The organism is Anoxybacillus tengchongensis (assembly GCF_014201585.1).
GTDB classification, from domain to species: domain Bacteria; phylum Bacillota; class Bacilli; order Bacillales; family Anoxybacillaceae; genus Anoxybacillus; species Anoxybacillus tengchongensis.
In genome coordinates this window covers 1-230,686 of the sequence record NZ_JACHES010000002.1, presented here as the reverse complement: position 1 = coordinate 230,686, position 230,686 = coordinate 1, and the positions used below count along the sequence as shown (strand labels likewise).

Below are 230,686 nucleotides of genomic sequence, written 5' to 3'. Positions count from 1 at the left end.
GACGCATCGTGTCCATGCTGAACCGTTCGTTCGAGCCATTGAAGAAGATGTGTTGTTTCTTGCGGTCAAACAATACGATGTAACAAACATATTAAACACGCGCATACATATGCTTCAAGCAAACGCGATCATGTTTTTACAAAACGGCATGGGGCATGTACCGTATTTACCGCATTTGCCACAAAAGCATATTGCGCTTGCTGTCGTTGAACATGGCGCCTTAAAAATCGATGATACGACCGTTTCGCATACCGGCATCGGACGAACGAAATGGAGCATATGGCGAGGAGAGAAAGAAACGTTTTCATTTTTATCAGAAGTAGATGCGCGCTTTCTATTTGAATACGTTGACGATTGGGAAACGATGTTAATTGAAAAGTTAATGGTCAATGTATGTATTAATCCACTTACCGCTTTATTGGGTGTTCCAAACGGCATGTTAGTGACACATGTGCCGTATCGACAAGCGATGGAACAATTGTTTCATGAAGTGGCGTCTATTTTTCAGCTTGAGCAACAGGAGCGCATATGGCGGCACATTCAAACGGTTTGTGAACAAACAGCCGCTAATCGCTCATCGATGTTGCGTGATATCGAGGCAGGGCGGAGAACCGAACTAGATGCGATTTTAGGCTATGTCATCGAGCGGGCGAATGAGCGACACGTTCCAGCCCCAATTAGCACGTTGTTATATGCGCTTGTGAAAGGGAGAGAACTAGAGGGGGAGAAGAAAAAGTGAAAGATGTACTCGCCTCTTTCATTGCAGTAATGATTGTTATGCCGTTTTTTTCGTTTTTTTTCATGTTTGTGCTTGCCAAAACCGTTTTTCGGCGAAAAGGAAAACGTGCGTTTCATTTTGCTGTGAACGGATCGACGATTTTTTTTATTTTTGCTGTTCACGTTTTATTACAAGCCATTTTTCAACGATCGTATATCGTTGAATTGCTCATTTTTTTTATTGTAACATTTATGATTGGAATGATTTTATATTGGAAAAAAACAGGGGATGTATCGTTACAACGAACGTTTAAGCTATATTGGAGAATGCAATTTTTATTATTTACAACCGCTTATATTGGATTGTTTATATATGGGATCATTCATCGTGCCATGATCGCATTTTCATCATGAATGAGAAAGGAAGTTTACCATGGAAGTCATCGAGCTGTCATTGCCAGCAACGAACCGTTTAGCAACGGAATATATTGAAGGGACGTTTCCCGTTCACGAGGCGTTTCATCCTTGTTCGTTTGAAGAGCGTTTGCAAAAGTTACGAAAACGGACGTACTTACGCGATGCGCTCGTTCATCATTTGCTTGCGTATCATAAGCAGTTTCAAGCAAGCGATCAAACGATTGCAAATATTGAAAAATTGCGCCATCCTGACAGCGTTGTCGTCATTGGGGGACAACAAGCCGGCCTTTTAACTGGACCGCTATATACAATATATAAAATCATTTCTATTATTACATTAGCGAAACAGCAAGAACAACAGCTTGGCGTTCCTGTCGTTCCGGTGTTTTGGATGGCTTCTGAGGACCATGACATCGCAGAAATTAATTATGTGCATGTTGCTGAAGACGGCAAAGTAAAAAAATATGTATATTCCCCATTAGCGAAAGAAAAGCGAATGGCTGCCCACATTGAACTTAATGCAGACGAGCTAACGGAATGGGTTGATGATATATTAAAAACATATGGTGAAACAAATGTGACGAATGAGTTGCGGACATACATACATGAATGTATTGCGAAATCGAGAACGGTGGCGGAATTTTTTGCAAACGTTATTTTCACGTTGTTTGCCAAAGAAGGAATCGTCGTTGTCGATGCGGCTCATCCACAATTGCGAGCGATAGAGCGCGAATGGTTCATGACGCTCGCTCATGAACATGAGGCCATTACACACGCCCTTCAAAACCAACAGCAACATCTCGAACGACTAGGCTACAAAAAAGCGATTGATGTGACGCCGATGTGCGCGCATTTGTTTTACGATGACGGTCAACGTCGCTTGTTGTATTACGACGATACTCAACATTGTTTTTACACAAAAGATGGAGTGTACCGTTTCACACATGATGAACTAAGACAACGAATTGAAAGCGAACCGCAATCGTTTAGCAACAACGTCGTTACACGACCGCTCATGCAAGAATGGTTATTTCCGACGCTCGCTTTTATTGCCGGTCCCGGTGAAATCGCTTATTGGGCGGAGTTAAAACAAGTATTTGAACATTTCCAATGGCATATGCCGCCGATTGTACCGCGCCTTTCAGTTACGCTTGTTGAACGCCACATTGCTGCAGATTTAGCAGATGTGCATATGACGGTAGAAGAAGCGTTAACGATTGGCACGAAGCGAGCGCTAGAGGAATGGATACGCAACAATCAACCAGCGGCATTTGATGAGACGTTTCGTGAAGCAAAAAAACAAATGGCACTTATTCACGAACAACTTCGCCAACTCGGTATGCAAGTGGATCCGCATCTGGAGGAAGTGATGTTGAAAAATGCCGAACGAATGGAGACACAAATCGATTATCTTCAACAATTGATTACACGTCGCATGTTACAAAAACATGACGTACATGTGCGTAAATATGAGCGTATTGAGCTGTCGCTGCGCCCGAACAATATGCCACAAGAACGCGTTTGGAACGTACTTTACTATATGAATCGTTACGGTCTAGATTTTGTTGATCGGCTGCTTCATGTCGATTATCGTTGGAATGGTATGCATAAAATTGTATATATTTAACTGTTTTCGTCGATAAAAAAATCCTGTCGCATACAGGATTTTTTTTGTATACAATAGAATAGTTCGGAAGTAAGTAGTGAATTTTGTGAAATGATGGTACAATACAATTGCAATCATTTTTTACGTATTTTTTAGGTAGGTGACATCGTTGTTTCATCACGTAACTGTATTATTAAAAGAAACTGTTGACGGATTAAATGTTAAAAAAGATGGTACATATGTAGATTGCACGCTCGGTGGAGCTGGACATAGCGAATATTTATTATCGCAATTATCACCAGAAGGACGATTGTTTGCTTTTGATCAAGATGATGTGGCGATTCGTCATGCACAGCAAAAACTCGAACGATATAGCGGACAGTTTACAATCATTAAAAGCAACTTCCGCTATTTAAAACAACAGCTAGCGCTTTACGATGTGCATGAAGTCGACGGCATTTTATTTGATCTTGGCGTATCATCTCCGCAGCTCGATATGCCCGAGCGTGGTTTTAGTTATCAACATGAGGCGCCGCTCGATATGCGCATGGACCGGGATCAAACATTAACAGCATACGACGTTGTCAACACATGGCCGTATGAGCAACTTGTGAAAATTTTTTTCCAATATGGCGAAGAAAAATTTTCAAAGGCGATCGCTCGTAAAATTGAGCAAGCGCGCAAGCAAAAGCCAATCGAAACGACGACGGAGCTTTCAGAAATCATTAAAGAAGCGATTCCCGCACCAGCGCGTCGCACAGGAGGTCATCCAGCAAAACGCGTGTTCCAAGCCATTCGCATCGCGGTCAACGATGAATTGCGCGCGTTTGAAGAAGCGATTGAACAAGCGATCGATCTATTAAAGCCCGGGGGAAGAATTAGCGTCATTACGTTCCATTCGCTTGAAGATCGCATTTGTAAGCTAGCGTTTAAACAAGCAAGTGAAACACCGCACTTGCCGCCTGGATTGCCGATCATTCCAGATGAGTATAAGCCGAAATTAAAAATCATTACAAAAAAACCGATCGTTCCGTCTGAAGAAGAATTGCAACATAATCACCGTGCACGATCTGCGAAATTGCGCATTGCTGAAAAACTGTAAAAAAGGGGGAATGATGTATGGCTGCTGTTCGCATGCAGCAAAAAGTACAAAAAGTACAACAAGAGCAACACGTTCAACGTGTACCGAGAAAAAAAACAAAACGGAACATACGTTGGACCTTAGGAGAAAAAATCGTATTTGTTTCGTTTCTTGCCTTTGCACTATATAGTAGCGTCACGATCATCTCGAATCAATTTACAATTTATCATGTCAATAAAGAAGTGCAACAGTTGCAAACGAGCATTGAAGAGCAAGAAAAACGAAACCGTGATTTATACGTGCAAGTACAAGAGTTAAGCACATATGAACGTATTTTAGCGAAAGCGAAAGAGCTCGGCCTTACATTAAACGAAAATAACGTAAAAGTTGTGCAGGACTGATGCCAGATGAGAAAGCATAAACATACGCATAGAGGAGCAGCTATATCTTTCGTTTTTTTTAGCTTGCTCTTTTTTCTATTGTTTGGACGTTTCGTTTATTTACAAGCAACAGGTGTTGCGGACGGACAAGTGTTAGCGGTCGAGGCGCAAAAACGTTATTTAAAAAAACAAGTGCTTGAAGCGAAGCGCGGAACGATTTTTGATCGAGACGGGGAAATTATCGCTGAAGACATTCCTTCATATACAGTTGCCGCCATTCTCGATCCGGACATGCCACAACATGTGACCGATCCTGAAAAAACAGCACAAAAGTTGGCACCGCTATTAAAGATGGACGTGGCGGATGTCGAGCGCATTTTAAAAAGGAAAGCGAAGCAAGTCGAGTTCGGTCCGAACGGTCGAGGGATTACCCAAACGTTGAAACAAAAAATTGAGGCGTTAGAGCTTCCGGGCATTACGTTCATACGTGACTCGAAACGATTTTACCCGAACGGCACATTTGCTTCGTACGTTGTCGGCTATGCACAAAAAGATGAAGCAACGAACGAAGTGGAAGGAAAAATGGGCATTGAAAAGCAGTTTAATGAGCAGCTGAAAGAAAAAGATGGACACGTTGCTTATGAAGGCGATCCACAAGGATTTAAACTCCCGTATGCAGACGAACAAATCGTTCCACCACAAAATGGAAAGAATATTTATTTAACGATCGATAAACACATTCAAACGTTTTTAGAAGATGCGATGAACGCTGTTGAAAAACAATATGCGCCGAAAAAAATGATCGCCATTGTTGCCGATCCGAAAACAGGGGCGATTTTAGCGATGAGCACGCGCCCAAGTTTTGATCCGAACAAACGAAACATTGAAAACTACTTTAACGATGCGATTTCTTATCCGTACGAGCCGGGATCGACAATGAAAATTTTTACGCTCGCTGCGGCGGTGAATGAAGGAGTATTTCAGCCGAATGAAACGTACCAGTCCGGTTCATATCAAGTCGGTCCTCATCGCGTTCGTGACCATAACAAAGTCGGTTGGGGGCAAATTACGTTTCTTGAAGGGGTGCAACGTTCATCAAACGTCGCATTCGCAAAAATTGTGCGCGAAAAATTAGGAGAAGATCGCTTTTTGCAATACTTACATCGTTTCCACTTTAATGAACCAACCGGCATTGAGTTGCCGGGTGAAAAAACTGGAAACATTTTATATCGTTATCCGATCGAAAAAGTGACGACAGGCTTTGGACAAGGAACGTCGGTCACACCAATTCAACAAGTTCAAGCAGCTACCGCCATCGCAAACGGTGGGAAAATGATGAAGCCGTACGTTGTCGATCGTATTGTCGATCCGGAAAGCGGAAAAACGGTCGTAAAACATGAACCGACTGTTGTCGATACGCCGATTTCAAAACAAACAGCCGAAAAAGTACTAGACATTTTAGAAACGGTCGTCACATCTGAGAAAGGAACAGGACGTCCGTATCAAATTGAAGGCTACCGCGTCGCAGGAAAAACCGGAACGGCGCAAATTCCAGATCCGAAAGGCGGATATTTAACCGGTCATCAAAACTATATCTTTTCGTTTTTAGGAATGGCGCCGCGTGAAAATCCGCGTTTAATTATGTATGTTGCGGTGCAACAACCAAACATTTCATATACGGAAACAGGAGCAGCACCCGTATCCATGATTTTTAATTCTGTCATGAAAAGTAGTTTACAATATTTAAACATTCAACCGACGGTGGAGAAAAAACGAGTGAAAAAAGAAAAAAGCATTTCGCTGCCTTCCTATGTCGGTCAATCGGTTGAACAAGCTACACAGTCATTGAAAAATCAAGGGTTACATGTAACGATCATCGGAAAAGGAACGAAAGTGCGTGCACAATTTCCGAAGGCAGGGGAACACGTCGTCGCCCCAGATCGCGTCTTGTTGCAAACGGACGGAAACGCAATGATGCCTGATGTCACAGGCTGGTCGCTGCGCGATGTCATGAAGCTTGCGGAACTGTTGCAGTTAAAGCCAAGCTTTATCGGCAATGGATACGTATTTAGGCAAAATATTACGCCGGGGGCAGTGATCAAACGAAACGACTATATCATTGTCGAGCTGGCGAAACCATCGGAAATCGATGAAAAACAGCAAACCGAAACAGAACAACAAGAAGCAGACGGTCCGGTCGATTAGTTCTATATGAAACGGTACAAGCATATAGTGGAACGAGCCGAAACATATAAGGAGGTTCCGCTATATGCGTGCAGTAACTGTTCGAAAACGATTGACGGTCGTTTTGTTGATTGGGTTTCTCATTTTTGCGATTATTGACATTCGTCTCGGTTATGTGCAATTTGTTTTAGGAGATATGTTAACAGAGCGGGCGAAAGATTTATGGAGTCGAAATATCCCATTTGAGCCAGAGCGTGGGAAAATCGTCGATCGCAACGGGGTGCCTTTAGCAACGAACATGAGTGCCCCATCTGTGCTCGTCGTCCCAAGACAAATTGAAAACCCATCGGAAGTAGCAAACGAGCTCGCGCGCATATTGCACATGCCGGTAGAAAAAGCATATAAACATGTGACGAAAAAAACATCAATTGAACGCATTCATCCAGAAGGGCGAAAAATTTCGAACGAGCAAGCGAAACAAATTCGCGACTTAGGGATGAAAGGAGTATACATCGCTGAAGATTCAAAACGGTATTATCCGTTCGGAAGTTATTTATCGCACGTGCTTGGCTTTGCCGGAATTGATAACCAAGGATTGATGGGGCTTGAACTTTATTACGATAAACAATTGAGCGGCAAGCCAGGTTCCGTTCAATTTTATTCCGATGCAAAAGGGAAGCGCATGCCAGGGATGGCCGATGCGTATACGCCACCTGTCGATGGACTTGATTTAAAATTGACCATCGATACACGCGTCCAAACGATTTTAGAACGAGAACTGACGATTGCAGAAGCAACGTATCGCCCGGACGGAATTATTGCGATTGCGATGAATCCAAACAACGGTGAAATTTTAGGAATGGCAAGCCGTCCGACATTTGACCCCGCTGACTTTCAAAACGTGCCACCTGAAATTTTTAATCGCAATTTGCCTATTTGGAGCACGTACGAACCGGGGTCAACGTTTAAAATTATTACGCTCGCGGCAGCTTTAGAGGAAAAAAAAGTTGATTTATTAAAAGAACATTTTTACGATCCAGGATATGTTAAAGTTGCTGGGGCGACGCTTCATTGTTGGAAACGTGGCGGCCATGGCGATCAAACGTTTCTTGAAGTTGTTCAAAACTCTTGCAACCCCGGATTTGTAGAGCTTGGTGACCGACTCGGTAAAGAAAAACTATTTGAATATATTCGTGCATTTGGCTTCGGTGAAAAAACGGGCATTGATTTACAAGGAGAAGGAAAAGGTATTTTGTTTCCACTTCATCGTGTCGGACCGGTCGAACAAGCAACGACCGCTTTCGGTCAAGGGGTAGCCGTCACGCCTATTCAACAAGTGGCGGCAGTCGCCGCTGCTGTAAATGGAGGAATTTTATACCAACCTTATATTGCAAAAGAGTGGCTCGATCCGGTCACAGGACAAGTCATACAACGACAAACGCCAAAAGCAAAAAGAAGAGTTATTTCCGAGGAAACGTCAAAACAAATTCGTTATGCGCTCGAAAGCGTTGTAGCACAAGGAACAGGGAAGGGTGCGTTTGTCGATGGGTATCGTGTCGGTGGCAAAACCGGAACAGCTCAAAAAGCAAAAGACGGTCAATATTTAAAAGACAACCATATCGTTTCATTTATCGGCTTTGCGCCAGCGGACGATCCACAAATTGTTGTATATGTGGCGGTCGATAATCCGAAAGGAACGGTACAATTTGGTGGCGTTGTGGCGGCACCGATTGTTGGAAATATTATGGAAGATAGCTTACGTGCACTCGGTGTCAAACCGCGTAAACAACAAATTGAAAAAGAAACGACGTGGCTCGATCCGCGCTATGTAGAAGTGCCAAATTTAATCGGTTTAACAAAAAAAGATTTGCAACAACAGCTTTTTCACTTAAAATTAGATGGTAGTGGCGAAGGCGATACAGTCATTGAACAGGCGCCGAAGCCTGGGGCGAAAGTGAAAGAAGGAGCGACGATCCGGGTTTATTTTGGAACGAAACGGTAAAGCCTAGAGGAAGTATCCTCATGGCTTCTTTTTCTGTTTATATAAAGAAGAAAGGAACGATCGGTATGAAGTTACAAACGTTGCTTCAACATTTACATAGCTTTACACCACTTACAACAGAAAATCCGACGATTACATCGATCGATATGGATTCAAGAGACGTACAGCAAGGTTCGTTATTTGTTTGTATCAAAGGATTTACAGTAGATGGACACGATTTTGCTGAACAAGCGGTCGCCCGCGGAGCCGTTGCAGTCGTGGCCGAAAAACCGCTCACATTGCCTGTGCCGGTCATTTACGTAAATGATAGCCGCCGCGCACTTGCTGTATTAGCCGATGCGTTTTACGGTCAGCCGACGCATCAGCTGCATGTCATTGGTGTAACAGGAACAAACGGAAAAACGACGACGACACATTTTATTGAGCGCATATGCCGCCACGCTGGAAAAAAAACCGGGCTGATCGGCACGATTAACATGAAAATTGGTGATGAAACGTATGATGTAAAAAATACAACACCTGAATCGCTCGTTTTACAAAAAATGTTTCGTAAAATGGTTGACGCGCATGTGGACATTGCTGCGATGGAAGTATCGTCTCACGCGCTACATATGGGAAGAGTACACGGATGTGACTTTGATGTCGCTGTGTTTACCAACTTAACGCAAGATCATTTAGACTACCATCAAACGATGGAGCATTATCGTTGGTCGAAAGGGTTATTGTTTGCGCAACTTGGCAATCGTTTCGATCATCAACGTCCGAAGTTTGCGATATTGAATGCGGACGATGCTGCCTCAGAAGAATATAAAAAAAGCACAGCAGCGACAGTTGTAACATACGGTATTCATCATCAAAGCGACATTATGGCGAAACATATTGAGATAACAACGAGTGGCACAACATTTCAACTTGTTACTCCGATCGAAACTGTACAAGTGAAAACGAAGCTCATCGGCATGTTTAATGTATATAATTTGTTAGCTGCGGTAGGCGCTTGTCTCGTCTCAAACATTCCGCTTCGTACGATTGTGGAAGCCATTGCTGACATCGAAGGAGTTTCGGGGCGTTTTGAAGTCGTTAATGCCGGTCAGCCGTTTACCGTCATCGTCGATTACGCTCATACGCCAGATAGTTTAGAAAACGTATTGCAGACGATTCAACAGTTTGCCAAAAAGCGTATATTTGTCGTTGTCGGTTGCGGTGGAGACCGCGATCGGACGAAGCGACCATTGATGGCGCAAATCGCTGTCAAATATAGCGATGTTCCAATTTTTACATCGGATAATCCGCGTTCAGAAGACCCGATGGCCATTTTAAACGACATGAAACAAGGAGTAGCTGAAGACGTCGTATGCATTGTCGATCGAAAAGAGGCAATTACATATGCGATTGAACAAGCCGAAAAAGACGATGTCGTTTTAATTGCGGGAAAAGGTCATGAGACGTATCAAATCATCGGGAAAGACGTGTTATATTTTGATGATCGTGTCGTCGCACGCGAAGCTATTCAACGAAGAACAGATCAATAGAAGATGAGGAAGGTGCAACGATCATGAACGAAAAAGTCATTTTGTTCACGGCAGGGGTTGCCTTTATGATTACGGTTGTGTTATCGCCGATTTTCATTCCGTTTTTAAGGCGATTAAAATTCGGGCAAAGCATTCGTGAAGAAGGGCCAAAATCCCATCAAAAAAAATCAGGCACGCCGACGATGGGGGGATTAATGATTTTATTGTCGCTCTCGATTACAACGTTTATGATGAACGATGTATTTTTTGAACGGACGCCACAAACGTATTTATTGTTGTTTGTGACGCTTGGCTACGGATTGCTCGGTTTTATTGATGACTTCATTAAAGTGGTCATGAAACGTAACCTTGGTTTAACGAGCAAGCAAAAACTAGTGGGACAACTGCTCATTGCGCTCATCTTTTACTTTTTCTTTCAACATTACAGCATTTCAACGGTCGTCTCGATTCCTGGGACGGATATGTCTATAGACTTAGGCGTCGCTTATATTTTGCTTATTATTTTTATGCTTGTTGGCGGCTCCAATGCGGTCAATTTAACGGACGGCTTAGACGGGTTGCTAGCAGGGACGGCGGCGATTGCGTTTGGTGCATATGCTGTATTAGCTTGGAATCAAGGACAATATGACATCGCCATTTTTAGCGTTGCTGTCGTTGGTTCGGTGCTTGGATTTCTCGTCTTTAACGCGCACCCTGCGAAAGTGTTTATGGGTGATACTGGTTCGCTTGCGCTTGGCGGGGCGATTGTCGCCATTGCGATTTTAACGAAACTTGAAATATTATTGGTGATTATCGGTGGCGTATTCGTCATTGAAACGTTATCGGTCATCATTCAAGTCATTTCGTTTAAAACGACAGGGAAACGCGTGTTTCGTATGAGTCCGTTGCACCATCATTACGAGTTAATCGGCTGGTCAGAGTGGCGTGTTGTCGTGACGTTTTGGGCGGTCGGTTTATTGTTTGCCATTTTAGGAATTTATATTGAGGTGTGGGTATAATGTACAACGGAAAAAAAGTGTTCGTATTAGGTTTAGCCAAAAGTGGATGGGCAGCAGCAAAACGGCTTCGTGAGCTCGGTGCCGATGTTGTTGTCAACGATCGCAATGAACCGAGTGAGCAGGAAAAACAAGAGTTAGAAGCGCTTGGCGTCCGTCTCGTATGTGGCGGTCATCCGCTTGAGTTGCTCGATGAGCCGTTTGATTTCGTCGTAAAAAATCCCGGCATTCCGTACTCCAATGCGCTCGTCCAAAAAGCGCTCGACAAACACATTCCGATTATTACGGAAGTCGAAATTGCGTATGAAACGTCAAAAGCCCCTATTATCGGCATTACAGGTTCAAACGGAAAAACGACGACGACGACCTTGATTTATCACATGTTGCAAGAAGCGAAACGGCGACCGCTCATTGCAGGAAATATCGGAACCGTTGCGTGCGAAGTTGCCAAACATGCGACAAAAGATGATGTCATCGTGATGGAATTATCTTCGTTTCAACTGCTCGGAACGATCCGTTTTCGTCCGCACATCGCTGTGTTGTTAAACATTTTCGATGCGCATTTAGATTATCACGGGACGAAAGAAGCATACGCAGAAGCGAAAGGAAACATTTTTAAAAATCAAACGGAAACGGACTACGCTGTCGTCAATGCGGATGATCCGATTGTCATGCAATTAGCAGGAAAAAGCCGCGCACAAAAAGTGCCGTTTTCTGCAACTACGCCATTATCGTACGGGGCAACGGTAAAAGAGGGAGCGATTTATTTTCATGACGAGCGAATTATCGACATCACCGACGTGGCGTTACGCGGGACGCACAATCTCGAAAATATATTAGCCGCTGTTGCCGCAACGAAGCTTGCAGGTGCAGACAATGACTCGATTCGTCGCGTATTAACGACGTTTACAGGCGTTGCGCATCGCTTGCAGTTTGTTGCTGAAATCAATGGACGAAAATTTTACAACGATTCAAAAGCGACAAACATATTAGCGACGCAAAAAGCGTTAAGCGCTTTTCATGAGCCGGTTATTTTACTTGCCGGTGGGTTAGATCGCGGCAACGAGTTCGATGAGTTACTCCCTTACTTTCAACATGTGAAAGCCGTCATTACGTTCGGACAGACGGCGCCAAAAATTGAACGCATTGCGCGCGAAGCAGGAATACAGCAAGTGAAACGTGTCGATAATGTGGAACAAGCAGCTTTTGCCGCATATGAATGGTCGTCGCCGGGCGATGTCATTTTACTTTCCCCAGCGTGTGCAAGTTGGGATCAATATAAAACTTTCGAACAGCGTGGGGACATGTTTGTACATGCGGTGCATAAGCTTAAATAAGACGAATTTTAAGTAAATTGAGGTGTTCCGCATTGCATGGAAAAAAGTCTGCACCTGATTTTTTGTTAATGATCATCACGTTTTCGTTGTTGGCGATCGGGCTTATTATGGTGTATAGCGCTAGCGCCATTTGGGCGGATTACAAGTTTCATGATTCGTTTTTCTTTGCGAAACGCCAACTATTGTTTGCAGGGATTGGCATTGTAGCGATGTTTTTTTTCATGAACATCGACTATTGGACGTGGCGCACGTGGGCGAAAGTGTTGCTCATTGTTTGTTTTATACTTCTCGTTCTCGTCTTAATTCCAGGTATCGGCATGGTGCGCAACGGTTCGCGCAGCTGGATTGGCGTTGGTGCATTTTCTATTCAGCCATCTGAATTTATGAAAATGGCGATGATCGCATTTTTAGCAAAATATTTATCTGAAAACCAAAAAAAAATCGCATCATTTAAACAAGGGTTACTTCCGTCTTTAACGCTCGTGTTTATTGCATTTGGTATGATTATGTTACAACCGGATTTAGGGACGGGAACGGTCATGGTTGGCACGTGCGTCGTCATGATTTTTGTCGCTGGCGCGCGCATGAGCCATTTCCTCGTCCTCGGTTTGCTCGGATTGGCAGGGTTTGCTGGACTCGTGTTATCCGCTCCGTATCGTATTAAGCGCATTACGTCATTTTTAAATCCATGGGAAGATCCGCTAGGTAGCGGTTTTCAAATTATTCAATCGCTTTATGCGATCGGGCCGGGCGGGCTGTTCGGGCTTGGACTCGGGCAAAGCCGCCAAAAGTTTTTTTACTTGCCTGAGCCACAAACCGACTTTATTTTTGCTATTTTAGCAGAAGAACTCGGATTTATCGGCGGTTCGCTCGTGCTGCTTCTTTTCAGTTTATTGCTTTGGCGTGGCATTCGCATCGCCTTAGGGGCGCCTGATTTATACGGCAGTTTTTTAGCTGTCGGCATCATTGCGATGGTCGCGATTCAAGTCATGATTAATATCGGAGTCGTGACCGGATTAATGCCGGTGACAGGCATTACATTGCCGTTTTTAAGCTATGGCGGTTCGTCATTGACGCTTATGCTTATGGCGATTGGTGTCTTGTTAAACATTAGCCGTTATGCGCGATATTAAAGGCTGACTTCACGGAAGTCAGCTTCTTCTGTTACTTTCGATAAGGGGGAAAAGCGATGAAAATTGTAGTGAGTGGTGGCGGAACAGGAGGTCATATTTATCCTGCGCTTGCGTTTATTCATGAAGTAAAAAAACAACATCCAAACGTCGATGTATTATATATTGGGACAAAAAAAGGGTTAGAAAGCACGATCGTTCCAAGAGAAAACATCCCGTTTCATGCGATTGACATTAGTGGATTAAAACGTAGTCTTTCATTGGAAAACGTCAAAACGCTCGTTCGCTTTATAAAAAGTGTTCACGCATGCAAAAAACTGTTGAAACAATACAAACCAGACGTTGTGCTCGGCACAGGGGGATACGTATGCGGACCTGTCGTATATGCAGCAGCGAGATTAGGCATCCCGACGATCATTCATGAACAAAACAGCATCCCGGGATTGACGAATACGTTTTTAAGCCGTTATGCCGATAAAGTTGCCGTTTGCTTCGAAGAAACAAAGGAATATTTTCCAAACAAAAAAGTTGTATTAACAGGAAACCCGCGCGCGTCAGAAGTCGTAGGAAAAGACGGACGGGAAGCGAGACGATCGCTCGGATTAGATGAACAGAAAAAGACGGTACTCATTGTCGGTGGCAGTCGCGGTGCCCGTCCGATCAATGAGGCGTTTTTACAAGTGCTTCATGAAGTCGAACAAAAACCGTATCAATTTTTATATGTTACAGGCGACGTTCATTATGATAAAGTAATAAAGGCAGTAGGCGATGTCGGCAATCCGCCAAACGTCATCATTCGTCCATTTATTCACAACATGCCGGAAGTGTTAGGTGGGGTCGATGTAATCGTTGCGCGTGCAGGTGCAACGACGCTAGCAGAAATTACAGCGCTCGGCATTCCGAGCATTTTAATTCCGAGCCCGTATGTGACAAATAATCACCAAGAAAAAAATGCCCGGGCGCTTGAGAAAAAAGGAGCAGCGATCGTTCGTTTAGAAAGTGAATTGACAGGTGCGCATTTGCTTGACGATATCGACCGCATTTTGTTAGACGAACAGACGTTGACAAACATGAAAGAAGCGGCGTTTCGACTAGGTATTCGCGATGCAGCGGAACGTTTATATCGCGTCATGGTGGAGATGATTTCATAAATTGCATACGATATAGGAAAAAGGTAGAGGAGGTAAAACATTGGAAAAACTACGTGAAGAGCTCCTGCAAGCTAACGTTGGAACAGTGAAAGAAAACGAGCGTATGGCCAGTCATACAACAATTAAAATTGGCGGACCTGCTGACCTTTTCGTTGAGCCAAAAAATATAGATGGTTTAAAAAAGACGATGGAAATCGTCCGAAAATATGATGTACCTTGGCGTGCGATCGGTCGCGGTTCGAACTTACTCGTATTAGATGAAGGGATTGAAGGTGTTGTCATTAAACTTGGTGAAGGATTAGATGATTTATACATTCATGATACAGAAGTGACAGTTGGCGGAGGATATTCGCTCATTAAACTGGCGACCGTCATTAGTAAACAAGGGTTGTCCGGCCTTGAGTTCGCGGGAGGCATTCCGGGAACGGTGGGCGGAGCGGTATATATGAACGCCGGCGCTCACGGTTCCGATATGTCGCGCATCGTGAAAAAAGCACAAATTTTGTTTGAGGACGGAACGATTGAATGGTTAACAAATGAAGAGATGGAATTTTCGTATCGTACGTCCGTCCTACAAACAAAGCGTAAAGGCATTTGCATCGCAGCCATGCTTGAAATGAAAAAAGGAAACCGCGATGAAATTGTGGCAGCCATGCAAAAAAATAAAGATTATCGCCGCGAAACACAACCGTGGAACTACCCGTGTGCGGGAAGCATCTTTCGCAACCCCCTTCCACAATACGCTGGTCAGTTGATCGAACAAGCGGGGCTAAAAGGATATACGATTGGCGGAGCAAAAATTTCTGAACAACATGCGAATTTTATCGTCAACGCCGGCGGAGCAACGGCAAAAGATGTGCTCGAGCTCATCGATTATGTGAAGAAGACGATTTATGACTTATACGGCGTATCATTGCAAACAGAAGTTGAAATTGTTGGGCGGAAGTAATACATTTTCCCCATCCTAATTTTTTCTATATTATGCTATAATAAAAATAGAGACAATGAACTAACGGTTGCTCATATGCGCCGTTAGTTTTCTTGTTATTTTGATTTGGTCCATCGACCGAGGTGGAGTGAATGGGAAAAGGAAAAGTTGTTGTTCTTGAAGAACGTGTGCCAAAATTAAAAGAGCAGCGAAGACAACGCGCGAATCGCTTACTCATTGCATATATCGCTTTATTTTTTATGCTTTTGTTAGGCGTCGTGTACGCGCAGTCGCCACTAAGCAACGTTGCCGTCATCCACGTCGAAGGGAATCATCATATCGCTTCCAAAGATATTATTCAATTAAGTGGCGTGACGAAAAAGACGAGCTTTTGGAAAGTAAAAAAAGCGGAAGTGGAACAGCGAATTAAACAACATCCCGAAGTGGAAGAAGTACATGTCAAAAAACGAATTCCGAATCGCATTGATATTGTTGTCGTTGAACGAAAGCGGATCGCTTACATTTTGGACAAGCATTCCTTTTTGCCGATTTTAGATAACGGAAAGGTGTTGACGCATGCAAAACGAGCGATTCCGAGCGATGCCCCGATTTTAGTCGGATGGAAAGAAGGAGAGGCTATTCAAGAGATGGCTACCCAATTGGCAAACACGCCAAGTTCGATTTTAAACCTCATCTCAGAAATTCATTATACCCCAAACTCATCGGACCAAAGGCATATTACTGTCTATATGAATGATGGCATAGAAGTGAGTGCTACCGTCGATCGTTTTTCGGAAAAAATTGTTCATTATCCTTCGATCGTCAGCCAATTACAGCCGGGGGCAAAAGGCGTCCTTCATTTAGAGATGAGCACATATTTCAAACCGTACGAAGCAGATGAAGGGAATGACAAAAACGATGAAAATGAACGGTAGCCATGTTATTTTGTCGTTCGTTTGTTTAGTTTTAGGCTTTATGTTGGCATTCTCTTATCAACTGACGAAAAAAGAGACGGCTAATCGCCAACTTGAACGTCAATGGAATAAAGAATATGAGTATCGTCAACAGCTTATTGAACAGCAAGAACAAAATCAAAAGCTACAAGCAGAGTTGTTTAAAAAACAGCAACGCGTTCGAGAAATGGAAAAAGAATTAGCAAGCGAGGAGCGAGTTTATTTTAACCTTGTCGAAGATGCGGAACGATTGCGCATGTATCTTGGCAAAGTGAAAGTAAAAGGAAAAGGAGTAGAAGTCATGCTATCTGATGCTTCATACATCCCTTCCGAAGCGAACGCCACAAACTACATTGTTCACGAACAACATGTGTTTCAAGTTGTCAATGAACTATTGATTGCCGGGGCGTCTGCGATATCCATTAACGGTCAACGATTATCGCACCGATCGTATATCGTTTGCAACGGCCCGGTCATTGAAATAGATGGGATGCAACACCCCGCCCCGTTCGTTATTCAAGCGATTGGCGACCCGAACGTACTGATCCCTGCGTTAACGATCGCTGGTGGCGTCAAAGACCAACTAACGAGCGACCATATTGTTGTTGACATTGTAGAAAAATCGGAAATTACAATGGAACCGCTAATGCAAAAATAAGAGGAGGAGCGATGTTGACGCGAAAAACGACATGGCATTTTACGTTTGTGTCGCTTATTATCGGTTTCATGTTGGCGATCCAATTTCAAACGAGCCACGAACCAGATGTGCGCGACACACGTGACATATGGGAAATACGACAAGATTTAAAAAAAGAGCAAGAGTTACATAAACAACTGTTGCAGGAAATACGAAAGTATGAAGAAACGTTAGAAAAATATGAGCAACAGCGTTCAGAAAATAAAGGAGCCATTCTTCGTCAAACGGTAGAGGAATTAAAAAAAGAAGCAGGGCTAACGGAAGTGGTCGGGGAAGGTGTCGTGCTTTATGTCGAACAAATGTATGATGAATCATACGTCGGTCCGCTTAGCGACACGGTGTCTGCTGAGTTGCTTCGCCGACTCATGAATGAATTAAATATGTATGGCGCTCAATATGTATCGATTGCTGATCAACGCATCGTCAACACGACGGTCATTCGCGACATTAACGGTGTGACGAAAGTGGATTCGTACCCGCTACACTCTTTCCCTTTTGAAATTAAAGTGATTGCGGTAGACGCAGAAAAAATGTACAACCGGCTCAAAGCGTCGACGATTGCCGATGACTTTGCCCTTGAAAATTTACTTCTTACGATTTCAGAGCCACAACAACGTGTCGTCATTCCTCCATACGATGGGACGGTGCGCGTCAAACAAATGGAAGCAGTCGAAGATGCTAGGAGGTGAACATGATGTGGCTTCCGTTGCTTGGCCTCGTCATTGGCATATTGCTCGGATTGTTGACGGATTGGCGCATTCCGAGCGAATATGCGAACTACTTATCCATCGCGGTGCTCGCAGCGTTTGATACGCTCATAGGCGGCATTCGTGCACATTTGCAAAATATTTACGATGAGCACGTATTTGTATCTGGATTTTTTTTTAATATTATTTTAGCAACAAGTTTAGCTTTTCTCGGTGTGCATCTTGGTGTAGACTTGTATTTAGCAGCTGTATTTGCGTTCGGTGTGCGCCTGTTTCAAAACATCGCTGTCATCCGCCGAATTTTGCTGACGAAATGGTTAGAAAGCCGCCAAAAAAATCGTTTATAAAAAAGGGAATGCTGTTCGGATGTGGAATATAGTGTTGATATACATAACAACGTTCATTTTGTAAAGGAGGTGCCACCAGAATGAACAGCAACGATTTTTATGTTAGTCTTGACATCGGTACGTCCAGTGTAAAAGTCATCATTGGCGAAATGATTAACGATCAGTTAAACATTATCGGTGTCGGCAATGTGAAATCGCAAGGGCTGAAAAAAGGCTCCATTATTGATATAGATGAAACGGTACAATCGATTAAACGAGCGATTGAACAAGCGGAACGGATGGTCGGCGTAACGATTAAAGGCGCCATTGTCGGAGTAAACGGCAATCATATTCAACTTCAACCGTGTCATGGGATTGTCGCTGTATCAAGCGAAAATAAAGAAATTACGAATGAAGACGTCACGCGCGTCATCGAAGCAGCCCAAGTCGTTTCCGTCCCACCAGAGCGCGAAATTATTGATGTTATTCCAAAACAGTTTATCGTTGACGGACTTGATGGAATTAACGATCCGCGCGGCATGTTAGGCGTGCGATTAGAAATGGAAGGAACGATGATTACCGCATCAAAAACAGCTTTACATAACGTGCTTCGCTGTGTTGAACGAGCGGGGTTAGAAGTGCTTGATGTATGTCTTCAACCGCTAGCGGCAGCCTCAATTGCCCTATCGAAAGATGAAAAAAACTTAGGTGTGGCACTTATTGATATCGGTGGCGGTTCAACGACGGTCGCTGTGTTTGAACAAGGATTTTTACAAGCAACGACCGTGCTTCCAATCGGTGGGGAACATATTACAAAAGATTTATCGATCGGCATGCGTACGTCGACAGAAGATGCAGAACGCATTAAACTAAAACATGGACATGCATTTTACGATCTTGCTTCTGAAGAAGAAGTATTTAGCGTTCCCATTATCGGAACTGACCAACATCAACAATTTAGCCAATTGGAAATTGCGGATATGATTGAAGCGCGTGTAGAAGAAATTTTACAAATGGCACAAGCAGAAATTCGTCGACGCGGATTTCGCGATTTGGCTGGCGGATATGTGTTAACCGGTGGAACAGTCAATATGCCGGGCGTATTAGAACTTGCCGAAGCGATTTTTGGACACACTGTTCGTGTCGCGATGCCGGATTATATTGGTGTTCGCGATCCACAATACACAAACGGTGTCGGTTTAATTCAATTCGCTTATAAAAATGCGAAGTTACAAGGAAGACACGTTCCCGTTCTTTCTTCTAGCGCGTCAAACGATTTCCAAGCGGAGAAAAAGGTGCATAAAGCGCCAGCAAAACCAAAACAAAAAGAAGAACATTTAGCACATAAAGTCAAGAAATTTTTCGGATACTTTTTTGAATGACAATTTGAATGGCTAGGAGGATTATCATGTTGGAGTTTGACACGACTGTTGATCAGTTAGCGACAATTAAAGTAATTGGTGTCGGCGGCGGCGGAAATAACGCTGTCAATCGCATGATTGAACACGGAGTACAAGGTGTTGAATTTATTGCAGTCAATACAGACGCCCAAGCGTTAAACTTATCAAAGGCACCAATTAAGCTACAAATTGGTGCGAAATTGACGCGTGGATTAGGTGCAGGAGCAAATCCAGAGGTAGGAAAAAAAGCAGCGGAAGAAAGTAAAGAGCAAATTGAAGAGGCGCTCAAAGGTGCCGATATGGTATTCGTTACAGCCGGCATGGGCGGAGGAACAGGAACGGGGGCGGCTCCAGTCATCGCTCAAATCGCGCGTGATTTAGGTGCACTTACTGTTGGCGTCGTCACACGCCCGTTTACGTTTGAAGGAAGAAAGCGTGCGATGCAAGCGGCAAGCGGTATTGCGGCGATGAAAGAAGCAGTCGATACACTCATCGTCATTCCGAACGATCGTCTGTTAGAAATTGTTGACAAAAATACGCCGATGTTAGAAGCGTTCCGCGAAGCAGACAACGTGCTTCGTCAAGGGGTACAAGGCATCTCCGACTTAATTGCCGTACCGGGATTAATTAACTTAGATTTTGCTGATGTGAAAACGATTATGTCGAATAAAGGTTCAGCTCTTATGGGAATCGGTGTAGCAACAGGAGAGAACCGCGCCGCAGAAGCAGCGAAAAAAGCGATCTCTAGCCCGCTATTAGAAACGTCCATCGACGGTGCACAAGGCGTACTAATGAACATTACAGGTGGAACGAACTTAAGCTTGTACGAAGTGCAAGAAGCAGCTGACATCGTCGCATCAGCTGCCGACCAAGATGTCAATATGATTTTTGGTTCGGTCATTAACGAAAACTTAAAAGACGAAATTATCGTGACTGTCATCGCGACTGGATTTAACGAAGAAGTGAACCAAGCGAAAGCAACACGACAAGCGGTTGTCAAACCGAACGTTGGCGTCAAACGCGAGAAAAAAGAAGAGCCGATTGACTACTCGCCAACGCGCGGACAACAAGCAGAAGACCCGCTTGACATTCCAGCTTTCCTGCGCAACCGCAATCGTCGCCGTTAAAAAAACGCTCACTACGTGTGGGCGTTTTTTTTATTTTCATCATCTGACAAAATCTCTAAAGAAATGACGTCATCGTTTGACATACTTTTCTATTGAAAGTGCTATATACTAGTTTCAAGATAAGGAGGGGATGCCGCTGATTTATGCCGATCTCGTATGGTTATTAAATCTTTGTTTTGATGCGATGTTACTATGGCTCGTGGCGATTATGTTAAAGCGCCGCGTTCGGTTATGGCGGCTTACGCTTGCAGCATTATTCGGCTCATTGCTCGTCTTGCTTCTTTTCACGCCTTTTGCCTATATGATGTCTCATATCGCAACAAAACTCATCGTCTCTTTTTTCATCGTTTGGATTTGTTTTGGCTTTCATCGTTTTCGTTTTTTTATCGAAAATGTGCTCGCTTTTTATTTTGCAACGTTTATGATGGGCGGAGGGCTCATTGCATTTCACTTTTTACTACAAAGTGAAATAACAGCTTATTCATCACAATGGCTTTTGCATTCCACTTCGATTAGCTGGTTGTTTGTCGTTATGATGTTTCCGATTTTATGGTTATTATCTAAGATGCAAATGGGAACGATTCGGGAGAAAAAATTACGCTTTGAACATGTTATTGACGTGCGTGTGACATGTTTTGGACAAACGGTATGTTTAAAAGGATTAGTCGATAGCGGAAACCAGTTGCGCGACCCGTTAACAAACACACCGGTCATGATTGTGGAATTGCAACCGTTCGCACATATATTTCCTCCAGCCGTCTTACAAATGATTCACAAACGGACGTACACAGATGACATCCCGAGCGAATGGGCGAGTCGTATACGTTTCGTTCCATATCGAGCCGTTGGTGTCGAGCAACAGCTATTAATTGCAATGAAACTAGACGACGTGCAATGGTCGGACGGAAAACAATGGACATCTGTTACAAAAGTGCTTGTTGGTTTTCACCCGTCGTCGCTTTCCGCTGACGGAGAGTACAATTGCATCGTTCATCCACATATGGTCATGTCGCAAGCGTCGTAATTATTATGATTATACGGCCGATCGTGCCGAAATAGAAGGGGGATTTTATGAAGTTATTCAAATTGCGCCTCACGTATTTATGGTACAAACTATTAAAAAAATTAGGGCTCAAAGCGGACGAAATTTATTACATCGGTGGAAGCGAAGCGTTGCCGCCTCCGCTCACCAAAGAGGAAGAAGAAATGCTCTTGAAAAAACTTCCTTCTGGAGATGAAACGGCTCGTTCACTACTTATTGAACGAAATCTTCGCCTCGTCGTTTACATTGCTCGAAAATTTGAAAATACCGGCATTAATATTGAAGATTTAATTAGCATTGGTACGATTGGACTAATTAAAGCGGTCAATACGTTTAATCCGGAAAAAAAAATTAAGCTCGCTACATATGCGTCGCGCTGTATTGAAAATGAAATTTTAATGTATTTACGGCGCAACAATAAAGTGCGCTCGGAAGTATCGTTTGATGAACCGTTAAACATTGACTGGGACGGCAACGAACTGTTGTTGTCGGACGTATTAGGCACAGAAGATGACGTCATTACGAAAGATTTAGAGGCAAATATTGATCGCAGTTTACTATTTCGTGCCCTTGACCAATTGAGTGACAGAGAGAAACAAATTATGGAACTTCGCTTCGGGCTAAGTGGTGGCGAAGAAAAAACACAAAAAGATGTTGCGGATTTATTAGGCATTTCCCAATCATATATTTCCCGCTTAGAAAAGCGAATTATTAAACGATTGCGAAAAGAATTTAACAAAATGATGTAATGCATATTTTTCCCTTCGAAGGAGATACTGAAAGCTGACAGCATCTCCTGTAAGGAGGGAAAGACATGGCAAGAAACAAAGTTGAAATTTGCGGCGTTGATACGTCGAAACTTCCCGTACTGAAAAACGAAGAAATGCGTGAATTATTTCGGCAAATGCAAGCTGGTGACATATATGCACGTGAAAAATTAATCAACGGGAATTTACGGCTCGTATTAAGCGTCATCCAACGATTTAACAATCGTGGTGAATATGTCGACGATTTGTTTCAAGTCGGCTGTATTGGACTTATGAAATCGATTGATAACTTTGATTTAAGCCAAAACGTGAAATTTTCAACGTATGCCGTACCGATGATTATTGGTGAAATTCGCCGATATTTACGTGACAATAATCCGATTCGTGTATCCCGTTCGCTGCGCGACATTGCATACAAGGCGTTACAAGTGCGCGAAAAAATGATGAGTGAAACAGCAAAAGAACCGACGGCAGAAGAAATTGCAAAAATTTTAGACGTCCCACACGAAGAAATTGTGTTTGCGCTAGATGCGATTCAAGATCCTGTGTCGTTATTTGAACCGATTTACAACGATGGTGGTGATCCGATTTACGTGATGGATCAGCTGAGCGATGAGAAAAACCGAGATACAAACTGGATTGAAGAAATCGCGTTGAAAGAAGGACTTCGTCGCTTAAACGAACGTGAAAAAATGATTATTCGCAAACGATTTTTTCAAGGAAAGACACAAATGGAAGTTGCCGAAGAAATCGGCATCTCGCAAGCACAAGTATCTCGTTTAGAAAAAGCTGCCATTAAACAAATGAATAAAAATATCCAATGGTAACATCCCCCCACGCAGTTGGGGGTTTTTCTATGCCCTCGAAATGACTACAACCCTTCCCTTGCGCATACATATAGGAGATAGAACGAAGAAAAGGAGCGGGGGAACATGGTGAAAATTTCTGAACTACAACAAAAAGACGTCGTCAATGTTGCCAACGGCAAACGCCTCGGAAATATTGGAGATATTGATATTAATTTAACGACCGGTCAAATTGAAGCCATTATTATTATTGGTGCCGGGAAAGTGCTCGGCTTATTCGGACGGACGGATGAAATTATCATTCCGTGGCGCGATATTGTCAAAGTCGGGGCTGATGTCATTCTCGTTCGATTAGATGGCGATGAATAGTTCAGGTTTTCGGCAAGCTGTGATAAAATAGGAAAAAAAGTGATAAAATTGTACAAAGGATGTCGGACGATGAATGAAATATTTCGCCAAGCGCATGAGTCATTGCTTATGTTTGATGACTGGGAAAACGTCATTGTTGCGTTTACAACAAAACGAGGTGGAGTAAGCAGCGAGCCGTTTGCGACGTTAAACGTTGGCATGCACGTCAACGATCATCGACATGCGGTGTATGAAAATCGGAAAAAAGTAGCCGAGCAGTTAAACGTTTCGCTTGATCGCTGGGTATGTGCCGATCAAGTGCATGGTGTACACATCGAAAAAGTGACGAACGAACATGCAGGCAAAGGGGTGCGCACGTATGATACCGCTTTGCCGCATACAGACGGGCTGTATACAAGCGAACAAGATCTCATGTTGGCGCTTTGTTTTGCGGATTGTGTTCCGCTTTACTTTTTTGCCCCAAGTAAAAAGCTCATTGGACTCGCACATGCTGGTTGGAAAGGAACGGTGCATAACATCGCTGGTGAAATGGTGAAGCGGTGGAATGAAGAAGGAGTAGATGCGCGTGATATGTATGTCGTCATTGGGCCATCGATCGGTCGCTGTTGTTATATCGTCGATGATCGCGTCATCACATTCGTTCAAAAGGCGCTAGTCAACTCGTCTCAATCTCTTTATAATGAAACAAGTAAGGGACAGTATGCGCTCGATTTGAAAGAAATGAATAAACAGCTTTTGCAGCAAGCAGGTGTTCCGAGCGAACACATCGCTATTTCATCGTATTGCACAAGCTGTGAGCAGTCATTATTTTTCTCCCACCGTCGCGACGGTGGCCAAACAGGAAGAATGATGGCGCTTATTGGCTGGAGGTGATGACATGTCTGTGAAACAACGGTTACAAACGATTCAACAACATATTGCTGAAGCGTGTGAAAAAACAGGACGCAACGCCGCAGACGTTCAAATCGTGGCAGTGACAAAATACGTAAGCATCGCACGCGCAAACGAAGCGGTGGAAGCAGGCATCGTTCATTTAGGTGAAAGTCGTGCCGACGGTTTTTTACAAAAATATGAAGCAATCGGAAAAGAAGCGACGTGGCATTTTATCGGTACGTTGCAATCGAGAAAAGTAAAACAAATCATCGATTACGTCGACTACATTCATTCGCTTGATCGTCTTTCGTTAGCGGAAGAAATCGACAAACGAGCGAATCGAACAATGAAATGTTTTGTGCAAGTGAACGTATCAGGAGAGACGTCTAAACACGGATTAGCGCCAGAGGATGTATTTTCGTTTATTGAAACATTATCCGCTTTTTCGCGTATTGAAGTTGTTGGATTGATGACGATGGCGCCATATACGGATGATGAAGCGACGATTCGTCGTTGTTTTCGAACGTTGCGTGAGTTAAAAGAGCGCGTGCAAGAAAAACAATATCCGCATGCTCCATGTACACAACTGTCGATGGGAATGTCAAACGATTACGTCATTGCCGTTGAAGAAGGAGCTACGTTTCTTCGACTCGGTACATGTCTTGTCGGTGAAGAGGAGGTGGAATGATGGGATTTGTGAAAAAAATTCGCGATTTTTTCGATTTAGATGAAGAAAAATGGGAAGAGGATGAATACGAGCAAGAAGAAGTTGCTCAACAACCAAAAGCCGAACAAAAGCAAAACGTCGTCAGTTTACAAAGCGTGCAAAAATCGTCCAAGCTCGTTTTATTTGAGCCACGTGCTTACGCAGAAGTACAAGAAATTGCCGACCATTTGAAAAATCGACGTGCTGTTGTCGTCAATGTTCATCGTGTCGACCGCGATCAAGCGCGACGCATCGTTGACTTTTTAAGCGGAACGGTATATGCAATAGGCGGAGACATTCAACAAGTCGGGTCGACCATTTTTTTATGCACACCGGATAACGTCGATGTGAGCGGCTCGATTTCGATTGTTTCTGATGATGAACCGACAATAAAGAGGTGGTAAATGTGTATCAAATAGCAAACTTTGTAGCAACAGTCATTGAAGTATATTCATATGCGATTATTATTTACATTTTAATGTCTTGGTTTCCAAATGCGCGCGAAACGAAAGTAGGGCAATTTTTTGCCAACATTTGTGAGCCGTATTTAGAGCCGTTTCGTCGCTTCATTCCACCGATTGGCATGATCGACATTTCGCCGATCGTCGCCTTGCTTGTTTTGCGCTTTGCGACGGCAGGCGTTTACGGATTAGTCGATATGGTTAGTCGAGGGTTGTAATGGATATTTATCAACATTTTCGAAAAGAAGAGCATCATTTTATCGATCTCGTGTGCGAATGGAAGCGGCTTGTGACGGAACAGTACGCTCCGAAACTCACGGACTTTTTAACTCCGCGCGAACAACAAATCGTCCGCTCGATTGTCGGCAACAACGACGAGGTGCACGTTGCTTTTTTTGGCGGTTCATCATCTGTTGAACGAAAGCGTGCGCTATTATATCCGCCGTACATGCAACCGAATGAAGATGATTTTCAACTATCGTTGTTTTCCATTCGCTATCCGAAAAAATTTGTGACGCTCGGGCATCGTGATGTGCTCGGTGCCCTTTTGTCACTCGGTGTGAAGCGTGAAAAGTTTGGCGACATCGTCATCGTTGATGATGTCATTCAATTTGTGGTTGCTAAAGAAATTGCACCGTTTGTAAAAATGAACGTCACAGCGATTGGAAAAGCAAAAGTATCGTTAGAAGAACAACCACTTTCGCAACTTCTTGCTGTGAAAGAAGAATGGGAGGAAGAAACGTTTACTGTTTCTTCTTTGAGACTTGATGCGATTTTAGCCCAATGTTTCCGAATATCGCGTCAAAAAGCGCAAGCGCTCATTACTCAAAACTATGCAAAAGTAAATTGGAAAACGGTCGACCAAGCTCATATGGAGTGTCAAGAAGGGGATTTGCTTTCGTTGCGCGGCTATGGCCGCTGCCGATTGCAAGCGGTTGTTGGACAAACAAAAAAAGAAAAATGGCGCATCGTTGTCGAAAAAGCAAAATAAAAGCAGGATTTTCGCAAAACATGTCGAAACATACGGTACGTACATAAGATGGAGGTGGGCTACATGCCGTTAACGCCGTTAGATATTCATAATAAAGAATTTAGCCGAGGCTTTCGCGGATATGATGAAGATGAAGTAAATGAGTTTTTAGACCAAGTCATTAAAGATTACGAAATGATCTTGCGTGAAAAAAAACAGCTTGAAGAAAAAGTGAAAGAGCTGACAGAGCGACTCAACTACTTTACAAATATTGAAGAAACGTTAAATAAATCGATTTTAATCGCCCAGGAAACAGCAGAAGAAGTGAAGCGAAACGCGCAAAAAGAAGCGAAGCTCATCATTAAAGAGGCGGAGAAAAACGCAGATCGCATCATTAGTGAAGCGCTCGCTAAAACGCGGAAAATTGCGATGGAAGTGGAAGAATTAAAACGTCAAGCGAAAGTGTTCCGCAATCGTTTTAAAATGTTAATTGAAGCACAGCTCGATATGTTAAACAACGGCGATTGGGATCATTTATTAGATTACAAACTTGATGATGAAGCGGTGCAAGAAATAACCGAGTCTTGACGGATGGCATTGTTATTGCCTATAATATCGATTACAGTTATATCGCAAAAACGATGAAGGGGACAGTAGTTCTTTCATCAGCTTATTACAGCGAGCCGAGGGCGGTGGAAGCTCGGCATAAGCGAAAGAATGAACATCACCCCAGAGTTCCGTGCTGAACGAGTAGTAGGACACGGCGCGTCATTCCCGTTACGAATGTCGAGTGGACTATGTTTACATAGTCAATAAGGGTGGTACCGCGAGACCTTCTCGTCCCTTTTGGGCATGAGAAGGTTTTTTTATTTACATAAAAAGGAGGTAAACAAATGGACTACAAAGATACGTTACTTATGCCAAAGACCGATTTCCCGATGCGTGGAAATCTTCCGCAACGGGAACCACAAATGCAAGCGAAATGGGAAGAGATGGACATTTATCGTAAAGTGCAAGAGCGCACGAAAGATCGTCCGCTGTTTGTGCTGCATGATGGACCTCCGTATGCGAACGGCGACATTCATATGGGCCATGCGCTCAATAAAATTTTAAAAGACTTTATCGTGCGCTATAAATCAATGAGCGGTTATTGTGCCCCGTACGTGCCGGGATGGGATACGCACGGTTTACCAATTGAAACGGCGCTCACGAAAAATAAAGGCGTCAATCGAAAAGAAATGAGCGTTGCCGAATTTCGCAAGCTATGCGAACAATATGCGTACGAGCAAATTGACCGCCAGCGCGAGCAATTTAAACGACTTGGTGTGCGCGGCGATTGGGACAATCCTTACATTACGTTAACGCCAGAATACGAGGCACAACAAATTAAAGTATTTGGCGAAATGGCGAAAAAAGGATTAATTTATAAAGGATTAAAACCTGTCTACTGGTCTCCATCGAGCGAATCGGCGCTTGCCGAAGCCGAAATTGAATATAAAGATAAACGCTCGCCATCGATTTACGTTGCATTCCCTGTCAAAGACGGAAAAGGGGTGCTTGAAGGCGATGAAAAAATCGTCATTTGGACGACAACCCCATGGACGATTCCAGCGAACTTAGGCATCGCTGTTCATCCACAGCTGCAATATAGCGTTGTTGAGGCAGACGGTGGCAAATACGTCGTTGCATCCGAGTTATTACAATCGGTGCAAAAAGAAATTGGCTGGGAACATGTCACTGTATTAAAAACAGTCAAAGGAAGCGAACTCGAATACGTCGTGGCGAAACATCCGTTTTACGACCGTGATTCGCTCGTCATTTGCGGCGAACACGTCACAACAGACGCCGGAACCGGTTGCGTTCATACGGCGCCAGGACACGGGGAAGACGACTTTATCGTCGGTCAAAAATACGGCCTTGGCGTTCTTTGCCCTGTCGATGAGCGCGGCTATATGACGGAAGAAGCGCCAGGGTTTGCCGGCATGTTTTACGATGACGCAAACAAAGCGATTACAGAAAAGCTACAAGAAGTAGGTGCTTTATTAAAACTATCGTTTATTACGCACTCATATCCGCACGACTGGCGGACGAAGCAACCGACGATTTTCCGTGCGACAGCTCAATGGTTTGCGTCCATTGATAAAATTCGCGATCAATTGTTACAAGCGGTCGAAGAAACAAAATGGGTGCCAGCATGGGGTGAAATTCGCATCCATAACATGATTCGCGATCGCGGTGACTGGTGCATTTCACGTCAACGTGCATGGGGAGTACCAATTCCAGTCTTTTATGCGGAAAACGGCGAGCCAATTATTACAGATGAAACGATTGAACACGTATCGAACTTGTTCCGCCAATACGGCTCAAATGTTTGGTTTGAACGTGACGCGAAAGAGTTACTGCCAGAAGGGTTTACGCATCCAGGTAGTCCGAACGGACGGTTTACGAAAGAAACGGACATTATGGACGTATGGTTCGACTCAGGTTCTTCTCATCAAGCGGTATTGGAAGAACGTGACGATTTACAACGTCCAGCCGATCTTTATTTAGAAGGGTCCGACCAATATCGCGGCTGGTTTAACTCGTCGCTTTCAACCGCAGTTGCGGTTACTGGAAAAGCACCGTATAAAGGCGTATTAAGCCACGGATTCGTGTTAGATGGCGAAGGACGAAAAATGAGCAAATCGCTCGGTAACGTCGTCGTGCCTGCGAAAGTAATGGAACAACTCGGCGCCGATATTTTGCGTCTTTGGGTTGCTTCTGTCGACTATCAAGCAGACGTGCGCATTTCTGACAACATTTTAAAACAAGTGGCAGAAGTGTATCGCAAAATTCGCAACACGTTCCGCTTTATGCTCGGTAACTTATTTGATTTCAACCCTGCGGAACATACGGTAGCGATCGATCAGTTGCGCGAAGTCGACCGCTACATGCTCATTAAATTAAATCGTCTCATCGAAAAAGTAAAACAAGCGTACGAAACGTATGAATTTGCGACGATTTATCATGAAGTAAACAACTTCTGTACTGTTGATTTAAGCGCATTTTATTTCGACTTCTCCAAAGACGTATTGTACATCGAAGCGGCAAATAATCATGAACGTCGCTCGATTCAAACGGTGTTGTATGAAACGCTTGTTGCGTTAACGAAACTTGTTGCGCCGATTTTACCGCATACGGCAGATGAAGTATGGTCATACATTCCGCACGTCAAAGAAGAAAGCGTGCAGCTTGTCGATATGCCAGAAGCGGTGCATATTGATGATGCAGATCGCATCGTTAAAAAGTGGGATACGTTTATGGAATTGCGCGATGAAGTATTAAAAGCGCTAGAAGTGGCGCGCAACGAAAAACTGATCGGTAAGTCGCTTACAGCGCACGTCATTTTATATCCGACCGACGAAACGAAAGCGCTCATCGATTCGATTGAAGAAGATATGAAACAGCTATTAATCGTTTCAGCGTTTTCAATTGGCGGCTCATTTACAGAAGCACCGAGCGAGGCGCAAACATTCACCAAAACAGCGATTGTCGTCAAACAAGCTGAAGGCAAAACATGCGCGCGCTGCTGGGTTGTTACACCAACAGTAGGAGAAGATGCAGATCACCCAGAACTATGTCCACGTTGTGCGACAATTGTCAAGCAATAACACCCATCCCCCTTCGCCTTTGAGGGGGGATTGTTTTATGATAAAATGAAAAAGAATTTCGCTTTGGAGGGGTAAGATGTTATATTATTTGCTTGCTTTTGTCGTTATATTGATCGATCAATGGACGAAATGGCTTGTCGTTCGCTATATGGAATTAGGGGAAAGCATTCCAATTATTGAGAACGTCTTATACATGACGTCGCATCGCAATCGCGGAGCGGCATGGGGGATGTTGCAAGGGCAATTTTGGCTGTTTTATGTCATTACCATCGTCGTCGTTGTCGGCATCGTCATATACATTCAACGGTTGCAGCCGACGCAGCGACTATTTGGTATCGCCCTTGGACTTATGCTTGGGGGCGCGCTCGGCAACTTTATTGATCGCGTGTTTCGAAAAGAAGTCGTCGACTTTGTGCATACGTATATTTTCAATTATAGCTTTCCGATTTTTAACGTCGCCGATGCAGCATTAACGATTGGTGTTGCGCTCATGTTTATTTATACATGGATCGAAGAAAAACAACGAAAGGGAATGAGCGATGGAGCAAATTCAACTCACGATTGAAGAACAACATGATGGGGAACGCATTGACAAAGTGATTGCCGAATTAAATGAACAATGGTCGCGTTCTCAAGTACAACAATGGTTAAAAGAAGGGCATGTGCTTGTCAATGGCAAAGCAGTGAAACCGAACTACAAATGCCATATCGATGATGAAGTGATCATTTCCATTCCTGATCCGGAGCCGTTAGATGTGGAACCGGAGCCAATTCCGCTCGACATTTATTACGAAGATGCGGACGTGCTCGTTGTCAATAAGCCGCGCGGCATGGTTGTTCATCCAGCGCCGGGACATATGCACGAGACGCTTGTCAACGCATTGCTTGCTCATTGTCAAGACCTTTCAGGCATTAACGGCGTATTGCGCCCAGGTATCGTTCATCGCATCGATAAAGATACGTCTGGTTTATTAATGGTCGCAAAAAACGATTTGGCCCACGAATCGCTCGTCAATCAACTTGTAAACAAAACGGTGACGCGCAAATATGTCGCGATTGTTCACGGCGTCATTCCGCACGATTACGGGACAATTGATGCGCCGATCGGACGCGATCCACGCGATCGACAAAGTATGGCGGTCGTTGAAAACGGAAAAGAAGCGGTGACGCATTTTCGCGTTCTTGAACGATTTGAACATTATACGTTTGTGGAGTGTCAACTCGAAACAGGGCGAACGCATCAAATTCGCGTCCATATGAAATATATCGGCTATCCGCTTGCGGGTGATCCGAAATACGGTCCGCGCAAAACGCTACCGATTGATGGACAAGCGCTTCATGCTGGTGTATTAGGGTTTCATCACCCGCGCACAGGCGAATATTTGCAGTTTGAAGCCCCGATTCCTCATGAATTTGAACGATTGCTCGATATGTTGCGAAATAATCGTTGACAAACGAAACAAGGAAACGTAAAATGAACTCAAGTGAACAAAGACCTTTAAATTCAGTCCCGTGAGGCTGAGAAGGTGTCGGATCTAGGTGACGTATGCCTACATGTACCCTCTCGCCAAACGGTGAGAGGGTTTTTTGTCTGGAGGTGAAACGATGCAAAAAGCGATTGTATTAGATGAACAAGCGATTCGACGCGCATTGACGCGCATTGCCCACGAAATTATTGAGCGCAATAAAGGGATTGACGGATGTGTGCTCATCGGCATTAAAACGCGCGGCATTTACTTAGCAAAACGATTAGCTGAACGCATTGAACAAATTGAAGGAACATCCATTCCTGTTGGTGAGCTAGACATTACGTTATATCGCGATGATTTAACGGTAAAAACAGACGATCATGAACCGCTTGTAAAAGGAACGGACGTCCCGTTTTCTGTTACGAATCAAAAAGTCATTTTAGTTGATGACGTATTATTTACAGGCCGAACGGTGCGCGCAGCAATGGATGCTGTGATGGATCTTGGGCGTCCGGCACAAATTCAATTGGCGGTGCTCGTTGATCGCGGTCATCGCGAACTACCGATTCGCGCTGATTTCGTCGGCAAAAACATTCCGACGTCAAGCTCGGAAATGATCGTCGTCGAGTTAAAAGAAGTCGACGACATCGATCAAGTCAGCATACATGAATAAAGCACCCTTTTTAAAGGCAGTCCAGCGAGGCTGACAAAGGGGATTCGTTTCTCATACCCTCTTTGTGCCTTCGTACGGACAAAGAGGGTTTTTTATATAAATTGAGAAAGGGAGAGAGAAGATGAACAAACCGGTATTAGACGTGAAGGATGTCCCTTCTTTTGGGCAGCTTGTTACACTTAGTTTACAACATTTATTTGCGATGTTTGGTGCAACGATTTTAGTGCCGTATTTAGTCGGATTAAGTCCAGCGATGGCGCTCATTTCAAGCGGACTCGGCACACTCGCCTTTTTAATCGTCACAAAATGGCAAGTGCCTGCGTACCTCGGTTCATCGTTTGCGTTTATTACCCCCATTATTGCAGCCAAAGCAGCTGGTGGTCCGGGTGCGGCGATGATCGGTAGCTTTTTAGCCGGACTCGTATATGGCATCGTCGCTTTAGCGATTAAAAAAGCAGGGTATCGTTGGATTATGAATTTGCTCCCGCCAATCGTCGTCGGTCCAGTCATTATCGTCATCGGCTTAGGATTAGCCAACGTCGCCGTCAGCATGGCGATGAACGGTCCAGACGGAAAATATAGCTTAACGCACTTTTCTGTTGCAGTTGTGACGCTTGCCGCAACAATAATGTTCTCGATTTTATCGCGAGGAATGTTTAGTCTTGTGCCTGTCCTTATGGGCATTATCGTTGGCTACGTGTACGCGTTAGCTGTCGGTGTCGTCGATTTATCAGGGGTGGCAAAGGCAAAGTGGCTTGAGATGCCTGATTTCTTGTTGCCGTTTGTTCATTATGACGTGCGTGTGACGCTCGATATTGTGCTTTTGATGGTTCCTGTGGCGATTGTGACATTATCTGAACATATCGGTCATCAGCTCGTATTAAGCAAAGTCGTTGGGCGCGACTATATTAAAGAACCAGGTTTACATCGCTCGATTTTCGGTGACGGATTAGCAACGATGATTTCTGCGCTCATCGGTGGTCCGCCAAAGACGACATACGGTGAAAATATCGGCGTATTAGCGATTACGCGCGTATATAGCGTGTACGTGTTAGCTGGTGCAGCTGTCCTTGCGATTGTGTTCGGATTTTTCGGCAAAGTGACAGCGATCATTAGCTCGATTCCGACGCCGGTCATGGGCGGTGTATCCATCTTATTATTTGGAATTATCGCCTCTTCTGGTTTGCGCATGCTTGTCGATAGTAAAATCGACTTTGGAGACAAACGAAACTTAGTCATTTCATCTGTTATTCTCGTCATTGGCATCGGGGATGCCGTTGTGAAAGTGTCAGAACAATTTGAAGTGCACGGTATGGCGCTTGCGGCCATCACAGGTATTGTATTAAACCTCATTTTGCCAGGTCGTCCGAAAGTGTCGGATAGCGTATTTGAACAAAAACATGATGTCGCATAACACACCTTTTAAAAGAAGTCCAGCGAGGCTTACAAAGGTGTGCTAGAGGAAATCCGTTCATTGAAACGGTCTCTTTCCTCATGTTTTTTAAACACCTTGCCTCGCTCGGCAAGGTGTTTTTTACTAAAAAGGAGGAGTTTATATGCATTTACTAACGTTAGCGGAGTTATCAGTTGATGAAGTGCTTGCCATTTTGCATGAAGCGGAACGATTTGCGCACGGAGAGACGTGGCGAGTGAACAAACAAACGTTTGTTGCCAACTTATTTTTTGAGCCGAGCACGCGCACGAAATGCAGCTTTGAAATAGCGGAACGAAAGCTTGGGCTGGAAGTCATTCCGTTTGATGCAGACATGTCGAGCGTTCAAAAAGGAGAAACATTGTATGACACGGTTCGGACGTTGCAAGCGATCGGTGTGGAAGCAGTCGTCATTCGCCACCCATCTGATCATTACTTCGACTCACTTCGCGAAACGATTCATATCCCGATCATTAATGCCGGTGACGGATGCGGTCATCATCCGACTCAATCGCTACTCGATTTAATGACGATTCGTCAACAATTTGGCACATTTATCGGGCTGAATGTCGCCATCGTTGGTGACATTCGTCATAGCCGAGTGGCACGTTCCAATGCTGAAATATTAACGAGGCTCGGTGCAAATGTTTTCTTCTGCAGTCCGCCTGAGTGGCAAGATATAACGAATCCGTATGGCACGTACGTCGAATTCGATACAGCCGTAAAAGAGGCAGATGTGATCATGCTTCTTCGCATTCAACATGAGCGGCACGAACAAAAAATAGGATGGACGAAAGAGCAATATCACGAGCAATACGGCTTAACGATCGCGCGGGAAAAACAAATGAAAAAAACGAGCATCATTTTACATCCAGCCCCAGTCAATCGCGACGTAGAAATTGCAAGCGAGCTCGTTGAATGTGAACGCTCACGCATTTTTAAACAAATGGAAAACGGCGTATACGTGCGCATGGCTGTTTTGAAACGGGCATTACAAAAAGGGGGAACAAAACATGACTATCATTTTCAAACGTGCGCGCTTGCTTAATGAACAAGGCGAGCTGACGTTAGCTGATATAAAAATGAACGACGGGCGCATCGTTCAAATCGCACCTCACATCGCTGCAAGCGATCATGACGAGGTGATCGACGTGCGTGAACAGTTTGTCGCGCCGGGATTTATCGACGTACACGTTCATTTGCGTGAACCGGGCGGGGAACATAAAGAAACGATTGCCACAGGTACGCTTGCTGCGGCCAAAGGTGGATTTACGACGATTGCAGCGATGCCAAACACAAAACCTGTTCCCGATACGAAACAACAAATGGAATGGCTCGTCAACCGCATTCGCGAAACGGCGCACGTGCGCGTGTTGCCATACGCTTCGATTACGATACGTCAAGCAGGAAAACAGCTCGTTGATTTTGCCGCCTTAAAAGAAGCAGGGGCGTTTGCGTTTACAGACGATGGCGTTGGCGTGCAAAGCGCGCGCATCATGTATGAGGCGATGAAACAAGCCGCTTCTCTCGATATGCCAATTGTTGCACATTGTGAAGACGAAACGTTGACGTATAAAGGATGCGTGCACGATGGATCATTTGCGAAAAGGCATGGACTTTCTGGCATTCCTTCCGTTTGTGAATCTGTACATATTGCGCGCGATGTGTTGTTAGCGGAGGCGACCGGGTGTCACTACCACGTTTGCCACATAAGCACGAAACAATCGGTGCGCATCGTTCGCGAGGCGAAGCAAGCAGGCATTCGCGTCACTGCTGAAGTGACACCGCACCACTTACTGCTTTGCGACGAAGATATTCATTCGTTAGACGCAAACTTTAAAATGAATCCACCGTTGCGAGCGAAAGAAGATCAACAAGCGTTAATCGAAGGATTACTTGATGGAACGATTGATTTTATCGCAACCGACCATGCTCCGCATACAGAAGAAGAAAAAAGTGAAGGGATGGTACTTGCTCCGTTTGGCATCGTCGGATTAGAAACCGCCTTTCCGCTTTTATATACGCATCTTGTTGAAAAAGGAATATGCACGTTAAAACAGCTCGTCGATTGGCTTTCAAAAAAGCCAGCGAAAACATTTCGCATTGACGGTGGGGAATTAAAAGTTGGCGCGAAAGCAGACGTAGTCGTCATCGATTTACATACCGAGCAAGTCATCGATCCACATACATTTGTTTCTAAAGGAAAAAACACACCGTTTGCAGGCTGGACATGTAAAGGATGGCCGACGATGACGGTTGTAGATGGAAAAATCGTTTGGCAGAAAGGGAGAGAGCGATGAAACGACAACTTATTTTAGAAGATGGTACACGTTTTGTTGGCGAAGCGTTTGGAAGTGAACGACAAACAGTTGGTGAAGTCGTTTTTAACACCGGAATGACAGGCTATCAAGAAATTTTAACCGACCCGTCATATTGCGGGCAAATTGTGACGATGACGTATCCGTTGATCGGAAACTATGGCGTAAACCGCGACGACTTCGAATCGATTGCACCGCATGTGTTCGGTTTTATCGTAAAGGAAGCGTGCGCATCTCCGTCCAATTGGCGAAGCGAGCTAACGATTGACGAATATTTGCGCATGAAAAACATTCCCGGTCTAGCAGGTGTCGATACGCGAAAACTGACGCGCATCATTCGCCAATACGGCACGTTAAAAGGAATGATTTGCGACATGGACGTGTCCGTTTCGGAGGCGGTCGCTCATTTAAAAGAAACGGAACTTGCGCGCGATCAAGTGAAGCGCGTATCGACAAAAAGCCCATACGCTAGCCCAGGGCGCGGCCATCGCGTCGTTTTAATCGACTTCGGCATGAAGCACGGCATTTTGCGCGAACTAAATAAACGTCATTGCGACGTCATCGTATTACCATACAACGCAACCGCAGAAGATGTGTTGCAACTTCATCCCGACGGCGTTATGTTATCAAACGGACCAGGGGATCCGAAAGATGTACCAGAAGCCATTGACATGATTCAAAACATACTTGGTCACGTTCCGCTTTTTGGGATTTGCCTTGGGCATCAACTGTTTGCGCTTGCCTGCGGAGCGAATACGGAAAAAATGAAATTCGGTCATCGCGGTTCCAATCATCCGGTGAAACATATTAAAACAGGAAAAGTAGCGATCACTTCACAAAATCACGGTTACACAGTTACAGAACAGTCACTCGTTCATACGCGATTAGAAGTGACGCATATCGCATTAAACGACGGAACGATTGAAGGGCTTCGTCATAAAGATGTTCCTGCGTTTACGGTGCAATATCATCCGGAAGCGTCGCCTGGTCCAGAAGATGCCAATCATTTATTCGATGATTTTATCGCGATGATTGAACAGTTTAAAAAAGAAAGAGGTGTCGTTCATGCCTAAACGTCAAGATATTGAAACGATTCTCGTCATCGGCTCTGGACCGATCGTCATCGGGCAGGCAGCGGAGTTTGATTATGCTGGGACGCAAGCATGTTTAGCGTTAAAAGAAGAAGGGTATAAAGTCATTCTCGTCAACTCCAATCCAGCGACGATTATGACCGATACACAAATTGCTGACAAAGTATACATGGAGCCGTTAACGCTTGAATTTGTCGCCCGCGTCATTCGAAAAGAACGTCCTGATGCCATTTTGCCGACGCTTGGCGGACAGACGGGGTTAAATTTAGCGGTCGAATTAGCAAAAGCCGGGGTACTAGCAGAGTGCGGCGTTGAAATTCTCGGCACGAAATTAGAAGCGATTGAAAAAGCAGAAGACCGCGAACAATTTCGTGCGTTGATGAACGAACTCGGTGAGCCGGTGCCAGAAAGCGCGATCGTGCATAGTTTACAAGAAGCGTATGCGTTCGTTGACCAAATTGGCTATCCGGTCATCGTTCGTCCGGCGTTTACACTCGGCGGAACAGGCGGAGGCATTTGTACGAACGAAGAAGAGCTTGTCGACATCGTTTCAAGCGGCTTAAAAATGAGCCCTGTGCATCAATGTTTACTAGAAAAAAGCATCGCAGGCTATAAAGAAATTGAATATGAAGTGATGCGCGATGCGAAAGACAATGCGATCGTCGTCTGCAATATGGAAAATATCGATCCGGTCGGCATTCATACGGGCGATTCGATCGTCGTCGCCCCAAGCCAAACGTTAAGCGATCGCGAATATCAACTGTTGCGAAACGCCTCGCTTCGCATTATTCGTGCGCTCGGCATTGAAGGAGGTTGCAACGTACAACTTGCCCTTGATCCGCACAGTTTTCAATATTACGTCATTGAAGTCAACCCGCGCGTCAGTCGCTCATCGGCGCTTGCCTCGAAAGCGACTGGGTATCCGATTGCGAAACTCGCCGCAAAAATTGCCGTCGGTTTAACGCTTGATGAAATGATGAATCCTGTGACAGGAAAAACGTACGCTTGCTTTGAACCGACGCTTGATTACGTCGTCACAAAAATTCCGCGCTTTCCGTTTGATAAATTTGAATCAGCGAACCGCCATCTCGGCACGCAAATGAAAGCGACAGGAGAAGTGATGGCGATCGGGCGCACGTTTGAAGAGTCGCTATTAAAAGCGGTACGCTCGCTTGAAACGAACGTCTATCATTTGGAGCTAAAAGAACAAGTCGATGATGCGCTGCTACAAAAACGCATTCAAAAAGCAGGTGATGAACGGCTATTTTACATTGCGGAAGCGTTTCGTCGCGGCGTAACGGTCGAACAAGTGCATGCATGGAGTCAAATCGATCCGTTCTTTTTAACGAAAATTGCAGGCATCGTACAGTACGAAGCGGTTTTACGTGAACGTGTTGGCGATCTAGACGTACTAAAAAAAGCAAAAGAAATCGGCTTTTCCGATGTGGCGATCGCTAAACTATGGCAAATGACTGAACGCGACGTCTATGAGCTGCGGAAACGCGCTCGCATAACGCCTGTATATAAAATGGTCGATACGTGTGCGGCGGAATTTGAATCGGAAACGCCGTATTATTACAGCACATATGAAGAAGAAAACGAATCGCTCGTTACATCGCGCGAAAGTGTCGTCGTTCTTGGCTCTGGTCCGATTCGTATCGGGCAAGGAATCGAGTTTGACTACGCGACCGTTCATTCCGTATGGGCGATTAAAGAAGCGGGGTATGAAGCGATCATTATTAACAACAATCCAGAGACGGTATCGACCGACTTTAGCATTTCCGATAAGCTATACTTTGAACCGTTAACGATTGAAGATGTGATGCACGTCATCGATTTAGAACAGCCAATGGGCGTCATCGTTCAATTTGGCGGCCAAACCGCGATCAATTTAGCGGCGGAATTAGCGGCGCGCGGGGTGCACATTCTCGGCACGTCGCTTGAAGATTTAGATCGCGCCGAAAACCGCGACAAATTTGAGCGGACGCTTGCGCAACTCGGCATTCCGCAACCGAAAGGAAAAACAGCGTTTTCCGTTGAAGAAGCGGTACACATTGCTGAAGACATCGGCTATCCTGTTCTCGTGCGCCCGTCGTATGTACTTGGCGGTCGGGCGATGGAAATTGTCTATAAAAAAGAAGAGCTGCTACATTATATGGAACACGCGGTGAAAGTAAATCCGCAACACCCGGTATTAATTGACCGTTATTTAATCGGAAAAGAAATCGAAGTCGATGCGATTTCTGACGGGGAAGACGTATTTATTCCGGGCATTATGGAACATATTGAGCGCGCCGGTGTCCATTCGGGCGATTCGATCGCCGTCTATCCGCCGCAAACGTTAACAAAAGACGTTCAACAAAAAATTGTCGACTATACGATTGCGTTGGCGAAAGGGTTGCGCATCGTCGGCTTGTTGAACATTCAGTTCGTGCTATATGACGGCGAGGTGTACGTGTTAGAAGTGAATCCGCGTTCAAGCCGCACCGTTCCGTTTTTAAGTAAAATTACGAACGTTCCGATGGCCAATCTCGCGACAAAAGTTATCTTAGGGGCGAAGCTAAAAGAGCTTGGCTACTACACCGGATTAAAAGAAGAAAGCGAAGGCGTATATGTGAAAGCACCGGTCTTTTCATTTGCGAAATTGCGCAACGTCGATATTTCGCTCGGTCCAGAGATGAAATCAACGGGTGAAGTGATCGGAAAAGACGGCACGTTTGCGAAGGCGCTTTATAAAGGGCTCATTGCGTCAGGCATTCACATTCGTCCGTACGGGGCAGTTTTATTAACGATTGCCGATAAAGATAAAGAAGAAGCGATCGACATCGCCCGTCGCTTTTACAATATTGGATATCAGTTGCTTGCGACAAATGGCACCGCGCAAACGTTGCGCGAAGCGAACATTCCTGTGACTGTCGTCGCGAAAATTCATACCGGCACACCGAACATTCTTGACGTCATTCGCCAAGGCGAAGCGCAAGTTGTCATTAACACGTTAACAAAAGGAAAAGAAACGGAAAGCGACGGCTTCCGCATTCGCCGCGAAGCGGTAGAAAACGGCATCCCTTGTTTAACGTCGCTCGATACAGCGAAAGCGATGCTTCTCGTTTTAGAAGCGATGACGTTTTCGACAACAGCGATGGCAGAAAAGAAGGTGGGCGTATGAAGGAACATATGACAATCATCTCCAATCGCCAAATAGCGAAAGGCATTTATGAATTGACGCTCGCTAGTTCACTCGTTCAGCGCATGCACACGCCCGGACAATTTGTGCATGTGAAAGTGGCAACTTTCGCTCCGCTACTTCGCCGGCCGCTCAGCCTTTGCGACATTAATCACGAAGCAGGCGAATGTACGATCGTTTACCGTGCGGAAGGGACAGGCACAACGCTCCTTTCGCAAAAACAGCCTGGGGAGACGCTCGATGTGCTCGGTCCGCTCGGAAACGGCTTTCCGCTTTCCGCCCTTTCTAGCGGACAGCGCGCCCTTCTTGTCGGCGGCGGCATCGGGGTGCCGCCGTTATATGAACTAGCGAAACAACTAGTGAAAAACGGTGTATGTGTGACGATCGTGCTCGGCTTTCAAACGAAAGACGTCGTCTTTTACGAGGAACGCTTCGCCTCGTTCGGCAAGACGTATGTGGCGACTGCAGACGGCTCGTACGGCATGAAAGGGTTTGTTACCGACGTCATTGAACATCACGCTCTTTCATTTGATGTGCTATATGCGTGCGGACCGAAGCCGATGTTAAAAGCATTACAACAACAATTTCCGCATAAAGAACTATATTTGTCATTAGAAGAACGGATGGGTTGCGGTGTCGGCGCTTGTTTCGCATGCGTATGTCGCGTGCCGCATAGCGAAACAGCATATAAAAAAGTATGTAGCGACGGGCCGGTATTTCGAGCGGGGGAGGTCGTGTTATGAACCGATTAGCCGTTGAATTGCCCGGGCTTTCATTAAAAAACCCGATTATGCCTGCCTCAGGTTGTTTCGGATTCGGCCGAGAATACGCGAAATTTTATGACTTAAGCGTCCTCGGAGCAATCATGATTAAAGCGACGACGCTTGAAGCGCGCTTCGGCAATCCGACGCCGCGCGTCGCCGAGACGCCAAGCGGCATGTTAAATGCGATCGGACTGCAAAACCCCGGTATAGACAAAGTGCTAGCTGAAGAACTTCCGTGGTTAGCGCAATACGACGTACCGATTATCGCTAACATTGCTGGCTCAACGGTAGAGGAATATGTAGAAGTCGCCAAGCGCATATCAAAAGCGCCAAACGTTCATGCGCTTGAGCTAAATATTTCATGCCCAAACGTGAAAAAGGGCGGCATCGCATTTGGAACAGTTCCAGAAGTCGCTGCGGAGCTGACGCGGGCGGTAAAAGAAGTGTCTGCTGTGCCTGTGTATGTGAAACTATCACCCAATGTGACCAACATCGTCGCGATGGCAAAAGCAATTGAACAAGCGGGAGCAGACGGATTGACGATGATTAATACGTTATTAGGTATGCGCATTGACGTCAAAACAGCGAAGCCGATTTTAGCGAACGTAACCGGCGGGTTATCCGGTCCAGCCATTAAGCCGATTGCGCTGCGAATGATTTATGAAGTAAGCCAGGCTGTATCGCTTCCGATTATCGGCATGGGTGGCATTCAAAGTGCGGAAGATGTGATTGAGTTTTTTTACGCTGGTGCGAGCGCGGTTGCGATCGGAACAGCGCATTTTATCGACCCGTACGTTTGTCCAAATGTGATTCGCGATTTGCCACCGCTTTTAGATGAACTTGGCATTCAACATATTTCGGAATGTACGGGAAGGAGCTGGAATAATGGACAAACCGTTTATTGTGGCGCTTGATTTTTCATCCAAGGAAGAAGTGTGGTCGTTTTTACAGCTATTTTCCGATACGTCGCTCTTTTTAAAAGTCGGCATGGAACTATATTTTCAAGAAGGTCCAACGATCATCGACGAGTTAAAACAGCGCGGACATCATATTTTTTTAGATTTAAAGCTTCATGATATTCCGCATACAGTGAAAAAAGCGATGAAAGGCTTGGCGAAATTAGGTGTCGATTTAGTAAACGTTCATGCATCCGGAGGAAGCGCGATGATGCGCGCAGCGGTCGAAGGATTAGAAGAAGGGACGCCTTCTGGAATGAAGCGTCCCCGTTGCATTGCGGTGACGCAGCTAACGAGCACAAGCGAACAAATGCTTCACGATGAATTGTTGATCGACCGTACGATGAACGAAACGGTACTTCATTACGCTACGATTGCTTACCGTAGCGGGCTTGACGGCGTCGTTTGTTCCGCAAAAGAAGTGCCGCTTCTTCGCGCATCGCTTGGCGCATCGTTCTTGACTGTTACCCCAGGTATTCGCTTTGCGGATGATCATGTGGACGATCAAGTGCGCATCGTCACACCACATGAGGCAAAACAGCTTGGGACGAATTATATCGTCATCGGACGAAGCATCACAAAAGCGCATGATCCATATGCGGCATATGAGCGGCTAAAACGGGAATGGGATGGTGGACAATAATGAAAAAAGAAATCGCAAAACAATTACTTTCCATCGGTGCGGTGTCGTTAAGCCCAAACGAACCGTTTACTTGGTCTTCCGGCATACAAGCCCCCATTTATTGCGACAATCGGTTGACGTTAGCGTATCCGACGACGAGACGAATGATTGCTGATGAACTAACCGCGCTTATTCGCACGCATTTTCCAACCGTCGACGTCGTCGCTGGCACAGCTACCGCAGGCATTCCTCATGCCGCATGGGTGAGCGAACGGCTCGATGTCCCGATGTGCTATGTGCGCAGTCAAGCGAAAGGACACGGAAAAGGAAAACAAATTGAAGGGAAAGTCGAAGCAGGTCAACATGTCGTCGTCATTGAAGATTTAATTTCAACAGGCGGCAGCTCACTCAATGCCGTACGCGCTTTGCGTGAAGCGGAATGTCACGTACTTGGCGTCGTTGCGATTTTTACATACGGATTAGAAAAAGGCAAACGAGCGTTTCAACATGAACACGTTCCGGTCTATACAGTGACTGATTACGATGTGCTAATGGAAACAGCGATGGAACTCGGCATCATTACCGAAGAAGAGCGAGCGACGTTACATCATTGGCGTGAGCAATTAGAAGCATAAAGAAAAGGGTGTCCAACGAGCGACACCCTTTTCTTACTTCGTGGAAATGACGTTTGTTTTTAAATAGTGGATATCGTTTGCTTGTTGAATCGAACGGAGTGATAATGCTTGTAGGATCGTTTCTTGATGCGCTATTTTCTCAAACCCTTCTTCCATTTGTTGCGACAACTGTTCGATTTGCTGTTTGATAGCTGGAATTTCTTGCACGTGTAACTCAACAACCGTCATTCGTTCCATTAATTGTCCAACCATTTCACGAATAGCTGGCACAAGTGCTACATCTTCTTTTGTTGCCATTGTTTGCTCAATCCGATCTACTCGATGTTCGAGCGCATGCATGCTGTTTTGTAACGCAGCGATATCGTCTTTTGTAGCCATCGTTTGTTCGATGTGTTCGATGCGTTTGTCCATAACAACGATATCGTCTTTTGTTGCCATGCGCTGTTCAATGCTTGCGATATCATCTTTCGTGGCCATCGTCTGCTCAATATGACTGACGCGGCTTTCTAATGCGCGAATGTCATCTTTCAACATAGCGACGTCTTCTTTTGTTGCCATGTTTGCACGTAAAAATGCCAGCTCATCAAAAATGCGTTGCAACAACTGTTCCACCATGTTCACCCCCTTTTTTCCTTTTCCATTATATCATCATTCGACAAAAAGAGAGGACGAAAAAATGACAAAAAATTTTGATTAAATTAAAAACCCGCCTTATCTAGACGGGTTTTTTCATCCTCACGACCAACTCCTCATCGGGTGTGACGTAGATCGTTTGTTGGTTTTCGTAAATGACAAAGCCCGGTTTGGCGCCGCTCGGTTTTTTGACGTAGCGGACGCGCGTGTAGTCGACTGGGACGGAGCTCGAGTGGCGCGCTTTGCTGAAGTAAGCGGCTAAGTGAGCAGCTTCTATAATCGTCTGTTGTGACGGTTGTTTGCTGCGAATGACGACGTGGGAGCCAGGGATGTCTTTCGTGTGCAGCCAAATGTCGTCTTTGCTGGCGAATTTGTTTGTTAAATAGTCGTTTTGTTTATTGTTTTTGCCGACAAAGATCTCCGTTCCGTCGCTTGATATGTAGCGCTCGAGTTCGATCGTGCGCGGCTTTTGTTTTTTTTGTTTTGTCGCCTTAGCGCGCAAATATCCTTGTTCGATTAATTCGTCGCGAATGTCGTCAATGTCTTTCGGCGAGGCGGTTTCGAGCTGTTGCAATAGCGTATCGAAATATACGATTTCTTCTTTCGTTCGTTCGATTTGTTCTTGGACAATCGCAAGCGAATTTTTCGCTTTTTGGTATTTTTGAAAATAGTTTTGCGCGTTTTCGGACGGCGTTTTTTGTTCATCAAGCGGGATGATGATCGTTGCACCGTTTTCGTCGTAGTAATTGATTACTTCCATTTCTTTCATTCCGCGCTTCATTGCATAAAGGTTTGCCGTGAGCAGTTCCCCATATAGTCGATATTGCTCCGCTTGTTTTGCTTCTTCTAACGTTTGTTTTAACTTCGCGAGCTTTTTCTCGTTTTTCTCTTTTTCATTCGCGACAAATCGTTCTAAATCGTGCGCCTGTTGTTTGACCCGGTCGCGTTCCGCTTTGCCGAAATAAAAACGATCGAGCATGTCGCTTAACGTCGGAAAATGTTTCACTTCTCCTCCGATATGCATAAGCGGCAAGGCGTAAAATATTTCTTTTTGTCCGTTTGTGTACGTACACGGAGTAAAATTTTCGTTTCGCACATTTTCGATTAGCGATATAAAACTTTTCGGCAATGTCGTGCGATTGGCAAGCCCTGCCCGATGAACAGCTTCGCGCGCAAATAGTGGGGAGATGCCCATAAATGTCGCGACGAGTTGATCAGCTAATTTTCCGGCGAGAAAATCGATTTTTTTTAACACCGTTTCTTCTGTCGCTTCAAGCGGATTCAGTTTGTCGTGCGATGGCGGCGCAATGTAAGGCGCCCCAGGTAGCACCGTTCGGTAGCGATTCACAGCAGGTGAAAGATGTTTGATGCTATCGATAATTGTGTTCGTCTGTTCATCGACGAGAATGATGTTGCTGTGGCGACCCATAATTTCGATGATCAGCTGTTTTGTACATATATCACCGAGCTCATTTCTTGTTTTCACGTGAATGATGATCATGCGATCGAAATCGACTTGCGTAATTGCTTCAATGACGCCGCCTTCAATATGTTTGCGCAAAAGCATACAAAACATCGGTGGTTCGGGCGGGTTATCGTACGTTTCATTTGTTAAATGAACGCGGGCGTAAGTCGGGTGCGCACATAACAACAACTTATAATTGCTTCCGTGCGAGCGAACGTGAAGCACTAATTCGGATGGAAACGGCTGATAAATTTTTGAAATGCGTCCGTCGACAAGCGTTCGCTGTAATTCTTTTGTCATAGCATATGTAAATACTCCGTCAAACGACATCGAAAACACCTTTCTCTTTTTTTCTTTTCATTATACCATATCATTTTTTTGTACATGCCTGAATAAGCTGTCATAGATAAGACAAGCGGAAGGGGGAAAGAAATGAGCTGGCACAAATTGCGTGTTGAACAAGTCGAACAACAAGTAAATACAACGATCGGTTTCGGATTAACGGAAAAAGAAGCGAAAAAACGGTTAAAACAATTTGGGAAAAATGAACTGTCGGAAGAAAAAAAACCGTCTGCATTCAAACAATTTTTTGGACAGTTTCAAGATTTTATGGTGCTCGTCTTATTGGCAGCAACAGCGATTTCCGCCGTACTCGGCGAATACATTGATGCGGTCGCGATCGTGGCGATCGTCATCATTAACGCATGTTTAGGATTTATACAAGAGCGGCGTGCGGAAAAGTCGCTTGAAGCGTTAAAAAAACTATCTGCCCCAGAATCGCTCGTTTTGCGTGATGGCGAATGGATGAAAGTGCCGTCTGCCGACCTTGTCGTTGGCGATATTGTAAAATTTACGAGCGGCGATCGCATCGGGGCTGACGTTCGCCTCGTGGAAGCGAAAGGGCTATATATCGAAGAATCATCGTTGACGGGTGAATCGCTTCCTGTCGAAAAACAAACCGCACCACTTGCGCCAGACGTTTCGTTAGGCGATCGGACAAATATGGCGTTTATGGGGACGCTCGTGACGAAAGGAAGCGGGATCGGGATCGTTGTGGCGACAGGAATGAATACAGCGATGGGGCAAATTGCCCATTTATTGCAGTCTGCACAAACGATCATGACGCCATTGCAGCGGAAGCTTGAACAGCTCGGCAAAATTTTAATTGTCATCGCTTTAGCGCTGACGGCGCTCGTTGTCGTGCTCGGTGTATGGCAAGGTCATGCGTTATATGACATGTTTTTAGCTGGGGTATCGCTTGCGGTTGCCGCGATTCCGGAAGGGTTGCCTGCCATCGTTACCGTCGTGTTGGCGCTCGGCGTCCAGCGAATGATGAAACGAAACGCCATCGTGCGCAAACTGCCGGCCGTTGAGACGCTCGGATGTGCGTCGGTCATTTGTTCCGATAAAACAGGAACGATGACAGAAAATCAAATGACGGTTACACACGTATGGGTAAATAACCGATTATGGACGGTCAGCGGGACGGGCTATGAACCAAAAGGAACGTTTTTGTTAAACGGGAAACAAGAAAAAATAGACACATCGTTGCAACAAATGTTATTGTTCGGTGCGCTATGCAATCATGCGGAACTGAAGAAAAAAGGAAAAACGTATATGATTGCTGGCGATCCGACTGAAGGGGCGCTCGTTGTCGCGGCGGCGAAAGCCGGATGGACGAAAGAAAAAATCGCGGCCGAATTTACGATTGAACATGAATTTCCATTTGATTCAACGCGCAAAATGATGACGATCATTGTGAAAGACCGCTCTAATCGGCGCTGGATTGTCACAAAAGGAGCGCCAGATATGTTGCTTGAACGTTGCCGCTTCATATATATGGACGGTCAAGCAAAACTGCTTCGTGACCAAGAACGAAAAACGGTGCAACAAACGGTCAATATGCTCGCCTCACAAGCGTTGCGCACGATTGCGATCGCCTATCGTCCACTTTCACTTACCGAAGCAATCAATGATGAAACGAAAGCGGAAAGCGACTTAACGTTTATCGGTTTACAAGGAATGATCGACCCGCCGCGCAAAGAAGTGAAACAAGCAATTGCCGAATGTAAAAAAGCGGGCATTAAAACGGTCATGATTACAGGGGATCATATTTTAACAGCGAAAGCGATTGCCCAGCAACTACACATGTTGCCGCCGAACGGAAAAGTGATGGACGGAAAGACGTTATCACAACTGTCTGTCGATGAATTAGAAGACGTTGTGGAAGATGTATATGTTTTTGCGCGCGTATCGCCAGACGATAAATTGAAAATCGTACAAGCGTTACAAAAAAGAGGGCATATTGTGGCGATGACAGGCGATGGGGTCAACGATGCTCCCGCGATTAAAACAGCCAACATCGGCATTGCGATGGGAATCACAGGAACAGATGTGTCAAAAGAAGCGGCCTCGCTCGTTTTGTTAGACGATAACTTTGCAACCATTAAAGCAGCGATTGAAGAAGGACGAAACATTTACGAAAACATTCGCAAATTTATTCGCTACTTGCTCGCCTCAAACGTTGGAGAAATTTTAGTCATGTTGTTTGCGATGATTTTAGCTCTTCCGCTTCCGCTTGTACCGATTCAAATTTTATGGGTCAATCTTGTGACAGACGGGCTTCCTGCGATGGCGCTCGGATTAGATCGGGCAGAAGAAAATGTCATGAAGCGGCCGCCACGCCATCCGAAAGAAGGGGTATTTGCGCGCGGGCTCGGATGGAAAATTGTTAGCCGTGGCTTTCTGATCGGCATGGTGACGCTTATCGCGTTTCTCGTTGTGCATACGCGTCATCCGGAAAATTTAACGTATGCGCAGACGGTCGCCTTTGCGACGCTCGTACTCGCTCAGCTTATTCACGTTTTTGATTGTCGAAGCGAGCGTTCCGTATTTGACCGCAATCCGTTTGAAAATATGTATTTAGTGCTTGCTGTCTTGTCGTCGCTTTTATTGCTGCTTGTCGTCATTTATTATCCGCCGTTACAACCAATTTTCCATACCATGTCGCTTCCGCTCACGGATTGGTTGTTGATTGTTGGTTTATCGTCCATTCCGACATTTTTACTGGCAGGTTCGCTATTCACGCGTCGTCGTTCATGAAATGTTTTCGCTATATAGTGATATGTGCTATAATGAGAGAAGGTAATGGAGCCAATCTATTACCTTCTTTTGTTGTCGATATTTCATATGTAGCAATGGATGTGAGAATATGATCGTGAGTATGACAGGATTTGGTCGAGGAAAAAGAGAAGATGAAAACGTACGCATTACGGTGGAAATGAAATCAGTCAATCACCGTTTTTGTGAAATTTCGATCCGCATGCCTAGACAGTGGATGATGTTTGAAGATAAAATAAAAAGAGTCATTACCGAACATATTGCACGTGGACGTGTCGAGGTGTTTGTCACGATTGAAGGAGAACAGCTCGTTGAACGAACGCTTCATGTCGATTGGCAACTTGTTGATGCGTATTATCGGATGCTTCACGATGTGCGCAGTCGGTTTCATTTGAAAGACGATATATCGCTTCGAGATGTTGTACACATGCTATCAGATGCGGTGGAAATGACAGAACAACCGCTACAAAACGATGCACTTCTTTCTTTGCTGTTAGAAGCGACAAAAGAAGCGGTTGAACAGTTAAAATATATGCGTGAACAAGAAGGAAAAGCGTTATTAGCAGATATGCTTACACAACTTGAGACGATCGAAAAAAGTGTGCATCGCATTGAACAGCTTGCCCCAACGGTCGTCGCTTCTTACCGCGATCGCATACATAAACGGGTGCATGAATTCGTCCAAGGAATCGTTGATGAACAACGGCTACTAACGGAAGTCGCTTTATTTGCAGAAAAAGTCGATATTCATGAGGAATTAAAACGTATATATAGCCATATTGAACAGTTTCGTCGCATCGTTTCTGAAGGGGGAGCAGTCGGACGAAAGCTCGACTTTCTCGTCCAAGAGCTCAACCGCGAAATGAATACGATCGGATCCAAAGCAAACGATGGCCACATCGCCTCTGAAGTCGTTAACATGAAAAGCGCCCTTGAAAAAATTAAAGAACAAGTGCAAAATGTGGAGTAGTTTGTTTATTATAGAAGGGTAGGGATGAACGTGAAAGAACGAGGGTTATTAATCGTTTTATCAGGACCGTCCGGCGTTGGAAAAGGGACAGTGCGAAAAGCATTATTTTCACAGCCAGACATTCAATTGCAATATTCGATTTCCGTCACGACGCGCAAACCGCGTGAAGGGGAGGTTGATGGTGTCGACTACTTTTTCAAAACGCGCGAACAGTTTGAACAAATGATTCGCCAAAATGAATTGCTAGAATGGGCGGAATATGTTGGGAATTACTACGGTACGCCAATTGAGTACGTGGAAAAAACGTTGCAAGAAGGAAAAGACGTCTTTTTAGAAATTGAAGTGCAAGGGGCGATGCAAGTTCGTAAAGTGTTTCCAGAGGCGCTCTTTATTTTCCTCGCTCCGCCAAGTTTAAGCGAATTGCGTAAACGAATTGAAATGCGCGGAACAGAATCAGAAGAGCTCATTCGCGATCGATTAAAGGCAGCGAAAGAAGAGCTAGAAATGATGGATGCGTACGATTACGTCGTTGAAAACGATCAAGTTGAGCTTGCGTGTGAACGCATTAAAGCGATTGTGACGGCTGAACATTGTCGTCGGGAACGCGTTGCACAACGATATAAAAAGATGTTGGAGGTTGAGTAATATGTTATATCCTTCGATTGATTTACTTATGACAAAATTAGATTCAAAATATACGCTTGTGACAGTGGCGGCGAAGCGCGCACGCCAATTACAAGTAAAAAACGATTTAACGATCGAAAAACCTGTGTCGAAAAAATTTGTCGGCAAAGCGTTAGAAGAAATTGCGGCGGGTCATATTGAAGTCGTTAGCGAAGAAGAAGCAACGCAATAAACTACTTACGACAACCTAGTTTTAGGTTGTTATTTTTTTACAAATACCAGATGAAAGGGGCAACGTTGATGCTTCAGCAAAAAAACATTTTATTATGTGTGACAGGTGGAATTGCAGTATATAAAGCAGCAGTGCTCACAAGCAAACTTGTGCAAGCGGGAGCGAATGTGAAAGTCGTCATGACGGAAGCGGCTTGTCAATTTGTTACACCGCTTACGTTCCAAGCGTTATCAAAAAACGAGGTGTACGTCGATACATTTGATGAAAAAAAGCCGAACGTCATTGCACACATTGATTTAGCTGATTGGGCACATGTCGTACTCGTTGCCCCTGCGACCGCAAACTCGATCGCAAAGCTTGCACACGGACTAGCCGATAATATGGTGACAACCATTTTACTTGCGACAAAAGCGCCGGTGTGGATTGCCCCAGCGATGAACGTTCATATGTATGAACACCCAGCTGTGCAACAAAATATGCGTACATTGCAGTCATTCGGTTATCGCTTCATTGAACCGGCGGAAGGGATGCTTGCGTGCGGTTACGTTGGAAAAGGACGATTAGAAGAGCCAGAAACGATCGTCGCTTTGCTTGAACAACATTTCGCAACAAACGAGATATTAAAAGGAAAAAAAGTGTTAGTGACCGCTGGTCCGACCCGTGAAAAACTTGACCCTGTCCGTTTTTTCAGTAATCATTCGACTGGGAAAATGGGATATGCACTCGCCGAAGCGGCGCGCGATTTTGGAGCCGATGTCGTGCTCATTTCTGGTCCGACATCGCTTCCTAGTCCTGCAGGCGTACAGACGATTCGTGTGGAAAGCGCGCAAGACATGTATGAAAACGTGATGAACCATTTTCACGATAGCGACATCGTCATTAAAACAGCGGCAGTAGCAGATTATCGTCCAAAATATGTTGCGGACAATAAAATAAAAAAACAACAAGAGGACTATACTGTCGTTTTAGAACGAACCGTCGATATTTTACAAACGCTCGGTAAACAAAAAACGCATCAATTTTTAGTCGGTTTTGCGGCAGAGACGAACGATGTCGAACGATATGCCAAAGACAAGCTTGCCCGCAAAAACGCCGATATGATTGTCGCAAATAACGTCGTGCAAGAAGGGGCGGGATTCGGAACGGATACGAATATTGTAACGCTATTTAAACGAGACGGCACCGAAAAACAACTTCCGCTTTTACCAAAATCGGAAGTGGCAAAAGAAATTTTACGTGAAGTTCATCACGAAATTGAGGGACGCTTATGACGATTGCTTCTGTCATCGTTGATATTCCAGCGAGTCAAACGGATCGCCCGTTTGATTACATCATCCCGCCTGAACTTGTCGGCATCGTACAAGCAGGGATGCGCGTTGTCGTGCCATTTGGCACCCGACTTTTACAAGGGTTTGTCATTGAAGTGAAAGAAACGACCGATATGCCGATAGAACAATTAAAGCCTATTCATTCCCTTTTTGATGTCGTTCCTGTATTTAATGAAGAACTGCTTCAATTAGGAAAATGGCTAACGGAAACGACGCTTTGTTTTATGGTGTCAGCGCTTCAAGCGATGCTCCCTGCGGCGATGAAGGCGAAGTATGAAAAAGATATTCGGCTCATTGAGCAACATATTTCGCTTGTGCATGAAGATGTACGTGCGTTGTTTGGCGATCGTCTCGCCATTCCGTGGAGTGATGTCGAAAAAACACCATACGTCCGCCTGTTGCAAAAAGAAATTGCAAATGGCCATATTGAAGTCGTTTATCGTGTTGAAGAAAAAGGAAAAATAAAAACAGAAAAATGGGTCGAATTATGTGCAAGCGATGAACATGTCACCCATATACTCGCATCGCTCTCAACGCGCGCAATCAAACAAAAACAAGTGCTCGAGCGGTTGCTTGCGGCGCGCACTTTACCGTTAAAACAGCTGCTGAGCGAAACAAATAGCACATTCGCGACCGTTCAATCGCTTATGAAAAAACAGCTTGTTACTGTGAAAGAACAGGAAGTATATCGTGACCCATATGCAAATCGCTCATTTACAAAAACAAAACCGCTCGCTTTAACAGATGAACAGCGCAAAGCGCTACATGCGATCGGACAAGCGCTTGACGAAGACGTGCACGATGTTTTTTTAATGTACGGCGTCACCGGAAGCGGAAAAACAGAAGTGTATATGCAGGCGATTGATATCGTCTTAAAAAAAGGAAAAGAAGCGATTGTGCTCGTACCTGAAATTTCACTTACCCCACAAATGGTAAGACGGTTTAAAGAACGATTCGGCTCGAGAGTAGCCGTTCTTCATAGCGGCTTATCGCTCGGAGAAAAGTATGATGAATGGCGGAAAATTCAACGAAAAGAAGTGCAACTCGTCGTCGGGGCGCGCTCTGCCATTTTTGCCCCGTTTGAAAACATCGGCATCATTATTATTGATGAAGAGCATGAAACGAGCTACAAACAAGAAGAATCACCGCGCTATCACGCGCGCGATGTTGCCATTTTTCGCGGTCGTTACCATCGTTGTCCGGTTGTGCTCGGGAGCGCCACTCCATCGCTTGAATCATTTGCGCGCGCGAAAAAAGGGGTATATAAACAAGTTACGTTAACGAGACGAATGAACGATCATGCGCTTCCACCTGTTGAGATTGTCGATATGCGCGAAGAATTGCGGGCAGGAAACCGTTCGATGTTTTCTCGGCTCTTATTTGAAAAATTAACGGAGCGGTTACAAAAAGGGGAACAGTCCGTTTTATTTTTAAATCGTCGTGGCTATTCATCTTTTGTCATGTGTCGAGACTGCGGTCACGTTATTCAATGCCCACATTGCGATATTTCGCTTACATACCATCGCGTTCAACAGCAACTGAAATGTCATTATTGTGGATACGAACAGCGTATGTCTTCACATTGTCCTGCTTGTCAAAGCGAACATATTCGTTTTTTTGGAACAGGAACACAAAAAGTAGAAGAAGAATTAACAAAACTTTTACCTCATGCGCGCGTCATTCGCATGGATGTCGATACGACGAGCCGTAAAGGAGCACACGAACGATTGTTAAATGAATTTGGGGAAGGGAATGCTGACATTTTACTTGGCACGCAAATGATTGCGAAAGGACTTGATTTTCCGAACGTCACATTAGTTGGCGTATTAGCGGCTGACACAATGCTTCATGTGCCTGACTTTCGGGCGGCAGAAAAAACGTTTCAGCTACTAACACAAGTGAGCGGTAGAGCCGGACGGCATCATTTGCCGGGCGAAGTCGTCATTCAAACGTACACGCCTGAACATTACAGCATTCAACTAGCAGCCGATCATCATTTTGAAGCGTTTTATGAACGCGAAATGATCACCCGAAAAAAACATGGGTATCCGCCGTTTTACTATTTAACGCTTATTACTGTATCCCATGTCGATCCGCTCAAAGGAGTAAGCGTAGCGGAAAAAATTGCTGCACACGTGAAAAAACATCTTTCTCCTGAAGCGGTTGTGCTAGGGCCTGTCGCTTCTCCAATTGCGCGCATGAACGATAGATATCGTTACCAATGCATGATAAAATACAAGCGAGAAGCGAACTTAACGACGGCGTTGCGCACGATTGTTGAACATTATCAGCGCGACATGGCGCGCGGCGATGTGACGATTACGATTGATTTAAATCCATATATGATGATGTAAATAAGGGAGGAGACGTTTTGGCGATTTTACCGATTGTCATATATCCTGCACCAATTTTAGAAACCGCTTGTCAGCCGGTCACTGTATTTGACCGAAAATTGACGAAGCTATTAAACGATATGTATGATACGATGCTTGCGGCCGATGGGGTCGGTTTAGCCGCCCCACAAATCGGTATCGCTCAACAAATTGCGATTGTTGACATTGGTGACCGCCATGGGCGCATTGAATTAATTAATCCTGTCATCGTTGAACAGAGCGGCGAACAAATCGGGCCAGAAGGATGTTTAAGTTTTCCGGGATTATTTGGAGAAGTGAAACGTTTTCAATACGTGAAAGTACGTGCGCAAAATCGGCGCGGTCGCCCGTTCGAAATCGAAGCGACCGGCTTTTTAGCACGCGCGTTACAACATGAGATCGACCATTTACATGGCATATTATTTACGTCAAAAGTGATTCGTTATTATGAAGAAGGAGAGTTCGAAGGATGAACATTGTGTTTATGGGAACACCTGATTTTGCTGTTCCGATTTTAGAGCAACTGATTAAAGACGGATACAACGTAGTCGGCGTCGTGACGCAACCAGATAAACCGAAAGGACGAAAACAACAATTAACCCCACCGCCTGTGAAAGTGACAGCTGAATCTTACGGCATTCCGATACTACAACCAACGAAAATTCGGGAAAAAGACCAATATGAACAAGTGATTGCTTTACAACCAGACATCATTGTGACCGCTGCATTCGGACAAATTTTACCGAAACCGCTCCTAGAAGCACCAAAGTATGGTTGTATAAATGTTCACGCGTCACTTTTGCCAGAATTGCGCGGAGGTGCTCCAATTCATTACGCCATTTTACAAGGAAAAAAGAAAACGGGCATTACAATTATGTACATGGTTGAAAAGCTAGATGCAGGTGATATATTAACGCAAGTAGAAGTGCCAATTGATGAGCGCGATACAGTCGGAACGTTGCATGATAAACTTAGTCAAGCAGGTGCGACTCTACTTTCTGAGACGCTTCCGAAACTGCTTCGGGGCGACATTACTCCGATCAAGCAAGACGATGAACAAGCGACGTTTGCATACAACATTAAGCCCGAACAAGAACGAATCGATTGGACGAAAACAGGTGAAGACATTTATAACCATATTCGCGGCATGAATCCGTGGCCTGTTGCCTATACGACATATGGCGATGAACGTTGGAAAATTTGGTGGGGAGAAAAAGTGCAATCTTCTTCACAAGCACAACCAGGCACGATTGTCGCCGTTGAGCAAGATGGCATCATCGTTGCAACCGGTAATGAGACAGCGATAAAAATTACGGAACTGCAGCCAGCCGGAAAACGAAAGATGAGCGCCACCGACTTTTTGCGCGGCAAGACGATTTCAATTGGGATAGTATTAGGAGGAACGAATGAGTAAACAAAACGTGCGAAACTTAGCATTAGATGTGCTAATCGACATTGAAAAAAAACGAGCATATAGCAACTTGTCGTTACATCACGTCATTGAAACGAACGAATTATCCGCCCAAGATGTTGCGCTTTTAACGGAATTAGTGTACGGAACGGTACAACGTCGCGATACGCTCGATTACTATTTACAGCCGTTTGTTAAAGGAAAAATCGAGCCGTGGGTGCGCCTGTTGCTTCGCTTGTCGCTTTATCAAATGGTATATTTAGATCGCATCCCCGATCGCGCAGTATTGTTTGAAGCGGTTGAAATTGCTAAACGGCGGGGGCATCGCGGCATCGCCTCGCTTGTTAACGGCGTATTGCGCTCGATTCAGCGCCAAGGGTTGCGCTCTTTTGATGAAATACAGGACGACCTCGAACGTTTAGCGATCGCAACGAGCCATCCGCTTTGGCTCGTGCGCCGGTGGGTTGAACAATTCGGATTAGATGCGACGAAACGGATGTGTGAAGCAAACGTTTTACCGCCTGAACAAACAGCACGAGTAAACGTTATGCGTGCGACCGTTGAAGAAGTGATCGCCCGCCTAAAAGAAGAAGGCATTGAAGCCGTTTCTTCTTCCGTCGTGCCGATTGGAATCAAAATCATAAAAGGAAATGCAGCGAAAACGAGCGTGTTTCAAGAAGGGCTCATTACGATTCAAGATGAAAGCTCAATGCTTGTTGCCTACGCCCTCTCGCCGAACGAAACAGACGTCGTGTTAGACTGTTGTGCAGCTCCAGGCGGAAAGACGACGCATATTGCGGAACGAATGAACAATCGTGGCCGCATTGTCGCTTTAGATATTCATGATCATAAAGTAAAACTCATTGAACAGCAGGCGAAGCGGCTCGGTTTGTCGAATATAGAAGCGAAACAGCTCGATAGTCGTCAAGCGCATACGCAATTTGTCGCTGAAACGTTTGATCGGATATTAGTTGATGCTCCGTGTTCAGGACTTGGCGTCATTCGTCGGAAGCCGGAAATTAAATATGCGAAAAGCGAAACAGATATTGCACAACTTGCAAACGTTCAACTAAATATTTTACGAGCCGTTGCCCCGCTTTTAAAACGTGGCGGAACGCTTGTATATAGCACATGTACCGTTGATCGCGAAGAAAATGAACAAGTCATCGCTCGGTTTTTAGATGAACATCCCGAATATGATCGCGACGAAACGCTTGCTTCACGCCTGCCATCGTCAGTTGCATCGTATGTGCATGACGGCATGTTGCAACTACTTCCACATCACGTATTTAGCGATGGATTTTTTATCGCAACATTGAAAAAGAAAGGTGACATAACATGAAACCATCCATTTACTCGCTACGTTTAGAAGACTTACAAAGTTGGGTGGAACAGCAAGGAGAAAAGCCGTTTCGCGCCACACAAATTTTTGAATGGCTATATAAAAAACGGGTGACATCGTTTGAAGACATGACGAATATTCCAAAAGCACTACGCGAGCGGTTGGATGAACATTTTGTCATCACAACATTAAAAACGCTCGTGCAGCAAACATCAAAAGACGGAACAATGAAGTTTTTATTTGAGCTTCATGACGGCTATTCCATTGAAACGGTGCTTATGCGCCACGATTACGGCAATTCGATTTGTGTCACGACTCAAGTCGGTTGCCGAATTGGCTGTACGTTTTGCGCTTCGACATTAGGCGGATTAAAGCGCAATTTACAAGCAGGTGAAATTGTTGCTCAAGTCGTCAAAGTGCAAAAAGCGCTCGATGAAACGAACGAACGCGTAAGTAGCATCGTCGTCATGGGAATAGGTGAACCGTTCGATAACTATGACGAGCTGCTCAAGTTTTTAAAAATTGTTAATCATCCGAAAGGGCTGCATATTGGCGCGCGTCATATTACCGTATCGACAAGCGGTATTATCCCGAAAATTTACCAATTCGCTGATGAAAATATGCAAATTAATTTTGCGATTTCGCTTCATGCACCGAATACGGAATTGCGCTCGAAACTGATGCCGATTAACCGCGCTTATAAATTGCCGGAATTAATGGAAGCGGTGCGCTATTACATTGAAAAAACCGGGAGACGCGTCACATTTGAATATGGTTTATTTGGCGGTGTGAACGATCAAATTGAACATGCAGAAGAGCTTGCGGAACTGATTAAAGGATTAAAATGCCATGTCAATTTAATTCCAGTCAACTACGTACCTGAACGCAACTATGTTCGTACGCCGCGTGAACAAATTTTTGCGTTTGAAAAAACGTTAAAAAAACACGGCATTAACGTCACGATTCGTCGTGAACAAGGGCATGATATTGATGCAGCATGCGGACAACTGCGTGCAAAAGAAAGAAAAGAAGAAACGAAAGCGTAAACGGGACAGCAGAAGGGAGGAAGCGATACTTGCGTGAGTATCGTGCATGTATGAAGGCGGTGTTTCAAACGGATGTCGGTAAAATTAGGTCGCATAATGAAGATAATGGCGGTGTTTTTATCAATAAAGCAGGCAACTATTTAGCCGTTGTCGCTGACGGGATGGGTGGTCATCTGGCTGGCGATGTGGCGAGTGAAATGACGATGACACAATTAAAAAAATTTTGGGAAGAAACAGATGAAATGACATCGCCACAACAAGCGGAAACGTGGCTAAAAGAACATGTCATGAAAGTAAACGAATCGCTCTTTCATCACTCCCAAACGAACGATCATTGTCAAGGAATGGGGACGACCGTTGTTGCTGCTATTTGTACAAACCAGTTTGCGACGATCGGGCACATTGGTGATAGTCGTTGCTATTTGTTAAATACAAATGGTTTTCAACAAATGACGGAAGACCATTCTCTTGTTAATGAGCTAGTGAAAAGCGGGCAACTATCGAAAGAAGATGCAGAATATCATCCGCGTAAACATGTGCTATTGCGTGCGCTCGGAACAGAACAGACGATTCAGCTAGACGTGAAAACAGTGACTGTCGAAGAAGGAGATATGTTATTGCTTTGTTCTGACGGACTTTCTAATAAAGTATCGGAATCGACGATGGTCGACATATTGACATCTGATCGCTCGCTTGAAGAAAAAGCGCAGGCGCTCATTGATGTCGCAAATGAGCACGGTGGGGAAGATAATATTACGTTAGCGATCGTACAATTTGCAGATGTGGATGAAAGTAGGTGATCGCTCGTGCTCATCGGCAAACGATTAAACGGTCGCTATAAAATTTTGCAACTCATTGGTGGCGGTGGCATGGCGAACGTTTATTTAGCTAGAGATATCATTTTGGATCGCGACGTTGCTGTAAAAGTGTTACGTTTAGATTTTGCAAACGATGAATTATTTATTAAACGTTTTCGCCGCGAAGCACAAGCCGCAACAAGTTTAAACCATGAAAATATTGTAACGATTTACGATGTCGGAGAAGATGACGGTATTTATTACATGGTCATGGAATATGTGCGTGGATGTACGTTAAAACAATATATTCAGCAACATGCCCCCCTCCCTGTGCAAGACGTGTTGCGCATGATGGATCAATTGACAGGGGCAGTGGCCCACGCCCATCAAAACGGAGTCATTCATCGCGACATTAAGCCACAAAATATTTTGGTGGCAGAAGATGGAACATTAAAAATTACAGACTTCGGTATCGCGGTTGCTTTAAGTTCAACGACAATTACCCAGACGAATTCCGTTTTAGGCTCTGTTCATTATTTATCGCCTGAGCAAGCTAAAGGTGGGATGGCGACGGAAAAATCGGATATTTATTCGCTCGGTATCGTCATGTTTGAACTATTAACAGGTCAATTGCCGTTCTCTGGCGAATCTGCTGTGGCGATTGTATTAAAACATTTGCAAACAGAAACACCGTCTGTGCGACGATGGAATCCGAATATTCCGCAAAGTGTAGAAAACATTGTGTTAAAAGCAACAGCAAAAAATTTGTTGCATCGCTACAATAGCGCATTAGACATGCAACAACATATTCGTACCGCTCTTTCACCGGAGCGTATGAACGAAGCGAAGTTTACGTTACCTATAGAAGACGATGATGAAGAGACGAAAATTATTCCAATTGTCAAATCGGCCGCTTCTCCACCACAAGAAAGACAAGAAGACGTTTCTCCAAAGAAGAAGCGCTCGAAAAAGTGGCTTGTTGCATGGACGGTGTTTCTTTTGTTGTTCATCGGTGTTGGGGTGAGTGCGGTCACATGGCTTCCAGATTTATTTTTTCCAAAAGATGTGACTGTGCCTGATGTAACGAATGAAAATTATGATGAGGCGATCACACAATTAACGTCGTTAGGCTTGAAAATTGAAAAGACGGTTGAAGAAGAACATGATGATATTGCAGAAGGTTACGTCATTCGTACAAATCCACAGGCTGGAAAAGTCGTAAAAGTAGGTACGGCGGTGACAATTTACAAGAGTATAGGAAAGAAAAAAGTTGAGTTCAAAAATTATGTTGGTGAGCAAATCGCTGATATCGAGCCACAATTGCGAGCGGAAAAATATTTGCTTATTGATAAAAAGGAAGTGTATAGCGACGAACCTGCAGGAACGATCATTGAGCAATTTCCGCTTCCAGGTGAAAAAGTGGTGCCAGAAGAAACAGAAGTGCGTTTCACAGTAAGCCTTGGGCAAGAAAAAATTATTTTAAAAGACTTAACAGGATACACGGAAAAAAGTGTGCGCGATTATGCGGCAGACCAACAATTGTACGTGATCGTCAAACAGCAATATTCTGATACAGTCGAAAAAGGGCTCGTCATTTCCCAAACACCACAAGCGAATGCAAGATTGGAGAAAGGGGCGACTGTTACCGTCGTGATTTCCCTTGGAAAAGAGCCGATCCAGACAAAGAAAGTCACTCAAGAAATTGACATTCCGTATGAACCGCCTGTTGATGCAACCGAACCAGTCATGGCGGAATTATATATTGAAGATGAAAACCATTCATTTGCTCAACCATACAAACGTTATCGCTTAACAAATGATGTAAAAGAACGTGTCGAATTTGTCATTCAACAAGGGAAACAAGGAAGATATCGCGTCGTTGTCAATGGCACGACAGTACGTGAAGGTATCGTTCCATATCCAACAACACCTTAAAGGAGGGAAGGTATGGCAGAAGGAAAAATTATTAAAGCGCTAAGCGGCTTTTATTACGTGTTAAGCGACGGTCAAGTGTATCAATGCCGTGGTCGCGGGGTATTTCGAAAGCGGAAAGTGACGCCGCTTGTTGGCGACTACGTCTCTTTTCAGGCGGAAAATGAGCGAGAAGGCTACATATTAGATGTATTTGAGCGGAAAAATGAACTTGTTCGCCCGCCAATCGCAAATATCGATCAAGCGATCTTAGTGTTTTCAGCCGCCGAGCCAGATTTCAGCCCCGGGCTACTGGATCGATTTCTCGTATTCATTGAAGCAAAACACATTCGCCCCGTTATTGTTGTAAGCAAAATGGATTTAGTCGATGATGAAACAAAGCCGCACATCGAACAATATATTCGCGATTACCGTCAAATTGGATATGATGTGTTAGAAGTGTCAGTCAAAACGCTTGCGGGCGTTGAGGCGTTATTGCCGTACTTTGCAGGAAAAGTGTCCGTATTTGCGGGGCAGTCGGGCGTTGGGAAGTCGTCTTTACTCAATGCGTTACGTCCGGACTTACAGTTAAAAACAGGGGACATTTCCCATCATCTTGGACGAGGAAAACATACGACAAGGCATGTTGAGTTAATTGAAATCGGGGGCGGTTTTGTTGCAGATACGCCGGGATTTAGTGCGCTAGAATTCGATGAGATCGAACTCGAACAATTGCCGCTTTGTTTTCCAGAGTTTGTAGCTAGAAGTGCTGATTGTAAGTTTCGTGGTTGTACGCATACAGCCGAGCCGAAATGTGCGGTGAAAGAGGCGTTAGCCTCGGGAGACATTCCTTCTTATCGTTACGAACATTACGTGAGCTTTATCGAGGAAATCAAAGAACGAAAGCCGAGGTATTAAACATGGTTAAAATTGCACCATCCATTTTATCTGCCAATTTCGCTAAACTTGGCGAAGAAATTATCGATGTTGAGCGTGGGGGAGCGGATTATATTCACGTCGATGTCATGGACGGGCATTTCGTCCCGAATATTACCATCGGCCCGCTCATCGTGGAAGCGATTCGACCTGTAACAACATTGCCGCTCGACGTTCATTTAATGATCGAACAACCCGATCGTTATATCCCGACGTTTGCGAAAGCAGGAGCAGACTATTTAACCGTACACGTTGAAGCGTGTCCGCATTTACATCGCACCATTCATCTCATTAAAGAACATGGTGTAAAAGCAGGAGTAGCGTTAAATCCGCATACACCGATTTCGATGATTGAACATTTGGTTGAAGACATTGACCTCGTTTTATTTATGACGGTCAATCCGGGTTTTGGTGGACAATCGTTTATTCCAGCAGTACTTCCAAAAATTCAAGCATTCTCAACACTCGTTCGCGAGCGTGGAATTTCTGTTGAAATTGAAGTCGACGGCGGCATTCACGCTGAAACCGCAAAACTTTGTGTCGAAGCCGGAGCGAACGTTCTCGTTGCAGGATCAGCCATTTATAATCAAAAAGATCGTGCCAAAGCAATTCGCGCTATTCGCGAGGGTGTGTCATCTTGACACATCCTTCTTTCTTAGGAGGGGAGCCAATTGATTATTCATCTTGTAGCAGGAGGGCCGACAAGCTTCTTACCTCATTTGCAAGCTTATGACGGAGAAGACGTATGTTGGATAGGAGTAGATCGTGGCGTTTTAGCGCTACTTGATGCGGGAATCATGCCAAAACGAGCGTTTGGCGATTTTGACTCCATGGATGAACGAGAGTTACAACAATTGAAAAAAAAATTACCTCACATCGACATATGGCCATCTGAAAAAGATCAAACGGATACAGACATTGCACTTGATTGGGCGCTTGAACAACAAGCGACAAAAATTCGCGTGTTTGGAGGAACAGGTGGGCGACTTGATCATTTATTCGGAAACGTCCAGCTTTTGTTTAAAGGAAAAGATGGACAAATTGAATTAATTGATCGTCAAAATGTCGTTACACTTTATCGAAACGGCGAACATATCGTTGAAAATGAAGGCGACTATTCGTATATTTCCTTTATCCCCATGACCCCGATTCGTGCTTTAACGCTTCGGGGATTTAAATATTCGCTCGATGCGCACGATATACCGCTTGGATCAACATTATGCGTAAGCAACGAACTCATCCATCATTTTGGTACTTTTTCGTTCACTGAAGGCATATTAATGATGATAAGAAGCAAGGATGAAAAATAACGCTTCGAGGTACGATTTGTGCGGAGATGAATATATTAGTAGAAGAGTGTGCACTGTAGGGGAGGGAATCATAGTGAAATTTTATACGATTAAGTTGCCGAAATTTTTAGGTGGAATTGTGCGAGCAATGTTAAATTCGTTCAAAAAAGGATAAAAAGCACCAAATGATTGGTGCTTTTTTCTATTACACACGTTCTACTTTTCCGGATTTTAATGCGCGAGCAGAAACCCAAACGCGCTTTGGCTTTCCGTCAACTAAAATGCGAACTTTTTGAAGGTTTGCTTTCCATGTGCGGCGGCTCGCATTCATTGCGTGAGAACGAGCGTTTCCGAATGATTTTTTCTTACCAGTCACAAAGCATTTTGCCATTTTGTTTCCCTCCTCACTTGCCAAACTACGTGCTCAAAACACTACTATAATTTATCATACATAAAAACGGATTGCAATACTTCCGACATACTCTTTCAAGAAAATAACCTTGACATCTGTTTTCTATTTCGGGTAAATATACTATGGGTAGGAACTTTTAAAAATAAGCCGAGTATAGTACAATGGCGTTAGCTACCTAACAAGAAAGGGGACTTGAGCGATGTCCATTGAATTACAAACGAAATACGGTCGTGTTGAAATTAGCAACGATGTCATTGCAGCAATTGCTGGAGGAGCCGCGGTCGATTGTTACGGCATTGTCGGCATGGCATCAAAAAATCAATTGAAAGATGGGATTGCTGAAATTTTACGTCGTGAAAATTTCGCAAAAGGTATTGTTGTTCGCCAAGAAAACGATGAAGTGCACATCGATTTATACGTCATCGTTAGCTACGGTACGAAAATTTCTGAAGTTGCCCATAACGTACAAACGAAAGTGAAGTATACGTTAGATCAAACGTTAGGTTTATCTGTTCATTCGATTAACATCTATGTTCAAGGGGTTCGTGTCACGAATCCGTAGTGAGGAGGAACTAGTCTGTGACAATGACAACATTAGATGGGAAACGCTTTGCACAAATGGTGTTGCAAGGCGCGACACATTTAGCGAACAATGCAAAAACAGTAGATGCATTAAACGTGTTTCCCGTTCCAGATGGGGATACAGGAACGAACATGAATTTGTCGATGACGTCTGGTGCGAAAGAAGTAAAAAATCACGTATCTGACCATATCGGGAAAGTGGCAAGTGCGCTAGCGAAGGGATTATTAATGGGCGCGCGCGGAAATTCAGGCGTCATTTTATCGCAATTATTCCGTGGATTTGCGAAAGCGATTGAACAAAAAAGCGAAATTAACAGCAAAGAGTTTGCGGCGGCGCTTGAAGCGGGTGTACAAACGGCATATAAAGCGGTCATGAAGCCAGTTGAAGGTACAATTTTAACCGTTGCAAAAGACGCAGCAAAGCGCGCAGTAGCTGTGGCGAAAAAAGAAACGGATATCGTCGTTGTGATGACGGAAGTGTTAAAAGAAGCAAAAGCATCGTTGAAGCGGACGCCTGATTTACTTCCTGTTTTAAAAGAAGTAGGTGTCGTCGACAGCGGTGGACAAGGCCTCGTATTTGTATATGAAGGATTTTTAGCTGCTTTAAAAGGTGAAACGATTGCAGAAACAGAAGCATTGTCAATGGAACAGCTCGTCCGCACAGAACATCATCGCAACGTTCAAAGCCATCTAAGTGCAGATGATATTGAATTTGGATATTGTACAGAATTTATGGTGAAATTTGAGCAAGATAAAGTAGCGAAACATCCGTTTCATGAAGATGCATTTCGTCAAGATTTAAGCCGTTTCGGTGATTCGCTTCTTGTTATTGCAGATGATGAATTAGTGAAAGTGCACATTCATGCGGAGCAACCAGGTGAAGTGCTCACTTATGCACAACGCTACGGAAGTTTAATTAACATTAAAATCGAAAACATGCGCGAACAGCACGCAAATATTGTTCACCAAGAGATGCAGCCGCCGAAAAAACAAGAGCGCATCCCATATGGCATCGTTGCGGTAGCAATGGGGGATGGCATTGCCGAATTATTTACAAGCATCGGTGCTCATGCGGTCATCGAAGGTGGACAAACGATGAATCCAAGCACAGAAGACATCGTGAAGGCAATTGAGGAAGTAAATGCCCAAACGGTATTTGTTTTGCCAAATAATAAAAACATTATTTTAGCAGCTCAACAAGCCGCTTCTGTCGCTTCATGTGATGTGGTTGTCATTCCATCAAAAACAGTACCACAAGGAATGACTGCTTTGCTTTCCTTTAACCCTTCTGCGACAAAAGAAGACAATGAGAAAGCGATGACGGAGGCACTTGCTCGCGTAAAAACAGGACAAGTGACGTTTGCTGTACGCGATACAAATATTGATGGTGTCGAAATCGAAAAAGATGATTATATGGGAATTGCCGATGGGAAAATTGTCGTATCGGACAAAGAGCTTACGCATGTCGTTGAAACGTTACTTACACATATGGTTAGCGAGGAAGACGAGATTTTAACGATTCTCTTTGGTGAAGATGCGACAGAAGAACAACTTGCACACGTCGTTCAATTTGTTGAACAACAATTCCCACATGTCGAAGTAGAAACACATCACGGTGGTCAACCGCTCTATCCATTTATTTTTGCGATTGAATAACGCGAGATCGCTATCATTCACATACAATGAAAGAAGGGGAGTGTTCCCCTTCTTTTTCATGAAGATGACAAAGGGGAGAACAAAACGTGAAATATCGCAGTGTATTTGACATTATCGGTCCGATTATGATCGGTCCGTCAAGCTCGCATACAGCAGGAGCGGTACGCATTGGCAAAGTAGCGCGCAATTTATTTGGGAGAAAGCCAGCATGGGCCGATATTTTCTTTTACGGTTCATTCGCTGAGACGTACAAAGGACACGGCACAGATGTTGCCATCGTTGGCGGCTTATTAAATTTTGATACGTTTGATGAACGAATGAAAACATCGTTACACATCGCCAAACAAGAAGGTATTCGCATCACGTTTCATGAAGAAGAAGCGATTCCGCCTCACCCAAATACTGCAAAAATTCGTCTCGGCGACGAACAAGGCGAATTAGAGCTTGTCGGCATTTCAATTGGCGGTGGAAAAATTGAAATTATTGAGCTAAACGGTTTCGAATTAAAGCTTTCTGGTCATCACCCTGCCCTTTTAATTATGCATAACGATCGTTATGGAGCGATCGCAGGGGTCGCTAACGTGTTGGCGAAATATGCTATCAACATCGGTCACATGGAAGTCTCGCGGAAAGAAAAAGGAAAACAAGCGTTAATGACGATTGAAGTCGATCAAAATATTGACGATGCGATTGTTGAACAATTAAAAGCGCTACCACATATCATTGACGTAACAAAAATTGTCGAGTAAGCTCGGCGCAAAGGGGAGATAACGATGTTTCGAAATGTAGCAGAACTTGTGGAACGAGCGGAACGGGAACAAATAAAAATTGCTGAAGTGATGATTCGCCAAGAAATGGAAGTGACTGAGCGCAGTCGAGAGGATATCGTTGCGCAAATGGAGAAAAACTTACAAGTGATGGAACAAGCCGTCATACGCGGATTAGCAGGTGTTCGCTCGCATTCCGGGCTAACGGGCGGCGATGCTCCTCTCTTACAACAATATATTGCACGCGGCCAATTTTTATCGGGAGAAACGATTTTAGATGCCGTGAGCAAAGCAATGGCGACGAACGAAGTGAACGCGGCGATGGGAATGATTTGTGCTACCCCGACAGCAGGATCGGCTGGTGTCGTCCCAGGTACGTTATTTGCAGTAAAAGAAAAACTGCAGCCGACGCGTGAACAAATGGTTGAGTTTTTATTTACAGCTGGTGCGTTCGGATTCGTTGTTGCAAACAACGCATCGATTTCTGGAGCGGCAGGAGGTTGTCAAGCAGAAGTCGGCTCAGCAGCAGGCATGGCAGCGGCGGCGCTTGTCGAAATGGCTGGTGGTACACCAAGACAAGCGGCAGAAGCGATGGCGATCGCGTTAAAAAATATGCTTGGGCTCGTCTGTGACCCTGTTGCAGGGTTAGTGGAAGTACCATGTGTGAAACGAAATGCGATCGGAGCAGCAAATGCGATGATTGCTGCTGATATGGCACTTGCTGGGATACAAAGTCGCATTCCGTGCGATGAAGTGATTGAAGCGATGTTTCGCATCGGTCAAACGATGCCTATTGCGTTAAAAGAAACAGCACAAGGAGGGTTAGCGGCGACGCCGACCGCTCGTAAATTAGAAGCGAGCATTTTCGGCAAGCCGAATGAGAAACGTGAGTGACGTACTACAACAAACAGTCACATCGATTAAAGGAATTGGTGAAGAAACAGCCGCCGCTCTTCATGATATGGGAATTGATACAATTGAACAACTGTTATATCATTTCCCTTTTCGTTATGAAGATTATCGCATATGTTCATTAGAAGAAGCAAAGCACGATGAAAAAATAACGATTGTTGGCAAAGTATATAGCGAGCCTGTGCTGACGTACTACAGCAGAAAAAAGTCACGGTTAACGTTTCGTGTACTTGTGGACCGGTTTTTAGTAACCGCCGTTTGTTTTAACCAACCGTATTTGAAAAAGAAGCTTGCTTTACACGAAACGGTAACGATCACAGGAAAGTGGGATAAACATCGTCAAACGATTACGGTACAACAGTTACACATCGGGGAAATGAAACAGCAAAAGGAAATCGAACCGGTTTATTCGACGCGTGGCGATGTAACGGTGAAAGGTATGCGACGTTTTATTGCGCTTGCTTTGCAACAATACAGCGATGCGATCGTCGATCCGTTACCGAACGAGTTGCTGCAAACATATCGGCTTATATCAAAACGTGATGCAATACGAGCCATTCATATGCCGCTTTCGCACGAGCAACTGAAACAAGCGCGGCGCCGTCTCGTTTATGAAGAATTTTTACTTTTTCAATTGAAAATGCAAGCGTTGAAAAAATATCGTCGCGAACAGTCACCGGGCGTTGCTCATCGCTTTTCCGATGAGCAGCTTCATGCTTTTATTCAGTCGCTCCCTTTTCCGTTAACGAACGCCCAACAGCGCGTTGTGCGTGAAATTGTGCAAGATTTAAAATCACCATACCGTATGAATCGCCTATTACAAGGCGATGTCGGTTCGGGAAAAACAGTCGTTGCTGCTATTGTATTATACGCAGTGTATTTATCAGGGTATCAAGGAGCGTTAATGGTACCGACAGAAATTTTAGCTGAGCAACATGCTGAGTCCCTTTGTTCGCTACTTGCACCGATGGGCATTCGTGTCGAACTGTTGACGAGTTCGGTAAAAGGAAAAAGGCGTAAACAGCTACTCGAACAGCTCGCAGCAGGCGACGTTCACATTGTTGTCGGTACGCACGCGCTCATTCAAGACGATGTGAATTTTGCGAAACTTGGTGTTGTTATCACAGATGAACAACATCGTTTCGGGGTCGAACAGCGACGTATTTTACGTGAAAAAGGACAATCGCCCGATGTATTATTTATGACGGCGACACCTATTCCACGTACGCTTGCGATTACGGCATTTGGAGAAATGGACGTGTCCGTCATTGATGAAATGCCAAAAGGAAGAAAAAAAATTGAAACATATTGGGTAAAACACGATATGCTTGAACGTGTATTTCAATTTATTGCCAAACAAGTCGATGCGGGTCATCAAGCATACGTCATTTGCCCGCTCATTGAAGAATCAGAAAAGCTTGATGTTCAAAATGCTATTGATGTGCATGCGATGCTGACGCACTATTATAAAGGACGATATCGCATTGGATTGATGCACGGTCGTTTATCTTCAGAAGAAAAAGAAGAAGTGATGCGTGCTTTTAGCACAAACGACATCCATATTTTAGTTTCTACAACGGTTGTTGAGGTCGGCGTAAACGTTCCGAATGCAACGGTCATGGTCATTTATGATGCGGATCGTTTCGGTCTTGCCCAACTTCATCAGTTGCGTGGGCGCGTTGGGCGCGGACAAGCGCAGTCGTACTGTATTTTAGTCGCTGATCCAAAATCAGAAACCGGAAAAGAGCGAATGCGCATTATGACAGAAACAAACGACGGCTTTGTATTGTCTGAAAAAGATTTAGAGCTGCGTGGACCGGGCGACTTTTTCGGAACGAAGCAAAGCGGCATGCCCGAGTTTCGCCTTGGCGATCTTGTTCACGACTATCGCATTTTAGAAGTGGCGCGACAAGATGCAGCGCGCCTCATTGCTTCGCCTTCGTTTTGGCGCCATGAAACATATGCGCTACTTCGTGAACATTTACAACAATCGGGCGTTTTAAACGGCGAAAAATTAGATTAAAAGTTGTTGAAATGTCACTTCGGGTGTTATATACTACTATTAGTACCTAGTAATAATTCGGATGGTGGATCGAATATGAGAAGAAATAAACGAGAACGGCAACGATTACTGCAAGCAACGATTGAAGAAAATCCTTTTGTTACGGATGAACAGCTTGCTGAAAAATTTTCAGTCAGCATTCAAACGATCCGCCTCGATCGCCTAGAACTATCGATTCCGGAGTTGCGCGAGCGCATTAAACATGTCGCTGAACGCACATTCGCTGACGAAGTAAAGTCGTTGCCTATTGAAGAAGTCATCGGGGAAATTATTGATATGCAATTAGACGAAAGTGCGATTTCGATTTTTGATGTCAAACAAGAACATGTGTTTAAACGCAATCAAATTGCACGAGGGCATCATTTATTTGCCCAAGCGAATTCGCTCGCTGTAGCAGTTATTAACGATGAACTCGCATTAACGGCAAAGGCGAACATTCGCTTTATGCGCCCTGTCAAAGAAGGTGAGCGCGTCGTCGCCAAAGCAAAAGTGAAAAATTTAAACGAAAACGGGCGCACTGTCGTCGAAGTAAATAGCTACGTCGGACAAGAACTTGTTTTTCAAGGAGAATTTCATATGTATCGCTCAAACGTTGTTAAAAAGGACGGAGAAGAAAGATGAAAATCGCAATCGATGCCATGGGAGGCGATCACGCACCGAAAGAAGTCGTGATCGGTGCACAAAAGGCGATTGAGCACTTTCCAGATATTGAAATTACGCTTGTCGGGAATGAGACGCTCATTCGCCCATACATAACAAATGATGAACGACTATCCATTATTCATACTGAACAAGTGATTGAAGCAACAGATGAGCCAGTCCGTGCTGTTCGCCGCAAAAAAGAGGCGTCCATGGTATTAATGGCAAACGAAGTAAGTGAAGGACGTGCAGATGCGTGCATTTCTGCAGGGAATACGGGCGCTTTAATGGCTGCAGGGTTGTTTATCGTCGGCCGTATCGATGGTATTGATCGTCCTGCGCTTGCCCCGACGTTGCCAACGATTGATGGAAAAGGATTTGTATTGTTAGATGTTGGAGCAAACGTTGATGCTCGTCCAGAACATTTATTGCAATATGCGCTCATGGGTGCGGCATACGCTGAAAAAGTGCGTGGCATTAGTCGCCCACGCATCGGTTTATTAAATGTCGGAACAGAGGATCAAAAAGGAAATGAATTAGCAAAAAAGGCGTTTCAACTTATGCAACAGACGTCGTTAAACTTTGTCGGAAACGTGGAAGCGCGCGATTTATTAGAAGGAGTAGCGGATGTCGTTGTTATTGACGGATTTACCGGCAACGTCGCGCTAAAAACGATCGAAGGCACGGCAATCGCTGTTTTCTCAATGTTAAAATCAGCATTGACAAGCAATGTGGTTAGCAAAATGGCGGCGCTTGCATTAAAGCCACAGCTTATGCAATTGAAGAAAAAAATGGATTATGCAGAATATGGTGGTGCAGCACTGTTCGGTTTACGAGCACCGGTCATTAAAGCACATGGCTCATCCGATGCTCACGCCATTTTTCATGCGGTACGCCAAGCGCGCGAAATGGTCGCCAATGACGTTGTACAAACGGTGAAACAATCCGTAGCTGAAATAAAACAATAAGAGGTGGCATGATGGGGAAAATCGCATTTATTTTTCCAGGACAAGGTTCACAAACGGTCGGCATGGGAAAAGAATGGGCGGAAAAAGATGAAGCAGTAGCTGCTGTTTTTCGCCAAGCGGATGAACGATTGCAAGTTTCTTTGTCACAGCTCATTTTTGAAGGTCCACAAGACGTATTAACAAAAACTGAAAATGCCCAACCGGCATTATTGACGACAAGCATCGCATTTTTACAAAAAGTAAAAGAAGCCGGTATTGTTCCGCATTATGTTGCAGGACATAGCCTCGGGGAATATAGCGCGCTTGTTGCAGCATCTGTGCTGTCGTTTTCTGACGCTGTATATGCGGTGCGTAAGCGCGGAGAATTGATGGAAAAAGCAGTGCCGTCAGGACAAGGAACGATGGCCGCGGTGCTTGGTATGGATGAAGCGTTATTACAACAAGTTGTCGATGAAGCATCAACGGAATCATCACCTGTGCAATTAGCGAACTTAAACTGTCCGGGACAAATTGTCATTTCAGGGGCAAAAGAAGCGGTCGAGCGAGCATCGCAACTTGCGAAAGAAAAAGGGGCGAAGCGGGTTATTCCGCTTGAAGTGAGCGGGCCGTTTCATTCGAGTTTAATGAAGCCTGCAGCAGAACAGTTTTCAGCGGTGCTTAACACATTGTCGTTTCAACCAAGTGAAGTGCCTATCATTTCGAACGTGACAGCTGAGCCAATGACAGATCCAACGGAAATCAAACATCGTCTCGTTGAACAGTTGTATTCGCCAGTTCGTTGGGAACAATCTATACAAACGATGATTGATTTAGGTGTAGATACGTTTATTGAAATTGGTCCTGGAAAAGTATTAAGCGGTCTTGTGAAAAAAATAAACCGTCATGTCAACGTCTATTCGATCTTTGATGAAGCTTCGTTTATAGCGACGGTGGCTGCGGTGAAAGGGGAATAAAGATGGAAGGAAAAGTAGCGATTGTGACAGGGGCGTCACGTGGCATTGGGCGCGAAATTGCTTTGCATCTCGCTCGTCTTGGCGCAAAAGTAGCGGTCAATTATGCAGGAAGTGAAACGAAAGCAAATGAAGTTGTCGCTCAAATTGTCGAGCATGGCGGCGAAGCGTTCGCTGTACAAGCGGATGTCGCAAATAGCGAAGCGGTCGAGCGCATGGTGAAAGAAGTGCTTGAGCGTTGGGGGCGCATCGACATTTTAGTTAACAACGCAGGCATTACGCGCGACAACTTGCTTATGCGCATGAAAGAAGAAGAATGGGATGCGGTCATCAATACGAACTTAAAAGGTGTCTTTTTATGCACAAAAGCGGTGACGCGTCCGATGATGAAACAACGATACGGTCGAATTGTAAACGTGGCGTCTATTGTCGGCGTAAGTGGTAATCCAGGGCAAGCAAACTATGTTGCTGCAAAAGCAGGTGTCATCGGGCTAACAAAAACAGCCGCAAAAGAGCTTGCGAGCCGAAACATTACGGTAAATGCCGTTGCGCCTGGATTTATTACGACAGATATGACCGATCAATTAAGCGAAGATGTGCGCCAAGCGATGCTGCAACAAATTCCGCTTGCTCGCTTTGGAAATCCACAAGATATTGCGCATGTCGTAGCGTTTCTCGTTTCAGATGGGGCAAGCTATATGACAGGGCAAACGATTCATGTTGATGGCGGCATGGTCATGTAAAAATTCGTTTTATTTTCTGATATAATTCAGTATAATGACTTGAGGGGAGGTGAATAAAATGGCAGATGTGTTAGAGCGTGTAACGAAAATTATTGTTGATCGCCTTGGTGTTGAGGAGTCACAAGTAACGCTTGAATCTTCATTCAAAGAAGATTTAGGAGCAGATTCGCTTGATGTCGTTGAGCTTGTTATGGAATTAGAAGATGAATTTGATATGGAAATTTCAGATGAAGAGGCGGAGAAAATTGTTACTGTCGGTGACGCAGTAAACTACATACAAAGCCGTCTATCATAATAAGAAAAGTCCCGTTTTGTAAGCGGGGCTTTCTATGCTTTTTACGTTTATAGTTGGGGGTTCATATGCATGTCGAAGCAACGACCGTACGTGAAATTTAAACAGTTTCAAGAGCAAATCGGCATTTTTTTTCGCAATGAAAAATTGCTTATTCAAGCATTTACCCATTCATCATATGTGAATGAGCATCGGAAGCGGCTACATGAAGATAATGAGCGCCTTGAATTTTTAGGGGACGCGGTTCTTGAATTGACCGTTTCTCAATATTTATTTGAACAGTTTCCACAAATGAGCGAAGGGGAACTAACGAAACTGCGCGCAGCGATTGTTTGCGAACCGTCGCTCGTTACGTTCGCTCATGCGCTATCGTTTGGCGATCTCGTCTTGCTCGGAAAAGGAGAAGAGCTAACAGGAGGGCGCATGCGTCCGTCGTTGTTAGCGGACGTGTTTGAAGCGTTTATCGGGGCGCTTTATTTAGATCAAGGGATTGAAGCAGTCGTACAATTTTTAGAGAAAACGATGTTCCCGAAAATTCGCCAAGGTGCTTTTTCTCATGTGATGGATTACAAAAGTCAACTACAAGAACTTGTGCAACGTGATGGTAGCGGAGTTTTAGAATATAAAATTTTACAAGAAAAAGGTCCTGCCCATAATAAAGAATTCGTATCGCGCGTATCGTTAAATGGCGAAGAGCTCGGCATTGGAGTTGGACGCTCGAAAAAAGAGGCAGAGCAACGCGCCGCACAGATGGCATTAGCTAAGCTAAAACAATTACAACAAGGCTGATCCAGTGCGAAAGGACAGCCTTGTTTACTGTCACATCTTTTAGATAAAGGGGGATATATGTGTTCCTCAAACGTTTAGAAGCTATCGGATTTAAATCTTTTGCGGATCGCATTTCTATCGACTTTGTTCCGGGTATGACGGCAATCGTCGGTCCGAACGGAAGCGGGAAAAGCAACATTACAGATGCGATTCGTTGGGTGCTCGGGGAACAATCGGCGAAGTCGCTTCGCGGAGCAAAAATGGAAGACGTCATCTTCTCAGGAAGTGAATCGCGAAAACCTTTAAATGTCGCTGAAGTGACGCTAACGCTCGACAATAGCGATCAATTTTTGCCGCTCGAATACGAAGAAGTAAGCGTCACAAGACGCGTCTATCGTTCAGGCGATAGCGAATTTTTTATTAACAAGCAACCTTGCCGCTTAAAAGACATTGTCGATTTGTTTATGGATTCGGGTGTCGGACGCGAAGCTTTCTCAATCATTAGCCAAGGAAAAGTAGAAGAAATTTTAAGTAGTAAAGCAGAAGATCGGCGCATGATTTTTGAAGATGCAGCGGGTGTGTTAAAATATAAAATGAGGAAAAAAAAGGCTGAACACAAGCTGAGCGAAACAGAAGATCATTTGCAGCGGGTGCAAGATATTTTACACGAATTAAATCAACAGCTTGAACCGTTGAAACAACAAGCATCGATTGCAAAAGAATATATCGAGAAAAAAGAACAATTACAGACGTATGAAGTCGGATTAATCGTCTATGAAATTGAACAGCTACATGAAAAATGGGAAGCGCTCAAAGCGCAACTCGCTTTACATGAACAAAACGAGATGGAACTAGCGACGACAATACAAAAAGAAGAAGCGCATATCGCTCAGTTGCGGCATGAACTGACAGCGCTTGATGAATCGATTGATGGCTTACAACAAGTGTTATTGCTTGTGAGCGAAGAACTCGAAAAAATGGAAGGAAAAAAACAATTATTAAAAGAGCGAAAAAACAATGCTCATAAGCAACAACAACAAATCGAACGGACGATCGCGCAACTTGCTGAGCGCGAACGTGTACTTGAAGCGACGATTGCCGAAAAAAAGAAGTTGCTTCAACAGCTTCAAACAGATGTGCGGATGCTTCAAACACAATTAAAAGAACAAAATAACGTCCTTTCCGCTTACGGTCCAAAAGCGGAGGCGGAAATTGAGCGATTAAAAAGCGAATATATTGATCTCGTTCATGAGCAAGCGACGTTAAAAAATGAACGGATGCATATCGAGACACAGCTACAAAAAAACGAAGAAAAGCAACGGCAACTCATCGCTGCAAACGATGAACATATTCAAGCATACGAGCACATCGTCGAACAATGGGAGCAAAAACAACAACTCATTCAAAAACTGCAAGAGCGCATCAATAAACAAGAACAAACGCTTCAAGCAGAAGAACACCAATTAACGGTGCGAAAAGAACAATATCGCAAAAAAGAAGTAACGTTATACGAAGCATATCAATATGTACAAAAAATAAAATCAAAAAAAGAAATGCTTGAAGCGATGCAACAAGAGTACGCCGGATTTTTCCAAGGTGTAAAAGAAGTGTTAAAAGCGAAAGATCGCCTCTTAGGCATTCATGGAGCAGTCGTTGAGCTGATGACGGTGCCTTCAGAGCTAGAGACAGCGATCGAAGTAGCGCTTGGAGGAGCTGCGCAACATATTGTTGTGGAAAATGAACAAAGCGCTCGCGCAGCCATTCAATTTTTAAAGCAAAATAAATATGGGCGCGCAACATTTTTGCCGCTCAACGTCATTCAACGAAAAACGCTTCCTTCATCGGTGCGTGCGGACATTGCCAAACATCCAGCTTACGTGGGTGTCGCTTCCGATTTAATTTCGTATGACGCAACGTACGAACAAATTATGACAAACATTCTTGGAACGGTCATTATTACACGCGATTTAAAAGGGGCAAATGAGCTTGCACGCCAATTGCAATATCGTTACCGTCTCGTCACGCTTGAAGGAGACGTTGTGAATCCTGGTGGAGCGATGACGGGGGGAACGGTAAATAAACAGACAAGTTCGTTATTAAGTCGTGCCCGTGAGCTAGAAGAAGTGATAGCAAACTGGCGCGATGCTGAGCGAAAAACGCTAGAGCTTGAACAGCTCGTGCAACGTGAAAAAGAAGCGATTGCAAAGGCTGAGCAAAAACGAACAGCGCTTTATACCGAACTAGAAGCGAGCCGCATGGCGCTACAAGAAGAAAAAAGCGCATGGATGGAACTCGATCTTCACAAAAAGCATATGGACGAGCGACTCGCTGTATATCGTTATGAACGACAAACGCTTGAAGAAGAAAAGCAAGAGCTTACTGCTCGCCTTCATCATGTTGTGCAATTGCTTGAGACGCTCGAGCAAAAAATTGCCGACATTGACGAACAAGTAAAGCAATGGACAGAGAAAAAACAACTCGAGCAACAATCAAAAGAACAAATGCAAGAACAGCTTACCGCTTTGAAAGTGGCGCTCGCCGAAAAGCAAGAACATGTGAGAAACGAAGAGCAACACGTGCGCCGACTCATCGAAGAATGGGAAGAAACAAAGCGAACTCGTGCACAAATGGAGCATGAGCGCAACCAACTTCTCTATCATATGAATGAACAAACGGAAGATGAGCAACAACTCGAACGAATATGCGAAGAAAAAATGAAGCAAAAAGAAGAAACGATTCAGCTCATCGCAAGTCGACGTGAACAGCGACTAGACTATCAAACGAAGCTTGAACAGTTCGAAAAAGAAATAAAAGAATTGAAACGTCAACATAAACAACTAACCGATACGTTAAAAGACGAAGAAGTGAAGCTCGCTCGCTTTGATATGGAGCTTGATCACCTGCTAAACAAACTTCGCGAAGAATATAAATTGTCATTTGAAGCTGCAAAAGAAGCGTTTCCACTAACAATTCCAGCGCAAGAAGCGCGGAAAAAAGTAAAACTCATTCAACTCGCCATCGACGAGCTTGGAACGGTCAACCTTGGAGCGATTGAGGAATATGAACGAGTGTCAGAGCGTCATCGCTTTTTAACGGAACAAAAAGAAGATTTACAGCGAGCGAAAGATACATTGTATCAAGTCATTGACGAAATGGACGATGAAATGAAACGAAGATTTGCGACGACGTTTGAACAAATTCGCGCTCAATTTGCTCGTGTGTTCGTCGAATTGTTTGGAGGAGGCAAGGCGGATTTGCAACTGACGGATCCGAGCGACTTGCTTCATACCGGTGTCGATATTGTCGCCCAACCGCCAGGAAAAAAATTGCAACATTTAAGCTTATTATCAGGCGGTGAGCGAGCGTTGACGGCGATTGCTCTTTTATTTGCTATTTTAAACGTTCGACCTGTTCCGTTTTGTGTGCTCGATGAAGTAGAAGCCGCACTCGATGAAGCAAACGTACAACGATATGCGAAATATTTGAAAAAATTTAGCAACGAAACGCAATTTATCGTTATTACGCATCGAAAAGGAACGATGGAAGAAGCGGATGTACTATATGGGGTAACGATGCAACAATCAGGTGTATCGAAACTTGTTTCCGTTCGACTCGAAGAAGCAGCTGGAAAGAAAGGATGAAAAACGATGAGCTTTTTTAAAAAACTAAAAGAAAAAATTGCAAAACAAGCGGATACGGTAACGGAAAAGTTTAAGCGCGGCTTAGAAAAAACGCGCGACTCATTCGCTGGAAAAGTAAATGATTTAATCGCTCGTTATCGAAAAGTGGACGAAGAGTTTTTTGAAGAGCTAGAAGAAATTTTAATTGCTTCAGACGTCGGTGTTGCAACGGTGATGGATTTTATTGATGAGTTGAAAATGGAAGTAAAACGCCGCAACATTCAAGATCCAAAGGAAATGTATAGTGTCATTTCCGAAAAACTCATTGACATATATCAAGCAAGCGGGGACGAAACGACAGAACTAAACATTCAGCCAAACGGTTTAACGGTCATTTTATTCGTCGGTGTCAACGGTGTCGGAAAAACAACGACAATTGGAAAGTTGGCATACAAATTAAAAAACGAAGGAAAAAAAGTGATGCTTGCTGCAGGCGATACGTTCCGTGCCGGTGCGATTGAACAGCTTGAAGTATGGGGCGAGCGCGTTGGCGTCGAAGTGATTAAACAATCGGCAGGCTCAGATCCTGCTGCGGTCATGTACGATGCCATTCAAGCAGCAAAATCACGAAACGTTGACATTTTATTGTGCGACACTGCTGGGCGCTTACAAAATAAAGTTAATTTAATGAAAGAGCTAGAAAAAGTGAAGCGCGTCATTGAACGGGAAGTGCCGGGCGCACCGCATGAAGTGTTGCTTGTGTTAGATGCAACGACAGGACAAAATGCGATGAGCCAGGCGAAAACGTTTAAAGAAGCAACGAACGTTACCGGCATTGTGCTCACGAAATTAGATGGAACGGCAAAAGGTGGCATTGTGTTAGCGATCCGCCATGAGTTAAACATTCCTGTGAAGTTTGTTGGTTTAGGAGAAAAAATGGACGACTTAGAGCCGTTTAACGCTGAACAATTCGTGTACGGATTATTTTCAACGTTTATGGAACGAGAAGAGACGCAAGGAGAATGACTTGACAGCATCGGCTAAAACATATACACTAAAGTCATGTAAAGGCGTTTCACTTAACAGGGGGGGAGTTTCATGCTAGAAAAAACAACGAGAATGAACTATTTATACGATTTTTATCAATCGTTGTTGACGCCGAAGCAACGGAACTATATGTCCCTTTATTACTTAGACGATTACTCCCTCGGTGAAATTGCCGAAGAGTACGAAGTGAGTCGTCAAGCTGTATATGATAACATTAAACGAACGGAAGCGATGCTAGAAGATTATGAGCAAAAGCTATTGCTCTTTCAAAAGTTTCAGCAACGGCACAAGCTATTACATCGATTAAAAGCGCATATAGCCGAACGCTATCCGAACGATGAAGAATTGATGAGGATCGTTGAGGAGTTGGAGAAATTAGAGTAGGGGGCGGTAACGATGGCATTTGAAGGATTGGCCGACCGTCTGCAACATGTCATGAATAAAATTCGTGGCAAAGGCAAAGTCACGGAAGCCGATGTAAAAGAAATGATGCGCGAAGTGCGGCTAGCGCTATTAGAAGCGGATGTCAATTTCAAAGTCGTCAAAGACTTTGTGAAAAAGGTAAGCGAGCGAGCTATCGGACAAGAGGTAATGAAAAGCTTAACCCCAGGACAGCAAGTCATTAAAGTCGTGAAAGAAGAATTGACGGAGCTGATGGGGGGAGAGAACAGCAAAATTGCCGTAGCGAGCCGTCCACCAACAGTCGTTATGATGGTCGGTTTGCAAGGGGCAGGGAAAACGACAACGACGGGGAAATTAGCAAATTTATTACGTAAAAAACATAACCGTAAACCGTTGCTTGTCGCAGCTGACATTTATCGTCCAGCGGCGATCAAACAGCTTGAGACGTTAGGAAAGCAGCTGAACATCCCTGTGTTTTCGCTTGGCGATCAAGTGAGCCCGGTTGAAATTGCTAAGCAAGCGATCGCAAAAGCAAAAGAAGAACATCATGATTACGTATTGATCGATACCGCGGGGCGATTGCACATTGACGAAGCGCTCATGGACGAATTAAAACAAATTAAAGAAGTGACGAAACCCGATGAAATTTTCCTCGTTGTCGATGCGATGACAGGACAAGATGCGGTCAACGTCGCGCAAAGCTTTAACGAACAGCTTGGACTAACGGGCGTCATTTTGACGAAGCTCGACGGCGATACGCGCGGCGGGGCAGCATTATCGATTAAAGCAGTCACGAACACGCCAATTAAATTTGTCGGTATGGGCGAAAAACTCGATGCGCTTGAGCCGTTTCATCCGGAGCGGATGGCATCGCGTATTTTAGGGATGGGTGATGTGTTGACGCTCATCGAGAAAGCGCAAGCGGCCGTCGATGAAGAAAAAGCAAAAGAGCTCGAGCAAAAAATGCGCACCGCATCATTTACACTTGACGACTTTTTAGAACAGCTTGGGCAAGTGCGTAAACTCGGCCCACTCGATGAAATTTTAAAAATGCTTCCGGGTGCAAACAAAGTAAAAGGCTTAAATAATTTACAAATTGACGAAAAACAAATTAGCCGCGTTGAAGCGATCATTCGTTCGATGACAAAAGAAGAAAAAATGAATCCAGACATCATTAACTCAAGTCGCAAAAAGCGAATTGCCAAAGGAAGCGGAACGACAGTTCAAGACGTCAATCGGTTGTTAAAACAGTTTGACGAAATGAAAAAAATGATGAAAATGATGACAACAATGCCGAAAGGGAAAAAGAAAGGATTCCGCTTCCCGTTCATGTAAACAAAATAACGGTGTTAAGAAAAAACACTTTACAAACAAAACGTTTATTGCTAATATACTATCTTGTGTGAAATATTTTCGGAGGTGCTATCATCATGGCAGTAAAAATTCGTTTAAAACGTATGGGTGCAAAAAAATCACCATTCTATCGTATCGTTGTTGCAGACTCTCGTTCTCCACGTGACGGTCGTTTCATCGAAACAATCGGCACATACAATCCTTTAACAGAGCCTGCAGAAATTAAAATTAACGAAGAACTTGCATTAAAATGGTTGCAAAACGGTGCAAAACCATCTGACACGGTGCGCAACTTGCTTTCAAAACAAGGAATTTTAGAAAAATTCCACAACTTAAAGTACGGAAAGTAATATATGAAGACGTTGCTTGAGACAATTGTTCGGTCACTTGTCGATCATCCAGAATGCGTCGTCATTCGCGAAACGGAACAACAACAATCGATCACATATGCGATCGCGCTTCATCAAGAAGACGTTGGAAAAGTGATCGGAAAAAACGGGCGAATGATTCAAGCCATTCGCACCGTTGTTCAAGCAGCAAATGAGTCGAAGAAGCGAATAGACGTACGCATCGAAGAGTAAGGGAGAGGGAGACACCTCCCCTTTTTTCGTTCAGAAAGGCGGTGCGCCATGAAAATCATTCAAACGGTTGAAGTGAAGCAACGACTGACAGAAAAAAGCAAGCAACAACTTATACAACAATTTACAAAACAAAAACAGCAACTTGAACAACAATGTGAGCAGCTCATCTTTGAACAGAAACGAATGGAAAAGCAAACATCGTTTCCACCGAAACAAATTAAAGAAAAGTTTGAACGAGAAATGCAAGTTCGCCGTCGAAAAATAGCGGAACTTGATTTCCTGCTCGAACAATTGCGCATATTACCGATAGGAAGCGAAATAAAAGAACGAGAGGTAGAGGCGATCATCGACATTCACATTGGTGAGCGTTGGACGCCTCAAAAAACGATTGTTATTGAAGATGGAATCGTTGTTGATATACGCGAGGAGTGATCGTTGTGAAATGGTTTCATGTCGGAAAAATTGTCAATACGCATGGCATTCGCGGTGAAGTGCGCGTTATTTCACGCACAGATTTTGCAGAAGAGCGGTATAAAGTCGGAAATGTGCTATATATTTTTATGGAAAACAAGCCGCCAATTGAAGTCAAAGTGGCGAGCCATCGGGTTCATAAGACGTTTGATTTATTAACGTTTGAAGGATACGACAACATTAACTTAGTCGAACAGTTTAAAGGGGCAATCATTAAAGTACCAGAAACCCAATTACAACCGCTTAACGAAGGAGAATATTATTTTCACGAAATTATCGGTTGTACAGTCGTGACCGAAGATGGTGAAACGATTGGCGAAGTAAAAGAAATCCTAACACCGGGCGCTAATGACGTATGGGTCGTCAAACGAAAAAAAGGTGGGGATGTGTTAATCCCATACATTGCAGATGTCGTCAAACAAGTCGATGTAGAAAACAAAACGATTACGATTCATGTGATGGAAGGACTGCTTGACGAATGAAAATTGATGTGCTCACCTTATTTCCAACAATGTTTACTGGTGTTTTCAACGAGTCAATTTTAAAGCGCGCACAAGAAAAAGGAGCAGTCACGTTTCAACTCGTTAACTTTCGTGAATTTGCCGATAATAAACATCAAACGGTGGATGACTACCCTTACGGCGGGGGCGCAGGCATGGTATTAAAACCGCAACCGATTTTCGATGCTGTCGATCATTTAACGAAACAAAGCGACCATCGTCCGCGCATTATTTTACTCTGTCCACAAGGTGAACGTTACACGCAAAAAAAAGCAGAGGAACTTGCTAAAGAACAGCATATCATTTTTATTTGCGGACATTATGAAGGCTACGACGAGCGCATTCGTGAGCATCTTGTCACAGACGAAATTTCCATTGGAGATTACGTCTTAACAGGCGGAGAACTCGCAGCGATGGTCGTCATCGACAGCGTTGTTCGTCTGCTTCCAGGCGTGCTCGGCAATGAACATTCGCCCGTACACGATTCGTATAGCTCTGGCTTGCTTGAGCATCCACATTATACACGCCCTGCCGATTTTCGTGGCATGAAAGTACCAGATGTTCTTCTTTCGGGTAATCACCGTTTAATTGAAGAGTGGCGTCAAAAAGAATCGTTGCGCCGCACATGGCTGCGTCGACCAGACTTGCTGGAGACGTATGAACTAACGGAACAACAAAAAAAATGGATTGAACAATGGGAAAAAAATGAGCGGTAACTCTTGCATCCGATACATCTTTATGCTAGTATAAACGTTGTGACTTACGTCGCACGTAAAACGATGTTCCGCTGCTATGAACGATAAACATAGGCATGAGCATCTGTTGGAAGGAGATGAAGATGATGCATCATTTAATTCAAGAAATTACAAAAGAACAACTACGTAACGATCTTCCTGAATTCCGCCCTGGTGACACAGTGCGCGTTCACGTGAAAGTTGTTGAAGGAAACCGTGAACGTATCCAAGTATTTGAGGGCGTGGTTATCAAGCGTCGTGGTGGTGGAATTAGCGAAACATTTACAGTTCGTAAAGTATCTTACGGTGTAGGTGTTGAGCGTACATTCCCATTACACACGCCGAAGATTGCTAAATTAGAAGTTGTTCGTCGCGGTAAAGTTCGTCGCGCGAAATTGTATTACTTGCGTCAACTCCGCGGTAAAGCAGCACGCATCAAAGAAATCATCTAACAAACGAAATGATTGCGAGGAGCTTGATCATCAAGCTCCTTTTTCAACATGTATCATATAGGTGGGAGAAGGATGGAAAAACAAAAAAACGAATGGTTTGAATGGTTGAAAGCAATTTTGATTGCCGTAGCGTTAGCAGGAGGCATTCGCTACTTTATTTTTGCCCCGATTATCGTTGAAGGGGAATCGATGATGCCGACGTTACATAACCAAGACCGGATGATCGTCAATAAAATGGCATACAAAATTGGCGAACCAGAACGATTTGATATTATTGTGTTTCACGCCGAAGAAGGAAAAGATTATATTAAACGCGTCATTGGGTTGCCAGGCGATCGGATCGAATATAAAAACGATACGTTATACGTCAACGGAAAGCCTTACAAAGAACCTTACTTAGATGAGGAGAAAAAACAACTGTTTGATGGCCCATTAACGGAGTCGTTTACACTCGAAGAACTGTGGGGACGAAAGACGGTTCCAGAAGGTCATTTATTTGTGCTTGGGGATAATCGTCGGTATAGTAAAGATAGTCGCCATATTGGATTTATTCCGATGGAAAAAGTCGTAGGCAAAACGTCGGTCGTCTATTGGCCTCTTTCTGATGCTCGCATTGTTGAATAACATAATAAAAGTAGGTGGCAACGATGACGATTCAATGGTTCCCTGGCCACATGGCAAAAGCGAAACGGGAAGTAACAGAAAAGCTAAAGCTCATTGATATCGTATTTGAACTAGTGGACGCCCGCATCCCTATTTCATCGCGCAATCCGCTAATTGATGAAATTGTGGCAAACAAGCCGCGCATCATGTTATTAAATAAAGCCGATATGGCTGATCCAGACGTCACAAAACAATGGATTGACTTTTTCGCTGCGCAACAAATTGAAGCGCTTCCGATCGACTCACAAAGCGGAACAGGCGTCAAACAAATTGTAGCAGTAGCAAAAGAGCGGTTACGCCCAAAATTTGAAAAAATGATGGCAAAGGGAATTAAACGTCCTCGGGCGATGCGTGCGTTAATTGTCGGCATTCCAAACGTCGGAAAATCAACGCTTATTAACCGACTCGCAGGAAAACATATCGCCAAAACAGGCGATACACCAGGGGTCACGAAAGCGCAACAATGGATTAAAGTCGGCAAAGAGCTTGAACTGCTTGATACCCCAGGGATTTTATGGCCGAAGTTTGAAGATGAAGAAGTCGGATTAAAGCTTGCGACGACGGGAGCGATTAAAGATACGATTTTAAATTTGCAAGACGTTGCTGTTTATGCGTTACGTTTTTTAGCTATTTATTATCCCGATCGTTTAAAAGAACGATATGTGCTTTCGCATATTCCAGAGGACATCGTTCAACTATTTGACGAAATCGGAAAAAAGCGTGGCTGTTTAGCTGCCGGTGGCGTCGTCGATTACGATAAAGTAGCTGAGCTTGTGTTGCGCGATATTCGTACAGAAAAATTAGGCCGACTTAGTTTTGACCGCCCGTAAGGTTCGCATAAGCGAGCCTTTATTTTTTTGTTTATTTGTCGATATAAGGTGTAAGGAGTGATGACGGTGAATATACAAGAAATAAAAAAAAGGCTACAAACGATTCACGATGAAACAGATGAATGGTTTCAACAACTATTGCACGATGAACGAAAAGGCGTTCAACGTCTCATTCAACAATGGTATAAGCAAAAAGAAGAAGAAAAACGCGAACGAGAACGTTGTCTGCATATGTTGCAATATGAGCAGGCGCTATATGAAAAAGGAGTGCGCTACATCGCTGGCGTAGATGAAGTAGGACGAGGGCCGCTAGCTGGTCCGGTCGTTGCTGCAGCCGTTATTTTGCCAAAAGATGTATATATTCCTTATGTAGACGATTCAAAAAAACTATCGGAAACAAAACGTGAACAATTGTTTTCTATCATTCAACAAACGGCTCTTGCCATCGGCATTGGTGTTGTCAGCGCACGCGAAATTGACGAGTTAAACATTTACGAGGCAACGAAAAAAGCGATGGTGGCAGCCGTTCAATCGCTTTCCATCGTTCCAGAACATTTGCTTATTGATGCAATGAGCCTCCCGCTATCGATTCCGCAAACATCCATTGTGAAAGGGGATGCACATAGTATATCCATTGCAGCAAGCTCCATTATAGCAAAAGTGACGCGCGATCGCATGATGAAGCAACTAGGTGAAACATATCCGCAATATGGATTTGAGCAACATATGGGATATGGCACGAAAGCGCATTTGCAAGCGATTGAACGATATGGGGTCATTGAAGAGCATCGTCGTTCGTTCGCCCCGATTCGCGAGCGATTAAAGCGAGGAGAATGAAATGAACGTTCAATGGCTACGCACATTATTTGATGATGCACAAACGATACGTGTACCAAAAGTACCGACGTTTCAAGTTGGCGACATCATCTATGGAAAAATCGAAAAAATAAACGAAGACCGAACAGCGCTCGTTCGGGTTGGAAGTCATACACTTACAGCTGAACTGCAGTCGCCTGTCAAAGAAGGCGGCACATATACGTTTCATGTACAAAAGACATTTCCGCTTGAGCTAAAAATATTGCAACATACAGAAAAGCTGAAAGATGAAGAGAGCATCATCCGTCACTTTCGTTTACCGATGAATGAACAAACGAAGGCGCTCGTTCGCTGGATGATGGATGAATCATTTTCGTTTAAAAAGCATGACATGGCCCTTATTCGACAATGGTTACAAACAGGTGGCGAAAAGGAAGCTCAAGCAGTCAAATGGCTATTTATGCACAATTTGCCGCTTCGTGATGATGTGTTTCGTGCGTTCGTCACTTTACAGCATGATAAGCCGCTATATGAACAACGGCTTATGCTTGCGGTGCTCATTGATCGCGCTCATCCAAAAGGAACGTTAGCGACACTTTCTTCCTATTTACGCCATATGCCGACGCTTTCTTCTTTTTCGCCTGAACATATTCAACAACTGCTTGAAGAAACGATGAAACAACAAGATGAATGGTTTGTTTTATTGCAAAAAGCAGCAGAAGAAGCAACAGGTGAGTTAAAAGCGGAGATCACCTCATTACTTGATCGGATGAAAGCATATCAGTTTTTATCAACAAATGACCATTCTCTCCAACATATATTTACTCAATTTCCGTTACTCATCGGGACGCATGCAACAGATGTGACGATTCAATGGCGCGGAAAACAACGAGAAAATGGAAAAATGGATACAGACTATTGTCGCATTTTATTTTATTTGACGATGGCGACGTTAAAAGAAACGATTGTAGACGTTCACATTCAACAACGCATCGTTCATATTTCGATCATCAACGACACGCCCCGTGTAGAATTGTATGCATCTGCCCTTGAGCCGTCACTAAAGGAGAAGCTTGCTGAACATGGATACACGCTTTCTGCTGTTTCCGTTAAACCACCGATGAACAAGCGAAGCAAACGATTACCTGTTGAACCATTTTCGTATAAAGGAGTGGATTACCGCATATGAAACGAAAGCGTGCCGTTGCTTTATCGTACGACGAACAACATATTGCCCCGGTCGTTGTAGCAAAAGGAGAAGGAATGGTTGCCGAGCGTATCATTGAACGTGCGAAACAATACGACGTCCCGATTTACGAAGATAAAACGCTTGCTGCGATGCTCGGACAACTGCAGTTAAATGAGACGATTCCAGAAGAGCTGTACAAAGTCGTTGCTGAAGTATTTGCATTTATTTATCAAATAGAAAAGAAGGTAGAGGAGCGCTCGTGACCGTCGCTTCTTTTTCTTTTGTTAAAGAATTTTCTGTCTAAATGGTAGACAACTGACAAAGTATCATTATACAATGAAAGCGCTAGTACTTTTATTTTTATACATAGGAGGATGGGGTATGAATATTCATGAGTATCAAGGAAAAGAGATCCTCAGAAGCTACGGAGTGAGCGTGCCGAACGGCCGTGTAGCATTTACGGTTGAAGAAGCGGTCGAGGCAGCGAAAGAGCTCGGCAGTAGCGTTTGTGTCGTCAAAGCACAAATTCATGCCGGCGGTCGCGGAAAAGCAGGGGGAGTAAAAGTCGCAAAAAGTTTAGAAGAAGTTCGTACATACGCGAGTGAGCTATTAGGAAAAGTGCTTGTCACACACCAAACAGGTCCAGAAGGAAAAGAAGTGAAGCGCCTTTTAATCGAAGAAGGATGCGACATTAAAAAAGAATATTACATCGGACTTGTTGTCGATCGTGCAACGTCTCGCGTTGTTTTAATGGGATCAGAAGAAGGCGGAACAGAAATTGAAGAAGTCGCAGCAAAAACGCCAGAGAAAATTTTTAAAGAGTACATCGATCCAGCTGTCGGTTTACAAGCGTTTCAAGCGCGTCGCATGGCGTTTAACATCAACATTCCAAAAGAGCTTGTCAATCAAGCGGTCAAATTTATGTTAGGTTTATATCAAGTGTTCGTTGAAAAAGACTGCTCCATTGCTGAAATTAACCCGCTCGTTGTGACAGGCGACGGAAAAGTGATGGCGCTTGATGCAAAGCTCAACTTTGATTCTAACGCGCTATATCGTCATAAAGACATTTTAGAATACCGCGATTTAGATGAAGAAGATCCAAAAGAAATTGAAGCGTCCAAATACGATTTAAACTATATTTCTCTTGACGGAAACATCGGCTGCATGGTAAACGGTGCGGGCTTAGCGATGGCAACAATGGATATTATTAAATATTACGGTGGGGAGCCAGCAAACTTTTTAGACGTTGGTGGCGGTGCGACGACAGAAAAAGTAACAGAAGCGTTTAAAATCATTTTATCTGACCCGAAAGTAAAAGGCATTTTCGTTAACATTTTCGGGGGCATTATGAAATGTGACGTCATTGCAAACGGCATCGTTGAAGCGACAAAACAAGTCGGCTTAAATCTTCCGCTTGTCGTTCGTTTAGAAGGAACGAACGTTGAATTAGGGAAAAAGATTTTAGAACAGTCTGGGCTAAACATTACAGCGGCTGAATCGATGGCAGACGGCGCGCAAAAAATCGTTTCGCTAGTAAGCTAATAGAAGGGATGGGAGAAACGTGAGCGTTTTTGTTAATAAAGAGACGAAAGTAATCGTACAAGGAATTACAGGTTCACAAGGATTGTTCCATACAAAACAAATGATCGAGTACGGCACAAACATCGTCGGCGGGGTGACACCTGGAAAAGGCGGTACAGAAGTAGAAGGTGTGCCTGTGTTTGATACGGTTTCAGAAGCGGTTGAAAAAACGGGAGCGAACGCCTCAGTTATTTACGTTCCACCGGCATTTGCAGCAGATGCGATTATGGAAGCTGTCGATACAGAAATCGACTTAGTTGTTTGTATTACAGAAGGCATTCCTGTGTTAGATATGGTTAAAGTGAAGCGCTACATGGAAGGCAAGAAAACGCGCTTAATTGGTCCAAACTGCCCTGGTGTCATCACTCCAGAAGAATGCAAAATCGGCATTATGCCAGGTTACATTCATAAAAAAGGTCATGTCGGCATCGTTTCGCGTTCTGGTACGTTAACGTATGAAGCGGTACATCAATTAACACAAGCGGGCATCGGTCAATCGACAGCAGTTGGTATCGGCGGTGACCCAGTCAACGGAACAAACTTCATTGACGTATTAAAAGCGTTTAACGAAGATGAAGACACGTATGCGGTCATTATGATCGGTGAAATTGGTGGAACAGCAGAAGAAGAAGCAGCAGAATGGGTGAAAGCGAACATGACAAAACCGGTTGTCGGCTTTATCGGTGGACAAACAGCGCCTCCAGGAAAGCGTATGGGACACGCTGGTGCGATCATTTCTGGCGGCAAAGGGACAGCCGCAGAAAAAATTCAAACGATGACTGCATGTGGCATTAAAGTGGCTGAAACGCCGTCTGTGATCGGCGAAACGCTCATTTCTGTACTAAAAGAGCGCGGCTTATACGAAAAATGTAAAACACATTAATCGTCCAATCGTCCTAAGGAACAAGCCTTAGGACGATTTTTATAAAAAAGGAGGGGTACGGATGTACGATACCGTTCGCGAACGGCTCATTCATCTACATCATTGTCGTGGTATTGGATGGAAAAGTATCGCACGACTGCTCTATGTTGACCCATCGCTTGCCTCCATTTTTCAACTTCCTTCTCATCAACTCCAACAATTACTGCCGATTTCTCAAAAACATTTCACTGCTTTTTTCCATGATTTGCATTGTCACAAGTTGAAACGTATGATAAAAACATATGAGGAACAAAACATTCATATTGTAACAATAAAGGACGATAGCTACCCGGAGTGGCTAAAACATATATATGATCCACCGTGGGTACTATATGCGAAAGGCAATGTGGCATTGCTTAAGCGAAAAAAAATGATTAGCGTCGTTGGAACAAGAACACCAACTCGGCAAGGAATTACAGCGATGCACATCGTACTCCCGCCACTGATTCAAAACGGTTGGGTCGTTGTGAGCGGGTTAGCCAAAGGCATCGATGCGGAAGCCCATCGGTTATGTTTGAAATACTGTGGTGAGACGATTGGTGTCATTGCTGGTGGACTACATTATATGTACCCACCTGAAAACGAATCATTATTTCGACAATTAGCGACAACGCAATTAATTATTTCCGAATGTCCACCGTTTGTTCGTCCACAAACTTGGCATTTTCCGATGCGCAATCGCATCATTAGCGGTTTATCGCTCGGTACGCTTGTCGTACAAGCGAAAGAGCGAAGCGGTTCTCTTATTACTGCTCATTTTGCGCTCCAACAAGGGAGAGAAGTGTTTGCGATTCCTGGCGACATCACAACAAAAGAGGCGCTTGGGACGAATCGATTAATTCAGCAAGGAGCGAAATTAATACTGTCAAGTGAGGATATTTCGGAAGAATTTCGACACCTTTTTACATGAACGAAAGAAAAAATCGAAAAATGATGTTTGACAAATGAACGAATCATCATTAATAATAATGAAGATTTTACTTTACGAATTACCTCTTGAGGGAGGACAAAATGATGTCAGACTACTTAGTCATTGTAGAGTCGCCAGCAAAGGCGAAAACGATTGAAAGATATTTAGGAAAAAAGTATAAAGTAAAAGCATCGATGGGTCACGTGCGCGATTTGCCGAAAAGCCAAATGGGCGTTGATATACAAAATGATTATGAACCGAAGTATATTACGATTCGTGGAAAAGGCTCCGTGATTAAAGAGCTGAAGGCGGCAGCAAAAAAGGCAAAAAAAGTATTTCTTGCCGCCGACCCGGATCGTGAAGGAGAAGCGATTGCATGGCATTTAGCACATTTACTTGACTTAAATACGGACTCGCCATGTCGTGTCGTATTTAACGAAATTACGAAAGATGCCATTAAACAATCATTCGAACAGCCGCGCGCCATTAATATGCATTTAGTTCACGCTCAACAAGCGCGACGCGTGCTCGATCGTCTTGTCGGCTACAACATTAGCCCACTGCTTTGGAAAAAAGTAAAAAAAGGATTAAGTGCAGGACGCGTGCAATCTGTTGCCCTTCGCTTAATTATTGATCGAGAAAAAGAAATTCAATCGTTCCAGCCTGAAGAATATTGGACGATTCAAGGAACGTTTGTTAAAGGCAATGATGTATTTGAAGCGCAATTTTATCGCCTTGATAGTGAAACGTTCGATTTAAAAACAGAACAAGATGTCCAACATGTATTAAGCCATATTCAAGGCAATGAATTTGTTGTTACAGCGGTAACGAAAAAAGAGCGCAAGCGCAATCCCGTTGCCCCGTTTATTACATCGTCGTTACAACAAGAAGCTGCGCGTAAGTTAAATTTCCGCACGAAAAAAACGATGATGGTTGCCCAACAACTATATGAGGGAATTGACCTTGGAAGCGAAGGAACGGTCGGTTTAATTACATATATGCGTACAGACTCAATGCGCGTATCAGAAAGCGCCCAACAAGAGGCGATGCAGTATATTGAACAGACGTTCGGCACATCATATGTAGCAACAGAAAAAAGAAAAGAAAAACAAAAAGCGAATGCGCAAGATGCTCACGAAGCCATTCGTCCAACGTCCGTTTGGCGCCATCCTAGCGCGATTAAACCGTATGTGACACGCGATCAATATCAGCTATATAAACTCATTTGGGAGCGCTTTATCGCAAGCCAAATGGCGCCAGCTGTACTGGATACAGTAGCGATCGAACTTTCAAACGGCTCAGTCGTCTTTCGTGCGACAGGTTCGACAGTCAAGTTTCCGGGCTTCATGAAAGTGTATGTCGAAGGAACGGACGATCCGAAAGATGAACAACAGCGACTATTGCCAGATTTTGTGGAAGGAGAGCGCGTGTTTAGTAAAGATATCGAAGGAAAACAACATTTTACGCAGCCTCCACCACGTTATACGGAAGCTCGCCTTGTGAAAACGTTAGAAGAGCTCGGCATCGGTCGCCCATCGACATATGCTCCAACGCTCGATACGATACAAAAGCGCAATTATGTGACGCTTGAAAATAAGCGATTTGTGCCAACGGAACTTGGTGAAATTGTACTTGATTTAATGATGCAATTTTTCCCGGAAATTTTAGATGTCGAATTTACAGCAAAAATGGAAAAAAACTTAGACGACATCGAAGAAGGAAAAGTCGAATGGGTGCGCATTATTGATGAATTTTATCGCGAGTTTGAAAAACGGTTAAAGATTGCTGAAGTAGAAATGGAGAAAGTAGAAATAGCCGATGAATCAGCAGATGTAGATTGTGACGTATGCGGAAGCCCGATGGTATACAAAATGGGGCGGTTCGGAAAGTTTATTGCTTGTTCGAACTTCCCACAATGTCGCCATACAAAAGCGATCGTCAAAGACATCGGTGTGAAATGTCCACGCTGCCACGAAGGAAACATTGTAGAACGAAAAAGTAAAAAGAAACGCATGTTTTATGGGTGCGATCGTTTTCCAACATGCGATTTCGTTTCGTGGGATAAACCGATCAGTCGACCGTGTCCAAAGTGCGGTGGCATGCTTGTTGAGAAAAAGGGAAAGAAAAGCGTACTCATTCAATGTACACAATGTGAATATCACGAACAACAGTAAGGTGAGGCGCATACCCTCACCCATTTTATCGAGGAGGGAATATCAATGGAAGTAACAGTGATTGGAGCAGGATTGGCAGGAAGTGAAGCTGCATGGCAACTCGCGAAGCGTGGCATTCGTGTAAAATTGTATGAAATGCGTCCGGTCAAACAAACGCCAGCTCATCATACTGATAAATTTGCTGAGCTTGTATGTAGCAACTCCCTGCGAGCAAATACGTTAACGAATGCGGTCGGTGTGTTGAAAGAAGAAATGCGCCGATTAGATTCTGTTATTATGAAAGCAGCGGACTCTTGTTCTGTACCAGCTGGTGGCGCTTTAGCTGTTGACCGTCATGAATTTGCCGCAAAAGTAACAGAAATGGTAGCGAATCATCCGAATGTGACTGTTGTGCGCGAAGAGGTGACAACGATCCCAACAGGTCCGACAATTATTGCGACAGGTCCGTTAACATCGCAGCCCCTTTCCGAGCAACTTCAAGCGTTAACAGGCGAAGAATATTTATATTTTTACGATGCCGCAGCACCAATTGTTGAAAAAGAAAGTATCGATATGGAAAAAGTGTATATAAAATCTCGCTATGACAAAGGCGAAGCGGCGTATATTAACTGTCCGATGACAGAAGAGGAATTTGAGCGGTTTTACGATGCGCTCATTTCTGCTGAAACCGTTCCTTTAAAAGAGTTTGAAAAAGAAATTTATTTTGAAGGGTGCATGCCGATTGAAGTGATGGCACGGCGTGGGAAAAAGACGTTGCTGTTTGGACCGATGAAACCTGTCGGCTTAGAAGATCCGCGTACAGGCAAGCGTCCTTTTGCTGTTGTCCAACTTCGTCAAGATGATGCCGCTGGAACGTTATATAACATTGTCGGTTTCCAGACCCATTTGAAATGGGGCGCACAAAAAGAAGTCATCCGGCTCATTCCAGGGCTTGAACAAGCAGAAATTGTGCGTTACGGCGTCATGCATCGCAATACGTTTATTAATTCGCCGAAGTTACTAAAACCGACATACCAATATAAAGAAAGAGACGATTTATTTTTTGCAGGACAAATGACCGGTGTCGAAGGATATGTTGAGTCAGCGGCATCAGGACTTGTGGCGGGGATTAATGCGGCACATTACGTACTCGGAAAAGAACTTGTGGTGTTTCCGCAAGAAACAGCGATCGGTAGCATGGCGCACTATATTACATCAGCAAACCCAAAACATTTTCAACCAATGAACGCGAATTTCGGCTTATTCGCTCCGCTTGATGAACCGATCAAAGATAAAAAGAAAAAAAATGAACAATATGCGGAACGAGCATTAAGAACAATTCAGAATTTTTTAAAAAAGTTGTGAAATTCGTTGCAAGAGCTACTAAATTATGCTACTATTTAGTAGCTCTTATGGGGTGATCGAATGGAAAATGTGAATTTTACGTTAAATTTGTTCATTGAATATTTACAAATAGAAAAAAATTATTCAGAATATACAATTGCGTGTTATAAGCATGATATTGGTGAATTTTTCGAATTTATGGAGCGCGAACAAATTGAAGGATTGCAACAAGTATCTTATAGCGACGTCCGTTTGTTTTTAACAGAACTCCATCAACGAAAGCAATCAAGCCGTTCGATTGCCCGAAAAATGTCGAGCTTGCGCAGTTTTTACAAATTTTTGTTACGCGAAAAAATCGTTTTAGAAAATCCATTTGCGCTTGCATCGTTGCCGAAAAAAGAACAGAGAATTCCGCATTTTTTGTATCCAGATGAATTAGAACAGCTGTTTGTTGTCAATGATTTAAATACAGCGATCGGCCAACGAAACCAAGCGCTCATCGAACTATTATACGCAACCGGTATTCGTGTAAGTGAATGTTGTAACATTCGCCTGTCGCACATTGATTTTTCTGTATGTACGATTTTAATTTATGGAAAAGGAAATAAACAGCGATATGTCCCGTTTGGTACGTATGCAAAAGAAGCGCTTGAACGATATATACAAGACGGACGTCAGCAACTAGCAAGTAAAGCGAAGACACCGACTGATATACTTTTTTTAAATGCGCGTGGCGGAGCGCTGACACCAAGGGGTGTACGCCATATTTTAAACGAGGTCGTCGAACAAGCTGCCCTTTCTTTGAAAGTAAGCCCTCATGTGTTTCGCCATACGTTTGCGACACACTTGTTGAATGAAGGGGCTGATTTACGTTCCGTGCAAGAATTGTTAGGTCATGCGCATCTTTCATCAACGCAAGTGTATACACATGTAACGAAAGATCATTTGCGCTATGTTTATTTACATTCCCATCCGCGTGCATAAAAAGGAGGTTAGTAACTGTTAAAATATTTTTGTAAAAATCCATAAAACTCTATATACAATTTATAAAATGACAAAGCAAAAGAGCAAATAAAGCCAAGAAAATGATGAAGGAGCTGACCGAACGTGATTAAAACATATCAGGTTATGCTGCTTCCGAATAACAAACAAAAAACAAAATTATTTGAGTGTGCAGGTGTTGCCAGATGGGCGTACAATTTTGCATTGGCGCAACAACAAGAAAACTATAAGAACGGTGGCAAATTTTTAAGTGATGGAGAAATCAGAAAAAGGCTAACGAAGCTCAAACAGACAAAGGAGTATCGTTGGCTCAACAATTATTCCAACAACATCACAAAACAAGCAATAAAAGATGCGTGTCAAGCATACAAAAACTTTTTTGCAGGACGAGCGAAGTTTCCGAAATTTAAAACGAAGAAACGAATACGCCCAAGTTTTTATCAAGACACCGCCAAAATCAAAGTGACCGACACGCATGTGAAACTAGAAAAACTAACCTCTTCCAAAAAGAAAAATAAGCAGACATTCAATTGGATACGCCTTGCAGAAAGAGGTCGCATTCCGCATGGAACACATGTGACATACGTCAATCCACGAATCATGTTTGACGGACTACATTGGTTTTTAACGGTCGGTGTAGAGGAAGCGGAAGGAAAACATGACACGTACAGCGAAGGCATCGGCATTGATTTAGGGGTAAAGTCGTTAGCTACCGTCAGCAATGGCATGACGTTTCCAAACATCAACCAAACACCGAAAGTGAAAAGGCTTGAAAAACAAATTAAGCGCATGCAAAGACAAATATCACGAAAGTATGAAAAGAATAAAACAAAAACAGAAGGAGGTGAATTCCGTTACAGAAAAACAGAAAACATCAAGAAACTGGAATTCCTTGTTTTGAAAAAACGCCGAAGGCTGAAAAACATACAGCTTAACCATACCCACCACGTCACAACAACGTTGGTGAAAGCCAAGCCAGCGTATGTCGTGATGGAGGACTTGAATGCAATTGGCATGTTAAAAAATCGGAAGCTATCAAAAGCGATTCAACAACAAACATTCCACGAGTTCAAGCGGCAAATGATGTACAAATGTGCGTGGCATGGCATCAAGTTGATCGTGGCAGATCGGTTTTATCCGTCAAGCAAAAAGTGTAGCCGTTGCGGTCATGTGAAAGACCACCTTTCTTTATCGGAACGGACGTACCGTTGTGAGGCGTGTGGGATAGAAATCGATCGTGATTTGAATGCAAGCATCAACTTGAAACAATATGCCGAATCCATGATGTGACATAACGATGTACCCATACGTTAGTGGGGAAGTGAAGCCTTCGGAGCGCCAAGAAAACGAGAGTAGCTTTTTTGCGAAATCGGGCGCGATGAACAAGGAAGGAAACACTTTATAAAGTCTTGTAAGTTTTCTGTAACGGATGTTTATGAGTCAATTTCATGCGACGACGATTTTTGCCATTCGCCATCAAGGAAAAGGAGCGATGGCGGGCGATGGTCAAGTGACATTCGGCAATGCCGTAGTAATGAAACATACAGCCCGAAAAATTCGTAAACTTTTTCATGGTAAAGTGTTAGCAGGTTTTGCGGGAGCCGTAGCTGATGCGTTTACGCTGTTTGAAATGTTTGAAGGAAAGTTAGAAGAATACAACGGAAACTTACAGCGTGCAGCGGTGGAGTTAGCGAAAGAGTGGCGAAGCGATAAAGTGTTGCGGCGATTAGAAGCGATGTTAATTGTCATGGATGCCACGCATGTACTGCTCATTTCTGGAACAGGTGAAGTCATTGAACCAGACGATGATATTTTAGCGATCGGTTCCGGTGGAAACTATGCGTTGGCGGCTGGCAGAGCGTTAAAAGCGTATGCAGGTGAACATTTAACAGCGAAGCAAATTGCAGAAGCGGCATTAAAAGTAGCGAGCGATATTTGCGTGTACACAAACGATCGCATTATTGTCGAAGAGCTGTAGAGGGGGGAGCGGCATGTTAACGCCAAAACAAATTGTTGAAAAGCTTGATCAATTTATCGTCGGTCAGCATGAAGCGAAAAAAGCGGTGGCCATTGCGCTAAGAAATCGTTATCGCCGCAGTTTATTAGATGAAAAGTTGCGCGATGAAGTCGTGCCGAAAAATATTTTAATGATTGGACCAACAGGTGTCGGAAAAACGGAAATTGCTCGACGATTAGCGAAACTTGTTGGCGCTCCATTCGTAAAAGTAGAGGCGACGAAATTTACAGAAGTCGGTTATGTTGGTCGTGACGTTGAGTCAATGGTACGCGATCTCGTTGAAACGTCTGTGCGCATCGTAAAAGAGAAAAAAATGAACGAAGTAAAAGAACAAGCGGAGCAATTAGCAAACAAAAGGCTTGTTGAACTGCTTGTACCTGGGAAAACGAAACAACCGATGAAAAATCCGTTTGAACTTTTATTTGGCGGTGCGGCCGAGCAACAAACGACGAACGTGAGCGACGATCAACAACTTGCTGAAAGACGAAGACAAGTTGCTTGGCAATTGGCAAATGGGCAATTAGAAAACGAAATAGTGACGGTGGAAATAGAAGAACAACAACCGATTATGTTTGATTTATTCCAAGGAGCGGGCATGGAGCAAATGGGTGTAAATATGCAAGATATGCTCAGCAGCTTTATGCCGAAAAAGCGAAAAAAACGAAAATTAAAAGTAAAAGAAGCCCGTCATGTACTTGCAAATGAAGAAGCACAAAAACTCATTGATATGGATGAAGTGACACAAGAAGCGATTCGTTTAGCAGAACAATCTGGCATCATTTTTATTGATGAAATTGATAAAATTGCTCGAAAAGGACAGGTTGGTTCATCAGCTGACGTTTCTCGTGAAGGTGTGCAACGCGACATTTTGCCAATTGTTGAAGGTTCAACTGTCATGACGAAATACGGACCAGTTAAAACGGACTATATTTTATTTATTGCTGCTGGAGCGTTCCATATGGCAAAACCGTCTGATTTAATTCCAGAATTGCAAGGACGTTTTCCGATTCGCGTGGAATTGACGAAGCTCACCGTCGATGATTTCGTCAAAATATTAGTTGAACCAAATAACGCGCTTTTAAAACAATATGTGGCTTTGCTTGCGACAGAAGGTATACAACTTGAATTTTCTGACGATGCTATTCGTAAAATTGCGGAAGTCGCTTTTGAAGTCAATCAACAAACAGATAACATTGGCGCGCGCCGCCTTCATACGATTATGGAAAAATTGTTAGAAGACTTATTGTATGAAGCATCGGATGTTCATTTAGAAAAGGTTGTTATTACTCCACAATACGTTGAAAAGAAATTAGGAAACATTGTACGAAATAAAGATTTAAGCGAATTTATTTTATAAGGAGGATGCGATATGAATTTACTTGAAAAAACGAGAAAAATTAATGCGATGCTACAAAATGCGGCTGGAAAGCCTGTAAACTTTAAAGAGATGGCGGAAACACTTTGCGAAGTGATCGAGGCGAACGTCTTCGTCGTCAGCCGTCGCGGAAAGTTGCTCGGTTTTGCGATTAAACAAACAATTGAAAACGAACGAATGAAAAAAATGTTAGCAGATCGTCAATTCCCAGAAGAGTATACGAAAAATTTATTTAACATTACAGAAACATCACCAAATCTTGATATTAATAGTGAGTATACGGCATTTCCGGTTGAAAATAAAGACTTATTTAAAAATGGTTTAACGACGATTGTACCGATTATCGGTGGCGGTGAGCGTTTAGGGACGCTTATTTTATCCCGCTTAGATAAAGAGTTTCATGATGACGATTTAATTTTAGCAGAATACGGAGCAACAGTTGTTGGAATGGAAATTTTACGAGAAAAAGCGGAAGAAATCGAAGAAGAAGCACGTAGCAAAGCTGTCGTTCAAATGGCGATTAGCTCGCTTTCATATAGTGAATTAGAAGCCATTGAACATATTTTTGAAGAGTTAGATGGGACAGAAGGCTTGCTTGTGGCAAGTAAAATTGCTGACCGCGTCGGCATCACACGCTCAGTTATTGTCAACGCGCTTCGTAAATTAGAAAGTGCGGGAGTCATTGAATCTCGTTCGCTTGGCATGAAAGGAACGTACATTAAAGTATTAAACGATAAGTTTTTAACAGAACTCGAGAAATTAAAACATCATTAAACACAAGAAGGCATCTTTCTCGCAAAGATGCCTCTTTTGTTAAAGTATGTGAAAAATAGTCCAATGTTCCCTATATACATTATATAAATAATTTTTTACAATAAAGGTGTCGAACGGTGTCTCTATGGGGAGGAATATGTCGTGAAATTGTTTTCAAATACATTCCAAATATTAGAACAAGGATTAAATTACTCATCGTTGAAACAAAAAGTAATCGCAAACAACATTGCGAATGTCGATACACCAAATTTCCAAGCAAAAGATGTTCAGTTTCGTACCGAATTTCAGCAAGCGTTACAAGCGTATCGTACAGATCCACGCCATTTTGAGTTTAAAGGAAGTACAAACAAATTTTTCGTGACAACTAAAAACGATCTCGTTTACAATCATAATAACAACAATGTCGATTTAGATAAAGAAATGTCGGATTTGGCACAAAACCAAATTTATTATAACGCCCTAGTTGAACGATTAAACGGAAAGTTTAACTCTTTGAAAACGGTCATTAAGGGAGGCAAATAATACATGTTTCAAAGTTTCAATGTGTCTGCGTCTGCGCTAACGGCTCAACGGTTGCGCATGGATGTCATTTCTGCAAATATGGCGAACGTTGATACGACACGAGCGAAAATGGTAGACGGAAAGTGGCAACCGTATCGACGGAAAATGGTCGTGATGCAGCCGAACGAATCGTTCTCTTCTTTTTTGCATGAAGCGATGAACGAGCGATCGGCAGGCGGAGTGAAAGTGACGAAAATTGTCGAGGATCAAACACCATTTAAACTTGTATATGATCCATCTCATCCCGATGCAGATGAAAACGGATATGTACAACTACCAAATGTCGATCCGTTAAAAGAAATGGTCGATTTAATGAGCGCCACGCGCTCGTACGAAGCGAATGTGACCGTGCTAAATGCGACAAAAGGGATGTTAATGAAGGCGTTAGAAATCGGAAAGTAGGGGGGTAAACGATGATTGATCGCATTCAACGTACAGCTTTATCACCAACTGTACAGCAGCAAGCGATAAAGCCCGCGGAAACACAACGGGCGTTTTCACAGTTTTTAAAAGAAGCGATTCATGAAGTCAATAAACAACAAATTGAGTCAGACCAGTTGACAACAAAGTTAGCAAAAGGAGAAAACGTTGATTTGCACAATGTGATGATTGCTTCACAAAAAGCGAGCGTATCGCTTCAATTAGCGATTGAAGTGCGCAATAAAGTCATTGAAGCATATCAAGAAGTGATGAGAATGCAAGTATAATGGACCTCAAGAGATAGCGGAGGAAGCATATGAACGAGCGATTAAAACAAGCGATAGAACGATTAAAATTGTTTTGGAGCGAGAGAACAAAACAGCAAAAAGTGATGGCTTTAGGACTTGTTGGGCTGTTGATCGTTGCCGTTGCGCTTACCGCTTTTTTTGCGACGCGAACGAATTTTGTTCCTCTCTACAGCAATTTATCGCCGCAAGAAGCGGGACAAATTAAAGCCACGCTTGACCAGCGGGGCATTAAGTCGCAAATTACCGATAACGGCACGACGATTTTAGTGCCTGAACAGCTTGTCAACACGTTAAAAGTGGAATTAGCTGCAGAAGGTATTCCGGATAGTGGAAGTATTGATTATTCGTTTTTCGGAAAAAACTCTGGCTTCGGTATGACGGATAATGAATTTAACGTGTTAAAAATCGAGGCGATGCAAACGGAGCTCGCTAATTTAATAAAAAGTATCGACGGGGTAGAAGATGCGAAAGTGATGATTAATCTACCCCAGCCGACCATATTTGTTGGTGACCAACAGGAAGAGGCATCTGCATCCATTGTTTTGAAAACAAAGGCGGGATATAAATTTAATGAACAGCAAATTAAATCACTATATCACCTTGTTTCCAAAAGCGTGCCGAACCTTCCTACTGAAAATATCGTCATTATGAATCAATATTTTGAGTACTTTGACTTAAAAAATGAAGAAAATTTTTCGTCCGGCAAAACGTTTGCTGAACAGTACGAAATAAAACAACAAATTGAACGCGACATTCAACGTCGTGTTCAACAAATGTTAGGAACGATGATCGGACAAGATAAAGTCGTCGTTTCTGTGACAGCAGATGTTGATTTTACACAAGAAAACCGTCATGAAGAGCTTGTTGAACCGGTAGATAAAGAAAATATGGAAGGCATTGCCGTAAGTGTACAGCGCATTACGGAGACGTTTTCCGGTAAAGGAGCTCAACCAGGTGGCACGACAGGAACAGGTGAAAACGCTGTGCCTGGCTATCAAGGAGCCGATGGCGAGACAAACGGGGATTATGAGCGGATTGAGGAAACAATTAATAACGAGGTTAATAGAATAAAAAAAGAAATTGTTGCAAGTCCTTATAAAGTAAAAGATTTAGGCATTCAAGTGATGGTTGAACCGCCAAAACCAAATGATCCGAACTCGCTTCCTGCACAAACGGTTGATGACATTACAAAAATTTTAGGTACGATCGTGCGTACGTCAGTCGATAAAGACATTGCAGGACAATGGACGGATGCCGATTTACAAAATCGCGTTGTTGTTTCTGTGCAACCGTTTAACGGAAAAGTGCAGTTTGACGAACAAACATCGACTATTCCGACATGGGTATACGTTGCTGGTGGCGGTGTACTCGCCTTGATTATTGGAGCACTCGTCTTTTTATGGTTGCGTAGACGAAAAAAAGAAGAAATGGACGAACTGTCATTACAAGAAGAACAAGTGGCAGTACACATTCCAGATGTAAACGAAGAAGTCGAAACAGAAGCCACATTGCGTCGCAAGCAGCTTGAAAAACTCGCAAAAGAAAAACCAGAAGAGTTTGCGAAATTATTACGCACATGGCTTGCAGAGGAATAAGGGGGGGATTATATGGCAAAACGCGATCAAAAAGGCGAATTAACAGGAAAGCAAAAAGCAGCCATTCTCCTCATTTCATTAGGACCAGACGTTTCAGCATCTGTATATAAACATTTATCTGAAGAAGAAATTGAAAAATTGACGCTTGAAATTTCCAACGTTCGCCAAGTGGACGCTGAGAAAAAAGAAACGATTTTAGAAGAGTTTCACCAAATCGCCTTAGCGCAAGATTACATTTCACAAGGCGGCATTGCCTATGCAAAACAAGTGCTTGAAAAAGCGCTCGGTCCAGAGCAGGCGATGAACATTATTAATCGCTTAACATCTGCTTTGCAAGTGCGTCCGTTTGATTTTGCACGCAAGGCGGACCCAGCGCAAATTTTAAACTTTTTACAAAATGAACATCCACAAACGATTGCGCTCGTGCTATCGTATTTAGAACCAACGCAGGCTGGTCAAATTTTATCGGCGCTACCACAAGAAATGCAAGCGGATGTCGCTCGTCGCATCGCCTTAATGGATCGCACATCACCGGAAATGATTAATGAAGTCGAACAAGTGCTTGAACGGAAATTATCGACGACAGTTGTACAAGATTACACGCAAACAGGTGGCATCGAAGCTGTTGTTGAAGTGTTAAATGGTGTCGATCGTGCAACTGAGCGAACCATTTTAGATGCGCTTGAGATTCAAGACCCAGAATTAGCAGAAGAAATTAAAAAGCGCATGTTTGTATTTGAAGATATCGTTACGCTTGATAACCGTGCGATTCAACGCGTCATTCGCGAAGTGGACAATGCCGACTTGTTGCTTGCGTTGAAAGTGTCTAGCGACGAAGTAAAAGAAGTTGTATTTCGCAACATGTCTTCACGCATGGCAGAAACGTTTAAAGAAGAGATGGAGTTTATGGGGCCTGTTCGCCTTCGCGACGTAGAAGAAGCGCAATCGCGTATTGTTGCAGTGATTCGTCGTCTCGAAGAAGCGGGTGAAATCGTCGTCGCTCGTGGCGGAGGAGATGATATTATTGTCTAAAGTCATTAAAGCCCCGTTTGCTCGAACGTGTTCGGAGCAACGAGCGGTTATTCAAGTGAAAAAAGTGCTGCCCGACATGCAACAAGAAGAACATGAGCAACATGACGAAATGACGCTACAACATGTGCAAATGTTAATTGAGCAAGCGGAACAACAAGCAGCACATATTCGTCAAGAAGCCGACATGTATTATGCCTCTGTTCAACAACAAATAGCTGAAGAACAAAAACAATGGGAAAAAGAACGAAACGAATGGATTGAACAAGCGCGTCAAGAAGGATACGCGATCGGTTTCGAACAAGGACAACAAGACGGGCTTCAGCAATATATGGAGGCGATTGGTGAGGCGAAAAAGATCATACAATCAGCTAATGAGCAGTTTTATCATATACTCGAATCGGCTGATGAAACGATTTTACTTGTCGCTTGCAAAGTAGCGGAGCGGATCATTGGGGAACGTCTTGCTGAAAATAAAGAACATTTTCTTGGGCTTGTGAAACAAGTGATAAAAGAAGTACGAGAACATGAAGAAGTGAAAATGTATGTTCACCCGGCCTACTATGATGTCGTCATTCGCCAAAAAGATGAGTTGAAAGCATTATTTAGCCAAGATGTTCATTTGTTTATTTATCCTGATGAAACATTAGCTGAAACAAGCTGTATCGTCGAATCGCCGTTCGGTCGTATTGATGCAAGTGTGGATACGCAGCTTGAGCAACTGAAGCAACAACTGCTTGAGCGAATCGAGGGGGCGAGCGAATGAACTGGCAAGCACTGATCAATGAAATCGAGCTGCTCGACCCGTATAAACGATTTGGCAAAGTGACACGCGTCATCGGGTTAATGATCGAAGCGAAAGGACCAGAAAGTTCGATTGGGGATGTGTGTTACATTCATATCGGTCATAAAAAGAAGAAAAAAATTCAAGCGGAAGTTGTCGGATTTCGTGACGAATATGTGCTTTTAATGCCGTATGCAGCCGTCCAGGATATCGCCCCTGGTTGCATTGTCGAAGCAACAGGCGCTCCGCTTGACATCAAAGTCGGTTCAGCGCTTGTCGGACGTGTTATTGATGCGTTAGGCGCTCCGCTTGACGATCGTCCGCTTCCGAAAGGATTGACGGCTGTTCCAATCGACCGTCAACCGCCAAATCCGATGACGCGCCCTCCAATTTCAGAACCGATTGAAGTCGGCGTGAAAATGATCGACAGTTTATTGACGGTTGGAAAAGGGCAGCGTATCGGTATTTTTGCTGGATCTGGTGTGGGAAAAAGTACGTTAATGGGAATGATTGCTCGCAACACAAACGCAGATTTAAACGTGATTGCGCTGATCGGCGAACGTGGCCGTGAGGTGCGCGAGTTTATCGAGCGCGATCTCGGTCCAGAAGGATTAGAACGGTCTATTGTCGTTGTGGCGACATCTGATCAGCCTGCCCTCATGCGCATTAAAGGGGCGTATACAGCAACAGCCATTGCTGAATATTTTCGTGATCAAGGGCTAAACGTCATGTTTATGATGGACTCTGTTACGCGTGTTGCGATGGCGCAACGCGAGGTCGGATTAGCTGTCGGAGAGCCACCAACGACGAAAGGATACACACCGTCTGTTTTTGCGATTTTACCGAAATTGCTTGAGCGAACAGGGACGAACGAACATGGAACGATTACTGCCTTTTATACGGTTCTCGTTGATGGTGACGATATGAATGAGCCAATTGCCGATACGGTTCGAGGCATTTTAGATGGTCATTTTGTATTAGAACGACAACTAGCAAATAAAGGTCAATACCCAGCAATTAACGTATTAAAAAGCGTCAGCCGCGTCATGAACTACATTGTGACGCCAGAACATCGAAAAATGGCGGAGAAGCTACGTGAGCTGTTAGCGACATACGTTCAGTCTGAAGATTTAATTCAAATTGGTGCGTATAAGCGTGGCTCGTCGCGAGAAATTGACGAAGCGATTCGCTACTACCCGAAAATTATTTCGTTTTTAAAGCAAGATGTTCATGAATCGTACACAATAAATGAAAGTGTTCAACAGTTGTTTCAACTTATTGAACAAGGGTGAATAAACGATGACACCATTTAAATTCACAAAAATTTTACATTTAAAAGAACATGAAAAACAAAAAGCGCTACATGAGTATGAAGAAGCGCGCAGCCAATTTGAAGAAGTGGCAGAAAAACTATACCATTTTTTAAAACAAAAAGAAGATTACGAAGAACAACATAAACAACAATTACAATCGGGGCTAGCGATTCAACATATTCGCTCGTTTCAACATTTTATGAGCAACTTGCAGCGGGTCATCGACCATTATCAGCATCTTGTTATGCAAGCACGTCAGCATATGGAGTTGAAACAACTAAAATTAGTTGAATTGAATGTCGAAGTGAAAAAATACGAAAAAATAAAAGAAAAGCATGATGAAATAATAGCAACGCAAATGCGAATAGCTGAACAAAAACAAATGGACGATATTTCTATACAACAATATTGTTATCGAGAAACAAGGTGAGCATCGATGGAACAGTTTGAAAAAGAAGAAGAGACGAAAAAAACAAGCAAGTTTCAATGGTTTCTTTTTGTCGTTTTTATTCCGCTTTTATTTACGATTTCTGTCGTTTTGTTAATTTTAACGTTCTCTGGCGTTAACGTATTTGAACAAGGAAAAAAATATGCAAGCCAATTACCGTTTGTTTCCCAATGGATTGAGGGAACAGAAGCAAACGAAAAAAAGAAACTACAAGAACAAATTGTTGAATTAAAAGCAGCGATGGTTGAAAAAGAAAAACAACTAAAAAAAGCGAATGATACGCTCAAAGAAAAAGAAGCGGAAATAGATGCGCTAAAGCAAGAAATCGCACGCTTACAAGCGGAAAAAGAACAAGAGCAAGAGCCAACAACAACGCCTACGACTGAGCAGACGAGTGTTACGCGTGTAGACGTTGTGAAAATGTACGAAACGATGTCACCGAAAAAAGCTGCAGAAATTATCCCACAAATGTCCGATCAAGAAGCGGTTAATTTATTGTCCAAGCTTAAAACAGACAAAGTGGCGGCCATTTTAGAAAAAATGGATGCAGTAAACGCAGCAAAATATACGAGCTTACTTGCGAAAAAAGCGAACAATTGAAAGGAGGTGAAGAAATGAATATCGCGGCGATTTCTTCCATGGTTCCATTCAGCGGATCAAATCAACAAACGACTGTTGAAACGGGCGATGGACATGCATTTGCTCATTTGCTTTCCTCGTTGCGTCAAAAATCGGAATCGGTACAACCGTTGTCCGAACAGTCGGAAGCGATGCAACGAATCGATTGGGAACAGTTGCAGCAATGGTTTGCCGAACTTCCTCTTCATGATGGATACGCAGACAAACAAATATTATCAAATGAAATGATACAATCGTTTCTTTCTCTTTTACCTGAAGAAACGAAAGAGCAAATGATTCAACCATTTTCAGCTGGTCAGCCGTTTGAAACGATGTTTTCACCACAAGATGATCGGGATGAAAAAGATGAACTGATGCTCGTTATCGCTTTGTTTCAACTTGAACAAAAGCAATGGACGATTCCAGAACCGATCATTGAACATGCACGTGCAACGCTTCGCAACATGTTCGGAACAAACGATGAACAAAGCAATACGATGAAAGACATGTTGCAAAAATTAATCGAGTTCGGCGACTATGAAAAGACACGGCGTCATGTGGGACAAGTAGGGACAGAACTGATGCAAAAAGTTACAGAACATCCGCGTGCTTTATTGTCGACTGTTGATCGTGAAAAAGCGATATCCGATATGAAATACGCCGTTGCACGTTTACAAGAACAATCTTGGCAAACTGTACAAAAAGAAGTTGCGCCATTACCACAAGAGCGTAAGCAACCGATTGTTCGCCTGTCGGAACAGATGGCACATGTTGCGCAACAATCAAATGATAAACATGTACCGTTTGAACTACGAACAATTGATACGACGAATGAAACACCGTTTGTGGCGCAGTTTGAGCGAATCATTCGTTCGAGTCAGTTGACACGGTGGAAAAATGGCAATACGCAACTGCTTATTCGTTTACATCCTGAACATTTAGGACATGTAACGATTAAACTCATTGAGCAAAAAGGAAAGCTAACTGCAAAAATGATTACATCAACCGAAGCAGCGAAGCAGTTAGTGGAACAACATATTCATCAGCTTGCGCACATTGCCGATCGTATTACGGTAGAGCAATTCAATGTATTTGATCAAGCGAAATTTCGCGACCATTCTTTCCATCAACAAAAACAGCAGCAACAGCAGCAAGAACAGCAAAAAGAAGAGAAAAAGCAACCTGATCAATCTTTTGATGAGTGGCTAAAAGAGTGGTTTCATTTTGATATGTAGAGGTGATGTACGTGGCAACGATCGATCCGAGTTTGCTTTTATCACAACGCCAAGTCGCACAACGTGAGACGGGAAAAAGCTCGTTAGGGAAAGATGACTTTTTAAAAATTTTAATTGCTCAATTGCAACATCAAGATCCGTTAAATCCGATGGAAGACCGTGAATTTATTTCACAAATGGCAAACTTCTCATCGCTTGAACAAATGGTCAATATGTCGAATATGATGAGCAAATTTATTGAGACACAAACGGGCACATCTGAAAAACTTGCAGGTACATTAGATGCGTTACAAAAGCTTATTCAACAACAATCTACACCGTCGCTTGCTCAGTATAGCGAATGGATTGGTAAAACCGTCACATGGAATGAACAAAGCGGTGTGGTGAAAGCTGTCGTTCAAAAAGGAACAGACGTATGGTTAGAGCTTGATCAAGGGGAGATAGTGTTGGCCTCTCGCGTCACAAAAGTGTCGCAATAAAGGAGGTGAAAAAAATGAATCGCATTCAGTTTTTTCCGCACACCCCATTGATTCCGTCGCAAAAACAGACAGTCGTTTCCACGGAGCGGCAGTCGTTTCGCGATGCGCTTGCTGAAGCAGGAAAAGCATTAAAAATAAGCAAACATGCCCAGCAGCGGTTACAAGAACGAAATATTCACATTAACGAGGAACAATGGGCGATGATCGGACAAAAAATTGTCGAGGCAAAACAAAAAGGTGTGCGCGATTCGCTCGTCATTACAGATGAAGCGGCCTTAATCGTGAGCGCTGTGAATCAAACGGTCATTACAGCGATGCATCGTGAAGAGGCACAGAGCCAATTGTTCACAAATATTAATGGAGCCATTATTATATAAGGCCGGACCTTTACAGGAAGCCTTCGAGCGTGCGGAATGACAGAAGCCGCTCAAACAACGAAAAGGAGAGGATTATTATGTTACGTTCCATGTTCACTGGAATTGGTGGTATTCGTAACTTTCAATATAAATTAGACGTGATTGGTAACAATATTTCTAACGTCAACACGTATGGCTACAAAAAAGCGCGCGTCACATTTAAAGATCTCGTTTCCCAACAAATTTCAGCTGCGACATCATCAACAGGGACACGCGGGGGAATAAACGGCAAACAAATCGGTTTAGGAAGCGGGCTCGGCTCGATCGAAACAATTCATACACAAGGTTCGACACAAACGACCTCACGTCCACTTGACTTGGCGCTTGGTGGCGACGGCTTTTTCGTCGTTGGATCGATTAATGATGTAACACTAATTAGTATGGATGGACCAGCTGGGAAATTAGGAACAAATAAAGTGAATACAGGAGTTCCAATTGACCGTGTTTTTAACTTAAGCTTTACACGTGCTGGTAACTTTTATTTAGATGAATACGGTTATATCGTTAATTCGGACGGACAATATTTAATTGGGGAAGCAGCGATTAAAGATGTAGATACGGTGATTACAAATGCTCCTCATGTGGCTCAAGCAAGACGTGATTTGGATGCATTTCTGAATAGCACGAATGGTCTTGTAAACTTTATAAAAAAATGGAAAGATGAATTTACTAAAGATCCTGATAACAACCCAACTACACAAACAGATTTTATTAATTTTATCAAAAATTTTAATAATGAACTAAAAAATCTAAATGAAAAAATAACAGGGAAGACAGATCCGAACGATACAACGCTTGCTGCGGCCGGAAGTTATTTTAATGACCGCGTATCCCCTAAAGCAAGTATCAATCCTGTTCCGCTCCTTCCAGAAAACGAGGCCGATTGGCCGGATACGTTAGCGGAAGCTGAAAAAATGATGGGTCCTTATTTAGAAGGAATTAGCGGGTTCGTCGAAAGTGTCCAACAAGTGTTACAAGACTACAGCGAGCCGAAATACGGAAATGTGACAAGCTTTGAACCGGGATTGATTCAAATTCCGAAGACGGCGAAAAGTTTCGGGATTACGGCGGACGGAAAAGTGACATTTATTGATAGTTCTGGACAATTAAAAATTGCAGGACAAATTTTATTAGCACAATTTCCGAACCCGAGCGGCTTAGAGAAAATGGGAGGAAATACGTTTAAAGAAACAAACAACTCTGGTAAGCTCGACCGAAATGCCAATGGATTGACGATTAATGAGTTATCACGACCTGGTTTAAACGGCGCAGGTGAAATTATTTCCGGGGCATTAGAAATGTCGAACGTCGATCTATCTGAAGAGTTTACAGAAATGATCGTTGCCCAACGCGGATTCCAAGCGAATACGCGCATTATTACAACGTCGGATGAAATTTTACAAGAGCTTGTCAACTTGAAGAAATAATAAATAAAGGGGGGACGGGGGCGTTTGCCCCCGATACATAATGATTCGATTAACGCGGTTAAACGGTAAACCTTTTACGTTAAACGCCATTTACATAGAGCAAGTTGAAGCGTTCCCAGACACGACCATTACATTAACGAATGGCAAAAAGTTTGTCGTGCGGGAGTCTGTGGAAGATGTTATGTTATTAGTAGAAACGTTTTATCGTAACATTTCTGTTCTCGGATTAAGGAGAGAGGCGGAGGGATCCGACGTTGAAGGACAATAAAATGTTAAAGATCATGTTAATTGTTATGGGAGTGATTACGCTTGTTAGCGTCGTCGCCCTTGTTGTCGTTATGAAATTTATGGGGAATGATGAACCGAAAGAGCCGTCGGTCGATGAAATTGTTGCAAGCTCGTTTGATGTGCCCGAGATCATGACCAATTTAATGGACGGAAGCTTTATTAAAATTGCGTTTAAAATTCAAACAGATAGCGAAAAAGCAAAAGAAGAAGCAGAAAAACGCGATTTTCAAATTAAAAATATCATTATTGAAGAATTATCAGAAATGACAGCGGAGCAGTTTAAAGGAAAACAAGGAAAGCTTCTTTTAGAGAAAAAACTGCGCGAACGCATAAATGAACTTATGCAAGAAGGAAAAGTTGAGAAAATTTATATAACCTCCTTTATTCTCCAGTAAATAAAATGAATAGGAGTAGGAGGTGAGAACGGTGTCAGGAGAAGTTTTATCACAAAGTGAAATAGATGCTTTGCTTGCGGCGCTATCTGCTGGAGAGATGAGCGCGGATGAGCTGAAAAAGGAAGAAGCAGAGAAAAAAGTAAAAGTGTATGACTTTAAACGAGCATTGCGGTTTTCAAAAGACCAAATTCGCAGTTTAACGCGCATACATGAAAACTTTGCTCGATTGTTAACGACATTTTTTTCAGCGCAGTTGCGAACATACGTGCAAATTTCAGTCGCATCGGCTGACCAATTGCCGTACGAGGAATTTATTCGCTCCATTCCGAAAATGACAATTTTAACGGTATTCGAAGTCCCTCCTCTTGATGGACGCGTGCTGTTAGAAGTCAACCCAAATATCGCTTATGCGATGCTTGATCGCGTATTAGGCGGTAGAGGAGTAAGTTTAAATAAAATCGAAAATTTAACTGAAATTGAAACAAAAATTATGTCCAGTTTGTTTGAAAAAGCGTTTAGCAACTTGCGTGAAGCGTGGGAGTCCGTGGCAGATATCGATCCGATGCTCACAGATTTTGAAGTCAATCCACAATTTTTACAAATGGTGTCACCGAATGAAACGGTTGTTGTTATTTCGTTAAATACACAAATTGGTGATACGAGTGGAATGATTAACATTTGTATCCCACACGTTGTATTAGAGCCGATTATCCCGAAATTATCTGTTCATTATTGGATGCAAACGCAAAAAAAAGAGCGTGAACCAGAGGAAGTTGCGACGCTACAAAAACGATTAAAGCAAACGAAAGTGCCGATGATCGCAGAACTTGGTACATCGAGCATCTCCGTACAAGAGTTTTTGCAACTTTCCGTTGGTGATGTCATTCAACTTGATCAAACGGTGCGAGATCCGCTCATCATTAAGGTGGGGGATGTGCCGAAATTTATCGGGCAGCCGGGAAAAATGAATAAACGATTAGCAGTACAAATTTTAGATGTAATAAAGGGGGAAGACGGCGATGATGAGTGACGATATGTTATCTCAAGATGAGATTGATGCGTTGTTGCGAGGAATTGACGAAGACCCGATGCCGTCTAGTACAATGTCGATCGATGAAGTATTGACACCAATTGAACAAGATGCGCTTGGTGAAATTGGAAATATTTCATTTGGTAGTTCAGCGACAGCGTTATCGATGTTATTAAATCAAAAGGTTGAAATTACGACGCCGAACGTTTCACTCATTGAACGTGCGCGCGTGGCAGAAGAGTTTCCGCATCCGTACGTTGCGATTCAAGTCAGCTATACGGAAGGGTTTTTAGGAACAAATTTACTTGTCATTAAACAATCTGATGCTGCGATTATCGCAGATTTAATGATGGGTGGAGATGGTACAAACCCGCCTGCCTTTATGGATGAAATTCAACTGAGCGCTGTACAAGAAGCGATGAACCAAATGATGGGTTCAGCTGCGACATCGATGTCCACAATTTTTAGTAAAAAAGTTGATATTTCACCACCAAGCTTACACTTACTTGATTTATCAGAAGGCGAAGGATTTGAATATTTACCGCCGGACGACGTGCTTGTAAAAGTATCGTTCCGTTTAAAAGTAGGTAACTTAATTGATTCTAACATTATGCAATTGTTGCCCATTCATTTTGCAAAAGAATTAGTCGAAAATTTATTAAATCCGTCTAGTACAAAGACACAAACATCGGCTACAATAAATACGAATGAGCCACGTCAAACCGCGCCATCCGCACAAACGCAACCAGCGCCTTCACCGGCTCAACAAACGCAAAAAGAAGCTCCTCAACATTTTGGAACGGGAGCAGTACAGCAGCCTGTCAACGTCCAGCCTGTTGCTTTTGCAAGTTTTGAACCAGCGCCATTGCCAGAAGCGGAATCGCGCAATCTCGACATGTTGCTTGACATTCCGTTGCAAGTGACGGTGGAGCTCGGGCGAACGAAGCGCTCTGTACAAGATATTTTAAGTTTATCGTCAGGTTCCATTATTGAACTCGATAAGCTGGCTGGTGAACCGGTTGACATTTTAGTAAACAATAAATTGATCGCGAAAGGCGAAGTCGTTGTCATTGATGAAAATTTCGGGGTGCGTGTGACAAGTATTATTAGCCAAAGCGATCGGTTAAACAAATTACGATAATTTGGGAGGTTTTTGGAGAATGGCGAGAATTTTAATTGTTGATGATGCAGCATTTATGCGAATGATGATTAAAGATATTTTAACGAAAAATGGGCACGAAGTTGTCGCAGAGGCAGCTGATGGAGCGCAAGCGGTCGAAAAGTATAAAGAATTTCGCCCAGACTTAGTTACAATGGACATTACGATGCCAGAAATGGATGGCATTACGGCACTGAAAGAAATTAAAAAAATTGACAGCAACGCTAAAGTCATTATGTGTTCTGCGATGGGGCAACAGGCGATGGTTATTGATGCCATTCAAGCGGGAGCAAAAGATTTTATTGTTAAGCCGTTCCAAGCAGATCGTGTCATTGAAGCGATTAACAAAACGCTCGGTTAGAGGTGGAATTCATTGCGCTATATTCGCATCATCATGTTGTGCGCGTTCGTTGTTCTGCAAGCAGTTTCTCCTGCTTTTGCAGAACAAACGAATAGCGTAAAAGAATGTGTAGAGCATCCAGAAAAGTGTAAAGAACAACAAACGGACAAGGCAACGGAATCAGAAAACGTTGCCCAACCGTCTCCAATTACAGCTTGGGATTTTGTCAAACTGATTGTTGCAACTGCTTTTGTTGTGTTTTTGTTATATGCGCTTTTAAAATGGTTAAATAAACAAAACCGATTTTATGAGCGAAAAGGGCTTATCCAACATTTAGGTGGAACAAGTTTAGGAACGAATCGAACGATTCAAATCGTGAAAGTCGGTCGACGCGTATTTGTTGTCGGTGTAGGCGAGTCGATTCACTTATTGAAAGAAATTACGGATGAACAAGAAATTGAAGAGTTGCTTAAACAACATGAAGCGCGTCTTGATTCATTGCTTGATACGAACGTATGGAAATCGCTCCAATCGCTTTTGCAACGAAAAACAAACGAACCTCGTTTTCGCCAATTGTTTGATCGAGAATTACAACAATTGGCTGAGAAGCGAAAACAGGCGATGAGAGCGCTAGAAAAAGAAAGGGATTCACATGAATGAAGTCATGCAGTTTTTTAATAATAGTGCGCCCGAAAACGTAGCAACATCCGTCAAACTGTTGTTGCTCTTGACGGTCTTGTCGATTGCGCCAGGCATTTTAATTATGGTGACATCGTTTACGCGCATCGTCATCGTTTTATCATTTGTTAGAACAGCGCTCGGCACGCAACAAATGCCGCCAAACCAAGTCATTATCGGGCTATCGCTATTTTTAACATTTTTTATTATGGCGCCGACGTTTCAACAAATAAATCGTGACGCCTTGCAGCCATTGTTTGATGAAAAAATTAATTTAGAGCAAGCTTATGAACGAGCTGAAGCACCGCTAAAAGAATTTATGAGTAAACATACGCGTCAAAAAGACTTAGCTTTATTTTTAAGCTACGCAGGGGCTGAACAACCGAAAACGGTACAAGACATTCCGATGTCAGCGCTCGTTCCCGCTTTTGCGATTAGCGAACTAAAAACAGCGTTTCAGATCGGCTTTATGTTATTCATTCCGTTTTTAGTCATTGATATGATTGTCGCAAGCGTATTAATGTCGATGGGAATGATGATGTTACCGCCGGTCATGATTTCGTTGCCGTTTAAAATTTTATTGTTTGTCTTGGTGGACGGTTGGTATTTAGTCGTGAAATCATTATTAGAAAGCTTTTAAAAGTAGGTGGGAAAAATGAGTCCCGATTTTGTCATTCAAGTAGCGGAACGCGGTGTATATATGGTGCTTGTCATATGCGGTCCGCTTATGTTGCTTGCTCTTGCAATCGGATTGTTTGTTAGTATTTTGCAAGCGACGACGCAAATTCAAGAACAAACGTTAGCATTTGTACCGAAAATTGTTGCGGTGTTACTCGGTCTCGTCTTCTTCGGACCGTGGATGCTTTCGCGCATGATTTCATATGCATACAACATTTTTAATAACTTAAGTAAATTTGTAGGATGAAGCGTATGGAGCTATACACGTATGTACCGACATTTTTGCTCATTTTTGCGCGCGTCGCTTCGTTCTTTGTGACGATGCCGCTTTTCTCGTATCGAAACATACCAAGCGTTCATAAAATCGGTTTTGCTTTTTTTATCAGTTGGCTCATGTTTTTTTCACTCGATCCAAAGCCATTAAATATTGACGGAACGTATATGATGCTGCTAATGAAAGAAGTGCTCGTCGGGCTACTTATTGGGCTTGTGGCTTTTATGATTATGTCAGCGATTCAAATTGCAGGCGGATTCATTGATTTCCAAATGGGATTTGCGATTGCAAACGTTATCGATCCGCAAACAGGCGCCCAAAGCCCATTAATGGGACAATATTTATACACGCTTGCTTTGTTTTTTTTGCTTGCCGTCAATGGACATCATTTGTTGTTAGACGGTATTTTTTATAGCTATCAGTTCATTCCGGTCGAACATCTCATTTCTTTCGGAAATGGACAAATTGCAGAACAAGTCGTTCGTTTATTTCAAGCGATGTTTGTTATTGCATTGCAAATGGCCATTCCGATTGTCGGTTGTTTATTTTTAGTTGATGTAGCGCTTGGCATTGTAGCGCGCACCGTTCCACAAATGAACATTTTTGTTATTGGGCTACCTGTAAAAATTATCGTTAGCTTTGTTTTGTTTGTCATTGTATTTTCAAGCATGTTTGTCGTCACCAAACAACTGTTTGAACTCACTTTTATGTCGATGCGCAACATGATGAAACTATTAGGAGGCGCGTAACGTGAGTTGGCTGTCCGTTGATTTGCAGTTTTTCGCCGGAGAAAAAACAGAAAAAGCAACGCCGAGAAAACGGCAAGAAGTGCGCAAAAAAGGACAAGTAGCAAAAAGTGCGGATGCGACCGCTGCCTTTTTAATGCTCGTTGTTTTCCTCGTTCTCTCGTTTTCTTCGGGCGTATGGGGAGATGCGGTTGTGCGGCTATTTCGCCAGTCGTTTCAACATTACTTTTTTATGGACGTCACGGTCGATTCTGTGCAGCTTATTTTCATTGATCTTTTGCGACAACTTGCTATGCTCGTTGGACCAATTTTTTTAGCCGCCATTGCTGCGGCGCTATTTGCTAATTTTGTGCAAGTTGGTTTTTTATTCACGACCGAACCGCTGCAAATGAAATTAAGTAAACTCGATCCAATCCAAGGGTTTAAGCGCATATTTTCACTTCGTGCGCTTGTGGAATTGTTAAAGTCCATTTTAAAGGTATTGTTTGTTGGTGTTGTAACTTTTTCTGTTTTATGGCTACACATCGACGATATTTTATTGCTATCCCATAAATCAATTGGAGCGATTGCGGCCACGCTTGGACGTTTAACGATTCAAATGGGGATTGCTGCTTCTGTCGCTTTACTGTTTCTTTCAATGTTCGATTATTTGTATCAACGGTACGATTTTGAAAAAAATATTCGTATGTCAAAGCAAGACATTAAAGATGAATACAAAAAGACAGAAGGTGACCCGTTAATTAAATCGCGCATTAAGCAAAAGCAACGGGAAATGGCGATGCGCCGCATGATGCAAGAAGTACCGAAAGCAGATGTCGTCATTACAAACCCGACACATTTTGCAGTTGCGTTAAAGTATGATGAACAACAAGCAGATGCCCCAATCGTTGTCGCTAAAGGGGCAGACTATATGGCGCAAAAGATAAAAGATATTGCTAAAAAAAACGATGTCATGATCGTTGAAAATCGTCCGCTCGCTCGCGCATTATACGATCAAACAGATGTCGGGATGGTCATTCCAGAAGCGTTTTTTAAAGCGGTGGCGGAAATTTTAGCGTACGTCTATAAAACGAAAAATAAACTTTAATTTCATGTATGTAGACAGGAGAGAACGTTTATGTCGGCAAGGGACTTATCTGTATTACTTATGGTTGTATTAATTGTAGCGATGCTCATCATTCCTCTACCATCATGGTTGCTTAGCGTCCTCATCATTATGAATATTTCTCTTGCGTTGCTCGTTCTCTTAACATCAATGAATATGCGCGAACCGCTCCAATTTTCGATCTTCCCTTCGCTTCTCCTTTTGCTTACATTATTTCGCCTCGGTTTAAACGTTTCAACGACTCGTTCGATTTTAAGTAAAGGAGAAGCAGGAGGAGTTGTTGAAACGTTTGGAACGTTCGTTATTGGTGGAAATGTTGTTGTTGGTTTCGTTGTGTTTTTAATTTTAATTATTATTCAATTCGTTGTCATCACAAAAGGGGCAGAGCGCGTATCTGAAGTTGCGGCGCGCTTTACGCTCGATGCGATGCCCGGAAAACAAATGAGTATTGATGCGGATTTAAATGCGGGCATCATCTCTGAACAACAAGCGAGAGAACGACGCGAAAAAGTTGCGCAAGAAGCTGATTTTTATGGTGCGATGGACGGAGCAAGCAAATTCGTTAAAGGTGATGCCATCGCAGGAATTATTATTGTTCTAATTAATATGCTATTCGGAATTGTCATTGGGATGGTACAGCAAGGCATGGATATTGGGGAAGCGGCAAGAAGATACACATTATTAACTGTTGGAGATGGAATCGTTAGCCAAATTCCAGCGCTATTAATTTCAACTGCGACAGGGATTGTCGTCACGCGTGCCGCTTCCGATGATAACTTAGGTGCCGACATTATGCGGCAGCTGTTTGCTTATCCGAAAATGCTATATGTCACAGCAGGAACGATTTTTTTACTCGGATTGTTGACGCCCATTTATGATTTGTTAACGATGCCGATCGCGGCTTTGCTTGCTTTTGGAGCATATCAATTAACAAAACAAGCGCATGTGTCTGAAACAACACCGGAAGAAACAGAAGAAGAAATAGAAATGGATCAAATGAAAAGCCCAGAAAGTGTTGTTAGTTTATTAAGCGTTGATCCGATTGAGTTCGAGTTTGGATACGGCTTAATTCCGCTCGCTGATGCTAATCAAGGTGGGGATTTGCTAGATCGTATCGTGATGATCCGCCGTCAGCTCGCTTTAGAGCTTGGTATCGTGATTCCCGTTGTTCGTATTCGCGATAACATTCAACTGCAACCGAATGAATATCGACTAAAAATTAAAGGAAATGAAGTGGCACGAGGGGAATTGCTGCTTGATCATTATTTGGCGATGAGCCCAGGCATTGAAGATGATTCGATTGAAGGAATCGATACAGTTGAGCCAGCGTTCGGCTTACCGGCAAAATGGATCTCTGAAGAAATGAAAGAACGAGCTGAAATGTTTGGATATACAGTTGTTGATCCTCCGTCTGTCGTATCAACACATATAACCGAGCTGTTAAAAGCGCATGCGCATGAGTTGCTCGGCCGTCAAGAAACGAAGCAGCTCATTGATCATGTGAAAGAATCGTATCCTATTTTAGTTGAAGAAGTGACACCAAACCCGTTATCGGTAGGCGACATTCAAAAAGTGCTGGCGAATTTATTACGTGAGAAAGTATCGATTCGCAATTTGCCGGTCATTTTTGAGACGCTTGCGGATTTTGCTCGGATGACGACAGATCCAGATCTTTTAACAGAATACGTTCGTCAAGCACTCGCCCGTCAAATTACGAGCCAATATGTGGTTGAAGGTCAACCGTTACGTGTCATTACGTTATCAGGGAAAGTCGAAAAAATGATTGCAGAAGGTGTGCAACAAACGGAGCACGGTAATTATTTAGCGCTCGATCCCGTTGTTTCACAAGCAATTATTGAAGCGATTGCGATGCAAATTGAGCAATTTCCTTTTCAAGATCAATCGCCTATTTTGCTTTGCTCACCGGCTGTGCGCATGTATGTGAGACAATTAACGGAGCGATATTTCCGTCACGTTCCGGTATTGTCGTATAATGAACTTGAAGCCAATGTGGAAGTTCAAAGTGTTGGGGTGGTGAATGTGGAATGAAGGTGAAAAAGTTTGTAGCTTCATCAATGCCAGAAGCGATGAAAATGATTCGAGCTGAACTCGGCAATGATGCCGTCATTTTAAACTCGAAAGTTGTACACAAAAAAGGTTTTCTTGGGTTGTTTGCCCGGAAAAATATCGAAGTGATTGCTGCTGTTGATCCGAAACCAGCCACTCCGCCTGTTCAAAAAATAAAAGAAAAACGAAAAGAGCGCACAGAACCGATGCGTGATGAACAGCTATTAAAAGAAATTCATGAATTAAAGGCAACGATTCATCAGTTGTCACATGGAGGAGAACTTTATCCGACCCCGTTAAAGATGATCGATGGGCATTTAATCGATCAAGAAATAAGCGATGATGTGCGAGCTATGTTTATGTCTACCTTGTTGCAACGTTGGTACACGTCTGGAGCAAATGCGTCGTATGAAGAAGTGAAGCAATGGCTTCATGAAGAAATCGTTCACGCATTATCTTCTCTTTCGTTTGGCGGCATGTCGTTTCAAAAAAAATTCGTGAACGTTGTCGGACCGACGGGTGTTGGTAAAACGACAACACTTGCGAAAATGGCTGCCGATTGCGTCATTAAACATCGAAAAAAAGCAGCGTTTATTACGACAGATACGTATCGTATTGCGGCAATTGATCAGTTAAAAACATATGCTAAAATTTTGAATGTTCCACTTGAAGTATGTTACAATCTCGACGATTTTCGTCAAGCGAAAGAAAAGCTCGCGTCATACGATATTATATTTATTGATACAGCTGGACGAAATTTTCGCAATGCCCAATATGTGAACGATTTAAAAGAAATGATTGATTTTAATGAAGAAATGGAAACGTTTCTTGTATTGTCGCTTACAGCAAAATGGCGAGATATGAAAGACATTTACACACAGTTTTCCATTATTCCGATTCATAAATTTATTTTTACGAAAGTCGATGAAACGAGTCGACACGGAGCGATGTTAAATATGATGATCCAGTGCGGCATCGGTGCAGCGTATATGACGCACGGGCAAAACGTACCTGATGATATTGTTGAAGCTACTCCACAGCTTGTGGCAAATATGGTTACTGGGGTCGAGCAACGATGATGAGAGATCAAGCGGAAAGCTTACGTTTACGTGTGAAAAAAATGCAACATGAAGCAGAAACGAAAGCGATTGCTGTATTGAGTGGCAAAGGTGGCGTTGGAAAATCGAACGTTTCGTTAAACTTTTCCTTAGCATTGCGCCAACGAGGGAAACATGTATTGTTGTTTGATATGGATATTGGTATGGGGAATATTGATATTTTGCTTGGACATACATCTTCTCGTACGATCATCGATATTTTTCGTCCAGACGTCACCATTCATGATATTATAAAAACAGGACCAGAGCAGTTGTCGTTTATTGCGGGGGGAACGGGATTAACAGAAATTTTTCATATGGATGAGCAAAAAGTCGAATATTTTATTGAACAATTGCAACTTGTTTCCGAGCAATACGACTATCTCATTTTCGATATGGGAGCTGGTATGTCTGAAGACCGTCTTCAGCTGCTCAAGGCTGTGGATGATATTTTCATCGTAACGACACCTGAACCGACAGCTTTAACAGATGCATATGCAACAATGAAGTACATTCATTTAGCAGATCCGCAACTTCCGATTTATGTGTTAGTCAATCGCGCACGTTCGGATAAAGAAGGAACAGAAACGTTGCAACGTTTAAAACAAGTGGCGAAGCGGTTTTTAGGAAAACAATTACATGCATTAGGATATATACCCGAAGACCGAACAGTAAGCACCGCAGTTATTCGGCAAACGCCTTTTCTTTTATTTGACCCTAGTGCAAAGGCGAGTAAGGCGCTTATGCAAATGACGGATCGCTACTTAGTAAAAGAAGAACACGAGGAGCAAACGAAACGTCCGTTTCACTTTTTTGCTAAGCTACGTCAATACTTTTTGGAAAGGTAGGTTATCATCGCTGTGAAGAAAGCAAAAGTGCTCGTCGTTGATGACTCTGCTTTTATGCGAAAATTAATTAGTGATTTTTTGTCCGAACATCCGCGGTTGCACGTTGTCGGTACAGCACGTGACGGACAAGAAGCGTTACAAAAAATTGAGCAATTCAATCCGGATGTCGTGACGCTAGATGTTGAGATGCCTGTCATGAACGGGCTTGAAACGTTAAAGCATATAATGCAAAAACGACCTCTTCCTGTCGTTATGATCTCAAGCACGACGACAGAAGGGGCGGAAAATACGATTTTAGCGTTGCAATACGGGGCGGTTGACTTTATTGCGAAGCCTTCCGGAGCGATCTCGCTAGATTTATATAAAATTAAAGATAAAATGATCGAAAAAGTGCTTTTGGCAAGCGAAGCGAATTTACGAACGGTGAAAACAAAACAAAAAATGTCTATGTTGCCACAAAAGCAATATAGTAAAATAGAGGTAAGTGAACGACAAAATGTAAGTGGAAAGAAAAAAATCATCGCGATCGGTACATCAACAGGTGGACCGCGTGCGCTTCAACACGTATTAACAAAATTTCCAGCAACGATTGACGCACCGATTTTAGTTGTTCAACATATGCCAAAAGGGTTTACAAAGTCGTTAGCGACCCGACTTGATTCATTATGTCACATTCGCGTCAAAGAGGCAGAGGATGGTGAAATTATTCAAAAAGGGACAGCGTATATCGCACCAGGAGGAAAACACTTACATGTGAAACGTGTAGGGATGTCGCTAGCCATCCACTTGGATGAAGCAGCACCGCGCAATGGTCATCGACCTTCTGTTGACGTGATGTTTGAATCGCTAAGCGCCTTAACAGATTACGAGAAAATTGCTGTTATTATGACAGGCATGGGTTCAGACGGTACAGCAGGATTAAAACAATTAAAGTCTTCGGGTAAGACGTTTGTCATTGCAGAATCTGCCGAATCTTCCGTTGTATTCGGCATGCCTAAGTCAGCCATTGCTGCAAACGTTGTTGATGAGATCGTTCACGTGGACGATATTGCTGAAGCGGTAATGAAACACGTACAAGTTTGAGGGGGATAGGAACAATGGACATGAGTCAATACCTCGAAGTGTTTATTGATGAAAGTAAAGAGCATTTACAAACAATTAACGAGCAACTGCTAGAACTTGAAAAAAATCCAGACGATGTGTCGATCGTTAATGAAATTTTTCGTTCTGCTCATACGTTAAAAGGAATGTCAGCAACGATGGGATTTGAGGACTTAGCGAATTTAACACATCAAATGGAAAATGTACTTGATGCGATTCGTAATGGGAAAATAGCGGTTACGCCTGAACTTCTTGACGTCATTTTTCGTGCTGTTGACGATTTAGAAGCGATGGTCGTTTCCATTGCAGAAGGTGGAGATGGAAAACGTGACGTTACAGACGTTGTTGCGCAGTTAAAGCAAATTGAAAAAGGAGAAGTCGTTGTAGCACAAAAAAGCACTCCGACATATGAACAAACATACGATGAGTTTGAATACACGATTTTAAAACAGTCGGCTGAACAAGGGTTCCACAGTTATGAAGTTGCGATTAAACTGCGCTCTGACTGTTTATTAAAAGCTGCCCGCGTATTTATGATTTTTGAAGTGATTGAACAAATCGGTGAAGTGATCAAGTCTGTTCCGACCGTTGAAATGCTTGAGGCCGAACAGTTTGACGATCAATTTGTTGTGACGGTAGTGACAAAAGTATCACAAGATGAGTTACAAAAGCGCATTATGAAAGTATCTGAAGTAGAAGAAGTAAACGTCCAACCGGTTGATTTTGCGCAGGAAAAGGCGCACGAAAAACCGGTGGAACAAAAAGAAGAGCCGAAAACAGTGGAACAAGTCGCGGAGAAAAAACAAGAAGGACAAGAAGAAAAAGCGACTGGAAAGCAAGTAAGCAACAAAACGATTCGCGTCAATATTGAGCGCCTTGATGTATTAATGAACTTATTTGAAGAACTTGTCATTGATCGCGGCCGACTAGAACAAATTTCGCGTGAGTTAAACAACCCTGAATTACACGAAACAGTTGAACGGATGTCGCGCATTTCAGGAGACTTGCAAAACATTATTTTAAATATGCGCATGGTACCTGTTGAAACGGTATTTAACCGCTTTCCGCGAATGGTTCGTCAATTAGCTCGCGATTTAGGGAAGAAAATTAATCTTGAAATTATCGGAGCAGAAACGGAGCTCGATCGCACAGTGATTGATGAAATTGGCGATCCGCTCGTTCACTTGTTGCGCAATGCTATCGATCATGGCATTGAAACGCCAGATGTGCGCCGAGCGAAAGGAAAACCGGAAGAAGGAACAGTCAAGCTTAAAGCATATCATAGCGGCAATCATGTATTCATTGAAATCGAAGACGACGGTGCGGGCATTAGTCGTGAAAAAGTGCTGAAAAAAGCCATTAGTAAAGGCATTATCTCGGAACAAAACGCAGCCAATTTAACAGACAAACAAGTATATGAACTTATTTTTGCTTCAGGTTTTTCAACAGCGGATAAAGTATCTGACATTTCAGGACGCGGTGTCGGATTAGATGTTGTAAAAAGTACGATTGAGTCGCTTGGTGGATCAGTATCCATTGACTCGGAAGAAGGGGTTGGTTCGGTCTTCTCGATTCAGCTACCGCTTACACTATCCATTATCTCAGTTATGTTAGTTGAAATTCAAAATGAAAAATATGCGATTCCGTTGTCATCGATTATCGAGACAGCCATTGTGAAAAAAGAAGATATTTTACATGCCCATAATCAAAAAGTGATTGATTTTCGTGGGAAAGTTGTGCCGCTTTTATTCTTAAGAGATATTTTTGAAGTGCCGGTCATCAAGGAAGAAGACGATTTCTTATCGGTCGTCATTGTGCGTAAAGGTGAGAAAATGGCTGGACTTGTCGTCGATTCATTTATTGGTCAACAAGAAGTGGTGTTAAAATCGCTTGGCAACTACTTAACGTCCGTATTTGCTATTTCTGGGGCAACCATTTTAGGCGACGGACAAGTTGCACTCATTATTGATTGCAATGCGTTAATTAAGTAGGAGCAAGCGAGAGGGGGAATTTAATGTGGCTGAACTGAAAGTGATTATTTTTCAACTAAAAGACGAAGAATACGCAATTCCAGTCCAACAAGTGCGCTCGATTGAAAAAATTCAACATATTACACGCGTTCCTCGCGTTCCGAAATATGTTAAGGGCGTCATTAATTTGCGTGGAGTCGTTACACCGATTATTGATTTACGCATGCGGTTTGGGTTAGAAGAAGCGACATTTTCCGACCATACGCGCGTCATTATCGTTGCGCTTGATGATATGGAAGTTGGTTTAATTGTTGACGCGGCAAACGATGTCGTTGATATTTCAACGGACGCCATTGAACCGCCGCCAGAAGTAGTTGATGCAACAACAGCGGATTATATTAATGGTGTCGTAAAAATTGGAAAGCGTCTATTTATTTTATTAAACTTAGAAAAAGTATTAAAAACAGAGAAAGGATAAATCGTCCATGTCATATTTTGAACGGATGGATGCCGTCCATATGGACATACTAAAAGAGATTGGTAATATCGGTGCGGGCCATGCAGCAACGGCGTTATCAAAACTGTTAAATAAAAGAATTGAAATGACGATTCCTGATGTGCGCATCATTTCTTTTGACGAAATGATGGACATTGTCGGAGGAGCTGACAATGTCGTTGCTGCTGTTTTTTTGCGTATTGAAGGAGATGCACCTGGCAATATGTTTTTTGTACTATCGATTGAGCAGGCGGAACGATTTATTCAACAAATGACTGGCGACGAACAGTTTAAATTAGAACAAGATTGTTCAGAGCTACCGTTATCTGCATTGCAAGAGCTTGGCAACATTTTAGCCGGTTCGTATTTATCATCTTTATCGGATTTTACCAATTTAAATTTACATCCATCTGTTCCGGCGCTCAGCATTGATATGATCGGTGCAATTTTAAGCTATGGATTAATTGAAATGTCGCGCGTCGGTGATCATGTCATCGTCGTTGATACAGCAATTCACGAGGAACATCAGCCGGATGATCGCGTCAATGGCCACTTTTTCTTACTTCCTGACCCTGAATCATTTCATATCATCTTTCGAGCTTTAGGTGTGGAACATGATGAGTGAAATTGTTCAAGTGGTGAAAGTCGGGATTGCTGACATGAATATTGTCAAGGCACCGCATGTCATTCGCACATGTGGGCTTGGCTCGTGCGTTGGTGTGGTCGTATATGATTTAACAAAAGAAGTGGCCGGGATGGCGCACGTGATGTTACCTGATTCATCGTTAGCAAAATCCGAAAACATGAATGTGGCGAAGTATGCCGACACCGCGATTGAAGAGCTGATCCGGCGCGTCATTGAGGCAGGAGGACGAAACGGTCATTTGAAAGCAAAAATGGCTGGTGGTGCGCAAATGTTTCAGTTTCGCACAGGGACGACGGATATGATGCGTATCGGACCGCGCAATGTTGAGGCTGTTCGCCAGCAGCTTCAACGCTTTCGCATTCCGATTGTTGCTGAAGATGTCGGAGGAAGTAGCGGGCGGACGATTGAATTTCATCCGAAAACAGGTATATTGCTCATTCGAACAGTAAATCAAGGGGTACGGGAAATGTAATGGCTGGTACATGGAAATTTAACATTGGCTTTGCTTTATTCGGCTGTATGATCGCCTTTTTTTCTTCACTATTGCAAAATAGCATATGGACATCTACAATACGGGCTTTCATTGCATTTGTTGTTTTCTTTGTTTTCGCATTTATTGTTCGCTGGATGATCGGATTTATCGAAAGAGATGAATCAACATCGAACGTTTCGTTTGCACAACGGAATGACACCGAAGTTGAGCAGATGATTGAAGACTTAAGTGAAGAAGAACAACAAAAAGTAGCTGAGTATATTCGTCAATTATTGAGTCACGAAGAGAAATAAATGCCAAAACGTAGCTTAGGGGGGATGATATATTGTGCTGGCAAAAGTGGATTGATGCTCGTGATCGTGAGGCGGGCAATCAACTGATTGAAAAGTATATGCCACTTGTCGATTATCACGTACAACGTATAGCTTCATCCCTTCCGAAAAGCGTAAAAAAAGAAGATTTAAAAAGTTTAGCGTTACTCGGTTTATACGATGCGCTAGAAAAATTCGATCCTTCGCGTGATTTAAAGTTTGACACGTATGCTTCATTTCGTATTCGTGGCGCTATTTTAGATGGTTTGCGCAAAGAAGATTGGCTTCCCCGAAGCGTACGAGAAAAAGCGAAGAAAATTGAAGCGACAATTGAGCAGTTGCAACAACTGCATATGCGTGACGTTAGTGCCAAAGAAGTAGCTCACGCGTTAAATATATCAGAAGATGAAGTATACGCAGTCATGAATGAGCAGTTTTTCGCGAATGTTTTATCGCTTGATGAGCGACCATTTGACGATGACGATGATCAATCATCGTTTACGATACGTGATGAACGATCGCCATCGCCTGAGGAGCACATATTGCGAGAAGAACAAATTGCTCAACTAGCAAACGTCGTACAACAATTGAATGAAAAAGAACAGTTAGTCATTAGTTTGTTTTACAAAGAAGAACTGACGTTTACAGAAATCGGGCATATTATGGGACTGTCGACGTCACGGATTTCTCAAATTCACGCCAAAGCTTTATTTAAAATGCGCAAACTGATTGAGCAAGCGATATGACAGTCCTTCATCAAACAACTTTTATGAAGGAAGTGAAACGATGAGCTTAAAGTTAGTCGAGTTACAAGTAGCGTTGCCGAAAACGCATGAGCTCGGGAAGTGGCAAGAACATATGCAACAGTACGGACAGCTTGCTCAACAACAGCTTGCAACAGAAATGAAAAAACAAGACGAGCGTATTCGGCAGCAAGTGACGAAAGCCGAACAAAGCGAACGTTCCAAATGGAAAAAGCAATCTGAGAAGAAAGAAAAAAACAAACACCCTTACAAAGGAACGCATATTGATTTTACCGGATAAGAGGGATGATATGACAACGTTTTTATGGTTTGTTAGCTTCGTGTTGCATGGTATTTCTCTCTTTCTTATCATCCTTTTATCTTTAAAATGGATGAAAATTAAAGAGACGGAAAGAGAGCAAGCGGAGCTTATTCGCGAAATGGAAACGATGATGACAACATATTTAATGCAGTTCAAAGAAGAAAACGAACGATTTGTTAAACAAATTACATCATCGACTATTCGCCAACATTCTCGTTCATTGCGAAAAGAACAAATGTCTCCTCCAGTTGAGCATGTTGTTGACCGCATCGAGTTATCGTCAACTGCGCCAAAGGAAGAGCAATCGCTCGAGTCGCTTGTCTCAGAAGCATTAAAACTTCAACAACAAGGAAAAACAATTGATGAGATTGCGAAGACGCTCAAACGTGGCAAAACAGAAATGGAGCTTTTGCTTAAATTTCACCAAAAGTAGTTGAATGTGCTTTTTAATTATGATATAGTTCTATTTGGTGTGAATACACACGCTCATCGATTTAAGCAACGGTGCTGCCTTGCAGTCTTGCTTAAAAATGACGTGAGCGGAGGAAAAAAACCGTATAGGAGGATGAAAGATGTCTGTCATTTCAATGAAACAATTGCTTGAAGCAGGGGTTCACTTCGGGCATCAAACACGTCGCTGGAACCCGAAAATGAAAAAGTACATTTTCACTGAACGCAATGGTATTTATATCATTGACTTACAAAAAACAGTGAAAAAAGTAGAAGAAGCGTATAACTTCGTCAAAGAACTTGCGGAAAACGGTGGTAAAATTTTATTCGTTGGTACGAAAAAACAAGCGCAAGATTCTGTGAAAGAAGAAGCAGAACGCTCTGGCATGTTCTACGTGAACCAACGTTGGTTAGGTGGAACGTTAACAAACTTTTCAACTATTCAAAAACGCATTAAACGCTTAAAAGAAATCGAAAGAATGGCTGAAGATGGCACATTCGATGTATTGCCTAAAAAAGAAGTGGTAAAACTAAAGAAAGAGTTAGAGCGTCTTGAAAAGTTTTTAGGCGGTATTAAAGAAATGAAAGAATTGCCAGATGCATTATTTGTCATCGACCCACGCAAAGAGCGCATTGCCGTTGCAGAAGCTCGTAAATTAAACATTCCGATCATCGGAATTGTGGATACAAACTGTGATCCAGACGAAATCGACTACGTCATTCCTGCGAACGACGATGCGATTCGCGCTGTGAAACTTCTTACATCTAAAATTGCTGATGCGATTTTAGAAGCAAAACAAGGCGAAGAAGCCGTTGTCACAGCTGAGTAAGCATGTGAAAGGTGATAAGAGGGGGGAGCCTTTTATCACCTTTTTTTAAGAAAATCGGGCATAATAAGCATACGAACCGTTTCGGTTTGTGTACATACGATTTGGCACATAAAAAAGGAGGATGTTTAATATGGCAATTACTGCTCAAATGGTAAAAGAATTGCGCGAAAAAACAGGCGCAGGAATGATGGACTGCAAAAAAGCGTTAACAGAAACAAACGGTGATATGGAAAAAGCGATCGACTGGCTTCGTGAAAAAGGAATGGCGAAGGCCGCGAAAAAAGCAGATCGCATTGCGGCTGAAGGAACAACATTAATTGAAGTTGACGGAAATACAGCTGTCATTTTAGAAGTAAACTCTGAAACAGACTTCGTTGCGAAAAACGAAGGGTTTAAAACATTAGTAAAAGAATTAGCAGATCATTTATTAAAACATAAGCCTGCAACAGTAGAAGAAGCGTTGCAACAAAAAATGGACAACGGTGCGACAGTAGAAGAACATATCAACGCAGCGATCGCTAAAATTGGCGAAAAAATTACGTTACGTCGCTTTGCAGTTGTAGAAAAAGATAATAATGCAGCGTTCGGTGCATATTTACACATGGGTGGTCGCATTGCCGTATTAACAGTATTAGAAGGTACAACAAATAGCGACATTGCAAAAGATGTAGCGATGCACATTGCTGCGATTAATCCAAAATACGTCTCTCGCGATGAAGTATCCGCGGAAGAAATCGCTCGTGAGCGCGAAGTGTTAAAACAACAAGCATTGAATGAAGGAAAACCAGAAAATATCGTTGAAAAAATGGTTGAAGGCCGCTTAGGCAAATTCTTTGAAGACATTTGCTTACTTGAGCAAAGCTTTGTAAAAAATCCAGACGTCAAAGTACGCCAATTTGTAGAATCTAATGGTGCAACTGTAAAAAGCTTCATCCGTTACGAAGTAGGCGAAGGTATTGAAAAGCGTCAAGATAACTTCGCTGAAGAAGTTATGAGCCAAGTTCGTAAGTAATGAATACAAATAGGGAACACATATGTGTTCCCTATTTTTAGAGAACGGTATGGAGGTTTACAATGAAAAGCCCAAAATATAAACGTGTCGTTTTAAAATTAAGCGGTGAAGCGTTAGCTGGTGATCAAGGATTTGGCATTAATCCGTCTGTCATTAAATCCATTGCGCAACAAGTAAAAGAGGTAGCAGAACTTGGAGTTGAAGTGGCGGTCGTTGTTGGCGGTGGGAATATTTGGCGCGGTAAAATCGGCAGTGAAATGGGAATGGATCGTGCCACAGCCGATTATATGGGCATGCTAGCAACAGTAATGAACTCGCTTGCTTTGCAAGACAGCCTAGAGCAACTTGGTGTGCAAACGCGCGTGCAAACGTCTATTGAAATGCGCCAAGTGGCAGAGCCTTACATTCGTCGAAGAGCGATTCGTCACTTAGAGAAAAAACGTGTCGTCATTTTTGCAGCAGGAACAGGGAATCCGTACTTCTCGACAGATACGACAGCCGCGCTTCGTGCTGCAGAAATTGAAGCGGATGTCATTTTAATGGCGAAAAACAACGTAGATGGTGTATATAGCGCTGATCCAAAAGTAGACAAAAATGCAGTAAAGTACGATGAACTATCCTACTTAGATGTAATCAAACAAGGATTAGGTGTCATGGATTCCACCGCTTCATCGCTATGTATGGATAACGATATTCCACTTATTGTTTTCTCCATTATGGAAGAAGGAAATATTAAACGTGCCGTATTAGGCGAAAATATTGGAACAATTGTAAGGGGGAAATAAGATGCAAGTATTAACGAACGCGAAAGAAAAAATGGATAAAGCAGTTCAAGCTTTTTCGCGTGAACTCGCAACGATTCGCGCAGGTCGTGCAAATCCAGCGTTACTAGAAAAAATTACAGTAGATTACTACGGCATGCCGACACCAATTATTCAGTTAGCAGGCATTCAAGTGCCAGAAGCGCGCCTTCTTGTTATTCAGCCGTATGACAAATCTGTATTGAAGGAAATTGAAAAAGCTATTTTAGCATCTGATTTAGGATTAACGCCTTCAAACGACGGTTCAGTCATTCGTATTTCCATTCCGCCACTAACGGAAGAGCGCCGTCGTGAGCTTGTAAAGTTAGTAAAAAAATATGCTGAAGAAGCGAAAGTCGCTGTGCGCAACATTCGTCGCGATGCAAACGATGAGTTGAAAAAGCTAGAGAAAAATGGCGAAATTACAGAAGACGAGTTGCGTGGCTATACAGAAGACATTCAAAAATTAACAGACGATCATATCGCAAAAATTGATGTGATCACGAAAGAAAAAGAGAAAGAAGTAATGGAAGTATAAGTCCCTCTATGTTTATAGAGGGTTTTTTGTTATAATTACGAAATAGGGCGCACAGCCTAATCACGTTGGATCAAAGCTGGAGGACACGCGCTTATGTTTGAAAAGATGAAAAGATGGAAAAACAAAGAAGAAGGATATGAGAAAGAAACAATTTTACAAGGACCGATTCCTGCGCATGTGGCAATCATCATGGACGGGAACGGACGATGGGCGAAAAAACGCGCGTTGCCACGTATGGCTGGACATTATGAGGGCATGCAAACGGTACGGAAAATCACGCGCTTTGCGAACGAACTCGGTGTGAACGTGTTAACGTTATACGCTTTTTCAACAGAAAATTGGAAACGACCGAAAACGGAAGTCGATTATTTAATGCAGTTGCCTGAGCAGTTTTTGAACACATTTTTGCCAGAGTTAATCGCAGAAAACGTACAAGTACGCGTCATGGGACATAAAGATCAACTACCTTTACATACGTTACGTGCAGTCGATAAAGCAATCGAAGAGACAAAACAAAATACGGGCTTAATTTTAAATTTTGCGTTAAACTACGGAAGTCGTGCGGAAATTGTGTATGCCGTTCAAAAGCTTGTTGATGATGTGCAAAATGGAACGATTCAAGCAAGTGATGTGAATGAAGAGATGTTCCATTCATATTTAATGACAAACGATTTACCAGATCCCGATTTACTCATTCGCACAAGCGGAGAGATTCGTTTAAGTAATTTCATGCTTTGGCAATTGGCTTATACAGAATTTTGGTTTACAGACGTATTATGGCCAGACTTCACAGAACAACATTTTTTACAGGCGGTACATGAATTTCAACAACGAAGCCGCCGGTTTGGAGGCGTATAATTTCGTATGAAACAAAGAATTGTGACAGCAGTGATTGCAGCTTCAGTCTTTTTACCGATCGTCATATATGGCAGATGGCCATTTTTAGTGTTAACGTATATACTAGCTACGGTTGGCTTATTTGAACTTATTCGCATGAAACGCATATCGCTTTTTTCGTTTCCGAGCATTGTTAGTTTTCTTGCATTATGGCTCTTTTTATATCCATATGAACATATGATAAATATATGGATTCTCGTCGTTGGGCTCTTTTTGTTGCTCATTTATACGGTGATATCAAAAAATGCATTTACATTTGATGATGTAGCATTTATGATTGTCGCTGTCTTATATGTAGGGGTTGGTTTTTATTCTTTTGTTCAAGTGCGTGAAGCCGGTTTGTCGTACATTTTTTATGCGCTTTTTTTAATTTGGGCAACGGATAGCGGAGCGTACTTTGTTGGTCGTGCGTTCGGAAAACGAAAGCTATGGGAGCATATTAGCCCAAACAAAACAGTGGAAGGTGCTATTGGTGGGGTTTTGTGTGCCCTTGTTGTCGTGAGCGTGTATGAGTGGCTATCGCCATTTGCGCCGTCTTTCCTCATGTTACTCATTGCGACAGTCATTTTATCCGTTTTCGGACAGCTTGGTGATTTAGTGGAATCGGCATTTAAACGTCACTATGGAGTAAAGGATTCAGGAGCTATTTTGCCAGGACATGGTGGCATTTTAGATCGCTTCGATAGTTTGTTATTTGTTTTGCCAATTTTGCATTTGTTTTACCTTATTGCGTAAAAAGGAGTGGGGCTTTTGCGAGCAATTAGTTTATTAGGAGCGACGGGCTCAATCGGCATGCAAACGTTAGATGTGATTCGCGCCCATCCCGATGCGTTTCGTCTCGTCGCTTTTTCCGCTGGGCGAAATATAGAGCAAGCTCGACATATTATTGAACAATTTTCACCGAAAGTCGTATGTGTTGCTCAAAAAGAAGATGCACATATGCTACAAAGCGAATATATAGGGCGAGTGCGCATCGTTTCCGGTGAAGATGGTCTCGTTGAAGTAGCGACGGTTCAAGAAGCAGACATTGTCGTCAATGCGGTTGTCGGAAGCGTTGGATTAGTGCCTACGTTACGAGCGATTGAGGCGAAAAAAACGATTGCGTTAGCAAATAAAGAAACGTTAGTTACCGCAGGTCATCTTGTCATGAAACACGCTGCTGACTACGGCGTAACCATTTTGCCTGTCGATAGTGAGCATTCTGCTATCTTTCAATGCTTGCAAGGAGAGCGACAAAAAAATATTGAGTGTATTATTTTAACGGCATCTGGTGGTAGTTTTCGCGATCGGACTCGCGAACAACTACAACACGTCACAGTGGAAGAAGCGTTGAAACACCCGAATTGGTCGATGGGAGCAAAAATTACAATTGATTCTGCAACGATGATGAACAAAGGACTCGAAGTTATCGAAGCACACTGGTTATTCCAATTACCGTATGAACAAATTGACGTTCTTTTGCATAAAGAAAGTATTATTCATTCGATGGTACAATTTCATGATGGAAGTGTCATTGCTCAACTCGGAACGCCAGATATGCGCGTACCGATTCAATATGCATTAACATATCCTGACCGTTTTCCGCTACATATTGAGCGACTGAACTTAGCACAAGTAGCCACGTTGCATTTTCAAAAAGTGGACATGAACCGGTTTCGTTGTTTACAATTTGCTTATGAAGCTGGAAAGATAGGCGGAACGATGCCAACGGTATTAAACGCCGCCAATGAAGAAGCGGTGGCGGCCTTTTTAGCTGGACGAATATCGTTTCTAGCGATTGAACAATGCATTGAAAAAGCGATGGAGCGACACGTACCGATTGCTCATCCGAACCTTGAGACGATTCGTGCAGTCGATCTTGAAACGAGACGATATGTAAAATCACTACACATGTAAAAGGTGGTTGAAACTTTGGAGACGGTTATTGCTTTTCTTATTATTTTTGGTGCGCTTGTGTTTTTTCATGAATTAGGCCACTTTATTTTCGCTAAGCGGGCAGGTATTTTATGCCGCGAGTTTGCAATTGGATTTGGTCCAAAAGTGTTTTCGATGAAAAAAGGGGAAACGACGTACACCATTCGCCTACTTCCACTTGGCGGTTTTGTGCGCATGGCTGGCGAAGACCCTGAGATGATTGACGTTAAGCGCGGGCAAGTTGTCGGTTTATTGTTTCATTCAGACGGTAAAGTGAAGAAAGTAATCGTCAATCATAAAGATGAATATGAAGATGCGAAAATCATTGAGGTGGAGCGTGCAGACTTTGAACATGAGCTATATATTGAAGGTTACGAGAATGAGGATGATCGTTTACAACGCTTTGAGCTAAGCGATCCAGCGTACATCGTTATTGATCGCGAAGAAGTACAAATAGCACCGTACGATCGTCAATTCGGTTCAAAAACGCTCGGACAGCGGGCAATGGCTATTTTCGCTGGTCCGCTAATGAATTTCATCTTAGCGCTTGTCATCTTTATTGTTATTGGGCTATTACAAGGTTACCCTGTCGATAAACCGATTGTTGGTGAATTGACAGAAGACGGTGCTGCGCGTCAAGCAGGATTGAAACAAGGTGATATTGTCATTTCGATTGACGGACAGCCGATGTCTTCATGGACAGATGTTGTTACAATGATTCGAAAAAGCCCAGAAAAACCGCTCCAATTTCAAGTGAAGCGCAACGGCCAAATGATCGATCTCACTGTTACACCAGAAAAGAAAACGATAGAAGGGGAGACGATCGGGCTGATCGGTGTATATGGACCGATGGAAAAATCGGTTGTTGGGGCGATCAAACAAGGAGCGCTAGAAACGTACTATTGGACAAAAGAAATTATCGTTGGTCTAGGTCATTTATTGACGGGGAAATTTTCATTTGATATGCTATCTGGACCTGTTGGCATTGCCGTTTCCACACATAAAGTCGCTCAATCTGGCGTGTATTACTTAATGAAATGGGGAGCTATTTTAAGCATTAACCTAGGGATTATCAACTTACTTCCGCTTCCGGCACTTGATGGGGGACGCTTAACGTTTTTTGCGATTGAGGCGTTGCGTGGAAAGCCAATTGATCGCCAAAAAGAAGGAATTGTGCATTTTATCGGTTTTGCCCTTCTCATGTTGCTTATGCTTGTTGTTACGTGGAATGATATTCAAAAATTTTTCCTATAAATCAATGAAGTAAGAGGTGCTAAAAAAAGATGAAACAAAGTATGTCGTTTATTCCTACATTGCGTGAAGTGCCAGCAGATGCAGAAATTAAAAGTCATCAACTGCTGCTTCGCGCTGGTTTCATTCGCCAAAACGCGAGTGGAGTATATAGCTTTTTACCACTTGGTAAACGTGTATTACAAAAAATTGAAGCGATCATTCGTGAAGAAATGGATCGTGCAGGTGCTATCGAACTGTTCATGCCAGCGCTACAACAAGCAGAGCTATGGCAAGAGTCAGGCCGCTGGTATTCATATGGACCAGAATTAATGCGTTTAAAAGATCGCCATGATCGCGACTTTGCGCTCGGTGCAACACATGAAGAAGTCATTACGGCACTTGTTCGCGATGAAGTGAAATCGTACAAACGTTTGCCACTTACGCTTTACCAAATTCAAACAAAGTTTCGTGATGAAAAACGCCCGCGTTTCGGTTTGCTTCGTGGCCGTGAGTTTATTATGAAAGATGCGTATTCGTTCCATGCTTCACAGGAAAGTTTAGATGAAGTATACAATAAAATGTACGAAGCTTATGCCAATGTGTTCCGTCGTTGCGGATTAAATTTCCGCGCTGTCATTGCCGATTCTGGCGCCATGGGCGGAAAAGATACACATGAATTTATGGTTTTATCCGATGTCGGAGAAGATACAATTGCATACTCAGATTGTTCTGATTATGCAGCGAATATCGAAATGGCGCCAGTCATTACGACGTATGAGCGAAGCGATGAACCGCATGCCCCGCTTGAAAAAGTGCATACACCGGAACAACGTTCGATTGAAGAAGTAAGTCAATTTCTGCAAGTACCAAAAGAAAAATGTATCAAGTCGTTATTATTTAAAGTAGACGATCGCTATGTACTTGTTCTTGTACGTGGCGACCATGAAGTGAATGATGTGAAAGTAAAAAATATATTAGAAGCAACGGTTGTGGAATTAGCAACGCCAGAAGAAACAAAACAAGTGATGAACTGTGAAGTTGGTTCGCTTGGTCCAATTGGTGTGAGCGACGACGTACTTGTTTTAGCGGATCATGCAGTAAAAGCGATTGTCAACGGTGTATGCGGAGCCAATGAAGCACACTATCATTATAAAGGGGTTAACCCAGATCGTGATTTTGTTGCGCAATATGCGGACGTTCGTTTCATTCAAGAAGGGGATCCGTCGCCAGATGGAAAAGGAACGATTCGTTTTGCGCGCGGCATTGAAGTTGGTCACGTATTTAAACTAGGAACACGTTATAGCGAAGCGATGAATGCAACGTATTTAGATGAAAATGGACGCATGCAACCGATGATTATGGGATGTTACGGCATCGGTGTATCTCGTACGCTTGCAGCCATCGCTGAACAATATAACGATGAGCATGGGCTCATTTGGCCAACAGCTGTTGCCCCGTTCCATGTGCATCTTATTTCTGTCAATCCAAAAGTGGACGAGCAACGAAAACTTGCAGACGAGTGGTACATCCGTTTGCAACAAGAAGGGTTTGAAGTGTTGTATGATGATCGTGCCGAGCGCCCAGGTGTGAAATTCGCTGACAGCGATTTAATCGGTTTACCTGTACGCGTCACGATTGGAAAGCGGGTAAGCGAAGGAATAGTTGAAGTAAAAGTTCGCAAAACAGGCGAAACAGAAGAAGTACATGTGTCGCAATTAGTTGAAACGTTGCGCCGTTACTTATAAGCGATAAGAGGGGTCTTCCCCTCTTTCTGTCGTCTATCACCCCCAAACGATGGAGAAATAAAGAAAGGGAGGTGCACCGTTACATCTTTTTGTAACGAACAACGATGAGAGAAGAACAAAAAGAAAGATTTTCTATTTTGTTGCAACAGCTACAACTGTCTTCGTCTAATATCGCGAATGACTTAGCACATGGACAGATTAACAAAGTAGTTGTCGATAAAAGAACGAAATGTTGGCATTTTTATTTTCAATTTCCAGCGATTTTACGGGCGGATGTATATGCGGAATTTCGTAAACGATTAATCGAACAGTTTCGTCACATCGCTCATGTGCAATGCACGATTGAAGCGGAAGATCAAACGTTTACCGACGAAGACGTCATATCGTATTGGCCGATGTTTGTGGAAACGATTCAACAAAGCTCGCCTCTTCTTTCACTAATGACACAGCAGCAACCGCACGTCAAAGGAACGAAAGTAATTGTCCAAGCACGCAATGAAGCAGAAGCGATTGCTTTAAAAAAGCGATTTGCAGAAATATTTGCTGAGACGTACGCTTCGTTTGGCTTCCCATATTTACAATTAGAAGCAGACGTGAAACACGATGAACAACAGTTTGAACAATTTTTAGCACAAAAACAAAAAGAAGATGAGGAGCGGGCGCTAGCTGCTTTTATCGAAGCGATGCCGAAACAAGAACAGGCTAACGTAACCGAAGAAAGTGGTCCGCTTGTGATTGGCTATCAAATTAAAGATGAGGAACATATTCGTTCGCTCGATCAAATTGTAGAAGAAGAACGTCGTGTCGTTGTGCAAGGATACGTGTTTGATGCTGAAGCAAAAGAACTAAAAAGCGGACGAACGTTATTGACGTTAAAAATGACAGATTATACAAACTCTATTCTTGTAAAAATGTTTTCACGCGATAAAGAAGATGCAGAATTGATGCAACGTGTAAAAAAAGGTATGTGGGTGAAAGTGCGCGGCAGCGTACAAAACGACACATTCGTTCGCGATCTTGTGCTTATTGCAAATGACTTAAATGAAGTGAAACCAAAAGAGCGTCAAGATACAGCCGAAGAAAAGCGTGTAGAATTGCACGTTCACACACAAATGAGTCAAATGGATGCGGTTGCTTCGATTACAACGCTCGTCGAACAAGCAAAAAAATGGGGACATGAAGCAATTGCCGTTACGGATCATGCTGTTGTTCAATCGTTTCCAGAAGCGTATAGTGCAGGAAAAAAATACGGTGTAAAAATTTTATATGGACTAGAGGCAAATATTGTCGATGATGGCGTACCGATTGCTTATAATGAAGCGCATCGCCGGCTCATGGACGATACGTTTGTCGTATTTGACGTGGAAACGACAGGGCTTTCCGCTGTATATGACACGATCATTGAGTTAGCAGCAGTAAAAGTGAAAAACGGAGAAATTATCGACCGTTTTGAATCGTTTGCTAACCCGCATCATCCGCTTTCAGCGACGACAATTGAACTAACGAAGATTACAGATGATATGTTAAAGGACGCACCAGACGTTGAAGAAGTATTGGAAAAGTTTTACCATTGGGTCGACGATTGTGTGCTTGTTGCTCATAATGCGACGTTTGATATTGGTTTTTTAAATGCAGGATTTAAAAAAATCAATCGTGGCAAAGTAACAAATCCGGTCATTGATACATTAGAGCTTGCTCGCTACCTATATCCCGAGCTAAAAAACCATCGCTTAAATACGCTTTGTAAAAAGTTTAATATTGAATTAACCCAACACCATCGTGCTATTTATGATGCAGAAGCGACAGGGTATTTGCTTATTCATTTATTAAAAGAACTTGATGAAAAAGGAATCCAATATCTTGATCAGCTAAACGAAGCATCAAAAGAGCAAGGAGCGTTTCAACGATCTCGCCCGTTTCATGCTACGTTGCTTGTACAAAATGAAGTCGGGTTAAAAAATTTATTTAAGCTCGTATCATTTTCACACGTGAACTATTTTTATCGCGTTCCACGCATTCCTCGTTCAGTGTTACAACAACATCGCGAAGGTATTTTAGTCGGATCAGGGTGCGATAAAGGTGAGTTATTTGAGGCGATGATGCAAAAAGGAATCGAAGAAGCAGAGGCAATTGCCCCGTTTTATGATTTCCTTGAAGTGCATCCGCCAGAGGTATACACCCCGCTTATTGAAATGGAATATGTACGCGATGAAGAAGCGCTAAAAGAAATTATTACAAACATTGTGCAGCTTGGCGAACGGCTCGGCATTCCGGTTGTCGCCACAGGAAACGTGCATTATATGAACCAAGAAGATAAAATTTATCGCAAAATTTTAATTCACTCACAATCTGGTGGTAATCCGTTAAATCGTCATGAACTCCCAAATGTTCACTTCCGTACAACAAACGAAATGTTAGAAGCATTTTCGTTTCTCGGTGAACAAAAAGCAAAAGAAATTGTTATCACAAATACAAGAAAAATTGCCGATCTCATTGGAGACGTGAAACCAATTAAAGATGAGTTATACACACCGAGAATTGAAGGAGCAGACGAAGAAATTCGTCGAATGAGTTACGAACGGGCGAAGAGCATTTATGGTGATCCACTTCCAGACATCGTTGAAAAACGGTTAGAAAAAGAATTGAAGAGCATCATTGGTCACGGCTTTGCGGTCATTTATTTAATCTCTCATAAACTCGTAAAAAAATCGCTTGATGACGGTTATCTTGTCGGTTCGCGCGGTTCAGTTGGCTCATCATTTGTTGCGACGATGACCGAGATCACAGAGGTGAATCCGCTCCCACCGCATTACGTTTGCCCGAACTGTAAACATTCCGAGTTTTTCGATGATGGTTCGGTCGGCTCCGGATTTGACTTACCAGATAAAGACTGTCCAAAATGTGGTACGCGGTATAATAAAGATGGTCACGATATTCCGTTCGAGACGTTTTTAGGGTTTAAAGGCGATAAAGTTCCAGATATTGACTTAAACTTTTCAGGCGAGTATCAACCGCGGGCGCATAACTATACGAAAGTGCTATTTGGCGAAGATAACGTATATCGTGCTGGAACGATTGGTACTGTTGCTGACAAAACGGCGTACGGATTTGTCAAAGGGTATATAAGTGATAAAAACCTTCATGTACGTGCAGCAGAAATAGATCGTTTAGCAGCCGGATGTACGGGAGTGAAACGAACGACAGGGCAACATCCAGGAGGCATTATCGTTGTTCCAGATTACATGGATATTTATGATTTTACGCCGATTCAATATCCAGCTGACGATATAGAAGCGGAATGGCGGACGACGCACTTTGATTTCCACTCTATTCACGACAATTTATTAAAACTCGATATTCTCGGACACGATGATCCGACAGTCATCCGGATGTTACAAGATTTAAGTGGAATTGATCCAAAGACGATTCCGACCGATGATCCCGAAGTGATGAAAATTTTTAGTAGTACGGAGTCGCTTGGGGTGACACCTGAACAAATTATGTGTAATACAGGAACGCTCGGTATCCCAGAGTTTGGCACGCGCTTCGTTCGCCAAATGTTAGAAGAAACAAAGCCAAAAACGTTTTCAGAGCTTGTGCAAATTTCAGGCTTATCGCACGGGACGGACGTTTGGCTCGGCAATGCGCAAGAGCTTATTCAAAGCGGAACGTGTACGCTATCAGAAGTAATCGGCTGTCGCGACGACATTATGGTGTATTTAATTTACCGTGGTTTAGAGCCGTCATTAGCATTTAAAATTATGGAGTCCGTTCGTAAAGGAAAAGGATTGACGCCAGAATTTGAAGAAGAAATGCGCAAACATGATGTGCCAGAATGGTATATCGAATCATGTAAAAAAATTAAATACATGTTCCCGAAAGCGCACGCAGCGGCCTATGTTCTTATGGCGGTACGCATTGCGTACTTTAAAGTACATCACCCGCTTCTTTATTACGCATCGTACTTTACCGTACGTGCAGAAGACTTTGATTTAGACGCCATGATTCAAGGATCTGCGGCGATTCGTAAACGCATTGAGGAAATTCAGTCAAAAGGGCTTGATGCGTCTACGAAAGAGAAAAACTTGTTAACCGTACTTGAAATCGCGCTAGAAATGTGCGAACGAGGCTTTTCATTTAAAAATATTGATTTGTACCGTTCACAAGCAACGGAGTTCATTATTGACGGCAATTCGCTTATTCCACCGTTTAATGCGATTCCGGGACTTGGGACAAACGTTGCCCTCAGCATTGTGCGTGCTCGTGAGGAAGGCGAGTTTTTATCGAAAGAAGATTTACAACAACGTGGCAAAGTATCGAAAACGATTTTAGAATATCTTGAAAGTCGGGGTTGTTTACAGTCGCTACCCGATCACAATCAATTGTCGCTATTTTGAATGAGTTGCAATTTTTTTGCCAATATGTTATAGTTCTAGTGGAAATGGTAAAGATAATGCACACAAAGAGTGGGGAGACCCACTCTTTCGTATTGATTTGAGATTCCTTGCCGTTGCAAGGGATTTTCTTGCAGTTAGGAGGACCAATATGAAAAAAGTCACACACATCGTCGAGGAGCTCGTCACCCCGATTGTCACACATATGGGATTAGAACTTGTCGATATTGAATACGTGAAAGAGGGTAAAAATTGGTTTTTGCGTATTTTTATTGATTCACCAACGGGTGTTGATATCGATCAATGCGGTGTCGTAAGTGAACAGTTAAGTGAAAAACTCGATGAAATTGATCCTATACCGCACAATTACTTTTTAGAAGTATCATCACCAGGGGCAGAGCGTCCACTTAAAAAGGCGAAAGACTTCGAACGCGCCGTCGGAAAAAACGTTTACGTCAAAACGTATGAGCCAGTCGACGGTCAAAAAGAGTTTGAAGGATTGTTAACTGCATTTGATGGGCAAACCGTGACGGTAGAAGTGAAAGTGAAAACAAAGAAAAAAACAATCACGATTCCATATGAAAAAGTAGCTAGTGCACGGCTAGCTGTCATTTTTTCTTAATTCACATTAAAGGGGGACGACCGGTTCATGAATACAGAGTTGTTAGATGCTTTAACGGCGCTTGAGCGCGATAAAGGCATTAGTAAAGAAGTGTTAATTGAAGCGATAGAGGCGGCGATTGTGTCCGCTTATAAGCGCAACTTTAATCAAGCGCAAAACGTTCGTGTTGACTTTAATCAAGAAACGGGAACCATTCGCGTATTTGCTCGTAAAGAAGTCGTAGATGAGGTGTATGATTCACGTTTAGAAATTTCGCTTGACGAAGCGAAGCGAATCAACCCGAACTATCAAGTAGGAGATGTTGTTGAAATTGAAGTGACACCGAAAAATTTCGGACGCATCGCTGCCCAAACAGCGAAGCAAGTCGTCACGCAGCGCGTCCGCGAAGCAGAACGAGGCGTCATTTATGCTGAATTTGTCGATCGTGAAGAAGACATTATGACAGGCATTGTACAGCGGACAGACTCAAAATTTATTTACGTCAGTCTTGGTAAAATTGAAGCGTTGCTTCCGGTCAGCGAACAAATGCCGAATGAGACATATAAACCACATGATCGCATTAAAGTGTACATTACAAAGGTAGAAAAAACGACAAAAGGGCCACAAATTTACGTATCGCGCACGCATCCAGGGCTATTAAAACGATTGTTTGAATTAGAAGTGCCGGAAATTTATGACGGGACAGTCGAAATTAAGTCCGTTGCGCGCGAAGCGGGAGATCGCTCAAAAATCTCTGTTCATTCTGATAATCCAGAGGTCGATCCGGTTGGTGCATGCGTTGGACCAAAAGGGCAACGAGTACAAGCGATTGTAAACGAGCTAAAAGGCGAAAAAATCGATATCGTTCGTTGGTCTGCGGATCCGGTCGAATTTGTAGCCAATGCGTTAAGTCCATCTAAAGTGCTTGACGTCATCGTTAACGAAGAAGAAAAAGCGACAACGGTCATTGTACCGGATTATCAACTATCGCTTGCTATTGGAAAACGTGGGCAAAATGCTCGTTTAGCGGCGAAATTAACGAATTGGAAAATTGATATCAAAAGTCAATCTGAAGCGGAGCAACTAGGTATTTACCCTCGTTCTTCATCATCGTTCCAAGTTGACGAAGAGGAGATTAGTGAGGTGGAGTAATATGCCAAAAAAAATCCCGATGCGCAAATGTGTTGTTACAGGGGAAATGAAGCCAAAGAAAGAGCTTATTCGCATTGTTCGTTCGAAAGAAGGAGATGTGTCGATTGACCCGACGGGAAAAAAAGCAGGGCGTGGTGCGTACATCACGTTAAGTAAAGAATGTATTTTACTTGCCAAAAAGAAAAATACGCTTGCGCATCATTTAAAAGCGACCATTGACGATTCCATTTACGAACAGTTATTGCAGCTTGCTGAGAAGGAGAACGGAGAAACAAATGAATCATAAACCGTGGGCTTCTTTTCTCGGACTAGCGAATCGGGCGCGCAAAGTCATTTCGGGAGAAGAGCTTGTTGTAAAAGAAATTCAGCGTAAACGCGCGAAGCTTGTCATTTTATCGGAAGATGCGTCAGAAAACACGAGAAAAAAAATTTCCGATAAATGTTCGTTTTATCGCGTTCCGCTTTATTACGTGGACAATCGTCATGAATTAGGTGGGGCGATTGGAAAAGGAGCACGTGTTGTTGTAGCGATTACGGATGAAGGATTCGCACAAAAGTTGAAAACGATGCTCTAACATTTTGGGGGTGAATGTATGTCAAAAATGCGTGTATACGAGTATGCCAAAAAACATAATGTGTCAAGTAAAGACGTAATCCATAAACTAAAAGAAATGAACATCGATGTATCAAACCATATGACAATGATTGAAGCAGATGTTGTTGAGCAATTAGATCGTTCATTTAAAAACGGGCAAAAACAAGAACAAAAACAAGAAGCGAAAAAAGAAGAAAAGAAGGCACCAGTCAAAAAGCCTGTTTTAGAACAGTTTGAAGAAGATGAAGATGAAGTCATTCAAACGAAAGTGCCGATTAAAAAAGCAGTAGTAAAAAATCGCGAAGGGAAAAAACACGACTTGCAAATTCAACAAAAAGAAAAGAAAATTTTCAATAACAAAAAAAATAAAAAACAAAAACCTCAGCAAGCTCCACAACAAGACGTGCAAAAGAAAAAGGAAAAAGAGCTTCCGAAAAAAATTACATTTGAAGGTTCATTAACGGTTGCTGAACTAGCGAAAAAACTAGGTAAAGAGCCTTCTGAAATTATTAAAAAGCTATTTATGCTCGGCATTATCGCAACGATTAACAAAGATTTAGACAAAGATGCGATCGAGTTAATTTGCTCAGATTACGGTGTCGAAGTGGAAGAGAAAGTAACGATCGATGAAACAGAATTTGAGACAATTGAAATTGTCGATAATCCGGAAGATTTAGTCGAACGTCCGCCTGTCGTCACGATTATGGGACACGTTGACCACGGAAAAACAACGTTGCTTGACTCAATTCGTCACACGAAAGTAACGGAACAAGAGGCGGGCGGCATTACGCAACATATCGGTGCATATCAAGTCGTTGTTAACGGCAAAAAAATTACGTTTTTAGATACGCCTGGTCACGAAGCGTTCACAACGATGCGTGCACGCGGAGCGCAAGTGACAGACATCGTCATTCTTGTTGTCGCAGCAGATGACGGAGTGATGCCACAAACAGTTGAAGCGATTAACCATGCGAAAGCCGCAAAAGTTCCAATCATCGTCGCAGTCAATAAAATCGACAAGCCAACGGCAAACCCAGACCGCGTCATGCAAGAATTAATGGAGTACGAACTCGTTCCAGAAGAATGGGGCGGAGATACAATTTATTGTAAATTATCAGCGTTAACAGGAGAAGGAATTGACAACTTACTTGAAATGATTTTGCTTGTTAGCGAAATGGAAGAATTAAAAGCAAATCCAAATCGCCGTGCGACAGGAACGGTCATTGAAGCAAAATTAGATAAAGGTCGCGGACCAGTTGCTACCCTTCTCGTTCAATCTGGTACGTTGCGCGTCGGTGACCCGATTGTTGTCGGCTATACGTATGGACGCGTGCGGGCGATGACAAATGATCTCGGTCGTCGTGTGAAGGAAGCAGGTCCATCGACACCTGTCGAAATTACCGGATTAAACGAAGTACCGCAAGCGGGCGATCGCTTTATGGTATTTGAAGATGAGAAAAAAGCGCGTCAAATTGGTGAAGCGCGCGCGCAAAAACAAATTGTGCAACAACGGAGCGTCAAAGCGCGCGTAAGCCTAGATGACTTGTTTGAAAAAATTAAGCAAGGCGAAATGAAAGAATTAAACATCATCGTCAAAGCGGATGTACAAGGCTCCGTGGAAGCGCTCGTTGCGGCGTTGCAAAAAATTGAAGTAGAAGGTGTGCGCGTCAAAATTATTCACTCTGGTGTTGGAGCAGTGACGGAATACGACATTATGCTTGCATCTGCATCGAACGCGATTGTTATCGGCTTTAACGTTCGTCCGGATGCGAATGCTAAACGCGTTGCAGAAGCAGAAAAAGTAGACATTCGTCTCCACCGTATCATTTACAAAGTTATCGAAGAAATTGAAGCAGCGATGAAAGGTATGCTTGACCCAGAGTACGAAGAGAAAGTGATCGGTCAAGCAGAAGTTCGTCAAACGTTTAAAGTATCGAAAGTCGGCACAATTGCAGGATGCTATGTGACAGATGGAAAAATTACGCGTGATAGTAGCGTTCGCCTTATTCGTCAAGGCATCGTTGTTTATGAAGGACAAATCGATACATTAAAACGTTACAAAGACGATGTGAAAGAAGTGGCACAAGGATACGAGTGTGGTATAACGATTAAAAACTTTAATGATATTAAAGAAGGCGACATTATTGAAGCATATGTCATGCAAGAAGTGGCACGAAAATGATCGGGTACGTCGAATGTGAATGTATCATTTACGACGTTCAATCATTGAAACAAAAGCGAGCCGTGTTGCAACGCATTGTCACACGGCTCAAACAAAAATATAATATATCCGTAGCCGAAGTAGATTATCAAAACGTATGGCAACGAACGAAGCTTGGAATTGTAGCTATTACAGCTGAGCGGACAGCGACAGAACAAGAACTTCAACGTGCGTTGCAATTGATCGATTCGTTTCCAGAAATCGAGCGAACGGTTACAACATTTGAGTGGTTTTAATCGAGGTGATGATGATGAGTTTGCGAGCCACACGTGTAGGCGAACAAATGAAGAAAGAATTAAGTGATATTATCGGACGCAAACTGAAAGATCCACGTATCGGTTTCGTTACTGTAACGGATGTTCGAGTAACGGGCGATTTACAACAAGCAAAAGTGTATATTTCTGTTCTTGGAGATGAAGAACAAAAGAAAAATACGCTCAAAGGATTAGCAAAAGCAACGGGATTTATCCGTTCAGAAATTGGTCAGCGTATTCGTTTACGCAAGACGCCGGAAATTTACTTTGAAATTGATGAAACAATCGATTACGGACAACGCATTGAAAGTTTAATTAAACAAATTTCCGAAGAAAAAGAACATAAAGAAGAATAATGGATAGACATGGGTCTATCCATTTCCGCTATTTTAGAGGTGAAGTGATGGACGGAGTGTTATTGTTACATAAACCTGCTGGCATGACGTCGCACGATTGTGTCATGCGTATTCGTAAACTATTCCAAACGAAAAAAGTTGGTCATACAGGAACGCTCGATCCCGACGTATGCGGCGTATTGCCGATTTGTATCGGCAAAGCGACGAAAATTGTTGAACTATTAACAGCAGAGAAAAAAACGTATGAAGGGGAAGTGATGCTAGGAATAGCAACAACAACAGAAGATGCATCGGGTGATGTTGTTTCAATAAAATCGGTGGAGCGGCCGATCGCTCGTCATGAAATTGAACATGTATTTGATAAACTGACGGGGGAAATTGAACAAATCCCTCCGATGTATTCTGCAGTAAAAGTAAATGGGAAAAAATTATATGAGTACGCACGTGCAGGGATTGACGTTGAACGACCGAAACGAAACGTCTATATTTACGAGTTGCAACTCCTCGATCACAGACAAGTATTTGCAGGTGAGCGTATATCGTTTCGTTTTCGAGTGACGTGTAGTAAAGGGACATATGTGCGCACGCTTGCCGTTCAAATAGGCGAACAGCTTGGATATCCAGCACATATGTCCCATCTCGTTCGCACAGCGTCTGGATCGTTTACGCTTGATCAATGCGTGACGTTTGCGGATATTGAACAACATATAGAAAATGGTACAGCGCATACTTTGCTTTTGCCGATTGACCGAGCGTTAGCCCATTTGCCGACATACGTACTGAGCGATGAGGAAGAGAAAAAAGTAAAAAACGGGTCGGTTTTACCCGCCCTCTCTTCTATGCCTGCACATTTATTGATGATAAACAAGCAAGGCGAAGCGTTAGCGATTTACATGCCTCACCCGACAAAGCAAAGCTATATGAAACCTTTAAAAATATTGTAGGTGAAAACGATGAAAACGATTTGGCTGTCCCATCCGTTAAATCAAAAAAACGATGATCCGCTTGTCATGGCACTCGGGTATTTTGACGGTGTTCATCTTGGACATCAAAAAGTTATTCAGACGGCGAAGCGAATTGCCGACGATCATCAATACAAAAGTGCGGTCATGACGTTTCATCCACATCCGTCTGTCGTGCTTGGACGCTCACAGCAACATGTTCGTTTTATTACACCTTTAAAAGAAAAAGAAAACCAAATTGCAAAACTTGGGGTAGATTATTTATATATCGTTCAATTTACGCCTGAATTTGCTCATTTATTACCGCAACAATTTGTTGACGAATACATTATTGGGCTTGGTGTCAAACATGTGGTAGCTGGATTTGACTTTACGTACGGCCGTTTAGGGAAAGGAACGATGGAAACATTGCCGTTTCATTCCCGTGAACAATTTACGCAAACGGTCATTCCAAAACAGACGTTTGGTGAAGAAAAAATTAGTTCGACATATATTCGTCAATGTTTAGCTAAAGGGGACGTGGAACAGCTTCCATATTTGCTTGGGCGATTATATGAAGTGACAGGCACAGTAGTTCATGGGGATAAACGTGGGCGTACAATCGGATTTTCAACGGCAAATGTTGCGCTTGACGATGATTACATCATTCCGCGTATCGGGGTATATGCAGTAACGGTTACAATCAATGATCAAATGTGGACGGGAGTATGTAATGTTGGATATAAGCCGACATTTCATACGGAACAGCCGAAAGAGCCAACGATTGAAGTGCATTTATTCGATTTTTCAGCAAACATTTACGGTACGAGCGTATCGATCCAATGGCATAAACGATTGCGTGACGAACGGGCGTTTTCTTCTGTTCACGAGCTGATCGAACAAATTCACCGTGATGTTCGAGCGGCACGCGAATATTTTCAAAATCCCCTTGCATTTTATCGGAAAAACATGTATTCTATTTAATGTATGTTAACCATTGCTGGGCAATACGAGTCACCGCCGTTTGCTCGGTAATTGGGGCTGAAAAAAGAGGAGGTGAACAAGGATGGCATTAACACAAGAGCGTAAAAACGAGATCATCAACCAGTTCAAAATTCACGAAACTGACACAGGTTCTCCTGAAGTACAAGTTGCTATCCTTACAGAGCAAATTAACAACTTGAACGAACATTTACGCGTTCATCGCAAAGACCATCATTCTCGTCGCGGTCTTTTGAAAATGGTTGGTCGTCGTCGTAACTTACTTACGTACTTACGAAACAAAGATATCAACCGTTATCGTGAATTGATTAACAAACTCGGATTACGCCGATAAGTAAAAAGCGGGAGCATTCCCGCTTTTTATTAGTATTTGCACCGATATTTGATTATACTAAAACAAATACGATTTTTCATTTGTACATAGAGAGGGGTACTCGGTTTATATGGAACAAGAAAAACATGTGTTTTCGATCGACTGGGCGGGTCGGCCGTTAACCGTTGAAATTGGCGAATTAGCCAAACAAGCAAACGGCGCTGTATTAGTTCGCTACGGTGATACGGTCGTATTGAGCACAGCGACAGCGTCGAAAGAACCAAAAAGCGTGGATTTTTTCCCGTTAACAGTTAACTATGAAGAACGTTTATACGCTGTCGGTAAAATTCCAGGGGGATTTATTAAACGAGAAGGGCGTCCGAGCGAAAAAGCGATTTTAGCGAGCCGTCTCATCGATCGTCCGATTCGGCCACTATTTGCGGAAGGATTTCGTAACGAAGTGCAAGTTGTTAGCATGGTGATGAGCGTTGATCAAGACTGCTCACCAGAAATGGCAGCCATGTTTGGTTCTTCGTTAGCGTTAACGATTTCTGATATTCCTTTTGAAGGACCGATTGCAGGAGTGACAGTTGGTCGTGTCAATGGGGAGTTTGTCATTAACCCATCTGTCGCACAAATGGAACAAAGCGATATGCATCTTGTTGTTGCAGGGACAAAAGATGCGATTAACATGGTTGAAGCAGGAGCAAACGAAGTACCAGAGGAAGTCATGCTTGAAGCGATCATGTTTGGACATGAAGAAATTAAGCGGCTCATCGCCTTCCAAGAAGACATCGCGGAAAAAGTGGGCAAAGAAAAAATGGAAGTTGTCCTCTATGAACTTGACCCTCAGCTAGAAGCACATATTCGCGCTCGTGTCGAAGGCGAAGTGAAACGTGCAGTTCAAGTGCCTGAAAAATTAGCCCGTGAAGCAGCGATTGAACAATTAAAAGCGGAAGTTGTTGCTTCATATGAAGACCAAGAAGCAGACGAAGAAACGATTAAGCAAGTAAAAGAAATTTTATATAAACTTGTGAAAGAAGAAGTGCGTCGCTTAATTACAGAAGAAAAAGTACGCCCAGACGGACGAAAAGTCGATGAAATTCGCCCGCTTTCGTCAGCTGTTGGACTTTTACCACGCACGCACGGATCCGGCTTGTTTACACGCGGTCAAACGCAAGCGCTTAGCGTATGTACGCTTGGAGCACTTGGCGATGTGCAAATTTTAGATGGGCTTGGCATTGAAGAAACGAAACGGTTTATGCATCACTACAACTTCCCGCCATTCTCCGTTGGGGAAACAGGAGCAATGCGTGGACCAGGTCGTCGGGAAATTGGGCATGGAGCGCTTGGTGAGCGCGCGCTTGAACCGGTCATTCCGTCTGAAAAAGAGTTTCCATATACGATTCGTCTTGTATCTGAAGTGTTAGAGTCAAACGGTTCAACGTCTCAAGCGAGCATTTGTGCGAGCACGCTTGCTATGATGGATGCGGGAGTGCCAATTAAAGCACCGGTTGCTGGTATTGCGATGGGACTTGTGAAAAGTGGCGAACATTATACGATTTTAACGGACATTCAAGGCATGGAAGACCACCTTGGTGACATGGACTTTAAAGTGGCCGGTACGGAAAAAGGGGTTACCGCCTTGCAGATGGATATTAAAATTAAAGGATTGTCGCGTGAAATTTTAGAAGAAGCGTTGCAACAAGCGCGCAAAGGTCGCCTGGAAATTTTAAAACATATGATGCAAACGATTAGCGAACCGCGTAAAGAGTTGTCACCATATGCACCAAAAATTTTAACGATGCAAATTAATCCTGATAAAATTCGTGACGTCATCGGTCCAAGTGGAAAGCAAATTAACAAAATTATTGAAGAAACTGGCGTGAAAATTGATATTGAACAAGATGGAACCATTTTCATCTCATCAGTAAATGAAGAAATGAACAAAAAAGCGAAAAAGATTATAGAAGATATCGTTCGTGAAGTGGAAGTTGGACAAGTGTATTTAGGAAAAGTTAAGCGGATTGAAAAATTCGGGGCATTTGTCGAATTGTTTAGCGGAAAAGACGGTCTCGTGCACATTTCAGAATTAGCGGAGGAACGCGTCGGAAAAGTAGAAGATGTCGTTTCGATCGGTGATGAAATTTTAGTAAAGGTAACAGAAATCGATAAACAAGGCCGTGTCAACTTATCACGCAAGGCCGTGTTACGCGATCAAAAAGAAGCCGAGCAATAAAACCGGAGCCTTGGGTTCGCATCCCCTTGGCTTCTTTGCTGTGTGTAAAATTTTTGTGCGCTCGTTCTACCTTGTCCCTCTTACTCATACCCTTTTTATTAGAAAAGGAGGGGACGAAGCGTGCGGCGAGCGTTTTTTTTAACGATCATCATATGTGTGTCGGCCATAATTGTACAAAATCCTTGGACGACAACGTACATCCATGATTTACGGCATATGACGGTGGCAAAACAAGGTGATCCGTTATATATTCAAGTTATCGAACAGGCAAAACAATATAACATTCCTGCGCAAAATGCGAAAGTCGATCGTGTATGGAAAGCAATCCCTGGCTACAACGGATTAGAAGTAGATATTGAGGCATCATATAAGCAAATGAAACAAAATGGAACATTTTCTGAACAGCAGCTTGTATATAAACAAGTATCGCCGTCTATTCATTTGTCGGATTTACCTCCATCACCTATTTATCGGGGGCATCCAGATAAACCGATGGTCTCTTTTCTAATTAACGTTGCTTGGGGAAGCGAACATATCCCGAGCATGTTACATAATCTTGAAAAATACAACGTACGTGCCACGTTTTTTTTAGAAGGGCGTTGGGTAAAAGAAAACCCACAACTAGCAAAAATGATTGCTGATGCTGGTCATGAAATTGGCAATCATTCGTACAACCATCCAGATATGAAAACGATGAGTAAACAAGCGATTCGGGAACAAATCGTCAAAACGAACGATGCAATTGAAGCGGCAACAGGCATCAAGCCACGTTTATTCGCTCCGCCAAGCGGTAGCTATCGAGATGATGTTGTATATATCGCCCATGAGCTTGGGATGTATACGATTTTGTGGACGGTCGATACAATTGATTGGCAAAAACCAGCGCCTTCTGTTATAGTGGAACGAGTAACATCAAAAGTGCATAACGGAGCGATGATTTTAATGCATCCGACTGTATCAACGGTAAAGGCGTTAGAGCCGTTAATTCAATCATTACAAAAAAAAGAATACGCCATTGACAATGTGTCTACATTATTAAGTGAGGAAAGAATTGTAAAAAGTAGGAGGAAGGGACTTGATTAAAACATATACGTGTCAAAACGGGGTAAGAGTTGTACTCGAGCATATTCCAACTGTTCGCTCTGTGGCGATCGGAATTTGGATCGGCACAGGATCACGCAATGAAAACGAAAAAAACAATGGCATTTCGCATTTTCTTGAACATATGTTTTTCAAAGGAACGAAAACGCGTTCAGCTCGTGATATTGCGGAATCGTTTGATCGCATCGGCGGTCAAGTAAATGCGTTTACGTCAAAAGAATATACGTGCTACTATGCTAAAGTATTAGATACACATGCATCATTTGCTTTAGATATACTAGCCGATATGTTTTTCCACTCTACGTTTGTAGATGAAGAGTTACAAAAAGAAAAAAATGTCGTATTCGAAGAAATTAAAATGTATGAAGATACGCCAGATGATCTCGTCCATGACTTATTAAGCAAGGCAAGTTACGGAAATCATCCGCTCGGTTATCCGATTTTAGGAACGGAGCAAACGTTAGCAACGTTTACGGGGGATACGTTACGACAATATATGCATGAATCGTATACGCCCGATCGTGTTGTCATTTCAATCGCAGGAAATGTCGATGAGTCGTTCATTCAACAAGTCGAAGCTTACTTCGGCTCATTTACGAGACAAAAAGGTAACGATGCGCATATCGCACCAACGTTTTACCCGCATAAAATCGCGCGTAAAAAAGAGACAGAACAAGCGCACGTATGCATTGGATTTAATGGATTGCCAATTGGGCATGAAGATATTTATAGTTTAATTATTTTAAACAACATTTTAGGTGGAAGTATGAGTAGCCGTCTTTTCCAAGAAGTGCGTGAGCAACGTGGATTAGCTTATTCTGTTTTTTCTTACCATTCCGCCTATCGCGACGGAGGAATGATCACGATTTATGGGGGGACAGGAAGCCACCAGCTTGATCTTTTATTCGATACGATTCAACAAACGATTGAACAACTAAAACAAGATGGCATTACGGAAAAAGAGCTAGAAAATAGCAAAGAGCAAATGAAAGGGAACTTAATGTTAAGTTTAGAAAGTACAAATAGTCGTATGAGCCGAAATGGAAAAAATGAGCTGTTGCTCGGTCGTCATCGCTCGCTTGATGAAATCATTGAAAGCATTGATCGCGTGACAAAAGAAAGCGTTGACCGCATGGCGCAAACGATTTTTACAGACGATTTCTCCGTTGCGCTCATTAGTCCGGAAGGAACATTACCAAAAAGCCTGCAACAATAAACTTGCAGGCATTTTTTTATGCTCTTTTTTCTACAATGATAAAGAAAGGGGGACGTCGTATGCGATTAAGTGAATTAAGCGGGAAAGAAATTGTCGATATGAAGCGAGCAGAGCGTCTCGGTATTCTAGGACAAACGGATTTAGAAATCAATGAGCGAACGGGTCAAATTCAAGCGCTTTTAATTCCGACAACAAAATGGTTCGGTTTTCGGAAAGATGGGACAGATATACGCGTGCCGTGGAGTCGTGTAAAAAAGATCGGCTCTGATATGATTTTAATTGATGTCGATGACTAGACACCTGAAGGGGTGTCTTTTTTCATTTTCCGCTCACCGTTTTATGACCGATATCATAAGATGTGAAAGTAACGATGGGCAAAAAACTAGATGTATAAGAGGGTGAATGAACTCATGCTGACAGGAATGCACGTTGCGATCATCGGTGGGGACGCTCGGCAGCTTGAAGTCATTCGGAAATTGATGGAACTTGACGCGAGATTGTCACTTGTTGGCTTCGATCAATTAGACCATGGCTTTGCTGGGGTAACGAAAATGAAAATTCACGAAGTCGATTTCCACGAAGTGGATGCTATCATTTTACCTGTTCACGGAACGAGTATGGATGGTGAAATTCAAACGGTATTTTCAAACGAAAAAATGACGTTTACAGAAGAATTACTCCGCCAGACCCCGATGCATTGTACCGTTTACTCAGGGATTACCAACGACTATTTAGATCGTGTCGTTAAGTCGGTCGGACGAAAACATGTTCAACTATTCGAACGGGATGATGTCGCTATTTATAACTCGATTCCTACGGCAGAAGGAACGATCATGATGGTCATTCAACATACAGATGTGACAATTCATGGATCACGCGTTGCTGTTTTAGGGTTAGGGCGTGTAGGTATGACCGTTGCCCGAACGTTTGCGGCTTTAGGAGCGAAAGTAAAAGTGGGAGCCCGCCGCTCCGAACATTTAGCGCGCATTGCAGAGATGGCGCTCGAACCGTTTCATTTAAACGATTTAGAACAACACGTGAAAGATATTGACGTTTGTATTAATACGATCCCACATCCCGTTGTAACCGCAAGCGTCATTGCGAAAATGCCTGCTCATACGCTCATCATCGATTTAGCGTCAAAACCGGGCGGAACGGATTTTCGATATGCGGAAAAACGCGGCATTCAAGCATTATTAGCTCCAGGGCTTCCTGGTATTGTCGCTCCGAAAACAGCGGGGCAAATTGTCGCGAACGTATTGGCACAACTTCTTTCAGCAGATTTGAAAAAAAGAAAGGAGAATAAAAAATGAACGTACAAGGAAAGCGTATTGGCTTCGGTTTAACGGGATCACATTGCACATATGATGCGGTGATGCCGGAAATTGAAAAATTAATTGCTAAAGGGGCAGACGTCATTCCGATCGTTTCCTATACCGTACAATCGACAAATACCCGATTTGGCAAAGGAGAAGAATGGGTGAAAAAACTTGAAGAGATGACAGGTCATCAAGTCATTGATACAATTGTAAAGGCGGAGCCGTTAGGACCGAAATTACCGCTTGATTGTATGGTCATTGCACCGTTAACCGGAAATTCGATGAGCAAATTAGCGAACGCAATGACAGATTCTCCTGTACTAATGGCTGCGAAAGCGACGATGCGCAACCATCGTCCCGTTGTGATCGGCATTTCGACAAACGACGCGCTCGGTTTAAATGGAGTGAATTTAATGCGATTGATGGCGGCAAAAAATATTTACTTCATTCCATTTGGGCAAGATGATCCATTTAAAAAACCAAATTCGATGGTGGCTCATATGCCTTTACTGCTCGATACAGTAGAAGCAGCGCTAGAAGGTCGGCAAATTCAGCCGGTCATCGTTGAATATCGTCGCTCATAAATAAACAGTTGCAAGAAAATTTATAAAAAACGTCTCTCCTTTATGAATGAATGTGCTAAAATAAATGATATTAAAATTGTCTATCAGTTGGAAGGAGAAGAAGAGATGGAGCAAAAAGGATTACATGTCGCCGTCGTTGGCGCGACAGGAGCTGTCGGACAGCAAATGATTCAAACGTTAGAAAAAAGAAACTTCCCCATTGCTAAATTATCTTTACTTTCATCAGAGCGTTCAGCTGGAAAAAAAGTCATGTTTAAAGGTGAAGAAATTGAAGTGCAAGCCGCAAAGCCAGAAAGCTTTGAAGGTGTGCATATCGCATTATTTAGTGCAGGAGGAGCGGTATCGAAGCAACTTGCTCCTGAAGCGGTAAAGCGAGGGGCAATTGTTGTTGATAATACGAGCGCATTTCGCATGGACGAAAACGTTCCGCTCGTCGTTCCAGAAGTCAATGAAAACGATTTACATTGGCATAACGGCATTATCGCGAATCCGAACTGCTCAACGATTCAAATGGTCGTTGCGCTTGAGCCGATTCGTCAAGCATTTGGATTAAAACGCGTGATCGTCTCGACATATCAAGCAGTGTCAGGAGCAGGAGCACAAGCGGTAGAAGAGTTAAAAACGCAAACGGCGCATATGTTAAATGGAGAAGAAGTGACACCAGAAATTTTACCGGTGAAATCGGATCGTAAACATTATCCGATTGCATTTAACGCCATTCCACAAATTGATAAGTTTCAAGATAATGGGTTTACATTTGAAGAAATGAAAATGATTAATGAAACGAAAAAAATTATGCATATGCCTGAGTTAGAAGTAGCAGCAACGTGCGTACGCATTCCGGTGATGGTAGGGCATTCAGAATCCGTTTACATTGAAGTAGAAAAAGAAGGAGTAACGGTCGAGCAAATTCAGTCGCTCCTAAAAGAAGCACCGGGCGTGGTCTTGCAAGACGATCCAAGCGAACAACTTTATCCAATGCCGTTGTATGCAACAGGACAAAATGACGTATTCGTTGGTCGTATTCGCAAAGATTTACATCGCGATACAGGGTTCCATTTATGGATCGTTTCTGATAACTTGTTAAAAGGAGCGGCATGGAACTCTGTTCAAATTGCTGAAAGTCTTTTAAAATTAGGGATTGTGAAAGCGTAAAATCAGCATCGAGGTGTTGACGTTGAAAATTATCGTTCAAAAGTTTGGCGGTACGTCTGTTCGTGATGAACACGGCCGAAATTTAGCGCGTAAACATATTGAAAAAGCGTTGGGAGACGGATATAAAGTTGTTGTCGTCGTTTCAGCGATGGGGCGAAAAGGAGATCCGTATGCAACGGATACGCTCCTTAGCCTCATTGACGGAGCCAATGCATATGTGACAAACCGTGAAAAAGATTTATTAATGGCGTGTGGGGAAATCATTTCAAGCGTCGTTTTTACAAACATGTTAAACAAACATGGGGTCAAAGCGACAGCCTTTACCGGAGCACAAGCGGGCTTTCGTACGAACAATGATCATACGAATGCAAAAATTATCGATATGCGTTGTGAGCGGTTGTTGCGTGCGCTAAAAGAGCATGATGTTGTCGTTGTCGCAGGTTTCCAAGGTGCTACTGAAAACGGAGATGTGACAACGATTGGACGCGGTGGGAGCGACACATCAGCAGCCGCACTCGGCGCTGCACTAGGTGCGGAATGGATTGACATTTTTACCGACGTCGAAGGTGTGATGACAGCAGACCCACGTATTGTAGAAAATGCACGACCACTTGATGTCGTGACATATACAGAAATTTGCAATATGGCATATCAAGGGGCAAAAGTCATTCATCCACGTGCGGTCGAAATTGCGATGCAAGCGAAAGTACCTCTGCGCATTCGTTCGACGTATTCTGATGCCCCAGGGACACTTGTCACATCGATTGGGAAAAAAGGAAGCGATGTGAAAGAGCGATTAGTGACAGGAATTGCTCACGTTTCAAACATTACGCAAATTAAAGTGCCAGCAAAAGAGGGACATTACGATTTACAAGCGGAAGTATTTAAAGCAATGGCGAACGAAGGAATTAGTGTCGACTTCATTAACATTTCACCGAACGGGGTCGTATATACCGTATCGAGCGAGGTGGCAGATCGCGCCATTGCGACGTTGCAAAAGCTTGGCTATGAACCAACTGTCACGCGCGGTTGCGCGAAAGTATCGACTGTTGGGGCAGGCATTGCCGGTGTTCCGGGGGTAACAGCGAAAATTGTTACTGCGTTATCCGAACGTGGCATTCAAATTTTACAATCAGCTGATAGCCATACAACCATTTGGGTACTGGTGAAAGAAGAACATTTAAAAGAAGCGGTGAATGCATTGCACGATGCATTTCAACTTGCCGAACAGAAACAATACGATTTTAGTTAGGAGTGAAAAATTGTGGTTCAATTTGGTCAAATTGCCACAGCGATGGTCACCCCATTTGACAATAAAGGGAACATCGATTTTGCGAAAACGACGCAATTAGTCAATTATTTAATTGAAAACGGTACGGATTCACTTGTTGTCGCTGGAACGACAGGAGAATCGCCAACGTTAACGACTGAGGAAAAGTTGGCGCTTTTTCGCCACGTTGTCGAAGTTGTTAACGGGCGCGTACCTGTCATTGCAGGAACAGGAAGCAACAATACGCGTGCATCGATTGAACTAACGAAAAAGGCAGAAGAAATCGGTGTCGATGCCGTTATGATCGTCGCACCTTATTACAATAAGCCAAATCAAGAAGGCATTTATCAGCATTACAAAGCGATTGCGGAGAGCACGTCTTTGCCCGTCATGGTGTATAACATTCCGGGTCGGGCGGTCGTCAATATTTCTGTTGAAACGATCGTTCGTCTTTCCGAAATTCCAAACATCGTAGCCGTCAAAGATGCCAGCGGCAATTTAGATGCGATGACGGAAATTATTGCAAAAACGCGCGATGATTTCATGTTGTATAGCGGAGATGATGGCTTGACGCTTCCTGTGTTAGCGATTGGCGGAAAGGGTGTTGTTTCCGTGGCCTCGCATATTATCGGCAATGAAATGAAAGAAATGATGGAAGCTTTCATGCGTGGAGACAATAAAAAAGCGGCAGCGATGCATCAACAGCTATTACCGATCATGAAAGCATTATTTGCTGCGCCAAGCCCTGTGCCAGTAAAAACGGCGTTACAGTTGAAGGGATTAGATGTTGGTTCTGTTCGACTTCCACTTGTGCCACTTACTGAATCAGAACGTTTGCAATTGATGCATGTGTTACAAGGTTAAAAGAAAGGGAATTCATCCCTTTCTTTTTTATTGTTGAATCAGTTATAATGGATGTAAGTGACTTTGAGCGGGTGAGTTTGGTTGACTGTAGGAGGATTTAAGATGAAACAAGCAGAGAAAATTCGTGTGTTTGCCCTCGGCGGTGTTGGAGAGGTAGGAAAAAATATGTATGTCGTCGAGGTCGACGAAGACATTTTCGTCCTTGATGCAGGTCTTATGTTTCCGGAGGACGAAATGTTCGGTATTGATATGGTCATTCCTGATATTTCGTACTTAGTTGAACAACAAGAACGTATTCGTGGCATTTTCTTAACGCACGGTCATGACGATCATATTGGCGCTATTGCGTACGTGTTGCGAAAAATTACTGTACCTGTGTACGGGGCAAAATTGACGCTTGCGCTCATGGAAGAAAAATTAAAAGAGCAAGGGATTACATCGAAAGCGAAGCGCATCGAAATACATGCTGACAGCGAGATCGTATTTGAAAAAGCTATCATATCATTTTTCCAAACGAATCATAGCATTCCAGATTGTCTAGGGGTAAGTATTCAAACATCGCAAGGTGCCATCGTATATACGAGCGATTTTAAATTTGATCAAACGCCTGTTGGCATATGCCGTACCGATTTCGGTAAAATGGCACAAATTGGGGCGAAAGGTGTACTTTGTTTATTATCAGATAGCACAAACGCAGAAAAGCCGGGATATACAGGTTCTGAAGCGGTTGTTGGTCAAGAGATTTCCGACGTCATTTACAATGCGCAAGGTCGTGTGATCGTTGCTTGTTTTGCATCAAATATTACGCGCATTCAACAAGTGTTGCACGCTGCTCGTGATCATCGGCGAAAAGTGGTGATTATGAGCCGTCATATGCATAAGGTGATCGATATCGCGGTGCGTCTCGGATATTTGAAATTGGATGAAAACATGATCATTTCGATGAGTGAAGTAGATCGTTACCACGATCGTGACTTAGTCATTTTAACGACAGGCAATCAAGGAGAACCGATGGCAGCACTAGCGCGCATGGCGAAACAAGCACATAAATATATCAACATTAAAGAAGGGGACACGGTCATCGTTGCTTCTTCTCCAATGCCAGGTCATGAACTATTTATTGCTCGAACGATTGATGCATTATATCGTGCAGGAGCAAATGTCGTATACGGACAACGCCAAGTTCATGTGTCTGGACACGGATATCAGGAAGAATTAAAGTTAATGTTAAATTTTATGAAGCCAAAATATTTTATCCCGGTGCACGGAGAATTTCGTATGCAAAAAGCGCATGGAAAAATCGCCCAAGCTGTCGGCATTCGCCAAGATGCGATCTTTTTGATTGAAAAAGGAGAAGTAATCGAATTTCGTAACGGTTACGCCCGTTTCGGTGGAAAAGTACCGAGTGGCCAAATTTTAATTGACGGATTGGGCATTGGTGATGTAGGGAATATTGTGTTGCGCGATCGTCGCCTACTTTCACAAGATGGAATAATGATCGTTGTTGTGACGTTAAGTAAACAAGATAAGCGGATCGTTGCTGGCCCGGAAATGATTTCACGCGGTTTCGTATATGTGCGCGAATCGGAAACGCTGTTTGGGGAGTCTGTAAAAATTGTGAAAGAGATTGTAGAAAAGAGTATGGAAGACTACGTCATTGAATGGTCTTCATTAAAAACAAACATTCGTGATGCACTTAGCCAATATTTATTTGAAAAAACAAAACGAAAACCGATGATTTTACCAATTATTATGGAAGTATAAAACAACATGCTCAAAGTCAAGAAAACACCTGCGACACGCAGGTGTTTTTTGTATGAACATGTCGATGTTCACGTATACTAACGACATCACGCAACAGAAAGGGGATTGTTATTGTTATGGAAGAACGAGATATATCTCAAGAGGAAACGAAGCCGTCTCCAGCAGAAAATATTGTTCAGCTCGGCCAAACGAATGTTCCGCAACTTTCTTCTGATTCAACGATTCATTGTTTAACGATCGTTGGGCAAATTGAAGGGCACATTCAATTACCGCCGCAAAATAAAACGACAAAGTACGAACATATTATTCCACAAATTGTGGCCATCGAGCAAAACCCTAATATTGAAGGACTGCTCGTCGTATTAAATACAGTAGGTGGTGATGTCGAAGCAGGGTTAGCTATTGCAGAAATGTTAGCCTCGATGTCCAAACCAACTGTTTCGATTGTTCTCGGTGGAGGCCATTCAATTGGTGTGCCGATTGCGGTATCGTGCGACTATTCGTTTATCGCAGAAACGGCAACGATGACGATTCACCCGATTCGCCTCACAGGTCTTGTTATCGGCGTGCCGCAAACGTTTGAGTATTTAGATAAAATGCAAGAGCGCGTCGTGAACTTTGTTGTGAAACATTCAAACATTAGTGAAGAAAAATTTAAAGAACTCATGTTTTCTAAAGGCAATTTAACGCGTGATATCGGAACGAATGTGGTAGGAACAGATGCTGTGAAGTACGGTTTAATTGATGAAGTCGGAGGACTGTCACAGGCGATGTATAAATTACGAGAACTTATTGACCGTTCTAATCAAAAAGGGGCAATGTTACAATGATTTTACATACCATCGTTCCAGAGTTTTTAGTTTTTCAAACAAACGAAACGGAGTATAGAAAACACCGCACCGTTCAATGTAACGGAGTGACGTTACTTGTGCAACAAACAGAAACGAATGAGTATGAAATTGTGCGTGTATTAAGTAGCGATCCAAAACATTATTTGACGTATGAACCAGGCACAAAACTTCATGCGACATCACTACAATTTATGGTATAATAAGAACAAGCAGCCACGCTTCTCTGTTGGCTGCTTTTTCATCTTACATGTTGGAGTGGGCGAAATGGGAAAGAAAAATAAGCGTCGCACAAACAAACAAGATCAATGGAAAAAAACGTTACGCTTCGAGTTAATCGGTTTAACGATGTTAGCATGTACGGTCATTGCGATGGCGAATGTCGGAGCCGTCGGACGTTCGCTCGTTTTTGCTACCCGTTTTTTTATGGGCGAGTGGTATATCGTTGCGTTATTAGGGGCGCTTTTGACGTCGCTATATGTCATTTGGAAGCGTGCATGGCCTTCATTTTTTCACCGTATTCTTGTCGGTTTGTATTTGATTATCTTTTCATTATTGTTGTTTAGCCATGAAACGCTGTTTCACATTTTATCACGCAATGGGAAATTAGTAAATCCAAGCATTATTCGAACAACATGGGAATTATTTTGGGCAGATGTGCGTGGGGAAAGTGGCTCTTTCTCTGATTTAGGCGGTGGGATGCTTGGCGCTTTACTGTATACGATAAGCTACTATTTATTTGATCAATTAGGGACAAAATGGATTGCTTCATTGTTGCTAGTCATTGGTGTGTTGCTTCTCACAGGTAAAACGTTGCGTGATACAGCTGGCAAAGGAATAGAGTGGTTCCTTTCGTTTATGCGGACGCAAACAACGGCTGTCATCGCTGATGTTCGTTCGTTTTTGAATCGTCCGAAAAAAGAAAAACAACAGCAACCGCATATTGAAGTAGTGACGGCACTCGAAGAAAAGGAAGACAAAGAAGAAGAGGAAGAAACTATGGTCGAAGGGCCTGTCATTTCCAATTTTCACGAAGTGGTTGAAAAAGAACACCCGATCGCATTTATGCAAACACATGAAACAGATTATACGTTGCCGCCTGTTGACTTGCTTTCTCCACCAAAGGCTGTTGATCAATCGAGAGAAAAAGAAAGTATTTATGAAAATGCTCGCAAACTTGAAAAAACGTTCCAAAGTTTTGGTGTAAAGGCAAAAGTAACAAAAGTGCATATTGGACCAGCTGTCACAAGATATGAAGTGTATCCAGATGTTGGTGTGAAAGTAAGTAAAATTGTTAGTTTAAGTGACGATTTAGCACTCGCCCTAGCGGCAAAAGATATTCGCATTGAAGCACCGATTCCAGGAAAATCAGCGATCGGAATTGAAGTGCCAAATGAGGAAATTGCGATGGTTTCTTTACGTGAAGTGTTAGAGGCGAAAGAAGCAGATAAGAAAGAGGCAAAGCTGTTAATTGGACTTGGCCGTGACATCTCCGGACAAGCGGTGCTTGCTGAACTGAATAAAATGCCACATTTACTTGTTGCGGGAGCGACAGGAAGCGGGAAAAGTGTATGTATTAATGCCATTATTGTTAGTTTACTCATGCGCACGAAACCTCATGAAGTAAAAATGATGATGATTGATCCGAAAATGGTGGAGTTAAGTGTATATAATGGTATTCCGCATCTGCTTTCTCCGGTCGTAACCGATCCGAAAAAAGCGTCTCAAGCATTAAAAAAAGTAGTGAGCGAAATGGAGCGACGATATGAATTATTTTCGCACACAGGCACGCGCAATATTGAAGGGTATAACGAATATATTGAGCGGCATAATGAAACAGCGGAAACGAAGCAACCTCTGTTGCCGTATATTGTTGTCATTGTTGATGAGCTCGCGGATTTAATGATGGTTGCCTCAAGCGATGTAGAAGATTCCATTACCCGTCTTGCCCAAATGGCACGTGCGGCAGGCATTCATTTAATTATCGCAACACAGCGTCCATCCGTCGATGTGATTACAGGTGTCATTAAGGCAAACATTCCATCTCGCATCGCGTTTAGCGTATCGTCACAAACCGATTCGCGTACGATTTTAGATATGGGAGGAGCTGAAAAATTACTTGGGCGTGGTGACATGCTCTTTTTACCTGTCGGTGCTTCCAAACCTGTTCGCGTGCAAGGTGCTTTTGTGTCCGATCAAGAAGTAGAAAACATCGTGCAATACGTCATTTCACAACAAAAAGCACAATACGAAGAAACGATGATGGCGCAAGATGATGAACCGCAAGAAGCGTTCGATGATGAGTTGTTTGATGAAGCGGTCCAGCTCGTCATTGACATGCAAAGTGCATCCGTTTCGATGTTGCAACGACGATTCCGCATCGGTTATAACCGGGCTGCACGCTTAATTGATGCAATGGAAGCGCGTGGCATCGTCGGACCTTATGAAGGAAGTAAACCGCGCGCTGTGCTCGTATCGTCAAATGATGAAGCAAAAACGTCGTAAAAGAGGCTGAAAAATAAGCCTCTTTTTTGTATAAACGGGACATAATAATGATATATTATTACAATCGCTTACATATTATTTCTTACGACTTTTTTCGACATTTTTTTTATTCACTATTTATTTATAGATGAAAAAATGTTATATTATTAATAAGAAATTTGTCTAACATCAGATGTCTGATATCTAAGGTGGGGGATGGTGAATGTCTGTTAAAACAGATCATCGACACTTATATTTACAAGTCATTGATCGGATTAAAAAGGATATTGAGCAAGGGGTATACAAGGAAAAGGAAAAACTTCCTTCTGAATTTGAATTAGCAAAACAATTAGGAGTTAGCCGAGCAACGTTGCGTGAAGCATTACGAGTATTAGAAGAAGAAAACGTCATCATCCGCCGCCACGGTGTTGGGACATTTGTGAGTTCCCGGCCGATGTTTACGTCAGGTATTGAACAGCTAAGTAGCGTGACGGAGATGATTCGCCAAGCTGGACGCAAACCAGGAACGATCTTTTTATCTTCTTCCATTCAGAAACCGACTGAAGATGATATAAAGCGCTTTCAATGTCATAAAGAGGAAGATTTACTTGTTGTTGAGCGGGTGCGAACTGCGAATAACGAGCCGGTCGTTTACTGCATTGATAAAGTACCTTGTAAATATTTACCTAAAGGAATTGCTTATGAAAATGAGTCGTTATTAGAAATATTACATAATGAAGCGAATCGGTATATCGCGTATGCTGTTACCCACATCGAACCGCTCGGTTATCATGAAAAAGTGTCACCGATTTTGCAATGTGAGCCAGAAACAGCACTTTTAGTTTTAAAACAAATGCATTTTGATGAAAATGACGAACCTATTTTATACTCGATTGACTATTTCAAATCAGATAAGTTTAGCTTTCACGTTTTACGGAAACGTGTGTAACTTATAAAAGTGCTTATCCTATTAAGGAGGTGACATTGGAGGGAGAAGGATATTTTACATTTCACTTTTTACTCATCCATATTTTAAAACTGAGGGGGTAATGATTTATGAAGAAAAAACGTTTTGGATTGTCGATGTCTTTATTATTGACTGCTGGCATGCTTCTTGGCGGTTGCGGACAAGCAAAAGAAGAGCCGAAAAAAGAAGAAGGAAAAGCGTCTGAGTTTAGCGTAGCGATGGTTACAGACGTAGGTGGAATTGACGACAAATCGTTCAACCAATCTGCATGGGAAGGTTTGCAAAAATTTGGTGAAGAAAACGGCTTGAAAAAAGGAAAAGGTGGCTATGACTATTTACAGTCACAAAGCGATGCGGATTATGCAACAAACTTAAATAAACTTGTACGTAACGATTTTGATCTTATTTTCGGAATCGGTTTCTTAATGACAGATGCCATTACAGAGATTGCAGACCAAAAACCAGATAACAAATTTGCGATCGTTGATAGCGTTGTTGAAAAACCGAACGTTGCAAGCATTACATTTAAAGAGCATGAAGGCTCATTCCTTGTCGGTGTTGTTGCAGGTTTAATGACAAAAACAAATAAAATCGGTTTCGTTGGTGGTATGGAAATTCCATTAATTGAAAAATTCGAAAGCGGTTTCCGTGCTGGCGTAAAGGCTGTAAATCCGAAAGCAACAGTTGAAGTGCAATACGCAGGTGCATTTGACAAAGCGGATAAAGGAAAAGCCATTGCTTCGAGTATGTACGCTTCTGGCATTGACGTGATTTATCATGCTGCTGGTGCGACAGGAAACGGTGTATTCTCTGAAGCGATTGACTTGAAAAAACAAGATCCAAACAAAGAAATTTGGGTCATCGGTGTTGACCGCGACCAATATGAAGAAGGAAAAGTACCTGGAACAGATAAAAGTGTAACATTAACATCTATGGTGAAACGTGTTGACGTTGCTGTATATGACTTAGCGACAAAAACGAAAGATGGCAACTTCCCAGGCGGTCAAGCAGTTGAATACGGCTTAAAAGAAGATGGGGTAGGTATTGCGCCAACAACAAAAAACAATGTTCCTGAAGACGTGTTGAAAAAAGTTGATGAGTGGAAACAAAAAATTATTAACGGCGAAGTAAAAGTACCTACAACTCGCGACGAATATAAACAATTTGAAGCTTCTCTATAATTTCTTGTTCTCCGAAGGGAAGTCCTTCGGAGAACCACTAAATGAAAAGTTGCAACATGTTGCAGCTTTTCATTTAGTGATGTAAACCATGCTCATATAAGGAGTGGATCACGTTTGGAATACGTAATTGAGATGCTGAACATCCGCAAAGTTTTTGGGAATTTTGTGGCGAATGATAACATTACGTTGCAACTGAAAAAAGGAGAAATTCATGCGCTATTAGGTGAAAACGGTGCAGGAAAATCAACATTAATGAACGTGTTATTCGGTTTATATCAACCGGATGGCGGGGAAATTCGTGTCAAAGGGAAAAAAGTAAATATTGCAAACCCGAACGTTGCCAACGACTTAGGGATTGGGATGGTACACCAACATTTTATGCTTGTTGATACGTTTACGGTAACAGAAAACATTATTTTAGGAAGTGAGCCGACAAAAGGCGGACAAATTGACATTGAAAAGGCAGAAAAAGAAGTGCGCGAGCTTTCTGAACGTTATGGTTTAGCAGTTGATCCGAAAGCGAAAATCGCTGACATTTCTGTCGGTATGCAACAACGTGTAGAAATTTTAAAAACGTTATATCGCGGAGCAGATATTTTAATTTTTGACGAACCGACAGCTGTGTTAACACCACAAGAAATCCAAGAACTTATCCAAATTATGAAAGCGCTTGTACGCGAAGGAAAATCCATTATTTTAATTACGCACAAATTAAAAGAAATTATGGAAGTTTGTGACCGCGTCACCGTTATTCGTCGCGGAAAAGGCATTGGCACATTGAATGTATCGGAAACAAATCCGAACGAACTCGCTTCATTAATGGTTGGACGTGAAGTGCATTTCAAAACAGAAAAACAACCACCGAAAGTCGGAAAACCTGTTCTTGAAATTGAAAATTTAGTCGTGAAAGATTCACGCGGAATTACCGCTGTTGATCATTTAAATTTAACGGTACATGCAGGAGAAATTGTCGGCATTGCAGGGGTAGACGGAAATGGACAGACGGAGCTTATTGAAGCGATCACAGGCTTAATTAAATCAGAGTCAGGCTCCATTCGTTTAAATGGTAAAGAAATTCGCAATTTAACACCGCGTCAAATTACAGAAACAGGTGTAGGACACATTCCACAAGACCGTCATAAACATGGTCTCGTGCTCGACTTCCCAATCGGAGAAAATATGGTACTCCAAACATACTATAAGGAACCATATTCAAAACGCGGTATTTTGAACTTTAAAGCCATTTACGATAAAGCGCGTCAGCTTATTCAAGAGTTCGACGTTCGTACGCCTGATGAATATACAAAGGCGCGAGCTTTATCAGGAGGAAACCAACAAAAAGCGATTATCGGGCGCGAAGTAGATCGCGATCCGGATCTACTCATTGCAGCGCAACCGACACGCGGGCTCGACGTTGGGGCGATTGAGTTCATTCACAAACGTCTTATCGAACAACGTGATAAAGGAAAAGCGGTGTTGCTCGTTTCGTTTGAATTAGATGAAATTATGAATGTCAGCGATCGCATTGCTGTCATTTATGAAGGAAAAATTGTTGCCATTGTCGATCCGAAAGAAACGACAGAACAAGAGCTCGGCTTATTGATGGCAGGAAGCAAACGGAAGGAAGCAGGTGTATCATCATGAGTGAAAATCGTTTAACGAATATTCTCGTCCCTGTTTTTGCGGTTATTCTTGGAATTATCGCTGGTGCAATTGTCATGATTGTTAGTGGATATGACCCAATTGCCGGGTATTCTGCTTTATTGTACGGCGCTTTTGGTGATCGATATTACATTGGAGAAACGATTCGTCAAGTTACGCCGTATATTTTAGCAGGTTTAGCTGTTGCGTTCGCTTTTCGCACAGGGCTATTTAATATCGGTGTAGAAGGACAGCTTATTGTTGGTTGGCTAGCTGCTGTTTGGGTTGGTGTGGCGTTTGAACTACCAAAAGTCATTCATTTGCCGCTCGCAATCATTGCAGCCGGAGCAGCTGGGGCACTTTGGGGATTCATTCCAGGCTTTTTAAAAGCACGTTTCCGTGTTCATGAAGTTATCGTCACAATTATGATGAACTATATTGCGCTATACGTATCGAATGCGGTCATTCGTTCTGTTTTATCTGATCAAGGATTTAAATCAGAAAAAATTCATCCGTCAGCATCGTTACGTTCAGAGTTTTTACAATCGTTGACAGATTACTCTACGCTTCATTACGGCATTATTATTTCGTTAATTGCGGCTGTCGTCATGTGGTTTTTGCTTGAGAAAACAACGACAGGGTATGAACTTCGTGCCGTCGGTTTTAACCAACATGCATCGCATTATGCGGGTATGAACGTCAATCGTAATATTATATTAGCGATGGTTATTTCAGGGGCATTCGCAGGTATCGCTGGGGCGATGGAAGGATTAGGAACGTTTGAAAACGTCTCTGTCAAAGCTGGGTTTACCGGAGTCGGATTTGATGGAATCGCGGTCGCTCTTCTTGGCGGAAATCATGCATTTGGAATTATTTTAGCAGCCGTCCTCTTTGGGGCTTTAAAAGTCGGAGCGCTTGAAATGCCATCAGCAGCCGATGTGCCGACAGAGCTTGTTGATATTGTCATTGCGTTAATTATTTTCTTCGTGGCTTCAAGCTACTTAATTCGTCTTGTGCTTACGCGCTTCAAAAAGGAGGGAAAATAAATGTTGAACATCCTTGAAATTATTATTCCTTCCGCGATTTTTTTTGCGGCACCGCTCATTTTTACGGCGCTTGGTGGCGTATTTAGTGAACGCTCCGGTGTTGTAAATATCGGATTAGAAGGGTTAATGGTCATCGGCGCGTTTACTGGTGTAGTGTTTAACTTAACATTTGCCGATCAATTCGGACAATTAACACCATGGCTTGCTATGCTTGTGGCGATGGTTGTTGCGTCTATTTTCTCGCTTATGCATGCGGTAGCAGCCATCTCGCTTCGCGCTGATCAAGTCGTTAGTGGGGTAGCTATCAACTTTTTAGCGTTAGGATTATCGTTGTTTCTTGTAAAAATGTGGTATGGGAAAGGCCAAACAGACCAAGTGCAAGTTGGGTTCGATAAAATCGATATTCCGATTTTAAGCAAAATTCCAGTCATCGGTCCGATTTTATTCTCAAACGGATATTTGCCATCTTATTTAGCGATTGTACTCGCGTTTGTTGTATGGTACGTCATTTACAAAACGCCGTTTGGGCTTCGTCTTCGTGCGGTTGGAGAACATCCGATGGCGGCGGATACAATGGGAATTAACGTAGCAAAAATGCGTTACATCGCGGTGATGTTAAGTGGTGCACTCGCTGGAATTGGCGGTTCCATTTATGCAACAATCATTTCACGTGATTTTAGCCATGCGACAATTTCTGGTCAAGGATTTATGGCGCTTGCTGCGATGATTTTCGGAAAATGGCATCCGCTTGGTGCGATGGGAGCGGCCCTTTTCTTTGGATTTGCACAAAGTTTAAGTATCGTTGGGCAAGCGATTCCGTTTTTGAAAAACGTACCGACTGTTTATTTGCTCATTTTACCGTATGCCTTAACGATTTTAGCGCTAACTGGCTTTATCGGACGAGCAGATGCGCCAAAAGCGCTCGGTACGCCTTATGTAAAAGGAAAACGTTAATGGCAAAAGACTTCGGGGTGTCCCGAAGTCTTTTTTTCACGTCTTTGATCGCGCATAATAAAAGCAAGGAGGGGATTTCATTGCATAAATTAGTTGATCAATTATTTTTTGAATTGCAGCGTCCGGTAACGATTGAATCACGTGATTTTGAATTGCTTGCATATAGCGGCCATCATGATCAAACGGACGAAGTACGCATGCGCACGATTTTAAGTAAAAGAGCGTCTGCCCACGTCTTTCAATATTTACACGAGCATGGATGGATGAAAAAAATTGAACAGGCAGACGGAGTTGTTAGCATCCCTCCACTTCCCGATATTGATCTTGGTGCTCGCGCGGTCGTTTGTTTAAAACACGGAGGGAAAGTGTATGGCTATCTTTGGGTGCAGGCGTCGTTTCACGATTTGACAGAGGAACAGCGAAAACGAATCGAAGACGTAGCAAAAGAAGCGGCACATATGTTACATGAACAAATAGGAAAACGTTATAAACGTCAAGAAGAAATCAACGACCTTTTTCTCCGTTTTATTCAATATCGTGACATAAGTGAGCGTGATGTTCAAATGGAAGCCCAGCTACTTGGTGTGACGCTCCCTTCGTCATTTGCTGTTTCCGCTCTATATGTTCAGAAGAATGAAAAGAAAGATGACATTCGTCAATACGTGACGTTTATAACAAGAACAACGCATGTCCCGACTTTTTTTATCGAACATCATCATCCATTTTTACTTATTGTGGGGGGGACGCCAACACAACGACCGATTGATGTGGTAAAAATGATAATTACAAAATTACAACAAGACTTTCGGTGTGAGATGGATCGTGACGTTATTGTTGGAATCGGCAATGAGTATAACGGTTTGCAACGGTTGCGTGATAGCTACAAAGAAGCGATGGAAGTTATTCATTTAAAAAGACATATGGATGAGTATTTACCACATGCTTACGGTGATTTAGGGATTTATCGCATCATTCCATTCATATACGAACAATATAAGCAACGTCGCTATAAAAACGAAGCATTAACAAAACTAAAAAAGCACGATGAACAACATGGGACGGACTTTTTGCACACGCTTCGTGCATACATTCAACATGACTGCAATATAAAGCAAACAGCCGAAAGTTTATACATTCATCCCAACACGTTGCATTATCGACTAAAACGCATGCAGGCAATTACGAATCTACCGCTTCATGATTTTGAGCAACGAATGATGTTGTACATTGATCTCCTTTTATACAAATATAAGGAAGATGTTGTGGATGAACAACAAAAATAAGTAGAAATGATTATATGTAAACGACAAACAATTTTCAGAAAGTATAAATTATAATGAATCGTAGAATATGTGACAAATTCGTGAAAGGATCGATGCATGTGACAGTACCATACAAACATGAACCATTTACAAACTTTACGCTTGAACATGAAGCAGAAGCGTTTCGTGAAGCGCTTGCTTATGTTGAAACACAACTTGGACAAGAATATCCGCTTATCATCGGGGGAAGACGGGTCGTCACCGAAGAAAAAGTGGTGTCGACGAATCCAGCGAATAAACGACAAGTTGTTGGCGTTGTGTCGAAAGCGACGAAAGCGCTTGCTGATGAAGCGATGTCTGCTGCACTTTCTGCGTTTGAAACGTGGAAGCGCGTGTCACCACAGGCGCGTGCCGATGTGTTACTTCGTGCCGCAGCTATATTAAGAAGAAGAAAACATGAATTTTCAGCATGGCTAGTGAAGGAAGTCGGTAAGCCGTGGAAAGAAGCAGATGCCGATACCGCAGAAGCAATTGACTTTTTAGAGTATTATGCTCGGCAAATGATTTCTCTTTCAGAAGGTGTGCCCGTATTGAGCCGACCGGGAGAAACAAACCGCTTTTTTTATGTACCGCTTGGCGTCGGTTTAATTATTTCGCCATTTAACTTCCCGCTTGCGATTATGGCTGGAACGACAGTGGCTGCCATTGTGACAGGAAACACAGTTATTTTACGACCATCTGATCGTGCGCCAATTGTCGCTGCAAAATTTGTTGAGCTTATGGAAGAAGCCGGTCTGCCAGAAGGGGTATTAAATTATTTGCCGGGTGGGGAAGCAGAAGTAGGAGAATATGTCGTTGAACATCCGCAAACGCGCTTTATTTCGTTTACGGGATCGCGCGCCGTTGGTTGCCGCATTTACGAGCGGGCAGCGATCGTTCAACCTGGTCAAAAATGGTTGAAGCGTGTCATTGCCGAAATGGGCGGAAAAGATGCGATTATCGTTGACAAGGATGCTGACCTTGAATTAGCAGCGCAGTCCATTGTCGCTTCTGCATTCGGTTTTTCAGGACAAAAATGCTCCGCATGCTCGCGAGCGATCGTGCTTGAAGATGTATACGACGAAGTGCTTGCGCGTGTTGTCGAGCTAACAAAACAATTAAAAGTTGGCAATCCAAAAGAGCAAAGCACATTTATGGGTCCGGTCATTGATAAAGTATCGTACGATAAAATTATGGGCTACATCGAAGTTGGAAAACAAGAAGGAAAGCTCATGACAGGTGGGAAAGGAGACGATTCACAAGGATTTTTTATCGAACCGACAATTTTTGCCGACGTCTCCCCTACCGCACGCATTATGCAAGAAGAAATTTTTGGACCAGTTGTTGCCTTTACGAAAGTAAAAACGTTTGATGAAGCGCTCGAAGTAGCCAACAACACAGATTATGGATTAACCGGTGCAGTCATTTCAAACAATCGAGGTCATTTAGAAAAAGCACGTGAACAGTTTCATGTTGGAAATTTATACTTTAATCGCGGTTGCACGGGAGCGATTGTCGGTTATCATCCGTTTGGCGGTTTTAATATGTCAGGAACAGACTCAAAAGCAGGCGGCCCAGACTATTTATTGTTACACATGCAAGCAAAAACGGTTAGCGAAATGTTTTAACATTTAAAAGAGGTGAACAACATGCTCGCACAACTATCAAAAAATATCTTTCTATACGCTTCGCAAAGTAAAGTGCTAAATCAAGCTGCAAAAAAATGGGGGCTCCGTTTCGGAGCTTCCCAAGTCGTTGCAGGGGAGACGATTGAAAGCGCTATCAAAAAGGTGCGTGAACTGAACGAAAAAGGGCTTGTTTGTACACTTGATCATTTAGGAGAGTTTGTTTCAAGTCGCGAAGAAGCCCTTGAAGCGACACAATATAATATTCGCACGTTAGAAGCGATTTATCGCGCAGGCGTCCATAGCAATCTATCTGTCAAGTTGACACAACTTGGGCTCGATATTGATTTTGATTTTTGTTTAAACAATATGCGTCAAATTGTTGAAACGGCAAAACAGTACAACAATTTTGTGCGTATCGATATGGAAGATTCAGGACATTGCCAAGCGACGCTCGATTTATTACATGAACTTCGCCGCACATACGACAACGTCGGAACGGTCATTCAAGCCTATTTGTACCGCGCGGAGCAAGATGTGAAAGATTTAAAAGGGGTATCGCTTCGTTTAGTGAAGGGGGCGTATAAAGAGTCGCCAGAAGTGGCGTTTCAAGATAAACAACAAATTGATGAAAACTATATGAATATTATTCGACTTCATTTATTAAGCGGAAGTTATACAGCAATTGCTACACACGACCATCATATTATTGAAAAAGTAAAAAAATTTGCAGAAGAAAATAATATTTCGCGTAATCAATTTGAGTTTCAAATGTTGTATGGTTTTCGGACAGATATGCAACAACAGTTAGCAAAAGAAGGATATACGATGCGTGTATACGTTCCGTTCGGAAATGATTGGTTCGGTTATTTTATGCGTCGGCTAGCAGAACGTCCACAAAACGTTGCGTTCGCATTAAAAGGCTTTTTTGGAAAATAATTTTTTGTACAAATTGTGAACATATTTTAGTATAATGATAGCTACAAAGGGGTTTTATCGACAACAAGGGAAGGGGAGATTACTTTGGTTATTGCATCAGTTGTGACGTATTTAATTGGGATGTTGCTCATCGGATATTGGGCGTATAAACGAACGTCCAACTTGTCTGACTATATGTTAGGTGGACGAACGCTCGGACCAGCGGTGACAGCGTTAAGCGCGGGGGCATCCGACATGAGCGGTTGGTTGCTTCTCGGTTTACCTGGTGCGATGTATGCGCAAGGGTTAAGCGCTTCATGGATTGTCATCGGATTAGCCCTTGGCGCATATGCGAACTGGCTATACGTTGCGCCACGCTTACGGGTATATACAGAAGTGGCAAACGATTCAATCACCATCCCGTCATTTTTAGAAAATCGTTTTGGTGATACATCGAAGCTATTGCGTCTCGTTTCCGGATTCGTTATTATGATTTTCTTTACGTTTTACGTTTCTTCTGGTCTCGTCTCTGGCGGGGTCATGTTTAAAAACTCGTTCGGTACAGATTATCACACAGGGCTATGGATTGTCGCGGGCGTTGTCGTGGCATACACGTTATTTGGGGGATTTTTAGCGGTTAGTTGGACAGATTTTGTACAAGGTCTCATCATGTTTATTGCACTTATTCTCGTCCCGGTTGTGACGCTTATGCATACAGGAGGATTAACAGAGACAACAACAACGATTCGCGACATCGATCCGAATTTGCTCGATTTGTTTAAAGGGACAAGCGTCATCGGTATCATTTCCTTATTTGCGTGGGGACTTGGTTATTTCGGACAGCCGCACATTATCGTTCGCTTTATGGCGATTTCATCGGTGAAAGAGATGAAACAAGCGCGTCGTATCGGGATGGGATGGATGATCTTTTCGTCTGTCGGCGCGATGTTAACAGGTCTTTTTGGAATCGCTTACTTTAAACAAGCAGGTATGACGTTAGAAGATCCAGAAACGGTATTTATTAAGCTTGGTGAAATTTTATTCCACCCACTTATTACAGGATTTTTACTTGCAGCCATTTTAGCGGCAATCATGAGCACAATTTCATCGCAATTACTTGTGACATCAAGCTCGCTAACGGAAGATTTATATAAAATTTTATTCCGTCGCTCAGCATCCGATAAAGAGCTTGTATTTGTCGGTCGTTTATCGGTGTTGCTTGTTGCTATTGTTGCTTTAATACTAGCATATGAGCAAAACAATACGATTTTAAATCTTGTTGGTTATGCCTGGGCTGGATTTGGCGCCTCGTTCGGTCCTGTCATTATATTAAGCTTATATTGGCGTCGTATGACAAAATGGGGAGCGCTTGCAGGGATGATTGCAGGTGCAACGACAGTCATCGTTTGGGCGAACTCTCCGTATGCAAGCGTGATGTACGAAATGGTACCAGGCTTTATCGCAAGCCTCATTGCTATCGTCGTCGTCAGCGTATTGACAGCTACACCAGAGAAACATGTTACAGAGCAATTTGATACGTTTAAACGTACCATTTCATCATAAGAAAAAGGTGTCCAGTTTGGACACCTTTTTCTTACGTGGAAAATTGTCGAATCGCTCGCTTCATTTCATTTGAAATATGTTCTGATTTTCCAGCAGATGTCGCGATTTGCCCGACAATTTCATTTGTTTCAACTAATCGGTTCGACAAGTCATTTACTTCTTGTGCACTATTAGCAGTAGCTGTAGATACTTCATGAATGGAAGTAATCATTTCATGTAACGCGCGACTAAGTTCGCCTGCTGTGTTGTTAAATTGAGCAACAATATTTTCAATGAACGAAGCTGTTTGTTCATATTGTTTTGTAACATTTTTCATTTGCTCGTAATCACGTTGGACGTCTGTTGAAACATATAATACTACGGCTGAAGCGCTCGTTGATAATTGCTCTACAGCAGACGTCAACTGTTTGGCAACATGTTGAATATTTTCAACCGCTTGTTGTGATTGTTCTGCTAATTTACGAATCTCTTCTGCAACGACAGCAAAACCTTTCCCTTCTTCTCCAACACGAGAAGCTTCAATTGAAGCATTGAGTGCTAATAAATTTGTTTGTTTTGCGATATTCATAATTGTATTTGTGAATAGCTCAATATCTGTTACGACATGTGAAGCTTCGATTGCTTTTTCCAATCTTTTTTTTGTTTCTGCCAACAGATCGCTTGATTTTTTTGATGATGTTGTTACGATGTGATGGATGTTCACAGCTTGTTGGCGAATCGATGAAGCATTTTGTTCTCCCTCTTTCATTTTCCGGACCATTTGTTGAACAGCGTGCTCAATCTCTTTTGATGTGGCGGACATTTGCTCAGCAAACGCAGCGGTCTCATCAACATTTCCAGACACATTTTTCGTCGCTAATGAAATATGTTCAAGGTGTTTACTTAACTGGCGAATATCTTGATAGACAGTGGAAACGATTCCATCAAGCTCATGGGCTTCGTGGTGGATGCGCCAAATCATCGTGGCGAGAGTATCTAATACAACGTTAAAGTTGGCAACGATGCGCCCGATTTCGTCATTGCTTTTTAAGCTGAGTCGAGATGTTAAGTCTCCGCGTTGTACAATGGTTTCGAACTGTTTGTTCATCTCTTTCATTGCTCGAATGAATGTCACTTTTCCGACAAAAAAACTAATTAGTCCGACGATGATACCTGCCCCGACACAAAGAAGTGTAAAATATGTAGCGTATGACGGATGTTTATATACTGTGAAGAAGCTAGCAACGATCGGAAAAGTGAGTCCCATTACAATGCCTGTTCCAATAGAAATGAATAAAAAACGTCCTGTTACACTTGACAATACATATGTCACCTCCGACAAAAAGACTATTACAAAAATACTACAATCATATATGTGTAGCAATACGTATATATGTATTTTTTAGAATTTTTTACACATCATTGATATTGTTTTATGATATATTTACAAAAAAAGTCGTTAACATTTATAAATGATATGTTTGGAGGAATGAAAGTGAGCATATTTGGAGCAATCGTCGCTTTTTTGTTAGCCGTTGTTCTTATTTTACGAAACGTTCCAGTAGGGTACGGAATGATGTGCGGGGCGTTTATTGGTGCTTTATTCGGTGGAGCTTCCGTCGATGAAGCGGTTCGCCTCATGATGGACGGGGCGAAAGAAATGACTCCGTCTGTTTTGCGCGTTTTAGCTGCGGGTGTGCTTGCTGGTGTATTGATGCAGTCTGGGGCAGCTGTGGCTATTGCGGAAAAACTTGTGCGAACATGCGGAGAAAAATATGCGTTATTTTCGCTATGTTTTGCGGCGATGGTATTAACAGCATGTGGGGTATTTGTTGATGTCGCTATTATGACGATTGCACCTGTTGCACTTGCGCTAGCACATCGACTTCACATGTCACGTTTTGCGATATTGCTCGCATTAATTGGCGGGGGAAAAGCAGGAAATATCATTTCTCCTAATCCGAACACAATTGCCGCAGCAGAAGCATTTTATGTCCCACTATCTTCACTCATGATGGCAGGTATCGTGCCGGCTGTCGTTGGTCTTTTTGTTACGTATCAGCTCGCAAAACGGTGGCGAATCGATGCCAAACATATGACAGACATTGAAACAGTTGAAAAAGAAACACCGCCGTGGCAAAAGGCGATCGTCGCTCCTAGTGTGGCGATCATTCTTTTATTGTCTCGTCCGATTTTAGGGGTGTCAATTGATCCGCTTATTGCTTTACCGGCCGGCGCGTTAATTGGCGTAATGGCTATGAATAAAATGAGTGAGCTAAACGTCTTTTTACGTGTGGGGATGGAAAAAATGAGCGGCGTTGTTCTTATGCTTGTTGGCACCGGAACGTTAGCAGGTGTGATTGCAAATTCACCGTTACATCGAACGTTTATGCATACGCTTGAGTCGTTTGGTTTTTCTCCATATGTGATCGCCCCTCTTGCCGGTGCACTATTATCAGGTGTTACCGCCTCAACAACAGCAGGCACAGCTATCGCGAGCCACGTGTTTGGAGAAGCGTTAATTGAAGCTGGTGTTTCATCGCTTGCCGGAGCGGCCATGGTACATGCGGGCGCAACAGTGCTCGATCATTTACCGCACGGTAGCTTTTTTCATATCACTGCAGCCAGTGTACATATGTCAACGAAAGAAAGGCTCACATTGCTTCCATACGAAACGCTCATCGGCATAGCAATCACAACAACATCTACGATCCTTTTTTATATATTTTTATAAAACTATGTTCTAAATAATCAACAAATAAAATAAAAAAAGGATTTGTAACCCATGTGTAGAAAAAGAATGATATACACAAAAGGGGAGTGGAGAAAGATGAGAAGCATATGTATGTATTTATGTATTTGTTTGTTTTTATTCGCCCATCCTGTTTGGGCGCAAGAGGAAACGAGCATCACATTAAGTGTTGCTGGCGATGTGACGCTTGGTCGCGATGAAAACTATGGTTATACATATTCGTTTGATCATGAAGCGAAAAAAAACGGTCTTTCTTTTTTTACTAAATACATCGGGCCCATTTTTAAACAAGATGATTTTACAACAGTTAATTTGGAAACAACGTTAACAACAGCCACGCAAAAAGCCGAGAAGAAGTTTCGCTTTCGAGGTGATCCATCGTATGTCAATATTTTAACGAATGCAAGCATTGAAGGGGTGAATCTTGCCAATAATCATACGTTCGACTATGGACAAAAGGGATATACAGACACGATCGCAACGTTAAAACGAGCAAATATCGGTTATTTTGGAAATGGGATACCACTTGTAAAAACAGTAAAAGGAGTGAAAATTGGCACACTCGGTTATAAAGGATGGAGCGATACGACAGCGGTACGAAAGCAAATCGCAAACGACATACGTTCACTACAAAAGCAAGGAGCACAAATCATTCTCGTTCATTTTCATTGGGGTGAAGAACGAAGCTATGTACCAAACGGCACACAAAAATCGTTAGGAAGGTTTGCGATCGATAGCGGAGCAGATCTTGTCGTTGGTCATCATCCGCATGTTATCCAAGGAATTGAACAATATAAAGGAAAAATGATTGTTTATAGCTTAGGAAACTTTATGTTTGGGGGCAACAAAAATCCGAGCGATAAAGATACGTTCGTTTATCAACAAACGTTTTATTTTGCTAGCGGCATAAAACAACCAAAAACAACAATTCGCATTATCCCATTCCGCATCTCGTCTGTGACGACACGAAACAACTATCAACCGATTCCGCTTCAGGGAAAAGAAGCAAGTCGCGTAAAAACAAAGATTGTAAATTTGTCAGCGAAAATTAATCAACCGACATGGCTCGTATATGAAAAATAATGTATAATGGAAAGAAAAGGAGTTGATTTTATGTACATTGGGGACATGGTTTTTCAACTCGTCATGCTTGGAATAATTGGATTATTCGTTTTCGGAGTCATATGGCTAACACGTTCGGTCATAAAGAAAAATTAGTAAAAAAGTTCGGCGCTCGCCGAACTTTTTACTTTACAATTAATACAGGGGCTTCTACGCGTTTGGCCACTTTATGACTGACGCTCCCCAACACCATTTCTTGTAACGTGTTTAATCCACGGCTACCAACAACGACGAGGTCAAAAGGATGAGTATTTGCGAACCCGACGATAGCTGGCCCCGGCTCCCCTCTTAATATACGAATCTCATACGGGATATTCGCTTCTTTCAACAACATCTCCGTTGGAGCTAAACGTTTTTTACGCATCGTCTCCCGTTCTTCCACATCTCCTTCTAGTAGTACATCTGTTTTTGCGGTTGATGGGTCCACCACATATATAACGGTAATCACTGCTTCTTTAACGTATGAACAAAGTTCAATCGCTTTTTTTGTAGCACGTAAAGCATGCTCAGAGCCATCTGATGCAAGCAAAATATTTTTCATGGTTTCGACCTCGCAACTGTTTTTGTTCATTATATCGCTTTATGAAAGCTTTTTCAAAAAAAAATTTGGTATCGCTTTCTTTTTTGGTATGTATGCATGTGTAGCTGTTTTTGAGCCATTAGAAAAGGTTGAGAAGATAGACAGTGTTATGTATAATCGGCTTTGTTGCGTACGGGAGAACTTCTTAACGGAAGAAGCAATATAAGTAAAGAAAGAGGGGTTTTATGTTTAAACATTGGAAAGAAGAATGGTTTGGAAATATTAAAGGAGATGTGCTTGCTGGGCTTGTTGTTGCGCTTGCATTAATTCCGGAAGCAATTGCGTTTTCAATTATTGCAGGTGTTGATCCAATGGTAGGTTTATACGCTTCCTTTTGTATTGCGGTCGTCGTCGCCTTTGTTGGCGGAAGACCAGGGATGATTTCAGCTGCGACGGGGGCGATGGCCCTTGTTCTCGTCAATTTAGTCGCAGAACATGGTGTTCAATATATGATTGCTGCAACAATTTTAACGGGTATCATTCAAATCGGTTTAGGAATTTTACAAGTCGGAAATCTATTAAAATTTATTCCGCGTCCAGTTATGATTGGCTTCGTTAATGCACTTGCTATTTTAATTTTTGCTGCGCAATTACCACATTTCAAAGGGGAATCTTGGATCATGTATGCGCTTGTTGCGCTTGGGCTCGTTATTATTTACGTATTCCCACGTATAACAACAGCGATCCCGTCTCCGTTAGTTGCCATCGTCGTTATTACAGCGATTGCTTTGGTGGCTAAATTAGATGTGCGCACGGTTGGAGACATGGGAGAAATTTCGGCAACGTTGCCAAGCTTTTTTATCCCGAATGTCCCATTAACGCTTGAAACGTTTATGATCATTTTCCCGTATTCCTTATCGCTTGCACTTGTTGGATTAATTGAATCGCTTTTAACAGCACAAATTGTTGACGATTTGACGGATACAGAAAGCGATAAAAATAAAGAATCACGCGGACAAGGAATGGCTAATATTGTGGCAGGTTTCTTTGGAGGCATGGCAGGATGTGCGATGATTGGGCAATCGGTTATTAACGTGAAATCAGGTGGACGGGGGCGTCTTTCCTCTCTTGTTGCAGGTGTATTTTTAATGGTGCTTATTGTTCTGTTTAACCGCCTTGTTGTTACCATTCCACTCGCGGCACTCGTTGCAGTGATGATTATGGTATCAATTAGCACGTTTGACTGGGGTTCGATACAACGACTCGCTAAAGTACCAAAGGCGGATGCTTTTGTCATGATCGTTACTGTTGCCACAGTGGTAATCACGCATAATTTAGCGATCGGTGTCATTGCCGGCATCGTTTTAAGTGCTCTATTTTTTGTGGCAAATATGTCTAAAGTAAAGGTAACAAAAACGATGAAAGGTGATATGATAATATACGATGTCGAAGGAACGCTCTTTTTCGCCTCGGCAAACGATTTTGTTCGTGCGTTTCACTACGATGATAAGGTGAAAAAAGTACACATTAACTTAGCGAAAGCGCGTATTAAAGATGAAACAGGTGTACATGCGATTGACCGTGTCGTGATGAAGATGCATCAAAACGGCATGGAAGCGGAAGTCATCGGTTTAAGCGAAGCGTGTGAAACGCTTGTGAACCGCCTCGCACTCTACAATAAACCAGGTGGTCTTCAACAAACAATTGGGCATTAAAACCGAGCGTGCTGCTCGGTTTATAATGCTTTACCGCAAGATGGACAAAAGCGAAAATTTGTTTGTACGTTCGTTCCACAGTGTGGACAAAACTTTTCTCCTTCGTTGCGATGAAAGCGAGCGTTTAGCGGATCTTTTTCTTCATTTTCGTCAACGATATCGACGATGGACATTCGATCTTTTCCTGTAGCGTTTTTATAATGATAAATCGCTTGAAAAATACCGAAACCAATAAAAATCAGCCCAAAAAACGGAAAGATTTGTGTCCCTGGAAACGGAGAATCTTGCGTAATAGAAAAGGTCATAAATGTCCAAAAAATACCGAAAATAATAGAGAAAATACTCCCGACGAAGCCTTGCATCGATGGTCCACGACCTGGTTTAATGCTTTTCATTTGCTTTCCCCCAATCTGTTTGATACGTCCATTATATACGAGGAATATGAGGAATGTATTTCGTTTTTTGTATAAAAGGGATAAATATATGCTACAATGACCAGGAATACCATACAATATATGTGTAAGCATTATTATGCAAAGGGAGGCTTCATCTTATGACATTATCATCATTAAGGCGTGGAGCGAGGGAAGCGTTGAAAGGAAAATGGGGCAGTTCGGTGTTTCTCATGCTTGTTTATGTATTTGTAACAATCATTGTGCCTGCAGGGGTTGAAGTTGTATTAAGTGGGGGATGGGAAACGTGGCTTGCACAAGAAAACGTACCAACATCTGCCTCGATTGTGAGCATGATCATTTCATTTGCCCTCCTACCCTTTAGTGTTATGATGTATTGGGTGTTTTTAGATGCATATCGCCATGAACCTGTTCGTATCTCTCCGATGTTTACGGTATATCAAAATGGAAAGTTATCATTGAAACTCATCGTTACGTCCATTTTATTCGGTATTTTTGTATTTTTATGGAGCTTATTGCTGATTATCCCGGGAATAATTAAAACGTTATCTTATTCACAAGCATTCTTTTTATTAAAAGATCATCCAGAATACGGTGCGCTTCAAGCGATTAGCGAAAGTAAAAAGCGAATGAGAGGGTATAAAGGAAAACTATTTTTATTATACTTAAGCTTTATCGGATGGGGACTTCTCGCGATTATAACATTCGGTATCGGATTTTTATGGCTCGTTCCATATGTCTACACATCACTCGCTGCGTTTTATGATCAATTTATTCGGACGCAAGAAGTGCAAGCTGAGTAAAAAAACGAACAAGGGCAACCTTGTTCGTTTTTTATAAATAAAGCTAGCAAAATATCAAATCATTTTGTAAAATCATTAAAAAAAGAATATTGTTTTTTGTCGAAAATATGTAATTGTATTCGTTTTTATTTAACCGTATAATCACATTTGTAAAATGAAGAATAATAGTGACATACTATAATTGAAATGTGTTATAATAAATATGGAGAAATTTTCGGTCAAATGGACGGATGAACATTTAGGGGGTCTAAAATGAAAACAGATGTCATTTTAATTGGCGCGGGGATTATGAGTGCGACATTAGGGACGTTGTTGAAAGAGTTAGCACCGGAGTGGGAGATCACTGTGTTTGAAAGGCTTGGTCAACCAGCAGATGAAAGCTCGAACGAATGGAACAATGCCGGAACAGGCCATGCCGCACTTTGTGAACTAAACTACACAGTTGAAAAAGCGGATGGATCAATTGATATAAGCAAAGCGATTAAAATTAATGAGCAGTTTCAAGAATCATTGCAATTTTGGTCTTATCTCGTTCAAAATAAGCGCATCCGTGATCCGAAACAATTTATTATGCCAATCCCACATATGAGTTTCGTACAAGGGAAAGAAAACGTTACATTTTTGAAGAAGCGTTTTGAACAAATGGTGGTTCATCCTTTATTTAAAGGCATGGAGTTTTCTGATGATCCGCAAAAATTAAGAGAGTGGATTCCGCTGATGATGGAAGACCGTATCGTCACCGAACCGATTGCAGCAACAAGAATTGAAGCGGGAACGGACGTGAATTTCGGCGCTTTAACGCGCATGTTATTTGAGCATTTAGAACATAAGCATGTGAATTTGTATTATAAACACCATGTTGAAGATATGAAACGAACCAGTGACAACTTATGGGAAGTAAAAGTGCGCAATTTAGCGACAGGGGAAGTTGACGTTCACACAGCGAAGTTCGTCTTTATCGGGGCAGGCGGCGGCAGCTTGCATTTACTACAAAAATCCGGCATCCCTGAAGGAAAAGGAATTGGTGGCTTCCCGGTCAGTGGGCTATTTATGGTGTGCAATAATCAAGACATTATCGACCAACATCATGCGAAAGTGTACGGCAAAGCGAAAGTTGGGGCACCTCCAATGTCTGTTCCACATCTCGATACACGTTTTATTGACGGTAAAAAAATGTTATTGTTCGGACCGTTCGCTGGATTTTCACCGAAATTTTTAAAGAACGGATCGCTGTTCGATTTAATTACGTCCGTCAAGCCGCATAACGTGTTAACGATGCTTGCGGCAGGGGCTAAGAACATGGCGCTAACAAAATATTTGATTGAACAGGTGATGTTATCAAAAGAACAGCGTATGGAAGAATTGCGTGAATTTATCCCGCATGCGAAAAGCGAAGATTGGGATGTCATTATTGCCGGTCAGCGTGTACAAGTCATTAAAGATACAGAAGCAGGTGGCAAAGGTACGCTTCAATTCGGTACGGAAGTTGTTGCCGCCCATGACGGATCGGTTGCGGCTTTACTTGGTGCATCGCCAGGGGCGTCAACGGCTGTTCACGTCATGCTTGAAGTGATTGAAAAATGTTTTCCGAACGAAATGAAACAATGGGAAGCAAAAATTAAAGAAATGATTCCATCGTATGGTGTATCGCTTATGAAAAACGAAACGCTTTTACGCGATGTCCAAACGCTCGCTGCCCAAACGCTTGGCCTAAAAGAAAACATGCCACTTCAAATCGCATAAACATAAAAGGCAGAAGTCGCTGGGCTTCTGTCTTTTTTGTAGCGATTATATGTAACGGTTTTATGTTATAATGGAGAAAAAGGAAGTGAGTAAATGATCTACCTTTGTCTAGTCGTTTTGCCACTTATGTCCGGTTTATGGTTTTTCAATTTCGCATTGTTGTTGAAAAAACTGCATCAAGGTCGTGATATTCATAACGAAACGGTGTTAGGTACGGTATTCACAGTGATTTTTGTTTTTTTCTTCATGTTCGCATGGCTTGGGTTGACATGAACGAGGAAAATATTTTTTTGTTTTTAGTTGCAAAATGCAAATAAAAGCGTATAATAAAAGTAAGAGGTGAGAAAATGGAAAATGTTCGTGAACTATTCCATACGATGACAAAACGTCTCGGGTTGTTAGATCGCAATTGCTGCACCGTCGGCGAGATTGAATTATCGCTTGTGCAAAGTCACATTTTATACGAAATCGACCGCATGAACGAGCCGTCGATGCAACAAGTCGCTGAGGCGTTAGCGATCGATATTACAACGTTTAGCCGTCAAATTCAAACGCTTGTGAAAATGAACTTAGTGAAAAAAACACCTTACCCTCGAGATCGCCGCGTCTATATTTTATCGTTAACACCGGAAGGAAAATACGTCACAGCGAAAATTGACGCAGAAGTGAACGAATATTTAGCCGAAGTATTTTCGCATATGACTGAATTTGAACGAGAAACTGTCCTTCGCTCCATTCGCCTGCTGAATGAATGTATGGCGAAATCAACCGTCTGTTGCAAACCGTTGTTTTAAGGCAAGAGAAATCTTGCCTATTGCTTGAACAAATACTTGCATATCGCAAATAAAAGGAGAGGACTTATTTGGAAACGATACAGTCGTTCGCATTTTTATTGTTGGAGCTGACGGCGCCTTTTTTAGTCATTTCGTTTGTCATTCACTTTATCGAGGGATACATTCCGTACGAGCGCATGCAACAGCTATTGGCAGAACACCATCCGTTTATCGGGGCAATCATTGCAGTACTGTTTGCCTTTGTGACTCCATTTTGTTCGTGCTCAACCATCCCGGTTGTCGTTTCATTGTTGAACAAAAACGTCCGATTTGGTTTGGTCATGATCTTTTTATTTGCCTCCCCTGTACTTGATCCGACGATTTTAACGATAATGATTGCCTTACTCGGTGTGAAAGTGGCAGCTGCATATACGGGACGACTGTACTTTCGATTTTGATCGGCTTTACACTCGAGGTACTCGGTTTTGAAAAGGCGGTCAAGCGCGTGATTGTGAAAGGAAACGTCGCCATCGGCACAAAATGGACGATGCAAGAAGCGCGGCATGAGACACTTCATCTCATGAAAACCGTGTATCCATACTTATTCATCGGGGCTGGCATTGGCGCATTCATTCACGGCGTTGTGCCAACGGAATGGATTGCAACCTATATGGGAGGTGATACGTGGTGGTTAGTGCCAGTTGCAGCGATCATTGGCATTCCGCTTTATATCCGACTAGCGACGATGATTCCGATTTCGCAAATGCTTGTGGCAAAAGGAATGGCGTTCGGTTCGGTCATGGCGCTTATGATTAGCTCGGCTGGCGCAAGCTTACCAGAAATTACGCTACTGCATAGCATTTTTCAAAAGAAACTCGTTTGGGCGTTCATCGCTTCAGTCATCTCAATGGCTACGTTATCAGGATTTTTGTTTTACATCATATAAATGGAGGAGATTTCTATGTTCAAAAAATTATTTACACAAAAAGAAAAAGGTTGTTGCGATGTGCAAATTATCGAGGTTAAAGACGACGCATGTTGCGAGGAAAAAGAGGATTGCTGCAAAGAGGAAGAAGCGTGTTGTGAAGAGAAAGACGACAAACAAACATGTTGCTAGCGACAGAGCACTAGGGAAGCCAGGTGCTTTTTGTATGGGATAAATGTGGAATAATGGTGACGAAGGAGAGGGGGGAGAAATTCAATTGAATGACTTTGCAATAGTGATTAAAATGAACGTATGGTCAGAGAGAGGTGCATTCGTTTGAATATTATACAGAAAACAAGAACGTATTGGCTTCCGCTTATTTCATTAGCTATTCCTGCGATGATTGAAAGTTTGCTTCAAAGCATTGTCGGATTTGTCGATTCTTTATTTATTTCCAAGCTTGGCTTAGTGGAAGTAGCTTCCGTAGGAATGGCGAATGCGATCTTGCAAATTTACTTTGCTGTCTTTTTAGCGACCGGCACTGCTGCAACAGTACTCGTTGCTACATATACAGGAGCTAATGATAGCCAAAAAGTCAAAAAAGTGATTTCTCACTCCATCATATTAACGATTGTCATCGGAATAGTATTTGGGATCCTTTCATTCTTTTTCGCTGAACATATGTTTAGGTTAATGGGGGCGAACGAACATGTATTACAAACAGGAATCGTTTATTTTCAAATCGTCGCAACGCCATCTATTTTCATATCTATGATGTTCACATTAGGCGCGATCGTTAGAGGGACTGGCGACACAAAAACGCCTATGCGCATCGGCTTATGGATGAATGGAATACATATTATCCTTGATTATATTTTCATCTTTGGCGTATGTTTTGAAGGGTTCGGCATCATAGGGGCTGGAATCGCTACTGTTTTCGCACGCATATTTGGTGTCATTTTACTATTTATTCATCTAAAAAAGAAACAATTGCTCGTCTTTTCAACGGATATGTGGACGTTTCAAAAAAGTGTTATGCTACAATTCGTTCGGTTAAGCATCCCTTCTTCTATGGAACGATTATTTATGCGATTTGGACAAATCATTTATTTCGGCATGATCGTACGCATGGGGACAGAAGTTTATGCAGCGCATACGTTAACAGGAAATTTCACTTTATTTTCATCCATTGTCGGAACAGGTTTAGCAACAGCAACAACAACACTTGTTGGCAAAAGTCTTGGAGCAGGTCAATACAATGAAGCAAAGGCGTATAGTTTGATTTCTATAGTTTGTACTTCGGTGATGATGACGGGCGTAACTTTCCTTTTATTTTTAACATCACCATTGACAGCACGCGTGTTTACACATAACGAAACGGTTATTTCGCTAATCGTCGCCGTTCTAGGCATTGATACAATCGCTCAGCCAGCAACAGCGATCGTTACGATACTAACGTCTGTTTTACAAGCCAATAAAGATGCTAAATTTCCAATGTACGTCACAGCCTTTGGCATATGGGCAATTCGAACCGTCGGAGTGTACATTTTAGGCATTCATTTCGGATTAGGGCTTATTGGCGTATGGCTATCTATTGCGATCGATAACTACGTGAGGGCGGCTCTGTTATACTGGCGGTATCGGTCGCTAACGTGGAGTGGGGGGTAAATTGAATGACTGTTTGTAATCGCTTAAGAGAAGCTGTCTTCGTGGTAGAGTGTTTGATAGTCGATGATGAAGGTAGCCACCATTCTGATGATGACTGAAGTCAATATATCGGGTTACAAAATGTGAAATATATGGTAAAATAGATGGCGTATTAGTAGAAGAATGCACTATAAAGAATGGTGGGAGATATATGTCGCATAACTTTCGCTTTTTAGAAGAAAAGTGGGAAGTACTTGCAAGAGTTGGGGAAACGGCAGAACGCAATGTATATGAAAACCCGAACGTAACGATTAGCGAACTTCGAAAATTTGCTGAAACGATCACCAAGTGTATTTTAGCATTAGAAAACATTCGCGAAGAAAAAGGAACGGACCAGCAAGAACGACTGAAAGTGTTATTTTATGACCAAATCATCCCAAAAGAAATATATGATTTATTCACGGTCATTCGTTTAAAGGGGAATCTAGCGGTACATAACCCGAGTTATGGAGAAGTAGAGGAAGCAAAAGCTTTATTACATATGGCGTTTCGTATTGCTGTTTGGTTTATGGAAGTGTACGGCGATTGGTCATTTGAACCACCAGCATACGTCGAACCAGTGCCACGTGCTAAAATGCGTGAAGAAGAACTTCAACGCGTCATTCAGCTATATGAGCAAAAGCTTTCCAAGCTAGAAACAGAACTTGAGAAAATGCGCACAGAACAGCTATATGTCTCAAGCGAAGAAAAACAAAAACGTCGCGAGATTTCACAACGAGCGGTTATCGATATGGAATTGACCGAAGCGGAAACGCGCCTCCTTATTGACCAGCAACTGCAACAAGCTGGATGGGAAGCTGATTCTGAGAAATTACGATTTTCTAAAGGTGTTCGTCCACAAAAAGGACGAAATATGGCGATTGCTGAATGGCCGTTACGAAATGGTTACGCCGATTATGCTTTATTTTTTGGGCTTGAATTGGTCGGAATTATTGAAGCAAAGCGGGCGAGCAAAGATATTCCATCCGATATTGAACAAGCGAAAGAATATGCGAAATCGGTCATTCGCCATGGCAATGAAATCATTCATGAACCGTGGGGCGATTATTTTGTTCCATTTCTCTTTGCGACAAACGGGCGACCTTATTTAAAACAGTTGGAACAAAAATCAGGCATCTGGTTTTTAGATGCGCGAAAATCAACGAACCATCCGCGCCCACTGCAAGGATGGTATACGCCGCAAGGATTAAAAGAGCTGCTTGATCAAGATATAGAACGTTCGGAACAGCTTTTGCGCGATGAAAAATTCGATTATTTAAAACTGCGCCCTTATCAAGTAAAAGCAATTCAAGCGGTCGAAAAAGCACTCGAAGAGAAAAAACGAAACATGTTAATCGCGATGGCAACGGGGACAGGGAAAACGAGAATGGCGATTGGTTTAGTTTACCGATTAATTAAAGCAAACCGCTTCCGCCGCATTTTATTTCTCGTGGATAGAAAAGCGCTAGGGGAACAGGCGGAAGGAGCATTTAAAGAAAGCAAGCTCGAAAATTTCTTGACGTTTACGGAAATTTATCATTTGCAGTCGTTGTACGACCAAAAGCCAGACAACGAAACGAGAGTACACATTGCAACGGTGCAAGGCATGTTAAAGCGCATTTTTTATAACGATCGAGCAGAAGATGTTCCGCCAATAGATCAATACGATTGCATTATTGTCGATGAAGCTCATCGTGGATATACGTTAGATAAAGAAATGGATGAAGTGGAGCTACAATTTCGCGACCATCAAGATTATGTAAGCAAATATCGCAAAGTCTCGACTATTTTGACGCTGTTCGCATCGGGTTAACAGCGACGCCAGCTTTGCATACGACTGAAATTTTCGGTCCACCTGTGTTCACGTATTCGTATCGTGAAGCGGTGATCGACGGGTATTTAGTCGATCACGAACCTCCTCATCAATTTGAAACGGTGTTAAAAAAAGAAGGGATTACGTGGACAAAAGGGGAAATGGTCGATGTGTACGACACGGTGTCGGGAACGATTTCGCAAGAGTATTTAGAAGACGAAGTGAATATCGACGTGGCACAGTTTAATACAAAAGTCATTACCGAGAGCTTTAACCGTGTCATTATTCGTGAATTGACGAAATACATTTCTCCAGACGATGAAGGAAAAACATTAATTTTCGCCGCTACGGATGATCATGCCGATTTAGTCGTGCGCATTTTAAAAGAAGAATTTGAAAAAGTGTATGGAGCGGTCGAAGATCAAGCCATTATGAAAATTACAGGCTCGATTAAAGACCCTTCTGGCGCCATTCGTCGCTTTAAAAATGAAAAATATCCGACCATTGTCGTGACGGTCGATTTATTAACCACAGGTATCGACGTACCAGCCATTACAAACCTCGTGTTTTTACGAAGAGTTCGTTCGCGTATTCTTTATGAACAAATGCTAGGGCGTGCGACAAGAAAATGCGACGAAATTAAAAAAGACCATTTCAACATTTTTGATGCGGTTGGGATTTATGAGTCGCTAAAGCCGTATACGAGCATGAAGCCAGTAGTGAAACGACCAAATATCTCGTTAACACAACTCGTAGAGGAATTGGAGAAAATGGAGAAGCAGGAACATCTCCAATACCAAAAAGAACAAATTATTGCGAAAATACAACGAAAAAAACAAACATGGTCGGAGCGTCAACATCAAGACTTTCGCGTTCTATCTGGTGGAAAAACGGTCGATGAATTTATTGATTGGGTAAAAGACTTGCAGCCGGAACAATTACCTGTAGAATTAAAAGAGTACAAATCGATGTTTCGCTATATGGATGAAAATCGCTACCGAGAAAACAAGCAATTTATTTCCAATCATGAAGACGAACTAATTGGAGTAAAACGCGGATACGGCAACGCAGAAAAGCCAGACGATTATTTGCAGTCATTTGGCGAATTTATTCGCAACAATATGAACAAAATCCCGGCGCTTATGGTCGTTTGCCAACGTCCTACCGAATTAACGAGAGAAGAATTAAAAAAGCTTTTACTCGAGCTAGACCAAAAAGGCTTTTCCGAGAAAAAGCTGCAAGCGGCATGGCGAGAAGCGAAAAACGAAGACATCGCGGCAGACATTATTGCTTTTATTCGCCAACAAGCATTAGGCGATCCGCTCATTAGCCATGAAGAACGAATTAAAAACGCAATGAAAAAAATTTATCAAATGAAAGCATGGCCGCCGGTGCAAAAGAAATGGCTCGAACGCATCGAAAAGCAACTATTGCAAGAATATGTCCTTCATCCTGATCCAGAAAAAGCGTTCGAATACGAGCCATTTAAGAGCCATGGCGGATTTAAGCAAATTGACAAAATTTTCGACGGACAACTCGCGCAAATTGTCTGCGAAATTAACGTCAACTTATATAACTATCACACAAAGAAGGAGCAAGCTTAGATGAACAACCGAGAAATTGTCCAAAAGCTTTGGAATTTATGTAACGTTCTTCGTGACGATGGAATTACGTACCATCAATACGTGACAGAGTTAACGTATTTGTTATTTTTAAAAATGATGAAAGAAACGGGACAAGAGTATATCATCCCAGAAGCGTATCGCTGGGATTCGCTCGTGACAAAAAGCGGCATTGAGCTAAAAGATCATTATCAACAGCTTTTACTTGCATTAGGAAAAGAAGAAAATGAATTGTTAAAGCAAATTTACACAGACGCTGCTTCTAACATTCGTGAGCCGAAAAACTTAGAAAAAATCATTCAATCGATTAATAGTCTCGATTGGTACAACGCGAAACAAGAGGGACTAGGCGATTTGTACGAAGGGCTTTTAGAGAAAAACGCAAATGAAGTGAAATCAGGAGCGGGGCAATATTTTACGCCTCGCCCGCTCATTGAGGTCATTGTGGAATTAGTGAATCCACAGCCAGGGGAACGTTGCCACGACCCAGCGGCAGGAACGTTTGGTTTTATGATTGCCGCCGATCGCCACGTTCGTAAACAAACGGATGATTATTTTGATTTGTCGCAAGAAGAAATAGAGTTTCAAAAATATAAAGCGTTCTCTGGGATAGAGCTTGTCCGAGATACGCATCGCCTTGCAATCATGAACGCACTGCTTCATGACATTCATGGGGAAATTGTATTAGGGGATACGCTTTCATCGTTAGGCGAAAGCTTCAAAAACTATGATGTCATTTTAACAAACCCGCCGTTCGGAACGAAAAAGGGAGGCGAACGCGCGACAAGAACAGATTTTACGTTTATGACATCGAACAAACAGTTGAATTTCTTGCAGCACATTTACCGTGCGCTCAAACCGAACGGAAAAGCGCGGGCAGCCGTCGTTGTGCCAGATAACGTCTTATTTGAAGGAGGAGTCGGGGCGGACATTCGTCGCGATTTAATGGACAAATGCGAGCTTCATACGATTTTACGGTTGCCAACGGGCATTTTTTACGCCCAAGGGGTAAAAACGAACGTCTTATTTTTCACGCGCGGCACAAGCGATGTCGGCAATACAAAAGAAGTATGGGTGTACGATTTGCGGACAAACATGCCGTCGTTTGGAAAACGCAATCCGCTGACGAAAGAACATTTCGCCGATTTTATCAACGCTTATACAGCGGAAGATCGCCATCAAGTGCAAGATGAGCGATGGAACGTATTCACGCGCGAAGAGATTGCGAAAAAAGGCGATAGCTTAGACATCGGCTTAATTGCCGACGAATCGCTATCGATTTACGAAAACTTGCCAGACCCAATCGACTCAGCAGAAGAAGCCGTCGAAAAACTAGAACTAGCCATTTCCTTATTAAACGAAGTCATAGCCGAACTAAAAGCAACCGAACAATCCAACAGCTATCACCCGTCGAACGACACATTAAAAGTAGCAGAAACATCTGAGGTGCTGAAAAAATGAGCAAAACAAAACAAAAATCCATCGACGAGCTACTAAAAGAAGCACTAGTGCCCAAAGACGAACAGCCGTATGAAGTGCCGGAGAATTGGGTGTGGACTTGGACTGGTGTAGTACATGAAATTGTGACAGGCTCCACTCCATCTAAAAGAAATAGTGAATATTATGGAGGTGCCTTTCCTTTTGTTAAGCCCGGGGATCTAGAGCAAGAAGATTCAGTAATAGAGGCTTCTGAATATCTTACTGATCAGGGAAAAAAGAAAAGTAGAATAATTCCTAGGCATTCAACTTTAGTTTGTTGTATAGGTTCTATAGGAAAGGTAGGATTTAATTTAGTAGAATGTACCACTAACCAACAAATAAATTCCCTAATACCAGATAAAAAAGCCATTTATCCAAAATACACTTATTATTTTTCATTAAGTCCTGTGTATCAGAGTTTGTTAAAAGCTTCATCTTCATCTACAACTGTTTCAATCGTTAATAAAAGTAAAATGTCAAAGCTGAAATTTGTTCTTCCACCTCTCAATGAACAAAAACGCATTGTTGATAAAATCGAGCGGCTGTTTGCGAAAATTGACGAAGCGAAGCGGTTGGTTGAGGAAGTGAAGGGGTCGGTTGAGCTAAGAAGGGCAGCGATTTTGGAGAGGGCGTTTAGGGGAAAATTGGGGACTAATAATCCTAATGAACAGAGTATGCTTGAAGAATCAAATGTAATAACAAAAAGAGATATCGTTCCAGAAAATGAGCAATTGTACGAAGTACCAAAGAATTGGATCTGGGTTAAAGCTGGGAATGTTACAGAGATTGTAGGAGGAGGAACCCCTAAAACAACAGTTAAAGAGTATTATGAGAACGGAAATGTACCTTGGATAACTCCTGCTGATTTATCAGACTTTGAAGGTATTTATATAAGTAGAGGGCAAAGAAATATTACGAGTGAGGGGTTAAGAAATAGTTCAGCTAAATTACTTCCAGCAAAAACGGTTTTATTATCTTCGAGAGCGCCAATAGGCTATGTAGCAATTGCGGCCAATCTTCTATCAACAAATCAGGGATTTAAAAGTTTTATACCATCAGACGTCATTGATTCCGAATACCTGTATTGGTATTTTAAAAAATCAAAGAAATACTTGGAAGGGATGGGGAGTGGTAGTACTTTTAAGGAAATATCGGCTTTGAAATGTAAGGAAATCAAGATACCGTTACCACCAATAAATGAACAAAAACGTATTTCAAAAAGAGTTGGGATGTTATTAAATAAATTGGATCATGAACAAGAAATGGTTTCAGAAGTTGAAGAAAAGCTCGATTTATTAAAGCAATCCATCCTCTCTAAAGCCTTCCGCGGCGAGCTTGGCACAAATGATCCGAACGATGAACATGCGATAGAGCTGCTAAAAGAAGTGCTATTACAAACAAGCGGACAGTCATAGTGCTGTTCGCTTGTTGCATTATTGGGAGAAATATTTAAGTTGATTTGGTAACTACGTCATTAGTTGCGAGAAACTATGGGACGGTACGAGCAAGGAGGAAAGGATTAGCAAGGTGGTATTGTCAGGTAAACTGGAGCGCGTATCGTTGAGTGAGGATGGTAGAGGGAATCTGTTTTTGAGCAATTAATCTTCATCGTCAATATTTGCGCAGGCCAGACAGGAGTTGATAAAAATTCTGTCCTTTTTAAAATTTCAGACAGGATTCGACAAGATTTTTTACGGGATTTTATTATAATGTAACCATGCTTTGGAGTGTAAAAACCGCTTGTTAGAAATCCAAAACACCTTTTGTCATCTTGTTCACTTTCCTCGCCTTAAATGGTATAGACAAGGGAAGTAGGAATAAACGCGATTTCATAAACTTTTCCTATTCTATGGAGGAGCTTTATCATAAATCATACTAAATCAAAGGATAAAATCGTGATTATAACGGCTTTAGTAATGCTTTTTGTATTTTAGGTGCAAAAAAAGATAGCTCAGCCCTGCCTAAACGGTAGCGGGGAAAAGCTATCTTGCCGAACTTTTGTGCTATCAGCCCTGCCTAAACGGTAGCGGGGAAAATAGCACCTTATTGTAAATAAATATAAGTCATAAAATTTTTTTAGTCAATAGAGTTTGGTAAAAAAAATATATCAATTGAATAAGAAAAAAGAGGTGTGCATCAATCTATGTATTACTTGATTTATTTTGATGAGAGTAATAAAATTGATCAATTTGACGTTGAGTATTCTTATTATGGTGCTTATGGAAGTACAGATATATCTATGGCAAAAGTTGTGAGAAAAGTTCGGGATATATTTAAACAATGTAAATCCTTTAGTGAATTACACTTTCGTGAGTATACTAAAGACAACCATGTAAAAAAATACTTCCAAACTCTCCATACAGTTATCAATGAGGATGTAAAAATAAACATTCTTATCGTTAATAATAAGGACGCCTTATATGCTGCACAAAGGATAGGATTGACTACTCCAGAGTTGAGAAATTTATTTTATATAAAGATACCAGAGAGGCTATTCTATGGTGTGACCAGAAATTTATCCGAATTTAGTGAAAATGATGAAATGATTAAAGTTAAAATTAAAGTGGATCAGAACGACGAATATGATGAGATTTTTCTTAGACATAAAATTATTGAACAGATGAACGCACATTCTGCCTATAGAAACAAAAACTATCGAGTGGTTCGTGTAATGTCCCAAGATTCAGCTAAATCCATTCCTTTGCAAATAGTCGATACTTTTATGGGAATTGTTGTATTCTTGCTAGAAAAAAATTATCTCGAACAATCAAATGTTGCTAAAATAAAAAGCGATCTCATATATAGATTTTTGATCGAGCAAGATAACCTTACTAGGTTCCAGAAACAAATAAAGCTATACAAATGGACAGGAAGCGAAGAGCTTACTTCCCTAAACATGGGTGATTATGTATCGCCTTTTATGGCCTATAAAGCCGCGTACGATGTGCAAGAAATGACACGTATCCAAAAAGTAATGCTTGAAGATTCCCCAGAATCATTGAAAGAGTTGAGAAAAAAAGTGAACTATCCTAATACAATGCTAAATACACTTATAGCATATAAAGACCAGATTGAAGGACGCGGAAGAAATTATTCCATCATATAACCGCAGATAAAATAAAAATGATGTAACATTTCTTGAGAGAGCTAGATTACTCGCAGGAAAACTTGACAGTCAAGTAAAACCATTTGAAATGGAAACGGAAGGAAAAGATCAAGTGCTGGAATTAATCATTTCATATGAGAAAAAGCGTTAGAAGAAGGCTTAAAAGGAGGTGTGGAACGAGGGCTGCAGCAAGAAAAACGCCAGATTGCGAAGAAGATGCTAGAGAAGGGGTACGACGAGCAGACGATTTACGAACTGACGGAGTTGTCTGTAGAGGAGATTGAGAAACGGAGGGGATCTCATGCTCCTAAAAAGCATCGAAGTTGTATCTGAATGCTGTTGGGTATTAGCATCTTTTTATGAAGCAGACCCTAAAGATATCTCAGATGCTTTACTCAAATTCACGAATAGTATTGGGGTGGAAACGGAAGAAAAGCCGGTCATTCAACAAGCACTTCGGGATTACGTCGAAAAAAACGTTGACTTCATTGATGCCTACATAGCAGCACACGCTAAAGCCAATCCATCTGAGGATGTAGTCAACTTGGGATAGGCACTTCAAACGATTAGAATCAGCAAGCAGTTAGGCGGTGCATGCTCACACCGCCTATGTTTGCTCAATAATTGCTTTCGTGAACTCAGTAAAGTCTGTTAAATGGTTGTCGAGTATTTTTTGTAAAATCGTCAAGTTTAGTTCTTGGTAGTCATGCACGGCGATATTGCGAAATCCGACCATCGCTTTCATTTTTTGTGACAAAGATGAAGAGATGATGCCGTGTTGTTCTAAAAGAGTGAAAGCGTCTCGGCTTGTTTGTGGAAGTCCGAGCTTTTTTTGTGCAACGATGTGCATCGCTAAGTCAATGCTTGCCTCACACGCTCGTTGGAGGTTGAGGACAATGGAATCTTGTTTTGTGTAATTCTCCAAATGTTTTGGGTTGTTTTCATATTCTTCATGAATACGTCTTATACACCGTTCGATGAAACTGACTTTATTTAGGATGACATCATTAGTCATAAACCGACCCACTTTCCACAATGTTTCGCAAAATTTCCTCCCGTTCTTCATTTAGTTTCGCATACATCTTCAGCACTCGCCATTCATATTCTGCCCTTTTTTGTTCGTTTGCACAATAGATGACCTTACCGCTATGGACGATTTGTGCTTGAAAAACGGTGCTCGCTTGCTTTAAATCGATGAGATCGACGTCTCGCTGTAATCGCTCTGCCAATTGTTGCGCGAGCATAAAGCGTTCATAATGATCCAATGATCGTTTATCACTCGATCGTTTATCACTCAAAAAAGCAATATCTATATCGCTATCGTAACGAACGTGTCGTGTTGCTACTGATCCGAACAAATAAATGACAGAAGGAGAGACCGCATCTTTTAATGTTTCAACAATAATTTGTTCCATCTGGTCACCGTCCTTCTATTTCCATGCTATTACGATTATATGATTTTCGGTTTTGTATGTCACGTTTCTATAGGAAACTTAGTTTTTCATGTGATTACAACGTTATTTCAAAGGCATGATCAACTCGTTTTATCTCCATTTGCTACAGACACATTAAGTGTCTTGTTACTTAATTACTGTAGTTGAGCAATTTTTGTTACAATAATTACCATTTAAAAAAGACAAACGGGGTACCCCTTATGCCACATGGAGCTGTTTTTTCACGGCATCAATGGGAATATTTTGTTTCGCTGCGCCGTAGATAAATTCTACAAGACGATGTGCTTTGTTCGTTCGGAGAAAGTCAAGACCGGTAGAGAAATCACTGTTCGACTCGAACATGCTGTACACATACGCAAGTTGCACCAAGATCCAATACCGTTTTACCGCCCGACGCCCGCGAACGCGGTATCCATCGAGTTTCAGCTGGTCTTTCGCTTGACGGAAAAAACATTCGATCGACCAACGTGCAGCATAGTAGCGCAAGATGTCTTCGTCGCTTAGCTCGCGATCGGTGCTCAAGACGCAATGAAGATGTTTCGGCGTCATCGGCTGATCGGCTTTCCATGCGAGGAGCACCACGGCATCCTTGAGACCGTTCAGAGCACCTTCGTAGCGATACACCCGATAACGCTCTTTTCCCACCGTGACGAGGCGGGTATCCCGTGGCTCCATAGATTTGGCAAATTCCTTTGCTTGAATGGCCGTCCCTTTTGGATAGAGAATCCGATTCGTCTTCAGCATCGCGATGACGTGGAACCCTTTTTTCAAGCAGGCTCCCACGAGGGTTTTCGATGGATACCAAGAGTCCATGAGCACATAAACGGGGCGACTCACATCCAACGAAGAAAGCATCTCGATCGCGAGTTCCCCTTTGCTTTTCCCCGCCGTCTTGTCATAGAGGAGAAAGGCAAAAGGAAACGCTTGAGTCATCGTATGAACCATGAGCCAAACGAGAGAATGTCCCCAGATCGATTTTTTCTCTGCGTGACAATAGTGCCAATCACACCCTTGAATGGTGTGTGTTGCCCGTGACGAGGGCTTCGTTTTTTGGCAAATCGTATCATCGATCGAAACAAAAATGGGTTGATTCTCTCGTTTCGAGCTGCGTTCGACACGATGAAGCACCCACTGCTGGAGTTTGCGAAGCAGCGTCTCTTCCTCCCATAGGCTTTTCGTGAAAAAATGGCTCAGTGTCGTGCGATGGTTCGGATGAAAACTCCCATGATGTAGATCGGTCAGCGTTCCCGAAAAGCCCTTTGTAATCATCGCATCCACGATATGAACGAGATGCTTCATGACAGGTTTCGAGAAATAAAGTGCCAACCCCAACATCGTCAAAAACTTGTGGATTCCTTGGTGATGTGCTAATCTATTCATGAGACATGAACCTCCTTGTGAATGGTTTGGTGACACATCTATTCTAATCAAGGAATCGGGTTCATGTCTTCTTTTTTGTTTGGTTGTAAATTTATGTTAGCAAATTTGCTCATCTACAGTTAATTATTCAAAGTATTTATATGTTATACTAATTACAAGTCATTAGAGGATCTGCCTTTATCAAGCTTTTGGAAATGGCGATTACTAGTTATGGATGACGAAGAAGAGATCGTTGCCAAGCATTCATTTATAGTAAAAAATATCTACGTATACATCAAGAGGTGTTCGTCAATGAACGAAAACATACTTTTTTTAGTTTCGTTCTCAATCATTCTTGCTTTTTTTCTCCTTATTGAATTTTTATTCAAAAAAAGAAAAGGGGATAAAGTTGCGATTCGATCTTTTGTTGTGAGGTTTGTTAGCATCGTTATCTTTGTTTACATAATAAAGTTAACTATTTTATAAAAGGTGTCCTTATCTTATAGTGATAACAAGGACACTTTTCTTTTTCTATGAAGATAACCAATGTATGTACAGTTATTTTTATACTTGATGGCAAAACTTACTCATGGGTGCTTGATGAGAATAATCACTCCGACGTAGTCGTTTTTTAGGATGGTGATGATTCTACTACGTTATTAAGCAAAACGAAGTATACTGAAAGTGTAGAACTAAAAAAACAATTTTTACGCATGATTGCACGAATGAATTTAGATGAGGTTGAAGTAAAAAGGTTTTTAGTATATAAGCTCCCCACTTTTATGTATCGTTTTTTGTATAATAAATAAAAAAAGTTCGATTTCTAGGAGTTGAAACGATGCAAGAAAAAATCGAAAAGCAATTGGCATTGTTTTCGAAGCGGATGATTTCGCTTGATGAGTTGGAACGAATCATTCAGCCTTTTGTGCAGACGTATGAAGAATTTGCTGAAATGGTGCTTGCATTGGAGGCGAAAGGGACGATTGAAATGGTAAAAGCAAAAGGAAGAACGATACGAACACCGTCGCTTGCATTTCAATATCGTATTCATAAACATCTTTTAATGAAAAACTATCATCGCGAGTTGCAACGTTATCAAAATCAACTTCATCCAGCCATTCAGCTTGACGAGTATTATGGCAAGGAACCTTCTGTATGGGAGCGGGACAAGCCATTTATTTTAAAAATTGACGCATATTTACGAACTCATAATCTTCCTCGTGAAGTAGCGGCTGCGCCGGAGCGAAGTGTGGAGTTAGTCGGTGATGAAAAATGGATCGATGAAGGAGGAGGGAGAGAAGTGCTGAAACGCATTGGTCTTTTTGAACTCCTTCGCATTGTTCCCGTTTCCGATCCTTTAATGTTTGCGATCAACCCAACGAATATAGCAAGAACATCGCAGCTTCATCTCATTGTTGAAAATAAAACGACGTATCAAGCGCTTTTGCCTGCGCTTTGTGACACGTTTTTTTCTACGCTTATTTATGGAAAAGGAAAAAGCGTAATTAGCAACATTGAGCAATTTTCGATGCAATATCCAATCCAAGCCACCCATCGTTTCTACTATTTTGGCGACATTGACCGCGAAGGTGTTTCTATTTGGTACTCGCTTTCAAAAAAGATCCCGGTTTCTCCTGCACTCCCGTTTTACCGAGCATGTTTGCGAAAAGAACCAACGCGTGGCAAAGAGTATCAAACTGAGCGGGCGGAAGCACTTCTTTCGTTTCTTTCTTATTTTGACCTAGATGAAAAATGGTGGCTTTCTGAACTGCTTGCTTCTGGTTTATACTACCCACAAGAAACACTGAAAACATGGGAATTGCAACATATTTGGAGGGAAACAGATTGGACAAGTTAGCGTGGGCAGGGATTACAGAAGGCTACCGTGAACGGATGAGGAGACTAGCACTGTTTAGTCCGCTTTTAGATCTTGAACGAATGCGAACAACTGATCGAAGCGGGCAACCTATTGATATGAAAGGGCTTGGGCTGTTGACGCTTCTTTTTTTCTTTGAACAAAAGCTTATACGGCAGTACAAAACTGGAGTTAAACAGCTTGCTTTGTTTTTAAAACAATTGACGGAACACGTATATGTGCTAGATGATGAGTTGTGTGAACAGCTAGCACGGACGATTGTTCAAACGTTTCGTCCTACATCAGGAAAAAAGCGAAGCTACTCGTTTTATGATTGGGAACAGCGTGAAGAAAGTGTGATTGAATATTCACTTTTAAAAGCGCATGATTTTGACACGAAAACGAATACGCAATATTACACACTCGATGAAGATGGGCTCGAGCTTTTATTTGCGACCAAAGAGTTTTATAGTGAATTTCAACTATCCATCAACCAGCTTATGTTGCGAAAACAGCTGGAAAAAGGAGAATTTGTGGCAGCGTTGAAACAAATTAACGAAATGCGCATTGATGTTGAAACGTTGGAGGAGCGGATGATTCGTCTTAAACATGAAATTCAGCGCAGTATTATTTCTGAAGAAACGTTTGAGCGATATAAGCAACTTTTGGATGATATTTACAGAAGACTTACGCGCGAAGATGAGGAGTTTAAGGAGCTACGTGAGTTTGTCAACGACACAAGAGAGCGATTATACGCTCATGATGTACATCAAAAAGAAGAGAAGACGTATGAACTTGTGCTGAAAATTGCTCGGGAATTAGAATCGGTGCATTATGCCCATTCCGCTCTTCTTGACAAGGCGCTTTCATTGAAAAACACGACGCTTGTGACCGCTCAAGAATCGCTGTATTATACGGGACTTCATTCGTTCAACTTTGATCAAGATGTCATGTCATACATCGTCTCTGCTCCACTTCCGATTGAAGCAATGAAAGGGGTGCTCCATCCGTTTTTAAAAGTAGAGGAAAATAAATATTGGTCGCCAATGGTCGTTTTTGCAGAACAAAATATTATAGAAGAGCGTGAAGAAAAGGTTCATCCACACTTTTTAGAAGCAGACAATATTGAATATGTTGATCCGTATCGTACATGGCTGAAAAGCCGATATCGACTATTGATGAAACATTTGTTAGAGGCATATAAGTTAGGACGTGTCGATAAGCTTTCTTCATTTTTTGATTACTTAGATGACATTGGTCAGTCGCATTTGTATGAACATCGATCATTTTACGATTTTTGGATTTTTATGCACCAACGTTCTCCTATTCAAAAAGAAATAGACGGGGAAGAGGGAGAAACGCTGTTCGGAGAGGCCCTTTCATTGCTCGGCACGTATGTACTTGAAGTAGAAGAAATGAAAACCGTCATCCAAAAATGTGAGCGGTTTTCTATTCAAAATATGATGATTGCGGTGAGGGAACGGTGAGAGATTATCCAGAACAAAAAGTTATGCAAGCTTTTCAATTGTATACGACACTAGCGAGGAAAGGAGTCGCAGATGCGCAAGCGGTGCATCTTTATAAAAGTGATGACGAAATTCGTGCGCTTTTGGATGCGTTTAGTCGTGAAGTCGATTGTGTTATTGTGTTGACGAGCGACCAATTGTTTCTTATACCGCGCACGAAATTGTCACCATTTCATGTAAGTAACGATTGGGTTAAGCGTCATTATCTTCGTTCAGGCGCTACAAACGGCGATTTATATTTGCTTTATTTTGTATCGCTCGTGTTGTTTGGAAGTTTTTACGATTCGTATCATACTCAAGAACCAACGCGACAATTTTTAGCAATGGATGAATGGGCACGGCTTGTGCAGGAGCGTATCGATCAATTGAAGCGACACGATGCGGAACAACTAAAACAATGGGAACAAGAGTTTTCTTACAATTGGAGTGTGATTATTGAGAAATGGGAGGCAATGGACGATATTAAAGAAACAGCAAAAAGGCAAAGTGGCGCTACGATCAGTCGTCTGAGTTTCCTTGATACAGCAAGACGCTTTTTAATTGATCAAGAGCTTTTAGTTGATATCGGCAACCATGAAGTCACATTAACAGAAAAAGCAAAAACGATTGTGCAACGCTTTTTCATGGATGTTGAATATAACCGTGGAATTTTTGAGTTTATTTACGGATTTGAAAGGGAGAATGAAGATGCCAGCGATCAGTAAAATTCGGCTGACGAACGTTGTTTATGAAGAAGGTCGCAAGCGGTATAACGATGAATTGTTTCGGTTTGATGGGCATAATGGAGCGATTTTGCTTGAAAACGGAGGTGGAAAAACGGTATTTATCCACACTGTACTGCAAGCGATTTTGCCGCACGTTGATTTAGCGGATCGAAAAATAAAACATACGCTTCAATTAGAAAACGCACCTGCACATATTGCAATTGAATGGTTGTTAAATGATGAACCGCGCCGATATGTCGTGACAGCTGTATCGCTTTTTATGACAAACAACGGATTAGACTCGCTCCGTTACGTATATGAATATAACGCGAACGACCCACATGGGATTGAGGGTATTCCATTTGTACGCGAAGGAAGAAGCGGAAAGCGCCCAGCGGAACGAGGTGAAATGCAAGATTATTATCATGATATGAAAGTAAAGTCGATGTTCGCTCGCACGTTTTCAACAATAAAAGAATATAAATCGTTTCTAGAAGAGCAATATCATATTATTTCAAGCGAATGGGAAAGTATTGTTAAAATTAATAGCACAGAAGGTGGTGTTGAGACGTTTTTTGACGAATGTAAAACGACAAATCAACTATTCGATCGTCTACTTATTCCAATTGTTGAAAGTGCAATTGTTGGGCATGATGAGAAACTATTTGCTGATTTGTTTGAAAAGCAACTTGCAAGCTTTAAGCATTATAAAAAGCTAAAAGAAACGATTGAAGAAAACAAACGTATACACCAACAACTTGAGCAATATGTTGGTGTATACGAACAGCTTCATCAGCAACAGTTATTGTATGAACAAGAGAAGCAACATGCCAAAGGAGTATGGCTCGAGACGCTCAAACAAAAACAAGCGTGTGAAAACGAGCAAAATGACAATGTGATGCAATGGGAAGAATGGAGCAACGCTGAGTTGACTCATCGGAAAAAGCGGGCAACGTATCATATTTTATTAGAGCAGATGAGACTCAATGAATTTAAACGAGAATATGAACAGGCGTTAGTGCAGGAAAAAGAAAAAGAAGAAGAAATGGTGCGTCTGGAGCATGAATACTATTCGCTCCAACTTGTCAAGTATAAGTCAGCACGAGAACAACATGTAGAAATGTTAGCTTATATTGAACAGCAGATGGCGAAGTTAAAAGAAGATGAAACGCTCGCTCATTACGAGGAGCAATTAGAAGTAGCTCGTCGTTCACTACTCGGTTTGTTTATGGAACAACTGGAAAAAATCGAAAAAGACGAGCGAAATGTACGCTATGAGCTTCATCCTATTCAAAAACAAATGGAACAATGGAAAAAAGATATTGAAACACGTAAGAAAGAAGAGCAAGAGACGCGCGAAAAACGAGCTGGCATTCAAAAAGTCATTCATGCAAGAGAAAAAGATATGGAGCATTTGAAACAACGCTTATTAGCAAATCCAACACAACAATCTGTTGAAGAAGAAATGGAAAAATGGATGGAAAGAGAACAATGGCTAGATGAAGAACTCGTTCGTTTGCGCCAAGAAATAAAGCAATTGAAACAATTAGAACGGGATATAGAAGCGCATAAAGAGGCACTTGAAAAGCAACGAGCCAATAAACAGGCAGAGTGTAAAGCGTTGGAAAAACACATTCAAATGATAGAGAGCGAGGAACAAGCACTTATAAAAAAGCTTGCTTCTGTTCGACCACAATGGGTAGCGCTTGATAGCGTTTATATTCAAGAAGAGACGATTCAAATGAGGCTTTATGAGGAAATCGAAAAAAGGATAAAGGAGCGTGAAAAACTTTTAGTGCAAGAACGGATTGCTTCGCGGTTTGTCGATGCGTACGGTGGACAAGACTTGTTTTTCGCCGATCCATTTTTAGCAGAACAGGTTTCTTCATGGAAAAGTCAATTTCACTTCCTCGCTACAGGTGTGGAGTATTTGCAGTCGCTCGAGGAAGAAGAACGAGAGAAAAAGCAAGAGTTTCCACTTTGGCCAATGACGCTTATTACAACTGCGAAAGCGAAAGAGCAACTAATACAAAAAGTGCGACAATGTAACGATCGGATGCAGTGGCCAATTGTCGTGCTGTCTGTCGACGAGGCATCGCGTGTGGAAAATGAACATGTATCGTATGGGTGGGTTCCACCATACTATTGGCAGGAAGTAATCGATCCGACATCGTTCGCGATTTGGAAAAAACGTATGTGTGATAACGCTGAACATATAATGCAACGCCGCCAAGAGAAAGAAGCAGAGCTAAGAATTTGGCAAGATGTACAACAAGCATGGCACACGTTTCTAGCCACTTACCCATACGAAATCATCGAGTCGCTCCGTATGGAACATGCTGATCTTTTACGTAGTATAGAACAATTAGCGATAACAATCGAAAAAGAAAAAAAACGTATAAATGAATGCCGATTGCATGTTGAACGAGATGAGTCGCTTGTTAGCCAATACGAAGGGGAGTTAAGTGGGTTTCGCGATAAAATAAAAGATGCCACGACCTATATTCAATATAAAAAAGAAGTGCGAGAAGGACAAAAGCAAATACACATACTTGATCAGCAACTTACATCGTTGACAAAAGAAATCGTACGTTTTACTCGTTCACTAGAAGATGCCCTTGCACAAAGCATAGAGCTTCAAGAACGTCTTCGATCACTTGACACAGAGCGACGTTCAATTGAACAACATTACGATTATCGTTCGCTCCGTCATCTTATCCCTATTTATTCGGGACAAAGCGAGGACGTCATCCGCGAACACATTCGTGAGTTCGAGTTACGCATTCGAGGGATTAAAACATCATACGGTGAGTGGAAAGAAAAGAAACAGTCGGCCCAAAAGGAGATTGATCGTCTTACTCATGAGATCAATAAGTTAAAAAAGAAACAAATTGATTTAGATGAAACAATGATATTCCCAAGTGATGGGGAGTATTTACTTGGACGGCTTGAGGAACAAATGACATCAGGCCATGAATCATTGAAACATCTAAAGCGACAAGTGCAAGAAGCGTTAAAACGAAAAGAACAGCAAAAAGGTGTCGTGAAGGCAAAAGAGGAGCAGTTTCAGGAGCAATTTCCAAACGAAGAGAAATGGATATTTTCAAATGAACTGAGTGATGTTGCTGTGCAATTGGATGTGGAACGAGAAATGCTCATGAAACGAAAAACATTTCTCGAACAAGAACGCGAGCGACTCACGAAGGAGATAAGGGATATTGAGCAAGCAGAGCGATCGCTCCATGTTGCAAAAGAAGTGCATCATTTTCATTCCCCAGCGATTGTTGCTTTATCGTTGAATGAAGAAGAAGTCGCATCATTCACGTACGATCGTTGTCGTTTCGTTGAGCACGTGATCGGACGGTTGAAAGTGAGTAAGCAAGCAGTTGAATTAGCAAAAGAACGTGTAGAACGAGAGAAGCGGTTATTTAAAGAATTTTGTCGTACATCAATCCAAGATGTAAAAATGCAACAAACAGCTATAAACGGCATCGAGCATAAAGAAACATACGAAGACATTATTGCTTTTAAAAAACATATGATGCAAAGTGTGGAGCGAGCAACGCATTATGCGAATGAACATATTCGTCAGAAAGATGCTGAGTTACAAGCGTTTATTAACCATATTCATACACATTTGCGTACGTTAGTTGAAGAGTTAAAGCAAATACCGAACAAAACGAGAGTTAAAGTCGGGGAAGAATGGAAGCGCATTTTCACATTTGCGATTCCAGATTGGGAAGAAGAAGTCGGTAAAATGCGTATCCGCAACTATATTGAATGGATGCTGCAACAACTTGAATCTGAACGTTTCCTAAACGAACACGGTAAGCAAGACGAGGCAAAAGTACGTAAAGAAATAGAAATGTGGCTTCAATCGAAGCAACTTTTACAGGTAGTGATGAACAATGAAGGAATGAAAGTAAGTTGTCGCAAAGTAACGAATGACAATAAAGTAACGACGCGCTCGTATTTGTGGGAGCAAAGCAACGTCTGGTCTGGCGGTGAAAAATGGAGCAAAAACATGACGCTCTTTTTAGGTATTCTCAACTATGTTGCCGAGAAAAAGCAGCATATTCGTTCGAAAATGAGGCGACATCGCACGGTTATTTTGGACAATCCGTTCGGAAAAGCATCAAGCGATCATGTGCTAATGCCAGTGTTTTTTGTCGCAGAGCAGCTCGGTTTTCAAATTATTGCATTGACAGCGCATGCAGAAGGGAAATTTTTGCGTGATTACTTCCCAATTATTTATAGTTGCCGACTTCGTTCGTCATCTGATCCGAACAAGCAAATTATGACGCAGGAAAAGTGGATTCATCACGCCTACTTCCAAGATCATGATCCGAAGTCACTTGAACGGTTAGGCGAAACAGAACAGTTAGAGTTGTTTTGAGTATAGGGAAAAAACGAGTCATTGTCTTTGATTTTCAATAATGTGGAGGAAAATGTATGTATCCGAATTATCGAATTTCTGTTGAGGTCATTGTATGGCACGATGACAAAGTTCTTTTAACGAAACGTGCAGAGCATTGTAAGGTAGCTCCGAATGTATGGAACGTTCCAGCTGGAAAAATCAAGTATGACGAAGTTCCTGTGCAAGGTTTGTTTCGAGAAGCGAAAGAGGAATTGAATTTGGATGTAGAATTGATAGAAGAACTATTCGTTCGAAATTTAAAAAGCAAAAGTGGTGATGAAGATATATATCGAGTTGTGTTTACGTATCTTGTCAAACCGAAAAACAATGATATTTCTTTACTCACACTAAACGATGAGCATTCTGAATTTGCTTGGGTAACGAAAGAAGATCTAAACGATTGTAAGTATGAAACGCTTCATGACGATATACGACACATTTTAGTGACAAAAGTGTTTATGTAAGACGATGTGAAACCACCTCTGCGATTTTATAGGGGTGGTTATTTTTGGTTCATTGAGCGAAACTTTTGCTTTTCTTTATTTCTTCCTTTTTAATGAAGTTACGAGGTATTTTTTAGAGGATAGGAGAGAAACAAATGAAAATTCAATCCATTGAACCGACGCCAAGTCCTAATACGATGAAAGTGTTGCTTGATGAAGAGCTTCCATTTGGCACAAGTTATAACTATAAACCTGGGCAAGCTGCACATGCCCCTGCCATCATCCAGCAATTGCTGCAAATCGAAGGGGTGAAGGGCATTTATCATGTCGCTGATTTTTTAGCTGTCGAACGGCATGCAAAATATGACTGGAAACCGATTTTAACAAAAGTGCGCGAAGTATTTGGCGAGCAGGTGGATGAAATCCAAGATAATGAACCTGTACGCAACGAGCATTTTGGCGAAGTGAAAGTGTATGTGCAAATGCTTTATGGCTTGCCGATGCAAGTGAAGTTAACGGACGGTCACGAAGAGAGACGAGTTGGCTTGCCGCAGCCGTTTGTCGATGCGGTGTTAGAAGCGCAAAAACATGCAGGGAATATCGTCATGGAGAGAAAGTGGGTCGAAAAGGGCGTTCGGTACGGAACGTTTGAAGAGATCGGCGCCGAAATAGTCGAGGAGTTGTCTGCCGCTTATCCACTCGAACGGCTCGAGCGGTTCGTACACATGTTTAAACAAGGTGAGCAGGCGAAAACACAAAAACGAACGAGTTTTCAAGTGACAGAACAAATGCTAGATGACCAAGATTGGACGAAACGATATGCAGCGTTGGAACAAATGGGAGAGCCAACGGAAAACGATTTGCCTGTGTTGGCAAAGGCGTTAAAAGACGAAAAAGTCGCTATTCGTCGCTTAGCGACTGCGTATTTAGGAATGATTGGTGGCAAAAGCGTGCTTCCGTATTTGTATGAAGCACTCAAAGACTCAGCTGTTTCTGTGCGTCGTACAGCCGGCGACTGCTTGTCTGATATTGGTGACATGGAGGCCATTCCTGTGATGGTCGAAGCGCTAAAAGATGCAAGCAAGCTCGTTCGCTGGCGTGCCGCGATGTTTTTATATGAAAATGGCGATGAATCCGTTCTGCCTGCGTTAAAAGCAGCCGAAAACGACCCGGAATTTGAAGTAAGCATGCAAGTAAAAATGGCGATTGAACGAATCGAAGGTGGCGAAGAAGCGAAAGGATCCGTTTGGAAACAAATGACGGAGAGTAGAAAGGGATAAATATAGTTATCTTGGAGATTTGAAAAATACAAGTAAAGGTACATCGCTACGAAATAATGAAAGCGTACTAGAAGAACAGCAGTCATCATCGCTGCAATCGCTAGCGGAAGAAGGAAAAACGTGCACGGACGGAAATTGCGCTATCGACTAAATTTAAGCAGATGAAAAGCCGGCTAGGGAACTTTAGCCGGCTTTATAAAAAGACAAGAAAGTATATGGGGGTTCCCACGGTAAGCTGTCTAGCTCCAAGCGCCATGGACAAACCCTCCTCGGTGGGGCTTGTGCGCCCTTCGCGGAGCCAAGGATGGCGACATTTCGCCGTTGCCCGCAGGATGCGGGCTGCCTTTAGGCGAAATTGGGACACTTTGCGCTTTTCTTATTATTCCACATCATCCATATGCAAAATGGAATGAAGCGAAATTGCTAAATCTGGATACAAAAAAGACGTTAACACATCTTTCGGGCCGAATACCGCCCGTTTTTGAAACCGTCCGTCTTCTAAGCCAATGACTTCAATCGTTCGATTGCTTGGGTCGACCATCCAATACTCTTTCACACCATTTGCTTCATACAAATAATATTTTTGATTTCGATCTTTAATTCCTGTGCTAGCGGATAACACTTCGATCACGAGATCGGGTGCACCTTGTACTCGGTTTTTTTTCAGTTGAGTTACGTTGCAAATAACGAATAAATCCGGCTGTACAACGGTTTGCGCTTCTTCTTCATTTTTAGCTGCATCGAATTGTACATCAAATGGAGATAAGATGAGGCGACATCCTTGTGCTTTGAAGTAAGGGGCTAAGGCGAGATACAGTTCGCCCACGACATATTGGTGAACATATGAAGGCGATGCAAGCAAATAAGGGATACCGTCAATTAGCTCCCAATTTCCTTCCCATTGTTGAATATCTTTATATGAATACAGACGACCGTGTTGTACTTTTTCCATCTCTCTCACCTGCTTCTTTGTCTTTTTTACATTATATCACAATGAGAGGGAACTTTTTGTATGCGACGAGAATCAAACCTCATCTTTTTCGTTTTTCTACATATTTCGACAAAATTTTGTGCGTATGTTTGCTATAGTAGGATTAATATTTGATCGAGGAGAGATGGATATGATTCGTAAGCTGAATAGGAAGGATCATCGTGTTGTGTTTTCTTTTTTAAAGCAAGAGCCGTCACTTAATCTTTTTATTATCGGTGATATTGAAGCGTTTGGATACGAGCAGGAGTTTCAAGAGCTGTGGGGCGACTTTGATGAGGACGGTGCGTTGCGAGCCGTGTTGTTGCGATTTTATGATTCGTATATTCCATATGCTCCGGGGGAGTTTGATATAGAGGGATTTGCTAAAATTATGAGAAATACTGCTCATTCTGTTCGACTTTCTGGAAAAACGGATCTTGTTGCAGCATTTGAACCTCTCTTGCCACTTGGGAAGAAGCGTGTGACGTATTTTTGCGAATGTAACGAAATCATATTTCCGGAAGTGGAAAGCCGCTATGAAATAAAACAAGCAACGATCAATGATGTGGATCGAATAATAGAGTTGCGCAGTCGCATTGCTGAGTTTTCGGTGCTTCCTTCATCGCGAGATATGCTTGTCAAATCGTTAGAGACGAACACAGGTCGCACGTATTATATCGAGGAGGATGGCCGCATGGTGTCGTCTGTCTCGACAACGGCAGAGAATACGCTGTCTGCGATGGTTGTCGGTGTTTGTACGGATCCGAATGATCGGCAAAAAGGGTATGCAAGCGAAATAATGAAACGTGTCATCCAAGACTACATTCGCTCAGGCAAAACGTTATGTTTATTTTATGATAATCCGAGTGCAGGACGTATTTATAAACGACTTGGTTTTTCCGATATCGGCATGTGGACGATGTATGGGTGACATATGGTTTTTGCTTGCGGTTTTGCGTATATGTTGAATATAAACAAAATGAAAGGTGCGGATGCATATGCCATTATATTTTGCGTACGGCAGTTGCATGTCGTTTTCGGACTTAGAAAGAACGACAAGTTTTGAGTACGTTGGAACGGGAATTGTTTTTGATTATCGCCTCGCATTTTCAGTATATTCGCGTACGAGACAAGGTGGAGTCGCCGATATTGTGTATGCTCCGGGAGAAAAAGTGGAAGGAATTTTGTTTGAAGTGCCGAACTTTGAACAGCTAGACAGACGAGAAGGTCATCCGAATTTTTATCGGCGTCGTGAAATTGAAGTGTGGGACGAACAAGCGAAAACGATGCGAGTAGCTAGTACGTATGAAGTTGTTCACAAAAAAACAGTTGAAATTCCGCCGTCTGATGAATATGCGAACATTTTGTTAGAAGGGGCGAAACGATTGTCTGAGCCATATCAGCAACAGTTGCAAGCACATATTTTTTCACTTTGGGGAAAAGAAAAAACACCCAGGTGAGGTGAGCAAAGATGAAATCGTTTCAAGTGTTCGTATATGGGACATTGCTGCGAGGGGAGGAGAATCATCGTGTTGTTGCCCCGTATGTTGCACATATCGAGAAAGGTGCTGTATGTGGGTGGCTTCATAGCGTCTATGACTTGTACCCGGCTTTAGTGCTTGATCCGTCTGCTCCTCCTGTGGACGGGGAATGGCTGACGGTGAGCGAAAAAGGACTAAGGGCAATGGATCAGCTTGAAGGATATGACGGAGAAGGAAAGCACAACGATTATGAGCGAGTATTCGTGACAGATGTAAACGGAAAGACGGCCGGATTTGTGTATGTATACTCAAGCGAACGAGCGAAACATTTGCCACGAATTGGAACGTCGTGGAGGGCGTATAGGCAGTCGCGAAAAACATAAGAGACAAGAGAAGCGTGAAGTTTGCAAGTTTTTGGCGCACTTCACGTTTTTCTATTGTTACATATGTGAATATAATAGAGGGGTGGATGCGTTCACTGAAAAAATAGAAATGAAAAGAGGGAAATACGGTGCAGCTTGGAGCGGTTGTCATTCAAGGAGAAAATTTATTGCTTATCGTCAGTTTGCTTATGACATACGTGTTTTTTTACTACGGTTTGTTTGTTTTAAAAGCGGAGCGGAATGTGATGGATGTTATTTTTAACAGTTTCATATATGGTTTAGTCATATGGAAATTGAGTTACGGTATTGTGCATCCGAACGTGGTGTTACAAAATCCGTTAACGCTCCTTTATTTCAACGGTGGCGTTGTTGGCCTTGTTTTAGCAGCAATATTCATTGTCGTGTATACATATTGGCAACTGAAAAAACAACACATTTCGTTCGATGTTTATATTCGTTCGGTTACTCCTATATATTTCGGGTACTGGGTCGTATTCAGTGTGGTGAAAGGAAGTGAATTTTCGGAATATCGCTTCATTTGGCTACAAGCTATCGTAGCTCTTATTTTTTTCGTTATCTCTTCTCGTACAAAAACGAAGCAAAAGCTCGGACAATTGCTTGTTTTGTTCCATATTTTCGTTTCTATCTTTATATTCGCACCAATATCGGACACGACAAACGAAGTCACGTCGGAGCAATCGAGTACAAACGTTGGAATTGATGTTGGAAAAATGGCTCCGGATTTTGAATTAATGACACTAAAAGGAGAAAAAGTACAGTTGTCTCAATTTCGAGGGAAGAAAGTGATTTTAAATTTTTGGGCGTCGTGGTGTCCGCCGTGCCGTGCAGAAATGCCAGAGATGCAGCGATTTTATGAACAGCATGGACAACATGTCGCCATTGTAGCTGTCAACTTGACGAATAAAGAAAAAAATCGTCAAGCCGTTGAGACGTTTATTAACGAAAGAGGAGTGTCATTCGATATTATGTTTGATGAGCAAGGAACGGTTAGTAAAACATATGAAGTCATCACCATTCCGACCTCGTACATTATTGATGAACACGGAGTCATTCTCCATAAACATGTGGGCCCCCTTTCATATGATATGATGAAACGAACCGTTTTGTCGGAATGAGCTCGGTCGTTTCGTATGTTGAGCGAACAGCTTTTATGTCTGTTCGCTCATTTGTTTTTGTAATTTTCGATTTGCCATTTGACTATATAGTTCAGAAAAACTGCAATGAGTTATAATCGATTCAATCAATAGTTGTTTTGTTTCTCTCTTTTGTAACTTTATATTCATTTGTGCCCCGATATGAAGCAGTTGTTCTTTTTTAAAAGACATTAAAAACGTTGTTGCTTCCTCTTTATTCATGTTTTTTATTTTTTTTATGACGTTTGCATAGTCCGTTTCTTTTGTTGATTGTTTCTTTAATGTTTGCTTTTGTAGCTTTGCAGAAAGATCATCTAACATCTCATCCACTGTGCAATGTTCGTAATGTTTTAAAATAACGAGCGCTTTTTCTAATATATGTGTTAATGTTTTTACGTTCATACGACAATTCCTCCACCAATTCGGTTTAAAAATTCAAGCGTAATTTTTTTCACGCATTCGCTCTGTTTCGCTCGGTTGTTTTCAACGGCAAATACAGGATAACTTAGCGTCGATGCTCGCGTGATGGCATCACCGTATGGTAAATAGCTGTTAAATATCATGTCAGATGAAAGCGCGCGTTTCAATGTATTGATCATATTTTCTTGTGTTTGTTTTGGCTGATTTCCGTATTCGCGAATGAAATTGAGGACGATTCCGATGAGTTTTGTATCGCTATATTCTTTTGAACTAGATTGAAACCTTTCGTTTAATTCATCTACTTTATTTTTAATGGCTGAGATGCCGTATGAAGACAGCCGATCAGGAATAGCTGGAATTAAATAATAATCGCTTGCATAGAGCGCATTTTGCGTAATGTAATTTAAATTTGGTGGACAATCAATAAAAATAAAATCATACTCATGTTTCACTGTGTTTAAAATATGGTGAAGCATTTGAAATTTATAAATGTCCGAACCAAATAAATGGTCTTTAAAATGAGGCCGTGAGTAAACAGCAATATCCATGTCTGTATGAATGAGTTCAGCATGTGCCGGGAGCAAATCAATATGTTCATACACTTTCTCATTTTTACTTCGCACGCACGCTTTTAAAATAAAGTCGTTTACATCAATTTGTGGATATTCATTTTTTAAATAATGTTCAATTAAATCTTTCAACGTACCGATCGGTGGCGTTTCTTGATAGGCTAACTGTTCAAACCGCTCTGGTGTTAAACATGAAATGGAGAGATTACATTGTGCGTCCGCATCCACCAATAACACTTTCGGTTGAGATTGTTCAAGACCGAATAGCTCTAATTCGTCAGATGATAAATGTTGTAGTCCGGTCGCTAAATGATGGGTAACGGTCGTCTTTCCCACTCCGCCTTTCCAGTTGATAATACTAATTACTTTTGCCTGTCGCTCCATGATGATCGCCTCCTGTTGTATATGGACGGTTTATTTGTATGAGAGAAGATAAAAAGTTATGACCGATTGTTTGCAGAGGAATGATTAGAAGGGAACTTACTTGACATATTGTTTTATGTGATAATTGTTATAGTAACAAGGATACATGTGATATGTAATCATGGGAGAGTGTGAGAGTGTGAGAGTGGAACAAAAAGAACAACGGTTATTTTCTTATGAAACGTATGAGCCGAACCATTTTGACTTGATTATATGCTGGGATGAGAGCGTATTTTTGGTTACAAACGGAAAATGGTTTGGTCCCACTGCGTATCTTTTTTTGAAGGAACGATGTATTTAAAATATCAAGCTACATCGCTTGAAGAGGTCGCTCGATTGATTCATAAACATCATGAAATAAAAGATATGAAAAGAGGGCGGTGGACGGTTATTAAAAATATTCTCAAGCTACAACTAGGCTTTTCAATCAATTGGTAAGAAAGAAGTCCATGTGGCTAAAAAGCTGCATATTTCGCTACACAATGTTTATTGATATGGTAAACAAACGAGGGAGGAATACTTTACTTATGGAAGTTTTTGAACAATATTTAGCAAGGATCGAAAACGTTGACCACCGCAATCGAACAGAGGAAATTTTACGGTGGGTTTGTGATACATTTCCACAGTTAAAACCACAAATCAAATGGAATACACCTATGTTTACCGACCATGGCACATTTATTATCGGTTTTTCCACAGCAAAGCATCATTTAAGTGTGTCACCTGAAGAAGCATGCATGACGCGCTTTGCCGATGAAATCGCTCAAGCTGGCTATAGCGCGACAAAAGGATTGTTTCGAATTCCGTGGAATGAACCGGTCAATTATGAATTGCTAGAGAAAATCATTGAATTTAATATTCAAGAGAAAGCAGATTGCACAACTTTTTGGCGAAAGTAACAGAAATAAGCATTTCTCAAAAAAGAGAAGTGCTTTTTTTGTTTTAAAATAAAAAAATAAATTAAAACAATAATTATTTATTGTAAAACGATAAATAATGTATTAAAATGAAATGGAAATCATGGAAGTGAGGTGCTTGTTGTGAAGCGAGAAACACTTTTTTTAAAAATCGCTATTTTTATAATCGGCGCTCCTGTTGCTATGTTATGTGTATTTGTCTTGCCTAAGTTTCCTAACTTTTATGCGGAGTGGTTACCGGAATTAGCGTATTTGCGCTATCCAATCGTTATCTTTTTTTATGTTACCGCTATTCCGTTTTTCTTTGCGTTGTATCAAGCGTTCAACATGTTGACTTATATTGATAAAAACGAAGCGTTTTCCGATGTATCTGTAAAAGCGCTAAAGTATATAAAACATTGTGCCGCTGTCATTAGTTTATTGTATATCGCAGGCATGCCGTTCTTTTATCTCACCGCCGATTTAGACGATGCCCCAGGAATTATCATTATTGGATTAATGGTAGTTTTTGGAGCGTTAGTCGTTGCTTTGTTTGCAGCGGTGCTACAAAAGCTTTTACAAAAGGCTATCGAGATCAAATCGGAAAATGACTTAACGATTTGAGGTGAATCACATGGCGATTATTGTTAATTTAGATGTTATGCTGGCGAAGCGGAAAATGAGTGTGACTGAGTTGTCAGAAAAAGTAGGAATTACGATGGCGAATTTATCGATTTTAAAAAACGGCAAAGCAAAAGCGATTCGGTTATCGACGTTAGATGCGATTTGCAAAGCGTTACAGTGTCAACCTGGAGATATTTTAGAATATCGAAGTGATGACGAAATGTAATCGGAGGCAAAAGCGATGAGATCATTGATTCAACTCGTTCATTTTGGCTGGCAACAAGCGTTATCTTGTTTGTTTCCGGTTGTCATTTTTGCCTCGTTAGCGGTGACAAAAATGGTGCCGCTCCCTTTCTTGCCACGTTATGATTGGCTACTTATCATTTGCCTTTTCATGCAATGGTGGATGGTGCGTGTGGGACTAGAAACGCGAGATGAACTAAAAGTGATTACGTTGTTTCACCTTATTGGGCTTGCGCTTGAACTGTTTAAAGTGCATATGGGGTCTTGGGCTTATCCAGAAGAAGGGTATGCTAAAATTTTCGGTGTGCCTTTATATAGCGGCTTTATGTATGCAAGTGTGGCTAGCTATCTTTGCCAAGCGTGGCGACGGTTAAAGGTGGAGCTCGTCAAATGGCCGCCGCTTTCGCTCGTTGTTCCGCTAGCTGCAGCGATTTATTTGAATTTTTTCACCCATCATTATTGGATTGACGTTCGGTGGTGGTTAATTGGACTTGTCATCATCGTCTTTTGGGCGTCATCGGTCACATACGAGGTAAACGGCACGCGTTACCGTATGCCGCTCGTCCTTTCTTTTTTACTTATCGGATTTTTCATATGGATCGCCGAAAATATTGCCACGTTTTTTGGCGCTTGGCAATACCCGAACCAAGTGGATACATGGAGTTTTGTTCATCTTGGAAAAGTAAGTTCGTGGTTTTTATTAGTTATTGTAAGCTTTCTCATCGTTGCGACGTTAAAGCAGGTGAAAGAAAAAATTCCACAAACAACGATGATGGCGATTAGGATAAGGCAAATTAGCGAACAGTAATCGTCACTGTTCGCTAATTTTTTTCATATAATGTTCTTCAATCACCGAACGAACGATATGGAAAGAGCTCCATTCGCCTAGGGAAAGAAAGGTGATTGGATATTTCTTTGGAAAAAGGGCAGATTGTATTTGTTTTAATGTCGCTCCTTTTTCATACAAATCAATAATTTTTCCTTGAAGCTCTTGTAAATAATGAAGCTTTCGTTGTAAGGCGGTGCGCCCGTCTTTTACATAACCCGCGTGGGCGCAAAACATTTCGTTAAAATCGTACGTTAATACTTTTTTTAATGAGTCAATCAAGGTAGAAATGCTTTCTTCGCGCAAGATGACTTTTGTTTTTTCGAGGCAGTATAAGTCTCCTGTAAAAAGTTGTCCTGTTTCGCGATTAAGAAATGCGAGATGGTCAACAGCATGACCTGGTGTATGAATGACATCCCATATCGCACGGCGTGTAGAAAACGTTTTTCCAATCGGCTTAGCTTGGAAAGGAGGGCGCCTTCCCCAAAAAAACTTGCGATACATTGGATAATCTGCTTGTTTATTACAATACTCAATCATGATCTCACTCATATAAATTGGTAGTTGTCTTTCGTTTTGTAAAAACGCTGCACACCCTGTATGGTCTTCGTGAAAGTGGGTAATTACCACTTGATCGATGTCTAATGATTTGAAAAAGTTTGTAAATTCACTTGCTAACGATGCTGCTCCTGTATCAATCAATACTCCGTCGATAGCAAAACAATGCACCGTTAATCGTACCCCTTGAAATGTTAGCGTGCCTTTGGCGATATGTACTCCAGAAACAGTTTCTTGTTCGAATTTTTTCTTTAATAACATGTGAAGTGCTTCCTCCCCTTATTTTTATTATATCAAACAAAAATGAATAGTCATTCATTATTTCGGTGTTCAGGTAAAAAATAATGCCTATAAATGCAAAATGAGCTGCCTCAAAGCAGCTCATCGTATGAATCAAACATTTTTGATCTTGTTAAAAAACGCACCCCTTCGGATCCTTCAAGTGAAAACATACCGCCGCGACCAGGTACAACATCAATAATGAGTTGTGTATGTTTCCAATATTCGTATTGAGCAGCGTGCATATAAAATGGGCATCCTCCGATTTCCCCAAGCAACACGTCTGACTGTCCGATGATAAACTCCCCTTGTGGATAGCACATTGGTGAACTTCCATCGCAACAGCCGCCCGATTGATGAAACATAAGCGGACCGTACTTTGCTTTTAATTGTTCAATAAGTTGCAGTGCAGCATCGGTCGCGATCACTTTCGGTTGCATGTGCATCATCCTTTCAAAAAAGGCAGCGCTTTTGAGACGCTGCCTGAATGATTAGAAAAATCCAAGTTTTTTCGGCGAATAGCTAACAAGCAAGTTTTTCGTTTGTTGGTAATGATCGAGCATCATTTTGTGCGTTTCGCGACCGATTCCTGACATTTTATATCCGCCAAACGCTGCATGGGCCGGATAAGCGTGATAGCAATTTGTCCACACGCGTCCAGCTTGAATGCCCCGACCAAAGCGATAGGCTGTATTCATATCGCGCGTCCACACCCCGGCACCTAGTCCGTATAATGTATCATTTGCGATGGACAACGCTTCTTCTTGATCTTTAAATGTCGTGACAGACACTACTGGGCCGAAAATTTCCTCTTGGAAAATGCGCATCCGATTATGTCCCTTGAAGACAGTCGGTTTCACATAATAGCCGCCTTGTAAATCTCCTTCTAACATATTGCGTTCGCCACCAATGAGAAGTTCAGCGCCTTCTTGTTTGCCGATGTCAATGTATGACAAAATTTTCTCTAGCTGTTCGGATGAAGCTTGGGCGCCAATCATTGTGCTCGTATCGAGCGGATTGCCTTGTTTAATTTGTTTGACTCGTTCTAATGCTCGTTCCATAAATACGTCGTAAATGGATTCTTCGATTAATGCACGTGAAGGGCATGTACACACTTCTCCTTGATTTAAAGCGAACATCGTAAATCCTTCAAGCGCTTTATCAAAAAATTCGTCATCTTTCGCAGCGACATCTGCGAAGAAAATGTTTGGTGATTTTCCGCCAAGTTCAAGTGTGACCGGAATTAAATTTTGAGATGCATATTGCATAATGAGACGTCCTGTCGTCGTTTCGCCGGTAAAGGCAATTTTTGCGATGCGCGGGTTAGAAGCGAGCGGTTTGCCAGCTTCAAGACCAAATCCGTTGACGACGTTGACAACGCCTTTTGGTAGTAAGTCTTGGATGAGCTCGATCAGCACGAGAATTGATGTTGGTGTTTGTTCGGCTGGCTTGAGTACAACGCAGTTGCCAGCAGCTAAAGCAGGTGCAAGTTTCCAAGCTGCCATTAAAATCGGGAAATTCCACGGAATAATTTGTCCGACAACTCCGAGCGGCTCTTTAAAATGATAAGCGACGGTATCCGCGTCAAGCTCTGCCAACGTGCCTTCCTCAGCGCGAATGCAGCCGGCAAAATAGCGGAAATGATCAATAGCTAGAGGAATGTCAGCCGCACGTGTTTCACGAATGGGCTTTCCATTTTCCCACGTTTCCGCCACGGCAAGCATGTCTAAGTTTTCTTCCATTCGGTCTGCGATTTTGTTTAACAGGCGTGCTCGCTCGGCAACAGATGTACGTCCCCATGCTTCTTTCGCTGCATGAGCTGCGTCGAGTGCCAATTCAATATCGGCAGCTTTTGAACGAGGGACCTCGCAATATACTTGTCCAGTAACAGGTGAAATGTTTTCAAAATATTCCCCATCTATTGGTGGGACCCATTCCCCACCGATGAAATTTTCATATCTCTTTTTGAATGTAATGAGTGAACCAGGTTGTCCCGGTTGGGCGTAAATCATGTAAACTCCTCCTTTTGTATCCGTTTTCAAATAAAAATAAGTGACCAAGTCTGATATAAAAATATGTGTCGATTTGGTGAAATATGATATGTTTGTTGGGGAAACGTTAGAGAAGTTTCATTGAAAAAAGTTGATTATATCCAATATTTTCTAATTTAATTTAAGCTACAGTAAATGGAATGTCAACGAATATGACTTAAATAACGTTTTTTGTAATAAAAATGCAAGCTGAGCGCTATCTCTCAGCTTGCATGATGTTTGTATATTCAACAAATTGTTTTGCCTTTTCTTTCATTCCTTCGCTTTGTAGTGTTTTTTGTAATTCATGAGAAATATTCATTGAACAAAATTTTGGACCGCACATCGAACAAAAATGAGCAAGCTTTGCTCCTTCGGCCGGTAGCGTTTCATCGTGATATTCACGTGCGCGCTCAGGATCTAGTGACAAGTTGAATTGATCTTGCCAACGGAACTCAAATCTCGCCTTTGATAATGCATCATCACGCGTTTGTGCGCCAGGGTGTCCTTTTGCTAAGTCAGCAGCGTGGGCAGCAATTTTGTAGGCGATGACTCCTTGGCGGACGTCTTCTTTATTCGGTAGGCCGAGATGTTCTTTTGGTGTCACATAGCAAAGCATGGCCGTACCGTGCCAGCCGATAAGCGCTGCACCGATAGCTGAGGTGATATGGTCGTAACCTGGTGCAATGTCGGTAGTGATAGGACCTAGCGTATAAAAAGGTGCCCCGTGACAAATTTCAATTTGTTTATCGACATTTTCTTTAATTTTATGCATTGGAATATGCCCTGGACCTTCGATCATCACTTGGACATCATGTTCCCAAGCGATTTTTGTCAACTCCCCAAGTGTTTGTAACTCGGCGAATTGCGCTTCATCGTTTGCGTCTGCAATTGAGCCTGGACGTAATCCATCCCCAAGTGAAATAGCAATATCGTAAGTTTTTAAAATTTCGCAAATTTCTTCGAAGTGGGTGTATAAAAAGTTTTCTTCATGTTGTGCTAAACACCATTGTGCCATAATTGAGCCACCCCGAGAGACAATACCAGTTGTTCGGTTGACTGTTAGTGGGATATAGCGAAGTAAGACACCTGCATGAATAGTAAAATAGTCTACGCCTTGTTCCGCTTGTTCAATTAATGTTTCTCGGTAAATGTCCCATGATAAGTTTTCGACAATACCGTTCACTTTCTCTAACGCCTGGTAAATAGGTACAGTTCCAATCGGCACAGGGGAGTTTCGAATAATATATTCTCGCGTCTCATGTATATGTTTTCCTGTCGATAAGTCCATGACTGTATCGGCACCCCAACGAACAGCCCAAAGCATTTTTTCAACTTCTTCATCCATCGAGGATGTAACAGAAGAGTTTCCAATATTCGCATTAATTTTTACATGAAACTTGTTTCCGATAATCATTGGTTCACTCTCAGGGTGATTGATATTAGCTGGGATAATTGCTCTTCCTGCTGCCACTTCCTGTCGAACAAACTCTGGATCCATCTGTTCGCGAATAGCAACAAACTCCATTTCAGGTGTAATGATTCCTCGTTTTGCATAATGCATTTGGGTCACAACTTTCCCTTTTTTCGCACGAAAACGTCTAGGTGAAAAAGGAATGTTTGTTCTAGCTAATGAAGGGCTATATTCTTCTACATCGCCACGCTCCGTTATCCATTTTTCTCTTAATTTTGGCAATCCTTTATCAATATTCGGTTCGAAAAGTGGGTCAGTATATGGTCCACTCGTGTCATAGACTCGAATAGGCTCATTTTCTAGTATCGTTGTACCTGTTTTGGTTGGAGAAAGTTGAATTTCTCGCATTGGCACACGAACATCTTCACGCGTTCCGAGCACATACACTTTTTTACTCGAGGGAAATGGCATTGATGAAAATAAGTCTTTCATTTTTAATCGCTCCTTTTCATTTTTTATTTGGAGCAACGCCAATACGTAAAAAAAATCAGGCTCCATAACGAGAACCTGATTTTGTCCGCAAATAGCACAAGTAAAGAACACTCGCGCCATCTACTTCCCTACGCTGGCATCACCCAGATCAGGTTCAAAGGGTCAAAGAACTTTTACGCGTTCCTCTCTCAGTCCAAGCTATTGGACTCCCCTAGTAGATGAAAAATTATGAACTTTAAAAACAATTTAACATATGATAAAAATGTTGTAAAGTTATATATGATAAACCTGTTAAAAGAGAGGATGTGAAAGATGAAAAACAAACTTTCTGAACGGGCTGTGTCTGTATGGCGGATATATGAGGCCATTCGTTTAATGATTTTTTTGCTTTTGTACGTGATTGTTCATTTTTTTGTTCCAACATGGGTTGTTTGGGTGTTAGTTTTTTTATGGATCGTAGACGCTATTTTATTCGTTTTTTTCGTTCCACGATGGAAATGGGAGCGTTGGCGATATATGATTCGCGATCGAGAAATTGAACTCGAGCACGGAGTATGGATTCGAAAGCGTACCCTTATTCCGCTTCGTCGCGTTCAACATGTCGATGCAAAGCAAGGCCCGTTAGCGAGAAAATATAAACTTGCTTCCATTTACATTTATACAGCGGCAACAGCACATGAAATTCCGTTTCTCGATGAACAGGAAGCAGAAACGTTGCGTGATTACATTTCTTCTTTAGTAAAGGAAGATGACTATGACGCATGAGACGAAACGGTTACATCCGATTGCGATTGTCATTTACACGGTGAAGCGGTTGAAACAAGGACCTTTTCTTGCCCTTGCCTTACTTATTGCGATAAAAGAAAAAACAGGAGACCCTTTTGTTGATTGGTCACCGTTGTTTTTATTTCTTTTATACGCTATGTTTGCTGGATATATGTCATGGCGCCGATTTACATATCGTTTAGAAGAGCACAACATGTATATTGAACAAGGGATATTTGTACAAAAGAAACGATACATTCCATTTGATCGTATTCAAGGAATTTCTCAGTCGCTAGGTTTGCTCCAGCGATTAGTAGGTGTTGTACAAGTACATATTGAAACAGCTGGCAGGCAAATTGATGAGCCAGAAGTAATACTTTCAGCGGTTTCCATAGAAGAAGCAAAGCAAATAGAGCGAGCGGTGCATCACCAAAAACGAGAAAACATGTTTATAGAAATGGAAGATAAGACGCATACCATATTTACACTTCGTTTTCGTGACGTATTGTTTTTATCCATCACAAGTGGCGGTGTTTTTGGGGTCATTGCAGCGATTGGTGCATTTCTTTCTGAGTTTGATGATTTCATTCCGTTTGAACGGCTAAACATATTTTTTCGTGTTGACGATACAGCTTCTACACTTGTCTTTTTACTTGTCGTTCTTATGATCGCTTACGTGTTGTCTGTGATCGGTCATCTTTTTCACTATATGAATTTTACGGTTGTCAAACAAAACAAAACGATAACGATAACAACAGGATTGCTGCAAAAAAAGAGCATTTCTACATCGATTGAGCGCGTTCAAGCCATTGCAGTGAAGGAAAGTCCGATTCGTTACTTGTTCGGTTATGTTTCTGTTCATCTTATTCACGCTGGTGGTTCACTGGATGACGGAAAACATGGGAGCCTCCTGTTATTTCCGCTCGTTCGAAAAAATGAAGTAGCATCGCTTATCGCTACTTGCTTTCCTAAATATCATTTGCACGATTCGTTTCAATCGTTACCTGCACGTGCCCGTTGGCGCTATATGTTGAGATCGCTCTATACGGTTATGCTAATTCCGATCATCACAATCGTATTTTTTCAGCGATTTGAAACGCTCCTTCTCCTTTTGCCCGCAGTACATGTCGGCTATCGAAGTTATAAACGAGCGGGAGTAACGATTAAGAGTGAACAGCTAGCATTGAGAAGTGGATGGTTGACGATCAAAACGGTATATATGTTAAAACATCGTATTCAATCGTTTACGATGTCACAAACTCGTATACAACAACGGGCTCGGTTATGTACTGTACGCGCGACAGTCATGCCGGGTATACGCATAAAAGTCGTTGATGTCGACGAACGTGAGGCAAAAGCAATATACGAATGGTTTTTGGAAAATAAAGAATAAGCGATGATTGTGTCCCAAAAGAACATATTTTGGGACACAATCAAAGAAATTCGTCAATTTCCTTCAACACTTCCCCAATTTTACGACCGTGTATAATTAAATCTGCCCAATCATCGAATGGTGTCGGTTCCATATTCACGATAACGAGTTTTGCTCCGCTTCGTTTGGCGATGACAGGAAGCTCGTTAGCTGGCGATACTTGTAAAGAAGAGCCGAGCACAATCCATAAGTCCGCTCGTTCGGCTGCTGTCCATGCTTGTTCAATTGCATCATGCGGCAACGATTCGCCAAATAAAACGACGGAAGGGCGCAAAAAGCCGCCGCATGTGCACTCAAACTGTTCATCTACATATCGTTTCGCATCGTACGTTTGCTTACAGCGCAAGCAATAGACGGTTCGCAACGTCCCGTGCAATTCGACGACATTTGTACTGCCTGCTTGTTGGTGAAATCCATCGACATTTTGCGTAATAATTTGATGAATAAGCCCTCGTTTTTGCCAATTGGCCAAAATCGTATGCCCAATATGCGGCTGGCATTCAAGAAGCGTGCGAATGCGATATTGGTAGAACGCGATAAATTCCTCGCGATTATGTTGTAGCGCATATGTACTCGCTAATTGCTGTGGATTTTTCGTACGCCAAAGCCCTGTATTTGCCGAACGAAAATCAGGCAACCCGCTTTCTGTCGACATTCCTGCTCCAGTAAATACGACTGTATACGGAGATTCTTTCAACCATCTTTCTAGCATAACTGTTCCCCCTTTTTTATCATACCATTTCTATCTCCGCTCGTTTCTTCCTTTATTTTCGCATATATTTACTAGAAAAATAAGGACTTTTGATTCATGTACATGAAAATAAGCGAAGTATAATAAAAGTAAAGGCACAGCTAAGGAAACTTAGCGTCGCAAAGCTATAGGGGCTAAGGGGAGAACCTATGCCAGCCAGCTGCCATTACCAAAACAACATACATATGAAATGGAGGAAAGGGTAATGTTTAAAAAAGGATTACCAATTTTACTAGCATCGATGCTTGTTGCTTCGCCTACTTTTGCCGCAAAACATGATGGAGCCAAACATGTACAGAAAAGCTATCTCGTAGTGAAAAAAGAAGAAGCCAAGAAAAAACAGGAGTTAGCTAAGCAGAAAAAAGAAGAAGCGAAGAAAAAACAAGAATTAGCAAAACAGAAAATGTTTACAAATAAACTAGCAGAATTAAATAAAAAATTAAGCAAGATCGAAGTGCGCTTGAATGAGATATCAACAGCGCTTGAAATGCTTAGCAAACCAACCGAACAACAAGCGGAGCCAACGACACAAAGTGAACAAACAACACAACCAACAGAGGAAACGACACAAGTAGTCAATGAACAAGATAGCGTGGCTGTAACAACGCAAGATAGCGTTACTGTGACTACGACTGAACAATCAACTGTCGTGCAATCGGATGAAGACGATGAAGCGGAAAAACAAGAAGAGTTAGATAAATGGTTTGGGAAGCTTATTGCTACTTCTAATCGATTAAAAGCGGTGAAAAATGAAATTCGTGCGTTAGAAAAGAAATTGGCTGCGAATGACGCCAACATGCAAGCGTTAAAAGAAAAAGTGAAAATGTTAGAAGAAAAAGTACAACAAAATAAAAAGAAGTTGCTTGAATCAATATAAGGTAATATAAGGGGTGCCTTTTGGTGCTCGAAAGCGCTAATACAGCGAAAATGTTTGCCATCACTTCGCGAGTGGCGATGTTAAGCTTTTCGACGAAGTGCTCGACAGAATCGCAAGAGACGGAAAAAGTGATTGAAGCGGTGCGCCTAGCAAAAGAAACGGCACCGAACTTAGTCATCGACGGCTAATTTCGGTTTGGTGCAGCATTTGCGCCGTCGGTAGCGAAAAAGAAAGCGCCCGACTCCGTTACTCAAGGTCGTGCGAACGTCTTTATCTTCCTAAGCCTAGAAGCTCAAAACATCGTCGCGCGTCTGCAACGTCGAAGACGTTTACAAACTCTCGCTTATCACAGCAGCCCAAGCGTTATAGAAAGAAAAGCCGAAGCAGGATAGGAGCCGTAGCTAGACAAGAAAGAAAAGCGGAGGCGGTTGTTCCAATTAAGCTATAAAAATGATTGGAGGTTGTCCGAGAAAGTTTTTTTCGGGCAACCTCTTATTTTATGTTAAATATTAGTTGATATACCGAAATTTATATTGACAGAATTGATATTTTTTTTTTTATCATTCAATCATCATCCAATTGCATGGGAAAGGAGTGGTATTTTTCATCGAGCATGCCTTCGCAACGAACATTATTCAAATAAGAGGACAGAGCCAAAGGAGTGGTGGAGATGTCTTTTTGGGGTTCATTAGGTAAATTAGGACATTTCATCGAGAAAAAGGTAGAACAGACGGTAAAGCATGTCGCTAATGACGTCAGAAAAGTAGAGAAGGCCGTTCAAAAAGCTGTTCAACAAGTAGAAAAGAAAGTCGAGACGGTGGGAAAGCACGTCGTAAAGGATACGGTACACATTAGCCAACGGGCAAAGGAAGCCTTTCATCAAGCGGAAAAGAAAGCGGAACAAATGGGAAAGCACATTGTTCATGAGGTAAAACAAGCGGAGAAAGCGATTCAAAACGTTGGAAAGAAAGTGGAACATATCGTGAAACAAGCAGCGAAAGACACAGACACAGTACATATTAGCCAGAAAGCACAAGAAGCGTTCCATGAGTCGGGCAAGAAGACGAAGCAAGCAATCAAGCACGTCGTTCACGATGGGAAGGAAGCGGTGTTCGAAACGGTTCACATGATTGGACAGAAAATAAAGCAAGAAATCAAAGAAACGGAGAAAGCGATCGAACGCAATGCCCGACAACTAGAAAAGAAAGCAGAGCATGCCAAGAAGCAGGTGGTTCATGGTATAATCAATGCAGGACAAAACGCCGAACGAACGGTTCGACAAGTAGGAAAAACCATCGAAAAATCCATTCACGAGTTTTCCAAACACTCGGTTGATAGCACGATAGAGTTTGTGAGAGGTGCGGGCGATGCCGTTTTACAGGATGTGACATACAATATGGTTCACCGTCCTTATAGCAGCCCACACCCTGTTGGCTATGAATTGGGGCAAATGACGGGACATGCGGTATCGACTTTAGCTGGGACGATCGAAACGGTCGGATTTATGACCTTAGAAGTAGGTGGCATCGCGATTAGCAGCACGGGAGTAGGAGTGGCTGTTGGAGTTCCAGCCACTTCCATAGCTGCTGCGGGAGCCACTCATGGAGCCACTTTGACGGCAACGGGAGGTTCCAACTTTGTCCAAAGTGCAAAAGAACTGTACCAGCGAATGAGTCAGGGTGAAGGTATTTCGGGGAGAGTTGTTAAGAGGACGCCTGAAGCTACTCAGGGGATGGGAAAAGCTGAAGTTTTAAAAAGCAATAAAGCTCATGGCGTAGCATTCGAAAAAAATGTTCAGAATAAACTTTCTCAAACACAAAATGAACTTAAGCAACAAATAACAATAAAAACTGAGAGTGGAGTAAAGACAAGGGTTGATTTTATTGGAAAAGATAAACAAACTGGGCAATTGAAAATAACAGAAGCCAAATCCTCGCCTACAGCCCCTTTAACCAAGAATCAAAAGCAAGCATTTCCTGAAATAGAAAAATCAGGGGCTATAGTTGTAGGGAAAGGAAAGGAACCCTATACAGGAGGAACCCAACTACCACCAACTAAAGTAGAGATCGTACGCCCGAAAGCACCTCATCCCCCCGAACTTAAAAGTCAAACATATAAAAAATGATGGAGGTAAAAAATGTCACTAAAAAACACAAAGGAAATAGATTTCATTGGAATTGATAAAGAATCAGGAACTGTGGAACTTTCGATTATTGATGATTTAGATTGGATAGATGAAGAAAACCATCTGCTTTTACTACAGGAAAAAATCAATTGTTACCTAGCATTCGTTGAGAGCGGGGAAATTCACCAATCATATCCACAAGCCGCTGGACGTGAAATTTGTATTACAATCTATACAAAATTTACCCCAACTCGTTTGGGGGTGGAATTTCTCACAAAGGCACATGAAGTAATCGAGCAAGCTGGTTTTACATTAAAATGTTTTGGATGGATAAACGATAATGAAGATGAAACAGGTGAATGGCAAAGAGTCATATAGTTTTAACGCATAGAATTACCAAACATCAGAATCGGTTGATGGAAGCATTTGTGGAAGGAAAGGTTTCGACGATTCTGATTGTGCATAAAGACCGATTCGTTCGATTTGTCTATGAGTGGTTCGAACAATTCTTGAATAAATTAGGTGTACCATCATTGTAGTCAATAACGAAAATTTGTCGTCCCAAGAAGAATTGGTACAAGATTTGATTTCGATTATTCATGTGTTTAGGCTGTAAGGTTTATGGTTTGAGAAAGTATAAAGACAAAATAAAGGAAGATGAGTTGTGAAGAAAGCTTATGCGATCGGGATGTGACAAAGCAACTTGTTTGTCACATCCTTTTTTGTTCGAGTAAATCAATCAATAAATGTACAAGTTTGTTGTTTTTCATGATTGGTGCATAAAGATAAGAAAACGTTCGGTAAAAAGGCGGATGATTTAAGCAGACAATCGATAAATGACCTTGTTTTAATTCGCGCTCAATTACATGGCGTGAAAGAAAGGCTAATCCGTTTCCACGCATTAATGTTTCTTTAATTCCTTGATTGCTGCTAATGATCATGAGCGATTTCACTTTTATCCCGTTTGAGCGAATGAAATGATGAAAATATTCACGTGTGCCTGATCCTAATTCACGTGTAATCCATATTTGATTTTGTAGATCGTTTATCGATACGGCTTGTTGGCAAACGAGCGGATGGTCGTTCGGAGCAACGATAACTAGCTCATCTTGCATAAACGGGTATACCGTAAGCTCTTTTTCATTCGTTTGTCCCTCAATTAAACCGATATCCGTTTGATACGTGCGGACGAGCTCTACAATTTCTTTCGTATTGCCGATGATGACTTCGAGATGCAAGTCTGGGTAATCGTTTTGTAAGGCAAATAAAAAAGAAGGTAGCACGTATTCTCCAATTGTAAAACTAGCTCCAATTTTTAATGTCCCTTTCACACAATCGTGATGTTGTAAAATGTCTTGTTTTGTTTGCTCGTACAAGGCAATCATTTTTTTCGCCCGATCGTAAAGCAATTCGCCCGTTGGCGTCATTTGTAATTTTTTCGGTGACCGAATAAACAGTTTCGTTTGAAATTCTTTTTCTAAATTTTTAATGTGCAAGCTCACACTCGGTTGGGATAAATGAAGAATGTCTGCTGTTTTTGTGAAATTTTTCACCTCGACTAAAGTAATAAATGTTTTTAATTCTTCGTACACGACGATCGCCCCTTAATTATTAAAAAAATAAATAGTTCTGATAATTTATATTTATTTTACTAATTTTATTTTTTGCGGTAAAGTCAAATAAAACATACTTGATTTATAGGAATAGTAGAAAAAGAGGTGAACAAGGTTGCCATTTCAAGTGACAAACAGTCCATTTAGCGAACAGCAAGTTGAACTGCTCAACCGGCTTTGGCCGACATTAACGCCAGCGCAAAAGCTTTGGCTGAGCGGCTATTTAGCTGCCACCGAGTCGGTCGGTGTAGCGGTACAACAAGAAGCCCCTGTATCGAAAGAAGTGACCGTCCTTTACGGGTCACAAACAGGAAACGCACAAAAATTGGCAGAAAAAGCAGGAGAAGCACTTAAACATCGCGGGTTTCACGTCACTGTTTCCTCGATGCTCGATTGGAAGCCAAACGATTTGAAAAAAATCAATACACTACTAATTGTCGTTAGCACTTACGGAGAAGGGGAGCCACCGGACAATGCGTTATCGTTTTACGAATTTCTTCACAGCAAGCGCGCACCGAAGCTCAATCATCTTCGTTTTTCGGTATTGGCGCTCGGCGATACGTCGTATGAGCATTTTTGCAAAACGGGAAAAGATTTCGATAAACGGTTAGAAGAGCTAGGCGGCAAGCGGTTATACGAGCGCGTCGATTGTGACGTCGATTACGAAGAAGCGGCAGCGAAATGGCTTGAAGGGGTGCTAAACGAGCTAAATAAGCAAGGAGCGGTTTCCGTAGCAACGCCCTCTGCACAAGTACAGCCAACTGCGCTTTATTCACGAAAGCGTCCGTTTCAAGCAGAAGTATTAGAAAACATCAACTTAAATGGACGCGGTTCAAATAAAGAAACGCGCCATATCGAATTATCGCTCGAAGGTTCAGGGCTTGCATTTGAACCAGGCGATGCGCTCGGTGTTTTTCCGAAAAACGACCCAGAACTTGTCGATCTCATTATTCAAGAAATGAAATGGAATCGAGACACACCGGTTTCTGTTGAAGGAAAAGAGGAACCGTTACGCGAAGCGTTGCTCTCCCATTTAGAAATTACGGTGTTAACCGAGCAACTATTGCAAGCATTTGCTTCATTTTCGCGTAATCAAACGTTTCATGCGCTTCTTTCTGCTGAACAAGAAGTGAAGCGAAAAGAATATATGAAAGGGCGCGATGTGCTCGATGTCCTTCGCGAGTTTGGCCCGTGGGAGATGACGCCAGAGCAGTTTGTGTCTTCTTTGCGGAAGCTGCAGCCACGCTTTTATTCGATCGCAAGCAGCTTATTAGCGTATCCAGAGGAAGTGCATATTACCGTTGGTGCGGTTCGTTACGAAGCGCACGGACGGTTGCGAAAAGGCGTTTGCTCGACGTTTTGTGCGGAGCGCCTGCAAATCGGCGACAAACTTCCTGTGTTCGTTCATCACAATCCGAATTTTAAACTGCCGAAAGATGCAAATACGCCAATTATTATGATTGGACCAGGTACGGGAGTTGCGCCGTTCCGCAGCTTTTTGCAAGAGCGGGAGGCGATGGGGGCGAAAGGGAAATCGTGGCTATTTTTTGGTGATCAACATTTCGTGACCGATTTCCTTTATCAAACGGAATGGCAAACGTGGTTGAAAAACGGTGTGTTAACGAAAATGGACGTCGCATTTTCGCGCGATACAAAAGAAAAAGTGTACGTCCAACACCGGATGCTCGAACAAAGGAAAGAGTTGTTCCGATGGTTAGAAGAAGGAGCAGCTGTTTACGTTTGCGGTGATAAGCAGCGTATGGCGCGCGACGTTCATCAGACGCTTATTCATATTATCGAAAAAGAAGGACAAATGAGTAGCGAACAAGCAGAAGCGTATATAGCTGAGATGCAAAAACAAAAACGGTACCAACGCGACGTATATTAGGGGGGGATCATTGTGGAAAAATTTTTATTAACCGCGCCAGATGGACCGCCAAGCGACGTCGAGCGAATTAAACAAGAAAGCAACTATTTGCGCGGCACATTGAAAGAAACGATGGAAGATCGCATCACCGCCGGCATTCCAGAAGATGATAATCGGTTAATGAAATTTCATGGCAGCTATTTGCAAGATGACCGTGATGTAAGAGCAGAGCGGCAAAAACAAAAATTAGAGCCTGCCTATCAATTTATGATTCGTGTTCGCACTCCAGGCGGTGTAGCGACACCAGAACAATGGCTTGCGATGGACGAGTTGGCGCGAACATATGCGAACGGGACATTGAAGCTTACGACACGGCAAGCGTTTCAGTTTCATGGCGTATTGAAATGGAATATGAAAAAAACGTTGCGAGCCATTAATGATGCCCTACTCACAACGTTGGCGGCATGTGGCGACGTCAACCGAAACGTTATGTGCAATCCGAATCCGTATCAGTCAGAAGTGCATGCGGAAGTGTATGAATGGGCGAAAAGGTTAAGCGATCATTTATTGCCGCAAACAAGGGCGTATTATGAAATTTGGTTGGATGAAGAAAAAGTAGCTGGTACACCAGAGGTAGAGCAAGAGCCGATTTATGGAGCATTATACTTGCCGCGGAAATTTAAAATCGGCATTGCCGTCCCACCGTCAAACGATGTCGATGTATTTTCGCAAGACCTCGGGTTTATTGCGATTGTCGAACGAGGAAAGCTCGTTGGTTTTAATGTAGCGATCGGTGGGGGGATGGGAATGACGCACGGCGACCGTACGACATATCCGCAGCTAGCGAAAGTCATCGGTTTTTGTAAGCCAGAACAAGTCATTGATGTGGCAGAAAAAGTCGTCACGATTCAGCGCGATTATGGCAATCGCTCCGTACGTAAACACGCCCGCTTTAAATATACGATCGACCGACTAGGGCTTGAAGCTGTCAAAGCAGAATTAGAGCGTCGGCTTGGTTGGGAGCTAGAAGAAGCGCGTCCGTATCATTTTGAACATAATGGCGATCGCTACGGCTGGGTTGAAGGGGTAAACGGGACGTGGCATTTTACGTTATTTGTCGAAGGTGGTCGGGTGAAAGATACGGATGATTATCCGTTAATGACAGGCTTGCGAGAAATTGCGAAAGTGCATACAGGTGACTTCCGTTTAACAGCTAATCAAAACTTAGTCATTGCGAACGTGCCAAGCGAGAAAAAAGAAGAAATTGATGCGCTCATTCAACAATACAAATTGACCGATGGCAAACATTATAGTGCGCTTCGCCGTAACTCACTTGCCTGTGTGGCGCTACCAACATGTGGATTAGCGATGGCGGAGGCGGAGCGGTATTTGCCAAAACTGCTTGATAAAATCGAAGAAATTGTGGAGGAAAACGGGCTTCGCGACGAAGAAATCACAATTCGTATGACGGGCTGTCCGAACGGCTGTGCACGCCATGTGCTTGGGGAAATTGCATTTATCGGCAAATCCGTCGGTAAATATAATATGTACCTCGGAGCAGCGTTTGACGGCAGTCGCCTTGGAAAATTATATCGTGAAAATATTGGGGAAAAAGAGATTTTATCAGAACTTCGTATGCTTCTTTCTCGTTATGCGAAAGAACGCTTCGATGGCGAACGTTTTGGCGACTTCGTCATTCGTGTTGGCATTGTGAAAGAAGTGACAGATGGAACGAACTTTTATGATTAAGAAAATCGGCTTCCTGTTTGGGAGCCGATTTGTTTTGGTGTGCTCGGCATGGGTGCAATCTCTAGGGTGAAAGTCCCGAACTGCGAAGGCAGAAGTAGCAGTTAGCCTAACGCAAGGGTGTCCGTGG

Annotated in this window: 225 protein-coding genes, 4 pseudogenes, 2 riboswitches and 1 other annotated feature (1 of these 232 cut by a window edge); of the genes and pseudogenes, 211 read left to right on the top strand and 18 right to left on the bottom strand. The window is 42.5% G+C overall.

Going from position 1 to position 230,686, the window contains the following annotated elements; all coding sequences use genetic code 11:
• The 42 genes from HNQ82_RS03500 to pyrE form a co-directional block, all read left to right on the top strand.
• Positions 1-739: the 3' portion of a 2-dehydropantoate 2-reductase gene (locus HNQ82_RS03500; protein WP_183247176.1), read on the top strand. The gene continues 155 nt to the left of window position 1, outside the view; the window shows 739 of its 894 coding nt (coding positions 156-894); its start codon lies off the left edge, out of view; its stop codon occupies positions 737-739.
• Positions 736-1,131, top strand: a complete 396-nt coding sequence (locus HNQ82_RS03495) for a DUF3397 family protein (RefSeq protein ID WP_183247174.1) — start codon at positions 736-738, stop codon at positions 1,129-1,131. Before HNQ82_RS03500 ends, HNQ82_RS03495 begins: the two co-directional genes overlap by 4 nt.
• Before the next feature lie 19 nt (positions 1,132-1,150).
• Complete coding sequence (bshC, locus tag HNQ82_RS03490) at positions 1,151-2,761, top strand: bacillithiol biosynthesis cysteine-adding enzyme BshC (protein WP_183247171.1); 1,611 nt, start codon at positions 1,151-1,153, stop codon at positions 2,759-2,761.
• A gap of 148 nt (positions 2,762-2,909) precedes the next feature.
• On the top strand, positions 2,910-3,842 hold the full coding sequence (rsmH, locus tag HNQ82_RS03485) for a 16S rRNA (cytosine(1402)-N(4))-methyltransferase RsmH (RefSeq protein ID WP_183247168.1): 933 nt from the start codon (positions 2,910-2,912) through the stop codon (positions 3,840-3,842).
• Between the two features lie 17 nt (positions 3,843-3,859).
• Positions 3,860-4,222, top strand: a complete 363-nt coding sequence (gene ftsL, locus HNQ82_RS03480) for a cell division protein FtsL (protein ID WP_183247166.1) — start codon at positions 3,860-3,862, stop codon at positions 4,220-4,222.
• 6 nt (positions 4,223-4,228) lie between these two features.
• The gene (locus tag HNQ82_RS03475) at positions 4,229-6,406 is read left to right on the top strand and encodes a penicillin-binding protein (protein ID WP_183247164.1); all 2,178 of its coding nucleotides are present in this window, start codon (positions 4,229-4,231) and stop codon (positions 6,404-6,406) included.
• A gap of 64 nt (positions 6,407-6,470) precedes the next feature.
• On the top strand, positions 6,471-8,387 hold the full coding sequence (locus tag HNQ82_RS03470; protein WP_183247162.1) for a stage V sporulation protein D: 1,917 nt from the start codon (positions 6,471-6,473) through the stop codon (positions 8,385-8,387).
• Between the two features lie 65 nt (positions 8,388-8,452).
• Entirely contained in the window at positions 8,453-9,919 is a 1,467-nt protein-coding gene (locus tag HNQ82_RS03465; protein ID WP_183247327.1) for a UDP-N-acetylmuramoyl-L-alanyl-D-glutamate--2,6-diaminopimelate ligase, read from the top strand.
• Between the two features lie 23 nt (positions 9,920-9,942).
• Entirely contained in the window at positions 9,943-10,917 is a 975-nt protein-coding gene (gene mraY / locus HNQ82_RS03460; RefSeq protein ID WP_183247160.1) for a phospho-N-acetylmuramoyl-pentapeptide-transferase, read from the top strand.
• Positions 10,917-12,251 carry a UDP-N-acetylmuramoyl-L-alanine--D-glutamate ligase gene (gene murD, locus HNQ82_RS03455; protein ID WP_183247158.1) on the top strand — a complete coding sequence of 445 codons (1,335 nt, stop codon included), beginning with the start codon at positions 10,917-10,919 and terminating at the stop codon, positions 12,249-12,251. The genes mraY and murD overlap by 1 nt, the downstream gene beginning before the upstream one ends.
• A 32-nt stretch (positions 12,252-12,283) precedes the next feature.
• Positions 12,284-13,384, top strand: a complete 1,101-nt coding sequence (gene spoVE / locus HNQ82_RS03450) for a stage V sporulation protein E (protein ID WP_183247156.1) — start codon at positions 12,284-12,286, stop codon at positions 13,382-13,384.
• A gap of 56 nt (positions 13,385-13,440) precedes the next feature.
• Positions 13,441-14,532: an undecaprenyldiphospho-muramoylpentapeptide beta-N-acetylglucosaminyltransferase gene (gene murG / locus HNQ82_RS03445; protein WP_183247153.1), complete on the top strand. Its 1,092-nt coding sequence runs from the start codon at positions 13,441-13,443 to the stop codon at positions 14,530-14,532.
• Between the two features lie 40 nt (positions 14,533-14,572).
• A complete protein-coding gene (gene murB / locus HNQ82_RS03440; RefSeq protein WP_183247152.1) occupies positions 14,573-15,481 on the top strand; it encodes a UDP-N-acetylmuramate dehydrogenase in 909 nt (302 codons plus the stop codon).
• Positions 15,482-15,612: 131 nt separating this feature from the next.
• Positions 15,613-16,395 carry a cell division protein FtsQ/DivIB gene (locus HNQ82_RS03435; RefSeq protein WP_183241693.1) on the top strand — a complete coding sequence of 261 codons (783 nt, stop codon included), beginning with the start codon at positions 15,613-15,615 and terminating at the stop codon, positions 16,393-16,395.
• The gene (locus HNQ82_RS03430) at positions 16,358-17,071 is read left to right on the top strand and encodes a DUF881 domain-containing protein (RefSeq protein WP_183247150.1); all 714 of its coding nucleotides are present in this window, start codon (positions 16,358-16,360) and stop codon (positions 17,069-17,071) included. Before HNQ82_RS03435 ends, HNQ82_RS03430 begins: the two co-directional genes overlap by 38 nt.
• An 11-nt stretch (positions 17,072-17,082) precedes the next feature.
• Positions 17,083-17,799, top strand: coding sequence for a DUF881 domain-containing protein (locus HNQ82_RS03425; RefSeq protein ID WP_183247148.1), 717 nt, complete (start codon positions 17,083-17,085; stop codon positions 17,797-17,799).
• A gap of 5 nt (positions 17,800-17,804) precedes the next feature.
• Positions 17,805-18,164, top strand: coding sequence for a small basic family protein (locus HNQ82_RS03420; RefSeq protein WP_006321460.1), 360 nt, complete (start codon positions 17,805-17,807; stop codon positions 18,162-18,164).
• 80 nt (positions 18,165-18,244) lie between these two features.
• Complete coding sequence (gene ftsA, locus HNQ82_RS03415; protein WP_183241687.1) at positions 18,245-19,525, top strand: cell division protein FtsA; 1,281 nt, start codon at positions 18,245-18,247, stop codon at positions 19,523-19,525.
• A 26-nt stretch (positions 19,526-19,551) separates the two neighbouring features.
• Positions 19,552-20,670: a cell division protein FtsZ gene (gene ftsZ, locus HNQ82_RS03410; protein WP_183241685.1), complete on the top strand. Its 1,119-nt coding sequence runs from the start codon at positions 19,552-19,554 to the stop codon at positions 20,668-20,670.
• Between the two features lie 130 nt (positions 20,671-20,800).
• Positions 20,801-21,694, top strand: a complete 894-nt coding sequence (spoIIGA, locus tag HNQ82_RS03405; protein ID WP_183247146.1) for a sigma-E processing peptidase SpoIIGA — start codon at positions 20,801-20,803, stop codon at positions 21,692-21,694.
• A gap of 47 nt (positions 21,695-21,741) precedes the next feature.
• The gene (gene sigE / locus HNQ82_RS03400; protein WP_032101530.1) at positions 21,742-22,461 is read left to right on the top strand and encodes an RNA polymerase sporulation sigma factor SigE; all 720 of its coding nucleotides are present in this window, start codon (positions 21,742-21,744) and stop codon (positions 22,459-22,461) included.
• A gap of 65 nt (positions 22,462-22,526) precedes the next feature.
• Positions 22,527-23,306, top strand: a complete 780-nt coding sequence (gene sigG, locus HNQ82_RS03395; protein ID WP_183247144.1) for an RNA polymerase sporulation sigma factor SigG — start codon at positions 22,527-22,529, stop codon at positions 23,304-23,306.
• 105 nt (positions 23,307-23,411) lie between these two features.
• Positions 23,412-23,654 (top strand): YlmC/YmxH family sporulation protein, encoded by a 243-nt coding sequence (locus HNQ82_RS03390; protein WP_032101528.1) that lies wholly within the window; start codon positions 23,412-23,414, stop codon positions 23,652-23,654.
• Between the two features lie 69 nt (positions 23,655-23,723).
• Positions 23,724-24,527: a peptidoglycan editing factor PgeF gene (gene pgeF, locus HNQ82_RS03385; protein WP_032101527.1), complete on the top strand. Its 804-nt coding sequence runs from the start codon at positions 23,724-23,726 to the stop codon at positions 24,525-24,527.
• 4 nt (positions 24,528-24,531) lie between these two features.
• On the top strand, positions 24,532-25,215 hold the full coding sequence (locus tag HNQ82_RS03380) for a YggS family pyridoxal phosphate-dependent enzyme (RefSeq protein WP_032101526.1): 684 nt from the start codon (positions 24,532-24,534) through the stop codon (positions 25,213-25,215).
• A complete protein-coding gene (locus HNQ82_RS03375; RefSeq protein ID WP_035046585.1) occupies positions 25,215-25,637 on the top strand; it encodes a cell division protein SepF in 423 nt (140 codons plus the stop codon). Before HNQ82_RS03380 ends, HNQ82_RS03375 begins: the two co-directional genes overlap by 1 nt.
• A 2-nt stretch (positions 25,638-25,639) precedes the next feature.
• Entirely contained in the window at positions 25,640-25,912 is a 273-nt protein-coding gene (locus tag HNQ82_RS03370; RefSeq protein ID WP_032101525.1) for a YggT family protein, read from the top strand.
• On the top strand, positions 25,912-26,685 hold the full coding sequence (locus tag HNQ82_RS03365) for a YlmH family RNA-binding protein (protein WP_032101524.1): 774 nt from the start codon (positions 25,912-25,914) through the stop codon (positions 26,683-26,685). The genes HNQ82_RS03370 and HNQ82_RS03365 overlap by 1 nt, the downstream gene beginning before the upstream one ends.
• A gap of 63 nt (positions 26,686-26,748) precedes the next feature.
• Positions 26,749-27,252 (top strand): DivIVA domain-containing protein, encoded by a 504-nt coding sequence (locus tag HNQ82_RS03360; protein WP_032101523.1) that lies wholly within the window; start codon positions 26,749-26,751, stop codon positions 27,250-27,252.
• A gap of 44 nt (positions 27,253-27,296) precedes the next feature.
• Positions 27,297-27,512 (top strand) — a binding site (T-box leader).
• 45 nt (positions 27,513-27,557) lie between these two features.
• Entirely contained in the window at positions 27,558-30,314 is a 2,757-nt protein-coding gene (gene ileS, locus HNQ82_RS03355) for an isoleucine--tRNA ligase (protein ID WP_183247141.1), read from the top strand.
• A 76-nt stretch (positions 30,315-30,390) separates the two neighbouring features.
• On the top strand, positions 30,391-30,879 hold the full coding sequence (lspA, locus tag HNQ82_RS03350; RefSeq protein WP_032101521.1) for a signal peptidase II: 489 nt from the start codon (positions 30,391-30,393) through the stop codon (positions 30,877-30,879).
• The gene (locus HNQ82_RS03345) at positions 30,854-31,765 is read left to right on the top strand and encodes an RluA family pseudouridine synthase (RefSeq protein WP_183247139.1); all 912 of its coding nucleotides are present in this window, start codon (positions 30,854-30,856) and stop codon (positions 31,763-31,765) included. The genes lspA and HNQ82_RS03345 overlap by 26 nt, the downstream gene beginning before the upstream one ends.
• A 154-nt stretch (positions 31,766-31,919) precedes the next feature.
• Entirely contained in the window at positions 31,920-32,456 is a 537-nt protein-coding gene (gene pyrR, locus HNQ82_RS03340) for a bifunctional pyr operon transcriptional regulator/uracil phosphoribosyltransferase PyrR (RefSeq protein ID WP_183241669.1), read from the top strand.
• 121 nt (positions 32,457-32,577) lie between these two features.
• The gene (locus HNQ82_RS03335; RefSeq protein ID WP_183247137.1) at positions 32,578-33,870 is read left to right on the top strand and encodes a solute carrier family 23 protein; all 1,293 of its coding nucleotides are present in this window, start codon (positions 32,578-32,580) and stop codon (positions 33,868-33,870) included.
• A gap of 142 nt (positions 33,871-34,012) precedes the next feature.
• Complete coding sequence (locus HNQ82_RS03330; protein WP_183247135.1) at positions 34,013-34,936, top strand: aspartate carbamoyltransferase catalytic subunit; 924 nt, start codon at positions 34,013-34,015, stop codon at positions 34,934-34,936.
• Positions 34,902-36,188, top strand: coding sequence for a dihydroorotase (locus HNQ82_RS03325; protein ID WP_183247133.1), 1,287 nt, complete (start codon positions 34,902-34,904; stop codon positions 36,186-36,188). Before HNQ82_RS03330 ends, HNQ82_RS03325 begins: the two co-directional genes overlap by 35 nt.
• On the top strand, positions 36,185-37,279 hold the full coding sequence (locus HNQ82_RS03320) for a carbamoyl phosphate synthase small subunit (protein ID WP_183247131.1): 1,095 nt from the start codon (positions 36,185-36,187) through the stop codon (positions 37,277-37,279). Before HNQ82_RS03325 ends, HNQ82_RS03320 begins: the two co-directional genes overlap by 4 nt.
• Positions 37,272-40,463, top strand: coding sequence for a carbamoyl-phosphate synthase large subunit (carB, locus tag HNQ82_RS03315; protein WP_183247129.1), 3,192 nt, complete (start codon positions 37,272-37,274; stop codon positions 40,461-40,463). Before HNQ82_RS03320 ends, carB begins: the two co-directional genes overlap by 8 nt.
• Positions 40,460-41,224 (top strand): dihydroorotate dehydrogenase electron transfer subunit, encoded by a 765-nt coding sequence (locus HNQ82_RS03310; RefSeq protein ID WP_183247126.1) that lies wholly within the window; start codon positions 40,460-40,462, stop codon positions 41,222-41,224. The genes carB and HNQ82_RS03310 overlap by 4 nt, the downstream gene beginning before the upstream one ends.
• Entirely contained in the window at positions 41,221-42,159 is a 939-nt protein-coding gene (locus tag HNQ82_RS03305) for a dihydroorotate dehydrogenase (RefSeq protein ID WP_183247125.1), read from the top strand. Before HNQ82_RS03310 ends, HNQ82_RS03305 begins: the two co-directional genes overlap by 4 nt.
• Positions 42,131-42,844, top strand: coding sequence for an orotidine-5'-phosphate decarboxylase (gene pyrF / locus HNQ82_RS03300; RefSeq protein WP_183247123.1), 714 nt, complete (start codon positions 42,131-42,133; stop codon positions 42,842-42,844). Before HNQ82_RS03305 ends, pyrF begins: the two co-directional genes overlap by 29 nt.
• Entirely contained in the window at positions 42,844-43,458 is a 615-nt protein-coding gene (gene pyrE / locus HNQ82_RS03295) for an orotate phosphoribosyltransferase (protein WP_183247122.1), read from the top strand. Before pyrF ends, pyrE begins: the two co-directional genes overlap by 1 nt.
• A gap of 33 nt (positions 43,459-43,491) precedes the next feature.
• Here the strand turns inward: pyrE and HNQ82_RS03290 are convergent, their stop codons facing one another.
• Both HNQ82_RS03290 and HNQ82_RS03285 read right to left on the bottom strand, forming a co-directional pair.
• Positions 43,492-44,070 carry a hypothetical protein gene (locus tag HNQ82_RS03290; RefSeq protein ID WP_183247324.1) on the bottom strand — a complete coding sequence of 193 codons (579 nt, stop codon included), beginning with the start codon at positions 44,068-44,070 and terminating at the stop codon, positions 43,492-43,494.
• Between the two features lie 103 nt (positions 44,071-44,173).
• Positions 44,174-45,886 carry an Rqc2 family fibronectin-binding protein gene (locus HNQ82_RS03285; protein ID WP_183247120.1) on the bottom strand — a complete coding sequence of 571 codons (1,713 nt, stop codon included), beginning with the start codon at positions 45,884-45,886 and terminating at the stop codon, positions 44,174-44,176.
• A 102-nt stretch (positions 45,887-45,988) separates the two neighbouring features.
• On the opposite strand from HNQ82_RS03285, the gene HNQ82_RS03280 reads away from it, so the two are divergent.
• The 16 genes from HNQ82_RS03280 (at position 45,989) to spoVM (ending at position 63,109) form a co-directional block, all read left to right on the top strand.
• Positions 45,989-48,658 carry a calcium-transporting P-type ATPase, PMR1-type gene (locus HNQ82_RS03280; protein WP_183247119.1) on the top strand — a complete coding sequence of 890 codons (2,670 nt, stop codon included), beginning with the start codon at positions 45,989-45,991 and terminating at the stop codon, positions 48,656-48,658.
• A gap of 109 nt (positions 48,659-48,767) precedes the next feature.
• A complete protein-coding gene (locus tag HNQ82_RS03275) occupies positions 48,768-49,646 on the top strand; it encodes a YicC/YloC family endoribonuclease (RefSeq protein WP_183247116.1) in 879 nt (292 codons plus the stop codon).
• A gap of 24 nt (positions 49,647-49,670) precedes the next feature.
• Positions 49,671-50,291, top strand: a complete 621-nt coding sequence (gene gmk, locus HNQ82_RS03270) for a guanylate kinase (RefSeq protein ID WP_183241642.1) — start codon at positions 49,671-49,673, stop codon at positions 50,289-50,291.
• Position 50,292: 1 nt separating this feature from the next.
• Positions 50,293-50,502 carry a DNA-directed RNA polymerase subunit omega gene (rpoZ, locus tag HNQ82_RS03265; protein WP_003395016.1) on the top strand — a complete coding sequence of 70 codons (210 nt, stop codon included), beginning with the start codon at positions 50,293-50,295 and terminating at the stop codon, positions 50,500-50,502.
• Positions 50,503-50,570: 68 nt separating this feature from the next.
• Positions 50,571-51,773, top strand: coding sequence for a bifunctional phosphopantothenoylcysteine decarboxylase/phosphopantothenate--cysteine ligase CoaBC (coaBC, locus tag HNQ82_RS03260; RefSeq protein WP_183247114.1), 1,203 nt, complete (start codon positions 50,571-50,573; stop codon positions 51,771-51,773).
• Positions 51,770-54,184 carry a primosomal protein N' gene (priA, locus tag HNQ82_RS03255; RefSeq protein WP_183247112.1) on the top strand — a complete coding sequence of 805 codons (2,415 nt, stop codon included), beginning with the start codon at positions 51,770-51,772 and terminating at the stop codon, positions 54,182-54,184. The genes coaBC and priA overlap by 4 nt, the downstream gene beginning before the upstream one ends.
• A gap of 17 nt (positions 54,185-54,201) precedes the next feature.
• Positions 54,202-54,675: a peptide deformylase gene (gene def / locus HNQ82_RS03250; protein WP_183247110.1), complete on the top strand. Its 474-nt coding sequence runs from the start codon at positions 54,202-54,204 to the stop codon at positions 54,673-54,675.
• Positions 54,672-55,616 (top strand): methionyl-tRNA formyltransferase, encoded by a 945-nt coding sequence (gene fmt / locus HNQ82_RS03245; protein WP_183247108.1) that lies wholly within the window; start codon positions 54,672-54,674, stop codon positions 55,614-55,616. Before def ends, fmt begins: the two co-directional genes overlap by 4 nt.
• Positions 55,609-56,955, top strand: a complete 1,347-nt coding sequence (gene rsmB / locus HNQ82_RS03240; RefSeq protein WP_183247105.1) for a 16S rRNA (cytosine(967)-C(5))-methyltransferase RsmB — start codon at positions 55,609-55,611, stop codon at positions 56,953-56,955. The genes fmt and rsmB overlap by 8 nt, the downstream gene beginning before the upstream one ends.
• On the top strand, positions 56,952-58,001 hold the full coding sequence (rlmN, locus tag HNQ82_RS03235; RefSeq protein ID WP_055441181.1) for a dual-specificity RNA methyltransferase RlmN: 1,050 nt from the start codon (positions 56,952-56,954) through the stop codon (positions 57,999-58,001). Before rsmB ends, rlmN begins: the two co-directional genes overlap by 4 nt.
• Positions 58,002-58,051: 50 nt before the next feature.
• Positions 58,052-58,801: a Stp1/IreP family PP2C-type Ser/Thr phosphatase gene (locus tag HNQ82_RS03230; protein WP_183247321.1), complete on the top strand. Its 750-nt coding sequence runs from the start codon at positions 58,052-58,054 to the stop codon at positions 58,799-58,801.
• 6 nt (positions 58,802-58,807) lie between these two features.
• Positions 58,808-60,733 (top strand): Stk1 family PASTA domain-containing Ser/Thr kinase, encoded by a 1,926-nt coding sequence (gene pknB, locus HNQ82_RS03225; protein ID WP_183247103.1) that lies wholly within the window; start codon positions 58,808-58,810, stop codon positions 60,731-60,733.
• Positions 60,734-60,745: 12 nt separating this feature from the next.
• Positions 60,746-61,627 carry a ribosome small subunit-dependent GTPase A gene (gene rsgA / locus HNQ82_RS03220; RefSeq protein WP_183247101.1) on the top strand — a complete coding sequence of 294 codons (882 nt, stop codon included), beginning with the start codon at positions 60,746-60,748 and terminating at the stop codon, positions 61,625-61,627.
• A gap of 2 nt (positions 61,628-61,629) precedes the next feature.
• Positions 61,630-62,286: a ribulose-phosphate 3-epimerase gene (rpe, locus tag HNQ82_RS03215; RefSeq protein WP_183247099.1), complete on the top strand. Its 657-nt coding sequence runs from the start codon at positions 61,630-61,632 to the stop codon at positions 62,284-62,286.
• Positions 62,287-62,316: 30 nt separating this feature from the next.
• Positions 62,317-62,955, top strand: a complete 639-nt coding sequence (locus HNQ82_RS03210; protein WP_183247097.1) for a thiamine diphosphokinase — start codon at positions 62,317-62,319, stop codon at positions 62,953-62,955.
• 73 nt (positions 62,956-63,028) lie between these two features.
• On the top strand, positions 63,029-63,109 hold the full coding sequence (gene spoVM, locus HNQ82_RS14515; protein ID WP_003394991.1) for a stage V sporulation protein SpoVM: 81 nt from the start codon (positions 63,029-63,031) through the stop codon (positions 63,107-63,109).
• 30 nt (positions 63,110-63,139) lie between these two features.
• Here spoVM and rpmB read toward each other — a convergent pair whose 3' ends face one another.
• Entirely contained in the window at positions 63,140-63,325 is a 186-nt protein-coding gene (rpmB, locus tag HNQ82_RS03200) for a 50S ribosomal protein L28 (RefSeq protein ID WP_003394988.1), read from the bottom strand.
• 220 nt (positions 63,326-63,545) lie between these two features.
• On the opposite strand from rpmB, the gene HNQ82_RS03195 reads away from it, so the two are divergent.
• From HNQ82_RS03195 to putP, 113 genes are all read left to right on the top strand, one after another.
• Entirely contained in the window at positions 63,546-63,908 is a 363-nt protein-coding gene (locus HNQ82_RS03195) for an Asp23/Gls24 family envelope stress response protein (RefSeq protein ID WP_032099757.1), read from the top strand.
• Positions 63,909-63,925: 17 nt separating this feature from the next.
• Positions 63,926-65,584 (top strand): DAK2 domain-containing protein, encoded by a 1,659-nt coding sequence (locus HNQ82_RS03190; RefSeq protein ID WP_183247095.1) that lies wholly within the window; start codon positions 63,926-63,928, stop codon positions 65,582-65,584.
• 86 nt (positions 65,585-65,670) lie between these two features.
• On the top strand, positions 65,671-66,333 hold the full coding sequence (gene sdaAB / locus HNQ82_RS03185) for an L-serine ammonia-lyase, iron-sulfur-dependent subunit beta (protein WP_183247094.1): 663 nt from the start codon (positions 65,671-65,673) through the stop codon (positions 66,331-66,333).
• 24 nt (positions 66,334-66,357) lie between these two features.
• Entirely contained in the window at positions 66,358-67,245 is an 888-nt protein-coding gene (gene sdaAA / locus HNQ82_RS03180) for an L-serine ammonia-lyase, iron-sulfur-dependent, subunit alpha (protein WP_183247092.1), read from the top strand.
• Complete coding sequence (gene recG / locus HNQ82_RS03175) at positions 67,238-69,286, top strand: ATP-dependent DNA helicase RecG (RefSeq protein WP_183247089.1); 2,049 nt, start codon at positions 67,238-67,240, stop codon at positions 69,284-69,286. Before sdaAA ends, recG begins: the two co-directional genes overlap by 8 nt.
• Positions 69,287-69,361: 75 nt before the next feature.
• Positions 69,362-69,946: a transcription factor FapR gene (gene fapR, locus HNQ82_RS03170; protein ID WP_183247087.1), complete on the top strand. Its 585-nt coding sequence runs from the start codon at positions 69,362-69,364 to the stop codon at positions 69,944-69,946.
• Positions 69,943-70,932: a phosphate acyltransferase PlsX gene (gene plsX / locus HNQ82_RS03165; RefSeq protein ID WP_183247085.1), complete on the top strand. Its 990-nt coding sequence runs from the start codon at positions 69,943-69,945 to the stop codon at positions 70,930-70,932. Before fapR ends, plsX begins: the two co-directional genes overlap by 4 nt.
• Before the next feature lie 11 nt (positions 70,933-70,943).
• Positions 70,944-71,885: an ACP S-malonyltransferase gene (gene fabD / locus HNQ82_RS03160; protein WP_183247083.1), complete on the top strand. Its 942-nt coding sequence runs from the start codon at positions 70,944-70,946 to the stop codon at positions 71,883-71,885.
• A gap of 2 nt (positions 71,886-71,887) precedes the next feature.
• Positions 71,888-72,625 (top strand): 3-oxoacyl-[acyl-carrier-protein] reductase, encoded by a 738-nt coding sequence (gene fabG, locus HNQ82_RS03155; protein WP_183247081.1) that lies wholly within the window; start codon positions 71,888-71,890, stop codon positions 72,623-72,625.
• A gap of 58 nt (positions 72,626-72,683) precedes the next feature.
• A complete protein-coding gene (gene acpP / locus HNQ82_RS03150) occupies positions 72,684-72,920 on the top strand; it encodes an acyl carrier protein (protein WP_183247079.1) in 237 nt (78 codons plus the stop codon).
• A gap of 69 nt (positions 72,921-72,989) precedes the next feature.
• Positions 72,990-73,706, top strand: a complete 717-nt coding sequence (gene rnc, locus HNQ82_RS03145) for a ribonuclease III (protein WP_032099748.1) — start codon at positions 72,990-72,992, stop codon at positions 73,704-73,706.
• A gap of 59 nt (positions 73,707-73,765) precedes the next feature.
• Complete coding sequence (gene smc, locus HNQ82_RS03140; RefSeq protein ID WP_183247076.1) at positions 73,766-77,326, top strand: chromosome segregation protein SMC; 3,561 nt, start codon at positions 73,766-73,768, stop codon at positions 77,324-77,326.
• 6 nt (positions 77,327-77,332) lie between these two features.
• Positions 77,333-78,331 carry a signal recognition particle-docking protein FtsY gene (gene ftsY, locus HNQ82_RS03135; RefSeq protein WP_183247074.1) on the top strand — a complete coding sequence of 333 codons (999 nt, stop codon included), beginning with the start codon at positions 77,333-77,335 and terminating at the stop codon, positions 78,329-78,331.
• Between the two features lie 72 nt (positions 78,332-78,403).
• Positions 78,404-78,736: a putative DNA-binding protein gene (locus HNQ82_RS03130; protein WP_032099746.1), complete on the top strand. Its 333-nt coding sequence runs from the start codon at positions 78,404-78,406 to the stop codon at positions 78,734-78,736.
• Positions 78,737-78,748: 12 nt separating this feature from the next.
• Complete coding sequence (ffh, locus tag HNQ82_RS03125; protein WP_032099745.1) at positions 78,749-80,089, top strand: signal recognition particle protein; 1,341 nt, start codon at positions 78,749-78,751, stop codon at positions 80,087-80,089.
• 95 nt (positions 80,090-80,184) lie between these two features.
• The gene (rpsP, locus tag HNQ82_RS03120) at positions 80,185-80,457 is read left to right on the top strand and encodes a 30S ribosomal protein S16 (RefSeq protein ID WP_004891099.1); all 273 of its coding nucleotides are present in this window, start codon (positions 80,185-80,187) and stop codon (positions 80,455-80,457) included.
• Between the two features lie 3 nt (positions 80,458-80,460).
• Positions 80,461-80,688 (top strand): KH domain-containing protein, encoded by a 228-nt coding sequence (locus tag HNQ82_RS03115; protein WP_032099744.1) that lies wholly within the window; start codon positions 80,461-80,463, stop codon positions 80,686-80,688.
• A 48-nt stretch (positions 80,689-80,736) separates the two neighbouring features.
• The gene (locus tag HNQ82_RS03110) at positions 80,737-81,120 is read left to right on the top strand and encodes a YlqD family protein (RefSeq protein WP_032099743.1); all 384 of its coding nucleotides are present in this window, start codon (positions 80,737-80,739) and stop codon (positions 81,118-81,120) included.
• Complete coding sequence (gene rimM, locus HNQ82_RS03105; RefSeq protein ID WP_280790527.1) at positions 81,120-81,641, top strand: ribosome maturation factor RimM; 522 nt, start codon at positions 81,120-81,122, stop codon at positions 81,639-81,641. The genes HNQ82_RS03110 and rimM overlap by 1 nt, the downstream gene beginning before the upstream one ends.
• Positions 81,638-82,375, top strand: a complete 738-nt coding sequence (gene trmD / locus HNQ82_RS03100) for a tRNA (guanosine(37)-N1)-methyltransferase TrmD (protein ID WP_183247072.1) — start codon at positions 81,638-81,640, stop codon at positions 82,373-82,375. The genes rimM and trmD overlap by 4 nt, the downstream gene beginning before the upstream one ends.
• 125 nt (positions 82,376-82,500) lie before the next feature.
• The gene (gene rplS / locus HNQ82_RS03095; RefSeq protein ID WP_003394943.1) at positions 82,501-82,845 is read left to right on the top strand and encodes a 50S ribosomal protein L19; all 345 of its coding nucleotides are present in this window, start codon (positions 82,501-82,503) and stop codon (positions 82,843-82,845) included.
• A gap of 72 nt (positions 82,846-82,917) precedes the next feature.
• On the top strand, positions 82,918-83,469 hold the full coding sequence (lepB, locus tag HNQ82_RS03090; protein ID WP_183241596.1) for a signal peptidase I: 552 nt from the start codon (positions 82,918-82,920) through the stop codon (positions 83,467-83,469).
• Between the two features lie 14 nt (positions 83,470-83,483).
• Positions 83,484-84,338 carry a ribosome biogenesis GTPase YlqF gene (gene ylqF / locus HNQ82_RS03085; protein WP_183247070.1) on the top strand — a complete coding sequence of 285 codons (855 nt, stop codon included), beginning with the start codon at positions 83,484-83,486 and terminating at the stop codon, positions 84,336-84,338.
• Between the two features lie 57 nt (positions 84,339-84,395).
• Entirely contained in the window at positions 84,396-85,175 is a 780-nt protein-coding gene (locus HNQ82_RS03080) for a ribonuclease HII (protein WP_183247068.1), read from the top strand.
• Position 85,176: 1 nt separating this feature from the next.
• Positions 85,177-86,343: a hypothetical protein gene (locus tag HNQ82_RS03075; RefSeq protein WP_183247066.1), complete on the top strand. Its 1,167-nt coding sequence runs from the start codon at positions 85,177-85,179 to the stop codon at positions 86,341-86,343.
• Complete coding sequence (locus tag HNQ82_RS03070) at positions 86,340-86,606, top strand: EscU/YscU/HrcU family type III secretion system export apparatus switch protein (protein ID WP_183241588.1); 267 nt, start codon at positions 86,340-86,342, stop codon at positions 86,604-86,606. Before HNQ82_RS03075 ends, HNQ82_RS03070 begins: the two co-directional genes overlap by 4 nt.
• Before the next feature lie 118 nt (positions 86,607-86,724).
• Positions 86,725-87,885, top strand: a complete 1,161-nt coding sequence (gene sucC / locus HNQ82_RS03065) for an ADP-forming succinate--CoA ligase subunit beta (RefSeq protein WP_009732872.1) — start codon at positions 86,725-86,727, stop codon at positions 87,883-87,885.
• 19 nt (positions 87,886-87,904) lie between these two features.
• The gene (sucD, locus tag HNQ82_RS03060; protein ID WP_183247064.1) at positions 87,905-88,807 is read left to right on the top strand and encodes a succinate--CoA ligase subunit alpha; all 903 of its coding nucleotides are present in this window, start codon (positions 87,905-87,907) and stop codon (positions 88,805-88,807) included.
• A gap of 61 nt (positions 88,808-88,868) precedes the next feature.
• On the top strand, positions 88,869-89,756 hold the full coding sequence (dprA, locus tag HNQ82_RS03055; RefSeq protein ID WP_183247062.1) for a DNA-processing protein DprA: 888 nt from the start codon (positions 88,869-88,871) through the stop codon (positions 89,754-89,756).
• 104 nt (positions 89,757-89,860) lie between these two features.
• On the top strand, positions 89,861-91,930 hold the full coding sequence (gene topA, locus HNQ82_RS03050; protein ID WP_183247060.1) for a type I DNA topoisomerase: 2,070 nt from the start codon (positions 89,861-89,863) through the stop codon (positions 91,928-91,930).
• Between the two features lie 45 nt (positions 91,931-91,975).
• Positions 91,976-93,274 (top strand): FADH(2)-oxidizing methylenetetrahydrofolate--tRNA-(uracil(54)-C(5))-methyltransferase TrmFO, encoded by a 1,299-nt coding sequence (gene trmFO, locus HNQ82_RS03045; RefSeq protein ID WP_183247058.1) that lies wholly within the window; start codon positions 91,976-91,978, stop codon positions 93,272-93,274.
• A 60-nt stretch (positions 93,275-93,334) separates the two neighbouring features.
• Positions 93,335-94,237 (top strand): tyrosine recombinase XerC, encoded by a 903-nt coding sequence (gene xerC / locus HNQ82_RS03040; RefSeq protein ID WP_183241576.1) that lies wholly within the window; start codon positions 93,335-93,337, stop codon positions 94,235-94,237.
• A gap of 123 nt (positions 94,238-94,360) precedes the next feature.
• On the top strand, positions 94,361-95,545 hold the full coding sequence (locus HNQ82_RS03035; protein WP_183247056.1) for an RNA-guided endonuclease TnpB family protein: 1,185 nt from the start codon (positions 94,361-94,363) through the stop codon (positions 95,543-95,545).
• A gap of 139 nt (positions 95,546-95,684) precedes the next feature.
• Positions 95,685-96,233, top strand: a complete 549-nt coding sequence (hslV, locus tag HNQ82_RS03030) for an ATP-dependent protease subunit HslV (protein WP_281380796.1) — start codon at positions 95,685-95,687, stop codon at positions 96,231-96,233.
• 13 nt (positions 96,234-96,246) lie between these two features.
• On the top strand, positions 96,247-97,629 hold the full coding sequence (gene hslU / locus HNQ82_RS03025) for an ATP-dependent protease ATPase subunit HslU (RefSeq protein ID WP_183247052.1): 1,383 nt from the start codon (positions 96,247-96,249) through the stop codon (positions 97,627-97,629).
• A gap of 12 nt (positions 97,630-97,641) precedes the next feature.
• Positions 97,642-98,421 carry a GTP-sensing pleiotropic transcriptional regulator CodY gene (gene codY, locus HNQ82_RS03020; RefSeq protein WP_055441148.1) on the top strand — a complete coding sequence of 260 codons (780 nt, stop codon included), beginning with the start codon at positions 97,642-97,644 and terminating at the stop codon, positions 98,419-98,421.
• 141 nt (positions 98,422-98,562) lie between these two features.
• A complete protein-coding gene (gene flgB, locus HNQ82_RS03015; protein ID WP_032099727.1) occupies positions 98,563-98,943 on the top strand; it encodes a flagellar basal body rod protein FlgB in 381 nt (126 codons plus the stop codon).
• A 3-nt stretch (positions 98,944-98,946) separates the two neighbouring features.
• Entirely contained in the window at positions 98,947-99,384 is a 438-nt protein-coding gene (gene flgC, locus HNQ82_RS03010) for a flagellar basal body rod protein FlgC (protein WP_183247051.1), read from the top strand.
• Positions 99,385-99,395: 11 nt separating this feature from the next.
• On the top strand, positions 99,396-99,689 hold the full coding sequence (fliE, locus tag HNQ82_RS03005) for a flagellar hook-basal body complex protein FliE (RefSeq protein WP_183247049.1): 294 nt from the start codon (positions 99,396-99,398) through the stop codon (positions 99,687-99,689).
• 29 nt (positions 99,690-99,718) lie between these two features.
• The gene (gene fliF, locus HNQ82_RS03000; protein WP_183247047.1) at positions 99,719-101,305 is read left to right on the top strand and encodes a flagellar basal-body MS-ring/collar protein FliF; all 1,587 of its coding nucleotides are present in this window, start codon (positions 99,719-99,721) and stop codon (positions 101,303-101,305) included.
• Between the two features lie 12 nt (positions 101,306-101,317).
• Positions 101,318-102,337, top strand: coding sequence for a flagellar motor switch protein FliG (gene fliG / locus HNQ82_RS02995; protein ID WP_032099723.1), 1,020 nt, complete (start codon positions 101,318-101,320; stop codon positions 102,335-102,337).
• A complete protein-coding gene (fliH, locus tag HNQ82_RS02990; RefSeq protein ID WP_183247045.1) occupies positions 102,321-103,100 on the top strand; it encodes a flagellar assembly protein FliH in 780 nt (259 codons plus the stop codon). The genes fliG and fliH overlap by 17 nt, the downstream gene beginning before the upstream one ends.
• A complete protein-coding gene (gene fliI / locus HNQ82_RS02985) occupies positions 103,097-104,410 on the top strand; it encodes a flagellar protein export ATPase FliI (protein ID WP_183247043.1) in 1,314 nt (437 codons plus the stop codon). The genes fliH and fliI overlap by 4 nt, the downstream gene beginning before the upstream one ends.
• A 7-nt stretch (positions 104,411-104,417) precedes the next feature.
• Complete coding sequence (gene fliJ / locus HNQ82_RS02980) at positions 104,418-104,861, top strand: flagellar export protein FliJ (protein WP_183247041.1); 444 nt, start codon at positions 104,418-104,420, stop codon at positions 104,859-104,861.
• 6 nt (positions 104,862-104,867) lie between these two features.
• Positions 104,868-105,479, top strand: a complete 612-nt coding sequence (locus HNQ82_RS02975; protein ID WP_183247039.1) for a MotE family protein — start codon at positions 104,868-104,870, stop codon at positions 105,477-105,479.
• A 14-nt stretch (positions 105,480-105,493) separates the two neighbouring features.
• Positions 105,494-106,732 carry a flagellar hook-length control protein FliK gene (locus HNQ82_RS02970; protein ID WP_183247037.1) on the top strand — a complete coding sequence of 413 codons (1,239 nt, stop codon included), beginning with the start codon at positions 105,494-105,496 and terminating at the stop codon, positions 106,730-106,732.
• An 11-nt stretch (positions 106,733-106,743) separates the two neighbouring features.
• Positions 106,744-107,211 (top strand): flagellar hook assembly protein FlgD, encoded by a 468-nt coding sequence (gene flgD, locus HNQ82_RS02965; protein ID WP_183247035.1) that lies wholly within the window; start codon positions 106,744-106,746, stop codon positions 107,209-107,211.
• Positions 107,212-107,225: 14 nt separating this feature from the next.
• Entirely contained in the window at positions 107,226-107,588 is a 363-nt protein-coding gene (locus HNQ82_RS02960) for a TIGR02530 family flagellar biosynthesis protein (RefSeq protein ID WP_183247033.1), read from the top strand.
• Positions 107,589-107,665: 77 nt separating this feature from the next.
• Entirely contained in the window at positions 107,666-109,054 is a 1,389-nt protein-coding gene (locus HNQ82_RS02955) for a flagellar hook-basal body complex protein (RefSeq protein WP_055441137.1), read from the top strand.
• Between the two features lie 40 nt (positions 109,055-109,094).
• Positions 109,095-109,322 carry a flagellar FlbD family protein gene (locus HNQ82_RS02950; protein WP_183241549.1) on the top strand — a complete coding sequence of 76 codons (228 nt, stop codon included), beginning with the start codon at positions 109,095-109,097 and terminating at the stop codon, positions 109,320-109,322.
• 1 nt (position 109,323) lies between these two features.
• Entirely contained in the window at positions 109,324-109,737 is a 414-nt protein-coding gene (gene fliL / locus HNQ82_RS02945) for a flagellar basal body-associated protein FliL (RefSeq protein ID WP_183247031.1), read from the top strand.
• 31 nt (positions 109,738-109,768) lie between these two features.
• Complete coding sequence (gene fliM, locus HNQ82_RS02940) at positions 109,769-110,767, top strand: flagellar motor switch protein FliM (RefSeq protein WP_035047045.1); 999 nt, start codon at positions 109,769-109,771, stop codon at positions 110,765-110,767.
• Positions 110,757-111,908 carry a flagellar motor switch phosphatase FliY gene (gene fliY / locus HNQ82_RS02935; RefSeq protein WP_183241545.1) on the top strand — a complete coding sequence of 384 codons (1,152 nt, stop codon included), beginning with the start codon at positions 110,757-110,759 and terminating at the stop codon, positions 111,906-111,908. The genes fliM and fliY overlap by 11 nt, the downstream gene beginning before the upstream one ends.
• Positions 111,909-111,927: 19 nt before the next feature.
• A complete protein-coding gene (cheY, locus tag HNQ82_RS02930) occupies positions 111,928-112,287 on the top strand; it encodes a chemotaxis protein CheY (RefSeq protein ID WP_003394872.1) in 360 nt (119 codons plus the stop codon).
• A 12-nt stretch (positions 112,288-112,299) separates the two neighbouring features.
• Positions 112,300-112,926, top strand: a complete 627-nt coding sequence (gene fliZ / locus HNQ82_RS02925) for a flagella biosynthesis regulatory protein FliZ (protein WP_183247029.1) — start codon at positions 112,300-112,302, stop codon at positions 112,924-112,926.
• Complete coding sequence (gene fliP / locus HNQ82_RS02920; RefSeq protein WP_006323082.1) at positions 112,919-113,584, top strand: flagellar type III secretion system pore protein FliP; 666 nt, start codon at positions 112,919-112,921, stop codon at positions 113,582-113,584. Before fliZ ends, fliP begins: the two co-directional genes overlap by 8 nt.
• Before the next feature lie 15 nt (positions 113,585-113,599).
• The gene (fliQ, locus tag HNQ82_RS02915; protein ID WP_183247027.1) at positions 113,600-113,869 is read left to right on the top strand and encodes a flagellar biosynthesis protein FliQ; all 270 of its coding nucleotides are present in this window, start codon (positions 113,600-113,602) and stop codon (positions 113,867-113,869) included.
• Positions 113,866-114,645: a flagellar biosynthetic protein FliR gene (gene fliR / locus HNQ82_RS02910; RefSeq protein WP_183247025.1), complete on the top strand. Its 780-nt coding sequence runs from the start codon at positions 113,866-113,868 to the stop codon at positions 114,643-114,645. Before fliQ ends, fliR begins: the two co-directional genes overlap by 4 nt.
• 1 nt (position 114,646) lies before the next feature.
• Entirely contained in the window at positions 114,647-115,729 is a 1,083-nt protein-coding gene (gene flhB, locus HNQ82_RS02905) for a flagellar biosynthesis protein FlhB (RefSeq protein WP_183247023.1), read from the top strand.
• Between the two features lie 30 nt (positions 115,730-115,759).
• Positions 115,760-117,796, top strand: a complete 2,037-nt coding sequence (gene flhA / locus HNQ82_RS02900; RefSeq protein WP_032099706.1) for a flagellar biosynthesis protein FlhA — start codon at positions 115,760-115,762, stop codon at positions 117,794-117,796.
• Positions 117,793-118,893: a flagellar biosynthesis GTPase FlhF gene (flhF, locus tag HNQ82_RS02895; protein ID WP_183247021.1), complete on the top strand. Its 1,101-nt coding sequence runs from the start codon at positions 117,793-117,795 to the stop codon at positions 118,891-118,893. Before flhA ends, flhF begins: the two co-directional genes overlap by 4 nt.
• Positions 118,890-119,759 (top strand): MinD/ParA family protein, encoded by an 870-nt coding sequence (locus tag HNQ82_RS02890; protein ID WP_183247020.1) that lies wholly within the window; start codon positions 118,890-118,892, stop codon positions 119,757-119,759. The genes flhF and HNQ82_RS02890 overlap by 4 nt, the downstream gene beginning before the upstream one ends.
• 12 nt (positions 119,760-119,771) lie before the next feature.
• Positions 119,772-120,842, top strand: coding sequence for a protein-glutamate methylesterase/protein-glutamine glutaminase (locus HNQ82_RS02885; RefSeq protein WP_055441128.1), 1,071 nt, complete (start codon positions 119,772-119,774; stop codon positions 120,840-120,842).
• A gap of 14 nt (positions 120,843-120,856) precedes the next feature.
• A complete protein-coding gene (locus HNQ82_RS02880) occupies positions 120,857-122,851 on the top strand; it encodes a chemotaxis protein CheA (protein WP_183247018.1) in 1,995 nt (664 codons plus the stop codon).
• 25 nt (positions 122,852-122,876) lie between these two features.
• The gene (locus HNQ82_RS02875; RefSeq protein WP_055441126.1) at positions 122,877-123,308 is read left to right on the top strand and encodes a chemotaxis protein CheW; all 432 of its coding nucleotides are present in this window, start codon (positions 122,877-122,879) and stop codon (positions 123,306-123,308) included.
• A gap of 7 nt (positions 123,309-123,315) precedes the next feature.
• The gene (locus HNQ82_RS02870; RefSeq protein WP_183247016.1) at positions 123,316-123,951 is read left to right on the top strand and encodes a chemotaxis protein CheC; all 636 of its coding nucleotides are present in this window, start codon (positions 123,316-123,318) and stop codon (positions 123,949-123,951) included.
• Positions 123,944-124,444 carry a chemotaxis protein CheD gene (locus tag HNQ82_RS02865; RefSeq protein ID WP_055441195.1) on the top strand — a complete coding sequence of 167 codons (501 nt, stop codon included), beginning with the start codon at positions 123,944-123,946 and terminating at the stop codon, positions 124,442-124,444. Before HNQ82_RS02870 ends, HNQ82_RS02865 begins: the two co-directional genes overlap by 8 nt.
• Positions 124,444-124,758: a hypothetical protein gene (locus HNQ82_RS02860; RefSeq protein ID WP_183247013.1), complete on the top strand. Its 315-nt coding sequence runs from the start codon at positions 124,444-124,446 to the stop codon at positions 124,756-124,758. The genes HNQ82_RS02865 and HNQ82_RS02860 overlap by 1 nt, the downstream gene beginning before the upstream one ends.
• 32 nt (positions 124,759-124,790) lie before the next feature.
• Positions 124,791-125,522, top strand: a complete 732-nt coding sequence (locus HNQ82_RS02855; RefSeq protein WP_221260996.1) for a FliA/WhiG family RNA polymerase sigma factor — start codon at positions 124,791-124,793, stop codon at positions 125,520-125,522.
• 40 nt (positions 125,523-125,562) lie between these two features.
• Complete coding sequence (locus HNQ82_RS02850) at positions 125,563-125,820, top strand: hypothetical protein (protein WP_183247011.1); 258 nt, start codon at positions 125,563-125,565, stop codon at positions 125,818-125,820.
• A 10-nt stretch (positions 125,821-125,830) separates the two neighbouring features.
• Complete coding sequence (locus tag HNQ82_RS02845; RefSeq protein WP_183247009.1) at positions 125,831-126,274, top strand: DUF6115 domain-containing protein; 444 nt, start codon at positions 125,831-125,833, stop codon at positions 126,272-126,274.
• 139 nt (positions 126,275-126,413) lie between these two features.
• Entirely contained in the window at positions 126,414-127,121 is a 708-nt protein-coding gene (gene rpsB / locus HNQ82_RS02840) for a 30S ribosomal protein S2 (protein WP_183247007.1), read from the top strand.
• 130 nt (positions 127,122-127,251) lie between these two features.
• Positions 127,252-128,133, top strand: a complete 882-nt coding sequence (gene tsf, locus HNQ82_RS02835) for a translation elongation factor Ts (protein ID WP_032099696.1) — start codon at positions 127,252-127,254, stop codon at positions 128,131-128,133.
• 62 nt (positions 128,134-128,195) lie between these two features.
• Positions 128,196-128,918: a UMP kinase gene (gene pyrH / locus HNQ82_RS02830; RefSeq protein ID WP_004891026.1), complete on the top strand. Its 723-nt coding sequence runs from the start codon at positions 128,196-128,198 to the stop codon at positions 128,916-128,918.
• Between the two features lies 1 nt (position 128,919).
• Complete coding sequence (gene frr, locus HNQ82_RS02825) at positions 128,920-129,471, top strand: ribosome recycling factor (protein ID WP_035047341.1); 552 nt, start codon at positions 128,920-128,922, stop codon at positions 129,469-129,471.
• 93 nt (positions 129,472-129,564) lie between these two features.
• On the top strand, positions 129,565-130,329 hold the full coding sequence (gene uppS, locus HNQ82_RS02820) for an undecaprenyl pyrophosphate synthase (protein ID WP_183247005.1): 765 nt from the start codon (positions 129,565-129,567) through the stop codon (positions 130,327-130,329).
• A gap of 6 nt (positions 130,330-130,335) precedes the next feature.
• Positions 130,336-131,103: a phosphatidate cytidylyltransferase gene (locus HNQ82_RS02815; protein ID WP_183247003.1), complete on the top strand. Its 768-nt coding sequence runs from the start codon at positions 130,336-130,338 to the stop codon at positions 131,101-131,103.
• Between the two features lie 15 nt (positions 131,104-131,118).
• Positions 131,119-132,264: a 1-deoxy-D-xylulose-5-phosphate reductoisomerase gene (gene dxr / locus HNQ82_RS02810; RefSeq protein ID WP_221260995.1), complete on the top strand. Its 1,146-nt coding sequence runs from the start codon at positions 131,119-131,121 to the stop codon at positions 132,262-132,264.
• Positions 132,265-132,279: 15 nt separating this feature from the next.
• Positions 132,280-133,536, top strand: coding sequence for an RIP metalloprotease RseP (gene rseP, locus HNQ82_RS02805; RefSeq protein WP_183246999.1), 1,257 nt, complete (start codon positions 132,280-132,282; stop codon positions 133,534-133,536).
• Between the two features lie 29 nt (positions 133,537-133,565).
• The gene (locus HNQ82_RS02800) at positions 133,566-135,260 is read left to right on the top strand and encodes a proline--tRNA ligase (protein ID WP_183246996.1); all 1,695 of its coding nucleotides are present in this window, start codon (positions 133,566-133,568) and stop codon (positions 135,258-135,260) included.
• Positions 135,261-135,364: 104 nt separating this feature from the next.
• On the top strand, positions 135,365-139,657 hold the full coding sequence (locus HNQ82_RS02795) for a PolC-type DNA polymerase III (RefSeq protein WP_183246994.1): 4,293 nt from the start codon (positions 135,365-135,367) through the stop codon (positions 139,655-139,657).
• A 148-nt stretch (positions 139,658-139,805) separates the two neighbouring features.
• A complete protein-coding gene (rimP, locus tag HNQ82_RS02790; RefSeq protein WP_183246992.1) occupies positions 139,806-140,276 on the top strand; it encodes a ribosome maturation factor RimP in 471 nt (156 codons plus the stop codon).
• Positions 140,277-140,303: 27 nt separating this feature from the next.
• Entirely contained in the window at positions 140,304-141,407 is a 1,104-nt protein-coding gene (nusA, locus tag HNQ82_RS02785; protein ID WP_006322329.1) for a transcription termination factor NusA, read from the top strand.
• 1 nt (position 141,408) lies between these two features.
• Positions 141,409-141,693, top strand: a complete 285-nt coding sequence (gene rnpM / locus HNQ82_RS02780) for an RNase P modulator RnpM (protein WP_009732926.1) — start codon at positions 141,409-141,411, stop codon at positions 141,691-141,693.
• On the top strand, positions 141,683-141,982 hold the full coding sequence (locus tag HNQ82_RS02775; RefSeq protein ID WP_183246990.1) for a YlxQ family RNA-binding protein: 300 nt from the start codon (positions 141,683-141,685) through the stop codon (positions 141,980-141,982). Before rnpM ends, HNQ82_RS02775 begins: the two co-directional genes overlap by 11 nt.
• 18 nt (positions 141,983-142,000) lie before the next feature.
• Positions 142,001-144,184 (top strand): translation initiation factor IF-2, encoded by a 2,184-nt coding sequence (infB, locus tag HNQ82_RS02770; protein WP_183246988.1) that lies wholly within the window; start codon positions 142,001-142,003, stop codon positions 144,182-144,184.
• Entirely contained in the window at positions 144,181-144,459 is a 279-nt protein-coding gene (locus tag HNQ82_RS02765) for a DUF503 domain-containing protein (RefSeq protein ID WP_032099683.1), read from the top strand. The genes infB and HNQ82_RS02765 overlap by 4 nt, the downstream gene beginning before the upstream one ends.
• Positions 144,460-144,473: 14 nt before the next feature.
• Entirely contained in the window at positions 144,474-144,833 is a 360-nt protein-coding gene (gene rbfA / locus HNQ82_RS02760; RefSeq protein WP_003394813.1) for a 30S ribosome-binding factor RbfA, read from the top strand.
• A 47-nt stretch (positions 144,834-144,880) separates the two neighbouring features.
• Positions 144,881-145,777, top strand: coding sequence for a tRNA pseudouridine(55) synthase TruB (truB, locus tag HNQ82_RS02755; RefSeq protein WP_183246987.1), 897 nt, complete (start codon positions 144,881-144,883; stop codon positions 145,775-145,777).
• A gap of 9 nt (positions 145,778-145,786) precedes the next feature.
• Positions 145,787-146,758, top strand: a complete 972-nt coding sequence (gene ribF, locus HNQ82_RS02750) for a bifunctional riboflavin kinase/FAD synthetase (RefSeq protein WP_183246984.1) — start codon at positions 145,787-145,789, stop codon at positions 146,756-146,758.
• A gap of 82 nt (positions 146,759-146,840) precedes the next feature.
• Positions 146,841-147,110, top strand: a complete 270-nt coding sequence (gene rpsO, locus HNQ82_RS02745; protein WP_003394805.1) for a 30S ribosomal protein S15 — start codon at positions 146,841-146,843, stop codon at positions 147,108-147,110.
• A 109-nt stretch (positions 147,111-147,219) separates the two neighbouring features.
• On the top strand, positions 147,220-149,328 hold the full coding sequence (pnp, locus tag HNQ82_RS02740; protein ID WP_183246982.1) for a polyribonucleotide nucleotidyltransferase: 2,109 nt from the start codon (positions 147,220-147,222) through the stop codon (positions 149,326-149,328).
• Between the two features lie 120 nt (positions 149,329-149,448).
• On the top strand, positions 149,449-150,411 hold the full coding sequence (locus HNQ82_RS02735) for a polysaccharide deacetylase family protein (protein ID WP_183246980.1): 963 nt from the start codon (positions 149,449-149,451) through the stop codon (positions 150,409-150,411).
• Positions 150,404-151,645 carry a M16 family metallopeptidase gene (locus HNQ82_RS02730; RefSeq protein ID WP_183246977.1) on the top strand — a complete coding sequence of 414 codons (1,242 nt, stop codon included), beginning with the start codon at positions 150,404-150,406 and terminating at the stop codon, positions 151,643-151,645. The genes HNQ82_RS02735 and HNQ82_RS02730 overlap by 8 nt, the downstream gene beginning before the upstream one ends.
• Positions 151,646-151,704: 59 nt before the next feature.
• Positions 151,705-151,941: a YlmC/YmxH family sporulation protein gene (locus HNQ82_RS02725; RefSeq protein WP_004891000.1), complete on the top strand. Its 237-nt coding sequence runs from the start codon at positions 151,705-151,707 to the stop codon at positions 151,939-151,941.
• Positions 151,942-152,055: 114 nt separating this feature from the next.
• A complete protein-coding gene (dpaA, locus tag HNQ82_RS02720; protein ID WP_246348845.1) occupies positions 152,056-152,958 on the top strand; it encodes a dipicolinic acid synthetase subunit A in 903 nt (300 codons plus the stop codon).
• Positions 152,955-153,548: a dipicolinate synthase subunit B gene (gene dpaB, locus HNQ82_RS02715; RefSeq protein WP_035047304.1), complete on the top strand. Its 594-nt coding sequence runs from the start codon at positions 152,955-152,957 to the stop codon at positions 153,546-153,548. The genes dpaA and dpaB overlap by 4 nt, the downstream gene beginning before the upstream one ends.
• 105 nt (positions 153,549-153,653) lie before the next feature.
• Entirely contained in the window at positions 153,654-154,703 is a 1,050-nt protein-coding gene (gene asd, locus HNQ82_RS02710; RefSeq protein ID WP_183246973.1) for an aspartate-semialdehyde dehydrogenase, read from the top strand.
• Between the two features lie 22 nt (positions 154,704-154,725).
• On the top strand, positions 154,726-155,955 hold the full coding sequence (dapG, locus tag HNQ82_RS02705) for an aspartate kinase (RefSeq protein ID WP_183246971.1): 1,230 nt from the start codon (positions 154,726-154,728) through the stop codon (positions 155,953-155,955).
• A 12-nt stretch (positions 155,956-155,967) separates the two neighbouring features.
• On the top strand, positions 155,968-156,837 hold the full coding sequence (dapA, locus tag HNQ82_RS02700) for a 4-hydroxy-tetrahydrodipicolinate synthase (protein WP_183246969.1): 870 nt from the start codon (positions 155,968-155,970) through the stop codon (positions 156,835-156,837).
• A 102-nt stretch (positions 156,838-156,939) separates the two neighbouring features.
• Positions 156,940-158,601, top strand: a complete 1,662-nt coding sequence (locus HNQ82_RS02695) for a ribonuclease J (RefSeq protein ID WP_183246967.1) — start codon at positions 156,940-156,942, stop codon at positions 158,599-158,601.
• A gap of 116 nt (positions 158,602-158,717) precedes the next feature.
• Positions 158,718-159,431: a ClpP family protease gene (locus tag HNQ82_RS02690; protein WP_183246965.1), complete on the top strand. Its 714-nt coding sequence runs from the start codon at positions 158,718-158,720 to the stop codon at positions 159,429-159,431.
• Positions 159,428-159,652 (top strand): YlzJ-like family protein, encoded by a 225-nt coding sequence (locus HNQ82_RS02685; RefSeq protein WP_183246963.1) that lies wholly within the window; start codon positions 159,428-159,430, stop codon positions 159,650-159,652. Before HNQ82_RS02690 ends, HNQ82_RS02685 begins: the two co-directional genes overlap by 4 nt.
• Before the next feature lie 64 nt (positions 159,653-159,716).
• Positions 159,717-161,954, top strand: coding sequence for a DNA translocase FtsK (locus HNQ82_RS02680; protein ID WP_183246961.1), 2,238 nt, complete (start codon positions 159,717-159,719; stop codon positions 161,952-161,954).
• A gap of 202 nt (positions 161,955-162,156) precedes the next feature.
• Positions 162,157-162,882, top strand: coding sequence for a GntR family transcriptional regulator (locus tag HNQ82_RS02675; protein ID WP_183241460.1), 726 nt, complete (start codon positions 162,157-162,159; stop codon positions 162,880-162,882).
• A gap of 107 nt (positions 162,883-162,989) precedes the next feature.
• The gene (locus HNQ82_RS02670) at positions 162,990-164,081 is read left to right on the top strand and encodes a BMP family lipoprotein (RefSeq protein ID WP_183246958.1); all 1,092 of its coding nucleotides are present in this window, start codon (positions 162,990-162,992) and stop codon (positions 164,079-164,081) included.
• A 114-nt stretch (positions 164,082-164,195) separates the two neighbouring features.
• Positions 164,196-165,725: an ABC transporter ATP-binding protein gene (locus tag HNQ82_RS02665; RefSeq protein WP_055441100.1), complete on the top strand. Its 1,530-nt coding sequence runs from the start codon at positions 164,196-164,198 to the stop codon at positions 165,723-165,725.
• Positions 165,722-166,768 (top strand): ABC transporter permease, encoded by a 1,047-nt coding sequence (locus tag HNQ82_RS02660; RefSeq protein WP_183246956.1) that lies wholly within the window; start codon positions 165,722-165,724, stop codon positions 166,766-166,768. The genes HNQ82_RS02665 and HNQ82_RS02660 overlap by 4 nt, the downstream gene beginning before the upstream one ends.
• A complete protein-coding gene (locus HNQ82_RS02655) occupies positions 166,769-167,722 on the top strand; it encodes an ABC transporter permease (RefSeq protein ID WP_055441098.1) in 954 nt (317 codons plus the stop codon).
• An 80-nt stretch (positions 167,723-167,802) separates the two neighbouring features.
• A complete protein-coding gene (locus tag HNQ82_RS02650; RefSeq protein WP_183246954.1) occupies positions 167,803-169,005 on the top strand; it encodes a PucR family transcriptional regulator in 1,203 nt (400 codons plus the stop codon).
• Between the two features lie 98 nt (positions 169,006-169,103).
• Positions 169,104-170,651: an L-glutamate gamma-semialdehyde dehydrogenase gene (gene pruA / locus HNQ82_RS02645; RefSeq protein WP_183246952.1), complete on the top strand. Its 1,548-nt coding sequence runs from the start codon at positions 169,104-169,106 to the stop codon at positions 170,649-170,651.
• A 21-nt stretch (positions 170,652-170,672) separates the two neighbouring features.
• Complete coding sequence (locus tag HNQ82_RS02640) at positions 170,673-171,587, top strand: proline dehydrogenase family protein (RefSeq protein ID WP_183246950.1); 915 nt, start codon at positions 170,673-170,675, stop codon at positions 171,585-171,587.
• Between the two features lie 84 nt (positions 171,588-171,671).
• A complete protein-coding gene (gene putP, locus HNQ82_RS02635; protein WP_183246947.1) occupies positions 171,672-173,129 on the top strand; it encodes a sodium/proline symporter PutP in 1,458 nt (485 codons plus the stop codon).
• Between the two features lie 31 nt (positions 173,130-173,160).
• On the opposite strand, the gene HNQ82_RS02630 is transcribed toward putP, so the two are convergent.
• Positions 173,161-174,429, bottom strand: coding sequence for a methyl-accepting chemotaxis protein (locus tag HNQ82_RS02630; protein WP_183246946.1), 1,269 nt, complete (start codon positions 174,427-174,429; stop codon positions 173,161-173,163).
• Positions 174,430-174,597: 168 nt separating this feature from the next.
• Here HNQ82_RS02630 and HNQ82_RS02625 point away from each other — a divergent pair, with 168 nt between their 5' ends.
• From HNQ82_RS02625 to HNQ82_RS14655, 3 genes are all read left to right on the top strand, one after another.
• Complete coding sequence (locus tag HNQ82_RS02625; protein ID WP_183246945.1) at positions 174,598-175,842, top strand: GntP family permease; 1,245 nt, start codon at positions 174,598-174,600, stop codon at positions 175,840-175,842.
• 111 nt (positions 175,843-175,953) lie between these two features.
• Entirely contained in the window at positions 175,954-176,943 is a 990-nt protein-coding gene (locus tag HNQ82_RS02620; RefSeq protein WP_425486234.1) for a CapA family protein, read from the top strand.
• A 6-nt stretch (positions 176,944-176,949) separates the two neighbouring features.
• Positions 176,950-177,078 carry a DUF4083 family protein gene (locus HNQ82_RS14655; protein ID WP_183246943.1) on the top strand — a complete coding sequence of 43 codons (129 nt, stop codon included), beginning with the start codon at positions 176,950-176,952 and terminating at the stop codon, positions 177,076-177,078.
• A gap of 28 nt (positions 177,079-177,106) precedes the next feature.
• On the opposite strand, the gene HNQ82_RS02610 is transcribed toward HNQ82_RS14655, so the two are convergent.
• Positions 177,107-177,523 (bottom strand): universal stress protein, encoded by a 417-nt coding sequence (locus tag HNQ82_RS02610; protein WP_183246942.1) that lies wholly within the window; start codon positions 177,521-177,523, stop codon positions 177,107-177,109.
• A 224-nt stretch (positions 177,524-177,747) separates the two neighbouring features.
• Between HNQ82_RS02610 and HNQ82_RS02605 the strand changes: the two genes are divergently transcribed.
• The gene (locus HNQ82_RS02605; RefSeq protein ID WP_183246941.1) at positions 177,748-179,217 is read left to right on the top strand and encodes a SulP family inorganic anion transporter; all 1,470 of its coding nucleotides are present in this window, start codon (positions 177,748-177,750) and stop codon (positions 179,215-179,217) included.
• Between the two features lie 20 nt (positions 179,218-179,237).
• Here the strand turns inward: HNQ82_RS02605 and HNQ82_RS02600 are convergent, their stop codons facing one another.
• Positions 179,238-179,612: a zinc ribbon domain-containing protein gene (locus tag HNQ82_RS02600; RefSeq protein ID WP_183246940.1), complete on the bottom strand. Its 375-nt coding sequence runs from the start codon at positions 179,610-179,612 to the stop codon at positions 179,238-179,240.
• Between the two features lie 158 nt (positions 179,613-179,770).
• Here HNQ82_RS02600 and HNQ82_RS02595 point away from each other — a divergent pair, with 158 nt between their 5' ends.
• The 12 genes and pseudogenes from HNQ82_RS02595 to HNQ82_RS02540 all read left to right on the top strand — a co-directional run bounded on the left by HNQ82_RS02595 (position 179,771) and on the right by HNQ82_RS02540 (position 194,133).
• Positions 179,771-180,433: a DUF975 family protein gene (locus HNQ82_RS02595; protein WP_183246939.1), complete on the top strand. Its 663-nt coding sequence runs from the start codon at positions 179,771-179,773 to the stop codon at positions 180,431-180,433.
• A 252-nt stretch (positions 180,434-180,685) separates the two neighbouring features.
• Positions 180,686-182,176 carry a malate:quinone oxidoreductase gene (locus HNQ82_RS02590; RefSeq protein WP_183246937.1) on the top strand — a complete coding sequence of 497 codons (1,491 nt, stop codon included), beginning with the start codon at positions 180,686-180,688 and terminating at the stop codon, positions 182,174-182,176.
• 93 nt (positions 182,177-182,269) lie between these two features.
• The gene (locus HNQ82_RS02585) at positions 182,270-182,449 is read left to right on the top strand and encodes a hypothetical protein (protein WP_183246935.1); all 180 of its coding nucleotides are present in this window, start codon (positions 182,270-182,272) and stop codon (positions 182,447-182,449) included.
• Positions 182,450-182,523: 74 nt separating this feature from the next.
• Positions 182,524-182,970 (top strand): MarR family winged helix-turn-helix transcriptional regulator, encoded by a 447-nt coding sequence (locus HNQ82_RS02580; protein WP_032099652.1) that lies wholly within the window; start codon positions 182,524-182,526, stop codon positions 182,968-182,970.
• A 68-nt stretch (positions 182,971-183,038) separates the two neighbouring features.
• Positions 183,039-183,895, top strand: a pseudogene (locus HNQ82_RS02575) (permease).
• Between the two features lie 15 nt (positions 183,896-183,910).
• Positions 183,911-184,066 (top strand): hypothetical protein, encoded by a 156-nt coding sequence (locus tag HNQ82_RS02570; RefSeq protein ID WP_183247341.1) that lies wholly within the window; start codon positions 183,911-183,913, stop codon positions 184,064-184,066.
• A gap of 144 nt (positions 184,067-184,210) precedes the next feature.
• The gene (locus HNQ82_RS02565) at positions 184,211-185,542 is read left to right on the top strand and encodes an MATE family efflux transporter (protein ID WP_246348842.1); all 1,332 of its coding nucleotides are present in this window, start codon (positions 184,211-184,213) and stop codon (positions 185,540-185,542) included.
• Between the two features lie 190 nt (positions 185,543-185,732).
• Positions 185,733-188,977 (top strand): annotated as a pseudogene (gene hsdR, locus HNQ82_RS02560) (type I restriction-modification system endonuclease).
• Positions 188,978-190,456, top strand: coding sequence for a class I SAM-dependent DNA methyltransferase (locus tag HNQ82_RS02555; protein ID WP_183246933.1), 1,479 nt, complete (start codon positions 188,978-188,980; stop codon positions 190,454-190,456).
• A complete protein-coding gene (locus tag HNQ82_RS02550; protein ID WP_183246931.1) occupies positions 190,453-191,889 on the top strand; it encodes a restriction endonuclease subunit S in 1,437 nt (478 codons plus the stop codon). Before HNQ82_RS02555 ends, HNQ82_RS02550 begins: the two co-directional genes overlap by 4 nt.
• 728 nt (positions 191,890-192,617) lie before the next feature.
• Positions 192,618-193,580 carry a DUF3800 domain-containing protein gene (locus HNQ82_RS02545; RefSeq protein ID WP_183246927.1) on the top strand — a complete coding sequence of 321 codons (963 nt, stop codon included), beginning with the start codon at positions 192,618-192,620 and terminating at the stop codon, positions 193,578-193,580.
• 301 nt (positions 193,581-193,881) lie between these two features.
• Entirely contained in the window at positions 193,882-194,133 is a 252-nt protein-coding gene (locus HNQ82_RS02540) for a PIN domain-containing protein (RefSeq protein ID WP_221260994.1), read from the top strand.
• Positions 194,134-194,187: 54 nt separating this feature from the next.
• On the opposite strand, the gene hepT is transcribed toward HNQ82_RS02540, so the two are convergent.
• The 3 genes from hepT to HNQ82_RS02525 all read right to left on the bottom strand — a co-directional run bounded on the left by hepT (position 194,188) and on the right by HNQ82_RS02525 (position 196,414).
• Complete coding sequence (gene hepT / locus HNQ82_RS02535; protein WP_183246924.1) at positions 194,188-194,595, bottom strand: type VII toxin-antitoxin system HepT family RNase toxin; 408 nt, start codon at positions 194,593-194,595, stop codon at positions 194,188-194,190.
• Positions 194,588-194,995, bottom strand: coding sequence for a type VII toxin-antitoxin system MntA family adenylyltransferase antitoxin (gene mntA / locus HNQ82_RS02530; protein WP_183246922.1), 408 nt, complete (start codon positions 194,993-194,995; stop codon positions 194,588-194,590). The genes hepT and mntA overlap by 8 nt, the downstream gene beginning before the upstream one ends.
• Positions 194,996-195,232: 237 nt before the next feature.
• Positions 195,233-196,414, bottom strand: coding sequence for an IS701 family transposase (locus tag HNQ82_RS02525; protein WP_183246920.1), 1,182 nt, complete (start codon positions 196,412-196,414; stop codon positions 195,233-195,235).
• Positions 196,415-197,231: 817 nt separating this feature from the next.
• On the opposite strand from HNQ82_RS02525, the gene HNQ82_RS02520 reads away from it, so the two are divergent.
• The 7 genes from HNQ82_RS02520 to HNQ82_RS14650 all read left to right on the top strand — a co-directional run bounded on the left by HNQ82_RS02520 (position 197,232) and on the right by HNQ82_RS14650 (position 206,769).
• Positions 197,232-198,251: a Wadjet anti-phage system protein JetD domain-containing protein gene (locus tag HNQ82_RS02520; protein WP_183246918.1), complete on the top strand. Its 1,020-nt coding sequence runs from the start codon at positions 197,232-197,234 to the stop codon at positions 198,249-198,251.
• Positions 198,206-199,735: a replicative DNA helicase gene (locus tag HNQ82_RS02515; RefSeq protein ID WP_183246916.1), complete on the top strand. Its 1,530-nt coding sequence runs from the start codon at positions 198,206-198,208 to the stop codon at positions 199,733-199,735. Before HNQ82_RS02520 ends, HNQ82_RS02515 begins: the two co-directional genes overlap by 46 nt.
• Positions 199,732-200,478 (top strand): DUF6063 family protein, encoded by a 747-nt coding sequence (locus HNQ82_RS02510; RefSeq protein ID WP_343053375.1) that lies wholly within the window; start codon positions 199,732-199,734, stop codon positions 200,476-200,478. Before HNQ82_RS02515 ends, HNQ82_RS02510 begins: the two co-directional genes overlap by 4 nt.
• On the top strand, positions 200,462-204,874 hold the full coding sequence (locus HNQ82_RS02505) for a coiled-coil domain-containing protein (protein ID WP_183246913.1): 4,413 nt from the start codon (positions 200,462-200,464) through the stop codon (positions 204,872-204,874). Before HNQ82_RS02510 ends, HNQ82_RS02505 begins: the two co-directional genes overlap by 17 nt.
• A gap of 56 nt (positions 204,875-204,930) precedes the next feature.
• Positions 204,931-205,359, top strand: a complete 429-nt coding sequence (locus HNQ82_RS02500) for an NUDIX domain-containing protein (protein ID WP_183246911.1) — start codon at positions 204,931-204,933, stop codon at positions 205,357-205,359.
• A 134-nt stretch (positions 205,360-205,493) separates the two neighbouring features.
• The gene (locus HNQ82_RS02495; protein ID WP_183246909.1) at positions 205,494-206,618 is read left to right on the top strand and encodes a conserved virulence factor C family protein; all 1,125 of its coding nucleotides are present in this window, start codon (positions 205,494-205,496) and stop codon (positions 206,616-206,618) included.
• A gap of 19 nt (positions 206,619-206,637) precedes the next feature.
• Entirely contained in the window at positions 206,638-206,769 is a 132-nt protein-coding gene (locus tag HNQ82_RS14650; protein ID WP_281380795.1) for a hypothetical protein, read from the top strand.
• 228 nt (positions 206,770-206,997) lie between these two features.
• Here the strand turns inward: HNQ82_RS14650 and HNQ82_RS02485 are convergent, their stop codons facing one another.
• Positions 206,998-207,570, bottom strand: a complete 573-nt coding sequence (locus HNQ82_RS02485) for a Uma2 family endonuclease (protein ID WP_183246907.1) — start codon at positions 207,568-207,570, stop codon at positions 206,998-207,000.
• A 169-nt stretch (positions 207,571-207,739) separates the two neighbouring features.
• Between HNQ82_RS02485 and HNQ82_RS02480 the strand changes: the two genes are divergently transcribed.
• The 4 genes from HNQ82_RS02480 to HNQ82_RS02465 all read left to right on the top strand — a co-directional run bounded on the left by HNQ82_RS02480 (position 207,740) and on the right by HNQ82_RS02465 (position 210,588).
• Positions 207,740-208,519: a GNAT family N-acetyltransferase gene (locus tag HNQ82_RS02480; protein WP_183246905.1), complete on the top strand. Its 780-nt coding sequence runs from the start codon at positions 207,740-207,742 to the stop codon at positions 208,517-208,519.
• Positions 208,520-208,586: 67 nt separating this feature from the next.
• The gene (locus HNQ82_RS02475) at positions 208,587-209,048 is read left to right on the top strand and encodes a gamma-glutamylcyclotransferase family protein (RefSeq protein ID WP_183246903.1); all 462 of its coding nucleotides are present in this window, start codon (positions 208,587-208,589) and stop codon (positions 209,046-209,048) included.
• Positions 209,049-209,059: 11 nt separating this feature from the next.
• The gene (locus tag HNQ82_RS02470) at positions 209,060-209,452 is read left to right on the top strand and encodes a gamma-glutamylcyclotransferase family protein (protein WP_183246901.1); all 393 of its coding nucleotides are present in this window, start codon (positions 209,060-209,062) and stop codon (positions 209,450-209,452) included.
• 128 nt (positions 209,453-209,580) lie between these two features.
• Positions 209,581-210,588, top strand: a complete 1,008-nt coding sequence (locus tag HNQ82_RS02465; protein ID WP_343053372.1) for a TlpA family protein disulfide reductase — start codon at positions 209,581-209,583, stop codon at positions 210,586-210,588.
• A 33-nt stretch (positions 210,589-210,621) separates the two neighbouring features.
• On the opposite strand, the gene HNQ82_RS02460 is transcribed toward HNQ82_RS02465, so the two are convergent.
• Entirely contained in the window at positions 210,622-211,008 is a 387-nt protein-coding gene (locus HNQ82_RS02460) for a hypothetical protein (protein ID WP_183246898.1), read from the bottom strand.
• Entirely contained in the window at positions 211,005-211,979 is a 975-nt protein-coding gene (locus HNQ82_RS02455) for a ParA family protein (RefSeq protein WP_183246896.1), read from the bottom strand. The genes HNQ82_RS02460 and HNQ82_RS02455 overlap by 4 nt, the downstream gene beginning before the upstream one ends.
• A gap of 566 nt (positions 211,980-212,545) precedes the next feature.
• Here HNQ82_RS02455 and HNQ82_RS02450 point away from each other — a divergent pair.
• From HNQ82_RS02450 to HNQ82_RS02435, 4 genes are all read left to right on the top strand, one after another.
• Entirely contained in the window at positions 212,546-212,917 is a 372-nt protein-coding gene (locus HNQ82_RS02450; RefSeq protein WP_183246894.1) for an iron chaperone, read from the top strand.
• 201 nt (positions 212,918-213,118) lie between these two features.
• Entirely contained in the window at positions 213,119-213,538 is a 420-nt protein-coding gene (locus HNQ82_RS02445; RefSeq protein ID WP_221261006.1) for a DUF2975 domain-containing protein, read from the top strand.
• Positions 213,539-213,548: 10 nt separating this feature from the next.
• On the top strand, positions 213,549-213,764 hold the full coding sequence (locus tag HNQ82_RS02440; protein WP_043967042.1) for a helix-turn-helix domain-containing protein: 216 nt from the start codon (positions 213,549-213,551) through the stop codon (positions 213,762-213,764).
• Between the two features lie 15 nt (positions 213,765-213,779).
• Positions 213,780-214,589 carry a DUF817 domain-containing protein gene (locus HNQ82_RS02435; protein WP_183246890.1) on the top strand — a complete coding sequence of 270 codons (810 nt, stop codon included), beginning with the start codon at positions 213,780-213,782 and terminating at the stop codon, positions 214,587-214,589.
• A gap of 3 nt (positions 214,590-214,592) precedes the next feature.
• Here HNQ82_RS02435 and HNQ82_RS02430 read toward each other — a convergent pair whose 3' ends face one another.
• The 4 genes from HNQ82_RS02430 to thiC all read right to left on the bottom strand — a co-directional run bounded on the left by HNQ82_RS02430 (position 214,593) and on the right by thiC (position 219,380).
• Complete coding sequence (locus HNQ82_RS02430; RefSeq protein WP_183246888.1) at positions 214,593-215,426, bottom strand: MBL fold metallo-hydrolase; 834 nt, start codon at positions 215,424-215,426, stop codon at positions 214,593-214,595.
• A 110-nt stretch (positions 215,427-215,536) separates the two neighbouring features.
• Entirely contained in the window at positions 215,537-215,890 is a 354-nt protein-coding gene (locus HNQ82_RS02425) for a DUF779 domain-containing protein (protein WP_183246886.1), read from the bottom strand.
• Positions 215,891-215,935: 45 nt separating this feature from the next.
• On the bottom strand, positions 215,936-217,456 hold the full coding sequence (gene adh / locus HNQ82_RS02420; protein ID WP_183246884.1) for an aldehyde dehydrogenase: 1,521 nt from the start codon (positions 217,454-217,456) through the stop codon (positions 215,936-215,938).
• A 235-nt stretch (positions 217,457-217,691) separates the two neighbouring features.
• The gene (thiC, locus tag HNQ82_RS02415) at positions 217,692-219,380 is read right to left on the bottom strand and encodes a phosphomethylpyrimidine synthase ThiC (RefSeq protein WP_183246882.1); all 1,689 of its coding nucleotides are present in this window, start codon (positions 219,378-219,380) and stop codon (positions 217,692-217,694) included.
• Between the two features lie 108 nt (positions 219,381-219,488).
• Positions 219,489-219,603, bottom strand: a riboswitch (TPP riboswitch).
• Between the two features lie 89 nt (positions 219,604-219,692).
• Here thiC and HNQ82_RS02410 point away from each other — a divergent pair.
• The gene (locus HNQ82_RS02410; protein WP_183246879.1) at positions 219,693-220,145 is read left to right on the top strand and encodes a PH domain-containing protein; all 453 of its coding nucleotides are present in this window, start codon (positions 219,693-219,695) and stop codon (positions 220,143-220,145) included.
• The gene (locus HNQ82_RS02405) at positions 220,135-221,538 is read left to right on the top strand and encodes a PH domain-containing protein (protein ID WP_183246877.1); all 1,404 of its coding nucleotides are present in this window, start codon (positions 220,135-220,137) and stop codon (positions 221,536-221,538) included. The genes HNQ82_RS02410 and HNQ82_RS02405 overlap by 11 nt, the downstream gene beginning before the upstream one ends.
• 40 nt (positions 221,539-221,578) lie before the next feature.
• Here the strand turns inward: HNQ82_RS02405 and HNQ82_RS02400 are convergent, their stop codons facing one another.
• Positions 221,579-222,289, bottom strand: a complete 711-nt coding sequence (locus HNQ82_RS02400) for an NAD-dependent deacylase (protein ID WP_183246868.1) — start codon at positions 222,287-222,289, stop codon at positions 221,579-221,581.
• A gap of 123 nt (positions 222,290-222,412) precedes the next feature.
• Positions 222,413-222,496: riboswitch (cyclic di-GMP riboswitch) on the top strand.
• A gap of 37 nt (positions 222,497-222,533) precedes the next feature.
• Here HNQ82_RS02400 and HNQ82_RS02395 point away from each other — a divergent pair.
• From HNQ82_RS02395 to HNQ82_RS14780, 5 genes and pseudogenes are all read left to right on the top strand, one after another.
• Positions 222,534-223,205 carry a hypothetical protein gene (locus tag HNQ82_RS02395; protein WP_183246867.1) on the top strand — a complete coding sequence of 224 codons (672 nt, stop codon included), beginning with the start codon at positions 222,534-222,536 and terminating at the stop codon, positions 223,203-223,205.
• A gap of 20 nt (positions 223,206-223,225) precedes the next feature.
• Positions 223,226-223,574 (top strand): annotated as a pseudogene (locus tag HNQ82_RS02390) (phosphate acyltransferase); the annotation flags it as partial.
• A gap of 301 nt (positions 223,575-223,875) precedes the next feature.
• Positions 223,876-225,330, top strand: coding sequence for a hypothetical protein (locus HNQ82_RS02385; protein ID WP_183246865.1), 1,455 nt, complete (start codon positions 223,876-223,878; stop codon positions 225,328-225,330).
• A 12-nt stretch (positions 225,331-225,342) separates the two neighbouring features.
• Positions 225,343-225,708: a DUF6572 domain-containing protein gene (locus HNQ82_RS02380; RefSeq protein ID WP_183246864.1), complete on the top strand. Its 366-nt coding sequence runs from the start codon at positions 225,343-225,345 to the stop codon at positions 225,706-225,708.
• A 20-nt stretch (positions 225,709-225,728) separates the two neighbouring features.
• Positions 225,729-225,998: pseudogene (locus HNQ82_RS14780) on the top strand (IS607 family transposase); the annotation flags it as partial.
• Positions 225,999-226,040: 42 nt separating this feature from the next.
• On the opposite strand, the gene HNQ82_RS02375 reads toward HNQ82_RS14780, so the two are convergent.
• Positions 226,041-226,922, bottom strand: a complete 882-nt coding sequence (locus HNQ82_RS02375) for a LysR substrate-binding domain-containing protein (RefSeq protein ID WP_183246862.1) — start codon at positions 226,920-226,922, stop codon at positions 226,041-226,043.
• 136 nt (positions 226,923-227,058) lie between these two features.
• On the opposite strand from HNQ82_RS02375, the gene HNQ82_RS02370 reads away from it, so the two are divergent.
• Positions 227,059-228,831 (top strand): assimilatory sulfite reductase (NADPH) flavoprotein subunit, encoded by a 1,773-nt coding sequence (locus HNQ82_RS02370; protein WP_183246860.1) that lies wholly within the window; start codon positions 227,059-227,061, stop codon positions 228,829-228,831.
• Between the two features lie 9 nt (positions 228,832-228,840).
• Positions 228,841-230,559: an assimilatory sulfite reductase (NADPH) hemoprotein subunit gene (gene cysI / locus HNQ82_RS02365; RefSeq protein ID WP_183247310.1), complete on the top strand. Its 1,719-nt coding sequence runs from the start codon at positions 228,841-228,843 to the stop codon at positions 230,557-230,559.
• Positions 230,560-230,686 lie beyond the last annotated feature (127 nt).

Bases quoted from the DNA above. Each gene is read 5' to 3' on its own strand.
- hslU (WP_183247052.1), top strand. From the start codon at position 96,247: ATGTTAACGCCAAAACAAATTGTTGAAAAGCTTGATCAATTTATCGTC.
- rbfA (WP_003394813.1), top strand. From the start codon at position 144,474: ATGAGTTTGCGAGCCACACGTGTAGGCGAACAAATGAAGAAAGAATTA.
- HNQ82_RS03070 (WP_183241588.1), top strand. From the start codon at position 86,340: ATGAAACGAAAGCGTGCCGTTGCTTTATCGTACGACGAACAACATATT.
- xerC (WP_183241576.1), top strand. From the start codon at position 93,335: ATGGAAAATGTGAATTTTACGTTAAATTTGTTCATTGAATATTTACAA.
- HNQ82_RS02435 (WP_183246890.1), top strand. From the start codon at position 213,780: ATGAGATCATTGATTCAACTCGTTCATTTTGGCTGGCAACAAGCGTTA.
- HNQ82_RS02675 (WP_183241460.1), top strand. From the start codon at position 162,157: ATGTCTGTTAAAACAGATCATCGACACTTATATTTACAAGTCATTGAT.
- HNQ82_RS02795 (WP_183246994.1), top strand. From the start codon at position 135,365: ATGAGAGAAGAACAAAAAGAAAGATTTTCTATTTTGTTGCAACAGCTA.
- HNQ82_RS02400 (WP_183246868.1), bottom strand. From the start codon at position 222,289: ATGCTAGAAAGATGGTTGAAAGAATCTCCGTATACAGTCGTATTTACT.
- HNQ82_RS02480 (WP_183246905.1), top strand. From the start codon at position 207,740: ATGATTCGTAAGCTGAATAGGAAGGATCATCGTGTTGTGTTTTCTTTT.
- HNQ82_RS03475 (WP_183247164.1), top strand. From the start codon at position 4,229: ATGAGAAAGCATAAACATACGCATAGAGGAGCAGCTATATCTTTCGTT.
- HNQ82_RS03310 (WP_183247126.1), top strand. From the start codon at position 40,460: ATGAAGGAACATATGACAATCATCTCCAATCGCCAAATAGCGAAAGGC.
- fabG (WP_183247081.1), top strand. From the start codon at position 71,888: ATGGAAGGAAAAGTAGCGATTGTGACAGGGGCGTCACGTGGCATTGGG.
- HNQ82_RS03320 (WP_183247131.1), top strand. From the start codon at position 36,185: ATGAAACGACAACTTATTTTAGAAGATGGTACACGTTTTGTTGGCGAA.
- HNQ82_RS03115 (WP_032099744.1), top strand. From the start codon at position 80,461: ATGAAGACGTTGCTTGAGACAATTGTTCGGTCACTTGTCGATCATCCA.
- rpsO (WP_003394805.1), top strand. From the start codon at position 146,841: ATGGCATTAACACAAGAGCGTAAAAACGAGATCATCAACCAGTTCAAA.
- HNQ82_RS02640 (WP_183246950.1), top strand. From the start codon at position 170,673: ATGCTCGCACAACTATCAAAAAATATCTTTCTATACGCTTCGCAAAGT.
- trmD (WP_183247072.1), top strand. From the start codon at position 81,638: ATGAAAATTGATGTGCTCACCTTATTTCCAACAATGTTTACTGGTGTT.
- HNQ82_RS02550 (WP_183246931.1), top strand. From the start codon at position 190,453: ATGAGCAAAACAAAACAAAAATCCATCGACGAGCTACTAAAAGAAGCA.
- topA (WP_183247060.1), top strand. From the start codon at position 89,861: ATGTCAGACTACTTAGTCATTGTAGAGTCGCCAGCAAAGGCGAAAACG.
- plsX (WP_183247085.1), top strand. From the start codon at position 69,943: ATGAAAATCGCAATCGATGCCATGGGAGGCGATCACGCACCGAAAGAA.
- HNQ82_RS02890 (WP_183247020.1), top strand. From the start codon at position 118,890: ATGATGAGAGATCAAGCGGAAAGCTTACGTTTACGTGTGAAAAAAATG.
- HNQ82_RS02600 (WP_183246940.1), bottom strand. From the start codon at position 179,612: ATGAAAAGCATTAAACCAGGTCGTGGACCATCGATGCAAGGCTTCGTC.
- HNQ82_RS02800 (WP_183246996.1), top strand. From the start codon at position 133,566: ATGAAACAAAGTATGTCGTTTATTCCTACATTGCGTGAAGTGCCAGCA.
- HNQ82_RS14655 (WP_183246943.1), top strand. From the start codon at position 176,950: ATGGAAAGAAAAGGAGTTGATTTTATGTACATTGGGGACATGGTTTTT.
- HNQ82_RS02500 (WP_183246911.1), top strand. From the start codon at position 204,931: ATGTATCCGAATTATCGAATTTCTGTTGAGGTCATTGTATGGCACGAT.
- fliL (WP_183247031.1), top strand. From the start codon at position 109,324: ATGTTAAAGATCATGTTAATTGTTATGGGAGTGATTACGCTTGTTAGC.
- HNQ82_RS02620 (WP_425486234.1), top strand. From the start codon at position 175,954: ATGTATTTATGTATTTGTTTGTTTTTATTCGCCCATCCTGTTTGGGCG.
- tsf (WP_032099696.1), top strand. From the start codon at position 127,252: ATGGCAATTACTGCTCAAATGGTAAAAGAATTGCGCGAAAAAACAGGC.
- HNQ82_RS03470 (WP_183247162.1), top strand. From the start codon at position 6,471: ATGCGTGCAGTAACTGTTCGAAAACGATTGACGGTCGTTTTGTTGATT.
- HNQ82_RS02555 (WP_183246933.1), top strand. From the start codon at position 188,978: ATGAACAACCGAGAAATTGTCCAAAAGCTTTGGAATTTATGTAACGTT.
- nusA (WP_006322329.1), top strand. From the start codon at position 140,304: ATGAATACAGAGTTGTTAGATGCTTTAACGGCGCTTGAGCGCGATAAA.
- HNQ82_RS02475 (WP_183246903.1), top strand. From the start codon at position 208,587: ATGCCATTATATTTTGCGTACGGCAGTTGCATGTCGTTTTCGGACTTA.
- HNQ82_RS02660 (WP_183246956.1), top strand. From the start codon at position 165,722: ATGAGTGAAAATCGTTTAACGAATATTCTCGTCCCTGTTTTTGCGGTT.
- dpaB (WP_035047304.1), top strand. From the start codon at position 152,955: ATGAACGTACAAGGAAAGCGTATTGGCTTCGGTTTAACGGGATCACAT.
- HNQ82_RS03075 (WP_183247066.1), top strand. From the start codon at position 85,177: ATGAACGTTCAATGGCTACGCACATTATTTGATGATGCACAAACGATA.
- ileS (WP_183247141.1), top strand. From the start codon at position 27,558: ATGGACTACAAAGATACGTTACTTATGCCAAAGACCGATTTCCCGATG.
- fliF (WP_183247047.1), top strand. From the start codon at position 99,719: ATGAACGAGCGATTAAAACAAGCGATAGAACGATTAAAATTGTTTTGG.
- HNQ82_RS03420 (WP_006321460.1), top strand. From the start codon at position 17,805: ATGTGGCTTCCGTTGCTTGGCCTCGTCATTGGCATATTGCTCGGATTG.
- flgC (WP_183247051.1), top strand. From the start codon at position 98,947: ATGTTTCAAAGTTTCAATGTGTCTGCGTCTGCGCTAACGGCTCAACGG.
- HNQ82_RS02955 (WP_055441137.1), top strand. From the start codon at position 107,666: ATGTTACGTTCCATGTTCACTGGAATTGGTGGTATTCGTAACTTTCAA.
- codY (WP_055441148.1), top strand. From the start codon at position 97,642: ATGAATTTACTTGAAAAAACGAGAAAAATTAATGCGATGCTACAAAAT.
- HNQ82_RS02570 (WP_183247341.1), top strand. From the start codon at position 183,911: ATGTTCAAAAAATTATTTACACAAAAAGAAAAAGGTTGTTGCGATGTG.
- HNQ82_RS02580 (WP_032099652.1), top strand. From the start codon at position 182,524: ATGGAAAATGTTCGTGAACTATTCCATACGATGACAAAACGTCTCGGG.
- rpmB (WP_003394988.1), bottom strand. From the start codon at position 63,325: ATGGCAAAATGCTTTGTGACTGGTAAGAAAAAATCATTCGGAAACGCT.
- rnpM (WP_009732926.1), top strand. From the start codon at position 141,409: ATGCCAAAAAAAATCCCGATGCGCAAATGTGTTGTTACAGGGGAAATG.
- pnp (WP_183246982.1), top strand. From the start codon at position 147,220: ATGGAACAAGAAAAACATGTGTTTTCGATCGACTGGGCGGGTCGGCCG.
- HNQ82_RS02680 (WP_183246961.1), top strand. From the start codon at position 159,717: ATGGGAAAGAAAAATAAGCGTCGCACAAACAAACAAGATCAATGGAAA.
- HNQ82_RS02725 (WP_004891000.1), top strand. From the start codon at position 151,705: ATGCGATTAAGTGAATTAAGCGGGAAAGAAATTGTCGATATGAAGCGA.
- HNQ82_RS03285 (WP_183247120.1), bottom strand. From the start codon at position 45,886: ATGTCGTTTGACGGAGTATTTACATATGCTATGACAAAAGAATTACAG.
- HNQ82_RS03330 (WP_183247135.1), top strand. From the start codon at position 34,013: ATGCATTTACTAACGTTAGCGGAGTTATCAGTTGATGAAGTGCTTGCC.
- HNQ82_RS02975 (WP_183247039.1), top strand. From the start codon at position 104,868: ATGGAACAGTTTGAAAAAGAAGAAGAGACGAAAAAAACAAGCAAGTTT.
- HNQ82_RS02450 (WP_183246894.1), top strand. From the start codon at position 212,546: ATGGAAGTTTTTGAACAATATTTAGCAAGGATCGAAAACGTTGACCAC.
- rsgA (WP_183247101.1), top strand. From the start codon at position 60,746: ATGGCAGAAGGAAAAATTATTAAAGCGCTAAGCGGCTTTTATTACGTG.
- HNQ82_RS02585 (WP_183246935.1), top strand. From the start codon at position 182,270: ATGATCTACCTTTGTCTAGTCGTTTTGCCACTTATGTCCGGTTTATGG.
- hslV (WP_281380796.1), top strand. From the start codon at position 95,685: ATGTTTATGAGTCAATTTCATGCGACGACGATTTTTGCCATTCGCCAT.
- gmk (WP_183241642.1), top strand. From the start codon at position 49,671: ATGAACGTGAAAGAACGAGGGTTATTAATCGTTTTATCAGGACCGTCC.
- fliE (WP_183247049.1), top strand. From the start codon at position 99,396: ATGATTGATCGCATTCAACGTACAGCTTTATCACCAACTGTACAGCAG.
- HNQ82_RS03435 (WP_183241693.1), top strand. From the start codon at position 15,613: ATGGGAAAAGGAAAAGTTGTTGTTCTTGAAGAACGTGTGCCAAAATTA.
- spoIIGA (WP_183247146.1), top strand. From the start codon at position 20,801: ATGCCGCTGATTTATGCCGATCTCGTATGGTTATTAAATCTTTGTTTT.
- HNQ82_RS03425 (WP_183247148.1), top strand. From the start codon at position 17,083: ATGTTGACGCGAAAAACGACATGGCATTTTACGTTTGTGTCGCTTATT.
- rlmN (WP_055441181.1), top strand. From the start codon at position 56,952: ATGAAACCATCCATTTACTCGCTACGTTTAGAAGACTTACAAAGTTGG.
- rpsP (WP_004891099.1), top strand. From the start codon at position 80,185: ATGGCAGTAAAAATTCGTTTAAAACGTATGGGTGCAAAAAAATCACCA.
- ftsZ (WP_183241685.1), top strand. From the start codon at position 19,552: ATGTTGGAGTTTGACACGACTGTTGATCAGTTAGCGACAATTAAAGTA.
- HNQ82_RS02865 (WP_055441195.1), top strand. From the start codon at position 123,944: ATGAGTGAAATTGTTCAAGTGGTGAAAGTCGGGATTGCTGACATGAAT.
- HNQ82_RS02970 (WP_183247037.1), top strand. From the start codon at position 105,494: ATGAATATCGCGGCGATTTCTTCCATGGTTCCATTCAGCGGATCAAAT.
- pgeF (WP_032101527.1), top strand. From the start codon at position 23,724: ATGAATGAAATATTTCGCCAAGCGCATGAGTCATTGCTTATGTTTGAT.
- sigG (WP_183247144.1), top strand. From the start codon at position 22,527: ATGGCAAGAAACAAAGTTGAAATTTGCGGCGTTGATACGTCGAAACTT.
- HNQ82_RS03230 (WP_183247321.1), top strand. From the start codon at position 58,052: ATGAAGGCGGTGTTTCAAACGGATGTCGGTAAAATTAGGTCGCATAAT.
- HNQ82_RS03110 (WP_032099743.1), top strand. From the start codon at position 80,737: ATGAAAATCATTCAAACGGTTGAAGTGAAGCAACGACTGACAGAAAAA.
- HNQ82_RS03430 (WP_183247150.1), top strand. From the start codon at position 16,358: ATGAAGGGAATGACAAAAACGATGAAAATGAACGGTAGCCATGTTATT.
- HNQ82_RS02690 (WP_183246965.1), top strand. From the start codon at position 158,718: ATGGAAGAACGAGATATATCTCAAGAGGAAACGAAGCCGTCTCCAGCA.
- trmFO (WP_183247058.1), top strand. From the start codon at position 91,976: ATGGAAGTAACAGTGATTGGAGCAGGATTGGCAGGAAGTGAAGCTGCA.
- rnc (WP_032099748.1), top strand. From the start codon at position 72,990: ATGTCGAAGCAACGACCGTACGTGAAATTTAAACAGTTTCAAGAGCAA.
- HNQ82_RS02655 (WP_055441098.1), top strand. From the start codon at position 166,769: ATGTTGAACATCCTTGAAATTATTATTCCTTCCGCGATTTTTTTTGCG.
- HNQ82_RS02405 (WP_183246877.1), top strand. From the start codon at position 220,135: ATGACGCATGAGACGAAACGGTTACATCCGATTGCGATTGTCATTTAC.
- sucC (WP_009732872.1), top strand. From the start codon at position 86,725: ATGAATATTCATGAGTATCAAGGAAAAGAGATCCTCAGAAGCTACGGA.
- ftsL (WP_183247166.1), top strand. From the start codon at position 3,860: ATGGCTGCTGTTCGCATGCAGCAAAAAGTACAAAAAGTACAACAAGAG.
- fabD (WP_183247083.1), top strand. From the start codon at position 70,944: ATGGGGAAAATCGCATTTATTTTTCCAGGACAAGGTTCACAAACGGTC.
- pyrR (WP_183241669.1), top strand. From the start codon at position 31,920: ATGCAAAAAGCGATTGTATTAGATGAACAAGCGATTCGACGCGCATTG.
- HNQ82_RS03380 (WP_032101526.1), top strand. From the start codon at position 24,532: ATGTCTGTGAAACAACGGTTACAAACGATTCAACAACATATTGCTGAA.
- HNQ82_RS02440 (WP_043967042.1), top strand. From the start codon at position 213,549: ATGGCGATTATTGTTAATTTAGATGTTATGCTGGCGAAGCGGAAAATG.
- HNQ82_RS03465 (WP_183247327.1), top strand. From the start codon at position 8,453: ATGAAGTTACAAACGTTGCTTCAACATTTACATAGCTTTACACCACTT.
- ftsA (WP_183241687.1), top strand. From the start codon at position 18,245: ATGAACAGCAACGATTTTTATGTTAGTCTTGACATCGGTACGTCCAGT.
- HNQ82_RS02380 (WP_183246864.1), top strand. From the start codon at position 225,343: ATGTCACTAAAAAACACAAAGGAAATAGATTTCATTGGAATTGATAAA.
- HNQ82_RS02860 (WP_183247013.1), top strand. From the start codon at position 124,444: ATGGCTGGTACATGGAAATTTAACATTGGCTTTGCTTTATTCGGCTGT.
- dprA (WP_183247062.1), top strand. From the start codon at position 88,869: ATGTACGATACCGTTCGCGAACGGCTCATTCATCTACATCATTGTCGT.
- HNQ82_RS02685 (WP_183246963.1), top strand. From the start codon at position 159,428: ATGATTTTACATACCATCGTTCCAGAGTTTTTAGTTTTTCAAACAAAC.
- HNQ82_RS02845 (WP_183247009.1), top strand. From the start codon at position 125,831: ATGACAACGTTTTTATGGTTTGTTAGCTTCGTGTTGCATGGTATTTCT.
- murD (WP_183247158.1), top strand. From the start codon at position 10,917: ATGTACAACGGAAAAAAAGTGTTCGTATTAGGTTTAGCCAAAAGTGGA.
- HNQ82_RS03345 (WP_183247139.1), top strand. From the start codon at position 30,854: ATGGAGCAAATTCAACTCACGATTGAAGAACAACATGATGGGGAACGC.
- pyrH (WP_004891026.1), top strand. From the start codon at position 128,196: ATGAAAAGCCCAAAATATAAACGTGTCGTTTTAAAATTAAGCGGTGAA.
- lspA (WP_032101521.1), top strand. From the start codon at position 30,391: ATGTTATATTATTTGCTTGCTTTTGTCGTTATATTGATCGATCAATGG.
- fliQ (WP_183247027.1), top strand. From the start codon at position 113,600: ATGAGTCCCGATTTTGTCATTCAAGTAGCGGAACGCGGTGTATATATG.
- HNQ82_RS02625 (WP_183246945.1), top strand. From the start codon at position 174,598: ATGAAAGTGAGCATATTTGGAGCAATCGTCGCTTTTTTGTTAGCCGTT.
- HNQ82_RS02950 (WP_183241549.1), top strand. From the start codon at position 109,095: ATGATTCGATTAACGCGGTTAAACGGTAAACCTTTTACGTTAAACGCC.
- HNQ82_RS02605 (WP_183246941.1), top strand. From the start codon at position 177,748: ATGTTTAAACATTGGAAAGAAGAATGGTTTGGAAATATTAAAGGAGAT.
- rplS (WP_003394943.1), top strand. From the start codon at position 82,501: ATGCATCATTTAATTCAAGAAATTACAAAAGAACAACTACGTAACGAT.
- HNQ82_RS02590 (WP_183246937.1), top strand. From the start codon at position 180,686: ATGAAAACAGATGTCATTTTAATTGGCGCGGGGATTATGAGTGCGACA.
- fliH (WP_183247045.1), top strand. From the start codon at position 102,321: ATGATATTATTGTCTAAAGTCATTAAAGCCCCGTTTGCTCGAACGTGT.
- hepT (WP_183246924.1), bottom strand. From the start codon at position 194,595: ATGACTAATGATGTCATCCTAAATAAAGTCAGTTTCATCGAACGGTGT.
- HNQ82_RS03375 (WP_035046585.1), top strand. From the start codon at position 25,215: ATGGGATTTGTGAAAAAAATTCGCGATTTTTTCGATTTAGATGAAGAA.
- adh (WP_183246884.1), bottom strand. From the start codon at position 217,456: ATGATTTACGCCCAACCGGGACAACCTGGTTCACTCATTACATTCAAA.
- pyrE (WP_183247122.1), top strand. From the start codon at position 42,844: ATGAAAAAAGAAATCGCAAAACAATTACTTTCCATCGGTGCGGTGTCG.
- rimP (WP_183246992.1), top strand. From the start codon at position 139,806: ATGAAAAAAGTCACACACATCGTCGAGGAGCTCGTCACCCCGATTGTC.
- HNQ82_RS03325 (WP_183247133.1), top strand. From the start codon at position 34,902: ATGACTATCATTTTCAAACGTGCGCGCTTGCTTAATGAACAAGGCGAG.
- rsmB (WP_183247105.1), top strand. From the start codon at position 55,609: ATGAGTAAACAAAACGTGCGAAACTTAGCATTAGATGTGCTAATCGAC.
- HNQ82_RS03195 (WP_032099757.1), top strand. From the start codon at position 63,546: ATGTCCATTGAATTACAAACGAAATACGGTCGTGTTGAAATTAGCAAC.
- HNQ82_RS03275 (WP_183247116.1), top strand. From the start codon at position 48,768: ATGATCGTGAGTATGACAGGATTTGGTCGAGGAAAAAGAGAAGATGAA.
- fliP (WP_006323082.1), top strand. From the start codon at position 112,919: ATGAATGAAGTCATGCAGTTTTTTAATAATAGTGCGCCCGAAAACGTA.
- priA (WP_183247112.1), top strand. From the start codon at position 51,770: ATGACGATTGCTTCTGTCATCGTTGATATTCCAGCGAGTCAAACGGAT.
- sigE (WP_032101530.1), top strand. From the start codon at position 21,742: ATGAAGTTATTCAAATTGCGCCTCACGTATTTATGGTACAAACTATTA.
- fliR (WP_183247025.1), top strand. From the start codon at position 113,866: ATGAAGCGTATGGAGCTATACACGTATGTACCGACATTTTTGCTCATT.
- HNQ82_RS02395 (WP_183246867.1), top strand. From the start codon at position 222,534: ATGTTTAAAAAAGGATTACCAATTTTACTAGCATCGATGCTTGTTGCT.
- HNQ82_RS02880 (WP_183247018.1), top strand. From the start codon at position 120,857: ATGGACATGAGTCAATACCTCGAAGTGTTTATTGATGAAAGTAAAGAG.
- HNQ82_RS03305 (WP_183247125.1), top strand. From the start codon at position 41,221: ATGAACCGATTAGCCGTTGAATTGCCCGGGCTTTCATTAAAAAACCCG.
- uppS (WP_183247005.1), top strand. From the start codon at position 129,565: ATGTTTGAAAAGATGAAAAGATGGAAAAACAAAGAAGAAGGATATGAG.
- cheY (WP_003394872.1), top strand. From the start codon at position 111,928: ATGGCGAGAATTTTAATTGTTGATGATGCAGCATTTATGCGAATGATG.
- HNQ82_RS02470 (WP_183246901.1), top strand. From the start codon at position 209,060: ATGAAATCGTTTCAAGTGTTCGTATATGGGACATTGCTGCGAGGGGAG.
- HNQ82_RS02430 (WP_183246888.1), bottom strand. From the start codon at position 215,426: ATGTTATTAAAGAAAAAATTCGAACAAGAAACTGTTTCTGGAGTACAT.
- HNQ82_RS02495 (WP_183246909.1), top strand. From the start codon at position 205,494: ATGAAAATTCAATCCATTGAACCGACGCCAAGTCCTAATACGATGAAA.
- rpe (WP_183247099.1), top strand. From the start codon at position 61,630: ATGGTTAAAATTGCACCATCCATTTTATCTGCCAATTTCGCTAAACTT.
- HNQ82_RS03360 (WP_032101523.1), top strand. From the start codon at position 26,749: ATGCCGTTAACGCCGTTAGATATTCATAATAAAGAATTTAGCCGAGGC.
- fliG (WP_032099723.1), top strand. From the start codon at position 101,318: ATGGCAAAACGCGATCAAAAAGGCGAATTAACAGGAAAGCAAAAAGCA.
- mntA (WP_183246922.1), bottom strand. From the start codon at position 194,995: ATGGAACAAATTATTGTTGAAACATTAAAAGATGCGGTCTCTCCTTCT.
- asd (WP_183246973.1), top strand. From the start codon at position 153,654: ATGGAGCAAAAAGGATTACATGTCGCCGTCGTTGGCGCGACAGGAGCT.
- HNQ82_RS02410 (WP_183246879.1), top strand. From the start codon at position 219,693: ATGAAAAACAAACTTTCTGAACGGGCTGTGTCTGTATGGCGGATATAT.
- flhA (WP_032099706.1), top strand. From the start codon at position 115,760: ATGTCGGCAAGGGACTTATCTGTATTACTTATGGTTGTATTAATTGTA.
- HNQ82_RS02505 (WP_183246913.1), top strand. From the start codon at position 200,462: ATGCCAGCGATCAGTAAAATTCGGCTGACGAACGTTGTTTATGAAGAA.
- HNQ82_RS02850 (WP_183247011.1), top strand. From the start codon at position 125,563: ATGAGCTTAAAGTTAGTCGAGTTACAAGTAGCGTTGCCGAAAACGCAT.
- HNQ82_RS02485 (WP_183246907.1), bottom strand. From the start codon at position 207,570: ATGGAAAAAGTACAACACGGTCGTCTGTATTCATATAAAGATATTCAA.
- HNQ82_RS03130 (WP_032099746.1), top strand. From the start codon at position 78,404: ATGCTAGAAAAAACAACGAGAATGAACTATTTATACGATTTTTATCAA.
- ribF (WP_183246984.1), top strand. From the start codon at position 145,787: ATGAAAACGATTTGGCTGTCCCATCCGTTAAATCAAAAAAACGATGAT.
- infB (WP_183246988.1), top strand. From the start codon at position 142,001: ATGTCAAAAATGCGTGTATACGAGTATGCCAAAAAACATAATGTGTCA.
- HNQ82_RS02960 (WP_183247033.1), top strand. From the start codon at position 107,226: ATGAATCGCATTCAGTTTTTTCCGCACACCCCATTGATTCCGTCGCAA.
- HNQ82_RS03365 (WP_032101524.1), top strand. From the start codon at position 25,912: ATGGATATTTATCAACATTTTCGAAAAGAAGAGCATCATTTTATCGAT.
- HNQ82_RS03280 (WP_183247119.1), top strand. From the start codon at position 45,989: ATGAGCTGGCACAAATTGCGTGTTGAACAAGTCGAACAACAAGTAAAT.
- HNQ82_RS02385 (WP_183246865.1), top strand. From the start codon at position 223,876: ATGTCTTTTTGGGGTTCATTAGGTAAATTAGGACATTTCATCGAGAAA.
- fliI (WP_183247043.1), top strand. From the start codon at position 103,097: ATGAACTGGCAAGCACTGATCAATGAAATCGAGCTGCTCGACCCGTAT.
- dpaA (WP_246348845.1), top strand. From the start codon at position 152,056: ATGCTGACAGGAATGCACGTTGCGATCATCGGTGGGGACGCTCGGCAG.
- mraY (WP_183247160.1), top strand. From the start codon at position 9,943: ATGAACGAAAAAGTCATTTTGTTCACGGCAGGGGTTGCCTTTATGATT.
- HNQ82_RS02515 (WP_183246916.1), top strand. From the start codon at position 198,206: ATGGGAATTGCAACATATTTGGAGGGAAACAGATTGGACAAGTTAGCG.
- sdaAA (WP_183247092.1), top strand. From the start codon at position 66,358: ATGTTTCGAAATGTAGCAGAACTTGTGGAACGAGCGGAACGGGAACAA.
- acpP (WP_183247079.1), top strand. From the start codon at position 72,684: ATGGCAGATGTGTTAGAGCGTGTAACGAAAATTATTGTTGATCGCCTT.
- HNQ82_RS02695 (WP_183246967.1), top strand. From the start codon at position 156,940: ATGAAACAAGCAGAGAAAATTCGTGTGTTTGCCCTCGGCGGTGTTGGA.
- truB (WP_183246987.1), top strand. From the start codon at position 144,881: ATGGACGGAGTGTTATTGTTACATAAACCTGCTGGCATGACGTCGCAC.
- flhF (WP_183247021.1), top strand. From the start codon at position 117,793: ATGAAGGTGAAAAAGTTTGTAGCTTCATCAATGCCAGAAGCGATGAAA.
- HNQ82_RS03390 (WP_032101528.1), top strand. From the start codon at position 23,412: ATGGTGAAAATTTCTGAACTACAACAAAAAGACGTCGTCAATGTTGCC.
- rpoZ (WP_003395016.1), top strand. From the start codon at position 50,293: ATGTTATATCCTTCGATTGATTTACTTATGACAAAATTAGATTCAAAA.
- HNQ82_RS03335 (WP_183247137.1), top strand. From the start codon at position 32,578: ATGAACAAACCGGTATTAGACGTGAAGGATGTCCCTTCTTTTGGGCAG.
- pyrF (WP_183247123.1), top strand. From the start codon at position 42,131: ATGGACAAACCGTTTATTGTGGCGCTTGATTTTTCATCCAAGGAAGAA.
- fliJ (WP_183247041.1), top strand. From the start codon at position 104,418: ATGACACCATTTAAATTCACAAAAATTTTACATTTAAAAGAACATGAA.
- ftsY (WP_183247074.1), top strand. From the start codon at position 77,333: ATGAGCTTTTTTAAAAAACTAAAAGAAAAAATTGCAAAACAAGCGGAT.
- HNQ82_RS02520 (WP_183246918.1), top strand. From the start codon at position 197,232: ATGCAAGAAAAAATCGAAAAGCAATTGGCATTGTTTTCGAAGCGGATG.
- coaBC (WP_183247114.1), top strand. From the start codon at position 50,571: ATGCTTCAGCAAAAAAACATTTTATTATGTGTGACAGGTGGAATTGCA.
- HNQ82_RS02815 (WP_183247003.1), top strand. From the start codon at position 130,336: ATGAAACAAAGAATTGTGACAGCAGTGATTGCAGCTTCAGTCTTTTTA.
- lepB (WP_183241596.1), top strand. From the start codon at position 82,918: ATGGAAAAACAAAAAAACGAATGGTTTGAATGGTTGAAAGCAATTTTG.
- HNQ82_RS02545 (WP_183246927.1), top strand. From the start codon at position 192,618: ATGTATTACTTGATTTATTTTGATGAGAGTAATAAAATTGATCAATTT.
- HNQ82_RS02460 (WP_183246898.1), bottom strand. From the start codon at position 211,008: ATGAACGTAAAAACATTAACACATATATTAGAAAAAGCGCTCGTTATT.
- HNQ82_RS02610 (WP_183246942.1), bottom strand. From the start codon at position 177,523: ATGAAAAATATTTTGCTTGCATCAGATGGCTCTGAGCATGCTTTACGT.
- thiC (WP_183246882.1), bottom strand. From the start codon at position 219,380: ATGAAAGACTTATTTTCATCAATGCCATTTCCCTCGAGTAAAAAAGTG.
- HNQ82_RS02525 (WP_183246920.1), bottom strand. From the start codon at position 196,414: ATGAATAGATTAGCACATCACCAAGGAATCCACAAGTTTTTGACGATG.
- HNQ82_RS02445 (WP_221261006.1), top strand. From the start codon at position 213,119: ATGTTATGTGTATTTGTCTTGCCTAAGTTTCCTAACTTTTATGCGGAG.
- HNQ82_RS02765 (WP_032099683.1), top strand. From the start codon at position 144,181: ATGATCGGGTACGTCGAATGTGAATGTATCATTTACGACGTTCAATCA.
- HNQ82_RS02595 (WP_183246939.1), top strand. From the start codon at position 179,771: ATGACATTATCATCATTAAGGCGTGGAGCGAGGGAAGCGTTGAAAGGA.
- fmt (WP_183247108.1), top strand. From the start codon at position 54,672: ATGAACATTGTGTTTATGGGAACACCTGATTTTGCTGTTCCGATTTTA.
- HNQ82_RS02870 (WP_183247016.1), top strand. From the start codon at position 123,316: ATGTCATATTTTGAACGGATGGATGCCGTCCATATGGACATACTAAAA.
- murG (WP_183247153.1), top strand. From the start codon at position 13,441: ATGAAAATTGTAGTGAGTGGTGGCGGAACAGGAGGTCATATTTATCCT.
- HNQ82_RS02425 (WP_183246886.1), bottom strand. From the start codon at position 215,890: ATGCACATGCAACCGAAAGTGATCGCGACCGATGCTGCACTGCAACTT.
- carB (WP_183247129.1), top strand. From the start codon at position 37,272: ATGCCTAAACGTCAAGATATTGAAACGATTCTCGTCATCGGCTCTGGA.
- ffh (WP_032099745.1), top strand. From the start codon at position 78,749: ATGGCATTTGAAGGATTGGCCGACCGTCTGCAACATGTCATGAATAAA.
- fliY (WP_183241545.1), top strand. From the start codon at position 110,757: ATGATGAGTGACGATATGTTATCTCAAGATGAGATTGATGCGTTGTTG.
- HNQ82_RS02540 (WP_221260994.1), top strand. From the start codon at position 193,882: ATGCTCCTAAAAAGCATCGAAGTTGTATCTGAATGCTGTTGGGTATTA.
- HNQ82_RS02775 (WP_183246990.1), top strand. From the start codon at position 141,683: ATGAATCATAAACCGTGGGCTTCTTTTCTCGGACTAGCGAATCGGGCG.
- frr (WP_035047341.1), top strand. From the start codon at position 128,920: ATGCAAGTATTAACGAACGCGAAAGAAAAAATGGATAAAGCAGTTCAA.
- fapR (WP_183247087.1), top strand. From the start codon at position 69,362: ATGAGAAGAAATAAACGAGAACGGCAACGATTACTGCAAGCAACGATT.
- HNQ82_RS02455 (WP_183246896.1), bottom strand. From the start codon at position 211,979: ATGGAGCGACAGGCAAAAGTAATTAGTATTATCAACTGGAAAGGCGGA.
- HNQ82_RS02670 (WP_183246958.1), top strand. From the start codon at position 162,990: ATGAAGAAAAAACGTTTTGGATTGTCGATGTCTTTATTATTGACTGCT.
- bshC (WP_183247171.1), top strand. From the start codon at position 1,151: ATGGAAGTCATCGAGCTGTCATTGCCAGCAACGAACCGTTTAGCAACG.
- rpsB (WP_183247007.1), top strand. From the start codon at position 126,414: ATGTCTGTCATTTCAATGAAACAATTGCTTGAAGCAGGGGTTCACTTC.